205 protein-coding genes, 1 other RNA gene, 2 pseudogenes, 1 CRISPR repeat array, 2 riboswitches and 2 other annotated features are annotated in these 230686 nt (G+C 36.8%); of the genes and pseudogenes, 24 read left to right on the top strand and 184 right to left on the bottom strand.

Annotation, left to right across the window (positions count from 1 at the left end; all coding sequences use genetic code 11):
* Positions 1-27 precede the first annotated feature (27 nt).
* The gene (locus tag CBF30_RS02880) at positions 28-798 is read left to right on the top strand and encodes a C39 family peptidase (protein ID WP_126822580.1); all 771 of its coding nucleotides are present in this window, start codon (positions 28-30) and stop codon (positions 796-798) included.
* A 39-nt stretch (positions 799-837) separates the two neighbouring features.
* On the opposite strand, the gene CBF30_RS02875 is transcribed toward CBF30_RS02880, so the two are convergent.
* The 5 genes from CBF30_RS02875 to CBF30_RS02855 all read right to left on the bottom strand — a co-directional run bounded on the left by CBF30_RS02875 (position 838) and on the right by CBF30_RS02855 (position 5852).
* Positions 838-1437, bottom strand: a complete 600-nt coding sequence (locus CBF30_RS02875; RefSeq protein ID WP_126823751.1) for a DUF1349 domain-containing protein — start codon at positions 1435-1437, stop codon at positions 838-840.
* 581 nt (positions 1438-2018) lie between these two features.
* Entirely contained in the window at positions 2019-2627 is a 609-nt protein-coding gene (locus CBF30_RS02870; RefSeq protein WP_484444097.1) for an NUDIX hydrolase, read from the bottom strand.
* A 137-nt stretch (positions 2628-2764) separates the two neighbouring features.
* The gene (locus CBF30_RS02865) at positions 2765-3526 is read right to left on the bottom strand and encodes a YjjG family noncanonical pyrimidine nucleotidase (protein ID WP_126822576.1); all 762 of its coding nucleotides are present in this window, start codon (positions 3524-3526) and stop codon (positions 2765-2767) included.
* Between the two features lie 149 nt (positions 3527-3675).
* The gene (locus tag CBF30_RS02860) at positions 3676-4383 is read right to left on the bottom strand and encodes a DUF4811 domain-containing protein (protein WP_126822574.1); all 708 of its coding nucleotides are present in this window, start codon (positions 4381-4383) and stop codon (positions 3676-3678) included.
* On the bottom strand, positions 4380-5852 hold the full coding sequence (locus tag CBF30_RS02855; RefSeq protein WP_245974990.1) for an MDR family MFS transporter: 1473 nt from the start codon (positions 5850-5852) through the stop codon (positions 4380-4382). The genes CBF30_RS02860 and CBF30_RS02855 overlap by 4 nt, the downstream gene beginning before the upstream one ends.
* A 170-nt stretch (positions 5853-6022) precedes the next feature.
* On the opposite strand from CBF30_RS02855, the gene CBF30_RS02850 reads away from it, so the two are divergent.
* Positions 6023-6466, top strand: a complete 444-nt coding sequence (locus CBF30_RS02850; protein WP_126822572.1) for a MerR family transcriptional regulator — start codon at positions 6023-6025, stop codon at positions 6464-6466.
* Positions 6467-6610: 144 nt separating this feature from the next.
* Here CBF30_RS02850 and CBF30_RS02845 read toward each other — a convergent pair whose 3' ends face one another.
* The 17 genes from CBF30_RS02845 to CBF30_RS02765 all read right to left on the bottom strand — a co-directional run bounded on the left by CBF30_RS02845 (position 6611) and on the right by CBF30_RS02765 (position 23669).
* Positions 6611-7459, bottom strand: coding sequence for a DegV family protein (locus CBF30_RS02845; protein ID WP_126822570.1), 849 nt, complete (start codon positions 7457-7459; stop codon positions 6611-6613).
* Positions 7460-7548: 89 nt separating this feature from the next.
* Positions 7549-8562, bottom strand: coding sequence for an LCP family protein (locus tag CBF30_RS02840; RefSeq protein WP_245974989.1), 1014 nt, complete (start codon positions 8560-8562; stop codon positions 7549-7551).
* Between the two features lie 119 nt (positions 8563-8681).
* A complete protein-coding gene (pheA, locus tag CBF30_RS02835; protein WP_126822568.1) occupies positions 8682-9551 on the bottom strand; it encodes a prephenate dehydratase in 870 nt (289 codons plus the stop codon).
* Positions 9548-10072, bottom strand: a complete 525-nt coding sequence (locus CBF30_RS02830; RefSeq protein ID WP_126822566.1) for a shikimate kinase — start codon at positions 10070-10072, stop codon at positions 9548-9550. Before CBF30_RS02830 ends, pheA begins: the two co-directional genes overlap by 4 nt.
* 14 nt (positions 10073-10086) lie before the next feature.
* The gene (gene aroA, locus CBF30_RS02825; RefSeq protein ID WP_126823745.1) at positions 10087-11370 is read right to left on the bottom strand and encodes a 3-phosphoshikimate 1-carboxyvinyltransferase; all 1284 of its coding nucleotides are present in this window, start codon (positions 11368-11370) and stop codon (positions 10087-10089) included.
* A 15-nt stretch (positions 11371-11385) separates the two neighbouring features.
* Positions 11386-12492, bottom strand: a complete 1107-nt coding sequence (locus CBF30_RS02820) for a prephenate dehydrogenase (RefSeq protein ID WP_126822564.1) — start codon at positions 12490-12492, stop codon at positions 11386-11388.
* Between the two features lie 30 nt (positions 12493-12522).
* Positions 12523-13689: a chorismate synthase gene (aroC, locus tag CBF30_RS02815; protein ID WP_126822562.1), complete on the bottom strand. Its 1167-nt coding sequence runs from the start codon at positions 13687-13689 to the stop codon at positions 12523-12525.
* A gap of 12 nt (positions 13690-13701) precedes the next feature.
* Complete coding sequence (gene aroB, locus CBF30_RS02810; protein WP_126822560.1) at positions 13702-14766, bottom strand: 3-dehydroquinate synthase; 1065 nt, start codon at positions 14764-14766, stop codon at positions 13702-13704.
* A gap of 29 nt (positions 14767-14795) precedes the next feature.
* Positions 14796-15815: a 3-deoxy-7-phosphoheptulonate synthase gene (aroF, locus tag CBF30_RS02805; RefSeq protein WP_126822558.1), complete on the bottom strand. Its 1020-nt coding sequence runs from the start codon at positions 15813-15815 to the stop codon at positions 14796-14798.
* A 15-nt stretch (positions 15816-15830) separates the two neighbouring features.
* Positions 15831-16700, bottom strand: a complete 870-nt coding sequence (locus CBF30_RS02800; RefSeq protein ID WP_126822556.1) for a shikimate dehydrogenase — start codon at positions 16698-16700, stop codon at positions 15831-15833.
* Between the two features lie 401 nt (positions 16701-17101).
* Entirely contained in the window at positions 17102-17878 is a 777-nt protein-coding gene (locus tag CBF30_RS02795; protein WP_126822554.1) for an ABC transporter ATP-binding protein, read from the bottom strand.
* Positions 17878-18762: an ABC transporter permease gene (locus CBF30_RS02790; protein ID WP_126822552.1), complete on the bottom strand. Its 885-nt coding sequence runs from the start codon at positions 18760-18762 to the stop codon at positions 17878-17880. The genes CBF30_RS02795 and CBF30_RS02790 overlap by 1 nt, the downstream gene beginning before the upstream one ends.
* 12 nt (positions 18763-18774) lie before the next feature.
* Positions 18775-19791, bottom strand: a complete 1017-nt coding sequence (gene trpX, locus CBF30_RS02785) for a tryptophan ABC transporter substrate-binding protein (RefSeq protein WP_126822550.1) — start codon at positions 19789-19791, stop codon at positions 18775-18777.
* Positions 19792-20117: 326 nt separating this feature from the next.
* Entirely contained in the window at positions 20118-20696 is a 579-nt protein-coding gene (locus tag CBF30_RS02780) for a hypothetical protein (protein WP_148112252.1), read from the bottom strand.
* A gap of 97 nt (positions 20697-20793) precedes the next feature.
* On the bottom strand, positions 20794-22077 hold the full coding sequence (locus CBF30_RS02775; RefSeq protein WP_126822546.1) for an acyl-CoA thioesterase/bile acid-CoA:amino acid N-acyltransferase family protein: 1284 nt from the start codon (positions 22075-22077) through the stop codon (positions 20794-20796).
* The gene (locus tag CBF30_RS02770) at positions 22074-22661 is read right to left on the bottom strand and encodes a TetR/AcrR family transcriptional regulator (protein ID WP_126822544.1); all 588 of its coding nucleotides are present in this window, start codon (positions 22659-22661) and stop codon (positions 22074-22076) included. Before CBF30_RS02770 ends, CBF30_RS02775 begins: the two co-directional genes overlap by 4 nt.
* Positions 22662-22802: 141 nt before the next feature.
* A complete protein-coding gene (locus CBF30_RS02765; RefSeq protein WP_126822542.1) occupies positions 22803-23669 on the bottom strand; it encodes an alpha/beta hydrolase in 867 nt (288 codons plus the stop codon).
* Positions 23670-23830: 161 nt separating this feature from the next.
* Between CBF30_RS02765 and CBF30_RS02760 the strand changes: the two genes are divergently transcribed.
* Positions 23831-25531, top strand: a complete 1701-nt coding sequence (locus CBF30_RS02760; protein ID WP_126822540.1) for an NFACT RNA binding domain-containing protein — start codon at positions 23831-23833, stop codon at positions 25529-25531.
* An 85-nt stretch (positions 25532-25616) separates the two neighbouring features.
* On the opposite strand, the gene CBF30_RS02755 is transcribed toward CBF30_RS02760, so the two are convergent.
* From CBF30_RS02755 to CBF30_RS02665, 19 genes are all read right to left on the bottom strand, one after another.
* The gene (locus CBF30_RS02755; RefSeq protein WP_126822538.1) at positions 25617-26930 is read right to left on the bottom strand and encodes a hypothetical protein; all 1314 of its coding nucleotides are present in this window, start codon (positions 26928-26930) and stop codon (positions 25617-25619) included.
* A 162-nt stretch (positions 26931-27092) separates the two neighbouring features.
* The gene (locus tag CBF30_RS02750; RefSeq protein WP_126822536.1) at positions 27093-28925 is read right to left on the bottom strand and encodes a bifunctional homocysteine S-methyltransferase/methylenetetrahydrofolate reductase; all 1833 of its coding nucleotides are present in this window, start codon (positions 28923-28925) and stop codon (positions 27093-27095) included.
* A gap of 15 nt (positions 28926-28940) precedes the next feature.
* A complete protein-coding gene (gene metE / locus CBF30_RS02745; RefSeq protein WP_126822534.1) occupies positions 28941-31316 on the bottom strand; it encodes a 5-methyltetrahydropteroyltriglutamate--homocysteine S-methyltransferase in 2376 nt (791 codons plus the stop codon).
* A gap of 54 nt (positions 31317-31370) precedes the next feature.
* Positions 31371-31603, bottom strand: a binding site (T-box leader).
* A gap of 67 nt (positions 31604-31670) precedes the next feature.
* Entirely contained in the window at positions 31671-32621 is a 951-nt protein-coding gene (locus CBF30_RS02740; protein WP_126822532.1) for a dihydroorotate oxidase, read from the bottom strand.
* A gap of 83 nt (positions 32622-32704) precedes the next feature.
* Complete coding sequence (locus CBF30_RS02735) at positions 32705-33406, bottom strand: carbonic anhydrase family protein (protein ID WP_245974988.1); 702 nt, start codon at positions 33404-33406, stop codon at positions 32705-32707.
* An 8-nt stretch (positions 33407-33414) separates the two neighbouring features.
* Positions 33415-34062 (bottom strand): orotate phosphoribosyltransferase, encoded by a 648-nt coding sequence (gene pyrE / locus CBF30_RS02730; RefSeq protein ID WP_126822528.1) that lies wholly within the window; start codon positions 34060-34062, stop codon positions 33415-33417.
* The gene (gene pyrF / locus CBF30_RS02725; RefSeq protein WP_126822526.1) at positions 34055-34777 is read right to left on the bottom strand and encodes an orotidine-5'-phosphate decarboxylase; all 723 of its coding nucleotides are present in this window, start codon (positions 34775-34777) and stop codon (positions 34055-34057) included. Before pyrF ends, pyrE begins: the two co-directional genes overlap by 8 nt.
* Complete coding sequence (locus tag CBF30_RS02720) at positions 34774-35694, bottom strand: dihydroorotate dehydrogenase (protein WP_126822523.1); 921 nt, start codon at positions 35692-35694, stop codon at positions 34774-34776. Before CBF30_RS02720 ends, pyrF begins: the two co-directional genes overlap by 4 nt.
* Complete coding sequence (locus CBF30_RS02715; protein ID WP_170168914.1) at positions 35691-36467, bottom strand: dihydroorotate dehydrogenase electron transfer subunit; 777 nt, start codon at positions 36465-36467, stop codon at positions 35691-35693. Before CBF30_RS02715 ends, CBF30_RS02720 begins: the two co-directional genes overlap by 4 nt.
* A 109-nt stretch (positions 36468-36576) precedes the next feature.
* Positions 36577-39756, bottom strand: coding sequence for a carbamoyl-phosphate synthase large subunit (carB, locus tag CBF30_RS02710; protein ID WP_126822519.1), 3180 nt, complete (start codon positions 39754-39756; stop codon positions 36577-36579).
* On the bottom strand, positions 39756-40835 hold the full coding sequence (locus CBF30_RS02705) for a carbamoyl phosphate synthase small subunit (protein WP_126822517.1): 1080 nt from the start codon (positions 40833-40835) through the stop codon (positions 39756-39758). Before CBF30_RS02705 ends, carB begins: the two co-directional genes overlap by 1 nt.
* Positions 40832-42124: a dihydroorotase gene (locus tag CBF30_RS02700; protein ID WP_126822515.1), complete on the bottom strand. Its 1293-nt coding sequence runs from the start codon at positions 42122-42124 to the stop codon at positions 40832-40834. The genes CBF30_RS02705 and CBF30_RS02700 overlap by 4 nt, the downstream gene beginning before the upstream one ends.
* A gap of 2 nt (positions 42125-42126) precedes the next feature.
* The gene (locus CBF30_RS02695) at positions 42127-43053 is read right to left on the bottom strand and encodes an aspartate carbamoyltransferase catalytic subunit (RefSeq protein ID WP_126822513.1); all 927 of its coding nucleotides are present in this window, start codon (positions 43051-43053) and stop codon (positions 42127-42129) included.
* A gap of 27 nt (positions 43054-43080) precedes the next feature.
* Positions 43081-44355: a solute carrier family 23 protein gene (locus CBF30_RS02690; RefSeq protein WP_126822511.1), complete on the bottom strand. Its 1275-nt coding sequence runs from the start codon at positions 44353-44355 to the stop codon at positions 43081-43083.
* A gap of 154 nt (positions 44356-44509) precedes the next feature.
* Positions 44510-45043: a bifunctional pyr operon transcriptional regulator/uracil phosphoribosyltransferase PyrR gene (pyrR, locus tag CBF30_RS02685; RefSeq protein WP_126822509.1), complete on the bottom strand. Its 534-nt coding sequence runs from the start codon at positions 45041-45043 to the stop codon at positions 44510-44512.
* 203 nt (positions 45044-45246) lie between these two features.
* Positions 45247-46155, bottom strand: coding sequence for an RluA family pseudouridine synthase (locus tag CBF30_RS02680; protein WP_126822507.1), 909 nt, complete (start codon positions 46153-46155; stop codon positions 45247-45249).
* On the bottom strand, positions 46152-46616 hold the full coding sequence (gene lspA, locus CBF30_RS02675; RefSeq protein WP_126822505.1) for a signal peptidase II: 465 nt from the start codon (positions 46614-46616) through the stop codon (positions 46152-46154). The genes CBF30_RS02680 and lspA overlap by 4 nt, the downstream gene beginning before the upstream one ends.
* A 24-nt stretch (positions 46617-46640) precedes the next feature.
* Positions 46641-47339, bottom strand: a complete 699-nt coding sequence (locus CBF30_RS02670; protein ID WP_126823743.1) for a hypothetical protein — start codon at positions 47337-47339, stop codon at positions 46641-46643.
* Between the two features lie 371 nt (positions 47340-47710).
* Entirely contained in the window at positions 47711-49381 is a 1671-nt protein-coding gene (locus tag CBF30_RS02665; protein ID WP_126822503.1) for a formate--tetrahydrofolate ligase, read from the bottom strand.
* A gap of 205 nt (positions 49382-49586) precedes the next feature.
* Between CBF30_RS02665 and CBF30_RS02660 the strand changes: the two genes are divergently transcribed.
* Positions 49587-49790: a cold-shock protein gene (locus CBF30_RS02660; RefSeq protein WP_126822501.1), complete on the top strand. Its 204-nt coding sequence runs from the start codon at positions 49587-49589 to the stop codon at positions 49788-49790.
* A gap of 75 nt (positions 49791-49865) precedes the next feature.
* Here CBF30_RS02660 and CBF30_RS02655 read toward each other — a convergent pair whose 3' ends face one another.
* Complete coding sequence (locus CBF30_RS02655; RefSeq protein ID WP_126822499.1) at positions 49866-50297, bottom strand: EbsA family protein; 432 nt, start codon at positions 50295-50297, stop codon at positions 49866-49868.
* 93 nt (positions 50298-50390) lie between these two features.
* On the opposite strand from CBF30_RS02655, the gene CBF30_RS02650 reads away from it, so the two are divergent.
* Complete coding sequence (locus tag CBF30_RS02650; RefSeq protein ID WP_126822497.1) at positions 50391-50813, top strand: ribonuclease HI family protein; 423 nt, start codon at positions 50391-50393, stop codon at positions 50811-50813.
* Positions 50794-51360: a DNA-3-methyladenine glycosylase I gene (locus CBF30_RS02645; protein ID WP_425469869.1), complete on the top strand. Its 567-nt coding sequence runs from the start codon at positions 50794-50796 to the stop codon at positions 51358-51360. Before CBF30_RS02650 ends, CBF30_RS02645 begins: the two co-directional genes overlap by 20 nt.
* Positions 51361-51399: 39 nt before the next feature.
* Here the strand turns inward: CBF30_RS02645 and CBF30_RS02640 are convergent, their stop codons facing one another.
* From CBF30_RS02640 to CBF30_RS02615, 6 genes and pseudogenes are all read right to left on the bottom strand, one after another.
* Complete coding sequence (locus CBF30_RS02640) at positions 51400-56211, bottom strand: isopeptide-forming domain-containing fimbrial protein (RefSeq protein ID WP_126822495.1); 4812 nt, start codon at positions 56209-56211, stop codon at positions 51400-51402.
* A 142-nt stretch (positions 56212-56353) separates the two neighbouring features.
* Complete coding sequence (locus tag CBF30_RS02635) at positions 56354-57859, bottom strand: carboxypeptidase M32 (RefSeq protein ID WP_126822493.1); 1506 nt, start codon at positions 57857-57859, stop codon at positions 56354-56356.
* Positions 57860-57876: 17 nt separating this feature from the next.
* Positions 57877-59019 carry a THUMP domain-containing class I SAM-dependent RNA methyltransferase gene (locus CBF30_RS02630; protein ID WP_170168913.1) on the bottom strand — a complete coding sequence of 381 codons (1143 nt, stop codon included), beginning with the start codon at positions 59017-59019 and terminating at the stop codon, positions 57877-57879.
* Positions 59020-59106: 87 nt separating this feature from the next.
* An RNA gene (gene rnpB, locus CBF30_RS02625) (RNase P RNA component class B) lies at positions 59107-59479 on the bottom strand.
* Between the two features lie 37 nt (positions 59480-59516).
* Positions 59517-59831, bottom strand: a pseudogene (gpsB, locus tag CBF30_RS02620) (cell division regulator GpsB); the annotation flags it as partial.
* A gap of 70 nt (positions 59832-59901) precedes the next feature.
* Positions 59902-60450 carry an SLOG family protein gene (locus tag CBF30_RS02615; RefSeq protein WP_126822487.1) on the bottom strand — a complete coding sequence of 183 codons (549 nt, stop codon included), beginning with the start codon at positions 60448-60450 and terminating at the stop codon, positions 59902-59904.
* 55 nt (positions 60451-60505) lie between these two features.
* Between CBF30_RS02615 and recU the strand changes: the two genes are divergently transcribed.
* Together recU and CBF30_RS02605 are read left to right on the top strand one after the other, a co-directional pair.
* The gene (gene recU, locus CBF30_RS02610; protein WP_126822485.1) at positions 60506-61144 is read left to right on the top strand and encodes a Holliday junction resolvase RecU; all 639 of its coding nucleotides are present in this window, start codon (positions 60506-60508) and stop codon (positions 61142-61144) included.
* Positions 61137-63320, top strand: a complete 2184-nt coding sequence (locus CBF30_RS02605) for a PBP1A family penicillin-binding protein (RefSeq protein ID WP_126822483.1) — start codon at positions 61137-61139, stop codon at positions 63318-63320. Before recU ends, CBF30_RS02605 begins: the two co-directional genes overlap by 8 nt.
* A 190-nt stretch (positions 63321-63510) precedes the next feature.
* Here the strand turns inward: CBF30_RS02605 and nth are convergent, their stop codons facing one another.
* The 6 genes from nth to CBF30_RS02575 all read right to left on the bottom strand — a co-directional run bounded on the left by nth (position 63511) and on the right by CBF30_RS02575 (position 71268).
* Positions 63511-64158 carry an endonuclease III gene (gene nth / locus CBF30_RS02600; protein ID WP_126822481.1) on the bottom strand — a complete coding sequence of 216 codons (648 nt, stop codon included), beginning with the start codon at positions 64156-64158 and terminating at the stop codon, positions 63511-63513.
* 18 nt (positions 64159-64176) lie between these two features.
* Positions 64177-64884 (bottom strand): DnaD domain protein, encoded by a 708-nt coding sequence (locus tag CBF30_RS02595; RefSeq protein WP_126822479.1) that lies wholly within the window; start codon positions 64882-64884, stop codon positions 64177-64179.
* Between the two features lies 1 nt (position 64885).
* Positions 64886-65830: a homoserine O-acetyltransferase MetA gene (gene metA, locus CBF30_RS02590; protein ID WP_126822477.1), complete on the bottom strand. Its 945-nt coding sequence runs from the start codon at positions 65828-65830 to the stop codon at positions 64886-64888.
* Between the two features lie 163 nt (positions 65831-65993).
* Positions 65994-68087, bottom strand: coding sequence for an LTA synthase family protein (locus tag CBF30_RS02585; RefSeq protein ID WP_281273583.1), 2094 nt, complete (start codon positions 68085-68087; stop codon positions 65994-65996).
* Between the two features lie 206 nt (positions 68088-68293).
* The gene (locus CBF30_RS02580; RefSeq protein WP_126822473.1) at positions 68294-70603 is read right to left on the bottom strand and encodes a cation-translocating P-type ATPase; all 2310 of its coding nucleotides are present in this window, start codon (positions 70601-70603) and stop codon (positions 68294-68296) included.
* 77 nt (positions 70604-70680) lie between these two features.
* Entirely contained in the window at positions 70681-71268 is a 588-nt protein-coding gene (locus CBF30_RS02575; RefSeq protein WP_126822471.1) for a lysozyme family protein, read from the bottom strand.
* Positions 71269-71483: 215 nt separating this feature from the next.
* On the opposite strand from CBF30_RS02575, the gene CBF30_RS02570 reads away from it, so the two are divergent.
* Positions 71484-72191 (top strand): alpha/beta fold hydrolase, encoded by a 708-nt coding sequence (locus tag CBF30_RS02570; protein WP_170168912.1) that lies wholly within the window; start codon positions 71484-71486, stop codon positions 72189-72191.
* Between the two features lie 69 nt (positions 72192-72260).
* Here CBF30_RS02570 and galU read toward each other — a convergent pair whose 3' ends face one another.
* The 12 genes from galU to parE form a co-directional block, all read right to left on the bottom strand.
* Positions 72261-73166: a UTP--glucose-1-phosphate uridylyltransferase GalU gene (gene galU / locus CBF30_RS02565; protein WP_126822467.1), complete on the bottom strand. Its 906-nt coding sequence runs from the start codon at positions 73164-73166 to the stop codon at positions 72261-72263.
* Between the two features lie 21 nt (positions 73167-73187).
* On the bottom strand, positions 73188-74198 hold the full coding sequence (locus tag CBF30_RS02560) for an NAD(P)H-dependent glycerol-3-phosphate dehydrogenase (protein ID WP_126822465.1): 1011 nt from the start codon (positions 74196-74198) through the stop codon (positions 73188-73190).
* A complete protein-coding gene (gene ppaX, locus CBF30_RS02555) occupies positions 74195-74866 on the bottom strand; it encodes a pyrophosphatase PpaX (protein ID WP_126822463.1) in 672 nt (223 codons plus the stop codon). The genes CBF30_RS02560 and ppaX overlap by 4 nt, the downstream gene beginning before the upstream one ends.
* Before the next feature lie 3 nt (positions 74867-74869).
* On the bottom strand, positions 74870-75676 hold the full coding sequence (gene lgt / locus CBF30_RS02550) for a prolipoprotein diacylglyceryl transferase (RefSeq protein WP_126822461.1): 807 nt from the start codon (positions 75674-75676) through the stop codon (positions 74870-74872).
* A gap of 13 nt (positions 75677-75689) precedes the next feature.
* On the bottom strand, positions 75690-76625 hold the full coding sequence (gene hprK, locus CBF30_RS02545) for an HPr(Ser) kinase/phosphatase (protein WP_126822459.1): 936 nt from the start codon (positions 76623-76625) through the stop codon (positions 75690-75692).
* A gap of 106 nt (positions 76626-76731) precedes the next feature.
* Positions 76732-77091 carry a phage holin family protein gene (locus CBF30_RS02540; protein WP_126822457.1) on the bottom strand — a complete coding sequence of 120 codons (360 nt, stop codon included), beginning with the start codon at positions 77089-77091 and terminating at the stop codon, positions 76732-76734.
* Positions 77091-77405, bottom strand: coding sequence for a PspC domain-containing protein (locus tag CBF30_RS02535; protein ID WP_126822455.1), 315 nt, complete (start codon positions 77403-77405; stop codon positions 77091-77093). Before CBF30_RS02535 ends, CBF30_RS02540 begins: the two co-directional genes overlap by 1 nt.
* A gap of 72 nt (positions 77406-77477) precedes the next feature.
* Positions 77478-79040: a daptomycin-sensing surface protein LiaX gene (gene liaX, locus CBF30_RS02530; protein WP_126822453.1), complete on the bottom strand. Its 1563-nt coding sequence runs from the start codon at positions 79038-79040 to the stop codon at positions 77478-77480.
* 173 nt (positions 79041-79213) lie between these two features.
* On the bottom strand, positions 79214-79978 hold the full coding sequence (pflA, locus tag CBF30_RS02525) for a pyruvate formate-lyase-activating protein (protein ID WP_126822451.1): 765 nt from the start codon (positions 79976-79978) through the stop codon (positions 79214-79216).
* Positions 79979-80017: 39 nt separating this feature from the next.
* Positions 80018-82249, bottom strand: coding sequence for a formate C-acetyltransferase (gene pflB / locus CBF30_RS02520; RefSeq protein WP_126822449.1), 2232 nt, complete (start codon positions 82247-82249; stop codon positions 80018-80020).
* A gap of 498 nt (positions 82250-82747) precedes the next feature.
* Positions 82748-85204: a DNA topoisomerase IV subunit A gene (parC, locus tag CBF30_RS02515; protein WP_126822447.1), complete on the bottom strand. Its 2457-nt coding sequence runs from the start codon at positions 85202-85204 to the stop codon at positions 82748-82750.
* Positions 85205-85220: 16 nt separating this feature from the next.
* Positions 85221-87254 (bottom strand): DNA topoisomerase IV subunit B, encoded by a 2034-nt coding sequence (parE, locus tag CBF30_RS02510; protein ID WP_126822445.1) that lies wholly within the window; start codon positions 87252-87254, stop codon positions 85221-85223.
* Positions 87255-87496: 242 nt separating this feature from the next.
* Between parE and plsY the strand changes: the two genes are divergently transcribed.
* The gene (gene plsY, locus CBF30_RS02505; protein WP_126822443.1) at positions 87497-88141 is read left to right on the top strand and encodes a glycerol-3-phosphate 1-O-acyltransferase PlsY; all 645 of its coding nucleotides are present in this window, start codon (positions 87497-87499) and stop codon (positions 88139-88141) included.
* Between the two features lie 123 nt (positions 88142-88264).
* On the opposite strand, the gene CBF30_RS02500 is transcribed toward plsY, so the two are convergent.
* The 17 genes from CBF30_RS02500 to CBF30_RS02420 form a co-directional block, all read right to left on the bottom strand.
* On the bottom strand, positions 88265-89155 hold the full coding sequence (locus tag CBF30_RS02500; protein WP_126822441.1) for an aldose 1-epimerase family protein: 891 nt from the start codon (positions 89153-89155) through the stop codon (positions 88265-88267).
* Positions 89156-89159: 4 nt separating this feature from the next.
* Entirely contained in the window at positions 89160-89954 is a 795-nt protein-coding gene (gene codY, locus CBF30_RS02495; RefSeq protein ID WP_126822439.1) for a GTP-sensing pleiotropic transcriptional regulator CodY, read from the bottom strand.
* 23 nt (positions 89955-89977) lie between these two features.
* The gene (gene hslU / locus CBF30_RS02490; RefSeq protein ID WP_126822437.1) at positions 89978-91387 is read right to left on the bottom strand and encodes an ATP-dependent protease ATPase subunit HslU; all 1410 of its coding nucleotides are present in this window, start codon (positions 91385-91387) and stop codon (positions 89978-89980) included.
* A gap of 14 nt (positions 91388-91401) precedes the next feature.
* Positions 91402-91950: an ATP-dependent protease subunit HslV gene (hslV, locus tag CBF30_RS02485; RefSeq protein WP_126822435.1), complete on the bottom strand. Its 549-nt coding sequence runs from the start codon at positions 91948-91950 to the stop codon at positions 91402-91404.
* Between the two features lie 28 nt (positions 91951-91978).
* Positions 91979-92881, bottom strand: coding sequence for a tyrosine recombinase XerC (xerC, locus tag CBF30_RS02480; protein WP_126822432.1), 903 nt, complete (start codon positions 92879-92881; stop codon positions 91979-91981).
* A 242-nt stretch (positions 92882-93123) separates the two neighbouring features.
* Positions 93124-94440 carry an FADH(2)-oxidizing methylenetetrahydrofolate--tRNA-(uracil(54)-C(5))-methyltransferase TrmFO gene (gene trmFO / locus CBF30_RS02475; RefSeq protein WP_126822430.1) on the bottom strand — a complete coding sequence of 439 codons (1317 nt, stop codon included), beginning with the start codon at positions 94438-94440 and terminating at the stop codon, positions 93124-93126.
* A 55-nt stretch (positions 94441-94495) separates the two neighbouring features.
* Entirely contained in the window at positions 94496-96574 is a 2079-nt protein-coding gene (gene topA, locus CBF30_RS02470) for a type I DNA topoisomerase (protein ID WP_126822428.1), read from the bottom strand.
* Positions 96575-96694: 120 nt separating this feature from the next.
* Complete coding sequence (dprA, locus tag CBF30_RS02465) at positions 96695-97564, bottom strand: DNA-processing protein DprA (RefSeq protein ID WP_170168911.1); 870 nt, start codon at positions 97562-97564, stop codon at positions 96695-96697.
* Positions 97565-97620: 56 nt separating this feature from the next.
* Positions 97621-98391: a ribonuclease HII gene (locus tag CBF30_RS02460; RefSeq protein WP_126822424.1), complete on the bottom strand. Its 771-nt coding sequence runs from the start codon at positions 98389-98391 to the stop codon at positions 97621-97623.
* The gene (gene ylqF, locus CBF30_RS02455; RefSeq protein WP_126822422.1) at positions 98381-99241 is read right to left on the bottom strand and encodes a ribosome biogenesis GTPase YlqF; all 861 of its coding nucleotides are present in this window, start codon (positions 99239-99241) and stop codon (positions 98381-98383) included. Before ylqF ends, CBF30_RS02460 begins: the two co-directional genes overlap by 11 nt.
* Positions 99242-99253: 12 nt before the next feature.
* Positions 99254-99784, bottom strand: coding sequence for a signal peptidase I (gene lepB / locus CBF30_RS02450; RefSeq protein ID WP_126823738.1), 531 nt, complete (start codon positions 99782-99784; stop codon positions 99254-99256).
* 152 nt (positions 99785-99936) lie between these two features.
* Positions 99937-101379 carry a S41 family peptidase gene (locus tag CBF30_RS02445; RefSeq protein ID WP_126822420.1) on the bottom strand — a complete coding sequence of 481 codons (1443 nt, stop codon included), beginning with the start codon at positions 101377-101379 and terminating at the stop codon, positions 99937-99939.
* A gap of 36 nt (positions 101380-101415) precedes the next feature.
* Positions 101416-101637, bottom strand: coding sequence for a YozE family protein (locus tag CBF30_RS02440; protein ID WP_126822418.1), 222 nt, complete (start codon positions 101635-101637; stop codon positions 101416-101418).
* On the bottom strand, positions 101634-102155 hold the full coding sequence (gene msrA / locus CBF30_RS02435) for a peptide-methionine (S)-S-oxide reductase MsrA (protein ID WP_126822416.1): 522 nt from the start codon (positions 102153-102155) through the stop codon (positions 101634-101636). Before msrA ends, CBF30_RS02440 begins: the two co-directional genes overlap by 4 nt.
* A gap of 24 nt (positions 102156-102179) precedes the next feature.
* The gene (locus CBF30_RS02430; RefSeq protein ID WP_126822414.1) at positions 102180-102812 is read right to left on the bottom strand and encodes a YpmS family protein; all 633 of its coding nucleotides are present in this window, start codon (positions 102810-102812) and stop codon (positions 102180-102182) included.
* Between the two features lie 15 nt (positions 102813-102827).
* Positions 102828-103730: an SGNH/GDSL hydrolase family protein gene (locus tag CBF30_RS02425; protein WP_126822412.1), complete on the bottom strand. Its 903-nt coding sequence runs from the start codon at positions 103728-103730 to the stop codon at positions 102828-102830.
* A 59-nt stretch (positions 103731-103789) separates the two neighbouring features.
* Entirely contained in the window at positions 103790-104629 is an 840-nt protein-coding gene (locus CBF30_RS02420; protein WP_126822410.1) for a DegV family protein, read from the bottom strand.
* 314 nt (positions 104630-104943) lie between these two features.
* Between CBF30_RS02420 and trhA the strand changes: the two genes are divergently transcribed.
* Positions 104944-105585: a PAQR family membrane homeostasis protein TrhA gene (gene trhA, locus CBF30_RS02415; protein ID WP_390221180.1), complete on the top strand. Its 642-nt coding sequence runs from the start codon at positions 104944-104946 to the stop codon at positions 105583-105585.
* A 105-nt stretch (positions 105586-105690) separates the two neighbouring features.
* On the opposite strand, the gene CBF30_RS02410 is transcribed toward trhA, so the two are convergent.
* From CBF30_RS02410 to CBF30_RS02335, 16 genes are all read right to left on the bottom strand, one after another.
* A complete protein-coding gene (locus CBF30_RS02410; protein ID WP_126822406.1) occupies positions 105691-106179 on the bottom strand; it encodes a dihydrofolate reductase in 489 nt (162 codons plus the stop codon).
* A gap of 46 nt (positions 106180-106225) precedes the next feature.
* A complete protein-coding gene (locus CBF30_RS02405; RefSeq protein WP_126822404.1) occupies positions 106226-107173 on the bottom strand; it encodes a thymidylate synthase in 948 nt (315 codons plus the stop codon).
* Between the two features lie 19 nt (positions 107174-107192).
* Positions 107193-109085, bottom strand: a complete 1893-nt coding sequence (locus CBF30_RS02400) for an ABC-F family ATP-binding cassette domain-containing protein (protein ID WP_126822402.1) — start codon at positions 109083-109085, stop codon at positions 107193-107195.
* Positions 109086-109231: 146 nt separating this feature from the next.
* Positions 109232-109690, bottom strand: a complete 459-nt coding sequence (locus CBF30_RS02395; RefSeq protein WP_126822400.1) for a hypothetical protein — start codon at positions 109688-109690, stop codon at positions 109232-109234.
* 79 nt (positions 109691-109769) lie between these two features.
* Positions 109770-110978 (bottom strand): CCA tRNA nucleotidyltransferase, encoded by a 1209-nt coding sequence (locus CBF30_RS02390; protein ID WP_126822398.1) that lies wholly within the window; start codon positions 110976-110978, stop codon positions 109770-109772.
* A complete protein-coding gene (gene dapB / locus CBF30_RS02385) occupies positions 110975-111766 on the bottom strand; it encodes a 4-hydroxy-tetrahydrodipicolinate reductase (protein ID WP_126822396.1) in 792 nt (263 codons plus the stop codon). The genes CBF30_RS02390 and dapB overlap by 4 nt, the downstream gene beginning before the upstream one ends.
* Positions 111759-112109, bottom strand: coding sequence for a nucleotide pyrophosphohydrolase (locus CBF30_RS02380; RefSeq protein WP_126822394.1), 351 nt, complete (start codon positions 112107-112109; stop codon positions 111759-111761). Before CBF30_RS02380 ends, dapB begins: the two co-directional genes overlap by 8 nt.
* Before the next feature lie 113 nt (positions 112110-112222).
* Entirely contained in the window at positions 112223-112771 is a 549-nt protein-coding gene (locus CBF30_RS02375) for a YpiB family protein (protein WP_126822391.1), read from the bottom strand.
* A gap of 16 nt (positions 112772-112787) precedes the next feature.
* Positions 112788-114038, bottom strand: coding sequence for a tetratricopeptide repeat protein (locus tag CBF30_RS02370; RefSeq protein ID WP_126822390.1), 1251 nt, complete (start codon positions 114036-114038; stop codon positions 112788-112790).
* 141 nt (positions 114039-114179) lie between these two features.
* A complete protein-coding gene (locus CBF30_RS02365) occupies positions 114180-114455 on the bottom strand; it encodes an HU family DNA-binding protein (RefSeq protein WP_126822388.1) in 276 nt (91 codons plus the stop codon).
* A 244-nt stretch (positions 114456-114699) separates the two neighbouring features.
* Entirely contained in the window at positions 114700-116010 is a 1311-nt protein-coding gene (gene der / locus CBF30_RS02360; protein ID WP_126822386.1) for a ribosome biogenesis GTPase Der, read from the bottom strand.
* A 218-nt stretch (positions 116011-116228) separates the two neighbouring features.
* The gene (rpsA, locus tag CBF30_RS02355) at positions 116229-117416 is read right to left on the bottom strand and encodes a 30S ribosomal protein S1 (protein WP_126822384.1); all 1188 of its coding nucleotides are present in this window, start codon (positions 117414-117416) and stop codon (positions 116229-116231) included.
* A 79-nt stretch (positions 117417-117495) separates the two neighbouring features.
* Positions 117496-118179: a (d)CMP kinase gene (gene cmk, locus CBF30_RS02350; RefSeq protein ID WP_126822382.1), complete on the bottom strand. Its 684-nt coding sequence runs from the start codon at positions 118177-118179 to the stop codon at positions 117496-117498.
* A gap of 63 nt (positions 118180-118242) precedes the next feature.
* Complete coding sequence (locus tag CBF30_RS02345) at positions 118243-118794, bottom strand: SAG1386/EF1546 family surface-associated protein (protein ID WP_126822380.1); 552 nt, start codon at positions 118792-118794, stop codon at positions 118243-118245.
* A 69-nt stretch (positions 118795-118863) separates the two neighbouring features.
* Entirely contained in the window at positions 118864-120297 is a 1434-nt protein-coding gene (locus tag CBF30_RS02340; RefSeq protein ID WP_126822378.1) for a RecQ family ATP-dependent DNA helicase, read from the bottom strand.
* A 3-nt stretch (positions 120298-120300) separates the two neighbouring features.
* Positions 120301-121338 carry a helix-turn-helix domain-containing protein gene (locus CBF30_RS02335; protein WP_126822376.1) on the bottom strand — a complete coding sequence of 346 codons (1038 nt, stop codon included), beginning with the start codon at positions 121336-121338 and terminating at the stop codon, positions 120301-120303.
* A gap of 30 nt (positions 121339-121368) precedes the next feature.
* Here CBF30_RS02335 and CBF30_RS02330 point away from each other — a divergent pair, with 30 nt between their 5' ends.
* Positions 121369-121572 carry a ferredoxin gene (locus CBF30_RS02330; RefSeq protein ID WP_126822374.1) on the top strand — a complete coding sequence of 68 codons (204 nt, stop codon included), beginning with the start codon at positions 121369-121371 and terminating at the stop codon, positions 121570-121572.
* A 101-nt stretch (positions 121573-121673) separates the two neighbouring features.
* On the opposite strand, the gene CBF30_RS02325 is transcribed toward CBF30_RS02330, so the two are convergent.
* The 13 genes and pseudogenes from CBF30_RS02325 to dnaE all read right to left on the bottom strand — a co-directional run bounded on the left by CBF30_RS02325 (position 121674) and on the right by dnaE (position 134982).
* Complete coding sequence (locus CBF30_RS02325) at positions 121674-122252, bottom strand: ECF transporter S component (protein ID WP_126822372.1); 579 nt, start codon at positions 122250-122252, stop codon at positions 121674-121676.
* Positions 122253-122398: 146 nt separating this feature from the next.
* Positions 122399-122531, bottom strand: a riboswitch (FMN riboswitch).
* A gap of 59 nt (positions 122532-122590) precedes the next feature.
* Complete coding sequence (locus CBF30_RS02320) at positions 122591-123283, bottom strand: response regulator transcription factor (protein WP_126822370.1); 693 nt, start codon at positions 123281-123283, stop codon at positions 122591-122593.
* A gap of 18 nt (positions 123284-123301) precedes the next feature.
* The gene (locus tag CBF30_RS02315; RefSeq protein ID WP_126822368.1) at positions 123302-124024 is read right to left on the bottom strand and encodes a pseudouridine synthase; all 723 of its coding nucleotides are present in this window, start codon (positions 124022-124024) and stop codon (positions 123302-123304) included.
* 18 nt (positions 124025-124042) lie between these two features.
* A complete protein-coding gene (gene scpB / locus CBF30_RS02310) occupies positions 124043-124621 on the bottom strand; it encodes an SMC-Scp complex subunit ScpB (RefSeq protein ID WP_126822366.1) in 579 nt (192 codons plus the stop codon).
* Between the two features lie 3 nt (positions 124622-124624).
* Entirely contained in the window at positions 124625-125398 is a 774-nt protein-coding gene (locus tag CBF30_RS02305; RefSeq protein WP_126822364.1) for a segregation/condensation protein A, read from the bottom strand.
* Between the two features lie 37 nt (positions 125399-125435).
* On the bottom strand, positions 125436-126326 hold the full coding sequence (gene xerD, locus CBF30_RS02300; RefSeq protein ID WP_126822362.1) for a site-specific tyrosine recombinase XerD: 891 nt from the start codon (positions 126324-126326) through the stop codon (positions 125436-125438).
* Between the two features lie 99 nt (positions 126327-126425).
* Complete coding sequence (gene fur, locus CBF30_RS02295) at positions 126426-126881, bottom strand: ferric iron uptake transcriptional regulator (RefSeq protein ID WP_126822359.1); 456 nt, start codon at positions 126879-126881, stop codon at positions 126426-126428.
* Positions 126882-126979: 98 nt separating this feature from the next.
* The gene (locus CBF30_RS02290; RefSeq protein ID WP_126822357.1) at positions 126980-127849 is read right to left on the bottom strand and encodes a CvfB family protein; all 870 of its coding nucleotides are present in this window, start codon (positions 127847-127849) and stop codon (positions 126980-126982) included.
* Positions 127850-127909: 60 nt separating this feature from the next.
* Positions 127910-128236, bottom strand: a complete 327-nt coding sequence (locus CBF30_RS02285) for an AzlD domain-containing protein (protein ID WP_126822355.1) — start codon at positions 128234-128236, stop codon at positions 127910-127912.
* Positions 128226-128945, bottom strand: coding sequence for an AzlC family ABC transporter permease (locus CBF30_RS02280; RefSeq protein ID WP_126823736.1), 720 nt, complete (start codon positions 128943-128945; stop codon positions 128226-128228). The genes CBF30_RS02285 and CBF30_RS02280 overlap by 11 nt, the downstream gene beginning before the upstream one ends.
* Positions 128946-129056: 111 nt before the next feature.
* Positions 129057-130475: pseudogene (pyk, locus tag CBF30_RS02275) on the bottom strand (pyruvate kinase); the annotation flags it as partial.
* Between the two features lie 48 nt (positions 130476-130523).
* Positions 130524-131486, bottom strand: a complete 963-nt coding sequence (pfkA, locus tag CBF30_RS02270) for a 6-phosphofructokinase (protein WP_126822351.1) — start codon at positions 131484-131486, stop codon at positions 130524-130526.
* 172 nt (positions 131487-131658) lie between these two features.
* A complete protein-coding gene (gene dnaE / locus CBF30_RS02265; protein WP_126822349.1) occupies positions 131659-134982 on the bottom strand; it encodes a DNA polymerase III subunit alpha in 3324 nt (1107 codons plus the stop codon).
* A gap of 162 nt (positions 134983-135144) precedes the next feature.
* Between dnaE and CBF30_RS02260 the strand changes: the two genes are divergently transcribed.
* Positions 135145-135333, top strand: a complete 189-nt coding sequence (locus CBF30_RS02260) for a YjzD family protein (protein WP_126822347.1) — start codon at positions 135145-135147, stop codon at positions 135331-135333.
* Positions 135334-135348: 15 nt separating this feature from the next.
* Here the strand turns inward: CBF30_RS02260 and CBF30_RS02255 are convergent, their stop codons facing one another.
* The 10 genes from CBF30_RS02255 to CBF30_RS02210 all read right to left on the bottom strand — a co-directional run bounded on the left by CBF30_RS02255 (position 135349) and on the right by CBF30_RS02210 (position 152387).
* Positions 135349-136548 (bottom strand): multidrug efflux MFS transporter, encoded by a 1200-nt coding sequence (locus CBF30_RS02255; protein ID WP_126822345.1) that lies wholly within the window; start codon positions 136546-136548, stop codon positions 135349-135351.
* Positions 136549-136725: 177 nt separating this feature from the next.
* A complete protein-coding gene (locus CBF30_RS02250; protein ID WP_170168910.1) occupies positions 136726-137718 on the bottom strand; it encodes a nucleoid-associated protein in 993 nt (330 codons plus the stop codon).
* Between the two features lie 342 nt (positions 137719-138060).
* Positions 138061-138802: a CRISPR direct-repeat array (repeat unit 29 nt; unit sequence ATTTACATTTCACTATATTAGATTAAGAG).
* A gap of 251 nt (positions 138803-139053) precedes the next feature.
* Positions 139054-139386 carry a hypothetical protein gene (locus CBF30_RS02245; protein WP_126822341.1) on the bottom strand — a complete coding sequence of 111 codons (333 nt, stop codon included), beginning with the start codon at positions 139384-139386 and terminating at the stop codon, positions 139054-139056.
* Between the two features lie 128 nt (positions 139387-139514).
* On the bottom strand, positions 139515-139826 hold the full coding sequence (locus CBF30_RS02240) for a hypothetical protein (RefSeq protein ID WP_126822339.1): 312 nt from the start codon (positions 139824-139826) through the stop codon (positions 139515-139517).
* Between the two features lie 987 nt (positions 139827-140813).
* Positions 140814-144581, bottom strand: coding sequence for a helicase-exonuclease AddAB subunit AddA (addA, locus tag CBF30_RS02235; protein WP_126822337.1), 3768 nt, complete (start codon positions 144579-144581; stop codon positions 140814-140816).
* Positions 144578-148156, bottom strand: coding sequence for a PD-(D/E)XK nuclease family protein (locus tag CBF30_RS02230; protein WP_126822335.1), 3579 nt, complete (start codon positions 148154-148156; stop codon positions 144578-144580). Before CBF30_RS02230 ends, addA begins: the two co-directional genes overlap by 4 nt.
* Positions 148157-148267: 111 nt before the next feature.
* Complete coding sequence (locus CBF30_RS02225; RefSeq protein ID WP_126822333.1) at positions 148268-149158, bottom strand: C40 family peptidase; 891 nt, start codon at positions 149156-149158, stop codon at positions 148268-148270.
* Positions 149139-149975 carry a serine hydrolase gene (locus CBF30_RS02220; RefSeq protein WP_126822331.1) on the bottom strand — a complete coding sequence of 279 codons (837 nt, stop codon included), beginning with the start codon at positions 149973-149975 and terminating at the stop codon, positions 149139-149141. The genes CBF30_RS02225 and CBF30_RS02220 overlap by 20 nt, the downstream gene beginning before the upstream one ends.
* An 81-nt stretch (positions 149976-150056) precedes the next feature.
* The gene (lysA, locus tag CBF30_RS02215) at positions 150057-151370 is read right to left on the bottom strand and encodes a diaminopimelate decarboxylase (protein ID WP_126822329.1); all 1314 of its coding nucleotides are present in this window, start codon (positions 151368-151370) and stop codon (positions 150057-150059) included.
* A gap of 96 nt (positions 151371-151466) precedes the next feature.
* On the bottom strand, positions 151467-152387 hold the full coding sequence (locus CBF30_RS02210; protein WP_126822327.1) for a YitT family protein: 921 nt from the start codon (positions 152385-152387) through the stop codon (positions 151467-151469).
* A 196-nt stretch (positions 152388-152583) separates the two neighbouring features.
* Between CBF30_RS02210 and CBF30_RS02205 the strand changes: the two genes are divergently transcribed.
* The 5 genes from CBF30_RS02205 (at position 152584) to CBF30_RS12050 (ending at position 156826) form a co-directional block, all read left to right on the top strand.
* Positions 152584-153309 (top strand): epoxyqueuosine reductase QueH, encoded by a 726-nt coding sequence (locus CBF30_RS02205; RefSeq protein WP_126822325.1) that lies wholly within the window; start codon positions 152584-152586, stop codon positions 153307-153309.
* Between the two features lie 506 nt (positions 153310-153815).
* Entirely contained in the window at positions 153816-154361 is a 546-nt protein-coding gene (locus tag CBF30_RS02200; protein WP_126822323.1) for a biotin transporter BioY, read from the top strand.
* A gap of 138 nt (positions 154362-154499) precedes the next feature.
* Complete coding sequence (locus CBF30_RS02195) at positions 154500-155369, top strand: cation diffusion facilitator family transporter (RefSeq protein WP_126822321.1); 870 nt, start codon at positions 154500-154502, stop codon at positions 155367-155369.
* Positions 155370-155507: 138 nt separating this feature from the next.
* Positions 155508-156635 carry an NAD(P)/FAD-dependent oxidoreductase gene (locus CBF30_RS02190; protein ID WP_170168909.1) on the top strand — a complete coding sequence of 376 codons (1128 nt, stop codon included), beginning with the start codon at positions 155508-155510 and terminating at the stop codon, positions 156633-156635.
* Positions 156636-156691: 56 nt separating this feature from the next.
* Positions 156692-156826, top strand: a complete 135-nt coding sequence (locus tag CBF30_RS12050; protein WP_281273570.1) for an SPJ_0845 family protein — start codon at positions 156692-156694, stop codon at positions 156824-156826.
* Between the two features lie 33 nt (positions 156827-156859).
* Here the strand turns inward: CBF30_RS12050 and CBF30_RS02185 are convergent, their stop codons facing one another.
* The 13 genes from CBF30_RS02185 to CBF30_RS02125 form a co-directional block, all read right to left on the bottom strand.
* Entirely contained in the window at positions 156860-157162 is a 303-nt protein-coding gene (locus CBF30_RS02185) for a nucleoside triphosphate pyrophosphohydrolase family protein (RefSeq protein WP_126822317.1), read from the bottom strand.
* Between the two features lie 6 nt (positions 157163-157168).
* On the bottom strand, positions 157169-157783 hold the full coding sequence (yihA, locus tag CBF30_RS02180) for a ribosome biogenesis GTP-binding protein YihA/YsxC (protein WP_126822315.1): 615 nt from the start codon (positions 157781-157783) through the stop codon (positions 157169-157171).
* A gap of 113 nt (positions 157784-157896) precedes the next feature.
* The gene (gene helD, locus CBF30_RS02175; protein WP_170168908.1) at positions 157897-160212 is read right to left on the bottom strand and encodes an RNA polymerase recycling motor HelD; all 2316 of its coding nucleotides are present in this window, start codon (positions 160210-160212) and stop codon (positions 157897-157899) included.
* Between the two features lie 97 nt (positions 160213-160309).
* The gene (gene clpX / locus CBF30_RS02170) at positions 160310-161560 is read right to left on the bottom strand and encodes an ATP-dependent Clp protease ATP-binding subunit ClpX (RefSeq protein WP_126822311.1); all 1251 of its coding nucleotides are present in this window, start codon (positions 161558-161560) and stop codon (positions 160310-160312) included.
* A 174-nt stretch (positions 161561-161734) separates the two neighbouring features.
* Entirely contained in the window at positions 161735-163018 is a 1284-nt protein-coding gene (tig, locus tag CBF30_RS02165) for a trigger factor (protein ID WP_126822309.1), read from the bottom strand.
* Positions 163019-163143: 125 nt separating this feature from the next.
* Entirely contained in the window at positions 163144-164073 is a 930-nt protein-coding gene (locus tag CBF30_RS02160; protein WP_126822307.1) for a hypothetical protein, read from the bottom strand.
* A gap of 99 nt (positions 164074-164172) precedes the next feature.
* Positions 164173-164406 carry a YkuJ family protein gene (locus CBF30_RS02155; RefSeq protein WP_126822305.1) on the bottom strand — a complete coding sequence of 78 codons (234 nt, stop codon included), beginning with the start codon at positions 164404-164406 and terminating at the stop codon, positions 164173-164175.
* Positions 164407-164516: 110 nt separating this feature from the next.
* Positions 164517-165398 (bottom strand): NAD(P)-dependent oxidoreductase, encoded by an 882-nt coding sequence (locus CBF30_RS02150; protein ID WP_126822303.1) that lies wholly within the window; start codon positions 165396-165398, stop codon positions 164517-164519.
* Between the two features lie 72 nt (positions 165399-165470).
* A complete protein-coding gene (locus tag CBF30_RS02145) occupies positions 165471-166499 on the bottom strand; it encodes a lysylphosphatidylglycerol synthase transmembrane domain-containing protein (RefSeq protein ID WP_126822301.1) in 1029 nt (342 codons plus the stop codon).
* 21 nt (positions 166500-166520) lie between these two features.
* Positions 166521-167729, bottom strand: a complete 1209-nt coding sequence (locus tag CBF30_RS02140) for a glycosyltransferase family 4 protein (RefSeq protein WP_126822299.1) — start codon at positions 167727-167729, stop codon at positions 166521-166523.
* 24 nt (positions 167730-167753) lie between these two features.
* Entirely contained in the window at positions 167754-168809 is a 1056-nt protein-coding gene (locus tag CBF30_RS02135) for a glycosyltransferase family 4 protein (protein WP_126822297.1), read from the bottom strand.
* A gap of 178 nt (positions 168810-168987) precedes the next feature.
* Positions 168988-170712, bottom strand: a complete 1725-nt coding sequence (ptsP, locus tag CBF30_RS02130; RefSeq protein ID WP_126822295.1) for a phosphoenolpyruvate--protein phosphotransferase — start codon at positions 170710-170712, stop codon at positions 168988-168990.
* Positions 170712-170978: a phosphocarrier protein HPr gene (locus CBF30_RS02125; protein WP_126822293.1), complete on the bottom strand. Its 267-nt coding sequence runs from the start codon at positions 170976-170978 to the stop codon at positions 170712-170714. The genes ptsP and CBF30_RS02125 overlap by 1 nt, the downstream gene beginning before the upstream one ends.
* Before the next feature lie 351 nt (positions 170979-171329).
* Between CBF30_RS02125 and CBF30_RS02120 the strand changes: the two genes are divergently transcribed.
* Positions 171330-173528 carry an ATP-dependent Clp protease ATP-binding subunit gene (locus CBF30_RS02120; protein ID WP_126822291.1) on the top strand — a complete coding sequence of 733 codons (2199 nt, stop codon included), beginning with the start codon at positions 171330-171332 and terminating at the stop codon, positions 173526-173528.
* 192 nt (positions 173529-173720) lie between these two features.
* A complete protein-coding gene (locus tag CBF30_RS02115) occupies positions 173721-174005 on the top strand; it encodes a DUF1827 family protein (protein ID WP_126822289.1) in 285 nt (94 codons plus the stop codon).
* Positions 174006-174624: 619 nt separating this feature from the next.
* Here CBF30_RS02115 and trmD read toward each other — a convergent pair.
* The 7 genes from trmD to CBF30_RS02080 form a co-directional block, all read right to left on the bottom strand.
* On the bottom strand, positions 174625-175362 hold the full coding sequence (gene trmD, locus CBF30_RS02110; RefSeq protein WP_126823734.1) for a tRNA (guanosine(37)-N1)-methyltransferase TrmD: 738 nt from the start codon (positions 175360-175362) through the stop codon (positions 174625-174627).
* Positions 175352-175876, bottom strand: coding sequence for a ribosome maturation factor RimM (gene rimM, locus CBF30_RS02105; RefSeq protein ID WP_126822287.1), 525 nt, complete (start codon positions 175874-175876; stop codon positions 175352-175354). Before rimM ends, trmD begins: the two co-directional genes overlap by 11 nt.
* Positions 175877-175983: 107 nt before the next feature.
* Complete coding sequence (locus CBF30_RS02100) at positions 175984-176250, bottom strand: KH domain-containing protein (RefSeq protein WP_126822285.1); 267 nt, start codon at positions 176248-176250, stop codon at positions 175984-175986.
* Between the two features lie 10 nt (positions 176251-176260).
* Entirely contained in the window at positions 176261-176536 is a 276-nt protein-coding gene (gene rpsP / locus CBF30_RS02095) for a 30S ribosomal protein S16 (protein WP_126822283.1), read from the bottom strand.
* Positions 176537-176625: 89 nt separating this feature from the next.
* Complete coding sequence (gene ffh, locus CBF30_RS02090; protein ID WP_126822281.1) at positions 176626-178050, bottom strand: signal recognition particle protein; 1425 nt, start codon at positions 178048-178050, stop codon at positions 176626-176628.
* A gap of 15 nt (positions 178051-178065) precedes the next feature.
* Positions 178066-178404, bottom strand: a complete 339-nt coding sequence (locus CBF30_RS02085) for a putative DNA-binding protein (protein ID WP_126822279.1) — start codon at positions 178402-178404, stop codon at positions 178066-178068.
* Between the two features lie 64 nt (positions 178405-178468).
* Positions 178469-178963, bottom strand: coding sequence for a 2-thiouracil desulfurase family protein (locus CBF30_RS02080; RefSeq protein WP_126822277.1), 495 nt, complete (start codon positions 178961-178963; stop codon positions 178469-178471).
* A 306-nt stretch (positions 178964-179269) separates the two neighbouring features.
* Here CBF30_RS02080 and CBF30_RS02075 point away from each other — a divergent pair, with 306 nt between their 5' ends.
* Together CBF30_RS02075 and CBF30_RS02070 are read left to right on the top strand one after the other, a co-directional pair.
* Positions 179270-179938 carry an HD domain-containing protein gene (locus tag CBF30_RS02075; RefSeq protein ID WP_126822275.1) on the top strand — a complete coding sequence of 223 codons (669 nt, stop codon included), beginning with the start codon at positions 179270-179272 and terminating at the stop codon, positions 179936-179938.
* Between the two features lie 21 nt (positions 179939-179959).
* Positions 179960-180403: an acyl-CoA thioesterase gene (locus tag CBF30_RS02070; RefSeq protein WP_126822273.1), complete on the top strand. Its 444-nt coding sequence runs from the start codon at positions 179960-179962 to the stop codon at positions 180401-180403.
* A gap of 59 nt (positions 180404-180462) precedes the next feature.
* On the opposite strand, the gene thrC is transcribed toward CBF30_RS02070, so the two are convergent.
* The 6 genes from thrC to CBF30_RS02040 all read right to left on the bottom strand — a co-directional run bounded on the left by thrC (position 180463) and on the right by CBF30_RS02040 (position 187893).
* On the bottom strand, positions 180463-181956 hold the full coding sequence (gene thrC, locus CBF30_RS02065) for a threonine synthase (RefSeq protein ID WP_126822271.1): 1494 nt from the start codon (positions 181954-181956) through the stop codon (positions 180463-180465).
* Positions 181957-182157: 201 nt separating this feature from the next.
* On the bottom strand, positions 182158-183843 hold the full coding sequence (locus CBF30_RS02060) for an FAD-dependent oxidoreductase (protein WP_126822269.1): 1686 nt from the start codon (positions 183841-183843) through the stop codon (positions 182158-182160).
* 118 nt (positions 183844-183961) lie between these two features.
* On the bottom strand, positions 183962-184528 hold the full coding sequence (ahpC, locus tag CBF30_RS02055; RefSeq protein ID WP_126822267.1) for an alkyl hydroperoxide reductase subunit C: 567 nt from the start codon (positions 184526-184528) through the stop codon (positions 183962-183964).
* 176 nt (positions 184529-184704) lie between these two features.
* Positions 184705-185667 carry a ribose-phosphate diphosphokinase gene (locus CBF30_RS02050; RefSeq protein ID WP_126822265.1) on the bottom strand — a complete coding sequence of 321 codons (963 nt, stop codon included), beginning with the start codon at positions 185665-185667 and terminating at the stop codon, positions 184705-184707.
* Positions 185668-185830: 163 nt separating this feature from the next.
* Positions 185831-186763, bottom strand: a complete 933-nt coding sequence (gene cysK, locus CBF30_RS02045; protein WP_126822263.1) for a cysteine synthase A — start codon at positions 186761-186763, stop codon at positions 185831-185833.
* Between the two features lie 23 nt (positions 186764-186786).
* Positions 186787-187893 carry an aminotransferase class I/II-fold pyridoxal phosphate-dependent enzyme gene (locus CBF30_RS02040; protein ID WP_126822261.1) on the bottom strand — a complete coding sequence of 369 codons (1107 nt, stop codon included), beginning with the start codon at positions 187891-187893 and terminating at the stop codon, positions 186787-186789.
* A 57-nt stretch (positions 187894-187950) separates the two neighbouring features.
* Positions 187951-188183: a binding site (T-box leader), on the bottom strand.
* A gap of 161 nt (positions 188184-188344) precedes the next feature.
* Between CBF30_RS02040 and CBF30_RS02035 the strand changes: the two genes are divergently transcribed.
* Complete coding sequence (locus tag CBF30_RS02035) at positions 188345-189196, top strand: hypothetical protein (RefSeq protein ID WP_126822259.1); 852 nt, start codon at positions 188345-188347, stop codon at positions 189194-189196.
* Between the two features lie 92 nt (positions 189197-189288).
* On the opposite strand, the gene CBF30_RS02030 is transcribed toward CBF30_RS02035, so the two are convergent.
* The 3 genes from CBF30_RS02030 to lepA all read right to left on the bottom strand — a co-directional run bounded on the left by CBF30_RS02030 (position 189289) and on the right by lepA (position 192293).
* A complete protein-coding gene (locus CBF30_RS02030) occupies positions 189289-189828 on the bottom strand; it encodes an Rrf2 family transcriptional regulator (RefSeq protein ID WP_126822257.1) in 540 nt (179 codons plus the stop codon).
* A 22-nt stretch (positions 189829-189850) separates the two neighbouring features.
* The gene (gene nrdI, locus CBF30_RS02025) at positions 189851-190300 is read right to left on the bottom strand and encodes a class Ib ribonucleoside-diphosphate reductase assembly flavoprotein NrdI (RefSeq protein ID WP_126822255.1); all 450 of its coding nucleotides are present in this window, start codon (positions 190298-190300) and stop codon (positions 189851-189853) included.
* A gap of 157 nt (positions 190301-190457) precedes the next feature.
* A complete protein-coding gene (gene lepA / locus CBF30_RS02020) occupies positions 190458-192293 on the bottom strand; it encodes a translation elongation factor 4 (RefSeq protein WP_126822253.1) in 1836 nt (611 codons plus the stop codon).
* Positions 192294-192471: 178 nt separating this feature from the next.
* On the opposite strand from lepA, the gene CBF30_RS02015 reads away from it, so the two are divergent.
* Positions 192472-193692: a GNAT family N-acetyltransferase gene (locus CBF30_RS02015; RefSeq protein ID WP_126822251.1), complete on the top strand. Its 1221-nt coding sequence runs from the start codon at positions 192472-192474 to the stop codon at positions 193690-193692.
* Positions 193693-193761: 69 nt separating this feature from the next.
* On the opposite strand, the gene CBF30_RS02010 is transcribed toward CBF30_RS02015, so the two are convergent.
* From CBF30_RS02010 to trxB, 33 genes are all read right to left on the bottom strand, one after another.
* Positions 193762-196227 (bottom strand): GBS Bsp-like repeat-containing protein, encoded by a 2466-nt coding sequence (locus tag CBF30_RS02010; protein ID WP_126822249.1) that lies wholly within the window; start codon positions 196225-196227, stop codon positions 193762-193764.
* Positions 196228-196492: 265 nt separating this feature from the next.
* Positions 196493-199108 carry an ATP-dependent chaperone ClpB gene (gene clpB, locus CBF30_RS02005; RefSeq protein WP_126822246.1) on the bottom strand — a complete coding sequence of 872 codons (2616 nt, stop codon included), beginning with the start codon at positions 199106-199108 and terminating at the stop codon, positions 196493-196495.
* Between the two features lie 186 nt (positions 199109-199294).
* Entirely contained in the window at positions 199295-199756 is a 462-nt protein-coding gene (locus tag CBF30_RS02000; protein ID WP_126822244.1) for a hypothetical protein, read from the bottom strand.
* A gap of 16 nt (positions 199757-199772) precedes the next feature.
* Positions 199773-200801 carry a lysylphosphatidylglycerol synthase transmembrane domain-containing protein gene (locus CBF30_RS01995; RefSeq protein WP_126822242.1) on the bottom strand — a complete coding sequence of 343 codons (1029 nt, stop codon included), beginning with the start codon at positions 200799-200801 and terminating at the stop codon, positions 199773-199775.
* A gap of 69 nt (positions 200802-200870) precedes the next feature.
* Entirely contained in the window at positions 200871-201146 is a 276-nt protein-coding gene (locus tag CBF30_RS01990; protein ID WP_126822240.1) for a DUF1294 domain-containing protein, read from the bottom strand.
* Positions 201146-202381, bottom strand: a complete 1236-nt coding sequence (gene pepT / locus CBF30_RS01985) for a peptidase T (RefSeq protein ID WP_126822238.1) — start codon at positions 202379-202381, stop codon at positions 201146-201148. Before pepT ends, CBF30_RS01990 begins: the two co-directional genes overlap by 1 nt.
* Before the next feature lie 26 nt (positions 202382-202407).
* Positions 202408-203529 (bottom strand): Nif3-like dinuclear metal center hexameric protein, encoded by a 1122-nt coding sequence (locus tag CBF30_RS01980; protein ID WP_126822236.1) that lies wholly within the window; start codon positions 203527-203529, stop codon positions 202408-202410.
* On the bottom strand, positions 203530-204234 hold the full coding sequence (locus tag CBF30_RS01975; RefSeq protein ID WP_126822234.1) for a tRNA (adenine(22)-N(1))-methyltransferase: 705 nt from the start codon (positions 204232-204234) through the stop codon (positions 203530-203532).
* A gap of 252 nt (positions 204235-204486) precedes the next feature.
* Complete coding sequence (rpoD, locus tag CBF30_RS01970) at positions 204487-205605, bottom strand: RNA polymerase sigma factor RpoD (RefSeq protein WP_126822232.1); 1119 nt, start codon at positions 205603-205605, stop codon at positions 204487-204489.
* Between the two features lie 27 nt (positions 205606-205632).
* On the bottom strand, positions 205633-207495 hold the full coding sequence (gene dnaG, locus CBF30_RS01965; RefSeq protein ID WP_126822230.1) for a DNA primase: 1863 nt from the start codon (positions 207493-207495) through the stop codon (positions 205633-205635).
* Positions 207496-207651: 156 nt separating this feature from the next.
* Positions 207652-209037 carry a PASTA domain-containing protein gene (locus CBF30_RS01960; protein ID WP_126822228.1) on the bottom strand — a complete coding sequence of 462 codons (1386 nt, stop codon included), beginning with the start codon at positions 209035-209037 and terminating at the stop codon, positions 207652-207654.
* Positions 209030-209704, bottom strand: a complete 675-nt coding sequence (locus tag CBF30_RS01955) for an ABC transporter ATP-binding protein (protein WP_126822226.1) — start codon at positions 209702-209704, stop codon at positions 209030-209032. Before CBF30_RS01955 ends, CBF30_RS01960 begins: the two co-directional genes overlap by 8 nt.
* A 12-nt stretch (positions 209705-209716) precedes the next feature.
* Entirely contained in the window at positions 209717-211231 is a 1515-nt protein-coding gene (locus tag CBF30_RS01950) for an ABC transporter permease (protein WP_126822224.1), read from the bottom strand.
* 86 nt (positions 211232-211317) lie between these two features.
* Positions 211318-211695 carry a RidA family protein gene (locus tag CBF30_RS01945; protein ID WP_126822222.1) on the bottom strand — a complete coding sequence of 126 codons (378 nt, stop codon included), beginning with the start codon at positions 211693-211695 and terminating at the stop codon, positions 211318-211320.
* A 24-nt stretch (positions 211696-211719) separates the two neighbouring features.
* Positions 211720-212472, bottom strand: coding sequence for a gamma-glutamyl-gamma-aminobutyrate hydrolase family protein (locus CBF30_RS01940; protein WP_126822220.1), 753 nt, complete (start codon positions 212470-212472; stop codon positions 211720-211722).
* 152 nt (positions 212473-212624) lie between these two features.
* Positions 212625-214697 carry a glycine--tRNA ligase subunit beta gene (glyS, locus tag CBF30_RS01935; protein WP_126822218.1) on the bottom strand — a complete coding sequence of 691 codons (2073 nt, stop codon included), beginning with the start codon at positions 214695-214697 and terminating at the stop codon, positions 212625-212627.
* Position 214698: 1 nt separating this feature from the next.
* Positions 214699-215604, bottom strand: coding sequence for a glycine--tRNA ligase subunit alpha (gene glyQ / locus CBF30_RS01930; protein WP_126822216.1), 906 nt, complete (start codon positions 215602-215604; stop codon positions 214699-214701).
* A 277-nt stretch (positions 215605-215881) separates the two neighbouring features.
* A complete protein-coding gene (recO, locus tag CBF30_RS01925; RefSeq protein WP_126822214.1) occupies positions 215882-216658 on the bottom strand; it encodes a DNA repair protein RecO in 777 nt (258 codons plus the stop codon).
* 64 nt (positions 216659-216722) lie between these two features.
* A complete protein-coding gene (gene era / locus CBF30_RS01920; protein ID WP_126822212.1) occupies positions 216723-217622 on the bottom strand; it encodes a GTPase Era in 900 nt (299 codons plus the stop codon).
* 28 nt (positions 217623-217650) lie between these two features.
* Positions 217651-218055 carry a diacylglycerol kinase family protein gene (locus CBF30_RS01915; protein WP_126822210.1) on the bottom strand — a complete coding sequence of 135 codons (405 nt, stop codon included), beginning with the start codon at positions 218053-218055 and terminating at the stop codon, positions 217651-217653.
* Positions 218033-218506 carry an rRNA maturation RNase YbeY gene (gene ybeY, locus CBF30_RS01910; RefSeq protein WP_126822208.1) on the bottom strand — a complete coding sequence of 158 codons (474 nt, stop codon included), beginning with the start codon at positions 218504-218506 and terminating at the stop codon, positions 218033-218035. The genes CBF30_RS01915 and ybeY overlap by 23 nt, the downstream gene beginning before the upstream one ends.
* 2 nt (positions 218507-218508) lie before the next feature.
* Positions 218509-220704: an HD family phosphohydrolase gene (locus CBF30_RS01905; protein WP_126822206.1), complete on the bottom strand. Its 2196-nt coding sequence runs from the start codon at positions 220702-220704 to the stop codon at positions 218509-218511.
* Positions 220705-220739: 35 nt separating this feature from the next.
* The gene (locus tag CBF30_RS01900) at positions 220740-221702 is read right to left on the bottom strand and encodes a PhoH family protein (protein ID WP_126822204.1); all 963 of its coding nucleotides are present in this window, start codon (positions 221700-221702) and stop codon (positions 220740-220742) included.
* Between the two features lie 93 nt (positions 221703-221795).
* On the bottom strand, positions 221796-223010 hold the full coding sequence (locus tag CBF30_RS01895) for a chloride channel protein (protein ID WP_126822203.1): 1215 nt from the start codon (positions 223008-223010) through the stop codon (positions 221796-221798).
* 48 nt (positions 223011-223058) lie between these two features.
* Positions 223059-223134, bottom strand: a riboswitch (Fluoride riboswitch).
* Positions 223135-223136: 2 nt separating this feature from the next.
* Positions 223137-223580 carry a GatB/YqeY domain-containing protein gene (locus CBF30_RS01890; protein WP_126822201.1) on the bottom strand — a complete coding sequence of 148 codons (444 nt, stop codon included), beginning with the start codon at positions 223578-223580 and terminating at the stop codon, positions 223137-223139.
* A gap of 23 nt (positions 223581-223603) precedes the next feature.
* Positions 223604-223780, bottom strand: a complete 177-nt coding sequence (gene rpsU, locus CBF30_RS01885; protein ID WP_086951372.1) for a 30S ribosomal protein S21 — start codon at positions 223778-223780, stop codon at positions 223604-223606.
* 153 nt (positions 223781-223933) lie between these two features.
* Complete coding sequence (locus CBF30_RS01880; protein ID WP_126823732.1) at positions 223934-224356, bottom strand: Fur family transcriptional regulator; 423 nt, start codon at positions 224354-224356, stop codon at positions 223934-223936.
* A gap of 132 nt (positions 224357-224488) precedes the next feature.
* Positions 224489-225355: a homoserine kinase gene (gene thrB / locus CBF30_RS01875; RefSeq protein WP_126822199.1), complete on the bottom strand. Its 867-nt coding sequence runs from the start codon at positions 225353-225355 to the stop codon at positions 224489-224491.
* A 17-nt stretch (positions 225356-225372) separates the two neighbouring features.
* Complete coding sequence (locus tag CBF30_RS01870) at positions 225373-226659, bottom strand: homoserine dehydrogenase (RefSeq protein ID WP_126822197.1); 1287 nt, start codon at positions 226657-226659, stop codon at positions 225373-225375.
* A 126-nt stretch (positions 226660-226785) separates the two neighbouring features.
* Positions 226786-227079, bottom strand: a complete 294-nt coding sequence (locus CBF30_RS01865; protein ID WP_245975022.1) for an ArsR/SmtB family transcription factor — start codon at positions 227077-227079, stop codon at positions 226786-226788.
* Between the two features lie 176 nt (positions 227080-227255).
* Entirely contained in the window at positions 227256-228977 is a 1722-nt protein-coding gene (locus CBF30_RS01860) for a phospho-sugar mutase (protein WP_126822193.1), read from the bottom strand.
* A gap of 119 nt (positions 228978-229096) precedes the next feature.
* Positions 229097-229594 (bottom strand): LURP-one-related/scramblase family protein, encoded by a 498-nt coding sequence (locus CBF30_RS01855; protein WP_126822191.1) that lies wholly within the window; start codon positions 229592-229594, stop codon positions 229097-229099.
* A 90-nt stretch (positions 229595-229684) separates the two neighbouring features.
* On the bottom strand, positions 229685-230602 hold the full coding sequence (gene trxB / locus CBF30_RS01850; RefSeq protein WP_126822189.1) for a thioredoxin-disulfide reductase: 918 nt from the start codon (positions 230600-230602) through the stop codon (positions 229685-229687).
* Positions 230603-230686 lie beyond the last annotated feature (84 nt).

Genomic DNA, 230686 nt, shown 5'->3' with positions numbered 1-230686 from the left:
TGGATTAAACGTATTGGAGAGAAAGTTATGCGCAAAAAGAAACATTTATTGACGAGGATCGAACGCTTTTTTTTAAAACTTATTTTGATTCCGGTGATTTTATGTTTACTATATAGTGGATGGAAGTACTATTTTAAAGATGACTCTCATGCTGCTGATGTCGACTCATCGAACATCAGTACCGCAAATATTGTGAAAAAAAAGAGCATTCAACTGGATGTTCCATTGCTTAATCAATTGGATGAGCCTTCACTTTATAACGGATGTGAAGTGACAAGTCTTGCCATGCTACTAAACTATCGTGGGATTTCCGTTACAAAAAATGAACTAGCCCAAAATATTGCTGTTGTTCCTTTGACCGATGAAAATGGAAATTATGGAGACCCCAATCAAGGGTTTGTGGGAAGTATCGATGGGAGTGAAAAAGGCTATAGTGTCTACCATGGACCCATCGCCAAACTAGCACAAGATTATGTAGGAGAGGACTTAAAAGTCGTAGATTTAAGCAATCATTCCTTCAACACTTTGCTAAATACTCTTTCTAATGGTAATCCTGTTTGGGTCATTACCACAGTCAATTATGCACCGACAGATGATATGGAAACTTGGCAAACCGCTAATGGTGAAGTAGAAATTAGTTGGAGTGTACATAGCGTTGTCGTAACCGGTTATGATGAACATTATATCTATGTTAACGACCCTTACGGAGAAAAAGACAAAAAAGTGGACCGAACTTCATTCAAACAGGCATGGATTCAAATGGGACGACAAGCAGTTACGATTCAAAAAACAACATAAAAAACTTGATTGGGAATAGGCCCAATCAAGTTTTTTTAGTTAATCTGGCGTTTGACCATCATGAGCATGCCACTGGCACTCTAATAAATCTATATTAGTAAAAGTAGCTTTAAAGGTTGACTCTTCAGGAGAACAAGCATAAATTCCAAAACGAATCGTCTCTGTAGCTTTTGTCATATGGCAGATTCTCATCTGTTGAAAATGACACCCATCCGTTGAACATTCGATTCGGTAATCATTTTCTCTTCTGCTTAGCCGATACCACATCGACTTCACGTTAGCAGGGATTGTTGTGGTGGCCCAATCCGAATATCCTTGATTGGTTACCACACTTCCTAAATGTTGAAAAGTTTCATTTTCATACTCTATTGAGCCTTTTAGCCAGTTTTCACTATCCAGATAGAGCACGATACCGCATTGATCAAAACGGTGGTGACTTTCTGTAAAATCTGTTTTGACCACAAAACTAAAAAACTTCTTGTCCGTTTCCATTTGAAAAACGGGTGCATTATCATTTTGAAAATGGTAATACGTTCGTTGCCATAAATCTGTGTGTGGCTTCGTCTGAATTTCTACAAAATCATCTAAGACCTCATAATGGGCAGGTAGGCGAGTCCATTTAAATTTTGCCAAATCTATCATGCCAATTCCTCCTAAAGAATAGTTTTGTACTCGGTTTCACCTTATCAAAAAAGAAAATATAAGTAAAGAACATAGAAACTTAAATTTACCCACTAATACTTGAGCGCTATAAAGAAGCCGAGAGCGAAGATAAAAAATGTGATTTTTTTAATTCTGATTGAAAAAATAACGATGAAGCTGCTGTTTAGCTTAAAATCATTTACTTTTATTATATATTATACTAGCGTACAACGTTTTTGATCTTAACGGTTGGTTATCAAAATTTTTAAAAAGGGACTCTTAAAACGCCTTATAGACGCAAATAAAGCGATATAACAGGTCACTATTTGTCTATCAATTTTTCCAGCTAAAATGATTAAGAGAGGCTAAGGCAGCTAGTAGAGAGCGGAAGCACAAACATTTCTCTAAGGTAAAAGGTAAATAGGAAAATTTAATTCTAGTTTACATAATATATATTATACAAAGTAGATTGTTTGCATTAAAGTAATTGAATCTTAGCCCAAATTCAGAGAAATTTTTATATTGTTTGTTGCTAAACGCCATGGTCTTATTTTCTCATCCTAATCAGTTGAACTTGACTAGTCCAACTTAAGATTATGATTATTTTTCATTAGCGATAGGAGTTGTTCCTTCGTGGTACGTCTAGTTGAAAGCTTTGGTAACTCATGTATTGAAAAAAAATCGACCTTACTGATTTCACCCAAATCATCGGTTTGGTGAATGGTTCCGCTTACAACCGAACAAGTAAAAATCAGCTTATAATACTGGATAGGCTTATTTCCATCATTCATTTTATCTGTATCTATTAGCTGAGAAAGTGTCTCAACTTTGACCAAAAGTCCAGTTTCTTCTTTAACTTCTTTTATAATATTTTCTTTTGGTGAAAACCCAACTTCAGCGTAACCACCTGGTAATGACCATTCTTTACTTTTTTTGTCTTGAACAAGCAAAACACTGCTTTCATGCCTAATAAAAGCTCGAACATCTACTTTTGGAGTTGGATACCCTTTTTCTTCTGCAAAAAAATTTTGAACAAACCGTTGATCTTGCCCAGAAATACTAGAGAGCATATCAAAAGTGATTTTTTCTAATTCACAGTAACGTTCTTGGTCGTAGACATCTTTACCATAGACCTTACCAGCTTGAGCAATTGCAAGTGTTCTTTTTAAATAGTTGGCTAAATCCATTGGCATTACCCTCCTTTTTATTATGACACTTCTTATACCAAGTCTATCATAAATAACACAAAAAAACCTATAGGATAAAAAGTGAAAGAATCCTTTTTTCCCAATAGGCAAGCGCAAGATTAGTTAGATAAGTTTCGTTATCTACCTTTTTGTTCGGCCGTTTGACTGATTTGCCAAGCAGCAATTAGCTCCTCAGCTAAGTCGTTTAGCGAGGTCATAATATAGGTTGGTTTTTGTGCTTGACTTTGAATCAAGTCAAGCTTGTTTGGATTAAACCAACAAGTGTCAATTCCAGCTTGATTTCCACCCACAATATCCGCAGACAATCGATCCCCAATCATCAATGTATCATCAGAATTGAAGTCCGGAATTTGAGCAAAAATCGCATTGAAAAAGCGTTTATCCGGTTTTTCATAGCCAATTTCTTCTGAAATGAAAGTATCTTCAAAAAAATGTTCCAAGTGTGCACCTTTGAGGCGGGCACGCTGCGTGCTACCAAAGCCATTGGTCCCTGCAAAAATACGAAAACCGTTTTCTTTCAACTCTTTTAAGCAGCTATCTGCAGCTGGCATTAAATGATAGCCCTGGTCAAGATATTTTCGGTACATACTTTCAGCTTCAGAACCATCAACTTCAATTTGGTATTTCTGGAAAAATAAGCGAAATCTTTGATTCAAGATTTCTGATTTATTCGCGGTTCCTTGCTCAATTTCCCGCCAAATCATTTGATTCACAAGTTCGTATTCTCTAAAAGTTTCTTCATTATATTGAAGTCCATAATGTGCAAAGACATTTTTCAGACCATTTTTTTCACATGCCTTAAAATCAAATAAAGTATCATCTAAATCAAAAATTAAAGTTGTGTACTTTCTCAACTCTCTCACCTCTATTAAAATCATAAATTAAATCTCTAATCCCAAACACTAAAGCACAACAATATCGCTATCTTACTAGATAATGAGAAAAATAGCAAACAAAAAGAAAGCTTTACTAATTAGTTACTTCGTGAAGATAAAAAAGAAAAGGTTTACTCACCTTTTCTTTTTTATTATTTTTTGATTTCACTAAGGATTTTAGCAATCGCTTGTTGTTGATATTCAGCAGCATACTTTGCTGTAAGTTGTTGTTGTTCTACTTGGCTCATAGTTGGATTCTTAGTCAATTCGGAAGTTAGTTTAGATTTTACATACTCAGTCGCACCTTCCTTAATAGAAGCTTCTTGTGCTTTTACAGCTTTCCCAAATGCCGTGGCTTGATCAGTACTAAGTATAAGCCAATCTTTTCCTACCTCAAATGTATATACTCTCGAATCGTATTTCTGATTATTTTTTGAAATTCCAAATAATAAAGAGTAAAAATCATTTTTATAAACCCATCGAGTTGTTTTAATTTTTAATTTCGGCGTTGTCATTACGGTTTTGACTTTATTCGTAACTGTGTCAGTTCCTGTTACTGAAACTTTCTTTTGTGTTTCCTTTGTACGGTAAATATAAACCTTCTCTGAACCTGTTCCTAGTTGCTTATATAATAATAAATTCATACCTTTTTCAGCACTACTTGAAACAAGCGGTTGCGAGGATTCCTTCGTTTTCTTTTCCATGCCCCAATGGTAGTGATCATTACCAATGATTGCGACAACCGAAAAAATAAAGCAGCAACCAAAAATAAAAATAAAGATTGGACGCCAGATTTTTTTTGCAAAAATAATGGATAACGTAAAGGCTAATAAACTAACAATTAAGATTGCAATAATCATTTTTCAGCACCTCCTATAGCTGCTCTTTTTTTGTCTTTCAAAAACATTGCAATGATAAATCCAGCTAAACAAAAGAGTGTCGCGACCAAAAAGGCGGCATGATACCCCTGAAGCGTCGCACTAATCGCTTGATCTTTATAGCTTAATGGTGTTTTAGCTAAGACAGATTTTGCAGGCAAATTATTGGTGGTAACATTGCTTAAAACACTGATTAAAATTGCAGTTCCAATTGAACTTGCTATCTGACGGAAAGTATTATTTACAGCTGTTCCGTGGCTAATCATCGTTCTGGATAAAGCATTCATCCCAGATGTTGTCACAGGCATCATAACCATTGAAATTCCAAACATACGAATGGCATACAAAACAATAATATAGATGGTTGGAGTTGATTTTGTTAAAAAGATAAAGGGAGCAGTTCCAACCATTAAGATAAACATTCCTGCAATTGCTAACTTTTTAGCCCCCATCTTATCAAATATTGCTCCGGTGATCGGCATCATAGCGCCCATGATAAGTGCTCCTGGAAGTAACATTAATCCTGAATGAAAAGCTGATTCCCCGCGTATGTTTTGAATATAAAGAGGAAGAACCATTTCAGCACCAATCATCGCCATACTTGTAACTCCCACAAGGACCGCTGATAAGGTGAATTCGACTGATTTAAATACTCTTAATTCAAGCAATGGATGCTCCATCGTTAACTGTCTCCACGTAAATAAAGCAATAAAGGCAATTCCAACAAACATGTAAATTAACACACTTGCATCGGTCCAGCCCTTTGTTCCTACATTGGAAATCCCATATAAGAAAGAACCAAAACCTACTGTTGAAAGGATGATTGAAAGAATATCAATACTAGGATTTGAAAGTTCAATCACATTTTTCATTAAAAAGAAAGATAAGACTAAAACAATTGCTACAATCGGGATAATAATACCAAATAAATCATTCCATTTATATGAATCAATAATATATCCAGACAATGTCGGACCAACTGCAGGTGCAAGCCCAATAACAATTCCAGCCATGCCCATTGCTGCCCCACGTTTTTCGGGTGGAAAAATAGACAGCATAATTGTTTGTAAAATCGGCATAGATACTCCTACACCCGCTGCCTGAATTAAGCGTCCAATCAATAATGTTGAAAAATTTGGTGCCACATAACAAACAATAGTTCCAACTAAAAATGTCCCCATAGCGGCCATATAAAGCGATCTAGTATGGAACTTATTGACAAGCCACGCACTAATCGGAATCATAATTCCGTTAACAAGCAAAAAACCAGTTGTCAGCCACTGGACTGTAGAAGCTGAAACATCAAAAGCCTTCATTAAAGTTGGAAATGCAGTGGTCAAAATGGTTTGGTTTAATACTGTACAAAATGTTCCAACTAATAATACCAGAACTAATAAAGTACGATTATACGGTTTTCCGTATATATCTAATGTTTGATTTTTATTATTCAAAATATCAATCTCCTTTTCAAATTTAACTAACGGTATTACTTTACTCTTTTTCCGATTCATTGTCAATCAGTTTGACACAAAAGTCTTTCTCTTTGACAATGTGGTTTCTGAGGTTGACATGCCCCTGAAACTAACTATAATAAAGGTAAGAAATAAAAGGTGGGAAAATAATGCACCCTTCAAAGCTAGAACTATTAAAAGGAAACAAAATTATTATTGGGATTAGCGAAGTGAGCAAAATTACTGGTATTTCTACTCGTCAGCTTCGTTATTGGGAAAAAAAAGGCTATATTCACTCTGTGGATAGAAGTAAACGCTTTAGGGAGTTTAGTCTTGACACTGTAATTAAAATTGAACATATGAAAGACCTATTGGAAGAAGGGTTTACTCTTGTTGCCGCCTATGAGAAAGTCGACAAAAAAATGAAGTTGTTCAAAAAAATGAAGCATCTTTTTATCAATAACTACGAAGGTATTATTGAACTCGAAGACGGAAAAGCTGCTATAGACTTTGGTTATTTCAATGCTAATGAAGAAGAACATCTGTACTTTATATTTGATGAAAGTACAGATAAAAGCTATTTTCAAGCAGGAAACATTAACAATAAAAAATAAGTTGGTCATAATTAAATTATGGTCAACTTATTTTTTATTTGAAAGAGCATTTCAGTTTACCATAATAATATTATGGTAATAAAATCAACGCAAAAAAAACTAACAAAATTTGTTAGTTTTTAAACGTGTATTATAATTGCAAAATTACTGCGGTGACCAACCAATACCAATGGCTTTTTCACCTAAATGAGTGCCGATTACCGGGCCGAAATAACTAATTTGAACATCAATTTCCGGATATTTTTTTTGAAGTGCTTCTTTTTCTTTTTCTGCTGTTTCTAAATCATTGCCATGTATCACAAAGAACTTAAGTGGATAAGGACTTTTCTTTATCTGTTCTCCAATCAGTTTTTCAACACGTGAAAAAGCTTTTTTAGAGGAACGAATTTTTTCAAAAACAACAATCTTCCCATCCGTAAAAGTTAAGATGGGTTTAATCTTCAACAAACTTCCAATCAATGCAGCACCATTGGTCAAACGTCCACCACGAACCAAATTATTTAAATCGTTCACAATTAAGTAGGCGCTTGAATGCTCTTTAATCTCTGTCAATCGCTGAAGAATCTCTTCAATTGAACGTCCCTCTTCTCCCATTTCCAGTGCAACAGCAACCATATGTCCCATTGGACTACTTGTAATAAGAGAATCAAACGAATAAATAGTTACCCCCTCGACTGAAGAAGCAATGGACTGCAAATTATTGACAAAACCAGAAATTCCAGAAGAAAGATGAATGCTAATAATCGTATCGTACCCTTGATTGGCAATACTTTGATATAAATCAAGCATTTCACCTAGCGCTGGTTGAGAAGTTGTTGGGAATTTTTTGCTACTTTTAAGCAAAGAATAATAATCGTTAGCTTTTATATCGATACCTTCCTGATAAATTTGCCCATCCAAAATCACAGGAATTGAAATAACAAAAAGATTTTCTTTTTGTTTGACCTCATCAGATAGAAAAGCCGTACTATCTGTTACAACAGCTAATTTCATTTGCTTCCCTCACTTTTTTTACCACAATAAAATTACTATACCATATTTTAGAGACGAAGAAAACAATCTACTCCCTAAATAAAGGAATGTTAATCATTTACAAATTTTTGTACGGCTAATTTATTTTTCAGCTCATCAATAGATAATACACTACCCACCGATGTATAATTTTCGTAGGACCAGGAATCGTCAACCGGAACCGTCATTTTTTCTAAAGGATTTACACTTCCAATGACAAAATCTTTGGCGACAGATAGATAAAAGCTATTGGGAATATCTGTAGTTGTATACCCTTGAACTTTCCCGACTGCTTCTGCAAAAGTGAATAAGCTTTTGGGTGAAACCGCTTGTTTCATAATCGCGGTCATTACTTGCTGTTGCCGTCGAACACGGCCAAAGTCTCCTTCTTCATCATGTCGGAACCGAGCATATTGAAGTGCCTGTTTTCCAGTCATAGATTGCCAGCCTTTTTTGATAAAAACTTGATCCAAGTCTAAATCTTTTTCAGCGTTGATTTTTACACCACTAGGCAACAAGGTGTCAATAACTTTAGGAAATGATTCAAAGTTAACAATCGCATAATATTGTATCGAAATCCCGAACATGTTTTTTAATGTTTTTCGAACTAGATCCGGTCCCCCGTAAGAATAAGCTGCATTTATTTTATTATAGCCAACTCCTGGAATATTAACATAAGTATCCCGCATGAAAGAAATTAATTTTGGGGTTTTACTATTTTTACTATAGTGTGCCACCATAATTGTATCTGATCGTCCTTGATCAGCCCCTCTAGAATCACTTCCTAATAAAAGGATATTAACGGAGCCATCACTAGAGGCTTCTCCATTAAATTCGTCCACTTTTATCTGAGGAATACTTTTATCGTTTTTTGCGCTTTCCAAGCCCTTTTTATATGAAGCATAACTATATCCACCAAAAACTAGTAATAAAAGGAAAAGAAGCAGTAAAATATTTCGAAACAAATGTCTTTTTTTTCTTTTCTTTTTCGGCGGATGATGATGTTCACTTTGTTGTTGTCGTCGTTCCATTGATTGTTGATTCTCTTGAACAGACGGTTGATTGTATCGATCCATTCTTGACATAATAACACCCCAATTAAATTACAATAAGTAAAGCTCCTTTTATAAGGATATACTAGTTTTTTCCCAATGAAAAGAAAAACTTTACTTTTTAAATAAAAAGCAAAGTTTTTAAAGTCACATTATTGTAAAGGTTTTAAAGAGTAAACTGGATAATAACCGTAAGATTTAACTTGCGCTCCAAGTAACGTCAATTCTTGCATTGCATTTTCAAGTAATTCCTTTGGTTGTTCAAGGGGAGCTTCAATTAAAAAGAAATACTCCCCGAGCTTTGTTTTTAGCGGTCGCGACTCAAGCTTCGTCAAGTTAATATTTCTCCAGCTGAAAACCGATAAAACTTGATGTAATGCTCCTGGCGTATTCTTTGGCATAGTAACCGTTAAAGATAACTTTTCCAGTGCAAAACGCGGTGCGATAGGTGGAAGTTTTGCGATTTCTCCTATCAACCAAAAACGCGTCGCATTGTTGGTAAGGTCTTGAACCCCTTGCTTGACCACTGAAAGACCATATTCTAAAGCAGCACTCTTGGGCCCGATTGCTCCAAGGGCTTGTTCGGGATGTTCCTTTACATATTTTGCTGCTGCTGACGTTGAACTGGTTGGATACGTTTCAATCGTGGGAAAATCTTCAGTTAAAAAATGTTGTGATTGAGCAATTGCTTGGGGATGTGAGAAAATTTTTGTCACATTTCCCCAAGTTTCTTTTTGATCTGGATGCACCATAAAATTCTGCTCAATTGGTAAAATCACTTCCGCTAAGACATGTTGCGTCGATTCGTGATACATAAAATCAAGGGTTGTATTTACCGTTCCTTCAACAGAATTTTCGATTGGAACAATCGAAATGTCTACGTTTTTTGTTTCCAAAGCTCGCAAACAAGCAGGGATAGTCGCACATGCCACCTCTTGTATCGCTTCATTACCTGTCAAAAAAAACTGAGTCATTGCTGCATGTGTAAAAGATCCGACTGGACCAAGATAGCCAACCTTCATAGCATTTGCTCCTTTTTATTCAAATAAGCAAGAATCTCTCTTACTACCTCTTTTGGTGAATAAAGACTCGTATTGACAGTGAAATTGGCACAAGACTCGTATAGTACCTCACGAGGTAAATAGATGGCACTTATCTCTTCCACGCTTTTATCTGTAACGAGCGGTCTAACATTTTTTGTATCCCGCTTTAACCGCTCAATAAAAACAGTGGGGTCCGTCTTTAGGTAAATAACCTCCGAGGAAAACTCTTGAAGTAACGCACGATTAGAAGCGCTAAGTACAATTCCACCGCCAGTCGATACAATTGCATTTTGATCCATACTTTTTTTTAACGATTCATGTTCAATCTTACGAAAACTTAGCTCTCCCTGCTCAGAAAATATTTGCGAAATGGGCTGCCCAACTTTTTTCTCAATTTCTACATCTAAATCAAGATGTCTCTTTTGAGTAGAGTGAGCAAGCAACTTTCCCACCGTTGTTTTACCAGCTCCCATAAAGCCAATTAAAAAAATCGTGGTCATTTTGTTCACCTCTCTTACTTTACACCTAGTTTCGCTAGGTCCTTAAAGAATTCCGGATATGAAACCGAAACGGCCTCAGCTTTTTCTAATTCTACCGTTCCTTGTGTGACAATCAAAGCAGCAATTTGAAGCATCATCCCGATGCGATGATCCCCGTAGCTCGTGACTTGTCCCCCATGAAGTGCCGTTTTACCTTGGATAATCAGACCGTCATCTGTGGGTTCAATCGAAGCGCCCAACGTTCCCAACTCTTTTGCAACTGCATCAATTCGATTCGTTTCTTTTACTTTTAACTCTTGAGCATCACGAATAATCGTTTCGCCAGTAGCCTGTGTAGCGAGAAGCGCAATAATTGGCAATTCATCAATTAAGCGTGGAATCAATGCACCACCAATCTCAATCCCCTTCAACTCACTTGTTTCCACCCGTATTGTACCGAGTTGATTTTCTTTATCTGTTTCCTGAACAAAAATCTTCCCACCCATTTGTTCAATCACCTCAATAATTCCTGTACGAGTTGGATTTAAGCCAACATTTTCTAACACAATATGACTCCCTGGTACAATTAAACCTGCTACCAAGAAAAAGGCTGCAGAAGATATATCTCCAGGAACAATCACTTCTTGCCCTTTTAGCTGTTGCTTGCCTTTTATCTTAATCTTTTTACCCGATGTCTCAATTGAGCCTCCGAACTGACGAATCATCTCTTCCGTATGATTCCTAGTTTGTTCTTTTTCGATTAAAACGGTTTCTCCCTTTGTTTGCAAGCCAGCAAACAAGATGGCAGATTTTACTTGAGCACTTGCAACTGGCATCTCATACTTAATGGGCTGTAAGTGAGAAGTCCCTTGAATCGTAATTGGGGGGAATTCACTGCCCTTTATTCCCTTACAAGTTACCCCCATTTTTTCTAAGGGCAACATAACCCTGTTCATAGGTCGCTTGGCAATCGATGCATCTCCGAAAAGAGTCGTTTCAAATAAACTACCTGCTAGTATCCCCATTGCCAAACGTATCGTTGTGCCTGAATTTCCAACATTAAGCGGTTCTTTGGGGGCATGAAGCTTTGAAAATCCCTTACCATGTACCGTTATCACTTGTCCATCATCCTCAATTTGAACACCAAGCGAACGAAATAAAGCCAATGTACTCATACAATCATCTGCACGTAAAAACTTATGAATCGTTGTAGTTCCTTGAGCAATTGAGCCAAACATGATACTACGGTGAGAAATTGATTTATCGCCTGGCACTTCCAGACTTCCACTTAAATTTTTTTGATTGGTTAGTAATTTCATCATCATCCGTGCTCCTTATTTTTCATAGCATACATAATCGCTACCCGCTTGAATGCATCTTTTTGCCTGTTCTAAATCCTGTTTACTTTTAAACGTAACTTGTAAAATCCCATTAATATCTTCTCTCGTTTCTAGTATCTTAAGATTAATTAATGAGATATTTTTATCAGCCAATAGTGCCGTTACATTAGCAACTACTCCCGAATAGTCAGGAATATCAATGAATAAATCAAAAAATGCTGGGATAGCTCCTTCTTTATGAATGGGCAAATGATCTCTTGTTTCTTTTGCTTGAGCAAAAAAATCAAAAATCTCCTCCCGATTCCCCTCTCCCTCTCCTAACCAACTACTGATCTTTGCCATTTGTGTTTGCCAGTTTTCCAACTCTTCAATTAAAACGGCTCGATTCGTTAGTAAAATATCGGTCCACATCGCAGGGTCTGAGGAAGCGATGCGAGTAATGTCACGAAAGCCCCCCGCAGCCAGTCGACTTGCCATTGGGTATTTTTTAATAAACGCGTCGGTTTGATTGACTAACCCAGCTGCGATAATGTGGGGCAAATGGCTCAACATCCCTGTCATTTGATCATGCTCATCCGGTGTGACCACTAAAAATTTGGCATTTGTTTTTATCAGTAATTCTTTTAAAAATTGAACGTGCTTGTTTGATGCTGGATTTGGCGTTAGCAAGTAATAAGCATTTTCAAACAAACGAGCATCTGAGGCCAAAACACCAGATTTATGAGAACCTGCCATTGGATGCCCTCCGATAAAAGTAATGCCTTGCGCTGCTAAAGATTTAGACTGCTGCATAATTTCTTTCTTGGTGCTTCCAGTATCAGTCACCACCAAGGAAGACTTCAGCTTACTTGGTTCCAAATTATTCATGAGCCGAGTAGTTTGTTGAACTGGTGTAGCAAAAATCACAACATCTGCTTTTGGTGCAACTGCATTTAGTTCTTTTTCAAATAAATCAATTATTCCGAGTTTAAGAGCTTGCTTGCCGCTTGCTTCATTAAGATCTACCCCAATAATAGTTGACTCGGGGTGACCTTCTTTGATGGCACGCGCAATAGAACCTCCAATTAGTCCTAGACCGACCACAATAGTCACTTTTTTCATCTTCCGTTTCCCTCAATTCATTTTTATTCTTTAAAATTCTTGGGTATACGTACGATAACGACCAACTTCTGCTTTTAATCGATCAAAGGCATCTGCATCAAATTTATCAAGAATCGCTACAGCAATTTCTGTTGCAACGACTGCTTCTGCTACAACACTTGCAGCGGGCACCGCACAACTATCTGATCGCTCAACACTCGCTTTATATACATCTTTGCTATCAATGTCCACACTTTTAAGTGGTTTGTATAGTGTTGGAATTGGCTTCATGACACCACGTACCATAATTGGCATCCCGTTAGTCATGCCTCCTTCAAATCCGCCTAAATGATTGCTACTTCTTTTATATCCAGTTTCTTTACTCCAAACAATCTCATCCATTACTTTGCTTCCTGGTAAACGCGCAGCTTCAAATCCAACTCCAAATTCTACCCCTTTAAATGCATTGATACTCGTGATTGCTCGGGCAATTTTCGCATCTAATTTTTGATCCCATTGTGTATAAGAGCCTAAGCCAATTGGCACATTGTTGACCAGGACTTCCACTACTCCTCCAACAGTATCTCCATCTTTTTTTGCTTGATCAATGACTTGTTTCATTTGTGTTTCAACCGAAGAATCGACACATCTAACTTCTGATTGTTCTGCACGTTCTTTAATACTTGTAAAAGACAGATCATCTGTCACCGTCCCACGAACGCCACCAATCTCCAAGACATGACCTGCCACTTCTATTTCCAACTCTTTTAGAAGATTTTTACACAAAGCACCGATTGCCACACGCATCGTTGTTTCACGAGCAGATGAACGTTCTAAAACATTTCTTAAATCACTAAACTGGTATTTAATTCCCCCTACCAAATCTGCATGACCTGGACGTGGTTTAGAGACTCTCCGCATTTTTTTTTGCTTTTCTTCGACAGGTTCTGCTCCCATTACGGTTTGCCAATTTTTCCAGTCTTTATTTTCTACAAGCATTGTAATCGGAGATCCTAGTGTTTTCCCGTGCCTAACGCCAGATGTAAAGCGAACGCGATCTTTTTCGATCAGCATCCTCCCACCGCGCCCATATCCTTGTTGCCGACGGGCCAATTCATCATCAATGTCTGCTGCAAGTAAGGGAAGCCCTGCCGGAACTCCTTCAATAATTGCTGTCAACTCTGGCCCGTGTGATTCTCCTGCAGTAAAGTAACGCATCTTGTCTCCTCCTTATTTTTTTAGATAGTCTTTCATTTCTTCAATTGGCATTTTTTTAAGTTTTGCTTGACCAATTTTTTCTAGCAAAATAATACGAATGCTGCCACCATTGGTCTTTTTATCATGAGAAAGTGCTTCAAAAAGTGTTGCCTCATTCCAATCTGCATAATCAGTTGGTAAATGGAATTTTTCCAACATTTCTTTTAGTAGCTGTGTCGTTCCTTGTGGCATTTCTTGTTTTTGTTCAGCAATCTGACTAATTTGAACCATTCCGATTGCGACTCCTTCTCCGTGTGTAACCACACCGTAACCCGCATTTTGCTCAAGTGCATGACCAATCGTATGCCCAAAATTTAGTTGCAGTCGTTCTCCTGTATCTAATTCATCTTGTTGAACCACTTCTTTTTTGATTGTGCAACAAGCAGCAATCACCTCTGTTGCATGTGCCAACAAATCTGCTTCATCAAGAAAAGAATCTAATAGTTGCCACAGATCCGTACTCTTAATCGCCGCGTACTTAACAATCTCTGCAATGCCTTCACGAACTCTTCTTGGTTCCAAGGTTTGAAGCGTATTCGAATCGATTAAAACTCCATCTGGCTGAGCAAATGTCCCAACTAAATTTTTAGCGGTTGCTGTATTTACAGCCGTCTTTCCGCCAACACTACTATCTACCTGTGCCAGTAGAGTAGTTGGAATTTGTAGAAAATGAATTCCTCTCATGTAAGTAGAGGCAATAAATCCAGCTAAGTCCCCAACCACACCGCCACCAAGCGCGATTACGCCATCTTTTCTTGTCATTCCTTGTTCTGCCATGAATTGATAGATTTTCTCAGCAGAGGCTAAGCTTTTACTTTGTTCGCCAGCGGGAATAGCATATAAACTTACTTTAAAGCCAGCTTTTTCAATTGCTTGAACCACTTGATCCCCATACAAATCATTGACTGTATCATCCGTAATCACCACAATTTGTTGTGGCGTCCATAAGCTTTTAACCCATGTACCTACTTGAGACAATGCTCCAGTTTCAATCCATAATTGATAGGCATGATGAGGTAATGTTAACTGAATTTTCATATTGCATCCTCCTACTATTTCGTTACGCATTAGTCAACTTGGTTGATTTCTTTCATTGCTTTTTCCATAATATGAACTTTTTTCATCATATTTGCATACAACGCTTCATCCAAAGATTGAGCACCATCTGACCATGCTTTTTCTGGCTCAGGATGAATTTCAACAATTAGCCCATCTGCCCCACTTGCTACACCAGCAACTGCCATCGGGGGAACAATCTCACGAATGCCAACACCATGGCTCGGATCTACAATAATAGGAAAATGAGTTAGAGTTTTCATCACAGGTACCGCACTTAAATCCAGTGTGTTACGTGTGGCTGTTTCATAAGTACGAATGCCTCGTTCTACAAACATCACGTTGAAATTCCCTTGCGTTACAATGTACTCTGCTGCATTTAACCACTCATCAATCGTCCCTGAAATTCCACGTTTTAACGCAACAGGCATGCCCGTTTTTCCAACCGCTTGTAACAATTTAAAATTCTGCATATTACGTGCGCCAATTTGAAGAATATCTGAGTATTTCGCTACTAATTCTAAGTTTGCTTCATCCATTACCTCTGTGATAACTTTCATATCGTAAGCATCCGCAGCTTCGCGAATGTACTTCAAGCCTTCTTCTTCTAATCCTTGGAAAGCATAAGGGGAAGTTCTTGGCTTAAATGCTCCACCACGAAGCACAGTCGCTCCACCTTCTTTAGCGATTCTGGCACATTCCATAATTTGTTCTAACCCTTCAATTGAACAAGGGCCAGCCATCATCGTCATACTTCCATCTCCAATCTTCAAATTTCCAATCTCTATGACTGTATTTTCTGGATGGAATTCGCGGCTTGTTAATTTGTAAGATTTTTTAATTTCTTGAGTTTCTTGCACGCCTGGTAGCTCTGACCAATTGATTTTTTCCATTGCTTTTTGATTGCCAATCAGCCCAACGACCACGTGCTCCCCGTTACTAATTGAACTTTCTAACCCTGCTTCTTTTACTTTTGAAACCACATTTTCAATCATTTCTTCGGTTGCTGTTTCTGTCATTTTAATAATCATTTAAAATCCCTCACCTTATATTTTTTCTAGTGTTTTTTTTATTTTTTCAATCGGCATTTCTTGCCCAGTCCAAAGCTTAAATGCTACTGCGGCTTGGTATAGTAACATGCCTAAACCATTCATCGTGATACAACCTTGCTTTTTTGCTTCTCGAATCAGTATCGTTTCTCTTGGGTTATAGATTAAATCTGCTACAACTAACTCTTTTCTTAACATCGTAGTATCTTCTAGTGGACAGGATTCTTCATAGGGTGTCATCCCTAGTGGCGTTCCATTGACAAGAAGTGTGCTAGAGGTAATTTCAGCTTCCAGTCGCTCCTTGTCAGCCAAATCATATAATTCAATTTGACAAGTGGTTTTTTCCTGGATTTTTTTTAGCTGTTGTTTCACGCCATCAAATGTTTGGTTTTTACGTTTAAATACAGAAATCTCTTTAACGCCATCAAGTGCAGCTTGTGCAAGAATAGCTGTTGCAGCACCACCAGAACCTAACATGGTCATCTTCTTCCCCTGAATCGAAATATTTTTTTCAGCTAGACTCTGCATAAAACCTATACCATCAGTGTTATACCCAATCAATTGACCATTATCATGAACAATCGTGTTCATTGCACCAACAAGTGCAGCCACCTCTGACAGCTCATCTACCAAGTGACAGGCCAACTGTTTGTTTGGCATCGACAAGTTGACACCCAGTAGATTCAGGGTTCGAATAGATTCAATTGCATCCTTTAACCCACTTTGATTTACTTCAAACGCAAGATAGACTGCATCGATTCCAAGCGCTTGAAACGCGGTATTGTGTATCAGTGGTGAAATACTATGCCGGCTAGGAGAAGCAAATAAACCAGAAAGACGGGTCTGCCCTGTAATGTGATTTTCCATAACGTTTCCCTTCTCATAAATTATTCTGTAATTTGCTTGATGAAAGCATAAAAGACGTCTACCGTAAATGTTATACACCTACAGTAAACGCCTCTCTTAATTGTAAAATATAATTTCACAAAACAAAAGCCACTATAGATGTTCATCTATGTGGCAAATACGTCAGTAATAAACTTAGCCATCATAGATACAAACTTACGGTAGTTTGTACCCACGATAACATGGCCACAAACTCATCTAAAATAGCTAAAGTAATAATTATTTAATTTTTCAATTTTTCTAGATAAGTTCATCATTTATCACTCCATTAAACTGAATTAAGAATTGCACTTAGTATATCTCTTATTTTTTATTCTGTCAAACAATTTTTGAAAAATCTGTAAATTTACAGATTACTTTCATTAATCCTCTTCTTCAAAAAATAAAAAGAGGTCATTTAGCGTCAGTTTTTTCTTTTCTTGTGCATTTAAATCTTTTTTTATTTTGCCTTTTTTTAATAACAACAGACGGTTGCCATACTGCAAAGCATCCTCCATTCGATGTGTAATCATCAAACAGGTTAGTTCTTTTTCCTGAATACGTTGATTTGTAAACTTCATTAGTTGTTTGGCTGTTTTTGGGTCTAAAGCAGCTGTATGCTCATCCAAAAGTAATAATTCTGGATCTTTGAGCGTGGCCATCAATAAGCTCAGCGCTTGTCTTTGACCACCAGATAGATTTCCTGTTGGCGTATCGAGATGATTTTCTAAGCCATTGCCAAGTGAGGCACACAATTCATAAAATACTGGCTCATTTTCTTTAAGCTCTCTGCGCTTTATGGTTCTTTTTTCTCCCCTGTGAAGCGCTAAAAGTAAATTTTCAGCGACGGTCATCCGCGGTGCTGTTCCTTGCTTTGGATCTTGGAAAACTCGAGCAAATACCGTGGCCCGTTTTTCTTCTTTCCAATTTGTGATATCTTGATGTTTTAACCGGATATCCCCACTAGTCAACGGTAGACTGCCAGCGAGTACATTAAACAAAGTAGACTTCCCTGCTCCGTTTCCTCCAAGAACAGTGATAAAGTCTCCTTTTTGGATGGTTAAGTCAACATGATCCAATATTGTATTTTGCTCATTTAACCCATTATCTATTTTTTTTGTTGCTTGAACCATCGTTAAAATCGTTGTGGGTAACGTCATTATTCTTCCTTCCTTTCAAAACCAGTTTGTAATCGAAGGGCTTTTTTTATTTGTGGAATCATTAGACAAATAGATAAAATAATTGCTGAAAAGATTTTTAGATACGTAGTGTCAAAATTTAATTTAATTACAACTAAAATCAACAATTGATAAAGAACACTTCCTACAACAATTGCGATGAGTCTTTCAAGTAGTGTCAAATTACCAAAAACCACTTCGCCAATAATAATCGAAGCTAGCCCTATGACGATGACCCCGATTCCTTTATTGACATCTGCATATCCGTCATTTTGGGCAATTAACGCCCCGGAAAGCGCAATGACCCCATTAGACAAACCCAACCCTAGAATTTTCATCCGGTCAGTTTTAATGCCCATTGATTTTGCCATGTTTTCATTATCCCCTGTAGCAATGTATGCTTGGCCTAAATTTGTATTAAAAAAGCTAATTAATAGCGTAATAATCACAAATAAGACGAATAATCCCAGTAAGACACTATCAAAATATTTAGGTAAATGTAAAAATCCAAATAAGTCTTGAATACGAGGTTTATTTAGTAAAGATAGATTGGGTGATTTCATAACAAATAATATCACTGAATTTAATCCCGACATGACTAAGATACCAGATAAGATAACAGGAATTTTCCCTTTGGTATATAAAAGTCCTGTGACAAGCCCAGCAAGAATACCGGAGCCAATCCCTAAAATAGTTGCAATTATCGGCGATACCCCTGCATTAATTGCTGCCACACACACCGCGCCTCCTAATGGAAACGAGCCCTCTGTTGTCATATCTGGGAAATCTAAAATGCGATATGTCATATAAATTCCCAGTCCAAGTACTGCCCATAAAAACCCCTGTGATATTGCGGATACTAACATTATTTCCCCTCCTTACTTTTTTGTTTTGTCTGCAGAAACGAGCGTTGCTTGTTGTTTGATTGAATCAGGAATTGAGATTCCTAATTTTTTAGCTTGCTCTTGATTAATGATGATGTCTCCTTTGGTGAACGTATATATTGGAGTTGTCGCTGGTTTCGATTTCCCCTTCAAAATCATGGCAACCATTTGACCGGTTTTAACTCCTAAGTCATATTGATTAATCCCGACTGTAGCCAAACCGCCTTGCTCTACCATCGTGTCAACTGAAGGAATAATCGGGGTAGCGGCATTATTAGCCGCGCCAACAACGGTTTGCATAGCATTTGCGATTGTATTGTCGGTCGGGATATAAATAAAATCAACCTGATTTGCCATCTCCTGTACAATGGTCAACAGGTCATTCGTCGAATTCACCGGAAAGTTTTTCGCTTCAATTCCTGCCTTTTTTGCGATTGTACTCGCTTTATTTGCCTGATATTCTGAGTTAGCTTCTGAGGAAGAATAAAGAATGCCCATTTTTTTTGCTTGTGGAAGTAATTTTTTTGCCAGCTCAATTTGCGCAGCTACTGGAGATTGATCACTTACTCCTGTGATATTGCCTCCTGGTTTTTCATTTGACTTCACTAGTCCAGCACTCACTGGGTCGGTAATCGCACCCAATACGATTGGCGTTTTTTGTGTGGTATTAGCCAGAGCCTGCGCAGCAGGTGTGGCAATTCCGACAAGAACATCTGCCTGTTTGTTGACTAGCTGTTCACTCATTGTTTTAAGTTTACTTTGATCCGCTTGGCCATTTTGAAAGTTGATTTTAACCGTTTGCTTCTTGGGATCGTATCCTTCTTGTTTTAACCCAGCTTTGATACCTCGGTATATCTCATCCAGAGCTGGATGGCTAACATATTGAAGAACTCCAACCTCAGGAATTTTCTTTTTCGGCGAACTTGTCTCTTGAGCTTGACTGGAAAAAAAAGAGACAAGCAAAATAATAAAAATTATAGCCACACTACCCATCAATTTTTTGTTTTTCATATTTATACTCCCTTTATTTTATTTATAACCTAAAAAAGCACCTACTTTATTTTGTCAAATAAGTAGGTGCTTTTACCACAAGTCCTACATAGTTAAATGTCTATGCAGGCTATCTAAAAGATAAATGGCTGACATAGATACGTTCGTTTAGAAGGTTCCTAAAAGTTGTATCCATGTAAAACAACAGACACAACTAGTTTTGCCAGCTTTGCCATAAGTATTTATCATCAAAGTTTGTCAAAAAAAATCGTCTCATTGTTTTCACTCCGTTCTCTAATTGTTGTATTTATCTTACTATTGTTTGATTATTCCGTCAAGTCATACTGCTAGTTATTACTACTTGATGTAGTTGATTGAATTTTTTTAATATTTGTCATGGACAAACTCTCTAAATCATTTAAAATACTTGTCTGAAAGTTTTTCCGTTTTTTGATTACTGTTCGACTTGCTTCATGACCATTTTCATAATAAATCAGTGTTGGTTGATTTTCACCCAAATTGTAGCGTTCTTTTACCTGCTCTTTTTGATAAACCAGTGATACTAAAAAAAGCGTTTCTTTGTATTCATTTTTAATTTTTTTGCTATTTAAAGCTTCTGTAATCAACGAATTAAGCGGATCTTTTGGATCAAGAAATAAGACCGTAAATTTAGCACCAGAAGTAATTTTATGCTTGATTTGACTATTTGAGAGCGCAACTACTTTTTCATTAGTATATTCACTCATAATCAATGAATCAATTTGCTCTGATTGAATCGTTTGATGAATCTTTGAAACAGACAAGCTGAATAATACAACTATCAAAAGAATACACGACAAAAAAATTAATGATTTCTTTTTATTTTCCTGTGTATAGTTTTTTAATTGTTGCATCTTTTGCTGCATTTTTTGTTGCCATTTTTCCATTATTTTACTCACCTTTATTTTTTATCTCCTCTATTATAACATGTTTTTAAAAAAAATAAATTGTGTCTCTTACTTTGCAAACTTAACCAAATCCCTATTAATTTGCCCATTGCTTTAAAAATAGAATCGTTTCCTCCCATGAGGCAATACTATCCTTTAGTTGCTTGCCCCAATTTTGAGACGTATATCTTGGAATTGGCTGATATGCAATCGTAAGCAGGTGCCCACTATGCAGATAATTTTTATGTCTATAGGGATAGAGAAAATTATTTTTTTTCAAATGAGTAAGTGCTTGTGTGCAAAAAAGAGTAGAGGGCCAAACTTCATCCTGTTCACTAGAGAGAAACAAGATTCTTCCTTGTATATTTTCAATTTTAATTCGGGCTTTCGCAGCATGTTTGCGATGGATTATTTTACTAAAAGGACTTGCCAAATCCTGTTGATTAAAAAAATTTTTTTTTAAGACAAAAGGAATAAAATCCCATATTTTAAACGGAATATACGGAAAATCGTGTTTTTTGTATGTCCAGGAAGAGGTTTTCGAATTTCTATTTTTAGCAGTTAGTCCCTCCATGATAAAACTACTTGGAGTATTAGCAATCACACAACTTAGCTCAGGAAATTCACTTCCCGCTAATAAAGCCAGTTCTCCTCCTTTAGAGCGTCCGTATACCGCAATTTTTTGAGCATTCACTTCTTGTTGTTGTTTTAAAAACGCAATTGCTTTTTCTATTATTTCTAACGGAATTTGAGAAAGACATTCTGCTGTTCCTACCAGTCCAAAATAACAAACTGCTAATGACGCATAACCATGAGATGCAAATAATTGAGCTATGTTTTGCGCTTTCTCTATTCTCCCATCACTGCCACTTAGTACTATAATTGCTGGCTGATTCCGCTTTTTTGCATCTTTAAAAAAACGAGCTACTAAATTTTCCTGATTGATATCTTGATGGGTTATATTGTCAGCCTGAAACTTTCTTTCAATCGTGATTTCCTCTAATTTTTCATCTTCAAAAAAAACAGAAAGCTTAATATGATAGCTTTTTTGAACGCCAATTGCACTTAAATTAGTGGCTAGTTTTTCTTCTTTACTTTTTTTAGGCTCCATTCTATAAAATAATCCCATTCCATGAGTCCCCGTATAGCTACCACCAAATGAAGCATCTTTGGTTAAATTTAATGTGCCGCAAGCTGAACTTTTGTAACAGCCTTTAGAATGCCAAATCGTTCCTATACCTGTTGCCATTGGCGCATTGATACAGTAATAATCTGAACTTTCAGCTGTTACTGTGATGATTGAACTTTGAGGCAAACCCTCAAACGATACTTGAATTTTTTCGTCACACATGGAAATTGGCTTGTCTATTATTATTTTCATGTATTTCCACCATCTTTTTCGTATTCTAATAAAGTTTGGATGTACGCTTTTAGCTGCATCAATTGATGCTCAAAGTCCAATCCTTTTTCTGTAAGTATTCCCAACTGCCCAAAAAGAATAAAACTCATAAGTGTTTCTATTTTCTCAAACGACTCTGATGAAAGATTGGAATACCTAATAAATTCATTGGTAAGTTCTGGAATTAAACGATTAAAAGTCCGATATAAAATATCTATATATACTCGTTTGTTCCCATTTTTTCTTGAAAAATCATAAAATAATGACTTTCCTTTATACGATCTTAAGATTGTTGACATTTCATTTAATTTATCCTCTAGTGTTAACTGATCGTTTTTTATAATAACTAAATATTTGCCAACTAATTGATCCACAAAGTCAGACAAAACTTCTTCATACAGCTCTTCTTTTGATGGGAAGTAGTGGTAACATAATCCCTTCGCAATCCCGCTTTCGTTCGCAATCTTATTCATTGTGATGGTTTCATAGCCATATTCAAGAAAAAGTTGGAACGCTACATTAATAATTTCTTTTTTTCTATCCTCTGGTTTTTTTCTTTGCTTCATTTTTTTAACCCCTTCTTTGTTTAGAATATACTCTTATTGACTAAAAGTCAATAAGAGTATATCTATTATTCTTTAACAAAAAAAGCATAGAGAAACAGACTGTTTTCTCTATGCCTTCCACGTAATTAGGATAAAAGTAGGCTATTCACTGTATAAAAAGTTTTTGATTTTTACCAAAACTTTCTTGTTTTCTACTAATTCACTGTGCGTTGTTTCCTCTCCCGTCACTAAATACTCTTCATAATTAGCGACTTGATTTTCATAAACAAGCCGTCCTGATAAAACACTTTGAACCGGAACAACGCTATCCGTGTAGCTAGTATCAGAAGTAACTCCTGCGATATTCAAAAAACTAATAGATGTTGGAATCGCTGACTGCTTACTAATCAAATTTTTTAATAATTTTGTTTCATTTTTTACTTCTGTAAACTCAGCTGTTTTATCATTGTCTGAAAAGCTAACATCATTGTACGGTGTTGCGATAGTCGCAGCTTTGAGTAAAGTTGGCAACGTATCATCGTTATAATTTTCTAAGAATGAAGTCAAGACAAGTCCCCCATTTGAATGTCCAATGTAATTGTAAGCAGTAAACTTATAGGTTTCTTGCACTTTTTGAATGACTTGCTTTAGCCATTTCGCCTCGATATCTACTGCGTCCTCAGAATTGTCTTCAAAGCCAACAACAATCAACGGGTAAGCACTTTTTGCAGACAAATCCCCACTAAAAGTAATCGCCCCATTTTTTTGCACGTAAACTTTTAAGACATCCACTGTATCTACTCCAAGACTTGATAACTTGCTGATAAATCCATTAAAACGATTGTTCGTCGCATTAGTTCCTGGTACAAGAATGGTTGGCGTTTGAATAGCAACCACTTCATTTTTACTTGAAGCGTTAGTCCGCTCCGCCACCAAAAACATCGAATATAGAAAGACAGCCATCCCTATTGTTAGAGCGCTCTTTATTAATTTTTGTTTATTTTTAGAAAAAGTTTGCCATTTTTTCATTACAACTCACTCCTTATATCTATATCATATTGCCTTTACCTTAAACTAACCTAAAAGATGCTCATGATTCTAAAAAAAAACAACAAACTTTTAGTGTTGGGTATTTGTTTGTTTCACGTTATAATAGACAAAAGTACTTTTTTAGAAATGAGGAACTCATTATGTCATTTGATGGTGTTTTTACCCACGCTATCGTTAAAGAATTAAATAATCACTTGCAATCTGGGCGGTTGAGCAAAATACACCAGCCCTACGATAATGAATTAATTTTAGTGATTCGCTCACAAGGAAAAAATCACAAGTTATTGCTGTCTGCTCATCCAAGTTATGCCCGAATTCAGCTGACTGATATCTCTTATAGTAATCCTTCAAGTCCCACCAATTTTTGTATGATGCTCCGCAAATTTTTAGAAGGAGCTATTTTACAGAAAATTGAACAAATCGAAAATGATCGAGTTATTCATTTTCATTTTTCCAAAAGAAATGAACTTGGTGATTTAGAAAGCGTTTTGCTGATTGTCGAACTAATGGGTCGTCATAGCGCAATTGTCTTAGTGAACAAAGACTCCCAAAAAATACTTGATTGTATTAAGCATATCGGCATTACTCAAAATACGTATCGTACGCTCTTACCTGGGGCACAGTATATTGCTCCTCCAAAACAGCTGTCAGCCAAAAATCCATTTCAGGTGTCACCTACCCAATTATTTGATTTGATTTCAACGACAGAAGAGTTAAATGCGAGTTTTTTGCAACAACATTTTCAAGGACTCGGAAAAGATACAGCTAATGAAATAGTTAAACGTTTAGAGCAAAATCCTAATGAAAAAATGAAAGTTTGGCAAAACTTTTGGACAGAAATAGATACTCAAACAAATCCGACATTACACGAAAAAGAAAAAAAAGAGTTTTTCGCTCCGATTTCTTTTCAAACTTTAGGAGAAAAACAAATCCATTACCCCACTTTAAGTAAGCTTCTAGATGGTTTTTATGAGGGAAAAGCAGAAAAAGATCGTGTCAAACAACAAGCAGGTGAACTGCTTAAAAAGTTAGAAAATGAACATAAAAAAAACCAATTAAAAATCAAAAAACTTGAACAAACGCTTGAGCAATCTGATCATGCCGAAATTTATCGCCAAAAAGGAGAATTACTGACTACCTTTTTGCATTTGGTTCCAAAAGGTGCACAAGAAGTTACCCTTGAAAACTATTACGAAGAAAATAAGCCAATTGTTATCTCGTTGCAACCGGCACTGACGCCCGCTAAAAATGCCCAAAAGTATTTTCAACGCTACCAAAAACTAAAAAATGGTGTTGGTATCATCAAGGAACAACTAGTGCACGCTAGACAAGAAGTCGCTTATCTTGAAAGTGTTCTTAGTCAACTGGAATTTATCCAACCAAAGGATTTAGACATTGTACGAGAAGAACTGATCTCTCAGGGCTATATTCGACCTAAAAAAAATCATGGAAAGGTCAAAAAAAATAAGCCTAGTACGCCAGACAAATATCTTTCTAGCGATGGAACAACCATTTTCGTTGGGAAAAATAATTTACAAAATGATAAGCTAACATTGAAAACAGCAAAAAAATCAGATGTTTGGTTGCACGCAAAAAATATTCCTGGTTCACATGTCATTATCTGTTCAGATACACCCACAGAGCAAACATTAGAAGAAGCTGCGCTGCTTGCGGCATACTTTTCAAAATACCGTTTATCTGCATCTGTTCCCGTGGACTATGTCCAGGTCAAACATGTCCACAAACCAAATGGCGCAAAACCCGGGTTTGTTATCTATGAAAACCAAAAAACATTGTATGTCACCCCACAAAAAGAAGTAGTCGAACAATTACTCGTCTAACTACTTCTCGTTTATTCCGTCTCTTCTTTCAAGCAATAGAAAAAAGCTCTGGGTCTAATTTACCTGAGCTTTTTTTGCTATACACTTAATATCTTGTGATATATTTTCGATGTACACGGCTATTTTTACGGCCGCTATTTCTACTTTTTATATCCTTTTCAATTTTTTGTTTAAGACTTGTCCAGCTCGTTCTTGCAGTATTCTGAGCAATTGAATACTGATTTTCTCTTTTTTTAAGCGTTTCTCTAAGCTCTGCTTTTTCTTTGTTCGAAAATAAGGGATTTTCATAGGAATAGGACTGTTTCTTGAGTCCCATCACCTTAACATCTTTTTCAATGATTTTAAAATAATGATTGAAAAAATTCCCCACTTTTATTTTTGAATGAAAATAGTCTATCTTTGTATCTTTTGTTCTATCTTTTTTGACTAATTGATACAGTGCAAAAGACTGGTCAATTTTTTCACAAGTATTTTGGGAATACCCCAAATTCTGTAACCGTTTTTTTATTATTTCTCCCAGTGCTCTGTGTAGCTCTACTTTTTTCAAAGCGTCTAGTTTTGTTTGTGTAGCGTATTCTTTCGTACTCAAACGAACATTGGTCTGGTTCTCTTGAAATAAAACATAGTCTAATGCACCACTCACTGCTTTAATATAACAATTTCCTTGTACGAATTGTTGAGAGGAAATATAACGCCCGTATCCTTGATTCTTAGAAAGTCTTGCTAACAACGAAGGAATGACATTGCCTTTAGCAAACTCATATTTTTTTTGTTGGTCTCTTCGATCAATTCCCAAGGACAAAACATCTGTTATTTGTTTAATAAAATATTCATTGTCATTAAATTCATAAATATAATTACTGACTAGTTGAATCTTAGACGCGTTTTGCTTTAACTGCTTCATTTTCCGACCCGCTGCTAGAAGATTGGTTTTATCAAACATTTCTAACTTTATGCAGTTTTTTTCTCTTCTTATAATCACACAGACCCGATGTTCTTTTTTTTCTCCCGCTTCATTCTTATACAATGTAGTCAGAGGAATCAGTAAGAAATCATCTTTATTATTGATTGTTAATTTTTTGATAGACTCTTTTAATAATTCAGAATGACTGCTACTATATAGACTATTTATTAAAGATTGTTTCAATTTTTTTGATCTTTTCCCAAATTTTTCGGGATATAAATCAATTAATTCCTTATAAAACGCCAAAAACTCTATTGAACTCCCTACTTGTATTCCTTTTCCTGGAACCTTTTGTTCATTTCCTTTTAAATTCAGATTTTGAAGGTAAGAATCAATCAACTCTACTCTATACTTTTCCGAGTTCATATAGTTTTGGTGAGCAAGATCTACTTTTTTCTTCATTTCTTTTATTTTCGATTCGAAAAGTTTTAACACTTGTTTTCCCCTCCTTCACAAGAAGAGTGTAACTCAAATATTTTTGTACTAGTAAACAAAAATTTCCAATCTAAGAAGTTCCATCCAGTATTTTCTGATTTTTCGTCACTATTCTCTACAGCAAAAACTTAGCACCAAAAACGTAATAATTCTATTAGTTCTTTAAGATCGCTTTTTACTTTGAATATACTTCACGAGTTCGACAGATAATGGATACTCTTGAAAGGGGGTAACTAGATAAAAGCCATTAAAGTATAGCGCAATTTCATCAATTAACTCTTTCGCGATTTGGATACCCTCAGATTTTGGCTGTTCGGCATGCTGGAGACGCTCCCTCACTTCATCTGTCAAGCTAATTCCAGGAACCTCATGATGAATAAATTCTGCATTTCTACTTGAGGTAAGCGGCTGGATTCCAATAAAAATTGGAAGGTCAATTTTTGCTTCTTTAAGACTCTGGGCAAATCGGGCTAAAATTTTTCGATCATAAACTGGTTGCGTGATAATATAATCTGCTCCTGCTTCCTGTTTCTTTTTAATCACTTGAACCGCTCTTTCTACTTTAGCTACATTGGGATTAAAGGCTGCCGCCACCCTAAAATCAGAGCTCTCTACTAAGTGTTTTCCTGTATAAGCAATCCCTTGATTAAACTGTTTAATCATTTTAATTAAGCCAAGTGAACTAATATCTCGGACCGAACTAGCCCCTGGAAAATCTCCTACTCGTGCGGGATCTCCGGTTACAGCTAAGACATCAAAGATTCCCAATTCATGTAACCCCATAATCTCAGCTGTTAATCCAATTAAATTATGATCCCGCGTGGTTAAATGAATTAATGGTGAAATTTGATAGCGATGCTTGAGAATTGCAGCTAAAGCAAGATTACTAATACGGGGACGGGCTAAAGAATTATCAGAAATCGTAATTTTGTCCACTTGAACTTTTTGTAAAGCTTCAATCCCTTCAAAGAAACGAGCGGTATCTAAGGTTCGGGGGGGATCTAATTCAACCAAAATCGTGCATGTTTCTTTCACTTTTTCACAGATACGTTTTCCCTTTTCTTTTTTGCGATTAGAAATAGGTTTAGAATCTGAAAAGACCCCTTCTTTTTGTTTCACGATTTCTATAGTCTTTAATCCTTGACAAATAGCTTTGGTATGAGCAGGGGTCGTCCCACAACAGCCACCAATAATGCTTACCCCTTCTTGCCTTAGCTGCTCTGAACAAAGAGCAAAATGTGCAGTACCTTTTTCATAGATGATTGTGCCATTTTCAATTGCGGGCAAGCTAGCATTCGGATAACAAGCCAAACGTCTTCCCTGCTTTAAAGGAACTCGTTCAAAGACTTGTACCATATGGCTAGGTCCTAACAAACAATTTGCGCCAACCACATCTGCACCTAATGTTTGTAGTTCTTCAAATGCGTGTTCTAACGTAACACCAGATGAAAGTACTCCTATTTCTTGCATCGTGACATTCGCAATAATTGGTAAGTCAGTCGCTTCTTTTGCCACTTTTAGCATTTCACAAAGTTCGTTTAAATCATAATAAGTTTCCAGCAAAATTCCGTCCACGCCTGCAAGTAGTAGGGCATACAACTGTTCCTTAAAACTGCGCTTGATTTCTTCAATAGAGGCTTCATTCAGTTTTCTTTCACCTGGACTATAAATACCGCCAATCGTACCAAGTATAAAGACTGAATGATTTTTTCTAGCTGCTTTGGCATTTTCGACTGCTGCCTTGTTGATTTGCAGTACTTTTTCTTGCAAGCCGTAACGTTCTAACTTCAAATAATTCGCTGCATAGGTATTCGTTTGAATCATATCGGCACCGGCTTTAATGTACTCCTCATGTATTTTCTGAATACTTTCGGGATGTGAAAGATTAAGTTCTTCCACTGAACGTTGCGTTCCGAATTGATACAACAAGGTTCCCATCGCACCATCAGCGACTAAAACCCGCTTAGAAAGTGCTTCTCTCAAAGATTCCCCCAAAACGTCTTCCTCCTTTTATTTTTGACTTTTCTCCTCATACTCTTGGCGAATTTCTTTTGTCGCTTGAACCATTTTTCTTAGAGCCGCGATTGTTTCCTCTTCTTTCCTTGTTTTAAGTCCGCAATCGGGGTTAATCCAAAACTGATTTTCTGGAATCACCTTTAGCGCACGCTTGATATTTTGCTTAATCTCAGAAACTTCTGGGACTCTGGGACTATGAATATCATACACACCCAAACCGATTTCTTTATCGTAATGGAATTCCTCAAAACTTGCGATAATTTCTCCCTGACTTCTAGAGGTTTCAATTGAAATCACATCTGCATCCAAGTCACGAATTGTTTCCATAATATCTTCAAATTCGGCATAACACATATGCGTATGAATTTGTGTTTCGTCTTTGACACCGGTTGTTGTGAGTTTGAAAGAATAAACCGCATCCTTGAGATACTTAGCCCAACGTTTTTTCTTTAGGGGTAACCCTTCTCTTAGGGCCGGTTCATCCACTTGAATAATGTGTATTCCCGCTTTTTCCAAATGGTTTACTTCTTTTCTCAAAGCTAAACCAATCTGATTTGCAACATCTGCCTTTGGAATATCATCCCTGACAAAAGACCAATTAATGATCGTAATTGGAGCCGTCAGCATACCCTTAACTGGTTTTTCCGTCAAACTTTGCGCGTAAACAGTTTCTTTCACTGTAATTGGTTCGACAAAAGATACATCCCCATATACAAGAGGTGGCCGGACAGCTCTTGAGCCATATGACTGAACCCAGCCATATAATGTTGGAACAAAACCAGATAGCTTTTGCCCGAAATACTCTACCATGTCTGTTCGCTCAAACTCACCATGTACAAGCACGTCAAGCTCCAACTCTTCTTGGATTTGAATCCAACGCTTGATTTCTCTTTGAATAAACTCTTCATATTCATGATTGGAAATCTCTTGCTTTTTCCAACTAGCACGTGTTTGTCTCACTATTTGTGTTTGGGGGAAACTCCCAATAGTGGTCGTAGGAAGGAGTGGCAAGGCTAAGTTTTTATGCTGTTTTTGAATTCTTTTATTGTAAATGGAGTGCCTTTCATTTTTTAAATTTTTCAAATCACGAAGCTCTTTTTGAACCTCTGGATGATTACGATGTTCCGATTGATTTAACTGGTCAACAGCGCGTTTACTTTCATCTAGTAATGAGTTAGTTGGGGCTGTGTGTTGAACGCTTTGGGTTAATAGAACAATTTCATTTAGCTTTTCATCTGCAAATGATAAACCGTTAAGCAAAATTGAATCTAGCTGTGGCTCATTTTTCTTTGTAACCGGTACATGAAGTAAACTATTAGAAGGTTGAAGAATAAGCTCTACCTCTGGTGCGTACTCTACAATAGACTTGACTAACTTTTGCTGTGCATGCAGATTGCTACGCCACACATTTCGTCCATCAATCACACCAGCAGCCAGTATTTTATCTTTTGGGAATCCGTACTGAGACAAAGCAGCAAGATTTTCGCCAAAATCGTGAACAAAATCTAATCCAATGCCCGCAACAGGAAGTGCGACAATCTCTTGATAGTGAGTAAGGCTTTCAAAGTAAGTTTGGAGAATGATTTTCAGCTTAGGAGCGGCTTCTTGTAATTCTTGATACGTAGATTTAATCACGGCTAGTTCCGCTTGATCATATTCTGTCACTAAGATTGGCTCATCCAACTGAACATACTCGACGCCACTGTCTTCTAACTCACGTAGTACTTGTTTATAAAGAGGTAAAAATTTGTCTACTAAATCTTGGAGTATTCGTGCATCGCACTTGGCTGTTTCCAAAACGTGTGCATGACCACAACTACATGTACTTGTTTCGCTTTCTGGTTCATCTTCTTTGTATGTTTTCGCTAACTTCAAAAATGTAATTGGACCAACAAGTACTGGTTTCCCTTCAATTCCTAACTCCTCTTTGGCTTCCAAATAATACTTAAGTGGACGATTTTCAACTAAGTGCGGAGCAAAGTCTTCGAGCTCTGGCACAATGTAGTGATAATTCGTATTAAACCATTTTGTCATCTCAGAGGCAATAGCCTGCTTGGTGCCACGCGCAATAGAAAAATAAGTATCTAATTGGTCATGTGCTTCGTTTTTAGCCTGAAAACGCTTGGGAATTACTCCAAACATAAAACTCGTATCTAATACATGATCATAATAGGAAAAATCACCAACTGGGATCAACTCAATCCCTAATTCTTGTTGCTTTTTCAGGTTACTTAGTCGAACTTCTTTGGTTCTTTTGACGAACTCTTCTTGACTAATCTTATGTGACCAATAGTCTTCTAGCGCGTGTTTCCATTCTCTTTTTTCACCTAATCTTGGATACCCCAAATTTGAACTGATTACATTTCCCATGTTACTTCCTCCTTTTTTTTTCAAAAAAAAACCCCTCCACACAAACCTGCTGTGTGAAAGGACGAATCATCGTGTTACCACCTTAATTTTTCTGTTATATCACTATAACAGACTCTACCAGTACCATCATACTGTTGCACAAGATAACGGGTGCCACCGATTACTCTTACGCTATCAGAGTAACAATTCAAAGGCCATTTTCAAGCTAGTCACGATACTTCTTTTCACCTACCGAAGCTCTCTAAGATTCGTTCAACTAGCTTTACTTTCCTTCTCTTTATCGTTAAATCTACTTTAGCATATTCTTACTTATTTGAAAATACGCTTTTTCTGAGAACTCGTTATCGCTTTTTTCTATAACTCAAAAGTTTCATTCAAGTCATCTTTCAACTTTCCGCGAAATTCATCAATTGTTTGATAGTTTTTTTGACGCATTATTTCTTTTAGTTCTTTCTCGATTCGCTCAAATATTTCAGGACCCTCTTTGTGCAGTTCTGTGCCAATTTGCACCATGGTCGCGCCGCAAAGAAGATGTTCAAATACATCTTGCCCCGTGCGGATGCCACCAGTTCCAATTAACTTAATTTCAGGTTTTAGACGCGTATAAAAAGCTCGAACATTCGCTAAGGCTGTTGGCTTCACATACTCTCCACCAATTCCACCAAAACCGTTTTTAGGTTTAATGACCACCGATTCAGAGTTAGAATCGATGTAGAGTCCATTTCCTACACTATTAATTGAATTTACATAAACAAGTGGGAATTGATTGAGAATACGTGCCATCTCATCAAAATGCGCAAAATCAAAATAAGGGGGTAATTTCACACCCAATGGCTTGTCAAAAAAAGTGAAAACTTCCTGTAAAATTTTTTCAGTTAAAGGAAAATCATACCCAATCTGTGGCTTGCCTGGGACATTAGGGCATGACAAATTTAGTTCAGTAATTCCATTAAATTCACTCTCTACTATTTTGTGTAACATTGTGATATTCTCTTCAGTGCTCATGCCTGATATAGATAGAAATAGTGCAGTTGTATGCTGTTTTTGATAATTCAATGCATAGTCTAGGTAATAGTCAAAGCCATTATTAGGAAGTCCCATCGAATTGATACTTCCGAGTGGAACGTCATAATATCTAGGTTTAGGATTCCCTTTACGTGCTTGAAGTGTAGCGCTTTTTGTAACAAATGCGCCTGCTTTGCTATCAGCCAATTGGTCTAATTCATAAGTGGTAAAACAATTTACTCCTGAGGCATTCATCAGTGGGTTGGTATAAATACTGCCAAAAAATTGTGTCGTTAACATTTATTTTTCTCCTTCCTAATGGGGATTCTTTGCTAAAAAAGCCTCCTAAAATTCACGGATAAATTTTTAGGAGGCACTGTTTACTACTGTGTACTATTATGATTGTTTTGATACCATACTTTTCGATCTTTGATTGGTTGAAGCGGACGTCGATTATTTTCGACAATTTCCTTCTTTAAATAATTCACAAACGTTTGACTAAGTGTTTGAACTTCGTCAAATACTATCCACTCAATCGGTCCTATTGTCGGCGGTGTCGTTAGAGAACCAATATAATAATAAAATCCTCGATTTTCCGGCAAAAATAAGGCTGGATTGAAGCAAAACTCTGGGAACGCTTGATCCAGCTCAATCTTCCCTTCTTTTTGTGCAATCAGTTGATCAAACGAATCGATTGAAAATAAAATCCCAACGACTAAGTTGTGCTTTGCTTCATTCATATGGACCAAATGAAACTCAATCGGATAGTTTTTTTCTTCCAAAGTATGCTCACTTGGCAAATGAAAATGGATATCCGTCAACCAGTATTTTTTCTCATCATACATCAAATAGCTTTCTTTCTCGGGAGGAACAAAATGAAAGGTGTTATTGAACAACTCTTCCAAAAATACCTCCTCTTTATAATGAAAAACTAACTCCTTTGATAGTTTTTCCGATGTTACAATTTCTTTGTTTAAGGCAATGGGCGACTGCCATTTGAAATCAAGTCCACATGCAAAGCGTTGACTTAGTTCATGCCAGTGTTCCGGTCCTCTTTTTCCTTCATATCCCCAATTGGTTGTCAAACAATCACCTATTTATCTTTATTAAAATGGCCCCATTCTGCAGGGTCTTCTTTCCATTCTTGCAATAATTCTACCTCATTTTTTTCAATATATCCAGTTTCAAGCGCTGTCTCAATTAGAGAGCTATAATCTGTTAACGTTAGAAATGGTAGCCCACTATGTTTAAAGTTTTCTTTTCCTTTAGGCAGTTCATATGTGAAAATAGCCGCTACGCCTAAAACTTTTGCCCCTTCTCTTTTTGCTGCTTCACATGCCTCGAGTACGCTACCTCCTGTAGAAATCAAGTCCTCGATAACGACCATCTTTTGTCCCTCTGTAATTCGACCTTCAATTTGATTGCCTTTTCCATGATCTTTGGCTTTCGAGCGAATATAAACCATTGGCAAATCTAAAATCTGGGCCACCCAAGCAGCATGTGGAATACCGGCTGTTGCAGTTCCTGCAATCACTTCTACCTCTGGGAATTGAGCATGAATTTTTTGTGCTAGCCCTTGTGCAATGCGTGACCTAACCTCAGGATAACTCATCGTGACCCGGTTGTCACAATAGATTGGGCTTTTGATACCACTTGCCCAAGTAAAAGGCTGATTTGGACTTAAGCTAACGGCTTTAATTGAAAGCAAATCCTTGGCAATTGTTTTAGATAAATTAGTCATGTTCACAAACTCCATTCCATTCATTTTTTATTTCTTGATAAGCAAGATAAGGCTGATCTGACTGGGTAATCGGGCGACCCACTACGATAAAATCAGAACCAATTTTTCTGGCTTCGCTGGGTGTCATCACTCGTTTTTGGTCTCCGACATCCCCACCATTTGGCCGAATTCCTGGTGTTAAACAGATAAAGTCTGAATTGGTTTGGTTTTTGATTTTTTCAACTTCCCAAGCCGAGCAGACTACCCCATCTAACCCAGATTTCTCTGTGTTTGCTGCGTACCTTAAAACACTTTCTTCAAGGGTAGAAAAGATCCCTTGATCCTGTTGCATTTGTTTTTCAGAAGTGGAGGTAAGCTGTGTCACCGCAATTAGTTTTGGTACTGTCTTACCTGCTTTAGTTCCTTTTTCTAATCCGTGTTTAGCAGCTTTCATCATTTCTTGTCCACCTGCTGCATGGACATTCGTCATGGAAACACCCAGTCGAGCTAAACCTTCCATAGCTTTTCCAACAGTATTTGGAATATCATGCAATTTGAGGTCTAAAAATATATCATGATTCAATTCTTTCAGCCACTCTACAATTGTGGGCCCTTCTTGATAAAATACTTCCATACCGATTTTTACAAATAAAGATTCCTCTCTTGGAAAAAAGTCTAGAAACGTTTGAATCTCTTTTTTTGATGCAAAGTCTAGCGCTATAATTGGACGCGTCATTTTCTTGCTCCTTTCACTTCTGATATTAATTTTTCAAGCGATTCTATCCCGAGCTCATCCATTCTAAGTGGCAATTGTTCAATCAGCTTGGGACAAATATAAGGATCTGTAAAATTAGCTGTCCCCACTGCTACTGCGCTTGCTCCAGCCATAAACATTTCCAAAACATCATCGACCGTATAAACACCACCCATCCCAATAATCGGAATGTTCACTACCTGTGCAACTTGGTGTATAAGGCGAATAGCTACAGGCTTTACAGCTGGGCCGGACAAGCCACCTGTTTGATTAGCTAATATAGGTTTTCTTGTCTTTAAATCAATTCTCATTCCAAGTAGCGTATTAATCATAGTTAGACCATCTGCTCCCCCAGCCTCAATGGCCTCAGCGATGGGAACAATATCGGTGACATTGGGAGAAAGCTTGACATAAACCGGAACCTTTGCAACTTTTTTGACTGCTTGTGTGAGCTCATAGGCGACATCTGGATTTGTACCAAAGGCAATTCCTCCATGTTTGACATTAGGACAAGAGATGTTTAATTCAATTGCATGCACATTGGGTGCGTCACCAATTTTGGCACAAACAGCAACATAATCTTCTTGCGTTGATCCTGCAACATTGGCAATGATGGGAACATCATACCTTTCAAGAGACGGTAACGTTTCTTTCATGATGACCTCAAGTCCTGGATTTTGAAGACCAATGGCATTGAGCATCCCACTAGGCGTTTCTGCGACACGAGGGGTTGGATTTCCAAAGCGTGGTTCGCTGGTAGCGGCTTTGGCCATAATCGCGCCAAGTAGTCCTAAATCATAATATTTGCTATATTCTTTACCAAAACCAAAACAACCACTTGCAGGCATAATGGGATTTTTTAGATTCAAGCCTGGCAATTTTACGGCTAAACGATTCATAGAATAACCTCCCCAGTTGAAAATACTGGTCCTTCATCACAAATCTTTTTGCTTTTTCCCCGGTCTGCTCTTGTGGGACAGACACAAGCGTAACAAGCACCCATCCCGCAAGCCATTCTTGCCTCCAATGATAGATACGCATGCTCAAGATCTGCAAAATAATGATCTACCGCTTTAAGTAACCCATTTGAGCCACATGAATAAACCGCCGTTGGCTTTTCTTTTTGTAACACTTTAGACAGCATCGTCCCAACATGGCCCTTGACCCCGTAGGAACCATCATCAGTAGATAGGTGAACTTCCCCCATCTGGGCAAACTCTTGTTCATAAAAAATCACTTCTTTTTTAGCAAAGCCTAAGAAAAAAACAATTTTACTCCCTTTTTCTTTGACTTTTTTTGCCAGTTCAAATAAAGGAGGGACGCCAATGCCACCACCAATAATAAAAACAAGATCTTCTTTGCCCAAAAATTCTACTGGAAAGCCATTTCCAAGTGGTCCCATCACATCAACTTGGTCATCTGGGACAAGCTGACTAAATAGCTCTGTTCCGACTCCTTCAGTTCGATAAATTAACTTACAACTCGCGTTTTTTTGATCTACACTTGCCAAGCTGATCGGACGTCTCAAGAGTAAATCTGCTCTTGGCGCTTTTACGTGTAAAAACTGACCTGGTATGGTCATTTCTTTTACTAATTTGCCAGTCAAAGTCATCTCATAGATTTTGGGTGCCAGTTCTTTTTGAGCCAAAACGGTCATCATTTCTTGTTTCACTATTGTTCCTCCTTCATTTTCGTAGGGTACTTCTCTAGCATTTCTCTGCATATTAAAACCTAGCCAACTTTTAAAAGATTGGCTAGATTCTGATTAGAGGATGCACTGATTACAATTCACAAGTTGAAAACGAACGTGATTCTAAAACACCAAGCATGGCACTAGCTGTATCGAGCGAGGTAAAGAGCGAAACACCATTTTCCACCGCTTCACGTCGAACTAAAAATCCTTCTGAACTTGGTGTCCGCGTTTTATCCATCGTATTCACTACTGCTTGAACTTTGCCTTTTCGGATAATATCCAAAATGTTTTGCTCAGAGGACTCGCTGATTTTTGCCACTTCATGGACTTGAAGATTATGCGTACGGAAATATGCTGCAGTGCCTTTGGTTGCTCTTAAAGTATAGCCAATCTCAACAAATCTTTTAGCCAAAACCAATGCTTCTGCTTTCGCATCGTTCGAAATCGTGAATAAAACTGAACCATAATCTGGCAAATGTAAGCCACTTGCTTCAAATACTTTGTACATGGCTTTATCCAGATTTGTATCACTGCCCATAACTTCACCGGTTGATTTCATCTCAGGTCCCAAGTAAGTGTCTACTCTTTGTAATTTTGCAAAAGAAAATACTGGAGCTTTAATATGAACCATCTGACTTTCTGGATACAAACCATCTTTATAGCCCAGCTCTCGTAAAGTTTTCCCTAAAATTAACTGTGTCGCTACTTGAGCCATCGGGATACCTGTTACTTTGCTTAAAAATGGAACTGTCCTGCTCGCTCTAGGATTTACCTCAATCACATACACTTTTCCTTCGTGAATAACAAACTGGATGTTCATCATGCCTAAACAATTTAGCCCAAGAGCTAAGCGCTTAGTATAATCTGCAATCGTGTCTTGAATTTCTTGCGACAAAATCTGTGGTGGATAAACGGCCATTGAATCGCCCGAATGAACACCCGCACGCTCAATATGCTCCATAATTCCTGGAATCAAAACATCTTTTCCATCACTAATCGCATCTACTTCACACTCTTTCCCTACAAGGTAACGATCGACCAAGACTGGATGTTCTGGTGAAGCCTTGACAGCATGGCGCATGTAATTCTCAAGATCAGCCTTGTTGTCGACGATTTCCATTGCGCGACCCCCGAGTACATAGCTTGGCCGAACTAAAACGGGATATCCGATACGCTCTGCAATTATTACTGCTTCGCTCTCGCTTGTTGCGGTATCTCCTGGAGGTTGAGGAATATTCAACTCTTTCAATGCTTGTTCAAACAAATCACGGTTTTCGGCACGGTCCAAGTCTTCAATGGTCGTACCAATAATGTTAACACCAGCCTTGTTTAGTGGTTCTGCTAGGTTGATTGCTGTTTGTCCACCGAATTGGACAATCACACCACTTGGCTTTTCAAGTTCGATCACATTTAATACATCTTCAAATGTAAGAGGTTCAAAGTAAAGCTTATCAGAGATTGAAAAATCAGTCGAAACGGTTTCGGGATTGCTATTCATAATAATCGCTTCATACCCTGCTTCTTGAATGGCCTTGACTGAATGGACCGTTGCATAGTCAAATTCAACGCCTTGTCCAATCCGAATAGGACCAGAACCAAGCACTAAGATGGATTCCTTACTCGAGACTTTGCTCTCATTTTCTTGCTCATAAGTGCTATAAAAATAAGGAGTGTGGGACTCAAACTCAGCCGCACAGGTATCTACCATTTTATAGACAGGTCGAATTTTTTGCGCCATGCGAATCTCCGTTACTTCATTTGTACCGATCTGCCACAGCTCCGCAATCTTTTTATCGGTAAAGCCATTTTGTTTCGCAAGTTTTAGCAATTCTATGCTACCCGGATTTTCCGCAAGTTCTTTTTCAATTTCAACAATATGTAGCAACTTATCCAAAAAGAACAAATCAATTTTGGTTAACTCTGCTAGCTCTTCGATTGGATAATCACGACGGATTGCCTCCGAAACATAGAATAAGCGATCATCTTGAGCTTTAACCATTTTTTCCGTTAAAATTTCGTCAGATACCTCTTCTAATTCCTTTATTTCATTATGATACGTGCCAATTTCTAAAGAACGAACAGCTTTTAGTAGTGATTCTTCAATATTACGACCAATGGCCATCACTTCTCCTGTTGCCTTCATCTGTGTTCCTAAGCGTCGTTCTCCATTTTCAAACTTATCAAATGGCCAACGTGGAATCTTGGACACTACATAATCTAGCGCAGGCTCAAACTCTGCATAAGTCGTTCCTGTAACAGGATTTTTCATCTCATCTAATGTCAAGCCAACTGCAATTTTGGCAGCAAGTTTGGCGATTGGATAACCTGTTGCTTTACTTGCAAGTGCAGAGGAACGACTAACGCGGGGATTGACTTCAATGACGTAATAGTCAAAGCTATGTGGATCTAGTGCCAGTTGAACGTTACATCCGCCCTCAATTTTCAAAGCGCGAATAATTTTTAATGAGGCATCTCTAAGCATTTGATACTCATAATCAGACAAGGTTTGACTAGGAGCAAAAACAATCGAATCGCCCGTATGAATCCCAACTGGATCAAAATTCTCCATGTTACATACGACAATCGCGTTATCATGGGAGTCACGCATCACTTCGTATTCAATTTCTTTAAAACCTGCAATACTTTTTTCAATTAGACATTGTGTTACGGGCGAGAGTTTCAACCCATTTGTTGCAATTTCAATGAGTTCCTCTTTTGTATCACACATACCTCCACCTGTTCCACCAAGTGTGAACGCTGGTCGCACAATCACAGGAAAGCCGATTTTATCTGCAAATGTAAGGGCTTCTTCTACAGTATGCACAATGTCACTTTCTGGTATGGGTTGCTCTAACTCTTCCATTAATTTTTTGAACAAATCCCGATCTTCTGCTTGATCAATTGCGCTTAACTTAGTGCCGAGTAATTCAATTTCTAGCTCATCCAATATTCCTGATTCTGAAAGCTCCATCGCCATGTTCAACCCAGTTTGTCCACCTAAAGTAGGAAGTAGCGCATCTGGACGTTCTTTTCTTAAAATACGTGAAACAAATTCTAAAGTAATTGGCTCAATATACACCTTTGATGCGATTTCTTTGTCTGTCATGATCGTAGCTGGATTAGAATTCACAAGTACAACCTCATAGCCTTCTTCTTTAAGAGCAAGACAGGCCTGGGTTCCAGCGTAGTCAAACTCTGCGGCTTGCCCTATAACAATTGGGCCTGAACCAATCACCATGATTTTTTTAATATCTGTTCTTTTTGGCATTAAACTTGCTCCTTCCATGCATCCATTAATTCCATAAATTCATCAAAGAGATGAAGTGCATCATGTGGTCCGGGTGCTGCATCCGGATGAAATTGAACCGTAAAAGCTGGAAATTGGCGGTGTCTAATCCCTTCAACCGTCCCATCATTTAGTTCAATATGTGTCACAAATAGTTTTTCTGGATCAATGGAACGCTCGTCCACCGCATATCCATGGTTTTGTGACGTAAAATCAATTTTTCCTGTCGCAATTTCTTTGACTGGATGGTTTAACCCACGATGGCCAAATTTCATTTTGAATGTATTGGCTCCATTTGCTAGTGCAAATAGTTGGTGGCCCAAACAAATACCAAAAATTGGCACTTTCCCTTGAATTTTTTGGATGGTTTCAATGGCTTCTGGGACATCTTTTGGATCTCCTGGTCCATTGGTTAACATCACCCCATCAGGATGCAAGTCTAAGATTGTTTGTGCATCCGTATTGTAGGGCAGCACCGTAATATTACACTCGCGCTTGCTCAGCTCTCGTAAAATACTGTGCTTTAATCCGTAGTCCAAAACGACGACATTTCGACCGATACCAGGACTTGGATAAGGCTTCGTTGTAGAAACTTGTTTCACTTGATCACGAGGTAATACCGTGGCTTTCAATTGATCAAAGGCGTGTTCTACATCTTGCACAACATCAATGATGCTCCCTCTCATGGTTCCAACTGAGCGTAATTTTCTCGTCAACATCCTAGTATCAATACCGGATATTCCTGGAATTCCTTTTCTTTTTAAAAATTCATCGAGCGTCATGGTATTTCGCCAATTGGAGGCAACGCGGGCATGTTCTTTCACAATTACGCCTTTACAAGTAGGTGCAATTGACTCATAATCATCTCGATTAATGCCATAATTTCCAACCATTGGATACGTGAAAGTAATCATCTGACCGTTAAAACTTTGATCCGTAATCGTTTCTTGATACCCGGTCATACTTGTAGTAAAGACAACTTCACCTGTAACGCTGCTGTCAGCGCCAAAGCCAATTCCTTCAAAAACAGTTCCATCCTCTAATATTAATAAGCGTTTCATTCACTGTCCTCCTTGCTCCAAACTCTTTGACCATTGACAAAAGTCATCAAGGTATTGCCTTTCACTTCTTTGCCGATAAATGGGGTATTATTTGCTTTTGACTCAAATTTTCGGTCATCAATCGGTTCACTATGGTTCAAATCATAGATAGCAATATCTGCATTTGCCCCGATTTGAAGTGTTCCTGCTTCAAGATTGAAAACTTCAGCTGGCTTTTTCGTCATCCAATCCACTACTTGTTCTAACGTAAAGATGCCTTTTTCAACAAACTCCGTATACATCAATGAGAAGGCTGTTTCACTTCCAACAATGCCAAAGGCTGCTTTTCGCATCGATTGATTCTTTTCTTCATGACTGTGAGGAGCGTGATCGGTGGAAATACAGTCAATGGTTCCATCCAATAATCCTTCAATCAAAGCAGCTTGATCACGACTGCTTCTAAGTGGTGGGTTCATCTTGTAATTGCCAATGTCTCCTGGGATATCTTCATCAGTTAAAATTAAATGGTGCGGACAAACTTCTGCGGTTACATGGATTCCCGCCTTTTTTGCATCCCGAATAACGCGAACGCTGGCTTCTGTCGAAACATGGCAAATGTGATAGTGAACGCCCGTTTCTTCAGCCAGGATTACATCTCTAGCAATCTGAGAAGCTTCTGTCGCGTTCATAATCCCAGGAAGTCCCAGACTTTCAGAAACTTTTCCTTTATGCATAACACCACCAAATAGTAAGGATTCATCTTCTGTATGTGCGACAATGGCCATATTTAGTGCCACCGCTTCTTTCATAGCTAGATACATTGTACCCGCTGTTTGAACTCCAACACCATCATTGGTAAAAGCAAATGCCCCTGCATCTTTTAGTGCTTGATAATTAACCAGTGTCTCGCTTCGAAGTTCTTCAGTTATAGGAGCATATTGCAAAACTTTTACACATGCATCTCGTTCAATAATTTTTTGCACTTTCACTAGCTTTTCTGCTGTATCGGGTACAGGGTTAAGATTGGGCATGGCACACACAGTTGTAAACCCACCCCGAGCAGCTGCTTTACTCCCAGTCTCAATCGTTTCTTTGTGGGTAAAACCTGGTTCTCTAAAATGAACATGCACATCAACTAGTCCAGGTGTAATTAACCCTCCTTGTGCATCGTATACTTCGTCAAAATGAACGCCGGTTTGTTCAAAATTCCTACCCACCGCGTTGATTTTTTGATCTTTAATCCATAAATCTACATCGACCAATTGATTGTTTTTATCAACCATTTTCCCGTTTTTTATTAGTTTATTCATTTTTACACCCTTCCTTCAAGGATGGCTTCTACTATTGCCATCCGCATATATACGCCATTATGCATCTGCTCAACAATCCTAGACTGTTTACTTTCAACTAAGCGATCTGCCAGCTCAACATCGCGATTAACCGGAGCTGGATGCATAATAATTGCTGTTTCTTTCATTTTTTTCGCTCGCTCTTCTGTTAGACCATAAGTTTTGTGATACTCTTCTTTCGAAAAATTTTCTTTGGTATCATGTCGCTCATGCTGTACTCGTAGCATCATCATGACGTCCACTATTTCAACAAGTTCATCTAATGCTAGATAGTGACCGAACGCTTCATACTTTTCTTCATACCACTCTTTAGGACCTGAGAAATAAATTTCTGCGCCTAACCGTTTTAAAAGCTGCATATTTGATTTTGCGACACGCGAATGTTGAATGTCTCCAACAATTGCTACTTTGAGACCTTCAAATCGTCCAAACTCTTCATAAATCGTTAATAGGTCAAGCAAGCACTGAGAAGGATGTTGCCCGCTGCCATCTCCTCCGTTGATAATAGAGCACCCAATTGTTTTACTATCAATCAACGAATGGTAATAATTTTCATCACTATGCCGAATGACTACAGCGTCCATCCCAATTGCAGACATTGTCAGAACTGTATCATAAAGCGATTCACCTTTACTGACTGAGCTACTTGAGGCATCAAACTCAATTACATCAACGCCTAACTTCTTTTCTGCCACTTCAAAACTCTTATGTGTTCGCGTACTATTTTCAAAAAATAAGTTTGCAACAAAATATTGTTTTTTCTTCGGCTGCCAGGTTGCACCTTGTTTAAACTCTTGTGCTCGTTTAATTAAACCTAGCACTTCTTGATTGCTTAACACTTCAACCGTCAGCAAATGTTTTAAGCTGATTTTTTCAGATGTAATGATCATTTTGCTCCTCCTTTGACTCAGTTCTGTCTATTCTTCACTTTTAGCAACTTGGGGTAGTATTGCATTCATCAGGACACCAAAGATTGTTGCAAGTGCCATCCCCTCGAGTGCGAGCGCTCCAAAGTTGAAGGTTAACCCTCCGATTCCAACAACTAAAATCACTGACACAATCAGTAGGTTACGTTTTTTGTCAAAATCAATCTTGTTGTCTACAATAATTTTTAAGCCACTAGAAGCAATCACTCCAAACAGGATAAAACTGACACCCGCAATCACGGGATTAGGAATACTATGAATGAGCGCAGTAATTTTCCCAACAAATCCTAGAAGAATTGCTAGCACAGCTGCTCCACCAATTACATAGACACTATGCACACGGGTAATGGCTAGCACCCCAATATTTTCACCATAAGTCGTAACAGGAGGTCCACCAATTAAGCCAGCCGTCATTTGAGCAACCCCATCTCCCATAATCGTTCGCGAAAGTCCAGGATCTTTGAAAAAATCTCGTTTTGTTAATTTATTTAAAACCATTAGGTGCCCCAAATGTTCCGTCATGGTCACAAACGCAATTGGCGCCATAGTCAGAATTGCACCAAGGTGCAAAGTCGGATGATAATTGACATAAGGAACTTCAAAATTTGGGAGAGAAAGCCACGCTGCTTGTTTGATGGGTTCGACATCAACAATTCCAAAAGCAAGTGCAACCACATACCCTACGATAATGCCCAATAAAATCGGGATAAGTCCTAAAAATCCTTTTAGATACATATTGAAGAATAGTGTTACTGCAAGTGTAATTAGCGCGACCACTATAAATTTGGGGCTATACACGTTGTGATCATACATCGCTTGATTTGCCGTATTGGCTGCCAGCCCAAGACCAATTACCATGATGACCGGTCCTACAACAACAGGAGGCAAAATTTTATCAATCCAGTTCGCACCAAACTTCTTTACTAATAAAGAGACGATGACATAAATAAGTCCTGTTGCAATGGCACCTTGTGCAATTGCTTCATATCCAGAAGACTGATTCAATAATTTCATTGCTGTAATATAAGCAAAACTACTTCCAAGATAAGCTGGAATTTTTCCTTTTGTAATCGCCATATGCACAAGTGTTCCGATCCCTGAACTTAAGAGAGCAATTCCTGGATCGATTCCAACTAAAATGGGAACCAAAACCGTTGCACCAAACATTGTAAATAAATGCTGTAAACTTAGTCCTAACCACTGTAACGGCTGTGGTTTGTCGTGTATATCTAAAACAACCTCTTCATTTCTAAATTCTTGTTCCATCTTATCGCTCCTTCAAAATTTTTGGAAAAAAAATCCTCGTTCTATTTAGAAACGAGGTTTGGCAAAAGATCAAGAACTCCCGGATTTCTTCCATCCGTCTTTCTTGAAATCAAGCTTTTCTCAGTCTCTCTGTACTCAGTTAAAAAGCAACTATTTAATTTTTCAAAATACAAATACGATCAATGTTATCAATTTCTTCCATTTCAACCGTAATTTCTTCTTCTTTAGAAGTCGGAATGTTTTTCCCAACAAAATCTGCACGAATAGGTAGTTCTCTGTGCCCTCTATCTACTAATACAGCTAATGAAATTTTTTCAGGACGCCCAAAATCCATCACCGCATCGAGTGCCGCACGAATAGTTCTCCCAGTATAAAGTACATCATCAATCAAAATCACTTGCTTGCCTTCAATACTTGTTGGAATTGACGAGTCATTAACGGTTGCTTCGCTCGCTTTTTCTCCCAAATCATCTCGGTAAAGTGTGATATCTAGCTCTCCCACTGGAACATCGATTTGTTCTAATTGCTTTAAGCGTTCGGCAATTCTTTGTGCAATATAAATACCTCTAGTTTTAATTCCAACCAATACGATATCTTGGATTCCTTTGTTTCTTTCAATGATTTCGTATGTAATTCTTGTAAGCGCTCGTTTCATTGTTACCGCATCTACCACTTCTTTTTCATGCATTTTAGATTCCTCCAACTACAAGATTTCCTTTAGAATTTACAATAAAAAACTCCTACCTATGACAGGCAGGAGGAATGAGCATACAGTGTATGTATCTGGACATATTTGCACCGCAAACTGTCTCTTCATTCCTTCTTAGCCTCTCTGGACTATTCTTAAAGGATTTATTTTCTAAGTCATCATAACGCGTTTTCTTAATAAAATCAATCTTTTTCCTCTAAATTTTTTAAAGTTTTTTGGAAGAGTTCTGGAAGAGGAACCTCAAAAATCAGCCATTCATTTGTCGTTGGATGTTTAAATCCTAACACTTTCGCATGTAAAAATTGACCGTTTCCTGCCAAAGTTTTTTTAGGACCGTACAAAGGATCCCCAGCCAAAGGATACCCAATGTAACGCATATGGACCCTTATCTGATGAGTGCGCCCTGTTTCAAGCTGACATTCGATAAGGGTGTACTCTTTAAAGCGTTGCAAAACTTGAAAATGAGTTACCGCAGCTTTCCCATTTTCAATTACTGCCTGCATTTTTCGATTTGTTTTCGAACGTCCAATCGGAGCATCTATTGTCCCTTTTTCATGCGGAATTTCGCCATGTACAAGCGCAACATATTTACGCATAGATGTCTTATCTTTCAATTGCTGTGCAAGCGCAATATGAGCCTGATCATTTTTAGCAACCATGAGTAACCCAGAAGTATCTTTGTCGATTCGATGGACGATTCCTGGGCGAATCACATCGTTAATCCCAGATAATTGTTTCACATGATACAACAATGCATTGACCATCGTCCCATTTGGATGTCCTGCAGAGGGGTGGACAACCATCCCTTGAGGTTTATTCACCACCACCAACTCTTCATCTTCAAAGACTATCGGCAACGGAATATCTTGCGCAACTAGGTCTAGGGGTTCTGGCTTAGGGATCGTTACTTGGAGTACATCTCCACTTTTTACTTTGTAATTGGCCTTAATCACGTCCTCATTTGCTCGAACAAAGCCAGCTTTTAACCACTGCTGAACTTGTGAACGAGTATACTCCCTATAGGTTTCAGCTATCACCTTATCTGCTCTACCTAAGATAGTTGTTGCTGTAAACTTGATTTGTTCTGTCATTTCATCACCTGTTTATTCTTTTTTTCATCTAGTAATACATAAATTAAAATACAAACTACTCCGAGCGAAAGGGCTGTATCCGCCAAATTAAAAATCGGAAATCTAAAAAAATCGATTTGAATCATATCTACTACATACCCTAAACGAATACGATCAATAAAATTCCCAAGTGCACCACCTAAAATTAGCGACAAACCTACCGTTAGCCACTTGCTCTGGTTTATGTTTCTATATAATAAATAAAGCACGACCACAACGGCTACAATGGTGATCACCGTAAAGAACCACATCTGTCCCTCAAGTATACTCCAAGCAGCACCATTATTTCGAATATGTGTAATAGAAATCAATCCATTTTGGTTGAAAATTTGCTCACCCAAGTCCAAATTTTTAACAACCCAAAATTTAGAAGCTTGATCTAGTATCACAATAATCAGCGAAATCACTAAATACCCTATCATTTATTCATATCCTCTTTCTTATATTCATTTTTTTTCTAAAAAATACACATCATTTGGTCGAATAATCCCTAGTAAATTCCCAGAAGAATTTCCATCCTTTGTGATCAAAATTGCTTCAATTCTTGGATTATTAAGAAAAATTCTCAACGCCTGAAAACTGTATGTATCTGCTGACACAAACGCATAATTTTCCCTTCTTTTTTCATTAGCTAAAATATCTTTCGCTACTTTTCCTTTTAGCTCAATAGATCCTTTTTGATTTTGATTTGCCAGCCAAAAACCTAACCCCTGCACTGTAATCAAGCCAAGAAAATCTCCTTGTCGATAAATTGGGAACTGGGAATAAGACTTACTTGCAGTAATCGCCAAAATTTTGGTCAACGCCGTATTTTCTTCAAAACCAGTAACTGGCTTAGCGAATCTTGGCGTAACCCTTTCTGGAGAGGTTAAGTGTGCCTCAATCGCTAAAATTTTATTTACCGCCCAATCATTGGGCTCAGCAATCACAAAATCAGGAGAAATCCGATCATGGACAATTGCGTTTCTTAGATGGGCAAGCTGAAGTAAGTCCTCCTCATACTCATCCACTAGAGTATCTGTTCTTTTTGCGAGTCGCCTAGTCATCTCACTAAATCCCATACTACTCGGATTGTTCAGTTGATCTTGTAGCCACTTTTCAATACGGTTAAAAGTTGTCAAAAACAACTCTGCCTTTTCCCCCATTACTCCCACTCCATTCATCTTACACTCTTAGCTATCATGAAATCCGCAACCTTAAGTATATAATAAAAAGAGCTAAGTAAAAAGCCCCACTTTTTACCTAACTCTTTTGTGCTCGATTTTTTTGGCCTCTAACTTGTCTAATACTTTTAAAGAAGAGACAGATTGCCTTACAATCGACGGAAAATAAATAAAAACACGCCCGATATAATACCCAGATTTAAAAACCATGGAGGAGAACACCTTCATACTCTCGACACTTCCCTACGAATGACTTGCTAACATACGTCTAGTATACGTAATTTGTGAGAAAAATGTAACAACTTGTCTTCGTTTTAACTAAAATTTATTATGATTGTAATATTTTGTTACATTTAGAACAGTCCAATCGCTTTTCCGTCGTTTGTTACATCCATATTAAGAGCCGCTGGTTTTTTCGGAAGCCCTGGCATCGTCATCACGTCTGAGGTCAACGCGACAATAAATCCAGCTCCTAGTTTGGGAATAAACTCACGAATATGAATCGAAAAGTTTCTTGGACGTCCAATCAAGCTTGCATCATCCGCTAAAGAATATTGCGTTTTTGCCATGCAGACCGGTAAAAGGTCCCAACCGTATTGTTTCAACTGGGCTAACTGCTTTTCTGCTTTAGTAGAAAGTACCACACTCTCTCCTCCGTAAATCTGTTTAACTACTGCTTCGACTTTTTCTAAAAGAGGAGTTTGTTCTGCATATAAAGGGGCAAACGTGTTGGTATTCTCTTCAATTGCTTTTAGAACCAACTGTGCCAGCTCTTTCCCGCCATCTGCTCCAAGCCCCCAGACATTTGTTCTTGCTACCTTGACTCCTAAATTCTCACACAATTGAACCAGTAAGTTTTTTTCAGATTCTGTATCTGTGACAAATTCATTAATAGCGACGACCACTGGGACCTGGTACCGTTGCATGCTTTCTATATGCTTTTGTAGATTTGAAAATCCTTTTTCTAAGGCAACTGTATCTTCTTCTTGCAATAAATCTTTAGAGACACCGCCATGCATTTTCAATGCGCGAATTGTCGCCACGATAACGACTGTGTCCGGAGCTTTATCCAAAGCGGGAACCTTGATATCTAAGAATTTTTCTCCGCCTAAATCAGCCCCAAACCCTGCTTCCGTCACAACATAGTCCGCTAGTTTGAGCGCAGTTTTGGTCGCTAAAATACTGTTACAGCCATGAGCGATATTCGCAAACGGTCCGCCATGGACGAACGTTGGCGTATGGAACAGCGTCTGAACTAAATTTGGCTGCAGTGCTTCTTTCAAAAGTAGCGCAAGGGCCCCTTCAATCTTTAAATCACCTACACAAACCGGTTTTCGATCATAGGTAAACCCAACCATGATCTGAGATAATCTCAGCTTCAAATCTTCAATGCTTGTTGCCAAACAAAGAATCGCCATAATTTCGCTTGCCACCGTAATATCAAACCCATCTTCTCGTGGAGTTCCTTGGATAGGGCCTCCTAACCCAACAATTACTTGTCTTAACGAACGATCATTTAAATCTAAGACCCGTTTCCATAAAATTCTTCGAGGATCCAAATCCAACTGGTTGCCTTGTTGAATATGATTATCAATCAACGCAGACAAAGCATTATTTGCCGTCGTAATGGCATGCATGTCTCCAGTAAAATGTAAGTTAATATCTTCCATTGGAACAACCTGAGCCAAACCACCACCTGTTGCCCCACCTTTAATGCCCATTACTGGACCTAACGAAGGCTCTCTTAACGCAATCATCGTTTGCTTATTTAAAGCATTAAGGGCATCGCCTAATCCAATTGTAACCGTTGATTTTCCTTCACCAGCAGGAGTTGGATTGATAGAAGTGACTAAAATTAATTTCCCATCTTCCCGGCTTTTAGAACGCTCCATCGCTGAGAAATTAATTTTAGCTTTATATTTCCCGTATACGTCCAAGTCATTTTCAGTCAGTTCAATCGTTTCTGCAACCTCTTGTATGGTTTTCATTTTTGATTCTTGCGCAATTTCGATATCTGTTTTCATCCCAACACCCTTTCTAAAAGCGAACGATTTTATGTGAAAATCGGTTTTTATTCATGTTTATTTCAATTATACCTTCTATTTCGTGAATGTCTACTCCAAAATTTATTTGCAACACTAGTATTGTTTGATTTTTGGGTCATAACATCATATAATGAAGAAAACCGTTTCCTTAGGTTTATTGTAAAAGACTGGAGGTTTTTTTTCAATGGAAGGAAAAGTTAAATGGTTCGATACCAAAAAAGGGTATGGCTTTATTTCTTATGAAGAACAAGAAGAAATTTTTGTTCATTTTACTAGCATTGAACAAGAAGGTTTTAAAAATCTTAATGAAAACGATTCAGTCATGTTTGAAATTAGTGAAGGAATTCGTGGATTACAAGCATCCCACGTTCAGGTAATTAAAAATTAAATAAAAAAAGAGAAGGTCACTTTAATAAGTTCTCCCTTCTCTTTTTCTAATTTTATCGCTTCTATGCACTATGTATTACTCTTGCTTGAATCCAACAATTTTAGCTGAAAAAAGAGGATTTTTTTTCAGTTTTTGAACAAATAATTCTTTGGTCTTATCTTTCATTAAATAGCTGAATGTTTCTCCATTTTTGTGGGTTAAGGTCACGCCTTTTCGGCCAATACTCAATGTTTCAAAATCCGATAGCATGTTAACTTTACAATTCCGCTTTAAAATTGCATGCTGTTTGATCTGCTCCTGTGTCACAACCAAGCGTCTTGTGTTGCCTAACCAAAAAACAAATAAAAATAAGACAAACATCACAACACTAAATAGGTTGAGTGCAGTTTCTTCGAATAAACCGACAATCCCAATAAAAAGAATCCCAAACGTTAACGACCAAAAGATGATACTTAAATACAACTCTGGTTGATATTTATAGATTGACTTGTTTTTTTTGTTTCCCACAATGCATCCTCACTCTTTATTATTTTCATTATTTAATCTACTACTATACTAGCATAAAAAAAAGAAAACGAATAGACGAAGGAAGTAAAAGAAATGTTAAAAATTTATACTGATGCTTCGACTAAAGGAAATCCAGGACCCAGTGGCGCAGGCATAATCCTATTAGGCGATGGCCTTTACGAACAGCTCCATTTCCCACTACCTATTTTAACCAATCACGAAGCTGAGTTTGAAGCCGTAATTCTGGCACTCGACTATGTAAATAAGAGGGATTTACCAAAGCAAACTGTTTTTTTATTTACAGATAGTAAAATTGTTGCTCAAACAATCGAAAAAGAGTATAGCAAACAAGCGTGTTTTAATACCTATTTAGAAAAAATTCACTCACTGACAAAGAACTATGAATTGTTTTTGTGCAAATGGATCCCTGAAAGCCAAAATAAAGGAGCAGACCACTTAGCTAGACAAGGTCTGAATAAAGCCAGAAAGGAATTAAATGATGAGAGAAGAAGCTAAAAATCGCTGCTCTTGGGCAACAAAAGAGTTGGAGATTGCGTATCACGATAACGTCTGGGGTGTCCCAAAACACGACGAAGAGGCCTTGTTTGCTTTTTTAATTTTAGAAGGAATGCAAGCAGGACTAAGCTGGTATACTATCCTCAAAAAATGGGATGATTTTTATGTTGCTTTTGACTCCTTTGACCCTAACGTTATCCAGCATTATGACGACGAAAAAATACATCACCTTATGCAAAATCCAGGAATTATTCGAAATCGTTTAAAAATCAATGCGACCATCAAAAATGCCCAAGCCTTCTTAGCTGTTCAAAAAGAATATGGCTCTTTTGATGCCTATATTTGGCACTTTACAAGTCAAAAAACGATTCACAACAAATGGAAAACAAAAGAGGAAGTACCCTCTAGTAGTCCGCTATCTGAAAAGATTAGTAAAGATATGAAAAAACGGGGCTTTAACTTTGTTGGACCAACCATTATCTATTCTTACTTACAGGCAATTGGCGTCCTTGATGATCATTTAAGCACCTGTTTCAAGTCTATGTAATAAAAAAACGCTAACAGTTTTGTTAGCGTTTTTCTGAACTTATTTTAACTGATGAAAAGGCAACTTATATGCCCAAGAATAGGGTGCTGGCTGCTCTGTATTGCCTTTTATATAAAGGGTCACATATTTCTCTCTTTGAGTGCCAAAATGAATCGTTGCTTGCTCTATGTCCATCTTCTTGTACATCTGTCTCCTAAAATCCTCACTCGCTGTATAGCCGGTATACGTAAAATACTCCGGTACAAGTAATTGGATTTTAACTTGTGGTTTCTCCCCATCCATCCATAAAAGTTCCTTAGAAAAATTATTTTCCATTTGTTGCTCTTTAGAAATAGAATTTACTTTGAGTGCGTACTCTTTAAAAACTTGTTTAGAAGGTATAGAAGAGTTCCGCGCCCAAACAAATCCTTGTATTGGCGGTACAAGCTCTAGATTTGATTGCTCCACCACTTGACGTAAATAAAGACGGACATATTTTGTGGCTAGGATCAACTGGCTCTTTACTTCATAGTTCTTTTGATCTCGATCCACGCCATGAACTACCGCTGAATTTTTAATCTCAAACTGCGAATCGATATTTTTCACCTTTGCTCTAAAGGTCAGGATTTTTTTCTCATTTGAATATAGTTGATTCCATTTAAAAGTCAAAATGTTCCCTTGCCAAATCTCCTTATCAGCTACAGTAACGCCATCAACCTTAGTGCTACTGGCTTGATACGATAATTCTTTTGGCAAAACATCTTGTAGTTGTATTTTTTGCCAGTTTCCTCCCCCTTGTTCATTTTCAATTTGTAACGTATAGGTGATTTCCTCCCCAATTTTCACTATTTTCGTGTTGGCTGTTTTACTTATTTTGGCTAATGGAGACACCGTAGTTTCAATCAGTTTCGTCTTTTCTTTATAGTTTCCTTTGACAGACTGTCCTGAAATCGTGGTTTGATTCGCCATCTTTCCTGAGGCTTCTGGAGTGACTAGCACTTGGAATGAAAGATGCATCACTTCTTTAGAACCTAACACTAAATTCTTAAGTAAAAGCTCATTGTTGGAAAAAGAAGCATCTGGCAAGCTACTTTGTGATTCCTCTCCTCTGTTAATCATCAAACTGCCGAGTTGATAAGCAAATCCGGGTGGTAATTTTTCCTGAATTTTAATCTGTTGAAGCATGGAATAATCTTGAGTATTTTGAAGAGTAAGCTCGTAATAGAGTCTTTCTCCCACTCGACTATCCGTTTGGTGGAGCTCTATTTTCTGACCATTCTCGTCCAATTTGTAAATATTCTTCTGAATAGTGATTTCTGGGTCCTTTAAGACGCCTAAATGAACATAATCTTGAATAAAGTTCGCAGTTGTTGTTTCTAAAGCTGTTGGCAAATGATATTTCTTTTCAATAGGGGTTAGGATGGTATTGTTAAAAGTTTGGGTGAGACTCACTTTGCTACTGTGCGTTGAAAGGACATCTTTAGCTTCTGGCTTTGTGATATAAAGCTCTTTATTGTCTATTTGCTCTTTCACTCCAAATCCCACAACGTAATCCCCAGACGGGAGTGCATCGATTTGGTAGTTCCCTAGTGAATCTGTTTTAATAAGTGAGGCACCCGAACTGCTGACTAGAGGTTCTCCTCGCTGGTTCATTTCAAGTGTGTTGAGCTGACCTGTAGCCAGTACTTGATATACATAAACGGGCATTTTGGTATAAACAGGTTCGGCCAATGAACGCTCTCCATCATAATTGACGTCATACCACACATTTCCTCGAATGCTTCTATTTATGACTGCAGTCGAATGAATATTAGATTCAGCCGAAACACCACGACTAGAGTTCCCTACTACTCGATTATTTAAAACATCTCCTGGCTTCATATTGTCTAATTGCAACGTGAACTTAACAGGAATTTGTTGTTCATTTGCTACCTTATCGAAGACATACAAAATGCTTTTGGCAGCCACTTTTTCCTTTTTATTTGAATGAAAGATTTTCCAATTGGGGTCTGTCTGTGGTTGGATGTTTTGCGGATCAACGGTTGGATCAATGCTACTTTCTGTGTAGTATATTTGACAATTCCCATCTGGAAGTGTGGCATCTTTTAAATAGTATTTCCCCGAAATATGAGAATTTAAATAGTTATTTTGCGGTAATATATCCAGCAATTTAACTTCTTGCATATCAGCAGCTGTCCCATTGTAAACAGTCAATGTATATTCAAGCTCTGAATGTGCGGACTCTAGATACTTAAAATTTACTTCTTTGTCAATGGACCAACTCAAACTTTTTTTCACTAGAATTTCTTTTGTTGAAGTTCGAAGGATTTTCTCAGTAGAGTCGCCTTCTGCTAGAATTTCTGCACTAGTTTGTAGTAATCCATTCCCCCCCGCATCAAAAGATATCTGACTTTGTCTAAACCTCGTTTGATAGGTCAGCTTTTCTTTTGGTGCATTGATCGTTTGCTCTTTCATTTTCCATATCAGCTGTGTCTCTCCTTTTGTATTTTCAATAATGTCATCTGGCTCTCGCGCTATATGGCCAAACTTGGCACTTCCAACCAAATACTGCATTCCTTTAGGTAAAACATCCCTGATTTCATATTCAATTTTGGGCAAGGCACCCTCCGCTTTACTTGAAACATCCGGTGTTAAAACCCAGTCTACTTTATTCCCACTGTTAAAGTTAGTAGAGCCATTTGCAGTTGTTTTCCCAATTGTTACATTGAAGGGAGCAACAGAAAAGGTATCCCCATAGGTCTGGTTCCCCCTACTTACTACATTTCTTTGCTCATCATACGTCGAAGGGGTATACGGATTTCGGTTACTAGACTGATAGCTGTCATGAAACTTTGCATAGTTGGTATTTAGGATGATAAACGGGTTGCCTAACTCATCCTTTACTCCTGTCTTTCCCACAACTTGTAAAGGCAATATTGAGCGAATCCGAATCGTGGAGTTTGATAGACCAGACGGGGGTGTATAAAGTGTCTTAATTGCAGATATCTGTGTAACATCTACAATCTGTGAAAGGTCTGTATACCATTTATAGTCATCGGGAATTGCATTATTTAGAACATCTGCTGGATAGACCTTATTTTTTTTAATACCGTACATTGCCACCACTTGATTGGCCTTCCCCATATCATCCACATCCCGAATATACGAAATCGTCCTGGTTTTATCATAGATTAATCCTGCTGGATTCCATCTTGTAAAAGTAAATGCTTCACTCCAGCCTATCGCCCCAGAATCAAGATACGCCCAGCCCTCCAACTTTTGATTGGTTGTGGCGACCCCATCATGCGAGGGAATCCATCCTTGTATCTGTGTGCCAAACTGCCGATTTCCGATTCCTTTCAATGGCATAAAAGAGTTTAAAAGTCCATTAGGGGTCGCCGTTCTACTCCATGTTGCGGAAGCCACATCACTTTTTAGGAGTACTTTCTTTTCTGTTGCGTCTACATACTCCACTGCATCAATTTCAGTTGTGTAATAAAGAGTTCCATCTGATTTTGCTTGATTGGTCAAGTAAGTATAGGGTTGAACAAAATCAATACCTCCCGAGGCAAACATCAAAATATTTCTGTTTGTATAATAAAAATCTCCACCCTGAGCACCAGAATTGGTTTGGGGAAAATAATCGGAAATTTCAAATTGATTGAACTTCATGACAAATCCGTTATTTTCTGAGCGTTCCATTTTTATATCACCCGTTTTATATACTGAAGAGACGACTCGGTCGTTAACTTCTAAGTTGGCACCATAAGAAAAAGGGACTTGGATATAATCATGTTGCGGTTGCAGATAATTTTTGTACAAATTATTTTGAACATTATTGGGCGTAAAGTTACCTGCACGAAAATTGCCATAGTTCAATACCCATAATGGCAACTGATCTTTTCCTTCACCCAATTGTAAAATCTTTTGTGTGTTACTCCCATTTTTTTTATACGCTATTTTTTGGTTTATTTTGACATTAATGTCTTGGTTCTCATCTGGGAAAGATACCCCTTTCAATGACTTATCTTGACGAAAAGGTTTAATGCCAAGTGCTACACCACTAAAGCCAATATCTGAATCTGGATAATCGGTCGTACCTGTCGCTCGATTAAAATCTTTTTGTCCATCCGTACGATGTGCAATCCGAGCATAAAGATTTACTTTTGAGCTGACAATAACTGGAGAAAATTCGACTTGCTTGATGACATTTTCTTTGGTGAGGTCAATTACGGGTCCTTCTGCTTGTCCGGAATCATTCATTTTTTGTGCAGACACTATCTGAATTTTAAAACTGGAACGCAATTTCGTATTGTTCGTTGCCCCTTTGACCTCCATGGAAATTGGAAAAGTCGGAGTAGTCGTGGAAGTGAAGACATTGCCACTCCCATCTGTTTTATACTCGGCTGACATGGTAGAGGTTTTCTTTGCTAGGTCAAATACACCAAAGTCTGCTGCACTAAACTTGGCATTGAGCCTTTTTCCAGAGCTAGACACGCCATTTTGAATGTCTCCTGTGATTTTGTAAACAATATTTGTGTACTTGTCTATTTGATTGCTAGAGGTGATTACGGGTGATAAATGGTACACAACCGAATCAAAACTTCTGACTCGACCATTTTTATTCGAAGCATCGTATCCAGGCTCATCCTCCTCATCCATCTGACCAACTCCATCCATCACCTCACTTTTTACTGACTTAATTTGTAGCACGGATTGACTTCTTTTTTGTTTGGTGATGGGCGTTTCAATCATGGTTATTGATTGTTTTTGGCTATTTTTTTTCAAATACACTTGAGCCGAAGTTACAACAATTGACAGAAACAACGAAATCCCTACTAAGCCAATCCCCAAACACCACTTTTTTTTCATAAAACCGCCTCTTTCATTTTTGGATCTTTTTTCGAACTTAGGTGTTAATTATCTCAAAAATATTTACCTTTTGTCAATTGATTTAACAAAAAAAAGAAGTTAGAAATTTTCTAACTTCTTCTTCCCATCACAAATAGTCCTTCTATTCGCTAATTTGATAAACTTTATAATACACATTCTTCATATAATCCAATAGATACTGTGGATTTAAGGCTTCACCTGTGGCATCTAAAATTAATTGATTTGGCTTTCTAGAAGATCCATACTGATGAATATTTTTAGTTAACCACTTGCGAATTGGGGAATAATCATCCGATGCTAAGACGCTATCCACATCGATTTCTTTGCTCATTGCATGAAATAGCTGTGCTGCATACATATAACCCAATGCATAAGAAGGGAAGTAGCCAAAACTCCCACCAGACCAATGAACATCTTGTAAGACACCCTCAAAATCATTTTCAGGTTGTACACCAAGGTATTCTTGATACTTATCATTCCAAACCTTAGGCAGATCACTTACCTCTAGATCTCCATTGAAGAGCATTTTTTCAATTTCATAACGGATAATAATGTGTAAAGGATATGTAAGCGTATCTGCTTCAACCCGTACAAGACTTGCTTGGGTCTTCTTTAATCCGTTATAAAAAGTGTTATAATCAACATCTTTAAAGGTATCTCCTGTAATTTTTTGTAACAGTGGGAATTGTTTTTTCCAGAATTCACGATTACTTCCGATAATAATTTCGTTAAACAAGGATTGTGACTCATGAATTCCCATCGATGTTCCACCAGAAAGAGGTGTATAGTCATATTTTTCATCAATATTTTGTTCATACATCCCATGTCCTGCTTCATGGATAACACCAAAAGTAGCCATTGCGAAATCATGTTCATCCCATCTTGTTGTAATACGTGCATCTTTTCGGTTCAGATCAAGCATGAAAGGATGAACCGTATCATCTAATCTTCCTCGGGAAAAATCATACCCTAGCTCTGTTACTACTTGAGTCACGAATTCTTTTTGCTGTTCCTTTGAAACAAAACGTGTCAAAAATTCGGTATTAGGCTCCGTTCCTTTTTCTGCAAGAACTTTACGGATATCCATAATCCCCGTACGTACCTGATCAAACACTTGGTCTAAAATTTCAGTCGTCATGCCTGGTTCATATTGGCTCAAAAGAACATCATACGGTGTCTTTTCATCCTTTTGCCAAAGTGGAATAAACTCACGTAGCGTTGCCACAATTTTTTCAAGAGTTGGTTGAAAGACTTGAAAATCCTGCGCATCTCTTGCAGCTAACCAATCTGCATGTGCTTGTGACACAATTTTTGAGTAAGCTTGAAATTTTTCAGTCGGAATATTGTGATCTAAATCGTATTCTTCTTTAGTCTTTTTGAAAACCGCTTGTCCAAATTCACTTAACTCTTCTGGATGATTGGTAAAGAACTCAATAAATTCTGGCATTTTTTGATTCACTTTTTTATCAAATGACAACCCACTGATATAGCTTGAAACTTCCGCACGGTAATTAGCAGATGCTTGTGGCATACCAGTTTGACTATCCCATTCCAGTAAACTTCCAGCTTGGTTGATTAGCGCAATTTCTTTTAAATAAGTTAAAAATTCTTTTTCTTTTGTTCCCATACCTATCCCTACTTCCTTTATTTTTTGTTTCTTGGCGGACGTGTTCCCCAATACTGAAATAGATCCGTTCGTAGCGAACCATTGTACAATTTTCTTTTTTTCGTCGCCTTTGCACCATAATGCGTCTCAAAAGTCAAGTCACTCGTCAGTATATACTTGCTCCATGTTTTTAAAGGACGGTACACCGTGCCCATTTCTTTATACAACCTTTGTACCGCTTCTTCTTCTCCTAGTCGCTCGCCATAGGGTGGATTCGCTACAAGTACTCCATACTCTTTCGTAGTAGTAAAATCACGTAATTGCATTTGTTTAAACTCAATCGAATCCCCTAGGCCAGCTTCTATCGCATTGGCTTTAGCAATTTCAATCATACGAGCATCAATATCAGTACCCAAAATATCTAGTTCAACATCATAATCCGCTTGGTTTTCGGCCTCTTGTCTTACCTTATCAAAAACTTCTTTTTTAAACCAGTCCCACGACTCGCAGGCAAAACTTCGATTAAATCCTGGGGCAATATTATGGCCGATAAGTGCTGCTTCAATACAAATCGTTCCAGACCCACAAACTGGATCATAAAATGGACGATCCTTCCGCCAAGAGGTCAGCATTACGAGCGCTGCTGCCATGTTTTCTTTTAATGGTGCACCACCTTTATCAATACGGTATCCTCGTTTGAACAAACTTGGTCCCGTCGTATCAAGCGTTATTGTAACCTTATCTTTTAATAGTGCTACTTCTAGCTTGTATAATGCACCAGACTCAGGTAAGCGTCCATATCGATGGTACACTTCACTTAGGCGACTAACAATCGCTTTTTTGGTGATTGCTTGACAATCCGGCACACTATATAAAGTCGACTTGATAGACTTTCCAGCTACAGGAAATTCAGCATCCAACGGAAGGAGGTCTTCCCAAGGTAATGCCTTTGTCTTTTCAAATAAATCCTCAAATGTTTTCGCTTCGAATTCACCAACAATAATTTTAATCCTGTCAGCTGTGCGTAGCCATAGATTAGCAGTCGCAATCGTTTCTTGATTTCCATGAAAAATTGCTTTTCCATTTTCAACTTGGCATTCAATCCCTAAATCACGTAATTCTTTTCCGACCAAAGCTTCCATGCCACTTGCAGCTGTAGCAACTAATTTAAATTCTTTCATTATAAATTAAGCCCCTTTCTAGGGTATGTTTTTCCAAAAAAAATCCCTCCATAAAATACGGAAGGCAATACCTGATGAATTGTAGTTTTCTATAAGCCATGTTCTGTAGTCTTATTTTTTCAGGCAAAAATAAGACTGGTAATTATCTATCTACAAATTACTTGTCTCTTCTCCTCGTTGAATTCCTTAAGAAGAGTGCCCCTACCATTGTTTGGGTTGCTCGCTCGAGGGGTTTACCGCGTTCCACTAATTTCATTTCTAAAATTACTTCGTCACTGTGGCACTTTCAAGAATACTCCAGCATGGTTTAAAAACTTTAGCTGTTTTTTCTGCCGTTATCTTATTAAAAAGATACCTTAGCTTATGATTTCGCTAAGCACGAACACTACAGACATCTCAGACTGTGCGAGCATGGACTTTCCTCAGCCTAATCAATATTAGACCGCAATTACCCGAAAACTACAATAAATAAACGTTGTTTAGATTTCATCATCGTTATCTAACTTACTTCCAAAAACATGTTTTTCTAAGTTAGAAATTCTTTTTAAAATATCAAAATTTGTCACAGTTGTATTTTTTGGTACATCTTGTTGAATACGCGAAAGTGTTGCTTGACTTTTAGTTAATTGATCAACCTTGGCGATTAACCGTTGATTTTCTTCTTGCAATGCCAAGAGATCTTTATTGTACGTTTCATAGTCTTTAATGACGTTATCTAAAAATTCATCTACTTCAACTGGATCATAGCCACGCATTTTTGATTTAAATTCTTTTTGCAATATTTCTTTTGCTGAATAAATTAATTTAGCCATTTGTGCACCTCACTTGTAAATTTCGCATCATTACTATATATTGTAACCAAAAAACTGTGGAAAAGCAATTCTATTCTTCATAATCAACCGAATTTTGCAAGTCATCTACTGTTATATATTCTAAAATATACGCTTTATTTTCACTAAACTTATGTGCATCGTCTGAAAAGTAACCAGACTTACCTGGAAATTCTGCATCATATAAAAGCAAGCTACCATCGGTATGAGACAAGAGAAACTGAGTATGAGCCCTCAATTGAGCTGGGTTTTTGTAAGGATGATATGAGGTAGCTGTCACAAAATCTGATTTTTCTTTAAAATAAGCCCTTTTCACTTGGTTTTTTTCGCCCCACTGCTCGCCAAAATTTTCAAAAGGATAAATTGTCGCAATTTGAAGCTTAGAATAACTACTTTTTAATTCATTGACAACTTCAGCTGCCCAATATTCAGTCCCTAAATTTCCAGCAACCAGAACCCACTCTAGCCCTTGCTCCAAATAATTAACTAGTCTGTTTTTTAAAACTTTCTTAATGATTGCAATTTTGGCATCATCTTCTTTAAAAATATTTAACTCAAAATCTCGATATCCAGTGACATAAAGTCTTTTTATCTCGTTCATAATGATTCCTTTTCTTTCTTTTTTTGGTATAATGTAATCTAGGAGTGTGATAATCATGGGTGTTAATTACCCAAAAGGTCAAGCCTATTTTAAGAATGAAACAACCTACTCAAAAAAGCAAGACTTAGCTACAATTAAGAAAGGAAAATTTGCTAATCGGGGGATGGTTTTCGAAGAGGCCATCAATCAAAGTAACCAGTACTTTCTGGATAGGCAGATAGCCGTTATTCATAAGAAGCCCACGCCTGTTCAAATCGTCAAAGTGGACTACCCCAACCGTAGTGCAGCTGTTATCAAGGAAGCTTATTTTACACAACCTTCCACAACGGATTATAATGGTGTCTATCAAGGATATTATATTGATTTTGAAGCAAAAGCAACCAAAAACAAAACCTCTTTTCCTTTAAATAATTTTCATGAGCATCAAATCGAACATATGCGCTCATGCGTCAAACAACAAGGAATCTGTTTTGTCTTAGTTTGGTTTTCGTCTTTAAAGCGCTGTTTCTTTCTAGAAGCATCCCTACTTTTAGAACTTTGGGATAACCAAGAAAAATTAAAAAGAAAATCTATTCCGCTAACAATTTTTGAAAGTAGTACCTATGAGATAAATTTAGGTATTGCTCCTCAAATTCCTTACTTAGAGGCTGTAGACAAATATATTTTAAAACTAAAGGAGCACATAAATGGCTGATACAAAAAACATACAACAGAGTCGACAAAACAAATCCGCATCTAAAAAGCCGAAAAGAAACTTTTTTCTAAGAGCTTTATTGATTCTGATTTTTGCTGGATGTGTTTGCTTTCTTTGTGGTGTGGGACTATTTTGGTACTATGCAAAAGATGCACCTGCGCTAAAAGAAAGCAAGCTTGAAGATACACGTTCGAGTAAAGTGTACGATGTCAAAGGAAATTTAATTCTAGAATTGGGAGAAAAAAAGCGAAGCACGATTACGCCTACAGAAATCCCGCAGCAGTTGAAAGATGCGATTACTTCGATTGAGGATAAGCGTTTTTATAAACATATTGGTGTCGACCCCATTCGAATTTTAGGAGCCACTCTTTCTAACGTTCGAGGGGGAAACCTTCAAGGTGGAAGTACCTTGACACAACAGCTAATCAAGTTATCCTACTTTTCAACGAAAGAACAAGATCAAACAATTAAGAGAAAAGCCCAAGAAGCTTGGCTTTCTATTCAATTAGAACGCAAAAAGTCTAAAGATGAGATTTTGACTTATTATATCAATAAAGTTTATATGTCCAATGGTTTATATGGTATGGAGACTGCGGCTGAAACTTACTACAACAAAAAGCTCGGTCAACTATCGCTCGCACAAACAGCCTTAATCGCCGGGATGCCTCAAGCTCCATCTGATTATGACCCAACGTTAAAAGATGCAAAAAAACAAAAAGCAACCAAAGAAAGACGGGATACTGTCCTTTCTGAGATGTATAAAGATAAAAAAATTACAAAAACTGAGTATGATAAAGCAATAAATACACCTATCACAGACGGAGTAGTTGAACAAAAAACAACCTCTGACTCACGCAAAGTAGTAGATAATTATCTTAAAGAAGTGATTGCCGAAGTCCAAAAGAAAACGAAAAAAAATCCTTATACAGATGGCATGAACATCTATACAAATATTGATATGGATGCACAAAATTATCTGTATAACCTAGTCAACAGCAGTGAATACATAAACTTCCCTAGTGATAACTTCCAAACGGCTGTTACAATGATGGATGTTAAGACTGGACAAGTTCGAGCTCAAATCGGTTCTAGAAAAGTTGCTGATGGCGTTTTGCTTGGTGACAATTTAGCAACGAGTAGCGTACGTGATGCCGGTTCCACTGTAAAACCGATTACGGACTATGGGCCTGCAATTGAATATTTAAATTATTCTACTGGAACAACCGTTTACGATGGACCATACAAGTTTGAAGGAACAGATATCTCTGTAAATAACTATGATCATGCCTACAAAGGAACAATGACCATCCGCAATGCCTTAATTGATTCTAGAAACGTACCCGCTGCCAAGACATTAATGGCCGTTGGTCTAGATAAATCCTCAGAGTTTTTAAAAGGATTGGGCATTACCTATAAAGACGGACTGCAAAAATCAAGCGCGATTCAAGGTGCGCTTTCTTCCTTAAAGCTAACTGCGGCATATTCTGCGTTCGCCAACGGTGGGACTTATTACACTCCGTATTATGTCAATAAAGTGGTCTATCCTAACGGTCAAGAAGAAGATTTTGAGCCCAAAGGCGTCCGTGCGATGAAAGAGTCTACTGCCTACATGATTACGGATATGTTAAAGGATGTCATTGCTGAAGGTACTGGGAGAAATGCTCAAATTGCTGGTTTAATCCAAGCCGGTAAAACTGGAACTTCAAACTATACTGATGATGTCCAAATCATCGGCGACCAAAATGGCTCTCCAGATAGTACGTTTGTTGGCTATACGACCAACTATGCGATTGGCGTTTGGACAGGAAATAAAAACTATAACGAGTCGATCTCTAGTGCTGATTCGAAGATTTCCTCGTCCATTTACCGGTATATGATGAGCCATATCTCTCAAAATCTTGAAACACAGGATTGGACGCAACCGGATTCGGTCACAAAATATGGTTCTGAACTCTATGTAAAAGGACATGTTCCAGTGACTTCTAGCAGTACAAGTTATTACTACTCAAGTACCCAAGAGCCAACTTACACAACTCAAAGCACAACTATAGAGCCAACAACAACTAGTTCGAGTACTGAGACAACAACTGAAACCACTACAACTCCAGCTGAGACCTCTTCTTCTACAGCTGAGCAAACCTCGGAATCTACAACACCAACAACCTCAGGTCATTAAACAAAGGTTAGCGTTGAAGTGTTTAACTCTTAAAAAGTGAAAAGAAATTCATAGGAATTTCTTTTCACTTTTTTGTTAATTTTAATTTATATCCGAATTAGTAGCTTGTGCTCCAACGTTTATTCCGAATAAAAAAGTCTGTAACATAATCTTCAAGTTATGTTACAGACTTTTTTTCCTCAATCATTTACTATTGAATGTTCAAACGCTTGTGCCCCTCTTTGCACAAATAGAACAGTGGGCACCCTTGACAATGTGGAGATTTTGCCAAGCAGTGATATCTCCCAAAAAAAATCATTCGATGGTGTGTTTGAATCCATAGCTCTTTTGGAATTTTTTTCATAAGCGTTTCTTCTACTTCAGAGACGGAAGCAGATTGTTTACAGATTCTCAGTCTTTTCGCTATTCTTTCAACATGGGTATCCACAGCAATCGAGGGGATGCCAAACGCTTCTCCAAGGACAACGTTGGCGGTTTTTCGTCCTACACCTGGTAATTTAATAAGTTGCGCCATAGTATCAGGCACTTCTCCATTGTACTCTTCTACGATCATTCTGGCACATGCTTTAGCATTTTTTGACTTATTTCGATATAGTCCAATCGTTCGTATGTCATCCATGACCTCATCTAAAGGCGCATTCATCAAAGAAATTGGATTAGGGAAATCAGCAAAAAGCTTAGGTGTAACTTTATTAACCGCAACATCTGTAGTTTGTGCACTGAGCATCACCGCAATAAGTAGCTGAAAGGGCGTATGATACGTAAGTTCACAGTGAGCAGTGGGAAACATCTCAGCCATAATTCCCACTGCCTCAAGTGTTTTTTCTTTTGATAACATGTCTTCTCCTTATTTCTTTTAATTATCTTCTGGATTGAGCCAATTATATAAGGGAACCTGTGGTAATTCTTCTGCTTCTTCCACGCTCAATTCTTTTTCTAAGATTTGACGTTTTCTCTTTTTTTGCTCTTGAACAACTTGTTCTTTCGTTGTAATGCCTCTTCTTTCCCATGTCAGCAAAATTCGATCTATATACTTCAAACTATATGCCTGATTCAAAACCGCTTCTCTAAGTGCTAATTGAATCATTTCCGGCTGATACTGATCTTCATCTAACCATAGGCTAATCGTTTCAAGTTCAATAGGGGAGAGCGGTCTAGAAAACTCTCTTTCAAATAACTGATAAAGGTTTTGTGTGTTTGTCTTTTCTTTTTGGAATTCCATTTTTCTATTTGTTTGCGCCATACATGCGGCAATTCTTTCAAATATTGGTGTCAAATTATACTGATCTTTGGTCTTTCCTTCTTGATCTTTAGTCGTTTCAAGTGCTAGCATTTTTTTTGATATCAGCGCTTGAATAACTTGAAAAATCGTCTCAATCTCTAAATTCATATACTCAGCAATAATTTTTAAATCTGGGAAATTATTGCCTTTTTGCTGAAAGGACAAAAGTTGCAAAAAAACCACAAGCTCTACTTCATTCAAATTTAACTTTTTATAATATTGAAAAAACAAGTTGGATACGCTGGTCTCTTGCGCATTGAAATATTCCTCTAACCCTAACATTTTAAAAATCTCCCTCTTCTAATTGAAGTTTTTCTAGTTTGGTGAGTTCAAATGGTGTATCCGGGTACACAATATGATTAAGCCAGTTACTAAAAAATAATGAAGCTGCGCTTTTCCATAAAAAGGGCGGTCTGGAATCTAGCTGATTTTTTACAAAATAATGTTCTGGAACGGTCGGTTCATCCTTTTTTTTAAGATCTCTTTGATATTCATTCGCTAATGTCATCCGTCCATACTCAAGATGACCTGTCAAAAAATATTGTCGATCTGTTGTATGTTTGACTAAAAAGACCCCCGCTTCTTCTGAGGTAGAGAGCAACTTTAATTGCTTATGCTGTAAAATATCCGCTTTTTTAGTGTACGTATATCTTGAATGTGGGACCTTGAATTGATCATCAAACCCATGAAATATTCGTTCATTATCATCACATTTTTGATGTTCAAAAACACCGGATAACTTTGTTGTAAGTGAATATTTCGGAATTCCGTAGTGATAGTATAAAGCAGCTTGAGCTCCCCAACAGATATGTACAGTAGAAAAAACATGTGCTTTACTCCACTCCATCACCTCACATAGCTCGCTCCAGTAATCCACCTCTTCAAACGGAAGTTGCTCCACTGGCGCCCCCGTGATAATTAGCCCATCATAGTAGTTTTCTTTGATATCATCAAAACTCTTATAAAACCGCTCCAAATACTCCACACTTGTATGCTTAGAATCATGTGAAGACATTTGTAATAAATCAATGTATAACTGCAAGGGTGTATTACTAAGCAAGCGAATAAGCTGAGTTTCTGTCTCACTTTTTTTAGGCATAATATTTAAAATCAAGATTCGTAAAGGGCGGATATCTTGGTGGAATGCTCGATTTTCATCCATAACAAGAATATGCTCTTGTTCTAATATTTTAATTGCTGGCAAATCTTTTGGTACACGAATTGGCATATTCTCTTCTCCTTTTCATTTTCTCAATGAGTTGATTATAGCATAATTCTAGTTAAGACTAAACTGTCTGTCCTCAAATGTAAAAAGCAAAAGATTCCATAGAAACTTAAAACTTCCAAAGTTTTCTATGAAATCTTTTGCCCTTATAGGCGATAGAATACGATTAATTGTTGGCGCTTGTCGAAGTACTACTACTGCTAGAATCGGATGTATCATTTAACTCTGGTGCATCCGTTTTGTATTCATCGACCGTAGACTTACCCAATTTTTCTAACAAGCTCGTTCCCTTTTTGGTTGATTTAAGCTTTTTAATCGCTTTGCTCTTCACATAGGAATAGTCTGATTTATTAACTGTTTTAAAGTCTGGTAAGGTATAAAACCTTAATAAGTCTCCATTAATTACTTGATCTGAGGTATCCAGTTGTATTTGAACATATTTAGTCTCCGCTTTAATGGTTGCTTGTTGCTCGGTTGTAAGCTCCAGTATTTCTTCCCCAGTACTGGTATTAAAAATCTTACTTCCCACTTTGGTAAAGTCTTTCGCTACAAAATCTCCATTTCTAAACGAAACAATTTGCTTATGATCTTCTGATAACAAATCAGATCCAATAAAGATATTGTTAGAATGATCTACCCCTAACAAACTTAGCAAGGTCGGTAAAACATCAATTTCCCCTCCATAAGTATGATTGACTCCCCCTTTAATACCTGGGGCATGAATCATAAACGGAACCTTTTGGAACATGGCATCATCATATTTGGTAAAATCATTCTTATTGAGTAATTGTTTGATTGCATCGCTATGGTTACTTGAAATCCCATAATGGTCTCCGTACATCATAATAACACTATTATCATACAAACCTGTTTGTTTTAAATAGGTCAAAAATTCGTTGATTGCTTGGTCTAAATAATGGGCTGTTTGGACATAACCATCAACCGTTGAATCACCTGTTGTCGTTTTAGGGAACGACGCATTTTGACTATCTAATGGATAAGGATAATGATTTGTAACAGTGATTAACTTCGCATAGAATGGTTGCGGCAATTGCTCAATATACTGCGCTGACTCTTTTAAAAAGATTTTATCTTTTAATCCATAATTTAACTCATAACTTTCATTAGAAGGATAGTAGCTAGAATCAAAGAAATAGTCGTAGCCCCAAGACTTATACGCGTTATTTCGATTCCAAAAAGTCCCCACATCACCGTGAAAAGCAGCCGTTGTATATCCCTTTTGATTTAGTAATGCCGGCGCTGCTTGAAATGTATTATCCGTTCCCGCTGTGACCATTGCCGATCCTTGCGGCAAACCAAATAAAGAAGTTTCGAGCATTGTTTCAGCATCACTTGTTTTTCCTTGTGCGACTTGGTGGAAAAAGTTATCAAAGGAAACTGTATTACTATCATGATAAAATTTGTTAAGGGTAGGTGTTACTTCTTGCCCATCCACTTTGTAATCAATTAAAAATTGTTGGAAACTTTCAAGGTGAATCACAAATACATTTTTCCCTTGCGCCTTTCCGTAATATTCTACATTTTTAGAAGTTTGGTTACTTTTAACATAATCTAACACGCTATTTAAATCATTAGAATCTGCTTTGGCTTTGACCAAATTTGTTTGTTCTGTTTTAATCCCATCATAGACAACGTAGACATTTAATCCTAAGTACTTAATGATATAGTTACGATCAAATGTCCGACTTAGTAATTGTGGTCGATCTGCTTCAGCTGTACTTAAATTCACAGTAAAGATTAGAACCGCAAGAGCAAGTATTGACAGTGTCACTCTTTTTTTCACTGGTTTTTTATCCAACTTAATCTTTTTAAATGCCAACAATACGACTAAAACTACTACATCTGCATAGGCTAACAAGTCCGTTGGTTTCATCAATGCAAAAGCACTAGAACCCATATTGTTTGAAACACTAGAAAAACTTTTCATAATACTGACCGTAATAAAATCTGAAAACTCTCTATAATAGACAATATTAGAAAACAACCATGTCGATAGCACAAAATCTAAAATTAGTAAGATGATGTACGATTTTTTTCCTTTAGCAAAAAGTGCAAAAGCAAAGATAAACAGGGTAAACGCAAGCGGGTTAAAAAACAGTAGCAGCTCTTGTACAAGTCCCTTTTCTCCTAAAGAAAATTTTGTCTTATACATCGCGTAGGTTTTGAACCAAAACAGAATAACCGCTAATAGAAAAAAGCCTATCCTAGTTGTATACAGCTTACTCGCTATACTTTTAATATTTTTCATTTACTTTATAAACCTCCAAAAACATAATGTTCTCTTAACTATACGTTCTACTTACGCAAATTTCATGTTAATTATACCTTTTATTTTTAACCGACACCATAGAATATACCTTTTTTAACAAAAAAACAATATCTTTTGATTAAAAAAAGACTGAAACAAAAATGTTTCAATCTTTTCTCACACCATTCACATCTTTTTCATACTTTTGTTACTTTGAAAATAATCCGGCGCAAAATCATAGTGATAACTAACAAAACAACAAAGGGAAGCAGTGTATTAGCTGTCAGCGTACCAATATACAAAATTGATCTAAAGAGATAAGCTGCTGCGTATATTCCCACAATCGTCGTTACAGATAAGAAAACTCTTAGTGGATTAAATGGATAGCAAGCTTTCACCACTGCCATTAGACTAATGGAAATTAATAAATAATACATCAGTGTCGTCGTTTCTAAATTCCCTAGAGAGTTCATTCGACTGTATGCATACACTGCGATGATATTCAAAGTTACTAGCAACGCATTAGGTAAAGCACTTTTCAATACCGTTGGTAAAAATTTCCCTCGAACCTTCTTCTTGTTCTCTTCAAAGGATAGGAAAAATGATGGATATCCTTCAATTGCTAAATCAAGCAAGGTGATTTGAATAGGGACAAAAGGAAAAGCAATTGCAGTCACTGCACAAATGATGGACAAAATTAAGGAATAGATGGTTTTAATAAAGAAAATTCCCGAAACTTTGGTAACATTGTTCACCACACGTCGTCCTTCAAATAAAACATCAGGTAAACTGGTAAAATCTGAATCCAACAAGACAAGATTTGCAATTTGCTTGGTGGCGCTATCTCCCTCGGCCATAGCAATACTACAATCCGCCTCTCTTAATGCAAGAACGTCATTTACCCCATCTCCGGTCATCGCCACTACATGCTCTTTGTCTTTCAATTCTTGGACGATGATTCGCTTTTGTTGTGGTGAAACTCGTCCAAAAACCGTATACTGGGCTACCGCCGCACGGACTTCTTTTTCGTCTGTTAACGCAGATAAGTCAATATAATTGTCATATCCCACAAGCCCGGCACGTCTTGAAATATTCGAAACAGTAACTGGATTATCCCCCGATATTACTTTCAAATCGACTCCTTCAGCTTTCAAATAAGCCAACGTTTCATTTGCTTTCGCTCGAATAGGATCATCAATTTCAAGCAAGGCAAGTGGTGTGATACCAGTTAAGCTTGTTTCTTCGGTTACTTTTTCTTTTGTCAAACCAACCATTAGTACGCGGTATCCTTTTTCTTGCGCATGCTGGACATCTACAGGCAACTCTGATTCTTTTGCCAAACGTTCTGGAGCGCCTAATAAGACTGTTCCAACGTTTTCTAAATACATTGCGCCCCATTTACGTTCAGAAGAAAAGGCAATGATATCAGAGGCTTTGTATCGATCAGACTCTGCAAAATGATCTCGTATCGCTTGAATGGTAATATTATTATCCGTACTATTCGCTAAATAACTCCCGATAATCTCAGGAAATTTGGTTTCATACACACTCGAGAGCAGCCCGACTTTTTGTACTTTCATTTTCCCTTCAGTAATCGTCCCAGTCTTATCTAAACAAAGAGTGTCAACATGTGCCAACGTCTCAACTGCATACATATCTTGGACTAAAATCCGCTTTTTGGCTAACTTGATTACAGCTGTCGAAAGCGAGATACTAATTAAAAGCACTAATCCTTTTGGCAACATACCCAGTAACGCAGCAGCCGATGCAACAACAGCTGTTTTTGTATCACTACTTCTGATAAAGATTCCTTCAATAAATAAGATAATCCCAAGTGGAATGATAATGTAACTCGTAAACTTTGACACTTTTCTGATTGAAGCGACCAATTCAGATTGAATAGGTTTATGCACTTTTGCCTGTGACGCAATTTTGGTTGCATAGTTGTCTGCCCCAACATGGATGACTCTCCCGTAACACTGACCACTAGATAGGTAACTACCAGAAAGAAGTTGACTGCCTTCTTCTTTCTCAACTAAGTCAGATTCTCCAGTTAGTAAAGACTCGTTGGCTTCTGCTTTGCCTTTTAAGATGGTTAAGTCAGCGGGAATCTGCTCACCTGCTGAGACAAGCACAATGTCATCTAATACGAGCTCTGTCGCATCAATTTCTTGTGTCTGACCATTACGGATTACTTTGGTTTTAGCTTTATTTACAATTGTTAGTTTCGATACTAGATTTCTTGCATGAATTTCCTGTGAAATCCCGATTACTATATTTACAACAATAATAGCTAAATAAGCCATGTTACTAAATGCACCCACAAGTGCGAGAAAAATTCCGATTAATACATTTAGAAAATTGAATAAAGTCAATAAATTTTCTTGAATGATTTCACGGTTCGTTTTTGCTACGTTTGCTTCATAATTATTAGATTGACCTCTTTGAGTACGCTCTTTGACTTCAATATCAGTCAAGCCATTTAGTTGATTATTTGTGTGTGCCATCTTGTTTTTTGTTCCCTCAATTCTACTTTTTGTTTTTGCTCATAGACAGTATACCAAAAAATACACAAAATAAATATCTAATGAAAAATAGAGTTGATTATTTTCATGATTCTCAAATTCCATTTTACAATTTCAGCATAGAACATATTTCCTCCATCTTTATATAAATACCCACCATTATAAAGAATAGACTGCAAATGCCAATATCGATATTTTTCACCTGTCTCGTTTCCAAGTAAAGGCGCGAGTTTTGATTTAGAATATTGATCGGCTAATTTAACCGATGAAACCTTTCCATTTTTTTGAATGAAATCAATATAAGATAGTCCAAAATTATAAGACTGGATAGCCGTCCAAATATCGACGTTTTCACTTTTTGCCTTTTTAATTGCTTGAGCTAAAAATTTAACACCATTGTCAATACTTTCTTCTGAGGTTCCAACTTGGTCAGTAGTCCCGTACTTACTCTCACTGCTTTGCATTAAGTCCACATGATTGCCTTTTGACTCCGTTAAAATAATTGCTAAAATAATATTTTGATAGTCACTGATATCATATTTTTTTGCGACTGTTGCTACAGTATTTTGCCATTTTTTGACTTCATCCACTCTTTGTTTGAGCTTGAATCCAAACCATCCGCCTGCCACAATAAATAAAATAATCATACTCAAAACTACTTTTCTAAGCCAGTGCTTCTTTCTTCTTTTTTTCAAAATAATTCCAAAGCCTTTCTTATTTAAAATTCCGTTCTATTCTCTTATGATAGCCCATGCTAACTATTAAAAACAAGAAAAAAGAGAAAAATTCCCGTTCTTTTCCTTATTCCTATAAAAAAATTAAAATTAATAGTATACTGTTAATTGTTGAAAGGAGAACATACATGCAAACAAAGTCTATTTCTTCCTATGATGGTACTAAAATTTACTATAAAATTTGTGGCAAAGGGAAGCCCTTAATTTTTTTACACGGAAACGCTGGCAGTCCTCGCGTCTTTAAAAAACAAATTCCTTTATTTGCTAATTTTTTTCAGCTTGTTTTCATGGAAAGTAGAGATCACGGTCGCTCTTCAAATAATAGCACCACGCTCAATTTTGAACAGATGGCACGTGATTTAGCTTGTATTTGTTCTGCTGAAAATTTTAAAACCATTGATCTTCTAGGCTATAGTGACGGTGCGATGATCGCCATGTGGTTTGCACACTTATTTCCCCAAAAAGTTCATAAGATGATTTTGAACGCTGGAAACATTACTCCTGATGGGTTAAAAGTAAGACCACGTTTTGGTGCGACTTTACTCTATTATGGACTAAAGTGCCTAAGCTTTATTCCCCTTACTAGAAAATATTTGCGTATTGTGCACCTGATTATCGTGCAATGCGGTTTGAACTGGCAAGATTTAGAAAAAATCAGCACTCCGTCTCTAGTTATAGCAGGAGAGAATGATATTATAAAAACAGCACATACTAAAAAAATTGCTCATAGTATTCCCAATTCACAGCTAGTCATTATCCCGAGTGGCAACCATCGAATGCTTAAAACAAACGCTTCTCTATTTAATAAATATGTTTTGGATTTTTTACATCCTTAACAAAACAGCACGAAACCTTTTTGGTTTCGTGCTGTTTTGTTCACGTATAAAAAGCAAAGAAACCCTGCTTTATTTTTCTTTTGTGCTTTTTTCTTCACTTTCTAATTCTTTCGCTTTTTCCATAATATATTTTTTCAAATTATCTTTCACTTCTGGGTGTTGCAAGCCATACTCAATACTTGTCTTCATAAAGCCAAACTTATCGCCAACATCGTATCTTTTTCCAGTAAACTCTTGTGCAAAAACACGCTGAGTTTTATTTAATGTATCAATGGCATCTGTAAGCTGTACTTCCCCACCAGCACCAGGTTTTTGCACTTCTAAAATATCAAAAATTTGAGGAGTCAGCAAGTAGCGGCCAATAATCGCCAAATCACTCGGTGCTTTTTCCGGAGCAGGTTTTTCGACAAAGCTTTTGACGTTATAAAGATGGTCGCCCACCTTGTTTTCTGGATTAATAATCCCGTATTTTCCTGTATCCTTATGTGGCACTTTCATTACTGCAATCGTAGAAGCATTTGTCTTTTCATAATCATCGATCAATTGTTTAGTGAGCGGCACATCATCCATCATCAAGTCATCCCCTAGCATCACAACAAAAGGTTCATCTCCGACAAACGCTTTGGCTTGAAGCACCGCATGGCCCAAACCTTTTGGATGCGATTGACGAATAAAATGCAAATTCACATCGGTTGTTTCCTCCACTAATTTTAGTAAGTCTGTTTTCCCTTTTTCACGAAGATTGGTTTCAAGTTCAATGTTCGCGTCAAAGTGATCCTCAATTGGTCGTTTGGCTTTGCCAGTAACAATGAGGATATCTTCAATTCCTGAAGCCAATGCTTCTTCTACAATAAATTGAATAGTCGGCTTGTCAACAATAGGGAGCATCTCTTTGGCCATTGCTTTTGTTGCAGGTAAAAATCTAGTTCCAAGTCCAGCTGCGGGAATAATCGCTTTTTTTACTTTTTTCGTCATTACGCTTCCTACTTTCTTTGGCTAAAATTCTTTTTCTGATTTACTATTCCTAAGCATAATATTTTTTGCGGCTTTTTTGACGTCCTCATTTTCGTACAATACACCGTAAATCGTTTCGGTTATTGGCATCTCAACCTTCAGCTCTCTTGCCAACTCAACGGCTGCCTTTGTCGTCGACACGCCTTCGACAATCATGCCCATATTTTCAAGGACTTCATCTAATTTATGACCACGACCAAGTAAGTCTCCCGCACGCCAGTTTCTCGAATGGACACTCGTGCACGTGACAATTAGATCTCCTAAACCACTTAGCCCGATAAAGGTCATTGGATTTGCACCCATAGCTACACCCAATCGACTAATTTCTGCAAGTCCGCGTGTCATGATTGCCGCTTTGGCATTATCTCCGTAGCCTAAACCATGTATCGCACCTGAGCCTAAAGCGATAATATTTTTAAGGGCGGCTCCGGTTTCTACTCCAATCACGTCATCATTGGTGTAAATTCTAAAATAGCTATTCATAAATAATTTTTGAACATATTCAGCAGCTTCTAGATTTGTACACGCTGCAGTTATCGTTGTGATATCCTTAACAGCTACCTCTTCTGCATGACTTGGTCCTGATAAAACCACTACATCTTTTCGTTTATTTTCACTAATCTCTTCAAGTAAAACTTCAGAAATACGCTTATGTGTTCCTTGTTCCAATCCCTTACTCGCGTGGATAATCATTGGTCTATTTGTTAGTTTTGAGACTACTTGTCTAGCAACAGTTCTAATTGCTTTTGTTGGAACCACAAACAAAATCGCATCCACGTCTTGAATGCACGTTTCTAAATCTGCTTCTCCCTTTAATGACTCAGGTAGTATGACTTCTTTTAAATATCTTGAATTAGTGTGTTTTGTGTTAATTTCTTCTAATTGACTTGGTTCATGTCCCCAAAGACGAACATCGTGTCCATTTTCAGCTAATACTTTGGCTAAAGCTGTACCCCACGAACCTGGTCCAAGTACTGCAATTTTTTGTTTCATTCTATTAAATCTCCTCTGGTATCTATCTTATTAAAGATTCGTTCTTGCAAGTCATACATACTACTAATGGTATAATCTGCTTGCCAATTTTTTGCAACATCCTCGCTTTTTTCAGACCATGTTACAAAAACCCCTGCTATATTTGCTCTATGAGCAGCTTCTATATCGTGATAATTATCTCCAACCATGATGGTTGTCTCTTTTTTTGCTTGAAGTCTACACATCGCTTTTTGTATTCCTTCAGGGTCTGGCTTTGGCAAGATACAATCACTACCGCTTATAATTATATCAAAAAAATGAATAATATTTAATAGTTTTAATCCTTTATTTAAAAGTGGTTGTGCTTTAGTAGACACGATTCCAAGTTTTAGCCCGTTTTCTTTAAATGAATTCAAGGTTTCAACGACACCGTCAAACGCTTTAATTTTCTCATCATGGTGTCGTTCGTTATAAGATCTATATTCGGAAATCAAAAATTCAGCGCGCTTAGGATCGACTGATTCATAGACTTCCTTTAGCGAAGGACCATTAAAAGATAAGATAGTTTCTTTGTCATACTGCCCTGGGAAATACCGATTCAGTACATGTTCATGTGAGCTGGCAATCAACTGATTAGTGTTGGCAAGTGTCCCATCAAAATCAAACAAAATAGTTTCCACATTTTTCATAGTCTACACCTTTCTTTGGTACAACTTTATACGTGCATCGTTCCTACGAATTATCAATAGGATCAGTGCTCCTACAAATAAAACAATCGAAAGAAACTGTGACACTCGAATCAAATCAAAGACCATGAGACTATCTGTTCTCAGCCCTTCTATGAAGAAGCGACCAAAAGAGTACCAGAGCACATAGGTTAACGCAATCTCGCCTTCTTTTAAAGAAAGTTTTTTTCTTAGGACAATGATAAAAATAAAGCCAATAACGTTCCAGATACTTTCATAAAAAAAAGTAGGTTGTCTATAGACGCCCCCTATATACATATTGTCTATGATAAATTTAGGTAAATGCAACGATTGTAAAAAAGCACGCGTTGTATCAGGTCCGTAAGCTTCATGATTGGCAAAGTTGCCCCATCTCCCCATTGCCTGTGCAATAATCACACTGGGTGCTGCAACATCCAAAAATTTCCAAGTAGAAATAAAGCGAGATCTTGTAAAGAAAACTAAAACAATCGCTCCTGCTATGAGACCACCATATATCGCAATCCCCCCATTCCAAATCTTGAAAATTTCACTTAAATTATTTTTATAATAAGACCATTCAAAAGCTACATAATAGGCACGGGCTCCGACAATCGAAATGGGTAGTGCCCAAAAAATAAAATCAACAATGTCATCTTCTGATAGCCCAACTTTTTTCGCTTCATTCGATGCAAGGACAACTGCAACGATAATTCCTGAAACAATACAAAGAGCATACCAATGTATGGGCAGCCCAAAAACCTTAAAGGCAATGGGATTAATCTGTGCTAGCATTTAAAAATCCTCCTCATTTCGTGTCAGAATTGTCTTCAATTAGGTTTCGAAGTTTTTCTTCAAAATTTTTTGTTGCATCATAGCCCATAGTTTTCGCTCGAAAATTCATCGCTGCCACTTCAATAATGATTGCGACGTTACGACCTGTCTTGACTGGAATCGTAATTTTTGGCACATCGACATTGGCCATTCGAACCATTTCTGGAGAGCCACCTAAGCGATCAAAATTTGTCTCTTTATTCCAGTTTTCTAGATAAACTACAAGTTGTACTTGTGCTCTCTTACGTACTGCACTCGCACCAAATAAATTCATCACATCAATAATTCCAATCCCTCTAATTTCCATCACATGCTCTAAAATTCTTGGCGCTTCACCAATCAATGTATTCTCATCTTCGCGGAAAACATCTACTCGGTCGTCTGCAATCAAACGATGGCCCTTTTTGATAAGTTCAAGCCCCGTTTCACTCTTCCCAATACCGCTATCCCCTTGTATCAAAACCCCCAAGCCATAAACATCGACAAAAACTCCGTGTATAGATAATCTTTCAGCTAGTTTTGCTTCTAAATAATTGGTAATCAAACTGGAAATTCTTGAAGTCGAAAGAACCGAACGTAATACTGGGATTTGAGCAGCATTTGCGGCTTCTAGTAACTCTTTTGGCGCCTCCAATTCACGTGCAATGACAAATACAGGCATATCTTTCGTACAAAGACGTTTCATCACCATTCGTCTTTCATCTTCGGTCATCTGTTGTGCAAATGTAATTTCTTTGCGTCCCAAAAGTTGAATACGATCGTGCGAATAATAATTAAAATATCCTGTTAACTCTAAACCCGGTCTTGACACATCACTTGTTACGATAATTCGATCTAGATAATCTAGCCCAGAAAGGACTTCCAAGCGTAATTCATTTACTAATTCTTCTACTAAAACAGATTCTGTCATTTAACTTCCTCATTTCAAGGTATTATATCTCTATTTTATCATTTAAATACCTCAGATTCTAGCAATAAAAAAATAAGAAACTGAGAATAATCTCAAGTTTCTTATTTTAAGTAATTTTACTTAGTTCATGATCACGAACTACTGTATTAACAAAAGACATAATTAGTGCTACAAGCAAGGCAGAGCCAAATCCAGAAAAACCAAAGCTATAACTTCCTACAAAATAGGAAGTAAGCTCCAATATGATGGCATTGATCACAAAGCTAAACAAGCCAAAAGTGATCAGCGTAATTGGAAAAGATAATATGTGTAAAATGGGACCTACAAACATATTTAAAATGGATAAAACAAAACTAGCTAATATAGCAGAAAAAAAGCTGCTTACATAAAACATGTCATTTGGTAACACTACCGCAAGCGAAATAAATGTTAAGGTATTAACGACTAATCGCTTAAAGTATGACACTAAAAGTCACTCCAATCATCCTCATCTTTAAGTTTCTCAGCTTCTTTTCTTTTCTTTTGATTCGAGCTAGAGTAGTGATTATCGTATCTAGGTTGTTCATCAAAAAAATGATTTGATCGATTTGATCGATTTGCTGGCATGATAAACATTAAAATAATATAGATAGTCATACCTGGAAAGCCGAAACTACACATTGAGAGTATAACATAAATCACTCGCAAAATTGTAGCATCAATTCCAATATACTCTGCAATTCCACCCAAAACGCCAGAAACAACAATATTTGAATTTGATTTTGTTAAACGTTTTTTCATTTTTTATTCCTCATTTCTATGATAAAGAGAAAAAGTAGACCAGCATTGCTACTCCTTCTCTCATTATTTTACTTATTCTTCAGTATCTTTCAAGTAAATACTTCCTGTTGTTGTATTTAATTGAATATGAGTAGGTTGTGTATCCATAATCCTTCTGAACTCTAACAACTTACTAAATTTTTCGTTTTTTTCACGAATTGTTTCTACTTCTTCCAAGCGACTTTTTACCGAGCCGATGCTTGCTTTTGCAACACCTTCTAATGAAGCTGCCCGTGGAACTGCTAATTTAATGGTTCCATTTGTTGTTTGAACTTGAATATTTTTGAACGTATTTTCCGTTGTTACTGGAGTGATTTTGGTTGTGCCATTGACTAAAGAAAGCTTCAAATTTTGAATATCGGATTTCAAATGGTAGTTTCCGTTTACCGTTTCCCCAAGAAAATCAATAATCGAGCCATCCGTTACCACAACGTTACCATTGACACTATCCACTTCAATCATCGTAGCATCTGTATGTTCAAAGCGAAGATTGCCATTCGTACTTTTCACATAGATATCTTTTGCTTGGATATTTTGGAAAATACTATCTCCATTTAGTGTTTTAATGGCTACATGATCATAAATTCTATTTGGTAAATAAAAAACAACATTGGCAACTACTCGTTTATTGGGGACATGGAAAAGAATTTTTTCATCATCAACTTCCACTACACTACGCGCGAGAAACGCTTCAAGTGGTGTCGCTTCATCCATTTTTCCATAAAGTTTAATTGCAACATCCATCTTAATCGTTTCGTCTTCTGAAGAGCGAAAATCAATCTTTCCGTTTGCAATTTTCACATCAATGATGCTCGCTTTAGCATCTTCATATACAAAACTATGATCAAATTTTGTTGAGTGCATTCCTGGTACTTTGAGATTGACATCTTTCCAATCTACATTATCACTAACTTTTTCAGCAACGTTCTTAAATGTTTGTTTGAACATTTTTCCTAATTGCAAACTAGCTTCTTCAATTTTTCCACCAAACTGATTCATGGTATCAGAAGCATTTTCTTTCCAGTCATCTGGTATATCAAAACGATCAGACCAAGAAGCACCTTGTGCTTTCTTTTCTTCTTTTTCTTTTTTCTTTAATTCTTGTAGTTCTTGTTCCAAACGCTTTTTCTCGGACATAAACTCATTTTGTTCTTTTTCTTGCTTTTGAATTTCACTGATTAGTTGCTTTTGTTTGAGTTGGCTTTCTGCATCCAGCGTTTCTAGAGATTCCATTGTGTCATAAATACTCAATTGTTCTTTTTGGTCTTTAATCTTTTGCGCCCCTTCTTCAATCTTGGCATTGATTTCATCTAATTCTGCAGATAAATGGTTGGCAGAATTGGCAAGGTCTTCCAAGATTTTTTCTAAGCGTTCTTCATCTTGTTTGCGTTGTCTTTCTTCTATTTCTGAAAAATCTTCAGAAAAAGTTGTTTGTTTCTTGTCTTCTATTTGTTGTTTTTCTGAGACAATTTCCTCAGCTTTTTGCAATTGCTTTTTATTTTTATCAGTCGCACTATTTTCTAGTAATACTAAAGCTTCTTCCGTAGAAAGGATGCCTTTTTTTACGAGTTCTAAAATTCGTTGTCTTTCTTCCATTGTTATAGCCTCCTAGCTAAGTAGTAAAAGTTATTGTTAACTTATGAATTCATTATGCGCTGTTTTTTGTTTTTTGTCATAGGACCTAAGAACGATTTATTCATAAGAAGTAAGTCTGAGACAAAAAAACTAGAATAAAATTCATTACGAATTTTATTCTAGTAGCTCACTTTTTATCTGGTCAAATACTTTTTATACTTTTCTGTTTGTAAAATTTTCTTTGCATTCTCTACACGTTCGTTGGTAGGTGGTTCAATTCCTTCCAAAGGATAGCTAAGTCCCAAATCTTGCCACTTAAAAATCCCCATCTTGTGGTAAGGTAAAACTTCTACCTTATCGACATTCTCCAATGTCTCAACAAATGTATTTAGTCGCTCAAGATACGCATCATAGTCACTGCGCTCTGGTACTAAAACATGCCTAATCCAGACAGGCTTTTGAATTCTTGAGAGATAAGTTGCCATCTCCAAGATATTTTGATTGCCATGTTGTGTTAGTTCTCTGTGTTTGGCATCATCAATATGCTTAATATCAAACAAAAGTAAATCCGTATTTTTCATTAATTCATTAAACTTTGAGAAAAAAGGTTCTTCTGTGGTAAAAGGCTTTCCACAAGTGTCAAGTGTGGTATGGATATTTCTTTCCTTTGCCTTTTTAAACAACTCAATTAAAAAGTCTAACTGTAACAATGGTTCTCCACCGCTAACGGTTATCCCACCATTTTTCCCCCAGTATTCACGGAATCTTTCTGCTTTATCAAGTAGTTCATCTGCTGTATATTCTTGTCCCGTGCCAATTTTCCAAGTATCAGGATTGTGACAAAACTCGCACCGCATTCGGCAACCTTGGGTAAAAATAACAAACCGGACGCCCGGACCATCTACCGACCCAAAACTTTCTGTAGAATGAATATGTCCGATAATTTTTTTACTACTCATTTTGCTCACATCCTATACTTACATTTTTAATTAGTTTATTTACATTCTGTCGTGTGACGTACGCATTAAAACATCAAGCTGTTGTTCACGCGTCAAATCACGGAATTTAACCGCATATCCAGATACTCGAATCGTAAGGTTTGGATACTTCATTGGATTTTCCATAGCGTCTCTTAGCAAATCATTACTAAATACATTCACGTTCAAATGATACGCGCCTTTTAAAAAGTATCCATCCATCACATTTCTTAAGTTGTTGATTCTTGTTTGATCATCTTTGCCTAATCCAGTTGGGTTAATTGTTTGGGTATTAGAAATTCCATCGCGAGCAAAAGCATAATTCAATTTAGCCGTAGAATTCAAACTAGAAAGAAGTCCATTTTGTTCTGCATTGTAGCTTGGATTAGCACCTGGTGCTAAAGGCTTACCAGCTTCACGTCCATCCGGTGTATTCCCTGTATTCTTCCCATATACAACATTTGAGGTAATCGTCAAAAGTGATGTAGTTGGAGTTGAATCACGATAAGTTTTGTGGCGTTTGATTTGAGTCATAAAATACTCTAAAATCCACTCTGCAATTTCGTCTGCACGGTTGTCATCATTTCCGTATTTAGGGAACTCTCCTTCCACTTCAAAATCAACTGCTACGCCTTGTTCATTTCTAATTGGTTTAACTTGAGCATATTTGATTGCTGCAAGACTATCCGCTGCATGAGAAATACCTGCAATTCCCGTTGCGAATGTCCGTTTTAAATCTGTATCCATCAAAGCAAGTTGGGCCGCTTCGTAAGAGTACTTGTCATGCATGTAGTGAATGACATTTAGTGTATTAACATATAGCTCTGCTAACCAGTCCATAATATTTTTGTACTTATCTAATACTTCATTGTAATCCAATACCTCAGAATCAATCGGTCTAAATGCTGGCGCAACTTGGGCACCTGTCATTTCATCAACCCCCCCGTTGATTGCATAAAGCACTGCTTTAGCTAAATTGGCACGTGCACCAAAGAATTGCATATCTTTTCCAATAACAGTTGCAGATACACAACAAGCAATTGCACAATCATCTGATCCCCATTGTTCGCGTAATAAATTGTCATTTTCAAATTGAATGGAAGAACTTTGAATCGCAATTTTTGAAGCATACGTACGAAAACCCTCTGGTAGACGTTCTGAATACAACACAGTCAAGTTTGGCTCTGGGGAAGGGCCCATGTTTGTAAGAGTGTGCAACATACGGAAATCATTTTTTGTTACAAGTGAACGTCCATCTAAGCCCATACCTGCAATAGATAACGTCGCCCAAATTGGAAATCCAGAGAATAATTGATTATAGTCTGGTGTACGAGCAAACTTCACCATGCGTAACTTCATTACTAGGTGATCAATCAACTCTTGCGCTTCTTTTTCGGTAATTACGCCATTATCTAGATCACGTTGAATATAAATATCAAGGAATGCAGAGATACGACCAATAGACATTGCTGCACCATTTTGAGATTTAATGGCTGCTAAATAACCAAAGTATAACCACTGAACTGCTTCCTTTGCATTCGCAGCTGGTTTGGAAATATCATAACCATATTTTGCGGCCATTTCTTTCATTTGAGCAAGCGCACGATATTGATCCGTAATTTCTTCACGTAGACGAATCACTTCTTCACTCATTGTGTGATAGCCTGTCATATCATGATCTTTTTTCTTTTGCTCCATCAAATAATCAATTCCGTAAAGAGCGATACGACGATAATCTCCAATAATCCGACCTCGACCATAAGCATCTGGTAATCCAGTAATAATTTTGTTTTTACGTGCTGCTCGCATTTCAGCTGTATACGCATCGAAAACTCCCTGATTATGCGTTTTTCTCCAGTCTGTAAAAATATTTGTCAGTTCTTCATTTGGCATGTAGCCATTACTGGTCAGGGCATTGTTTGCCATTTTAATTCCACCAAAAGGCATAAATGCTTGTTTCAATGGTTTGTCTGTTTGAAGACCAACGATTTGCTCTAAGTCTTGATCCAAATATCCAGCATCATGAGATGTGACCGTTGAAACAATTTCAGTATCCATATCATAGACACCATTTCTTTCAAACTGAACATCATTTAATTTTTGTAATTCGTCCCATAGTTTTTCTGTCGCTTCTGTTGGTTTTTCTAAAAATTGATCATCACCTGTATACTCCGTGTAGTTATTTTGAATAAAATCACGAGTATCTACGCCTTGTTGCCACTTAGTCCCTTTAAATCCTGCCCATTGTTCCATTTCAATGCCCTCCTTGAAGGTTTAATTTTTAGTTATAACAGCGTTTACATGTTCAGTATAACACAATCTTTTTAATTGACAAGAATTATTTATACGATTTTTGAAAAATTTTAAGAAAACAAAATAAAAATCCTTACGAAACACCTTTATAATAGCCTTTAACGAGTTGTTTAAATTAAAGTTAAGCTTATGATCCGCTTCATCTCTATTGTAATAAAACGCATACAAAAACGTTTCTGTTGTATAACAGAAACGTTTTTGTGTTTCTTTTTATATAACAAATATCTATTTTTTCACAAAAGAACTAAATAAATATTTTACTTATTTAAAACTTTCTCTTCTACTCTTAATTATGTGTTTCCCTAATTTAAAAAACAACAAAATCTCCTAGAACAAATAGTGACTGTACTAGGAGATTCTATTGATTAAATAAAAGAATGACTTTTTTATTTTATCGAGCATCATGTGTTGCTTGCACAAAAATAACCGTTGTTTCTATCAGTCATTCTCAGTTTTTTTCAAAAAGCTAGGGCTAACTGAGCGAACTTTTCCGTCTACCTTTTCATCTAAGAAGAAAGAACCATTGGATGTTCGTTCACCAATTGGAATGGATTTTTCAATCACTGTAAATTCTTTTTCTTTATCCGTATACACATTTAACGCTTCAAATTTATCTGATTGGTTCATATAAATAATCCGATGTGGATTGTTCTTCAATTCTCTAAGGACCATTAGTCCACGTTTGGCACGTCCAAGAGCGGTTAATTCTTGAGCTAACATGCGCTTGCTTGCACCTCGTTGTGTAATGATCGTAACCGGAGTATCTCCTTCATGTAAAACTGTCAACCCGTTTACGATAAAATCGCCCTCTTTAAGATTCATGGACTTAACTCCCGCCGCTTTCGCTCCGACAACCGGCACCTCTTTCAGTGGGTAACGTAATCCAAAGCCTCTATGGCTCACCAAGAATACATCCAGTGCCTCCTCAGATGCTACCAACTCAATATCGACTAAACAATCTGAGTCAGATTTGAGTTTGATACAACTAGTTGCACGACTTTTATAAGTTCTCCACGGCTCAAATTCCGTCATTTTCGTTTGCTTGATCATGCCTTCTTTAGTGATTAAAACAAATTGTTTGTCTTGATCCATCTTTTTGTAAGGATAAACTGCTAAAATAGTTTCATCCATTGACAGTCCTGAAATCGTTTGAGAAATATGCTCTCCAACATCTTTCCAGCGTAAATCTGGTAGCTCATGGATTGGACGATAAATGACATTCCCGTGACTTGTAAATAAAAGCAGATGATCCAAAGTGTTCAATTGTCCTGTATAAAGAACAATATCCCCTTCTTTCATTCCCAGCTCTTCAGGTGTAGAGGCAGCATAAGAACGTAGACTACTCCGCTTGATGTAGCCTTCCTTGGTCACAGAAAGAATGACATCTTCTTGTGCCACAAGAATTTCTGTTTCAATCTTTAGCTCTTCAATCTGTTCTTGAATTTTAGTCATCCGAGGAGTTTCAAAGTTTTTCTTAACCTCACGCAATTCTTTTTTCATCAATTTGAATAGTTCACTGTCATTATTTAAAATCAACAACAAGTACTCGACTTGCTGACGCAACTCTTCTGCTTCTTTTTCAAGGGCCGTAATATCCGTATTCGTCAATCTATACAATTGTAAAGAGACGATTGCCTCAGCTTGTTCCTCTGTAAATTGGTAAGCTTTCATTAGATTATGCTTGGCATCTTTTTTATCTTTACTTGCACGGATTGTGGCGATTACTTTATCCAGAATAGAGAGTGCTTTGATTAAGCCTTCCACTATATGTTGCCTTTTTTTGGCTTTTGTCAGTTCAAATTGGCTTCTTCGCGTCAAAACATCTTTACGATGCTCAATATAAGCTTGTAAAAAACGTTTTAATCCGACTTGTTCAGGACGTTGGTGATCAATCGCTACCATATTAAAATTATAATTGATCTGTAAATCTGTATTTTTAAATAGATAATTCAGGATTCCTTGTGCATTGGCCTCTTTTTTTAACTCTACTACTACTTGAAGGCCTGTTCGATCGCTTTCATCACGGACCTCTGCGATACCATCAATTTTTTTATTTATGCGAATTTCATCCATTTTTTTGACCATATTCGCCTTATTGACTTCATAAGGAATTTCATTAATCACAATTTGCTCTTTTCCACCCTTGATTTTTTCAATCTTGGTTTGAGAACGAACGATGATTTTTCCACGACCTGTTTCATACGCTTGCTTTAGTTCTTTTTTCCCTTGAATAATCCCACCAGTTGGAAAATCAGGTCCAGGTACAAACTCCATCAACTTTTCAAGCGTTGCATTGGGATGATCAATTAAATAAATAGTCCCTTCAATCACCTCACCCAAGTTATGTGTTGGAATTTCAGTCGCATATCCTGCTGAAATACCAGTTGAACCATTCACTAAGAGATTCGGATATTTTGCAGGTAATACAGTGGGTTCTTTTTCAGTATCATCAAAATTCCAAACTAAATCAACCGTCTCTTTTTCAATGTCTTGTAACAATTCACCACTTAACTTTGATAGACGAGCTTCGGTATAACGCATGGCAGCAGGTGGATCTCCGTCCATACTCCCATTATTCCCGTGCATTTCAATCAAGACCTCGCGTAGTTTCCAATCCTGACTCATGCGAACCATGGCTTCATAAATACTGCTATCACCATGAGGATGATAATTCCCCATGATATTTCCGACAGACTTTGCTGATTTACGGAAAGCTTTATCAAAAGTGTTGTTGTCTTTATCCATCGCATAGAGAATTCTTCGTTGCACAGGCTTTAAACCGTCACGAATATCTGGTAATGCTCTTTCTTGAATGATGTACTTGGAATAGCGACCAAAACGATCACCCATCACATCTTCAAGTGTTAGTTCTTGAATTTCTTCTCGTTGATTCATTCTTGTCCTGTTCCTTTCATTCGTTTAGATTATCAAATAAATTGATCTCTTCAAGCGATTTTTCGCTTTCTGATTCTTTATTTTCTGCAGAGTCTTCGTGCTCACCTGCTTGTTCAAGTAAACTGCCATCCTCTTCTAAGGTAAACTGTACATGACTTTCAATCCACTTACGCCTTGGTTCCACTTTGTCTCCCATAAGAGTGGTCACCCTGCGTTCAGCCTGAGCAGCATCATCAATCTTCACTCGTACGAGCGTTCTGGTTTCAGGATTCATTGTAGTCTCCCACAATTGGTCCGCATTCATTTCGCCAAGTCCTTTGTAGCGTTGTAACATGTACCCTTTTCCAACCTGATTTGTCACTTTGGCAAGTTCGTCATCGGTCCAAGCATATTCAAGTACAGAATTTTTTCCCGTTCCTTTAGATACCTTGTACAAAGGTGGTAAAGCAATATAAACTTTTCCAGCCTCAACAAGTGGCTTCATATAGCGATAAAAGAAAGTCAGTAACAGTATCTGAATATGTGCGCCATCTGTGTCGGCATCGGTCATAATGATGACTTTATCGTAGTTGCAATCTTCAAGCGAAAATTCTGGTCCTACACCTGCGCCAACTGTATAAATGATGGTGTTAATTTCCTCATTTTTTAAAATATCTTGCATTTTTGCTTTTTCTGTATTGATTACTTTTCCACGCAGCGGCAATATCGCTTGAAACTTACGGTCTCGTCCTTGTTTTGCCGATCCACCTGCCGAGTCTCCTTCGACAAGATACAATTCATTTCGTTTAGGATTACGAGATTGTGCGGGAGTTAACTTCCCTGAAAGTAAGGACTCCCCTTTCTTTCTCTTCTTTCCATTTCGACTCTCTTCACGTGCCTTACGTGCTGCTTCACGTGCTTCACGTGCTTTGATCGCTTTTCGAACAAGCATTTGACTCACTTCATTATTTTCTTGTAAATAAAAAACCATCTGTTCACTAATGACGTTATCTACCGCACTCCTTGCAGCTGGTGTTCCTAGCTTGCCCTTGGTTTGTCCTTCAAATTGCAGCAGATTTTCTGGAATACGGACGGAGATTACCGCTGATAAGCCCTCACGAAAATCCGTTCCCTCAAGATTTTTATCTTTTTCTTTTAGTAAACCACTTTTTCTAGCATATTCATTAAAGGATTTGGTCAGTGCTGTTTTCATTCCTACCTCGTGCGAACCACCGTCTTTGGTTCGCACATTATTGACAAAGGAAAGAATATTTTCTGAATATCCATCATTGTACTGATAGGAAAATTCAACCTCAATGCCTTCTTTTTCACCTGAAAAATAAACAACAGGAGTGAGCGTATCCTTTTCTTCGTTTAAATAGGCTACAAATTCTTTAATTCCTTCTTCAAAATGGAAAACTTCTTGAGTGTCTGTCCGTTGATCGGTTAAGGTAATCTTAACCCCTTTCAATAAGAAAGCAGACTCTCTTAAGCGTTCTGCTAATGTATCATAAGAAAAGTTTAGGGTTGAAAAAATTGTTTTATCTGGCAGAAAATGAACAAGTGTCCCGTTTTTCTCCCTAGTTTTCCCTATTTTTTCTAGCGTACCATTGGGTTTTCCACCATTTTTAAATTTTTGCTGATATTTTATACCATCACGGACAATCGTCACAACTAACCATTCTGAGAGTGCATTCACAACACTAGCACCGACTCCGTGCAATCCTCCTGATGTTTTGTAACCACCTTGACCAAATTTTCCACCAGCATGCAAAACTGTGAAAATCACTTCGACTGTTGGAATCCCTGAAACGTGCATCCCAACGGGCATTCCCCGTCCATAATCTTGTACACTGATACTATTATCTTGATGGATTGTTACCTGAATATCTTTCCCATAACCAGAAAGCGCCTCATCAACTGCATTGTCGACTACTTCATAAACTAAATGATGTAATCCTTTACTATCTGTTGATCCAATATACATTCCTGGGCGTTTTCTAACTGCTTCTAATCCCTCTAAAACCTGAATAGAAGAATCATTGTATTCGTTCTTTACTTTTTTAGGCATGCGAATAACTCCTTCGTTCCTATCTACTTGGCTTCTTAACCACGTAATTCCTATAATACTCTAAATTTGTTCAATTGAAAAGCTTAGTTTAAGGGATAATTTGCTTTTTTATCGTTTTCCTCTCTCTCAATATCTGTATTTATTTAAAAATGAGATTCTATATAAATATTTTATAAAGCAATTGAGTCCTGTCTTTTTAAATGGTAGAATAGGCTGTAATGATAGAAGAGGGGACTTCATTTATGACAAGCAATATAATTTTATTTGTAGCCGCATACCTTTTGGGTTCTATTCCATCAGGCGTATGGATTGGCCGCATTTTTTTTCACAAAGACATCCGTAAGTATGGAAGTGGTAATACTGGTACAACTAACACATTTCGTGTATTAGGACAAAAAGCTGGTATTTCAGTCTTTGTCATCGATTTACTGAAAGGAACACTTGCTACTTGTTTGCCTTATATCTTTGGTTCATCCATCAATCCACTTTGGTTTGGACTAGCCGCAATTTTAGGACATACCTTTCCAATTTTTGCTAGTTTCAAAGGAGGCAAAGCGGTGGCAACGAGCGGAGGATTACTACTTGGATATAATCCAGCATTTTTCTTCTTTTCATTAGCTCTATATTTAATTATTCTATATATAACTAGCACCGTTAGCCTTACTAGTATGCTGAGCGCCATCATTATTACACTTTCAACATTGATACTACCTTATATCGCGCCAGGTATTTTACCTGCGCATGATTGGTTGCTAACTTTGATTGCACTTGGTCTAACGATTTTCATCTGTTTACGCCACAAAGAAAATGTTGGCCGAATTAAAAGCGGTACTGAGAGTACTATTGGTTTTGGACGTAAGAAAAAAAAGCAAGCACGGGTCAAATGAAAAAAACTCGATGGCTTTGACAAAGAGATTCTACCTTGATCTCTTTGTTTTTTATTTAGAAAAGAGCTTATGACAACCCTTGATGTGTTTGTCATAAGCTCTTTTTTCATTTAAGAACCGGTTTTATTTTGTTTCAACCTGAATTGTATACGAACACTCAAAATCATGATTAGGTTCAAGCTGATTGATTCCTAATTTTTGAGTCAATTCTCCCTTTGAATCAATCGTATCAGCAAGTCCCTGCCAAGGTTCTAAACAAACAAATGGCGCTTTTTTGGGAAACGGAGACCAAAGACCAACAAAAGGCATCTGATCATACGAAACCACTACCTTATTAGCACTGTTTTGAGCTTCCAAAGTAAGCTTTGTTGGGCCAGTTGTTGCATAAATCAACGCATCTTGACTAAATATGTCGTGCCTTAAAGGAATATCAAGTAACTTTTGTACTACTGTTTTCTTTTCCAAATGAATATATGCTCCGTCTAATGGCAAACGACTCACTGGTTCTGTTGATTCTAGTTTTATATGATAGTCTTCAAAATCTAGGTTGGAATCTAGCGGAACATTAAATGCTGGATGCCCCCCTATCCCAAAATACATCTTGGATTTCCCTTTGTTTGTCACACGGTAGTTAACTACTAAATGATTTTTGTGTATTTGATAGCAAATAAGCAACTGAAAATCAAAAGGATAACTTTCTTTCGTTTCCTCATTGCTAGAAAGCGAAAAGGAAAGGCTGTTTGGTGTTTCACTTTGAACTCTAAAGACTTGATCACGGGCAAAACCATGTTGTGAAAGAGCATATTCTTTTTCGTCATAGATATATTTATCCCCTTTAAGCTTTCCTACAATCGGAAATAGAATTGGGGCATGACGACCCCAAAAATCAGCATCAGCCTGCCAAAGGAACTCCAACCCTGTCGCGACATCTTTTAAACTAACTAATTCTGCTCCTTTTCGGTCAAAGGTTGCACAAATTTTATCGTTTTTTATTTGAAGTAATTTTCTTGTCATCGGGTTACACAAGTGTTTCTTTTTCTAATTGTTCGATAAATCGTTTATTAATAATTCTGATGTAAGTTCCTTTCATCCCAAGAGACCGAGATTCAATGATTCCTGCAGATTCTAATTTTCTAAGAGCATTGACAATAACTGAGCGAGTAATCCCAATTTTATCCGCGATATTAGAAGCTGTTAATCTTCCTTCATCCCCTTCAAGCGCATCAAAGATTGCTTTTACAGCTTTAAGCTCACTATACGATAGGCTATTAATCGCCATTTGCACCGTAGTAGCACTTCTTATTTCTGACTCAATCACGCGAGACTCTTGATACAAAATTTGCATGCCTACAACCGTTGCACTGTATTCTGCTAGAACCAAATCATCATTGTCAAAAGATTGCCCAATTCGACCCAAAATAATCGATCCCAAGCGTTCCCCAGCACCAAATATTGGGACAACTGTTGTGAGTGCATTTGGCAGTGTTTCTCTTAGTTCCACAGGGAAAGCGGTCAATTCGTCATTCACATCAATATTTTCTTTTGTGACTTGTAACAAACCAACATTGTTCATGTAGCTTTGAGGAAAACGCTGTGTTTCTAACATATGCTTAATTCGATCATTGTTAATATCGTGTTTGACAAAATATCCTAACAAGACGCCTTCCTTGTTGAGAATATACGTATTACTATCTAAGACATCACTTAAAACTTCTGAAATCTGATTATAAGGCAAGGTTGCTTCTAACTTTACTGCATTATTTTGTTGTAGCAACGCATTGATTGCACGTGTTTTCTCTAATATATTTCCCATTTTTCTTCCTCCAACTCTTTTGATTAAAGAATGTATCTGGATAAGTCCTCATCATTGACAATATGCGCTAATTTTTCATCTACATAATTTTCTGTAATGGTAATTTCACCCATTTGCATATCTGGTGCTTCAAAGAGTAAATCTTCTAACAGTTTTTCTAAAATGGTATGCAGTCTTCTAGCCCCAATATTATCCGTTTCTTGATTGACTTGATAAGCTATATTGGCAATACGTTCGATTGCTTCAATGGTAAAAGTAACATCGATATTTTCTGTACCAAGTAGTGCGATGTACTGTTTAATTAAAGCGTTGTTAGGCTCTGTCAGAATCTTAACAAAATCGTCTGCCGTCAAGTCTTCTAATTCGACACGAATTGGGAATCTACCTTGAAGCTCTGGAATCAGGTCACTTGGCTTACTCAAATGAAATGCACCGGATGCGACAAATAAGATGTGATCAGTTTGAATGGTACCATATTTAGTTGTCACTTGTGAGCCTTCGACAATCGGAAGAATATCTCGTTGAACCCCTTCTCTTGAAACTTCACCAGATTGTTGAGATTTTGAAGTGATTTTATCAAATTCGTCAATAAAAATGATGCCATTTGCTTCTGCCATTTGGATTGCTTGGCTATTTAAATCAGCCTTGTTGACTAATTTTTCTGATTCTTCTTCTAAAAGAATCTCACGGGCTTCTTTAACAGTAACCGTACGTTTGACTTTTTTCTTAGGTGTAAGCGCACTAAGAGTATCTCCTAAGTCAATGCCCATTTGTTCTAACCCATTGTTCATCATAGGTGCTGGACTTTTCGCTTCTTCAACCTCAATTGTTACTTCTCTTTGATCCAAGAGACCTTTTTCAAGCTGTTCTTTAATTGCTGCGCGGCTTGTTTTAATACTCTCTGTTACTTCTTCTTTTTCTTCTTCTGCAGGCTGTTGCATTGTATTAAACATTTGCATCATTGCCTCAAACTGATTGCCACTTGCTTGTTTTTTTTCTTTCTTAATTCCTGGAACTAGCAATTTCACTAAGCGTTCGTCAGCTTTTTTGACTGCACGACTATACACTTTGCTATGTTGCTCTTTCTCAACAATCTTTATGCTCGCCTCAACCAAGTCTCGAACCATAGACTCAACATCACGCCCAACATAGCCCACTTCTGTGAATTTAGTTGCCTCAACCTTTACAAATGGTGCGTTGACAATTTTGGCTAAACGTCTGGCAATTTCTGTTTTCCCAACTCCAGTAGGCCCGATCATGAGCATATTTTTTGGCGTAACTTCTTGTTGCATCGTCTCTTCTAGTTGCATCCTACGAAAGCGGTTACGAAGCGCTACAGCAACAGACTTTTTAGCCGTAGACTGCCCAATAATATATTGATCAAGCTCTTGCACAATTTGTCTTGGTGTTTTACTCATTACAGATTCATTCATTTTTTTCACTCCTACTATAATTCTTCTACGATAATATTATGATTTGTATAGACACAGATATCTGCCGCTACGTTCAAAGCAGCTTTCGCAATTTCTCCTGCAGTCAAACTTTTATCTCCATGCTGTTTCATTGCACGGGCTGCAGCAAGCGCATAGTTCCCACCAGAACCTATGGATAAAATTCCATCATCTGGGGCAATCACTTCACCTGTTCCAGACACAACTAGCATTTCTTTGTCGTTCATAACAATTAACATCGCTTCTAATTTTTGCATGGCTTTATCCGTGCGCCATTCCATAGCGAGTTCTACAGCTGCACGCATCAAATTCCCTTTGTATTGGTTCAATTTTCCTTCAAACTTTTCTTCTAGATTAAAGGCATCTGCTACGCTTCCAGCAAACCCTACTACTACTTCATCATTATAAATTCTACGTACTTTTCTTGCAGTTCCTTTCATAATAACCGTCTCGCCCATTGTCACTTGACCGTCTCCAGCCATTGCAAATTTTCCGTTTTGTTCTACTGCACAGATAGTTGTTGAATGAAATGTTGTAATACTCAATTTTATTTCCTCCTAAAATTCTTTGATATTATGCTCGTGGGTGAAACGTTCGATAATTTTTTTGTAAGCTTTCTTTTGTTACATGGGCGTAGATTTGAGTGGAAGACAAACTTACATGTCCTAGTAGTTCTTGCACTGTCCTCATGTCTGCTCCATTATTTAACAAATGCGTTGCAAAGGTATGGCGCAACATGTGTGGATGAATATTGGCACTTAAACTACTTTTTTCAATAATTTTATTTAAGATATATTCAATTCCTGTTGCGGTAATTGGTTCACCGTGATGATTAACAAAAACATATTCGTGCTGTTTTTTATAAGTATCCATCAATTTTTTCCTTGATTGAGCGCAGTAATTTTGTAAGGCATCTGCTGCAAATGAGCCAAATGGTACATAACGTTCTTTATTCCCTTTTCCGTGAATCAACATCACACTTGCCTTAAAATCAATATCTTGCAAAGTCAGCCCTGCACACTCACTAACGCGGATTCCTGTTCCATAAAGAACTTCTAAAAGTGCTTCATTTCGATTATCCAAAAGAGTCTCCTCTTTTACTGCCTCAAAAAGCGCCTCCATTTCTTTTTCGTAAAAAAAATGTGGCAGCCTTAATTGTTTTTTTCTCATTTGAACATAAGAAAAAGGATTTTCTTGAATAAAATTTTCTTGTACTAAAAATTGGTAGAAGGCGCGTAAACTCGAAATTTTGCGACTTAAAGAATTTCGACTATAAGATTTATCATAAAGAGAACTCATGTAAATCCTCACATCTTGATGTGTAACAGCCAAAAAGTTATCATCACCAGAACGGTGCAAAAATTTCAAAAAGTTAAAAACGTCCTCTTGATAAGCTTGAATCGTTTTATCAGAATATTGTCTTTCATTAGTTAAATAACGTAAGAAAAGTCCCAATTCTTCTGGCTTTTGCTCCATCTCACTCGCTCCTTTTTAATACTAGCTTACTTTACCATATCCCATTTTTTTATACAAATAAATTGTCAGAATTTAATTAATATTTTCCACTATTGTCACAATTTCTTCATATTCACAGTCACTTCTAATTAATTATAAAACAAAAAAGAAAAAAGCTTATACTTTTCTCTTTTGTTTTTATTGAAATCTCATTTTACTAAATAAAATCAAACTGATTTATTAAACCATGCTCTTCTAGTCTTCTACTGCTCAGTCAATTGTTTTTTTACTTTCTCAGTCGCTTGTAACGCACGACTCGCAATCGCTTCATAACGCAATTTTTTATCTCTAATTCTTTCAGGTAGTTCTGGGAAAATTCCGAAATTTGCGTTCATAGGTTGAAAATGTTTGCCTTCTGTATGAGTAATATAGTACGCCATACTACCAACTGCTGTTTCATTGGGAAATTCGATGAGTGGCTCTCCTTTTACAAAACGAGCAGCATTTATGCCAGCTACCATACCGCTTGCAGCACTCTCCACATATCCTTCTACCCCAGTCATTTGACCAGCAAAAAATAACTCTTCATTTGCTTTTAGCTGATACGTTGCTTTTAATACTTTGGGTGAGTTCATAAAAGTATTGCGGTGCATCACACCATATCGGACAATTTCTGCATTTTCCAAACCTGGAATCATCTGAAATACTCTCTTTTGCTCGCCCCATTTTAAATGCGTTTGAAAACCAACCAAATTATATAAAGAAGCGGCTGCGTTATCTTGTCTTAGCTGTACAACTGCGTAAGGTCTTTTACCCGTTTTGGGATCTTCAAGCCCAACTGGTTTCAATGGACCAAAAAGCATCGTTTTAATTCCCCGACTAGCCATTACTTCAATTGGCATACAGCCTTCAAAATATTTTTCTTTTTCAAAAGAATTTAACGGAGCGACCTCAGCAGAAATCAAAGCCTCATAAAAACTTTGGAACTCTTCTTCTGACATCGGACAATTTAAATAAGCAGCTTCTCCCTTGTCATAGCGAGATTTTAAGTAAACCTTATCCATATCAATTGAACTTTTTTCAATAATTGGTGCTGCTGCATCGTAAAAATAGAGGCCATCTGAGTCCATATATTGATGAATCGAATGAGCGAGTGCATCCGATGTCAGTGGACCTGATGCAACAACGGTAACGCCTTCTGGAATTTCTTCTACTTCCTCATCAATAACTGTAACATTAGGATGATTGCGCAGAGTATCTGTAATTGTTTGTGAAAACAAATCACGGTCTACTGCAAGTGCGCCACCAGCAGGAACCGCTGTTTTGTCAGCTGCCTTGATAACAAGAGAATGATAGGCTCGCATCTCTTCTTTCAGCAAACCAACTGCATTGGTGATGTTATTCGCTCTCAGTGAATTGGAACAAACCAACTCGGCGAATTGATCGGTGTGGTGCGCAGGTGTTTTTTTTACTTTTCTCATCTCAAAAAGTCGAACTTTTACACCAGACTCGGCAATTTGCCATGCTGCTTCACTCCCAGCAAGTCCTGCCCCGATTACATTAACAAATTTTTCTGTCATACTCAGTTCTCCTTTTAAAAAGCGACAGTCACAAATCTTCAACTACCGCCTTTTTTTATTTTTGAATATCTTCTTGATAGTCACAGTGACTACATAAGACTTGTTTGCCACCTTTAACTTTTTTCTCAACTAGATAATGCGAACATTTAGGACAATCTCGACCGATTGGCTTGTCCCAAGAAGTAAATTCACATTCTGGGTAACGATTACACCCATAAAAAATACGATTTTTCTTCGATTTTCTCTCGATAACCTGTCCTTTTTGACACTCTGGACAAGCAACACCGATTTCTTTGACAATTGCTTGTGTATTTCGGCACTCTGGAAAGTTGCTACATGCGTAGAATTTTCCATACTTTCCAAGTTTAATGACCATTGGGTGCCCACATAGCTCACAATCAAACCCTGCTGGTTCATCTTTAATTTGAATTTTTTCGATATTTTCTTCTGCTTTCTCCAATTCGACTGCAAAAGGTTTATAAAAACGGTCCACAACTTCTACCCATTCTTCTTTTCCTTCTTCCACCGCATCAAGATCGTGCTCCATACTTGCAGTAAAGTTAATATCAACAATTTGTGGAAAGAAGTCACAAATAATCGTATTGACGATTTCACCTAATTCAGTTGGTTCAAAACGCTTATTGGCTAATTTCACGTAGTAACGTCTTTGAATCGTTTCAAGCGTTGGTGCATAGGTGGAAGGACGTCCCACACCATTTTCCTCTAGTGTACGAATCAACGTTGGCTCACTAAAACGTGCTGGTGGTTGTGTGAAATGTTGTTTTGGTTCCAAATCAACGGCTTTTACAATTTCGCCTATCTCTAAATCTGGTAAGACATTCTCTTTTTCTTCCTTACCATCATCTTTCCCCTCAACATATACCTTCATGAAACCTTGAAATTTGATTTTTGACCCATTGGCAATAAACGTGACATCGTTTTGCTCTAGTGTGACTTTCATTGTATCCAGTACTGCTGGCGTCATTTGGCTAGCAACAAATCTTGACCAAATTAAGTTATATAATTTGAATTGGTCTTTATCCAAATATTTTTTTATTTCATCTGGTGTACGCATGACACTTGAAGGCCTAATTGCTTCATGGGCATCTTGAGCACCTTTTGCTTGCTTACTTTTTTTCCCACCATGAGAAGAAAATTCTTTACCAAATTTGTCTTCTATGTAACTAGCAGCTTCGCCTTTTGCAAGTTCTGAAATTCTTGTAGAATCCGTACGCATATAGGTAATTAAACCGACTGTTCCTTCTTTACCAAGCGAGATTCCTTCGTATAGTTGCTGTGCAACCATCATCGTTTTCCGTGTACGGAAATTAATCTTGCGTGCCGCCTCTTGTTGCATACTACTCGTTGTAAACGGGAGTGCTGGATTTCTTTTGCGCTCTTTCTTTTCTACGTTTTGAATCTTATATTCTTTTGAAGTAAGCTTTTGAGTAACTTCTTTAACATCTTTGTCTGTTTTTAATTTTTTCTTTTTCCCGTTTAATCCGTAAAAATTGGCTTTAAATTTTTTCCGGCCTTTTTGAAAATTAGCAGCAATGCTCCAATACTCCTCAGGCTTAAACTCACGAATTTCTTTCTCACGATCAAGAATTAATTTTAAGGCAATCGACTGCACGCGACCGGCGCTGAGACCTTTTTTTACTTTACGCCACAGAATTGGGCTAATCGAATATCCTACTAAACGATCAAGTACACGGCGAGCCTGTTGCGCGTCCACTAAATCAAGTTTAATGGTTCTTGGTTCTTTGAACGCTGCTTTCACCGCGTCTTTGGTAATTTCATTAAAGACAACCCGGTTTTTATCTTTCAAATCTAGTCCTAGAAGGTGAGCCAAATGCCAAGCTATGGCTTCACCCTCTCTATCTGGATCGGCTGCGAGATAGACTTTTTGCGCTTTTTTTGCTTGTGATTTTAATTGTTTAATGATGTCACCTTTCCCACGAATGGAAATGTAGTGAGGCTCATAATGATTTTCAATATCGACACCCATCTTACTCTTTGGTAAATCTCGGATGTGTCCGACACTCGCGACAACTTTATAGTTACGTCCTAAGTACTTTTCAATTGTTTTAGCCTTAGCTGGTGATTCTACGATAACTAAATATTTATATGCCATGTCGCATGCGCCTCCTTTTTTATTTATTCTTTGTCAAACTGCTTCATTCTAATTAGTCATAATGAATCGGTTTCAATATTATGCTATTTATGAGCGGTTTGTCAAGGAATCTTTATTTATTTATAAAAATTCTTCTATTATATGTTCGGATTTCCAGATACATTTCGCCCCTTGCTGAATTAATTCGTGACACCCCTCTGTGGTTGGTTTTGTACTATCACCAGGTACACAAAAAACACTACGTCCAGCTTCGAGTGCATACTGTGCGGTAATCAAGGTCCCACTCCTTCTTCTTGCCTCCACAACGCAAGTACCTTGCGTAATCCCTGCAATAATTCGGTTTCTCATTGGAAAATGGTAAGAAAAAGGGGGCGTATCATCTGGGTACTCGGTCACTAATAAATGATTTTTTGCAATAAATTGCTGAAGTCGAAAGTTTTCTTTTGGGTAGGTTCGCTCTAATCCAGAACCAATCACTGCAATCGTGCTCCCTTTTTGTCTAATGGTCATTTGATGGGCGTAAGTATCAATCCCTCTGGCAAGTCCACTTACAATTGGGATACCCGCACGGACCAGTCCCGGTACTAAGCGCTCTATTACCTTTCTACCTGAGCTTGTTGCCGCCCTTGATCCGATGAGTGCTAGCGATGACTTAGACAGTAACTGAATATCTCCTCTGTAAAAAAGTAAGACAGGTGGATTGTAAATTTCAGCCAAGCAACTAGGGTATGCTTCGTCTAATAAAGTAATAAACTTTTCATTTTGATAATTCAACTGCCATTTCTTTTCATTTTTAAGTATCTTCTCATACGAGGTAATAAGGACCTCTTTCATTTTTGTCCGTAATTGTAGCGCATCACATAATTCTAAAAAAGAAACCTGTTTGCAATGATAGTTTTCCAAATATTGAAGCATCTTTAATAATTGTACATTGCTTAGACTTGGGATTTGTTTCATTAAAAATAAAAAGTATCTTCGCTCTGGCAACATAAAAAAACCTTCTTTCGCATTTATATCTATATATTTGCAAAAAAAGGCATCTTTCATTAAATTAGGTTTTTTATTGGAGCAAATGACTGCCGATGTATCGGACAAATGCCTTGTTTTTCTATTCCAGCTAAATGCTCTTTCGTTCCATATCCAGCATTTTTAGCAAAACAGTAGCCAGGATATAAATGATCGTAGTCAACCATCATCTTATCTCGCGTGACTTTTGCAATAATACTTGCACATGCAATCGAAATGCTTTTGGCATCTCCTTTGATAATCTTTTCTTGGGGTAAAGCACAAGGAAGAGTCATGGCGTCAATCAGTAAACAATCTGGTGCTTGTTCTAGCTTTTCAATTGCCTGCATCATCGCATATTTGGTTGCTTCGTAAATATTGATTTTATCAATTACTTTTTCATCCACCACACCAATTCCAATGGCTAAGGCTTGTGCTTTTATTTGCGTAAAAAGCTCTTCTCTTTTACTAGCACTTAGCTGTTTGGAGTCATTTACTTCCACAAGATTGAAGCATTCTGGTAAAATAACTGCAGCTGCTACAACAGGACCTGCTAATGGACCACGTCCCACTTCATCAATCCCAGCAATGAATTTGTAACCTTGATTACGTGCTTGGAGTTCAAACTGCTGCATTTCCATAAAGTGAGTTTTAAGCTTTGCCTGTTTATCTAGTTTTTTACGCCATTGCCTGATGGCATTTTGAACACCAGATCTTGTATCTTTTTCTATTTCCTTGATGAATGCGGAGGTTTGATCTGTTTCTTGTAATAATTGTGCTTTTATTTCTTTAATCGTCTGATTACTTTTCACTTTGAACACTCATTTCTTGGTAACGATCCAATGTAAATCTACCTAATTTTCCACTCCGAATCTCTTGAATGATGAGTTCACTCCCTCTTTCATAGTCCTCTCTCAGTCCTCTTTTTTCGGTGATTTTCATCAATAATTCTGCCTCTGGTAAATCCAGCTCTTGTTCAGATAAAGCATACCGTTCTGTTAAGTTTTGCGGATAAAAGGATTGCCAAAAGCTTAAACCATAAATGGCCAAATCATCCATATGCAGTAAATTATCTTTGATTGCACCAGTCAGTGCTAATTTTCGTCCGATTTCTGCATCTTCAAACTTCGGCCAAAGGATTCCAGGGGTATCAAGCAGTTCTAACTCATCTCCTGCTTTTAACCACTGCTGTCCTTTGGTTACACCTGGACGATTTCCTGTCTTTGCAATATTTTTTTTGACTAGTCGGTTCATAATCGTCGACTTGCCAACATTAGGTATTCCAATACACATTGCTCGAATCGCTTGAGGCTTCAAGCCTCTTGCGGATCGGTGTGCGATTTTTTCAGCTAACACTTTTTTAGCTTCGGGTACAATATTTTTGATTCCTTTTCCTTGCTGTGCATTCACAATTAAGCTAGCATATCCTTGTTTTTGGAAATAATGCTGCCATCTAGCTGTTTCTTTAGGATCTGCTAAATCCCCTTTATTTAGCAAAATAATTCTGGGCTTTTGTTGAATAATTTGATCTAACATTGGATTACGACTTGAAATGGGTAGGCGAGCGTCTACCAGTTCAAACACAATATCAACAAATTTAAGTTTTTCTGTTACTTCTCTCTTGGCTTTTGCCATATGTCCTGGAAACCATTGTATTGTCATCACTTTAAACTCCTATTTTATTATTTGCATACGATCAAATGGATAATAAATCATCACAACCTTACCGAAAACTTGATTCTGATGAACAACACCAAAAGACCGACTATCCTTACTTAATCGCCGATTGTCCCCTAGAACAAAATAACAATTTTTAGGGATTTTTTTTGTACTTAACAACGTACTTGTTGTAAATTCATTGGTATAGTTTGAAGTAGGGGCATGTTCTTTTTTATTTTCTGTCAAAAAAGACTCCATTCTTTTTTTTCCATTGACATATAATTGGTCTTTCTTGTAAGTAATTTCTTCGCCTGGAAGTCCAATCACACGCTTGACATAGGTTTTCCCGTCATCTAGATGAAATACAATGATATCAAAGCGATGAATCTCACTCATCTTCTCTGTAATTACATGATCTCCTTGCTTTAAATTTTTCTCCATTGATATTCCGTCAATGGAAAGTGGGATAAATAAAAAACCCCTTATGATAAAAACAAGTACAATTGAGATGGCACACATGATCAGTCCATTCATTACTTGTGTCATTTTATCCCTCAAACGCCCACCCCCTAAACTCTTTCTCTATCATAATAAAAAATGAGCGAAATTACTATCCCTCATCCAAAAAAAGGTGTGAAACAAAAGTTAAAAAACTTTTGTTTCACACCTTCATGTGCCGAAACATTCCACTTAGTTCTCTATTTAGTTAATTCCTTCAGCGCTGCTTTATAGGCTTGGTCGTTTTCTCCAATCAACTTGGCAAGATTTTGTTCCAATTTTGTTGCAGTTTCACTAGTAGTTTCCCCATTACTTGTAAAACTATTGTCTGTTTGGAATTTTGCTACCGCATTTTTTGTATTTTCATCATAGACATCAGATGGTTGTACTTGTAAGTAGCCTAAAGCTTTAAGCATTGCATTAATATTTTTTACAGAAGTATTACTATCTCCTTGTTTGTAAGTCTTCGTTTTATCAATAGGAGTTAAATACGCATAATCTGGATAATCAGCTTCTATCGTTGGGGTAATACCTTTTTTATGAATCCAATCGCCACTTGGTGTCAACCATTTCATAATGGTAATTTTGAGTTCACTCTTGTCTGTTTCGCTCAAAACTTGTTGCACCGTACCTTTACCAAAGGTTTTCTTTCCAATTAGCTTGTCACCTGCAGATTGATTTAACGCAGCCGCAAATATCTCTGCAGCACTCGCACTTCCATCATCAACTAAAACAACTACTGGCTCTGTTACTTTCTGTCCACCATCTAGTTCAGAACTGGCTTTAGCAACTGTTTTTGCCCCATTTTTATCTTCAAATTGAACAATTGTTTGACCGTCTTTTAAAAACATACTTGCCATTTTTTCAACTTGATCGAGCAGACCTCCGGGATTTTGACGCACATCCAACACAAATGATTTTGCCCCTGCTTCTCGAAGCTTTTTAATTGCTGCTTTTAACTCAGTATAAGTATTTTCTGAAAAAGTTGTAATTTTAATATTCCCAATTTCTTTATTCGTCGCATCAATATTTGCATAAACAGTATCAACTGGAATCGTATCACGCGTGATTTTGACATCAAAGTTTTCATCTCCGCGTTGAATATTTAAAGTGACAGATGTGCCTTTTTTTCCTCTGATTTTAGAAACATCTTGTGTCAGAGTCTGACCTTTTGTCGACTGACCATCGATTTTCATAATCACGTCTCCTGCTTTTAGATTGGCTTTTTCAGCAGGAGAACCTTTAATTGGAGCTTGAGCAATAGTCGGCAATTCATTTTGAAGGCTCAATGTCGCCCCAATTCCTTCAAAACTGCTAGAAATCGTATTATTCAGGTCTTCAGACTCTGTACTATCCATATAAACCGTATAAGGGTCATCTAGCGCCGAAGTCATTCCTTTTAAAGCTCCATTGATCAGCTTAGTTTTACTGACTTTCCCAACATAATTGGCCTTGATTTGACTATATAATGTATCGATTTTTTTTAGGTCATTACTTGTAAGCGTTGTTTCTTGCACCTTATTTTCAGCTTGAATCGCTCGAACTTGCTTGTCTAAAACCAAATAAGTCCCAATAATTGCTATGATAGCAACTGCTATAAGTGAGATGATATATTGATTAAAAGATACTTTTTTATTTTTCAAAATTCCACTTTCTTTCTCCGTCTATCCAACAGTTTTTTAAGCATTATTTTCAACGTATTGCTCCCATACCTCATCAAACAAATCCATATTATCGATGTAATAAGCATTGAATTCTAGGTAATGAGAAATTTCCTGATAGTTTTTTGAATGTTTTGGAAAAGATAGATCCTCGCCAACATCGTTTGCAAATTTGGTTTCTGGCTCACTGATATTGGGTCCTTTAAGCGTCATTAAATACTCATAAAAACTTCTGTTCATTTTTCTTTACCCCAGTGAGCTTGTAGAAACTTCTGACGTGGAGTGGTTTCAGCCTGATATCTCTTTGGATCCTTTTGATAAAAGTCTTGATGATACTCTTCAGCTGGATAAAAAGGCTTTTGTTGTTCAATTTTTGTAACAATTGGTTGATCATACCGTCCACTAGTTTGTAGCGCAGCTCTACTTTTTTCAGCGACGAACTTTTGCTCTTGTGTTTGGTAAAAAATAACAGGACGATAGCTATCTCCTCGATCTTGGAATTGTCCAAAAGCATCTGTAGGATCCGTCTGCTGCCAGTAGATCTCTACCAGTTCTTCGTAAGAGATAATTTCCGGATCATAAACAATCTCAACGGCTTCTGTATGACCTGTTTTACCAGAACACACTTGTTCATAAGTTGGATTTACAACGTGTCCTCCTGTATAGCCTGAAGTGACAGAGAAAATTCCAGGTTGCGTATCAAAAGGTTTGACCATACACCAAAAGCAACCTCCCGCAAAAATAGCCGTTTCTTTCATTGTCGTTTCCCCTTTCTTATATTCTTATTTTTTTATAGGTAAATAAACATTAAACCGAATCTCGTTGTCTATTAAATTTATCTTAGAAGCCTTAACTACTAGGCCTGATTTTAATTTTAACTGACTTAAATGAATCGTTAAATTTTGCTCTTTTGCATTTACTTCCACCCATTTAGGCAAGTTGTAGTTATTCGCAATATAACGCATGATTTGTGACATTGGCAAGGCAAGTGTCCCAATTGAAAGGCTCTTTGCCTTTAATTGAATATCTCCGTTCTCCATTACATATGGATCAAAGTATAAGTAAAAGCCAATGTCATGTCCTAAAACTTCAAAAGTTCCTTTTAATAAGGCTTGATCTTCTAAATAAAAAGAATAGCTAATCCCACTTTTCTTTTGATAATCATTCAAATAATAATCAATCAATTCATTGACTTGCTTTTTAGTCAAATTGACTTGAAAACTCGGATTTCCAACTTTGCTTGTCGTTTGCTGCGTAGGCACGTAATTGGGTTCACGGTTGCTTGTCACTCGTACCCAAATAAATAACGAACACGAAAGAATAATGGCTAATAGGATTAAAAAGGCTGCACGCCAACCATTTTTTGGCTTTTTAAAAAAATCACTTTTTTTTGTTTGCTGACTCGTTCTACTCATTTTTTTCCTCCATTTTTATTTAGATAACCATTTTGTCTTGGTTGTATCTAGTTCTTTTTGAAAAGCATTTGACATAATTTGATAGCCTAAATTATTAGGATGAAAATTATCTGTAGTAGAAATCAAATTATTGATTGTTTGACTGACTTTCCCACTCTCAGTAGTTTCATCAGAATTTATTTTGGTATCTACCCCGATTTTCCCGTCAATTCCTTTATATAGTAAATCATTAATAGGAATGAAGTACGCATTTTTTTGCTTCTTCACTGCTTTTTCTGAGGTACTATTCCAATTGTCTACAATTGTTTGAAGTTCTGTAATATCGGAAAAACTTAAATAAAAAGGATTGTATATTCCTAATTGATAGATAGGTGCATCCTTATTCAATTTTCTAATCTCAGCATATAATTTAGACAGATTTTTCACATAGTCTTTCTGCGGTGATGTAAAACTTCCTACATTAATTCCGTTCATCAACTCATTCCTTACAACTTTCATTACATCATTGCCGCCCGTTGTGAGCGTTATGACATCTGCTTTTTTGATTGATTGCTGCATTTTGGTCGATTTTTTTATTCGTGCAAGTATTTGATCTGTCCGATTTCCAGCTTTCCCATAATTATCTGTCTGAACTGCATTTAATTGATATTTATCAGTCAATGCTTGACTTAGTAAAGGAACAAATCCACCAGCATTTGTACTATCTCCTACACCTTCTGTAAGCGAATCACCCAAGGCAACGAAACGGATCACCTCTTTTTGTGTTAATTTTTTGGTCAAACTAGTTTTGGTCGTAGTACCCAAACGTTGCTCCGCTTTAGGAAAAACAAAACTTAGTACACAAAAAGTGATAATTGTTACACCAATAAATAAAAACGCTAATCCTTTCAATTTTTTCAGACTTTTAAGTTTCTGCATGTTTGTACTCCTCACTTCTACTAATAACTAAAAAGCAGACCATAATGATCTGCTTTTCACTAATCCGTGTAAAACATAATGGCAAAAGCACCTTTACCCGCATGTGTTGCAATTACTGGGTTCGTATGCAACAAAGGAATATGAATATCTGGGAAGGCTTCTTGCAAAGCTTCTTTAAATCCTTGCGTTATTTCTAATCCTTCCGCATGAGAAATTCCAATGGCTTTCACTGGCAGACTTTGTAACTCGTTTTTAAATTCAGAAAACCATTTATTAAACGTTTTTACACCTCTACCTTTTGTTTCAACAATTAACTCTGTGTTTAAAAGCTCCATAACCACTTTCATGTTGAAAATACTAGACAGCATACCCGCAACACGACTAATTCTGCCACCTTTAACAAGATTATCTAAATTTGAAATGCCGATATACAGTTTGGTATTCTTTTTAACTTTTTCAACTTCTGCGACAATTTCTTCTAAAGAAGCCCCTTCATTTGCTAATTGAGCCGCACGAATTACTTGGAAAGACAATCCTTGATCCGTGAAATCACTGTCTATTACCGTCACATCGGCTTGTGAAAGCTGGGCTGCTTGTCGAGCTGCATTGACGGTTCCACTGAGCGCTTCTGTCATATGGATTGAAATAATTTTACTACCATCTTGTCCTAATTTATCATATAGCTCTGCAAATTCTCCAATTGGAGGCTGGCTGGTTTTAGGTAGTGCTTTTGAATGAGCCATCATCTCCATAAATTTTTCACCAGGTAAGTTTTCATCATTTGCATAAATAACACCATCAACCATAACAGAAAGTGCAATCACATGAATTCCAAGTTTTTTAACAGTTTCTGCCTCCATTGTGCAAGAAGAATCTGTAACAATTTTAATTTTTGACATCGTATAACCTCTTTCTTCCAAAACGTTACAAACAAGTTTTGGAAATATTCATTGAAGAATCAATCAGTCTGATCCTAACAGATTTTCCTATCAAATGAAGACCGTTCTCTTTGATAGGGACTAACCTATATACTTTCTATATTATACAATTATTTTCTGCTTTCGTCATTTAAAATAACTGATTTATGAAAAAAAAGTAAAGTTGTCGATTAAATTCTTAACTATTACTTTTCAATCGACTCGCTTTCATGTAAACTAAAACTAAGTTAAGTGGCATCTCACTTATAAAAGGAGCTGGTTTTTTGGAAAGTCCTATGTTTTCAAAACGTTATATCATTTTAAATGAAGTCCTAAATGCCGTTACTCACGGTATAGGAGCAGGTCTTAGCATTGCTGGTATGGTCATTTTAATTGTTAAAGGAGCAAGACTAGGATCCCCTATTCACGTTGTTTCTTATGCGATTTATGGCGCTATGATGGTGCTGTTATTTTTAACCTCTACACTTTTTCATAGTCTGATTTTTACTAAAGCTAAAAAAGTTTTTCAGGTCTTTGACCACAGTTCGATTTTTTTATTAATTGCTGGTAGTTATACGCCTTATTGCCTGCTCGTTGTAAAAGGATGGCTTGGATGGGCACTATTTGGCATCATCTGGTTCATGACATTACTGGGAATTGTACAAAAATCGGTTTTCTTACACAAAAAAAATAATGTAAGTAAAATCTCAACGGTTATCTATGTGATCATGGGCTGGCTATGTGTTGTAGCTGCACCTGAACTGTATCACGGACTAGGTTTAGGTGGTTTAATTCTTTTAGTTGCAGGTGGCTTATCCTATACTATCGGGGCCATCTTTTACAGTATGAAGCATATTCGTTATATGCACGTTGTCTGGCATCTTTTTGTGATGCTTGGTGCAGGCTTTATGTACTTCTCTGTTTTATTTTACACCTAATATCTTGACACACTGGTGCTAGAGACCAAAATAAAAAAGCCGACTGAACTAGTTCAGTCGGCTTTTTTACTGGGTGATCCGTCTATCTGAATGCTTATCAAAAATTTACTTTCTATGATAAGATTCAAATTGATACTTATAAGGATTTCTCTCATCCGTTTCCCCTTCACTGATGCTCACCATTGTGAAGGCGTCCCAATTTATTTTTGGAAAATAAGCATCTCCTTCAAATCTATGATGGATGAGCGTACGGTGCAAAACATCGATTTCAGGCAAAAATGTTTTGTAGACTTGTGTGCCCCCAGTGATAAAGACCATTCCATCTGTCTTTTTAGCATATTCTAAAACCTCTTGCTTGTCATGAAAGACAAGCGCCCCTTCCACTTGATAGCTTTTGTCACTAGTCAAAATGATGGTGTCCCGGTTAGGAAGTAGTTTCCCTCCCATTCCTTCAAATGTCTTTCTTCCCATGACAATCGTATTATGTTCGGTCATTGTTTTAAAAAATTTTAAATCATTGGGTAAATGCCATGGCAACTTGCCTTCTTTCCCAATTAACCCCTCTTCATCTTGCGCCCATATCGCAGCTAACATTTTTTTCCCCTTTCAATCTCTACAATCCTTTTCCTTAACTACTAAATCACACGGCAATCGGCGCTTTAATAGCTGGATGTGGTTGATATCCTTCTACCTGAATATCTGTCACATCAAAATCAAATACTGATTTTTTTTCTGGATTTAATACCAATTTTGGTAAAGCCCGTACCTCTCTACTCAACTGTTCTTTCATTTGTTCAAAATGATTTCTATACAAATGTGCGTCACCAAGTGTATGAACAAATTCTCCAACCTCAAGTCCTGTTTCATGCGCAATCAAATGTGTTAATAGCGCGTAACTTGCAATGTTAAACGGTACCCCCAAGAAAACATCGGCACTTCTTTGATAGAGCTGGCAACTTAGTTTTCCATCCGCCACATAAAATTGAAACATCGTATGACAAGGTGGCAAAGCCATCGTCGGCACATCTTCTGGATTCCAAGCTGATACTACAAGTCTTCTTGAGTCAGGATTTGTTTTAATCATCTCAATTACATCTTTTAGTTGATCAATCGTTTCTCCTGTTCTTGTTTGCCAATTACGCCACTGAGCCCCATAAATATTTCCCAATTCTCCATATTTTTGAGCAAACTGATCATCTGTCAAAATTAGCTCACAGAATTTTTGACTTTCTTTTTGATAACGTTGGTTAAACTCCTCATCTACTAAAGATTTACGGCCAAAATCAGTCATATCTGGTCCTGTATAGTCCTCACTTTTGATGTAACGTTCAAAAGCCCACTCATCCCAAATATGATTGTTGTGCTTTAATAAATACCGAATATTAGTATCCCCATGCATAAACCATAGCAATTCACTTTTTATCAAACCAAAAGGCACGCGCTTGGTTGTTAAAAGTGGGAAACCCTCGCTTAAATCAAAACGCATTTGATAGCCAAAAATACTTTTTGTTCCTGTACCCGTTCGATCACTTTTTATAGTTCCTGCAGTCAAGATCTTTTGGCCTAGTTCTAAATAATCTTTTTCCATCTTTTTCCCCTTTCGTCTTTTAAGAAGTAAACTGACTTAAATATTCCCATCTGTTAAGCATATCCTCTAACTTTAACTCTTTTGCTTCTACTTGTTGTTGCAACTCTTGTAATTTGGCAAAGTCACTACCAGAGATATTCATTTCTGCTTTTAGCTCTTCAATTTTTACTTCTAGCAGTTCCATTTGATCTTCAATTGCTTCCCATTCTTTTTGTTCAGCATATGTTAATTTCTTTTTGACTTTTTCTACAGCAATTTCAGTAGTTTGATTTTGGGAGTCAGAATGTTTTTTAGTCGCTAGATTTTTTTGAGTGTCTTCTTTTTTTGCTAAATAATCCGTCATAGAGCCGTAAAAATACTCGATTTCTCCATTCCCTTCAAATATAAACAGCCTTTCCATGGTCTTATCTAGGAAATAACGATCATGACTAACCCCAATCACCGCACCAGCGAACTGGCTCAAATAGTCTTCTAGTATTGTGAGTGTGTCAATATCTAAATCATTTGTTGGCTCATCCAATAGCAGTACATTCGGTTGTAAAATCAACAATTTCAGTAAGAAAAGTCGCCTTTTTTCTCCACCAGAAAGTTTGCCAATGGTGGTACCGTGCATAAATCTAGGAAAAAGAAAGCGTTCAAGCATCTCCGCCACACTTGTAGTAGAACCATTTGTCTGTTCAACTTGTTCGGCAGCTTCTTGTAAATATTGAATCATGCGTTTATTCGGGTCAATCGCTTCATTTTGTTGTGTGTAGTAACCAATCCGGACAGTTTCCCCAATCTCATAAACGCCAGCTTCCAGTTCGATACGTCCAGCTAAAATATTCAGTAGTGTAGACTTTCCCGAACCATTTTTACCAGTAATCCCAATCCGATCATGTGTTTGCACAAGCAACTCAAAATTCTTTAAAATAATTTGCTGATCCAAAGTGAACGTTGCTTGCTCCAATTTTAAAACCTTTTTTCCTAGCCGTTTCGTTGCAATATCAATTTCTACATGTTCGCTTGTTTGAACTTGATGAAGATTTTCTTTTAAATCTTCAAAGCGCTGAATGCGTGCTTGTTGTTTGGTTCCTCTTGCTTTGACACCGGCTCGCATCCAACTTAGTTCTTGCTTATACAATTGTTTGCGCTTCGTTTCTTGTTGTTTTTCTGTTTCTTCTCTTTGTGCCTTTTCAATCAAATAATTTTCATAGTTGCCCTTGTACTGATAAAGCTTGCCAAATGAGAGTTCAAACATACGATTCGTCACATTATCTAAGAAATAACGATCATGTGTGACTAAAACAAAAGCTCCTTGATATTGATTTAAAAAACTTTCTAACCACTTTATTGCTTGATAATCCAAATGGTTAGTCGGCTCATCTAACAGTAGTAAATCAGGCTCTTGGATGAGTACTTGAGCAAGTCCTACACGTTTTTTTTGACCACCCGAGAGTTCCCCTATCTTTTGGCTAATATCAGGTATCCCCAATTGATTTAAAATCGTCCGAACGTTCGTATCTGCTAGCCAGGCATCTTCTCTATTCATCCGCTCTTCCGCTTTGGTGTAGGCTTGCTGAGCGGTTGTGTCCTCACCATCGTCAGCCAATCGCTGCAAGGCTAGCTCATAGTTACGAACTGCTAGCAGGATGGGTGAATCTCCTGAAAAAACAGCTTGCGCAACAGTTAAGTTTTCATCAAACACCGTATCTTGCGCCAGATACCTGATCTGATAATCATGCGGCCCTGTTATCACGCCGCTATCAGGTGTATCTTCTTTGGCAAGCAATTTTAGTAAGCTCGATTTTCCCGTTCCGTTTATGCCAATTAGACCAATGTGGTCTTTTTCATGTATTAAAAAGGAAAGTTGGTCGAAAAGAGTTTTCTCTCCATAAGTCTTGGTCAATGCATCAATTCTTAATTCTTTCAATTGATTCCATTCCTCTCTCCTTTTTTTTAATCTTTTATATTCTAACAGAAACATGCATCAGAAACAAGAATGCCTTTACCGTATTTACACATGGAAAAAGCCGAGGATATAGGAATCACAACCTAATCACCGGCTTTTCACTTGTTTTATCCTTCTAATTGGTAGACATCGTTAACAGTTTTATTTGGGTCAATGACAATGTAAAGATGTCCGTTTTGTCCAATTTTGGTCGTTTGGTACTGATTATCTAATCCTTCTTGACCTGGCGTTCCTTTATCTAAATATGGAAAATAAATTAAATCCTGATCTTTATTATCATAAAGCATGTCCATTTTTTCAATATCTTCGTATTTGACTGCACGCTCAAACATTCCAAGCTCAAGACCACCCAAATTGATATCAGCTGTTTGAACATTTTCAGCTTCTTTTAATATCTCAATTTTAAAGCCCGCACATGGATGGATTTCTTGAAAATCCCCTCCTTTAATTCGGCCAAAACTAGTCGTCACTTGTTTGATCCATAAATCCCCTATATACTGGCGATCAATCGTCCAAGTTTCACCATTTCTAAAGAAAAATTTTAATCCTGACATTCTTTTTGACATGAGACTTCTCCTCACTTTATTCAAGATGATGTTTATTTTTATACCTTTAGTTTAACACAGATTGAACCAAATTACAGCTTTAAATTAAAGCGCATTCTTGAATAAAATTAACAATCTTTTCATAAGAATTTTCGAGCTCTTTGTGCAATACTTTTTGCTCAATTTCTTTTAGTAAGTCACCTAGCCACGGACCAGGTTTTTTGTCTAGCACCCTCATAATCGCTTGCCCATTAACCGCTAAATCTTGCAGGGAATGTATCGGTAATGCTTGATACGCATCCGTCACTTTTTGTTTAGAAGAAGGTTTGCCTAACAGAGCCAATACTTCTTCTATAACCAGCAACGGTTCGAGTCCCAACTGGTAAAGAAAATCGACATTCGAGCTGTTTTCTAACCGAAACTCCAGTCCTGCTAGTGCATGAGTGATTAGACGAATCATGTGATTGGACAGCTTCCAATCTCGCAAAAAAGAACTTGCTTTTTCTGCATTTAAAGTGAAAAAGTGCATTAATAGTACCCAGAATACCGGCTCACTCAATTCAGTTTCTTCTTTTAACTGAAAAAAACAGGCAAGTTGTTTCCCTCTTCCTGAAAAATTTGGACAATATTCATAGCACTTTGTTTCAAGAAAAGAACGGAATCCTCTTTTCCATTGTCTGCTTGTCATCATTTTAATCAGCTCAATATAAATTCTTTCAACCGAAATTTTTTGTAGTAACGCCGCATGCTCTTTTATTGCATCAAGAGTATTTTTTTCTATTAAAAAATCTAACTGACTTGAAAAGCGCAACGCACGCATCATTCTAAGCGCATCTTCATGAAATCGCTCGGAAGGTTGGCCAACTGCTCGAATACATTTTTCTTGGATATCTTTCAGCCCTTCAAACAAATCGATGATCTGGCCCTGCTCAGACATTGCCAGTGCATTAATTGTAAAATCACGTCTTTTTAAGTCCTCTTCTAAAGAACGAACAAATGTTACCTTATCAGGACGTCTAAAATCTTGATATTGCGACTCTGTACGAAACGTCGTTATTTCATATTGCTGATCCTCATGCAAAACAAGCACAGTCCCATGTTCAATTCCGACATCCACCGTTCGCTTAAATAGGCTTTTAACTTCTTTGGGATAGGCACTGGTTGCTATATCCACATCATTAATCGCTTTCCCCAAAAGGACATCACGGACACTACCACCTACAAAGTAGGCTTCATATCCAGCTACAGCTAACTCTTGAATGATCGGAATCGCTTCGCTAAATTCTGTTGGCATACTAGTCAATCTCATAAAAGATTTTCCAACCCATATACTAATTCTTTAAGCTCTACAACTTTTTCACATCCCAAAGCAACACCTGACATAAATGATGCTCGGTCATACGAATCATGACGAATGGTTAATCCTTCTCCAGTGCCACCAAATTGTACTTGCTGATGTGCAATTAATCCTGGTAAACGAACACTGTGGATTCTCATTCCTTCATAATCTGCACCACGAGCTCCTTTGATCGTTTCTTTTTCATCAGGATTCCCTTGAGCTTTTTTAGCACGAACTTCCTCCATCATTTCTGCTGTTTTAACAGCTGTTCCACTCGGTGCATCTAATTTATTATCATGATGCAATTCAATGATTTCAACATCTGGGAAATACTGGACAGCTTTAGTAGCAAACTCCATCATCAAAACAGCGCCAATCGCAAAGTTTGGTGCAATTAGCCCTCCTGTTTTTTGAGCTTTAGAAAGTTTGATTAAACTAGCCACTTGTTCTTCGGTAAACCCTGTTGTCCCCACAACTGGAGCAATCTTATTTTCTAATGCAAAATACGTATTTTCATAGGCAACTTTGGGAATTGTAAAATCAATCCAGGCATCCGCTACCACACTTTTAACAAGTGTTTCTTTTTCTTTAAAAACTGGTACATTTAATTCTTGATAATCAGAAATTTCACTAAGATTTTTTTCTTGTGCATGCGGATCTAATACTCCTACCAATTCAAATCTTTCATGTTCTATTACCATTTTTGTTGCGGTTGCACCCATTCTTCCTTTAAAACCTGCTACGACTATTTTAATCATGTTTTTGTCCATCCTTTCGTTCAAAACGAAACTTATCCCGTTGATTGAACTTTTCCATATTTTTTTGAAATGCATCTGTTAAATCTAAATCAAGCGAATTAGCCATCATAATTGCTACTATTAATACATCTGCTAACTCTTCTTCTACCGTATTTTTTTCTTCGTTTATTTTCTTGGGCTTTTCTCCGTAAACGTGGTTGACTTCTCTAGCTAGTTCACCAACTTCTTCTGTAAGTCTAGCAAGTTGTGCAAGCGGAGAAAAATACCCTGCCTTGAATTGTTGAATATAGTCATCTACCTCCAACTGCATCTCTTTTAATGTTTGTTCTTTCTCATTTTGCATACCTTTCCTCCTAGTTGTAACACTCTCTTTAATCTTATCAAAATGTCTTCATTATGCAAACTATTTCAACAAAAAAGAGCCCGACATTTTGTCCTGACTCTCCGTTATCTCAATCAACGAACTGTTTCCCTCAACTTTTCTGCTAGTTTTTCCGTTAACACTTCAAAGTCAGCTCGATTATTTGTCTCTAATGCGTGATCAATTTCTTGGTATAATGCCTCAATTTCCAATTGTTTTTCCTTTTGATGTAAAAAATTTTCAATTGACGAGACAATTTCAGGATGAATCGTATCATTCCAAGAATTATATGGATTATCTTCCAATACACGGAGATACTTTTCTGAGTGCCACTTCCCCTCAAAATCAAACTCCACAAATAACTCCTTTTTCCAATTCATCCGAATCTCGTGGAAAATTTGTTCAGAATTAATAAATTCATGTTCTTCTATGAAAAGCGTTAGTGCTTCTTTATGCGCCTTGTTTGCTGATAGCCTTAGTCCTCTTGGTGTTTTGTCAGCATGTTCAACAATGTGCAGATTTTCTAGAACACTATCATGACTAACTAGATAGTTAATCATCCAATAAATTTCTCTTCTGGGGAATTGGACAGTGGCAACAAGCCAACTCAAAAAATTCTTTTTTGTCTGAACATCTACTTGCATGGCGCGCCCCCCTTTATTAATCTTCAGCTAATAACTCTATAATAGTCAAATCCTCTGGCTCATGTTCCAGATAATGTGTTAACAATACTCGAGCTTGCTCTAATTCTCCTTCTTCACGTAAGAACAACCCATATTCTTTTAAAAATTCCGCATGATGTCCTAAAGCATCAGCTGCTTTGCTATAATAAAGCTTCGCTTCACCATATTCTTCCAATTCATTTTGTGCATGTGCCAAATTCCATAGTAAGTAAGGATTTTCAGAGAACTGATACTTTTGACTTAGCGAAACAATTTCTTCGTATCTGTCTTCATTTATATATAGATTTGTCAGCGCCATTAAGGATGCCTCAATATCTTCTTCTAGCTCAACGGCTTTTTTCAAGTAACCTTCAGAAACTTCAATCTTTCCAAGCTTGAACGCGACTTCTGCTGCTAATTGGTACAAAGAAACTTGATACGGGTTTTGTTCAATCCCCTCTTCTAATACAGACAAGCTTTCCGCTAGTTGGCCTTCTTCTTGAAGCAAGTCTCCCAGGTATAAGTACAATGACTGATACGTTGGCGAGAGTTCTTTTAATTCTTGAAATAAAACAATTGCTTTTTGATTTTCATGCATCTGCATAAAAGTAAACGCAAGCTGAAATAAATGGTCTTCACTCCTATTAAGTGTTAGTGCTGCCTCCAAATATGGAACCGCCTCTTCAAAATTTCCCGCCATACTGTAGCATACTCCAACTCTTTCGCTAAGTGCTACTTCTGAAAATTGGTCAAAACCTTTTTTGATTAAATCCAGATATAAATCTAACGCCTCTGAAAATTTTTCTGAATTAAAATACAGTTCTGCTAAGGCAAAGTCAAGCAGCGGTTCATCTAAGAGGATTTTTTTTGCCTCTTTTAATTTTAACTCACTTACCTCTGGCAATCCAAGAACTTGATATAGATCTGCCAATACAAGAAGAGACTCTATGTAAACTGGATGTTGTTTAGGAACCGCTTCTAGATGTGTAAAAGCTTCATCAATCTCATTGTTTTCAATCGCAATTTCTGCTAAAGGAATATGCAATTCTTCTGCTTCTGGAAATTTTTCTAAAAGCTGGCTAAAGATAGTCTGAGCTTCTTCTAAAAAACCTAGCTCAAATAAATGTTCTCCCAGACTTCCCAACTCCTCAGGCGTGTCTTTTTCTAGCGCTTTTTCAAAATGCAGTTGTGCACTTGATGTATCTTGATTTGCTATTGCTTCTGCCATTTTTTTACTATATGATTGCATCTTTTTGCTCCTTATATTAACCAAATCCATTTTGGATTACTCTTATTTTCCATATTCTAGCATAAAGCGACTAAAATAGCCATTCATGCACAAAAAAAGACTAGCCAGAATAAATTCTGAAACTAGTCTTTTTTTTCTGTTTTATTTAACAGCATCTTTTAACGCTTTACCAGCTTTGAACGCAGGTACTTTGCTTGCAGGAATTTTAATTTCTGCACCTGTTTGTGGGTTACGTCCTTTACGTGCAGCACGTTCACGAACTTCAAAGTTACCAAATCCAATCAATTGAACTTTTTCTCCTTTTGCAAGAGAATCTTGGATTGTTGAAAAAACAGCGTCAACAGCGGCAGTTGCATCTTTTTTAGTTAAACCTGTTGAAGTTGCAACGCTATCGATTAATTCAGCTTTGTTTGCCATGTTACCATTTCACCTCCTCCAAATAGAGAATGGATGCTTATTTAACATCATTCAGGTGATCGTTTTTGAGTGGTCCAAAAACGACATTTTAAATATTGAATCGTTCAATATTTATATATTCAAGATATCATACGAATGCTTTAATGGCAAGGATTTTACGGTTTTTTTTCATAAAATTGAAGTTTTTTCGTTCATTATACCTATCATATTGCAATACGATATCAACTATGGTAAAATACCGTTTTCACTTTCTTCTTCGTGGCATAATACGAATAGGTGTTCCCTCGAAAGTGAACGCTTTGCGGATTTGATTCTCTAAGAATCTGGCATAAGAAAAGTGCATCATTTCTTCCTCGTTGACAAAAATAACAAAAGCAGGAGGCTTCACTGCTACTTGAGTGGCATAAAATATTTTCAAGCGTTTCCCTTTATCCGTTGGTGTTGGGTTGAGTGCTACTGCATCCATTATGACATCATTTAATAAAGAAGATGGAACGCGAAGATTTTGATTCATGCTCACCTTTTCAATTAACTCTGGTAGCTGATTTAGTCGCTGCTTCGTTTTAGCAGATACAAAAATAATTGGGGCATAATCTAAATAACGGAACTCATCGCGAATTTTCTGTTCAAAATCACGCATGGTATTCGTTTCTTTTTCAAGCGTATCCCATTTATTGACAACAATAATCATTCCTTTACCTGCCTCATGAGCAAAACCAGCAATCCGTTTATCATATTCCCGAATTCCTTCTTCTGCATTAAGAACCATCAGCACCACATCAGAACGATCAATCGCACGCATCGCACGCATCACGCTATACTTTTCAGTTGATTCGTATACTTTTCCACGTTTTCTCATACCTGCTGTGTCAATCATGACAAAAGGTTGCCCATCTGGAGAAGTAAAGTGCGTATCGATTGCATCACGGGTAGTCCCTGCAACATCTGAGACAATCACACGTTCTTCTCCCAGTAATGCATTGATTAAGGAAGATTTTCCTACATTTGGACGACCAATCAAACTAAATTTAATCGTTCCATCGTCTTCTTCTTCCATATCCGTAGAAAATTGTTTGACCGCTTCATCTAATAAATCTCCTAAACCAATCCCATGACTACTTGAAACCGGGTACGGATCCCCTAAGCCCAAAGCATAAAATTCGTAAATATCATTTCTCATTTCTGGATTGTCCACTTTATTAACTGCTAGTAAAACAGGTTTTTTACTCTTATAAAGAATTCGTGCCACCATCTCATCTGCATCTGTCACGCCTTCTCTTCCGCTTGACACAAGAATAATCACATCTGCTTCTTCAATCGCTATTTCTGCTTGATACTTTATTTGCTCCATAAAAGGCTCGTTACCTAAGTCGATTCCACCAGTATCAATAATGTTGAACTCTCTTCCTAACCATTCACCCGTTGCATAAATTCTATCACGAGTCACACCAGGAACATCTTCAACAATAGAGATTCTTTCACCAGCAATACGGTTAAATAATGTGGATTTCCCTACGTTTGGTCGACCTACAATTGCAATTGTCGGATTTGCCATATATACAAATACCTCCTTCTATTCTTTCAATCCCATAGTAGTTTACCTTAATAATAGGTACTAAGGCAAGTACAATCAGAACGTTTCCCGTTATTTTCTTACTTTACTGCCAAAAAAGTGACAAAGTGCAAGCATGAATTTAAAAGATGAACAAACATCTTTTATCCAGATAGCTTACCCTTCGTCACTTATTATTGTTTAATTTCTAAAAAACAATTTTATTCTTCATTAGAATCTGACTTACCTAAGAGATCCCCTAGTGTAAAACCAGTGTTTTCTTCGGGTAACTCAAAGGATTCTTCTGTTTCTTTTTGAGGCTCAATCTTTTCTTGTAAGGCTTTGATACTTAATCCAATACGGTGTTCTTCTGGATGGACTTCCAAAACTTTCACTTGAACTTCTTCGCCTTCTTTTAGCACTTCATGAGGTGTTGCTACATGTTTGTGCGAAATTTGAGAGATGTGAACAAGTCCTTCGACACCAGGGTAAATTTCAACGAAAGCGCCAAAGTCAGTCAGGCGTTTGACTGTCCCTGCTAGAACTGTTCCAACACCCGCTTTTTCTTCAATATCTGTCCAAGGTCCAGGCACTGTTTCTTTAATTGATAGAGAAATGCGATGTTTCTCTTCGTCAACCGATAAGACTTTCACGCTTACTTTATCACCAACCGCTAAAACATCCTCTGGTTTTGCAACATGTGCGTGTGAAATTTCCGAGATATGAACGAGTCCATCTACGCCACCAAGATCAATAAATGCACCAAAGTTTGTCAAACGTGCGACGGTCCCTTCTACAACCTCTCCAGCTTGAAGTTTACCAAAAATTTCTTTTTCAGCTGCTTCTTTTTCGGCTTGAAGAACTGCTTTACGCGATAAAATCAAACGATTTTCAGAAGGTTCAATTTCAACAATTTTAAACGTCAAGGTTTGTCCTTTGTAGCTAGAAAAATCATCTACAAAACGTTCCGCAACCATAGAAGCAGGTACAAAACCTCGGACACCCAAATCTACAACTAACCCGCCTTTTACCACACCTGTAACAGGTGCTTCTACAATTTTATCCGCTTTAAAGTCTGCTTCGATTTGTTCCCAAACTTTTTTAGCATCTAAACGTCGTTTTGACAGTAAGTAACTGCCGTTTTCTTTATCTTTAATGGGGGCAATCACGACTAAATCTAGTACATCCCCAACTTTTGCAACATCTTCGATATTTTCTACTGGAAAAGCAGATAACTCTTTAAAAGGTACAACGCCTTCAACACCGGCACCTTGAATTCCTACGATTAGTTGTTTGCCATCATCAATTGCAAGGACTTCCCCGCTCACAGTATCACCGATGGCCACTTCTTGAACACTGTTCATTGCTTCTAACATTTCTTTGCTAATATTTTCATTTAAATCTGACATAACATAGTTTCCCCCTCAGCGACAAATTCTTTTCATTCTTATCATACCTAAAATATCGTATATTTTCCAGCCTAAAGATCTACTTTTGCTTTAGTACTGATAAACTTTGGATATATTCTAGCATTTTTACTACTACTTCTTGAATATTAAGCCCTGTCGTATCGATCAGCTTGGCATCTTTTGCCTGAGTCAACGGTGAGACTTTTCTTGTGGTATCCAGATAATCTCTGCGCTCAATCTCTTGTTTTAACGTCTCAAAATTGGTCTCAATATTTTTTGATAGATTTTCTTTATAGCGGCGCATTGCTCGTTCCTCAACACTTGCAACTAAAAAAAATTTGACTTCTGCAAGTGGTAAAACAGCCGTTCCAATATCTCGACCGTCCATGACAATGGCGCCTTCTTTTGCAATCTCTTGTTGTCTTTTCACTAATTCTTCTCTTACTTTTGGAAAAGCTGAAACAGCGGAAACGTTATTCGTGACATCAGTTTGTCTAATCACTTCAGTTACATCTTGATTGTTTAAAAAAACATGTTGCCCGTCAACTCTCTGCTCAAAAGTAATCTTTGCTTGATCTAATAATTTGACTAAATGATTCTCATCAGAAATTGCGTTTTCCTTTAAAGCCATATAAGTTAAGGTACGATACATAGCCCCAGTATCACAATAAATATAGTTTAATTTTTTAGCTAATATTTTAGCCACCGTACTTTTACCAGCAGAGGCAGGCCCATCAATTGCAATCTTAAGCTTTTCTACCATTTCTTTTTCTACACATCCCATTCATTCACTTGAAAAAAAGCTACCAAAAGATAGCTTTTCACTTTATTTCACTTTTAACGTTTGACCAACCGAAATACTGTTATCAGAGATTCCGTTTAATGCTTTCAGTTCATCTAGTGTCATCCCATGATTAACAGCAATTCGATACAGATTATCTCCTGCTTTTACTGTGTAGGAACCTGAAGCAGTGTTGTCAGCAGCTGTTGTTTGTGTAGTGGACTCTACCGTTTGCTCACTTGTAGTGGTAGTAGCTTCTGGTGCTACAGTCGTAGTCGTCGTTGTAGATTCTGTCGTCTCACTAGAAGATGAAGTCGTTGTTGCGGAAGAACTTGCTGCTACTTTTTTGGAAGAAGTAGTAGACTCAACAGCCTGACTTTCAGTTGGGTTATTTAAATTATTGTCCCCATGAGTTGCATAATACCATAGGCCGGTCGGTACTGCGATAACTAATAAAATTAAAATAATTAGGACTGTGTTAAAAATACCGTCGCCTTTTTTCCCCCCTCTTTTTGCAGAACGAGAATTTGCAGATTCCTCATCTGATTCATAAATGGGTTGTTCCCATGGCTCTTTTGTTTTTTTGTCTTTACTCACAAAGAATCCTCCTTAGCTCTATTTCTTATTATTTTACCATATTTATTGAAGGCATGTCCTTAAATTTCTCTAAAAGAATAGTTTTTTTAATTCTTCTTCCCATGTTGTAGGTAACTCCTTTACTTTATTCTCATTATTGTCACTTAGCGGAAAGCACTCCGGCACTTCTGTGCAACAATCACAACAAAAGGAATGCTTCTGTTGGTCTTCTTGTTTTTTTTGCTCACCAAAATATGCTAACAGAAAATCCCTACGACATTTTTTTTCTTCGATGTAAGATAACATATCCGCCACACTTTTTCTTTTTTCCTGTAATTTCATTTCTAAATGTTGAACGAAATCCCCACTATCTTCTTGTTCGTTTTCTAACCATTTTTGTTGTGTTTGATCTAAATTTTGTTGAAAAATTTTTTGCTTCTTTTTTGGATAGGAAAGATACAACTGGATCTCTTCGATTTGTCGTGCTAATGTTTCTTGCAGACGATAGTGAATCCATTCGTCGCCTTTTTCATATAATAATATCGTTTGACTCTTTTCCCCATCTCTTCCAGCTCTTCCAGTTTCCTGTAAATAAGCTTCCACGCTACCAGGTAAATGATAATGAATAATGTAGCGGATATCTTTTTTGTTGATTCCCATTCCAAACGCACTAGTTGCACAGAGTAAATCTAAATTTCCTTGTATAAACTGAGTTTGAATGCTGATTCTATCTTGGGAACTCATATCACCATGATAAAAAGCGACTTTTTTATCCGTATTTAAAAGAAGCTGTTCACTGATTGCTTCTGCTTTTTTCTTACTTGAAAAATAAATCAGCCCTGGCCCAGCAAATTTTTCAACAAAGTCAATGATGTACCTTAGCTTATCAGCATTTTTTTCGACCGCATAATAAATATTAGGCCGATTCACTGATTTGATTACAGTTGCAATCTGTTCGTCTTCTGCTAATAACTTTCCCTTGATATCTGCTAAAACTTCTGGAGTTGCTGTAGCTGTCAAAGCGAGGGTCAGGGGATTTTGAAGCGTTTTTCTCACCTTTTTTAGCTGACTGTATTCAGGTCTAAAATCAACGCCCCATTGTGAAATACAATGGGCTTCATCGACTACAAATAGACCAATTTCTAATGTTTGAAGCTTCTCTTGAACCGCTGTTTGTTCCAGCATTTCTGGACTAAGAAAAATAAATTTAAATTGTTTTAGATGATTCAGCAGATAGTTTTTTTCTTCAAAGCTAAGTAAACTATTTAGTGCAACAGCCTCTTTTTCTCCCATCTGTTGCAAGTGGGCTACTTGATCTTCCATTAGAGAGACAAGTGGCGATATAATCAGCGTTTGCCCCTCAAGTAAATAGCTTGGAAATTGGTAACACAGTGATTTACCTGTCCCTGTAGGTAATATGGCAATCGTATGGTGCCTAGATAAAATATGCTGAATAGTTTCTTTTTGTCCATCTTTAAATTCTTGGTATCCAAATTTTCGATACAGTATTTCTTCCATTTCCATATTTTATTGCCCCCGAATTCTCATTAATTGATAAAAGCGCCAATCATAATAATCTAGAGTCGAATCAAATTGTTGCAATTGTCGATAATCCCATAGTCTAATATCTCGATGATGCTTTTCGAATTCTTCAAAAGTAGCTTTTTTTGCATGAGGTAGTAGCTCTGAAAAATCAAAGTTTTTGTCACAACAACCATATTCAAGCAGGTGATCTTTGACTGTGTTCACTTTAATTTTTTTGGCCCGTGCAATTTCTGCAATCTGTCTGCCACTTTGAAATAAAATAACACTTTCATCAATAGTTTGAAGACCATTATTTAATTGAAAATAACGCATCAATGAATGAAGCAAAGGATAATCACCCTCATTTTGTGCAATTTTCTTAAAAAATAAATGTTGGATATCCGTCACGATTAAATGGTACTGCAGTGTACTCATCTGAAACTGCTGTTGTGTTCGTCCCACTTTTTGATAGCCACTAAAATGATCAACCAGAAACTCAGCTTCTTTTTTGTTCAAATGATGGTTGATAAATTTCAACCATTCTTGGTACAACAATTGACTTTTTTCATCTAAGGTATAGGGCTTTATTTTCAGCCACGCTTTTAATTTTTGTTGAATTAAAAATTGAGTTTCTAGTGGGCGATATTGATTATTGTGATGCGTCAATTCTGATAAAACTTGCGTGGCGAAAAGGGCTCTATTCCAAAATAAAGGCGCTTCTTTTGCACACTCAAGTCCAGAAATATGAGGAAAAACAAACTGCTCTTGAAGCTCGATTGGTAAAGGAAATTGAGAACAAATTTGAACGAAAGAATCCTCCACACACAGAAGTTTTTCTTTTTCTAGATGTCTTAATTGCTTGATTAACTCTTGCTTTTTTAGCTGCGGAAGTACACCGTATAAAGGCAAATATCCATACAACGCTCCATATGATAAAATAGAAGCTGTTTTCTTTCCTTGTAGCAAATGAAGCAAAGTTGTCCACCTTACCTTGTATCCATGCCGAAATAAAGATAAAATATAATTATCATCAAAGTTCATTATATACCTCGCAATCTAGGAGTTGATTTTATGAAATGTACCATTATTCCCGAAAAATGCATTGCTTGTGGACTCTGTCAGTTAGCTGCTCCTGAGGTTTTCGATTATACTGATGATGGGATTGTTCGCTTTATTCACACCGATTCCCTCCATCAAGAAGTAACTGAAAAACTACAATCAGGGGTTACAACTGCCTACAAAAAATGTCCCACACGAGCAATTTTAATGGAATGATTGTTTGTATTACACCAAAAGCGTATGTTCTTCAACTGAAAAAGTCAATAATTTTTCTGACTTTTTCAGTTATATCAAGAACTTACGCTTTTTTTATATCATCATATTTTTTTATTTTGATAAAGTTTGGAAGACAACCAAACTAACATTTTTTGCTGAACAACTACATAAATTCCACCGACAGCAAGACCTTTAATTAGATTAAATGGAATAATTCCCGTTATCATAACTTGTTTCATCGGAATACCATAACTAAATCCGAGGAGCTTAACATACAGTGGTGTTAATACGAAGTAATTGGCAATCGTCATAAAGATCGTTAAAAACACAGTCGCTATAATTACACCTAGAAATGCATTCTTCTTCCCTTTTTTTCTTTGGTAAATCATATGAATCGGGATTAGATAAAGAACAGTTGCCAGAAAGCTCGCAAAATCCCCTACCAGATTTAACATCCCCGCTCCTGTTATGACAAAATGTAGCAAGGATCTGATAAACGCTACACTAACACCTCCACCAATTCCATAGATGAACGTCCCAATTAACACGGGAATATCACCAAAATCTAACTTCAGAAATGGAAAATTGGGTAATAATGGAAAGCCTAACGTTACTAGCGCATAACTAAGTGCGGCAAGCATTGAGAATACAACCATTTTTTTGACATTTACATACTTCATTTTTCTTCCTCCAATTAAGGAGTCATCTTCTTGGTGCTTAGTCAGTGATTATTTAGCTAAAACAAAAAACTTTCATGCTTGCAAGTCATAAAACGTGCAGGGCATGAAAGTTTGTATAGTCTCATCTGAATGTTCACTCAAATAAGCCCTATCTTCTTTATCCAGACTGTACTGTCGGTATTGGAATTTCACCAATTCAGCCACCTCACTCCTAAAAGTAAAGCAGGTCGTGGACTATCACCACCGGTCGGGAATTGCACCCTGCCCCTGAAGACGAACCTTAGTATATTTTTCTACAAATGTATTCTAGCACAAAAATCGCTGGCAAGGCAAATTATTTACTCGCTTTGATACAAATACCCCTGACTACGGATTGTTTTGATTGCCTTTGCCGCGTCCACCGAGTACCCTTCAATTTTTTTTCGTAGCCGTCTTACCTGAGCATCAACCGTTCGAATCTGACCACCATACTCATAGTGCCATACTTCTTGAAGTAATTCCTCTCTTGTAATGATTCGGTCAGGGAATTGCATGAAGTAATGCATCAACGAAAATTCAATGGCAGATAGACGGACAAACTTGCCTTCAATATACAAGCGCTTGTTTTTTTCATCTAACCTCAGTTGGTCCTCTTCGCCTGTAAGCGCAGAATTTGGCAATTCATAATAATAATACAAAAGTCTTTTCACACGCAATTTCAGTTCTTGAATATTAAAAGGTTTTTCTATCAAGTCATCCACGCCCTGCTCAAACGCCTGAATTCGCTCACTTTCTCGTGGCTTTTCTATCAAAAGTACGACTGGCACAATGGAAATGGCCTGAATTTCTGTCAAGCAAGCATATTTGGGCGTACCTGCTAGTGCAACTTCTCCAATAACAAGCTGAAAACTTTGAGTTTTAAAGAGAGCTAATCCATCTTCTAGATTACTTGTACATGTAGTATCGTAACCCGCTCGCTCCAATTCTTGTGCTAACAAAAAAGAAAGGCGCTGTTCTTCTTCTACGATTAATATAGAGAATTTATTCGCCATTTCTTTTCCTCCTTTATCCTATACTTCTTTGCTTAATTGCAGCAAGCTACTGACTTCTTTTTTTGAAAGCTGCCGATACGTTCCTGGATTAAGACCTTTTAAATCTAAGTTACCATAAAGCTCCCGTTTTAGTTTTTCAACAGGTAAGCCTACCGCTTCTAACATTTTTTTCACCTGATGATTTCGACCTTCATGAATCGTTAGTTCTACAATGCTTTTTTTTGTTGCTATGTCGGCTGATAGGACTTTAAACTTGGCTGGTGCTGTTTTCCTGCCTTCAATTTTCACACCATTCCTTAGTGGTTTAAGCGTTGTGTTTGTCGCAATTCCTGTCACTTTTGCAACATACGTTTTTTCTAATTCGTGCTTTGGGTGTGTCAATTTTTGTGAGAAATCTCCATCATTTGTTAGTAGTAACAATCCTGAGGTATCATAATCTAAGCGTCCAACTGGATAAATCCTTTCTGGAACATCAGTAAAATAATCTGTCACAACTTTACGCTTTTTATCATCTTTAACTGCTGAGATAACCCCTCTAGGTTTGTAAAATAAATAATAGACAAAGCTTTCTTGTGTTAAAGGAACACCATCTACTTCGATTACATCCTTAGCTGAGACCTTTACGCCCATTTCTGTTACTAATTTACTATTTACGGTCACGTGACCTGATGCAATCAAAGCTTCTGCTTTTCTTCTTGAAGCAACGCCACTTTGGGCAATAACTTTCTGTAGTCTTTCCATTGTTTAGCTCCCTATTTTTTATTCTTCTAGCTCTTCTTTAAAGCGATCATAAAACAAATCACTTGGGACTTCTGTCTCAAAGTCTTCTTCTATCTGTTGAATATCAGGTAATTCTTCTAAACTTTTCAGTGCAAAATAATCCATAAAGTAATCTGTCGTGCCATATAAAATGGCGCGACCAGGACCATCTACCCGTCCTTTTTCTTCAATTAATTGTCGATTTAATAGCTTCTGAACGGCTCCTGATGATTGAACTCCCCGTATTTCATCCACTTCAATTCGAGTGATTGGCTGTTTATACGCAATAATCGATAAGGTTTCCAAAGCAGCTTGTGACAATTTGTTTGAAAGAGGGGATTTGGCAAATTCTTTTAAGACAGCTGCGCATTCCGTTTTCGTCGTCAACAGAAAGTGATTTCCGGCTTCTAAAATACAAAACGCTGATTCTTGATCAATCAGATATTTTTGCTTTAACTTCTCAATTTCATCATATACTCTCGCTGTTGATTCCCCGGTGACATAAGCTAATTCCTCTAAAGAAATTCCTTGGTCTCCTACAACAAATAAGAGCGCTTCTATTTTCGCTGTTACACTCATCTTTTACTCCTGTTCTTCTGGTACATTTTCTGCCGAAAAAAGGTATATCGGCTGGTAATTATGTTCTTGCTTGGCACACACCTCACCAGACTTCATCAGCTCTAATAAGGCAATAAATGTCGTTACAATCTCGTTTCTTGTATAGCTTTGAAAAAGCGTTGTGAAAGCTAACCCTGATTTTTTTATTGAGGCTGCGGTCAAAGCAGAGCGAATGCTGCTCATTTTTTCTTCGATTGTTTCCTCATCAGTCTGGATCGTCGTTTCTTTCACTTGTTGCTCTTTTTTCCGCTCTAAAACATCATGAAATGCTAAAAACAGCTCGATCATCGTCACCTGATTTGGCTCTAAGCCAACTTCTTCTTCCTTGTATTCATCCAAATCGCTCGCTTCTTTTGTAAAATAAAGTCCTCTTTCTTGCTCTTTTTCTTTGAATACTCCCGCAGCATATTTATATTTCCGATACTCTAATAGTTGCGAAACGAGCGCATCACGAGGGTCTTCTTCTTCCAACAACTCCTGTGAATCTTCTTCAAATTCAATTTCTTTTTTTGGAAGTAGCAGTTTACTTTTAATTGACATAAGTGTTGCTGCCATTACAATATATTCGCCTGCTACATCTAATCTTAATACGCTCATGGTATGGATATAGGCCATATACTGTGACGTGATGTCTGCAATTGGAATATCATAAATATCAATTTCTAACGTCTTAATTAAATGTAGTAATAAATCGAGTGGCCCCTCGAAAACTTCTAATTTTACATTTAGTTCATCCAAGCAACTTCCCACTTTCTATCTACAATTCCATTTTATTTTACGCTCTTGGGAAATATTCTTTATAAACATCCGCCATTCTCTGTTTCGTTATATGTGTATAAATCTGTGTGGTTGAAATATCTGCATGACCGAGCAGCTCTTGAACAACACGCAAGTCAGCTCCATTTTCCAAAAGATGCGTGGCAAAACTGTGCCGTAAAGTATGAGGAGTAACCTCTTTATCAATTCCTGCATCTTTGACAATTTGACGCAAATTCTTCCAAATTCCTTGTCTTGTAAGCCCACGCCCATGATGATTTAAAAATAAAAAAGGTTGCGGTTCTTTGTGATAAGACAAACTGCTTCGGCTTTCATTCAAATACTTTTCAATCCACTTGATGGCTAAATCTCCCAGTGGAATAATTCTCTCTTTATCCCCTTTTCCTATCGTTTGAATCAATCCTAAAGAAAGATGCAAATCAGAGAGCTTTAAAGAAATCAACTCCGAGACACGTAATCCTGTAGCGTACATCACTTCCAAAATCGCTCGATCTCTAATTCCTAATATTGTTGTGGTATCTGGAGTTTCAATCAAGGTTTCCACTTCTTCAACGGATAATATTTTGGGTAATTTTTGACCTTTTTTAGGAGTGTCTACATGCTGCATTGGATCATTTTCTGTGATTCTTTCTTGTCTTAAAAATTGATGGAACTTTCTAAGCGCAGATACCATCCGAATAATGGTGGCAGAGGACTTCCCTTCTTCTTTTAAGCATTGAAGAAAATTTAAAACAACATACCGATCGACTCGGTCCCAAGCACTTATTTCACTATTTTTCAAAAAGTCGAGATACTGTGAAAGATCACGTCTATAACTTTGAATGGTATTTTTAGAGAGTCCGCGTTCTACTTTTAAAAAATGAAGATACTCATCCACTGTGTCATCCATCCACACTCACCTCTCTTTTTGATATCAAATATTATCATACCAGTAATCTAGAAAAGTTTCTATTAGAAAACGAAAAAAACTTACGAAAATTCGTAAGTTTTACCGCTTGCCTTTTTTCTGACACTTTTCACAAATTCCATGAAAAGTTAGCCGATGGTCTTTTACCAAAAAGTGGTATTTCAGCTCCACCGTATTTTCTACTTCACCAAGCAAATCCTCTTCAACCTCTTCTATAGCACCGCATTCCAAACAAAGTAAATGATGATGGAAATGCTTTGCTCCTTCTTTTCTCAAATCATATCTTGATAGGCCATCATTAAAGCTAATTTTGTCTACAATTTTTAAATCTGTCAACATTTCAAGCGTACGATAAACAGTAGCTAAACCAATGTCTCGATTTTTTTGTTTAACAAACATATAGACTTCCTCAGCAGATAAATGCTCTTTTTCATTCTCTAACAAAACAAGAACAGTCGCTTCTCTTTGTGGGGTCAATTTGTACCCAGAATCATGGAGTTGTTTCCTAATTTTCGTTAACATTACTTGGATTTCCATTAGATAACCCCTTTTATACTCATTCTAATAAACAAAATAAAGTTCATCTACTTATTTGTATTCATTATAAATTAAGATCCTTACTTTTGCAACCATTCTCAATTAGAGTGTTCTGCTTTACGAATTAGCCAACCATCCTTTTGCTCCACTAGTCTTTGTTTCATCAAGGAGCCTACCGCTCTTTTGAACTGCCCTTTGCTAATCGCAAATTGTTTTTGGATTTCATCTGGGGCTGATTTATCTGTATAAGGCAACCGGTGATTCTCAGCCTTATCTAAAAATGTCAACAACATCAACGCATCATCTGATATTACTTCATGCGCTCTTGGTTTAAGCGAAAGATTTAAAACTCCTTCTTGATTCACACCAATGACTCTTCCCTCAATTTTTTGCCCTAATCGAGGCTCTTGATCACGCTCTGAGGGATGAATAAACCCTAAATAAAAGTCATCCGTCAACACATATGTCCCAACCAATTTAAGACGATATGCAATGCCTGTCACATTTTTATTTTTCATCGTTTGAATGTTTGCTTTCCGACTTCTCACTTTAAACTCGTGTTCCTCGGCTAAGACTCCCCACATACGTTCTTTATCGTCAATACGCAATGTCACGAGTAATTGATCCCCTTTTTTGGGCCATAACTCTCTCATCTCAGGTAGTTCATCCATTGAAACGACCACTTCTTTATCTGGAAGCCCAATGTCCACAAAAACGCCTAAATCACGTCTGATAGCCATTACTTCACCAAAATCATATTTCCCTTGTAAAATTTTTGGGAGCTTTGTAGTAAAAATCAAATCTTGATTTAAGTTGTGATAACCAAAGCCCTCAACTGCTTCACCAAGATGATGTTCTCCTTCTTCTTTATTCAATTTAAATGTCCACCCATTTTTTTGAACAAAATAGGCTTTCTCATTTTCATCCGTTACTAATCCAGTAAATACCGTCCCAATTAATTGATTCATTTATTTCTCCTCTGTTCTATATAGTCCTTTCATTATAGCATAAAAGTACAGAGAAAAATATTATAAAAAAGCGCGAATAATCGCCATTGTTGCTAATCCCACAAGAACAGTTAAAACTAAATTTTTCGTTCGAAAGGCAACCAACAAGGTGGGAAGACTTGCCAAAACATTTTGAACATTAAATTGTGCGAATTGTCCGACTTTTTGCTCGAATAAACCACTGACAAAAAGAGCTGTCAAAATGCACATCGGTAAAAAAGACAAAAAATCGTTGAGTTTTTTGGGAAAGCTCATTTTCTTACTAAAAATAAACGGAAGAATTCGTGGTACGAGCGTCACAGCTGCGCAACAAATAATTACAATCAGGGTCGAATACTTAATTGTCATCTTTCAAATACACCCCCATCGAACACCCACATAAGGTAGCAATTAAGACACTTACTTCAACGGACAAAACCGTCATGAAACTATACAAACTGATACATACCGTAAGTAATATCGTTAGTGTTTGTTTCATTCTCTTTTTAAGTGGATACTCAATTTGCAACACAATCAACCCAATAAACATCGCACTCAATGCAAAATCCAGCCCGAATGCCTTTGGATTAGGCAGCCAATTTCCAATAATCCCACCTAGAATGGTCGATAAAATCCACGCTAAATACGCTGTGATATTCAAGCCACTCACCCAAGGAAAGGACAATTTTTTCTCTTGTTGGATTGCTGTAGTCAAAACTCCATAAGACTCATCTGTAAGTAAAGAACCAATAGAGATGGAGCGCAGCAAGGATTCTTTTTTGAAATATTGTGCAACAGACATGCTCATTAAGAAATGTCGTAAATTTACCAAAAACGTTGTAAAGACAATGGCTGATAGCGGAGTTGACAAAGCAAGCATTCCACAAATAATAAATTGAGAACTCCCTGCATATACCAAAGTTGACAGTAAAGCAATCTCGAAAACAGATAGTCCAGAATTTTTCCCAACAACTCCAGCTGCAATCCCAATTCCTGCATAACCTAAAATAGTTGGCAAACAAGCTACGAATCCTTCACGAAATGTTTGATACCCTAATGAATACTCATGATTCTTCATTTTTTCACCTCTGCTATTTAAATTAGAAAAAACTGGAGAAAAAATCATCATGATTTTTTCTCCAGTACTATGTTGTTCGCGTTCAAAAAATAATTTTAGAAAAAATTATTCTCCAACAGTTTGAATTTTCATCAAGTTTGTTGTACCTTTAGTTCCAACTGGAACACCTGCTGTGATGATAATTAAATCGCCATCTTTTGTAAAGCCTAACTCTTTAGATGATGATGTAGCTAATGCAAACATTTCATCAGTAGAAGCTGGTTTTTCTGCAACAGTTGGGTAAACTCCCCAAGATAAAGCTAAACTACGTGCTTGTCTTTCAGAGAAAGTAACTGCAAGAATATTTGCTTTTGGACGGTATTTAGAGATCATACGAGCTGTACGGCCAGATGCAGTCGCAGCAACGATAGTGTTAACACCTAAGTTACGTGCTGTATGTCCAACTGATTGTCCGATTGCTTCTGTTGTATCAGTGTTTGTGTATAATTTTTCAGCGAAAGCGTCTTGTTCTTCAATTGCTTTTTCTGTGTATTCAGCAATACGAGCCATTGTTTTAACAGCTTCTACTGGGTAATCCCCTGCAGCTGTTTCACCAGATAACATGATTGCGTCTGTACCATCAAAAATTGCATTTGCCACGTCAGATGCTTCTGCACGAGTTGGACGTGGGTTACGTTGCATTGAGTCAAGCATTTGAGTTGCTGTTACAACTGGTTTACCTAATTCATTACATTTTTTGATTAATTGTTTTTGTACGATTGGCACATTTTCAGTTGGGATTTCTACACCCATGTCTCCACGTGCAACCATCAAACCATCAGATACTTCTAAGATTTCATCAATGTTATCGATACCTTCTTGGTTTTCAATTTTTGGAATAATTTGGATATGTGTAGCATCTTTTTCAGCCAAAATTTTTCTAATATCTAAAACATCACTTGCACGACGGACAAAGCTTGCCGCAATGAAGTCAATATCATGTTCAATCCCAAAGCGGATATCAGCAGCATCTTTTTCAGTGATACCAGGTAATTTAACAGATACGTTAGGCACGTTAACACCTTTTTTGTTTTTTAGTGTTCCTTCATTTTGAACAACCACAACAAGTTCATTTGCTGCTTTATCAATTTCACTTACTTCTAAGTCAATTAATCCATCATCTAAAAGAATATGTGAACCAACATGAACGTCGTTAATTAATTCTGGGTATGTAACAGAGAATTTTTCACGAGTTCCTGCAACTTCGGTCATTGCAATGCGAACTACATCACCAATTTTGAAATCAACTTTGCCATCTTTCATATCATGTGTACGAATTTCTGGTCCTTTTGTATCTAATAGTAACGCAACACGTTTTCCAGTAATCTTGATTGCTTCACGAATATTTTTAATACGGTTACCATGTTCTTCAAAATCTCCATGTGAGAAGTTCAAACGGCATACGTTTAATCCTGAGTTAATCAATTCAACTAAAGTTTCTACTGATTCACTTGCTGGTCCAATCGTACAAATAATTTTTGTTTTTTTCATTATAAAGCGCTCCTATATTCTTTTTTATTTAACAACAAATTCGAACTACTAAAACGATAGTTCTTGGTTCAATGTATATAAAGAAAGGTCTGGATGATGTTTTTGATTCTCTAGAGTATCAATAATATCTGTGGCAACAATTTCGTTTTCACGAATTCCCACACATAAACCACCTTTTCCTTCTTTTAACAACTCAACAGCATGTCCACCAAATTTACTTGCAAGAACACGGTCTCTTGCAGTCGGTGAGCCACCACGAACTACGTGGCCTAGTACACTAACTCGCGCATGGAAGTCACCATGTTCTGCTAATTTATCTGCAAAATCATTGCCGCCCATAACCCCTTCAGCAAGAACAATTAAACAATGTTTCTTACCACGGTCGCGACCTACACGAATACGATCAGCAACTTCTTGCATATCAAAATCATGTTCTGGGATAATAATATCATCTGCACCACCAGCAACACCGGCCCACAAAGCAATATCTCCTGCACCGCGTCCCATCACTTCAATGATAAAAGTACGTACATGGGATGTTGCAGTATCACGAATTCTATCAATTGACTCTAATACTGTATTAATCGCTGTATCAAAACCAATTGTAAAATCAGTACCAGGAATATCATTATCAATTGTTCCTGGAAGTCCCACTGCTGGAAAACCACGTTTGGTCAAAGCAAGGGCACCTTGGTAAGAACCATCCCCACCAATTACAACCAATCCTTCGATACCAAATTTTTTCAATTGCTCAATCCCTTTTAGTTGCCCCTCTGCAGTAGCAAACTCAGGATATCGTGCTGAATACAAGAATGTTCCACCACGTTGGATTTTATCACCAACATCGGCAACATCTAATTTACGGATATCCCCAGCAACTAGTCCAGCAAAACCATAGTTAATCCCGTACACTTCCATCCCATCAAAGATAGCTTTCCGTGTTACGGCTCTGATTGCTGCGTTCATTCCTGGAGCATCTCCACCGCTTGTTAAAATAGCGATTCGCTTCATAGCATTTCCACCTCGTATATTGTATTCTTATAAGTGATTACAAAACTAAAAGTTACTAAGTGATGTCCCACTTAAACTCCGAAACCATTTTACCATTTTTATTCTAAAATGTCTTTGAAAATCATAAAAATCATGAAAAAAAATTGAAAACCATTTTTTTTCATGACTTCTACTACCGAATCACTACATTATCTTCCCCAATAATAGCTGCAAGCTCCTTAAAAACATCCGCTTCAGCGCAAATCCAAAATTCTGGCTTTAATACACTTCTTTTCTTACTTTTTTCATTAAATAAAACAACTGGGGTTTTTCCTGGATGTTTTTTAATGATTTTTTTTAACTCATTTTGCACCGTAATGCTATCATGCTCAAATGTAATACGCAAGTAACACCTTTTTTCGTTCAATTGCTTTTGAAGTACTTGTGCTTCGGTCATCTCTTCAACTAGTAGCTGAATTTCTTGATTGTAGTTGCTTTTTTCTATTTTCCCACAAACCAAATAGACTTCATTTTCTTTGAGTTGACTCCGAATCGCTCGGTATAATCTTGGAAAAATAGTGAGTGAAACTTCCCCACTTACATCACTGCCAGTCAAAAAAGCCATAGCTTCTCCCTTTTTTGTCCGAATAACTCGAATGCTTTTGCTATAAACAAACAAGTAAGCTTTTGCACCCACTTCTAATTGCTCGGTCGTAACCGTATCGTATAAACCTGCTAATGTTTGGTATTCTTCTACTGGATGTCCAGAGAGATACATCCCTGCGTATTCCTCTTCTTTTGCTAGTTTTTCCGCAACCGTATAGTCTACTGTCTTTTCCTTTTTTAAACTAAGTATATCTAGAAGACTTGCACTTCCACCTGTTAACACAATATTTTCAAGTAAGCCATTCAAATCAGTAACTAACTGTTTGCGATTGCTTTGTAGTGAATCAAATGCCCCAACCATGATCAGAGGAATGAGATAATCTTGTTTCAACCACTTTTTATCCACTCTCATTAAGAAATCCTCTAACGATTTGTAAAAACCATTTTGTTTACGTTCTGATAAAATGTCCTTAATAAAATCTCGCCGAATTCCCTTAACAATACTCAAACCAAATAAAATTTTCGACTTATTTAGAAAAAAGCTGTACTCACTCTTATTAATATCTAATCCTTTTATTTCAATCCCAAATTTCTTGGCTTCCGCACAATATTCTCGAACTTTACTCGCATTATGCGAAACAGAATGGAGCAGTGCCGCAAAAAATGGAGCAGGATAATGAACTTTTAAATAGGCCATTTGATAGCCAATAAAAGAATAGGCAACTGCATGCGATCGGTTAAAGCCGTAATTAGCAAATCGCTCAATATAATCATATACTTGATTTGCACTATCATCAGAGTAGCCTTTTTCTTTAGACCCTCTAACAAAATTTGCTCGTTGTTCATCTAGAATTTCTTTTTTCTTTTTACTGATCGCTCTTCTTAAAATGTCTGCTTGACCCAAAGAGTACCCAGCCATCTTTGATGCTACTTGCATGATTTGCTCCTGATACACAATAATGCCATAGGTTACTTCTAAGATTGGTTTTAAACTTTCCTCGGGGTAACTCACAGGTTCCAATCCTTTTTTTCGATTAATAAACGTTGTGATATTATCCATTGGTCCTGGCCTATATAACGCATTCACTGCTGATATGTCCTCGATTGAAGTTGGTCCTAAACGGCGTAACACATTGCGAATTCCACTTGACTCAAATTGAAAAACTCCTGTTGTTTCTCCGCGTTGAAATAAGTTCAAAGTTTTTTGGTCATCTAGTGGAATCTTGCCTAAATGAATTTCTTTTTTGTAAATCCGTAAAATATGACGTAGAGCGTCGTCCATGATAGATAGATTGCGCAACCCTAAAAAATCCATCTTTAACAAGCCTATACGCTCAACATCGCCCATCGTGAATTGAGTGAGCAAGATTCCGTTTGACCCTTCCTGCAGTGGGACTAAATGTGTGAGATTCTCATCACTAATGACAACCCCAGCCGCATGAGTCGAAACATGTCGTGGCAATCCTTCTAATTTTACTGCGGTCTCAAATAAACGTTGATTCCGAGCTGACTCAGCCACAAGTTTTTTTAACACTTTTGACTCTTCGTACGCTTGCTTCAAGCTTATTTTTAGCTTATTTGGAATTGCCTTAGACCAAAGTGTTGCTTCACTTTGAGACAAGCCAAAGACTCTAGCAACATCTCTAAGTGCCATCTTTGCCGCCATCGTGCCAAAAGTAGCAATTTGGGCAACATGATTCCGCCCATATTTTTCCAGTACATACTGCAGTACCTCTTCACGTCGATTGTCTGGAATATCCAAATCAATATCTGGCATCGTGTAGCGTTCTTTATTTAAAAAACGTTCAAACAACAAATTATAGGCAATAGGATCAACCTCTGTAATAGACAATACATAAGACACAAGCGAACCAGCAGCAGAACCACGTCCTGCACCGGTCACAATTTTTTTTCGATGAGCAAAATCCATTACATCCCATACGATTAGAAAATAATCATCAAACCCCATTTCGTGAATAACTGCTAATTCCATTTCAAGGCGTTCTTTATAAACATCTGATATATGCTCGATTTTATTCGTCATTTTTTCATGACAAAGACGTCGTAAATACAAAGCTGCACTTTCTCCATTAGGTACTTCATAGTGTGGCAATAAAGTTTGGTGCAAAGGGATCTCTACTTGACACTGTTTGGCAATGTACCCTGTATTTTTCAGAGCGTTGTGTAAAGAATCTTCTGCATAAAAAGCATCCATTTCTTTGATTGAGGGCAAATAAAAGGGACCTTTTAGCGGTTGCTTTTCTAAAGAAATTTTAGTCCCAAGCTCAATATTTCTGATTACTTGGTAGGAAAAATCATCCTCTGGATCGAGATAATGAACTTCTTGAAGTGCGACTAGCGGAATATCGTGTGTGTCACAAAATCCAAGCCAACTTGCTTGATCCTGCCCATTAAATGTAATCCCTGCAAACAAAGAGTGCGGTTCAACCCACTCTTTCAGTTGCATCATCAATGAATTAGCTTGTTCTTGATCCTCCTTATGAAAAGAACCAATTTCACTTTCTTTTTCAGGCAAAACAACGAATAAATCTTTTAAAAAAGAGGCATAAACTTCTAGTCTATCTCCTTGATTTTCTTGGTTCTTCATCTTTAACGTAGAGATTTCCATTAAGTTTTGATAGCCTCGAATATTTTTGGCTAAGAGTAACACACGGTACTTTTCTGTAGACTCTTGGTTCCCACTATATTCCAATGTCAAACCAATGATGGGATGAATTCCTGCATTTTTACAAGATTCATAAAATTCAATTGCACCATGCATCACATTTAAATCTGTAATTGCCAGCGCTGAGTAGCCTTCTTTTTTTGCTTTTTGTACGACCTCTTCAATACGGATTGTACTTTTAAGCAAAGAGTAAGAGGTCATAATATGTAGTTGTGCGATACTCATTTTCAACGCTCCTTTTCATCTACTGAAAGTTTCCATTTTATTATACCATGAAACCCAATCTTGTAACGAAAAAAACGAACGAATGTTCCACTTGTTTTTTATTTCATTTCTTTACATTTTAGTTATTTATGCTAAAATATAGTGGAAAAGAGGTGTGGCTTAATGCGTTATCTCGTAGTCGTTTTTTGGGCTTTTATTTTAGGAAATGTTGCAGCTTACATTGGTGGAGCATTGAACGGTGCAAGCTATAACTTTGCACAAGCAACTATTGTTTCCTTGATCACAGGATGCATTATTGCGGCTATAGGCTTAGTGGCAAGACCAACAAAAAAACAAACTGTTACAAAATAAAAAGAGCTGAGTTAATCAGCTCTTTTTATTTTGTAACAAACCACGAAAATTGATTGTTGATAAAATAATATTTAGAACAACCAAACACGCCGTACCAATGAATACAAAGCGATAGCCCGAATAAGAAGCAATCGAGGACCCAATCAAAGGTCCTAACACTTGACCAAAGTTCGTCGCCATTTGATTAAAACTAAACACGCGGCTAATCCCCTCACGAGGTGTTCTCTTACTAATAATCGAATTAATCGACGGCATCAGCGCACCTGTTGAAAAACCTAACAAGAAACGCAAAACTCCTAATTGAAAAGTGGATTGTACAAATGCCATTGGAAATAAACAAAGTAAGGAAACCACTAACCCACCTAGCAAAATCCGCTCATTCCCAATCTTATCTCCTATTCGCCCCAAAATCGGCGCAGAAATGAATGCAGAAATACCCGCGCAAGACACAATAATGCCACTGATAAGAAGTGTCCCATTACTCTTTCCACTCAATTCTCGAATGTAAAGAGTTAAGATTGGGCTAATACTTGTGATACTGACTTGCAAAATCATCGTTGTCACAAATAAACCTAAAATCATTCCTGGACGACTCATTCGTTTGAAAATTTCTTTTGTATCAATCATATTTTCTTTTTGAACCGGTAAAAAGTCTTCTTTGACAAAAAATATAGTCAATATCGTTGTCAATAGTAGCATGGCGCTAGTAATTAAAAATACATTTTTGATGCCAAATGCTTCTGCTAAAACGCCGCCCATTAGGGGACCAATCAGACTCCCGGCAACCCCTCCTGTTGCAAGGGTTCCAAGCGCCCAACCACTTTTTTCTCTAGGTACCTGTGACGAAATCATTGCTGTTGCATTCGGAATATAGCCAGCAAGGACACCATTTAACAGTCTAAATACTAATAGGTAAAAAACATTTGGCACAAATGCTAGCGCCCCCATCGTAATCGTCATCCCAGAAGCCGCTCGAATCATCATCATTTTTCTGCCCTTCTGATCCGCTAATTTTCCCCAAATAGGGGCGACAATCCCTGCAGAAAGTGCCGTCAAGCTAATTGCAAGACCAGAATAAAGTTCAATCTTATTTTTAGGTGCACCCAATTGTTCCACATAAATCGGAATAAAGGGCATGACCAAACTAATACTCGCTCCTGTTAGAAAACATCCAATCCATGTAATGTACAAGTTTTTCTTCCAGTTAATCTTCATTTTATCCGCTCCAATTTGAAATACATTATTCCATTGTACACGAAATCACAAAATTTTACTCTTATTTTCCCTTTTATCTTTAGAGAATTTATCTATCAAAGAAATAAGCTGAATTTACTTAAGATAGGAAAGCCATAGAAAAAAGCTGAGTGGCTGCTCCGTTTAATCAAAAAAGTGTTAAAATTTGTTCACAATCTCATCGACATTTTTAATCATAACAGAAATAGTGCCATCTGGATTATTGATAAACTCAATCAACTCTTTATTTTTATAAACGTCTAAAGGAATTGACATTTCGATTCCATTAGCCAATTTTAGCTTTTGATTACGATATTTTTTCTCATACTTTGGTACATTCACAGGTGCTTTTTCGTCAAAACGTGTTTGCTCCATTATTTCTAAGTATTCTTGTTTAGCTGAATGGTTGTCTTCAAACACTTTATCAGCAACAAGCTCTTTGCTGATCACCCCTTCTGCTTCAATACTTTCATACACTGCTTCTTGAACATTTGACATGCTGACAAATTTTTCTTCGTTGTATTTATCTGCTACTTTTTTTATGGCTTTTTTCATAATTGAAATATTTTCCGTTACTGTAGGTGTTGGAATAGTTTGCAACATTTTTTCTGAAATATAGTCAATTTTTTCTCCATCCACTACATATTTCTTTTCAACAAGTTCAAAAGAAAAGTCATCATACGAGATCAGTAGAAACTCATCTAGCTTCTGTGTTAATCCTGGGAATATAGCTTTATTTAAAATAATGTTATTGCTCATTTTATCGTCAACGTAGTCTACATAATGTGTATATTGAGGCTTATAGTTCAACTTCACAAAGCCAAAATATTTTTCTTCCATTTTTTCTGCCTCAAAACAAAGCAAATCACCGCTAGGCGCCTCTTCAATAGCACGAGTTAACTGAAAAAAAAGTTGAGCAATTTCGCTCGTCTGTTCAATAAAGTTGAGTTCACTAGAAGACAATACTTTGACAATATCCGATGCCGGGTCTAGTTTGCCAACTTTCGGATCTAATTTTTCAATTCTTTTTTCAACAGATTCAAGATAGGTCCGAATCGCGTAGTCTTGAGCGTCTAATTCAACTTGACCACATAGCAGCGAATCCGAATCTGAATCCAAAATATGCAAAATTGCTTTAGTAATTTTTAACATTTTATCATCCTCACTTTGTTTCTTCATTTGAAAATACCCTGCTTATTATACTCGATTTTTTCTCTATGTGCTCCTTAATAGCGCTTTAAATTTTTTTTGAACAAAAAAACCACCACTGCTATTGCAGTGGTGGGAATGAAGGTTGTTGTTTGATAGTACGAATTATTTTCTAAGCATCTTTATCTAATTAAAAAGGATAAGACAGGCATTCATGGATATTTTCCACTATAAAATAAAGCTAGTCTCACAATAATTTGTGCTGAATTGTGTGATAAAAATTCCTCTAAATCTATCCAACACTAAAACTGCACTTACAACTAAAAAAAATCGTATTTTTATAAAATTTACATTTCACTATATTAGATTAAGAGCCAATTTCATGATGAATATCTTCTGTTTGTATCGTATTTACATTTCACTATATTAGATTAAGAGCTGCGAAGAGTAGGCATTCTTGAACCTTTTAACTTATTTACATTTCACTATATTAGATTAAGAGTTAGAAAACATGTCAGAACAGGTGTACGACGAAGCATTTACATTTCACTATATTAGATTAAGAGAGAATTGCAATGCTAGAAGAGCTAACACTCTACAATCATTTACATTTCACTATATTAGATTAAGAGGGACTGGTTACAGATATTAACTTTGCGCAACGAAGAATTTACATTTCACTATATTAGATTAAGAGAGTCAATCAACATATTTTTCGATGGAAATGAAGATAATTTACATTTCACTATATTAGATTAAGAGTTGCTACGTATGAGTTTCTTAAGACTTACATAAAAAATTTACATTTCACTATATTAGATTAAGAGATTCTAATTTATCTACTCTTTCGGTTAGTTTTTCTAATTTACATTTCACTATATTAGATTAAGAGTTTCTATAGAACTTTGAATCAAACCATTGTTACTGGATTTACATTTCACTATATTAGATTAAGAGGAGAATACGGTTTGAAGTAGATTCAGAAAATTGCTTATTTACATTTCACTATATTAGATTAAGAGGTCAGGGGATGCAGATAAAAATGCAACAGAATTCAAATTTACATTTCACTATATTAGATTAAGAGTCTGTGTGTCGTAACGCTTGATCGAACAAGGACGGATGCTATAAAATTGTCGACCTCATCTTGAGCTTCCCTTTTCCTGCCTAGTTTAGCATACTTTTCTTCTTAAATACAAACAAAACACTACAAAAACAGGCTTTTTACAGAATTGTCGACCTCCTATGTTTTTTACACTACTAGAGGTCGACAATTTTTTAATGAGTAATTTTTTCAAAAGTAAATAAAAAGCCAATTCATCCGAACTAGTTTTCTTCTTATTCCAACATTTCATTAATTACGGAAACAAATTTTTCCTCATTTCTCATTCCGATAAGTAATTTTTTTACATTCATTTCTAATTCTTCTATTATTTCTACATCTTCTAAATTTACTTTTAAATTTCTGGTTTCTATATATTTATCAACAAAATTGTTAAAAGATACTTTTTTCCCAGCCATTTTTTCTCTAACCAAGTAACCAAATAGAATGTCAACTTCATCTTTTGAAACATCAAACTTTAATAACTCTAACGATCCTAAAATTAAATTGTTTTTTTCTGCTAGTTTTTCTAGTACGTTAGTTATCAAATCTTTTTGAAATTCCTCCACGAGAACACTTCCTTTAAATTAATACTATACAGAAAATAATCTATCGATTTCTCCCAAACAAACTCAATTTCAAACGTAAAATCTGAGGTGATAATTTGAAATTTCGCTATTACTTTCCATATAAGGATTTATCCTGTAAAGCTAGTTCCAGTTCCTACTAAGAACACGAAAATGAAAAAGCCTAAACTGCTAACCGAAAGAATCAACATTATGAAAAAAATACTTTTTAAAAATTTATTTTTTTCATAGATAGCATTGATACTGCAAATTGTAAAAGAAAACACAGGAATCAAAAGCATTAATGCAATATTAGCATTTTTTATCCATACATCTATTTTTACCCACATATTGTGCCAAAAATCATGTATCCCAAAACTTCCATAAGAAATGTGTAGCCAAATTAATAAAACAAATGATAAAAAGCCTAAGATTCTTCGCATACGATTTCCTCCCTACAAAAGATGGCTCATAACTTGAAGAAAAAGTTGTTGGCAGATTTACTGGAAGGATCTCTCCCAAGGAATAGTCGATTGCATAACAAGTAGCTTGAATCATAGTAATACGCTTGGTCAACCAGCTCAGAGCAATGATTAGGAATCATGCTTTTCAAATTATAATCTAACGAGAACTTGATATGAATGTGTTTTGTTGCGCTACCGTTATTTAAAAAATGGATATCTGCGTAATTTGCAACTTTTCTAGCTAAATTACTACCTAACATTCTATACTCACTAGTTCAAGTAGGAATAAAGCTCATTCAAAAAATTTCCCAGCGGATACTTGTCATAAATAATGATCCATCCGAAACAACTTTTTCATAAAATTTTAGTTTTTTGTAAATAAAACAAAAAAACTGTTATTCCCTTACCAACCAACAATTTAAAACTTTTCTTCAATTTTACGCCACTTTTTTTAATTAAATCAAAAATAAAATAAAGCTAATAAAAGTATACAGTAAATATTTGATTTTTTCTATTTTGTCTACTAAAGTATACAAAAACAACACTGCTGCTTCAGTAATGTGCGAAATATGTATCGGAACGTCTTGGGCACAAAAAGATTACGACTATTTTAGATGCCTATACTCATTTATTAAAAAATAAAAGAAGTTAAGACCACTAGCATGTTCTAGAATATTTTAGAACGTTTCTAATTTTATTTTTTTGTGGTAATTTTTTTTCACGAGCACTTATTCTCTTGATATAAATAACTACCACTTATCTATAAAATGCTATTATAACAACTTATTAATAGAAAAAAACCATCACTGCCGTCGCAGTGATGGAAATGAAGGTTGTTGTTTACTCTTGGTAGGAGTAAGTATGAAAAACCAATTCGGGATAATTGGTATATACACATAATACAACTACTTAATAAAAATTACCTGTTTTTTTTATATGAGTTCATTAATAATACAATTAAAATATTCACATTGTTGTTTCGTCCAGTAAATTCACCGCTTGTTTTGCTGATAGCAGCACAAGCCATACTTCACAGACCTTTTTCCCTTTAGACTCTTCTAGTGCTTTTTGATATAAATTCAGTTGGCCTTTGTATTTTTTTATCATGTTTGCTAATTCTGTTTGATCATTCGGATTCTGAATGTAATCTGTTTTAAAATCATACAAAACGTACCCTTTGTCCGTCAAAAAATACCCGTCAATAATCCCATGGACCAAAATCGAGTCCCTTACATCCTTTGGATAGTTTGAAAAAATTTCATTTGCTTGTAGTAGCATTGAGAATGGTTGCTCTCTTTGAACTGTTGCTTCATTTTCAATTAAGGCCTGTCCAAGCTGACTCGCAAAAAAATATTCAATTGCTTCAAGATCAATCTTGTCTGCTATTTCTGGTACAATCGCTTTTTCTTGCACAAGTTGTGCCAACAAATTCTTAATCTCTAGCAGTAAAGGTTTTTTCTTCAACGAGATCCGTTGCATAATGAGATGGGTTGCCGTCCCTATTTCTGCGTAGCTTACTTTACTAGAAGTATTCAAAAATGCTGGTTTCCCTAATTCATTTTGTACAAAACGATAAGAACGATCGCTAGATATTTTTTCCGAACGAATTTCCAGGTTATGCAACTCTGACTGATCTGGATCTTCGAATACTCTTTTCAACTCAGAAACAGACTGATAACTAGTCGTATGTGTCGCCACTTGATTGACGTATTGATAGTCTAACAAAGAGTAAGCTTCTTTAAGTTCTCGTTCGATCTCGATAGACTGAAGCTGGTTTTTCTTTACCTCGCCAAGTACACTGCTACTTGTTTGCTTTTCCATGAAATCTTTGGATTGATAAAAGTTGATTTGGAAATGAGCAGGATGCTCAAGAATAACTGGAACATTGGCAGTTTCCCACTCGTCTTGTTTGGCATCTGGATGTCTAATCAATGTCATCCCAACCCACTTCAGCAGATGCTGACTAGATAGTCTACTAGCTTCACTGAGAACTACTTCTTCCTCATCTGCGACACTACTCCATTCTTTCCAAGCCGTTTCTTGGTCCTTATAGGATCCTACCAGAAAGAGTTTTTCCTCACTTCTTGTCAAGGCAACATATAATTTGCGCATTTCCTCTGACAACAATCGTTTCTTTTTGACCTCTTTTATCGCAATCATTGGTAAAGTCGTAAAAGATTTTCTTGTTTTGGGCTCCATGTAGTGAATTCCCGCTCCAAGCTGTTCATCAAATAGATACCTACGGCGAATATCAGAAAGATTAAACCTTCTTGTCATATCCAGAACAAACACAACAGGAAATTCTAATCCTTTACTTGCATGAATCGTCATCACCCGAACAGCATCCTCTTCGCCAGAAAGATTCGGCTCAGCTAAGTCTTTGTCCTTTTCTTGCATTTTTTCAATAAATCTTACAAACTGGAATAGCCCCTTGTAGCTTGTTTCCTCGTAGTTTTTTGCACGCTCATATAAGGCATGAAGATTGGCTTGACGTTGAAGCCCAGAAGGCAACCCGCCAACGTAGTCTAAAAACCCTGTTTCTTCATAGATTGTCCAAATCAACGTCATTAGTTCGCGATTTCTAGCGAGCGTCCGCCATCTTTGCAATTGAGAGAGGAACTGCTCAACTTTTTGTCTTAAGCCAATGATGTCTTTTTTCAGATTAGTTTGTTGATGATAAGCAAGTAAGGCCTCATAGAAAGAATTCGCCTTATCTTGCACCCTAATGATTGCCAGCTCATTCTCACCAAGCCCGACAATAGGTGAGCGTAAAACAGAAACCAGTGGAATATCTTGATAGGGATTATCAATGATGCTCAGTAAAGCCATCATAATTCGAATTTCTGTTGCCTGAAAATAGTTTTGCGTATCGTTCACTTTTAACGGAATTCCAAATTGCTGTAAAACGTCTAACAAGACAAGATTATTTTTCTTTGTCGGTGTCAAAAGCACAATATCTTCATAGCGAATCGGCCGGTTTTTTTTCTCTTTTTTATCATATACAGGAAACTTCGACTCTATGAGTTCGCTGATTTTTTGTCCCACCATCATCAATTCGCCCTCAGTTCGATCATCAATCACAAACTGTTCATCCATCTCCTCAATTTCCTCTGTTGCATCATTTCCACTCTCATAGATTAAGAGCTCCGTTTGATGACAGGAATCTTCTGGAAATTCTTGATACCCTAAAACGAGTTGAGCATCCGCATCGTATTCCATTTGGCCTAATGGACTATTCATCAATTGCATAAAAACTAAGTTAGTAAAATCAAGTACTTCTTTACGTGACCGGAAATTTTCTGCAAGGATAATACGGCGACCATCTTTTTCTTTTTCATAAGCCACATATTTTTCTAGGAAAAGAGTTGGATCTGCGAGACGAAACGAATAAATAGATTGTTTGATATCTCCCACCATGAATAAATTTCCTTGATTCTCTGTCGGTTTTCTTAGCCAGAAAAGAATACTTTCTTGAAGTCTATTAATATCTTGATATTCATCAATCAGCACTTCTGCAAATTTTTCACGGTAATGATTAGAAGCCTCGTTTGCTTGCCATTCCTTAGTTTCTTGATCAAAATGAGCTAATATCTCTAAGGTATAATGCTCGAGATCATTGAAGTCTAAAACGCCCTTTTCTCTTTTTCTAGCTCGGTATTCTTGATCAAATTGTTGAACAACTTCACTCATTTTCTGAACGAGTTCGGCCGAGCGACTCATCAAATCAATCATTATTTGAGGAGAAAGAGCAAATAGTCCTTTTCTCATCTCCGTTAACAAGTGTTTATTTTCATCTCTTTTTTGCTTAATTGTTTGAGCTACCTCTTTTATTGCTTCTTCTGCACTTCTCTTCGCACCAGCAAAACGGACAAACTCCATTGCTTGCAAATAATGGTAGCTATCCTCAAGTTGATCCTTTTCCATCATCTCTGACAATTGTCTGACATACTGTGCTTCGTTAAGAACAATCTGCGCGGTTTTTTGTAATTCTTCTTCCCCCTCAACTAAACGCTCCATCTCATTGACATTTTTTTTAGCGAGGTTTAGTTTCATTAAAATATCAGGTTTTAGCACTTTTTGATAGAGGGATGATTCTTCAATACCATTTTCGACTTGGTAAGTTTCTTTAAGCGATTGCAACCAAGCAGTCGGATTGGGATTTGCTCGAGCAAACTCGTACAAAGAAAGGACTAGCTGAGTAAACCCTTCATCGCTTCGATCATTGGAAAAATTTTCCGTCAGCTGATAAAAAAGTTCGTCTTCTTCTCCGTATAACTTTTCTCGCAACTCTCCCCAGACGTCTTCTTTTAATAAGAGCATCTCCGTTTCATCTGTTAATAAACGAAATACTGGATCTAAATGAATGAAGTAATAATATCGTCTAATCACTTGTAAACAAAACGCATGCAAGGTACTAATCGTTGCAGTGGGTAAGAGCGTAAGCTGATGAACATAGCGTTTTTTTACTGCAAGATCCTTTTCTTTTTGGATGGCTTCTTTTAACGAACGTTCGATCCGTGCTTTCATTTCCTTTGCTGCCGCTTCTGTATAGGTCACAATCAACAATTCGTCAATATTTACGCCCGCTTTCACTTTTTCAATCACACGCTCTACAAGAACCGTTGTTTTACCCGAACCAGCAGAAGCTGAAACCAAAATATTAGTTCCCGTGTCATAGATTGCTTGCCACTGTCCATCTGTAAAATTACTTTTCTCTGGTTTTAATGGAATCATTTTTCTTCGCCTCCCTCTTCGGTGCTCTCGTCTAGTATTCGCTTCAAAACGTCCTCTTTCTTTAACTTATCTAAGCGGTGGTACGTATTTTCAGCTAACATTGGATCAAAGGTACATACACTTTTGAATGGACAAAAACTACAAGCAATTCGTTGTTTATCCCGATAAGCTGGGTTTAGCAATAGCTCGCCTTCGTATATTTTTTCGCCTGCTTTTTTAAAATTCTTTTGATTATGCGCCAGTAATGCACTCATTTGCCCCTCATCAACAAATTGATTCGACTTTATTTCCCCTTTGGCAGTTTCATTAAAGGGATAAACCAGTGATTTTGTTTTCGGCTCAACAGTTGGATCTAGTTTTCGAACCAGTGCTTCATCTTTCAAAAGTAGACCTTGGTAGCCAAATTCTTGTAACATTTTTTCCATATATTTTTCATCAGAAATTTCGCCATCAATAACTGGATTTTTGACATGCAGATAAAATGCGCCAGCTGGTTTCACTGCTTGCCCCACCAGTTTTACTGCTTGACTAAGTGCAATGTCTAAATAAGTAATCATTTGCATCGCCACACCATAGTAGGCATCGCGAAAATCAAACTTATGTGCACTTGATTTGTAATCAATTACAGCTAGATAAATTGCTTCATCCGTTTTAATCTGATCAATCCGATCAATTTTCCCTCTGACTTTTAATTGTTTCCCACCCGTCAGGTCAAAACTCAAGCTGTCCAAACCACCTTGTTGCGTTGCAAACTGACCAAATAACACTTCTGTTTGCAGCGTAGTCATCCCGGTTCGTTGACTTTGTTTTTGCAAAGCCCAACTCACTCGTTGAATGGTTTTGCTTAATTGATACCGGATGTAATTCATTCGATTAGATGCATGCAATATGGCAAACTTTTGCTCGCCTAAGATTTCACTTAATACACCATCTGTCAGTCGTAAAAGCTCTTCGTGATTGATGGTCGCAAGTGAAATGCCCTCACGAATGAGCACTTTAAACAAATAATCTAATGCTTCGTGAAAAAACTCTCCCGTTGCAGCTGGTGATAATCCAAAAATTTCTCGTTCTTTTAATTTCAAGCCATAATTGACAAAATACTGATATTCACACTGATAAAAACTTTCAATTTTTGAAACAGAAGCATGGATGGTTTCGCCATAAAGGTCTGTCACAATATCCGAATTAAGCGTTTCGGGTGTATTTTTGTAGGACAAACTTGAAAAAATAGTTTGAAGCAGCGGTTCCTCTGCTTTTCCCTTCATCAAATACCGCTCCAACTGCTGCCAAAAAACTGACAAAGAAAGACCGTCTTCTTTTTCTTGACGTTTTAACTGGATAAGTTCACTCATCAATGCGCGTTTGGTACTGATAAATTCAGTAGATGTGGCCCTTCCATCTGCCATAAACGATTTCTCTTTAATCTCGACATGAAGCCCTTGAGCAATTCTAGCTAAATAAGCAGAGATACGGCTTTCTTTTGCCCAATCACAGTAAGTAGGATAGCTCATATATAATTTTTCTTGAGCAGAAGTAAACGCTAAATAGGCAATAAACGGTTCTCTTGCAATTGTTCTCGTAGTATCTACTTGCAAAAATTTCTCATCTGGCAAGGTACGATCAAACAAATCACGTTCTTCTTGTGATAACAAGGTTTTATTTTCAACTTTTTGAGGCAGCAACTGATCCGTTACACCTACGATAAATACCACTTTCTTTTTTTCGGCATGAACCAAATCTAGGGCAGAAACACTCACCTGATCAAGCGTTACAGGGACTTTTTTAAATTTTGCTCCTTCTAATCCCGCTTGCAAAATTTCTACAAATGTCTCTAGTTCAAATGGATCATCGCCCAACACCTGAACAAATTCATCAAATAAAGTCATCAATGTTTTCCAAGCTTGTTCATGGTTTCTAGCCATTTCTAAATTACCTAATGAAATCTCTTCATCTCTTAAAAAAAGCAACGTCTGGGCTGTCCCAGAATTCAGCAAAAATTGATATAAACATGTTATCGCCTCTCGTCCATCTGCCACTTTTTTTAATTGATCAAAAAGTGGCAACACATTTTTCCTAAGTAAATTCCGAATCTCATTTGAAACCTCTTGAATCTTAAGATTTCGCTCGACATCTGTCGTCTGCTCCTCAAAATCATAAAAGACATATTGCCAATCTTTTTCTTGTGTCCAGTAATATCCCTCGTAACCATACGCAAGCATCACATTTTCAGTTAAATCAACTTTTTCTCTTTGCTCTTGCCGCTTTTTCTGCCATTCAACTAAGGAAAGTTGACCCTCTATCCCCGGAAAAAACAATTCACTTCTAAGGAAACGCATCACATCTGGATAGCGAAAATTTCTTTGAACAAGTGCAAATAAAGCATTTAAATACTCAATTAAAGGGTGATGTTCCATTTTCACTTCAAAATTTAAATCTGCTGGAATTTCATGCGCTTTGAATACCGGCGTAAACACACTACGATAATGCTCTAAATCCCTCGTCAAAACAGCAATATCTCGGTAACGATACTTGCCACTAACCACTAATTTTCGAATTTCTCTGGCAACATGACTGACCTCTGCATACGGGGATTCTGCACGCCAAATTTGAAGCATATCGTTTGTTGCTACGTGATGAGCTTGATTATTTCCGCTTAACTCTTGCGATTGTTGCCAATAAGCATCTAATTGTTTGATATCTTGTGCCACTTGCGCCTCTTGAAGCGTTAATTTGGTATCGTTATAGACGGGCACACCAAGAGCTCTCGCCTTATGGTACAAACGATAATAAAGCAATTTGGAATCATAAAAAAGAGCTGTTTTTTCAGGCTCTGAATCTATGCTCCCTTGATTCAGCACAAGTCCAACTTTCACTTCACCTGCTTTTTCTATTAAAGTCTGAATCAATACCTCCTCTGTTGCTGTAAAGCTCGAGAAGCCTGATAAAATAAAAAGAATATGCCCAATATTTTGCTCTTGCAGATAGGTAGCTAGACTTAAAATAAGCTGTTTTGAGCCCACAGACTCTAGCACCATTTTTTCAAGATAAGCCGCATAAATGCATTCAAAATCTTGCAATTTTAATTGAAAGTCCACTGATTTTGGTGAGTGATCCAGTTGCGCTACTACAGCTTCCAAGTCAGAAACGCCAATGTTCCCACTTTGCCATTCATCAAATAACTCTGCCAATTTTTCGATGAAACCTCTTTTTTTGATTTCTCCTCTAAAAACGGTCAATCTCGCTTCGTTTTCTTGTAGTATTTTCCGAATCACCATATAGTTTCCCGCTTCACTGAGCGGATTTTTAGGATACATAGCTGTATGTTGCAAGTAGTACCACGCAAGCCTAGAGAAACTAAACACTTGTAAGTTGGTTGCTGTAAAACTACTTGATTCTGGGTCATTTTTTTCTTTTAATTGTTTTAAAACATTGATCTCCGTTTCAAACTTAACATGATTGGGTACAAGGTAAAAAACCTCATGCCGCGTATCTTTATTTAACCATTCTTGCGCTTTTTGGACTAACGCTTTTTCGTGATTACACGAAGCAGGTCCAATGATAAATTCTAGTCCCACTATTTGAACACCTCACTCACTTTTTCTTTTATAGTTTAACATAGGACGAACTAAAAAAGAAAAATCCTCTCTCTTTCATTTAGAGAAAAGATTTCACGTTCTTTCTTATTTTTAAAGCAGGTGTCTTCTGACCGTACAGAGCTCCGATTCATACTTTGTCCCAGAAATGGTTGAAATCATTACTTTAGACCCTGGAGTATGGGAATGAATCATTTGGTCCTCACCTAGATAAAGTCCCACATGATGGACGACTCCTTTTCCTTCATCATAAGCAAAATAAAGAACATCTCCCGGATGAGCCTCTAAGTATGTAACTTCTTGTCCTTCTAGGGACTGATCATCTGCATCCCGACTCAATACACAGCCAAAGGTTTTGAACAAAGTGTAAATAAAGCCTGAACAATCAAATCCTGAATGTGTCACTCCCGACCAAACATAGCGTAAATCCAGATAAGATTTGGCTAACTCAATTAGTCTTTTTTTTGCCTCTTTTTGGTTCTTGTTATAAAACTGAGCTACCTCTTTAGCAACTTTTCCTCGACCATTTGGCGTTTGCACATAGAAAAAATCTCCTTCTTCTTGAATGAATGGCAGAACCGTTCCTAGCGAAACTTTGATTACCTGTGGACTACTTTCCACCAAAATTTCTGCCTCTTGTTGAAAAACAACAATCTTTTGCTCCCCTTCCAAGATTTCACCTGGATACACATCGATATCTTCCTTAAAAATCCAGCCTTCATATCCGTTTTTAAACGCATGATTCCTTTGTGAAGGCACGGCAACCTGATAGTAAGTATCCGTTTCATCCAGAACTTCAACTTCTGTACCATAGCATAACTCTGAGTCTACTAGCCGTTCTTGATACAGCTTCAGACAAGCATCATCAGATAACGTATAAAATGTATACGCACGTCGTTTTTGAGCTCTTAACATTTCCTTTAGAGGATGGTCATTTGGTGACTTCCACAAAAAGGTTGAGGGTTTATTCAGCCAATAATTCATCTTTACTCACGTTTCCTTTCTTGATATACAGTCCACTACTTGCATGAAAGACTAGCTTTCCGACTTCTTGCATCCACTCAATCGCTTTAGCTTCTTCTATCAATTGATTGGTAAAGGTTGCTACATAAATTTCTTTTGCTTGATATCTAAAAAGAGCAATGTCATGGCGAACATCTGGATCCTCTCCGGTCTTATTTAGCATCGTCAAATGTTTTATTTCTCTTTCATCCAAAGCACCAGGAAGATAGCTCCGCAATTGTTGCTTTAAAAATGGCCGCTCAATCTGCTCTTTATAAGCAGGATATCGCTTTCCTAGTGCTATTATCTCGCTTAAAACGCCGACCCCTCCGTAAGCAGACAATTCATTCGCTACGTTTGCTTCGTAGTCCATCAGATATCTTTTGAGTAAAACTTCGTTGCCCCAGTGCTTTTTTTTAGCCCAAGCTTTTATCGTAGTCAAACCAACATATCGAATGAGTTGGTTGGTCGCTTCGTTATCTGAAACAGCAATCATATACTGAAGCAATTCTTGAATCGTAAACACTGATTTTTCTTTTAAAAGATGCACCACACCTGACCCAGTTATCCGAACGTGATCAATTGGTATGCGTATGTTTAAAGTGGGATCAATGTTTCCTTTGACAACTTGTTCCATGTAATATAAATAAATAGGTAGCTTTATTTCACTTGCTGACCATCTCAATTCGTGCTCGCACAGACCGAATGCTGCTCCGTCGGATGTCTGGATGTAGTAACTAGGTTTGAAAAATGCTGTATATTTTTTTGTGAGTTCAAACATTGCTCTTTCTAAATCCACTGTTTTTCCCTCCTAAACTTCTCAGGCTATTTACGAAAAGACAAGAATCGCACTCTAGCGTATTCTCGTCTTTTTTCTACTTCATTTTAAAGGAAGATCTAAGTGAATTAAATCCTCGAGCGTTTCACGCTGAATAACCAACTGAGCTGCCCCCTCTTCAACAAACACAACTGCAGGACGAGGATTACGATTGTAGTTACTAGACATAGAATAACCATATGCCCCTGTTGTCTGCAAAGCAATAAGATCCCCGTAATGCAATTTTGGAAGCTGAATACTATGGATTAACATATCTCCTGACTCACAATACTTTCCTGTAATGGCCACTTCTTCTAGCTCTTGTCTGTCTCTCATCCGATTGGCAACTTTTGCTTGATACTTAGCATCATATAAAGCTGTACGAATATTATCGCCCATTCCCCCATCAACCGAAACATATTTACGAATTGACGGAATCTCTTTTACTGCTCCAACTGAATACAAAGTCGTCCCTGCCTCAGCCACAATTGATCGTCCAGGTTCGATCCATACTTCCGGAAGAGGATACAGATGCTCTTGGCAACTCTTTTTAACAATCTGAGCAATTTGGCGCACATATTCTGCGGCTTCAAGCGGCTCATCTTCTTCTGTATAGTGGACACCAAAGCCACCACCTAAATTTAAAACTTCAGCAGTAAACTGATAGTGATGTTCCCACTCTACCATTAGGTCAATCATTTTCTCAGTCGCCGCATGAAACCCCTCTGTATTAAAAATTTGGGAGCCGATATGACAGTGTAACCCTTTTAAACAAAAATGCGGATTGTCTAAAACCAATTTAAGCGCCCGTTCTGCTTGACCACTTTTAACATCAAAACCAAATTTTGAGTCCTCCTGTCCAGTCATGATAAACTCATGTGTATGCGCATCAATTCCTGGCGCCAATCTGAGTAAGACATTTTGTGTTGTTTGCGTTTGTGACAGTATTTCTGAAAGTAAGGCAATCTCGGTAAAATTATCTACAATAATTGTACCCACTTTTTCGTTCACAGCCATTTCTAACTCAAAAAAAGTTTTATTGTTTCCATGAAACGCAATCTTTTCTGGAGCCATACCTGCTTTTAGCGCAGTATGCAACTCTCCCGCAGAGACAACGTCACAACTTAAGCCTTCTTGTTCAATCAATTGATAGATTGCTAAACAAGTGAATGCTTTACTCGCATATGCTACTTTATGTTTCATACCTAATTGCTCAAAAGCTTCTTTAAAACCACGAGCCATTTTTCTAATCAATGCCACGTCATAAACAAAAAGAGGCGTACCGAATTTTTCGGATAATGTCACCGTATCGCACCCACCGATGCAGAGGTGACCTTTTTCGTTTATAGCCGATGTTCCTGATAGCCATTCTTTCATCTTGCCAACATCCTTTTATAATAGTTTAGAAAATCATAGCATATTTAGAAAAAAAATAACAGCCAAAGCTGTTATTTTTGTATGATTTTTGTATAATTATTCGTTTTCTTTTTTTTCAATTTTATCCCAAGTTTTCTTAATTACTTTTTGCTCTTCCTCATTCCAAAATTTCCCTAGAACCGTTTGTGTGGGCATAATATTTACAAAAGCATTTTGATCAATTTCATAAATTGCCTGTTCTAAATCGTACACTTCGTACCTCGTGATCACGATCAAAATCATTTCACCTTGAACCTTGGACCTTGCTCCTTTTGCTGGTATCAAAGTCATGCCGCGGACTAATCTTTTTTGAATAGAACTCATGACAGATTGTGGTTCCTGAGTAATAATCATTGCCGTAATTTTTTGGTTACTCGTATGTATCATGTCTGTAACTTGAGTCATACAATAAATTGAAATAATCGTATAAAGCGCACTTTCCCAGTTAAACAAAAGACCTGCCAAAAAGATTACGACTAAATTAATCGTAAATAACAGACTCCCGACAGTTCGACCCGTTGTTTTAGACAAAATGAGCGAAATAATATCGGTTCCACCTGTTGTAAACCCATATTTCAAAGAAAACCCAATCCCAATCCCAACAAGCACGCCACCAATGATAGCATTCATCAAAGGGTTAGTTGAAATAGAGTGTACGGGAATAATCAACGTAAACAATGTCACAGAAACTACATTGACAAAACTCAAAATTGTCGATGACTTCCCTATTTTTACCCATCCGAGAATTGCAATCGGTACGTTTAAAATCAATATAAATATCCCGGTACTGATATGTATATTAAAAGTCGTTTCCAAAATGCTGGATAATAATTGCGATACTCCGTTCATTCCAGCAGAAAAAACTTTTGCTGGGGTTAAAAACATATTCAAAGCAATGGCTGAAGTGATCCCTGTCATCAAAATCACAAGTGCTTTCTTCAACTTCTCACTTTTTCTGTAGGCTTCCATTTTGCTCATTCTCATTCTCCTTAAAAATTTATCGCGGAACCAAGACTAAGAATAGCAAGAACTGACCCATTTGAAAAGCTTTTTTACTTAATTTTCTTTCGACTTTTTTTTTTTCGTGATAGTATAAGTATAAAGTCAATATTCCGTAGAAAAATGAAGAAATATTTGATTGATTTTTAAATGCTACTATTTAGAGGTGTCTTTTATGATTAATGCAGATGAGTTACTAGAAAAAATGAACCCCAACCAAAAAATCAACTATGATCGGTTACTACAAAAAATGATTCAAACCTGGCAAACGCAAACTATTCGCCCTAAGATTTTATTGCATAGTTGCTGTGCCCCTTGTAGTACTTATACTTTAGAATACCTCAATCAATTTGCTGATATTACGATTTATTTTGCGAATTCCAATATTCATCCAAGAAGTGAGTATTTGAGACGCGAGCAAGTCCAAAAAGACTTTATCAGAGATTTTAATGCTAAAAATAATACCAATATTCAGTTTCTGAGTGCCCCATATGAGCCAAATCAGTTTGTAAAAATGGTCCAAGAAAAGCATTTAGTTGACGAACCTGAAGGGGGAAAAAGGTGTAGTGCTTGTTTTCAAATGCGTCTAGATTTGGTTGCCAAAAAAGCCCAAGAGTTGGCCTTTGATTATTTCGGTAGCGCGTTAACACTCTCTCCCAAAAAGAATAGTCAAGTGATTAACTCCATCGGTATTGAAATCCAAAAAATATTTTCAGTCAATTATTTGCCTAGTGATTTTAAAAAGAACAATGGCTACAAACGCTCCGTAGAATTATGCAAGGAATACAATGTATATCGTCAGTGCTACTGTGGTTGTCTCTTTGCAGCTCAAAAACAAGGGATTTCACTTAAAGACGTGAATAAAGAAGCTACAGCCTTTTTAAATTCCTCGCACCAGTAACTACCAACTTGAAAGTCAAATAAAAAGAGACAAGAAAGAGTGTTAGAACTGATGCGATAATAAGATACGACTAAAAAGAGCACCTCTAATTTAGTAACATAAGTTTGGAGGTGCTTGATCATGGTCACACATAATTATTCTCATAGAGAATGAAAGAGTCCCAATACCAATAAAAGAAGAGCTTTAGCCAATTTCCCCAGCGAAATGTTTCATGCTTACTACGCTCTGACCTCTGATACCGAAAAAAATAATCCATTCAATTGGTAGAACAGTCGATAGTATCAAAAATCAGCTCTCTTTTGGAAACAATCAAAGAATTTTAGAACATTTAATCCCCTTACCATTAACTACTGGATTAAAGAGAGTAAAGCTATAAAGTGAACTACTCTTTTGGTTTGGATCACAAAATGGTTGTACTTTCCTTCAACTTGCTTTCTTTTTTTGTTGCAAATTTCCGCTTTTAATGTTAACCTTTAATTCTAAAAAAGTTAACAAAGAGGTGCTTTATGCGAAACACAAAGATAAAACAACAAATTATTAACGCTGAATGTGCTATACTCATCGCAATTCTAGCACAATTTACTATTCCCTTGGGACCAGTACCTTTAACTGGTCAAACTTTTGCAATTGGGCTCATTGCAACTTTACTTTCACCGCTAAATAGTACTGTCACAGTTTTTATTTACCTATTACTGGGAACAATTGGCTTACCAGTTTTTGCTGGTGCTCACGCTGGTATTGGTGTCTTATTTGGCCCCACTGGTGGTTACTTACTAGCCTTTTTACTTCAAGCTTATGTAACAGGTAAAGTGATATCTAAAAGAAATACCAGCTATCCTAGAGTAATTGTGGCTAATTTATTAGGAGCTCTTATTTCCCTCGTACTTGGAACTGTTTGGCTAAAATTCCAACTAGATCTCACTTGGATTAAGGCATTTACAGTCGGTTTTACACCATTTGTTATTGGAGGAATTATTAAAGCGATTGCTGCCAGCATTTTAGGAATCATCTTAAATCAAAGACTTCCTAAACGTTTTTTAAGCCAAAGTTAGTCTTTAATTTAGGAAGTGTTATTTCCTTATTTCATAACAAAAGTCTTATTATTTTGGCTTGCCTTATCCCTAGTCTTTCGTTCTTTGGTCTGATATAATGGCTTCTATTGTGACAAATAGTTATGGGGGGAATTGAACATGATGGAAGAACGTTACCAAGAGCTAAAAGCAGCTGAAAAGGGAGCCATTGTAAGTATTGTAGCCTATATCTTTCTCTCTGTTTTCAAATTAGCAGTTGGATCTTGGGGCCACTCCGAGGCACTACAAGCAGATGGACTAAATAATCTAACAGATATCATTGCCTCTGTTGCGGTATTAATCGGGTTAAAATTGGCTAGACGCCCAGCCGATGATGATCATAAATACGGCCATTGGAAAGTAGAAACTGTTGCCAGTATGATGACTTCATTCATCATGCTAATGGTTGGTTTACAAGTACTTTTCTCGTCTATTCAAAGCATGCTTCATCATGAACTTTCAAAACCGGACCCCATTATTGCCTGTGTGGGTATTTTTTCAGCAATTGTCATGTATGGCGTTTATTTTTATAATAAAAAACTTTCCGCTAAAGTAAAAAGTAGTGCTTTACTTGCAGCTGCTAAAGACAATCGAAGCGATGCTTGGACAAGTATCGGAACGGCGTTAGCAATCGTTGCTTCAAGTTTTCATATGTACTGGCTTGATAATCTTGCTGCGATTGTAGTCGGATTACTGATTGTAAAAACCGCAATTGAAATTTTTAGAGATAGTGCCTTTTCTTTATCAGATGGTTTTTCCGAAGAGCAATTAGAGCTTTATACAGCAGACATTTTAACAATTGACGGCGTTCGGGATGTTCGAGCCATTCGTGGAAGAACCTATGGTGCCAATGTTTTTTTAGATGTCATTGTACTGATGGATTCTACACTGACAGTCAAACAAAGTCACGATATTACAGAAAAAATCGAAAAACTGCTAAGTGAAAAATACAAAGTTTTTGATACTGACGTACACGTTGAACCATTTTAAACAAATCGGTTTGATTAAAAATAGTTATTTAACTTTGGGATGTGAGGCAAAGTACGTTACTTTTGCCTCACATCCTTTTTACTATTTGTATTTATTGTATTATACTGGAATAACTCATAACCTACTGGAGGGATTTCTTTGAAAATTGGAATTATTGGCGGAGGAGTTGTTGGCTCAACCGCTGCTTTTTATTTACAACAATCAGGCAAACATCAGGTAATGCTACTTGATGATGGTTTTGGTCAAGCAACAAGTGCGGCAGCTGGTATTATTTCTCCGTGGCTCTCACAAAGGCGCAACAAGGCATGGTATGAATTAGCAAGAGAAGGAGCAAAATTTTACCCTGAGTTGCTAGAAGATCTCACACAGTTTGTATCTGGATTTTCCCCTTCTCTCTACGCTAAAGTAGGGACACTTCTATTCAAAAAAAATGAAAAATTACTCCAAAAATTAGAAAAAATAGCTGGCGAAAGAAAAAAAGAGGCACCAGAGATTGGAGAAATTGTTCGCTTATCTCCTGAACAAATAAAAAAAAGATTCCCACTGTTAGAGCCCCAAACTGATGCTCTATACATATCAGGGGGAGCAAGAGTAGATGGAGCACTGCTCATTAAAACGTTAAAACAGGCATTTATTCGGACTGGCGGAGAATTTAGACAGAGCAAAGTAACAGGCATTGAGCCTCAGCTAGATAAGTGGGACGTTTACTTGAACCAAGAGCGATTAGCATTTGATTTTTTAATTCTTGCGACTGGTGCTTGGCTACCTTCCTTACTTGAACCTTTAGGATTTACCGTTGATGTTAGACCACAAAAAGGACAGCTAGTGGGGCTTCAAACCAAGCTCCAGACTCATACTTGGCCAGTCGTAATGCCTCAGGGCGAAGGCGACCTAATTCCTTCTCAAAATGGAGAACTCCTCGTTGGGGCCACACACGAGAATGATCAAGCATTTGACTTATCTTTTGACTCTAAAAAAATTCATGAGTTAATTGTCCACGCTTCCGATTTAGCACCAAAAATCGCAAGCTTCAAACAGGAATTTATTCGAACTGGTACACGTGCTTATACGTCCGACTATTTACCTTTTTTTGGCGCTCCTGATTCTACTAAGCACTTATATGTTGCAAGTGGTCTTGGCTCTTCTGGTTTGACGACTGGACCAATTATCGGAAAAATGCTGGCACAAAAGCTTTTAGAACAAAAAACTACTTTGTCTTTTAAATGTTATACTCCCGGTTCTTACATAACCAAAAAAGAGAAATAGCAAACTTACGATTTTTATGCTAAACTATTATCAAACAATAATAGGAGATGGAAACTATGGGATTGACTTTTAAACGTCAGGATTCATTAGACGAAATGTTTGATAAATTTGCGATTGACCCAGATAAAAAAGAAAAAGTTGAAGAATCAAGCAACGACAAGGAAAAAAACAAAAAAGAAACGAAAAAATAGCAAGCTGAGAGAGTCTTCTCAGCTTGCTATTTTTTAATTTTTTTGAATGGGTCGATGGCTGTTCATTTTACTATCAATATGAGCCAAATTCTTCGTTGCAACCTCTTCAAAAGGAATATTTGCCCAGTCTGATATTTGACTTACATACCAAAGGACATCCCCCAATTCTTTGATTAAAGCATCCCGATTTAGCTCTTGGCTTTCAAAGGTGTACTTTTGGATTTGCTCAAGTACTGCTCCTGTTTCGCTTGCCAAGCCCAAAGCACAGTTAGTCAAAACCTGTTCTGTCCCATAAAGTGTCCGATTAGCTAATTCTTGATATTCATTAAATTCCATCGTTTCTCATTCCTTATTCCCCGCGTCATCTGCTGGAAGTTCTAAATAGGCTTCAATAACAGACCAAGCTTGTTCTTTTCCTTGTTTTGTTTCAGATGAAAATAAAATAAAATGATCATTCCCATCAAAATTCAGTGATTTTTTAATCATGCTCTCGTGTTTATTCCATTTCCCTCTAGGAATCTTATCTGCTTTTGTTGCTACTACAATCACTGGAATATCATAATATTTTAGAAATTCATACATTTGCACATCTTCTTTAGATGGCGCATGCCTAACATCTATCAAAGAAATAACTGCTCTAAGTTGTGACCGCTGTGTGAGATAGGTTTCAATCATCTTGCCCCATTTTGCACGTTCTGTTTTTGATACTTTTGCATAACCATATCCAGGAACATCGACAAAATGAAAACTATTTTCAATGAGGTAAAAATTTAGCGTTTGGGTTTTACCTGGTTTACTAGAAGTTCTAGCCAAGTTTTTTCGTTCCAACAATGTATTGATAAAAGAAGACTTGCCAACATTGGACCTTCCAGCTAAAGCAATCTCTGGAATATCCGTTTCTGGATATTGCTTTTTATCAACCGCACTAATCACGATATCTGCATGATGAACTTTCATCCCTTCACCTCTTTCTCAAAAATTAATTCTCCACTATTGTACCATAGTTTAAAAAAGCTACCTACAGAATGCTAAAAAAAACTGTTGCGAAACATAAGTTGTTTCACGTTCTATCAATTTTCTTTTTGTTGTTTTTCGTACAAGTCATCTGGAATTCTGGTGATATAGGGACTGGGTTCCCCAATTACGAATACTGTCAGTTGGTGCATCGCTCGAGAGCAAATCGTATAGAGTGTATTTTTAGCCTCAGAAGTGCTGTAATTGTCTTTTGAAGCATTCCACACAATCACCTCATCAAATTCAAGACCTTTTGCATAAAATGCTGGAATGATCAGCACATCAGCACTAGGATTACTGGTTTCATTTTTGATTAGCTTTACTGAAATTTGCTCTTTGATTAACTCATAAACCGTTTGACATTCTTGCATCGTTTTGCCGATAATCACCGTTCTACCTGCTTGTCTTTTTTGTGATTGAATCTGTTGCACAATCGCATGCGCCATCAGCTGTTCATTTGCTACGCTTTTAAGTGTTGGCTTTTGTCCGCTACGGCCATATGCTTTTACATTTTCCACTTTTTCTCCTAGTATAGCCAAAGAAAACAAATTAATCTCTTGCGTCGAACGATAACTAGTTGTTAATTGGATTTTTTTCGTCTGCTCTTTTGAAAATAAATAAGGCAATTCTTGTAAAACATCCCTTTTCCCGTATAGACTTTGGTTTAAATCACCACATAAAGTAAATTTAGCATTTGGATATAAAGCCTTAAGCAATGCTAACTCTGGGAAAGTATAATCTTGAATTTCATCAATAAAAATATAGCGATAGGCATTTTTAGGCGTAAAATCTAAAAAAGCTTTTCGAAGCCAGACACAAATGGTGGCATCTACAAGAGACAGTTTTTTGTCAATCAGACTTAGTCGCGTCATTTCGATATCACTTTTCCAGGCTGCAGCTGATATCGAATTTGAGTCTAAAAAGTCAAGAATTCGAGTCAATAAATGTAAGTATTGCTTACGTAAATTCCAAAAACTCATCCTGCGAATCTTTTTCACTACAGTAGCATATTTTTTTGATACAATCTCTCTAGCAGCTTCTTCTTGAACTGCATCCATCGAAAAGAAGGTCTTATCAATTTGCTCTTGTTCAATTTTTTGAATGACTTGCTCACTAATTAATTCCACTTCTTTTTCTACCCATTCTGCCTTCATTTCCTGGGATTTTTTTTCTTCTACTTTTTGGAGCAATAGCTGCTGCAGCTTTTTCATTCTTTCATTTATGGGCAATTTGACATTTATTTTTCTATATAATGCTTTTAAATCTTGCTTGGAAAAAACAATCTCTTCCTCGAGCTTAATCGTATTCCACTGGATGCCACGAGTCGCCAAACTTTCAAGATAGAGAGGCAATGCTTCAAAAAAACTCCGACTCTTTTTAATCGCTTTTACTTGGTCATTCCCCGACAATTCATTTTCTTTTAGTTGAGCAAAATCTTTTTTCAAGGAATCGATTTTTATTCCTGGTAAATATTGCTGAATAAACTCCCGATAAGATTTTGTTTTTAATTCTGCTTCACCGAGAGAAGGCAAAACATTGGCAATATACTCACTAAAAAGGCGATTAGGCGAGAATAACAGAATATCTTTCATCGAAATTTTTTCACGAAAATGATAAAGTAAGTAAGCCACTCGCTGAAGCATCGCAGATGTTTTTCCACTTCCAGCTACTCCTTGAACCACCAATACTGGAGTATATAAATCTCGGACTACTTCATTTTGTTCCTTTTGGATTGTGGCAACAATGTTATTCATGCGCGAACTTGACTTTTGGCCTAAAACTTCTAGTAAGACCTCATCTCCAATCGTTTCTATCGTGTCTGCAAAGCTTTCAAGCTCTCCATCTTCAATAATGTATTGTCGCTTTCGCTCCACTATCACTTCTTGTTCACCTGAAACACTAGGATATTTTGCTTCGCCTAATTTCCCTTCGTAATATAAATGTGCAATAGGAGCCCGCCAGTCATAAATCCGATAATCCCCAAGCTGATGATTTTTTAAAGAAGAAATCCCTAAATAAATTTTCTCTGTTTGCTCCTCATCTTCCTCATGAAAATCTACTCGACCAAAGTAAGGCTTGGGCTCCATTTTATTGAGAATCGAGAGCCGTTCGCGTTTTTGTGTCAGCAAGAATCCATCTACGGAAAGTGTTTGTTCCTTTTCACGGATTGAAAAAGAAGTTTCCATGAGCGCTCCAATTGAGCCGGCTTGAATTTTGAGCTGACCATTTTCTTCCAAGTGAGCTTTATGACCAGCTTCAACTTCGGTTAATTCAGCTTGTATACTTGCTTTTTCTTCTACAATACTCGCGATTGTTTTGATCAAATATTGTTGTTCTTGTTGTTCTTGTTGTTCTTGTTGTTCTTGATTCATCCTTTTCTCCTTTTTAAGCAGTCCAGATTGATAGTTGTGCTGACAAGGAAAGAAAACTGCTAGCATCTGAGCAACTCAAATACTAACAGCTTCCATTCTATTCTACTGTGTTTTGTTCTTTGTCAAGCGTCCAAACTGGTTCTCCAGTTCCTTCAACTGTTTCTTTGGTGATGTTTACTTTTTTAATATCTTCACGTATTGGAACCTCATACATCGTGTCCATCATGGCCGTTTCGATAATGGAACGAAGCCCACGAGCACCCGTGTTCCTTTCAATTGCTAGATGCGCAATTGCTTTCAGTGCATCATCATCAAAGACGAGTTCCGTTTGATCAAGCGCCATTAACTTTTGATATTGTTTGACTAAAGCGTTCTTAGGTTCTGTTAATACCCGTACCAAATCCTCTTCTGTCAATTTTTCTAAAGCCGCCATAATCGGTAAACGTCCGATAAATTCTGGTATTAGACCAAATTTTAGCAAATCCTCTGGAATAATAGCTTGCATCAGACTTTGAGATTCATCACGTTTTTTGTTAGTCACGCCAAACCCAATTACTTTTTCCCCAAGACGGTTCTTTACAATCGTTTCAATCCCATCAAAGGCTCCACCGACAATAAAGAGAATATTCGTTGTATCAATTTGAATAAGCTCTTGTTGCGGATGTTTCCTGCCGCCTTGTGGTGGAACACTTGCAACTGTGCCCTCTAGTATTTTGAGCAGGGCTTGCTGTACACCTTCGCCCGAAACATCTCGTGTAATCGAAACATTTTCACTTTTCTTCGCTATTTTATCAATTTCATCAATATAGATAATTCCTTTTTGGGCTTTTTCTACGTTGAAATCAGCTGACTGTAAAAGTTTCAGCAAGATATTTTCGACATCTTCGCCGACATACCCCGCTTCCGTTAGATTGGTGGCATCTGCAATGGCAAATGGAACGTTAAGACTTCTGGCTAAGGTTTGTGCCAGAAAGGTCTTTCCTGATCCTGTAGGTCCAATCAAGCAGATATTGCTTTTTTGAATTTCTACATCGTCATTGTTTGTTTCAGCTAAACTATTAATTCGCTTATAATGATTATAGACAGCAACAGCTAAAACTCTTTTCGCACGTTCTTGTCCAACAACATACTCATTAAGCTTGGTTAAGATTTCATTTGGTTTAGGAACTTCTAGAAACTCTTGAATTGATTCTTCATGAAGTTCTTCATCAATAATTTCTTTACATAATTCGATACATTCATTACAAATATATACTTCAGGACCAGCGACAATCTTCTTCACTTCATCTTGTGATTTGCCACAAAAAGAGCAACGTACTCCGCCGCTATTGTCTGAGCTATCGTACATATCTTTCCCTCCTTAATCAATGGAAGCAATCATTCATAAAAAATGATATGGCTTGTCTATTTCTACATATTATCACAAAAAGAAGCGGAAGCGAATTATTTGCTCGCTATCGTGAAAAAAAGAGCTTAGGTCAAAAATCAACCCTAGCTCCTTTTCACATACTTAGAAATAAACTTACGCTTCTTTAACAGTTTCAGTAATTTCTTCCAAAGCTTTTTTCATTGCAATATCATGTTTTAACATGTCTGGAGTCAACACATTACGAATTGCTGCTTCTTCCATATTGTATTGTTCTGCTAAGTCTTTGATTTCTGCATTTACTTCTTCATCAGTAGCCTCGAAACCTTCTTTAGCAGCAACTGCTTCAATTACCAAATTCGTTTTAGTACGAACTTCAGCTTCTTCTTCAAATTGTTTGTGTAAATCTGCTTCGGTTGTACCTGTTAGTTGATAGTACATTTCTGGTGATACACCTTGTTGTTTCATATTGTTTAAGAATTGATCCATACTACGGTGTACTTCATCATGTACCATTACATGTGGTAGCTCTACGATTTCAGCATTCGCAACTGCTTGTTGAATCGCAGCTTCTTTCACTGCTTCATCAGCAGCATTTGTTTTATTTTCTTCTAATTCTTTACGGATTTTTTCTTTTAATTCCGCTAAAGTTTCTACCTCATCATCCACATCTTTTGCAAATTCGTCATCAAGTTCTGGCAACTCTTTTGCTTTTACTTCATGAACTTTCACTTTAAAGACTGCTTTTGCACCTGCTAAGTCTTCTGCTTGGTATTCTTCTGGGAAAGTAACAGTAACATCAAGTTCTTCTCCAGCTTTTTTTCCTACTAATTGTTCTTCAAAACCAGGAATGAATGAACCTGAACCAAGTTCTAGAGAATGATTTTCACCTTTTCCGCCTTCAAAAGCAACTCCGTCTTTGAATCCTTCAAAGTCAATCACTACAGTATCGCCATTAGCAGCAGCTTCTTCTTCTTTCAGCACTAATTCTGCTTGTTGTTCTTGTTTTTGTTTTAGGTTTGCTTCAACATCTTCATCCGTAACTGTACGATCTTGTTTTTCAACAGTTAGGTTTTTGTATTCGCCCAATTTAACTTCAGGTTTTACAGTTACTTCTGCTGTAATGACCCAAGGTTGGCCTTCTTCCATGCTTTCAACATCAATCTTTGGTTGAGAAACAGCTTCAATGCCTGATTCTTTAACCGCAGCATCGTAACATTCTGGAAGTACTGCATTCAATGCGTCTTGGTATAAAGCAGCTTCTCCATACATTTTATTAAAGACTGTTCTAGATACCTTTCCTTTACGGAATCCAGGTACGTTTAGATTTTTTTTCACACGATCAAAAGCGACTTTCAAGCCTTTTTCAATTGTATCTGTATCGATTTCAAAAGTTAGCACACCATCATTTGTGCCTTTTTTTTCCCATTTGGCTGACATTAAAATTCCCTCCGAAATATCTTTTATTCACAATTCTATAATTCAATTGCATCCTTTACAATAGTACACTATCAACAAAGAAATGTAAACATTTTTACAATGAATTCCCTTTATCTAGTACTCGTTTACGAATAAAAAAAAGTTTGAATCAATAATTCGATTTCTTGAATCGTCTCAGTTAACACTAAAGGCTCCTGTTGAGACTGTGAACCAGTATATCTCTCTATTAATGCCTCTACCCAAGAATCGACATCTAAAACATACTGTTCAGGTCTAGGATAAATAATTGCAAACTGAAAATAAAGTTCTTCTTTCAACATCGAATAAAGAGTTGGATTGCTGTCTAGCAGCTTGTCTGCTAAGGTTTTATTCATTTTTCCAAATAAAGTAGACTCTGAAATAGTCTCCAGCTCTGCTGGAACAATTTGGAGCTTTCTATTTTTGTAGGTTAAATACACAAAAGATTTATCTAGTTTCAGCTCAACAAGCGTTTCTAAAATTGCAGCGCGAACAAGAGGATGAAAATCTGAATCTTCTAAAAAAGGCTCTAGGCTTTCTAGATAAATTTTTACGGGTACACTGTTTACGTGCGACAATCCTGTTAGTTGCTCAGCTCCTGTCATTGTTTCAAAACTATTTAACCATTTCCTCTGTTCTTGCATTTCTATAGTTGGAATTAAAGCTAATGCGCGTTCAAGCTGGACAATTCTTTCAAGAAACTCTCGCTTTTTTTTATTATTTGAAAGAAATCTCAAAGCTTTTCTGGCCTCTAGCGGATACTTATTTAGCAGTAATGTTTCGATTAATAAAGGAAGCTGTTTTTGCTGCGAAAAATAAGTAGTCTTCATTTCATTTGCTACTTTCAGAGCTCTTTTCACTTGATGTATCTGCAACAATGTATAAACTAAGCGTGTATTGATAGAAAAGTCTTGCTCCATTTCATACGCATTTTCAAAGTTTTCACAAGCAACATCATACTTTTCATTCAATAATGCCTCTTCACCAATTTCTTGATACCGTTTGAAATTTAATGGAAATGGAATTTGTTCCCCCATATTGTCACCCACTTCTCTTTTTTTTCGTTGTTGTTTAGAGAGAATAAAATGAGTTTGGGTAGCGCATTAGCATACCCAAACTCTTTTTAGATTTTAAAGTTAATCTTGCAATAATTCATAAATTTCCATTGCGACAAGGTCAATATCATCAAATTCATATCCTTGTTGTGCACCTGTTTCAGTTAGATCAAACATTTCACTACTACTATCATAGCTGACAACACAACGCTCATTTCCTTCTTTTTCAAAGCGACGAACTTGAATTTCGTTATCTTGTGCATCAATCATTGCCTCTAAACGTTTAATAATGGCAACCAATTGCGAATTTTTCATGGGGGATACCCTCCTTTGTAATCACGTTCTTGTACATTGTAGCAAACTATGTGCCATCCTGCATGAAAAAATGCTTTTTTTTTTAAACTTTTTTTTTTATTAATCAAATTTTAATTTTCATAAATTCCTTTGTTCCACCACAATTTAATTAACGCTTGCGTTCCATCATTTTCAAAACCCAAATGTGCTAATTCATCATACATTTTTTTGGCTTGTTCAGTTGCTGGTAATTGCACTTTCATTTTTTTTGCTTCATCTAGTGCAATTCCCAAATCTTTAATGAAATGTTTAACAAAGAAACCCGCAGAATAATCTTGTTGCAAAATACGTGGAGCATAATTAGTTAGTGACCAGTTTGCCGCGCTCCCCCCACCAACCGTATCCAGTACTTTCTCAACATCTAAGCCTGCATGTTGTGCGTAGACTAATAATTCTGTCATACCTGTCATAGTACCTGCAATCATAATTTGGTTTGCCATTTTAGTATGTTGCCCAGCACCAGGCCCACCTTGTAAGTTCACTTTGCTACTAAATACCTTAAATAAAGGCAAAAGCTCTTGATAAGTCTCGGTTTCACCACCAACCATTGTTGTAAGCGTCCCCTTTTGAGCTCCAATATCCCCACCAGAAACAGGAGCATCCAATGATTTAGCTCCCAATTCTTGGGCTTTTTTCTCGATTTTTATCGCAAGTGATGGTGTACTTGTTGTCATATCGACTAAATATTTACCTGTTACATCGGCAGAAAAAATCCCTTCTGCGCCATAATAAATCTTTTCTACATCTTGAGGATACCCAACCATGCTAAAAATCACATCACTATTTAGCGTGACTTCTTTGGGCGTTGCATTATAGGTAGCACCTAATTTGACTAGCTGATCCGTTTTACTTTTCGTACGATTGAAAACAGCCAACGTATGTCCTGCCTCTAGCAGATGTTGCCCGATAGAGGTACCCATTACTCCTGTACCGATAAATCCTATTTTTGTCATGCTTTTTCCCCCTTTTATTTCAATTCTATTATACGCTTTCTTGAACAAATGAAAAAGAAAAATCGATTGAATTTAGTTTTCAATCGATTTTTTCCGAAGTGATTTAGGTCGAAATACTAAAGTAACCAGACCTAAAACAATGCCCATATATAATGTAATAATCCGCCACAAAATGATGGCAAAAACTAACTTAGCTTTGACAAGGACGAATGTTCCAAATAGTAAAGTAAAGGTATATTCTGCTCCTCCTGCTCCTCCAGGTACTGGAAACAAAGAAATAATCAAAATAATAAATGCGTGCATAATTACTACATGAAAGAGACTAACATTTTGTATCCCTAGGCTTAGCAAAATAAAATAAGGGACAACATAATAAAAGGCTAATTGGAAAAATGTCAACACACACACCCGCAAGACTAATTTTTTTTGAGAGCGTATATATTTACTTTCTTCGTAAAAGTTTTCCATTTTTTGCAAAATTGATTGTTCCATTTTCAAGCCACGTTCTTCTGTTGTAAATTTTTTGACAAACTTCAAACAAAAATGAACAATTTTATTGGTCATCGGATACCAATACATCAGCATCAAGAGTACCACTACAACAATTACATGTATTAAGAAACCTAAAATAACAAACAATGATAGTGTATTTAGCTGTGTTTCAATAATTTTAAACCCAAAAATAACACAACCAATAAAATTCACAACAATTAGGACTTGATAAATAACGAATTTCATTAAACAAATGGAACCACTTACTCCTGGATCTACACCAGCTTGGCTAAGTGCTACAAGTTGAGCTGGCTGTCCTCCTGTTGAAAAAGGGGTAATAGAATTGAATAAATGCTCAATAAGTGGGATACGGTATACATGTGCAAAGGACAAATCTTTATTCTCTTTTTTAGAGAGAACTTGAATGACTCTGGCTTCCATTCCCCAATAGAACAACATACAAAGTGCTGCAATAAGCAACCAGCCCCAGTTCAGTTGACTAAATTCAGTCTTCATACTTTGCCAACTGATTTTTGAGAGTTCATGTGTGAGCACAAAAGCTCCCAAAATTACTACTAGAACGAGATAAAAACGATTTTTTTTACTCATGAAACTCTCCTTAAAGATTCATTACCAGCGTTTAAAAAGCTTAATCGAACTAGATTCTTCCGCTTGTTCTTTCGCTTTTTCCTGATAATAGCTTTGTGATTTTTGATAAAACAATAACATTTTTTCGCCAAAAGTGTCACTTGAAATGGCAGAAAGTGCCTCTTGTCTTTTCTGAGTATTGTCTTGGAATAAGTGCCCTTGTTTTAGATAAGCAAGGAAGGTAGCAGAAAATTCCTCATCTTGCTCAAAAGTCACTCCTAATGAACTATCTGTAAACAATTGATTTAAGTATTCGTTGCCTTTAACAACACATTTTACCCCCGATGCCATGGCTTCAATATAGGTCAGCCCTTGAGATTCAGAAGAAGAGCAACTAACAAAATAATCAGCCTGACGATAAAACTCTCCAACCAGTTCATTTGAAACCTCTCCAGAAAAAGTCACATAACTTGTGATCCCTTGCTGTTCACAAAGTTCTTCTAATGATTCTCGGTAAGGTCCATCCCCCACAACTAATAAGTGTACCTGACTTTCATCTTCATGAATCTCTTTCATCCCACTTAAAATTGCTTGAATGTTTTTTTCAAACGAAAGCCTGCTAAGAGAAAGCATTAGAATTTTATCACTTGCGATGCCAAACCTCTGCCGGACATCTATCTCATTTTCTCTTCGATGTTGCTCGAATTTGGCTAAGTTTACCCCTGTGGGAATGACTTCTTTCGGGACAGAAATATTATACTTGGAGAGCGTACTCACTACACGGTCACTCGGGCAGACAATCCCACTAAGATGATTACAAAATAAACGTGACAATTGCTTGACATGCCCTGGACGAATGACTTTCCCTTTTAAGACATAGTGTAAATAGTCTTCATACATTGTATGATACGTATGTACACACGGGATTTGCAGCTTCTTTGCAATGATTTTCCCTAAAATTCCTGTTCCAAATTCAGTGTGGGTATGAATAATATCTAAGTTTAATTCTTTCGCCACAGAATAAGCGTAGAGCATCCCTCTAACAACTACCCTTCTATCTTTAAACGACACGAAAGGAATACTAGGCATACGAATAATTCCATATTCAGAATCTGTTGCATTTGGATCAGTTGTCGTAAAAATATAAACCTCATGCCCTCGTTTTTCCAATTCATTTTTTAGAGTCTGAATAGATGTCGCTACGCCGCTAATTTGTGGAAAATACGTATCCGTAAAAAAGCCAATTTTCACCTTTTCTCCCCCCTTCTAAAAAAACTAATCATCACTTTGAACTGAAAAATGACGATGCTCGACCGCCGCTTGCTCTAAATAAAAATCATACCATATCTTACTCAAGTTTTCTTCGGAATACTTTTGAGCAGCTTTACGAGACTTTTTCTTATAAGAGTCAAAAAGTTCAGGATTCTTTGTCATATCATTTAGCATTTTGTGCATGTCTTGCATATCCTTAGCCGGTAAAAAATCTCCGTCAATAATCGATTGATACAATGGTAAATCGCGTAGCATTACAACTGCACCACAATTAAAGGCTTCTAAAATACACATTGGAAATAATTCATTATGAGATGGCAACAAAAAAGTGTCGCAAATATTGTAATAATCTACCAATTCTTCTCTGGAAATAATTCCTGTAAAAGTCATATTTTCAGGTGGATTCTCGTAAATTTCTTTGTATTTTTCGTACCCACTGCTCATCTTCCCAAATGAAAAACCACCTGCCCAAATGAATTGCATGTGCGGATTTTCTTTTGCTAATTCAACAAAATCATCGACCCCTTTGCGGTCCTGAATTTGCCCTGCACCAAACACAATAAAATCACTTTCTTTAAATCCTTTTGCTTTTTTGACAGAAGCCTTTTTTTCATCCTTATATTCATAAAACATCTTTTTAGAAACAAAATTAGGAATATACGTGATTTTTTCTTCTTTTATCCCCAACTCCATCAATATCGGAATAAAGCTAGGATTTACCACAACCAGATGATCCATTCGTTTATAAAAATCAACTAAATACCGGTAAAATACAACTTTTGCAATCCAAGGTAAATCTAAACTTCCTTCTAAAGTTTCAGGAACAAAATGGACATACCCAATCTTTCTGCCACGACTTTTTTTGAAAAAAGTTGAAAAATAAAAAGGCAAATCCACTGTATGATAATGTGTAATTTGTGTTTTTTTCATTTTATTAATACTAATTTCTAATGTATCTGGGAAGTTTTCTTCTAACATTTTCACCAAATCCAGATAAACACTTCCTACACCTTGACCTTTTACTTTATCCGCTGATGAAAACATGTTGATTGTTAACACGTCTATCACTCCCATCAATTCTATAGACAACCAACCTATAAACTCTTTTTCACAATTGCACTGTTCGCATGAACATTCCCAACTATTATAACATAAAAGACTACTAAAGTTGAGAAAAACTAAATTTTGTACAACAAAAAAGCGAGATGAAAGTCATCTCGCTTTTTAAGGTTTCGCTTTATTCAGCTGTGTATTCGTTTACTAATGCAACAACTTCATCAGCCGTATCACACTCATTAATTGCCTTTTGAGCGAGCTCGCTCATCTTAGCAGTATCTAAGCGTTTCATTAGACTACGTGTTTTTAGAATACTTGTTGCGCTCATTGAAAACTCATCTAAGCCAAGTCCAACAAGTAAAGGAACAGCGATTTGATCGCCAGCCATTTCGCCACACATACCAGCCCATTTACCTTCAGCATGAGCTGATTCAATAACATTTTTGATTAAACGTAAAATTGATGGGTTGTAAGGTTGGTACAAGTATGACACCTTCTCATTCATACGATCGGCAGCCATTGTATATTGAATCAAATCATTGGTTCCAACACTAAAGAAGTCAACTTCTTTCGCAAATTTATCAGCTATTACCGCTGCTGCTGGAATTTCAATCATAATCCCTACTTGAATATTGTCAGAAACTTTTGTTCCTTCTTTTTCAAGTTTTGCTTTTTCTTCATCAAGAAGTGCTTTTGCTGCTCTAAACTCTTGAAGAGTTGCAATCATTGGAAACATAATCCGTAACTGGCCATGTACAGATGCGCGAAGCAATGCACGAAGCTGCGTACGGAACATATCATCTCTATCTAAACATACTCGAATTGCTCGGTAGCCTAAAAATGGGTTCATTTCGTGTGGCAATTTAAGATAAGGAAGTTCTTTATCGCCACCAATGTCCATTGTACGGACAACGACTGGCTTCCCTTCCATTCCTTCAAGAACCGCACTATACGCTTTGTATTGTTCATCTTCTGTTGGAAAATCAGGAGAATCCATGTACAAGAATTCTGTACGGTACAATCCAACTGCTTCCCCACCATTTGAGATTACACCTTCTAAGTCTTTTGGTGTACCAATATTAGCAGCTAACTCAAAATGTTTGCCATCCGCTGTCACTGTTTGGGCATTTTTCAATTTTTCCCATTCAGCTTTTTGATCTGCAAACGCTTTTGCTTTTGCTTGAAAATCTTTCGTTTGTTCGTCACTAGGATGAACAATAACATCTCCTTCAATCCCGTTAACCGCTAACATATCTCCTTCTTTTACAATTGAAGTGATTTTTTCTGTTCCGACGATTGCTGGAATTTCTAGAGAACGAGCCATGATTGCAGAATGTGATGTTCTTCCACCAATATCTGTAACAAAAGCCTTTACATATTTACGATCTAGTTGAGCAGTATCACTTGGTGTCAAATCATGTGCAATAACGATTACTTCCTCATCAATCATCGCTGGATTTGGTAGCGTAACGCCTAACAGATGGCTAAGTATACGCTTGGTCACATCTTTGATATCTGCTGCGCGTTCTTGCATATAAGGATTGTCATGCATGCCTTCAAACATACTAATGAACATATCTGTTACATCTTTTAAAGCAGATTCCGCATTTACTTTATTATCACGAATGTTACTTTCAATACTGCTTACCATCTCAGGATCAGATAGTACCATCAAATGAGCATCAAAAACTTGCGCTTCTGATTCCCCTAACGTTTCAACAGCTTTATCGCGAATTTTTTGTAAATCATCTGTTGATTTTTGTAACGCGTCTTTTAAACGTTTTACTTCACCCTCAGAATCATCTACGGATTTTTTGTCAAAAGATAAATCAGGTTGAATTAATCGGTATGCTTTGGCGATTGCGATGCCATCACTTGCTGCAATTCCTTTTAATAATTCAGTCATTATTCTGACAAACCTTCTTTAACCATAGTATCTGCAATTGCAGCAAGTGCATCCGCTTCATCTGCGCCATCAGCAGTAATTGTTACGTCAGCACCTTGGCCAACTCCTAAAGACATAACACCCATAATTGATTTTAAGTTAACAGATTTTCCTTTATATTCTAAGTTAACATCGGCATTAAATTTGCTTGCTGCTTGCACTAATAAAGTAGCTGGACGAGCATGAATTCCTGTATCTGCAATAATGTGAAAATCTTTTTTTTCCATAATAATCGTTCTCCTTTGTTTTCGGTTAGTTTTAGGATTACCAAGCATTAAGCTAAATTTTCATTTAATAAATGGAACCCCTTCAATTTTAAAGATTACCATTTTTTTTGATTTCTTACAACCGTTTTATATTAGTTTTTTTCTAAATTTGTATTATTCAATTTTCCACTAAGTTTTTTGGTAAAAAGACAGCCGTTTCTAAGCATTCATTTCAATTTGAGGAAACATGACGCAGTTCTTGATTTTTGTAATCACATTTCTTGATTCTCCCTATAAAAATGCTATAATTAGTTTATGGTCAAAAATGGTCAATAATATTTTTGATTACTAAAGTTGAAAGGATGTGTGCGTATGCTTTGTCAAAGATGTCAAAATAAAGAAGCGACAATTCATCTGTATGCAAATGTAAATGGAGAAAGACGGCAAATCGATTATTGTCAAGATTGCTATCAAACTTTAAAAACTCAACAAATGAAAAATAGTATTTCACCAAAAAATCAAGACAATTCAGGTTCGATAGATGATTTATTTCGTTCATTAGCGCAACAACTAAATTTAAATCAAGGACAATCACAACAAACCCCGCCTTCATTTGGCAGAGAAGGTGACCAGCCCCCACGCCCACCACAAAATAACCAATCTCTTTTAGCAGAGTTCGGGATCAATATCACTGATAGTGCGAAAAAAGGGAAAATTGACCCTGTAATTGGACGGGATCAAGAAATCCAAAGAGTCATCGAAATTTTAAATCGGAGAACCAAAAATAATCCTGTTTTAATTGGGGAACCCGGTGTTGGGAAAACTGCTGTTGTAGAGGGTCTGGCTCAAAAAATTGTAGACGGTGATGTTCCACAAAAATTATTAAACAAAGAAGTCATTCGCTTAGATGTCGTTTCTCTTGTTCAAGGAACTGGGATTCGTGGGCAGTTTGAAGAACGAATGAAACAATTGATGACCGAAGTTAAAAACAATCCACAAATTATTCTTTTCATCGATGAAGTACACGAATTAGTGGGCGCCGGTACCACTGGTGAGGGCAACTTAGATGCAGGCAATATTTTAAAACCTGCTCTAGCTAGAGGGGAATTGCAACTAGTTGGTGCAACTACTTTAAATGAGTACCGACTCATCGAAAAAGATGCAGCTTTAGAACGTCGCTTACAACCTGTTCAGGTGGATGAGCCTTCTGTTGCAGAAACCGTGATTATCCTAAAAGGAATTCAAGAAAAATACGAAGCGTATCACCATGTAAAATATACAGATGAGGCAATTGAAGCTGCTGCTAAATTGTCAGATCGGTATATTCAAGATCGCTACCTTCCAGATAAAGCAATTGACCTTCTAGATGAAACTGGTTCTAAAAAGAACCTTACCATCCAAGCAGTTGACCCGAAATTGTTGGAAGAAAAATTAGTAGAAGCTGAAAAAGAAAAACAACGTGCGTCACAAGAGGAAGATTTTGAAAAAGCTGCTTATTATCGTGACAAAATTAATAAACTAAATGTGTTAAAAGAAAAAAAAGTTTCAAGTGAAGATACGCCTATTATTACCGAAAAAAGTATTGAGCAGGCAATTGAACAAAAAACCAATATTCCAGTTGGAGAACTAAAAGAAAAAGAGCAAACACAACTTAAAAATCTAGCTATTGATTTAGAAAAACATGTTATCGGGCAAGACGATGCAGTGGATAAAGTTTCACGTGCTATTCGAAGAAACCGCATTGGTCTCAATAAAAAAAATCGCCCCATCGCCTCTTTTTTATTTGTTGGACCAACCGGAGTGGGAAAAACCGAATTAGCCAAGCAACTTGCACTTGAACTTTTCGGGTCAAATGAATCAATGATTCGTTTTGATATGAGTGAGTACATGGAAAAACATAGTATTGCTAAACTCATTGGCTCACCTCCTGGCTATATCGGCTATGACGAGGCTGGTCAATTAACAGAAAAGGTCCGTAGAAATCCTTATTCCTTAGTTTTACTTGATGAAATCGAAAAAGCCCATCCAGATGTTTTGCATATGTTCTTGCAAATATTAGATGATGGCCGACTAACAGATGCTAAAGGTCGAACGGTTAGCTTTAAAGATACAATTATCATCATGACAAGCAATGCAGGTAGTGGAAATACAGATGCTAATGTTGGATTTGGTGCGATTCGAGACGGGAAAACACATTCCGTCTTAGGAAAATTAAAACAGTTTTTTAAACCAGAATTTTTGAACCGTTTTGACAGTATCATTGAGTTTAATTCTCTATCAAAAACAGATTTACTTGAGATTATCAATCTACTAATCGAAGATGTCAACAATATGTTAAGTGGACAGCAAATTCACATTGAGGTAAATCAAAATGTCAAAGAAAAACTAGTTGAGATTGGCTATCAACCAGAGATGGGGGCCAGACCACTAAGAAGAGTTTTACAAGAACAAATTGAGGACCAAATTGCAGATTACTATTTGGAACATCCTCAAACCAAAACACTGGTTGCCACTCTTGACTCTACTGGACAGATTGTTGTAAAAGAAAAAAAACAAGAAAAAGATGCTTGATGAGCAACTAAATCCAACTTTCTAAGCGTGTGTTTCCATTATTGGAGACGCACGCGTTTTTCTTCTTTTCCAACCAAATAAATTAGGGAATTCTCCAAGCTTTTCAAGTGTTATTCCTACCCTTTTCATTAAAAAAAGATTATAATTAATAAAAGAATCAGATAATATGAAATATGAAAGCTAGGTGTTTTTATGAAATTAATTGATGTGACAAATAGTCATTCAAGCCTTGTTCGTAGCCAACTAGACAATACAGATGCGCAACAAGTACGCGTTTATAGTCTAGGCAACACAACTGTTATTTACACAATTTCTCCAAAGCATGATGAAATCGCTTTAATTAACAAACAACGCTCCATCACGCCTGAAGAAATTAACACTGTAATGGAACATCTCACGGCTCATCCACTAGATAGAGATGCATGCGAATTAATTGAAACGGACAAATTGGTCGAAATATCTATCCCAAAAAAATGAGTAAAAAAACGTTTCTTTTTTGAATGATTTAAGGTAAAAAATAAGTTTTATAGAGTGGTGAAGACCGCTCTTTTTTGTTGTTCTTTCATTCTAATTATTATATTGTACCATATACTTGTTATTGTAAAAAAAATTGTATTCCTCATTGGAATACAATTTTTTAATCAATAATTTTGGTAAGGATGTATGCCACTCTCTACTTTAATCTCAACAATTCTAGCACATTTCTCTCAAGATTTTCGTTCAAATTCCCTAAACTTTATGTATTCTTATTTCTAAATAAATACTCACGAGCAACCACTCTATCACGCCCGCTAAAAATCCTGATATAATGGCTGCTGAGACGACAAAGTAAGCTAATATTCGTAGATTATAGTTGTAAATCCCGACCCCAAATAAAAGCATACAAACTAAACTGGTGATTAGAATTATGGCTCCACAATATCTGAAAGAATATTGACTAAATCTTCTTAGAATAAAATAAATCGCATTGATGAAAAGAAAAGAGATTACACCAATTATTGCATACCATAAAAGCTCCATGTTTCTTTCACCTTCTTGTTCATAATTTATAGACTAATTATATTATATAACTCATAAAAAGGCGAATGATTGGCTTTTATTCCTCTTCTTCTTTAATTTCATTTAGTAACTTCTGTATGTCAGCAGTTTGTTCAATATTGCCTAACATTTCTGGACGTCTTAAATAGGTTCTTCTAAGTGATTCTTTTAGTTGCCATTCTTCAATCAACTTATGGTTTCCATTAGTTAACACTTCTGGGACTTTCATTCCTTTGTAATCAGCTGGTCGTGTATATTGAGGATGCTCTAACAAACCAGTAGAATGAGAGTCTGATAGCGCTGACTGCTTATTGCCTAATACATCTGGTAGCAAACGAACTGTGGCGTCAATCATGACCATGGCACCTAGCTCGCCCCCTGTCAAAACGTAGTCCCCTAAAGAAATTTCATCTGTTACATATTGTCTTATTCTTTCATCATATCCTTCGTAATGACCACAAATAAAGACTAAATGTTCTTCTTGAGCAAATTCTTCTGCTACTTTTTGATCAAATTTTTCCCCTGCAGGATCTAGTAAAACCACCCTCGATTTCTTTCTATCCGATTTTTCAAAAACATGTTCTAGCGCTGCTTCAATGGGTTGTACCTTGAGCAACATCCCGGCACCTCCACCGTAAGGATAGTCGTCTACTGCTTTATGTTTGTGATCTGAAAAATCCCGAAAATTTGTCACTTCTATATCCAACACTTTTTTTTCAACTGCTTTGCCTATGATTGATTCTGTCAAAGGACCTTCAAACATTCTTGGAAAAAGAGTTAAAACATCAATTTTCATCATCAATCAAGCCTTCCGGAATTTCAACTACTACTTTTTTATCAGCCAAATCAACCGAAAGAACTACAGATTCAATATAAGGAAGATAAATATCCTTAGCATTTTCGCGTTGTACCACCCATACATCATTGGCTCCTGGAGACAGAATTTCTTTAATTTTCCCTAAAACCTCGCCTGTTTTTTCCACTACTGTTAGACCAATAATTTGGTGATAATAATAGGTATTCTCTTCTAACTCTCCCATATCAGTTTCTGGAATTTTTAAAACACCTTCTCGATATTTTTCAACATCATTGATGGTTGGATGGCCCTCAAAACTTAGAATATCAAAATTTTTATGCTTTCTATGTGTGGCAATTGTTAGGGTAATTGGCTCTTTATGCTCTTGAAAAAGGTAGAGAACGTGACCTTTTTTATACCGTTTTTCTGGAAAATCTGTAATAGAGATGACCCGAACTTCCCCTTTGATTCCTTGCGTGTTCACAATTTTTCCTACATTAAAATAGTTTGTCAAGATTTTTCCTCATTCCTATCTAGTTTTCTTTAGTTTACCATGCACTAAATTAAGATGCTAGCTTCCTTCACAAAGCACCCGCAAAAAAAGAAAAAGCAGTGAAACAATTAGATTGTCTCACTGCTTTTTTCATGCTCCTCTAAAATATTTAAACGTACTTTTTTAGGATGTGAAGACTTCACACTATAAACAATGGTACGAATTGCTTTAATAATTCTTCCTTGCTTTCCTATTACACGACCAATATCCTCGGGAGCTAGGTGCAAATTGTATTCAAAAAAGTCATGCGACTCTTCCACAGACAAAGTGACCTGTTCCGGACGATTGACAAGCGGAAGAACAATGGCTAAGACCAACTCTTTCACATCTGTCATGCGTCACACCTTATTTCTTTGTGAATTTAGCTTCGTGGAATTTTTTCATAACGCCTTCGTTAGAAAGAAGGTTACGAACAGTATCAGAAGGTTGCGCACCTTTAGATAACCAATCCAAAACTAAATCTTCTTTTAATTCGACTTTTGCAGGGTCCAATAATGGATTATAAGTCCCTACAGTTTCGATAAAACGTCCATCACGAGGAGAACGAGAATCAGCTACAACAATACGGTAAAAAGGTTTCTTTTTAGAACCCATACGTTTCAAACGGATTTTTACTGCCATGTTTTATTTACACCTCCATATTCATTAATCACAAATAATAGTTTACCATCTTTGTCAAAAGATGTAAAGTGTTTTTTCTTTACACCCTACTATTTCTTTTTCTTTTTCTTCTTTTTCTTTTTATTCTGCTTCATCATGCGATTCATCGCCATTTTCCCAAGTTTTCCTTTAACGCCTGTGCCAAACATTTGATCCATTCCAGGAATGTTCATATTTCCTTTCGACATCTGATGCATCATTTTTTTGGCTTCATTAAACTGTTTGATCATCCGATTGACTTCTACAACACTGTTCCCAGAACCAGCAGCAAGTCTTCTTCTTCGGCTTGGATTTAACAATTCAGGATTTTCACGCTCTGCCGGAGTCATCGAAAAGACCATTGCTTTTTTACGTTCGATATCTTTGGGATCCATCTTGACATTATCTAGTCCAGGAACACCACTCATCCCTGGAATCATCTTGACAAGATCCTCCAAAGGTCCCATGTTCATCACTTGTTCCAACTGTTCAATAAAATCATTAAAATCAAAACTATTTTCTTTCATTTTTTGAGCAAGCTCTTCTGCTTTCTTCTCATCATAGTCTTGTTGTGCTTTTTCGATAAGAGTCAGCATATCGCCCATGCCCAGAATACGGCTTGCCATACGGTCTGGATAGAAAATTTCTAAATCTGTTAGCTTTTCACCAGAACCAACAAACTTGATAGGTTTACCTGTCACAGCACGAATCGAAAGTGCCGCACCACCACGAGTATCTCCGTCTAGTTTCGTCACAACAACTCCCGTAATATCTAACTGCTCATTGAAGCTTTCTGCAACATTTACAGCATCTTGCCCTGTCATCGCATCTACAACGAGTAAAATATCATTTGGATTCGCTAACTCTTTAATTTCTTTTAATTCGTTCATCAACAAATCATCAATATGCAAGCGTCCTGCCGTATCAATTAGAACTAAATCATTTTTATTGGCTCTTGCTTGTTCCAGCCCTTTTTCAACAATTGTGACTGGACTAACTTCTGTGCCCATATCAAAAACAGGGACATCTAATTGCTGCCCTAAAACTTTTAATTGGTCAATCGCAGCAGGGCGATAAACGTCTCCTGCAATCATCAGTGGGCGTGCTTGCTCATTTTTTTTCAAGTAATTCGCAAGCTTCCCAGTAAAGGTTGTCTTACCAGCCCCTTGGAGCCCCACCATCATTACAATTGTAGGAATCTTCGGTGCTTTATTCAGAGCCACCACATCTGAGCCAAGCGTCGCAGTTAATTCTTCGTTTACAATTTTGACAATTTGTTGTGCTGGAGTCAAGCTTTCTAAAACTTCGACCCCAACTGCTCTATCACTTACACGTTTGACAAAATCTTTGACTACTTTAAAATTGACATCGGCTTCAAGCAATGCCAAGCGAATTTCTCGCATCATTTCTTTTACATCAGATGCAGAAACTTTTCCTTTTCTACGTAGTTTGCTCATTGCTGATTGTAGTCGTTCAGTTAAACTTTCAAAAGCCATGTTTACTCATATCCCCTATTCTTCAATTTCTTGGATTGCATCTAGCGCTTTGATGATGGTTTGGTCATCGGGATAAGTTTGGCTCACATGGTGCTTGATATGATCCAACAATTCCCCTCGTACGACATAATTAGAATACAGATGTAACTTTCTTTCGTAGTCTTCAAGAATTTTTTCTGTTCGTCGAATATTATCATAAACAGCTTGTCGACTAACATCATATTCCTCGGCAATTTCGCCCAAAGAAAAATCATCTGCATAGTATAATTCCATATAATTCATTTGTTTTTCGGTTAAAAGGGTGGAATAAAATTCAAACAAGGCGTTCATCCGATTTGTTTTATTCAGCTCCATTTTTATCCCTCCTTTTAATTCATTCATAGGTTACCTATTTATTTAAAAATAGTCAATAGTAACCTTACATTCCTTCATCTTCAGAGAGAATCGCGCGCAACAAATCTTCTTCTTGAGTCAGCTGCTCTTCAGAAAAAATTTTTAATCCTTTTTTGATAAAGTAAGCTGTTGCCACTCCTACACCAGTTATTTTATTTCCTGTAAATGTCCCATCATAAATCATCCCACTACCACACGAAGGACTTTTTTCTTTTAAAATCAGCGTGGTCACTTGCTTTTCTTGCAAAATTTTATAAGCAAGTCGTGCGCCAGCTTTATAACTTTCTGTTACTTCTTCACCTTGACACTCCCATATCTGTGCTGTGCCCTTCCAAACATCAAAACCATCTCCACCGATGATTTCTGCTGGTTTTCGAGGAATTGGCAATCCTCCTAAAACTTCAGGACAAACCATTATGGCCTGCCCAGTTTCAACAAGTTTTTTTAAGACTTTTTGTTCTTGACTTTTCCCATCATAGCGACAAGCAACTCCTGCCAGACATGCACTAACACCAATCATTTTTTTGCTCCTCTTCTATTCGAATGTCATAGCTTATTATAGCATAAAAATGATTAATTTTATTTTTAAATCCTGACTTTCCTAGCGTGATCTCCAAGTTTTTTCTTATTTCTAAAGACAGAAAGAAAAAACTGTGCTATAATTTACATATGCGATGAGTCGATTGAACTTTTTTAGAAAAGTTCCCCCCTTATCCGTTATAACTTTGTGGAAGGTTGGATAAGGGACGCAAGAAAAGAAATTTACTGTTTAGACAGTAAGTTTCTTTTTGTTTTATACTTAACTAATGGAGAGGAATGTTAGACAATGTCCCTATCAAGACAACAACAACAGCAGTTATCTGCCATCCGTGAATACACAGCTACTATTTTGGCACATGATCTTTCTGGACACGATATGGAACACATTAGACGTGTGGTCACCTTAACAAAGCAGATTTGTCAAACAGAACCTGCTGCCAATCTATTTATTGCACTCTCTGGTGCTTACTTGCATGACACTATTGATGACAAACTTGTCTCAGATGTAACTATTTCTAAAAAAAACTTAAAAAATTTTTTATCTAGTGAAAACCTTACTCCTCAAGAAATTACACAAATATTTGATATTATTGAACGAATTTCATTCAAACAACGTTTTTCCGCTTCCAATAAAGCGCTTAGCTTAGAAGGGAAAATCGTTCAAGATGCTGACCGTTTAGATGCGATTGGCGCAATGGGAATCGTGCGCACCTTTTATTATGGTGGTGCGAAAGGACATGTAATCCATGATCCCTCAATTCAACCACGTACGATTCATTCTGTAGCAGAATATCGGAAAAATACTACTGCTATCAATCATTTTCATGAAAAGTTGTTATTGTTAAAGGAGTTAATGAATACTCCACATGCTAAGAAGTTAGCTGAAAAAAGGCACCAATTTATGTGTGAGTTTTTAGAAGAATTCAACTCTGAATGGAATTTGGATTCGTTATAACGATTAGGGAGGAAGAATTATATGGTTCAATCACTAATTCCTTATACTCATCTGGCACAATATTATGAAACAGATCAAATGGGAATTATTCATCACTCAAACTACATTCGCTGGTTTGAAGAAGCCAGATCGGATTTACTTGATCAATTACACTTTGGTTACAACGTCATGGAGAAAAAGGGAGTCATGATTCCTGTCACTGAGGTCACTTGTACCTATAAAAGTATGGTACATTACAACGATTCCGTTTATATTTTACCAAAAATTACTGAATTTAATGGGATTCGCCTTACCATTTCGTATGAAATCATCGACACAAACACAAAAGAATTACGTGCTCAAGGAACAAGCTCTCATTGTTTTCTTTCCAGGCAGCAAAAAATTATATCAATTAAAAAAAAGCATCCTGAGATTTTCGCTATTTTTGAGCAAATACTTCAACAAAATCTATTTTTTAACAACTAAAAGAAGCGTTTAGAAGAACCATTTCTCTTCTAAGCGCTTCTTTTAATGATGACTTCTTATTAATTCAAATTCAAAATTCTTTCGACTTCTTGCTGCATTTCATCGGAATGAACGACCGTATTGTGCAAAATCTGTGCATCCATAATTTCTGTAACAGCGGTTGGAATGCTAAGGTGCGCCTTTTGGTGCAATTGTTCTACTAATTCAAAATCCGTTTCTTTTGGTAAAGACTTGCCCAAAATAGCTTCTATTACGGCCCTTGGAAACTTATAAGGACTAGCTGTTGAGACGATGACCGTTTTTGTCGTATCCTGTGTTTCTTCTTGATAGTAGCGATACACCTTGCCTGCAACAGCAGTATGAGGGTCAAGCACATAAGCATTTTCAGAAAAAACAGTTTGAATTTCTTGAGCTGTTTCTTCTTCTGAGGCATAGTTTGCATAAAACCCTGCCAATTTCACTTTCATTTCTTCTGAAATAGTATACTCTCCTTTAATAACTAAATCATTCATAAAGCTTTTAGTTTTAGACGCATCTTCTCCTGTCAAATGGTAAATTAGTCGCTCTAAATTACTTGAGACAAGAATATCCATAGAAGGCGAATTTGTAATAAAAAAAGGCCTTTTTTTATTGTAAGTTCCACTACGAAAGAAGTCGGTTAACACATTATTTTTGTTAGAAGCACAGATGAATTGATTGATCGGTAGTCCTATTTTTTTCGCATAATAACCAGCTAAAATATTACCAAAATTTCCAGTTGGTACAGAAAAATTAATTTTTTCACCTAATTGGATTTGATTTTTAGCAACCAACTGTGCATAAGCATAGACATAGTAAGCAATTTGTGGGACAAGACGCCCTATATTAATCGAGTTGGCAGATGAAAATTTCAGATTTTCCTGTGCTAACTTTTCACTTAAAGATGCGTTGTTAAACATTTTTTTTACGTTAGTTTGTGCATCATCAAAGTTCCCTGTAATGCCGACTACATAGGTGTTTTTTCCCTTTTGCGTAAGCATCTGACGCTCTTGAATCGGACTAACTCCTTTTTTAGGATAAAACACAATAATTTTCGTTCCTGGAACATCTGAAAATCCCGCCATGGCGGCTTTTCCCGTATCACCTGAAGTTGCAGTCAAAATGACAATCTCTTGATTGCTCTTTTGTTTTTTGGCAGCAGTTATCATCAAGTGAGGTAAAATCGATAAGGCCATATCCTTAAATGCAATGGTCGAACCATGAAATAGCTCCAAATAATAGTTTGCTCCTACTTTTTTGATAGGTGCAATTTGAAGAGTATCGAATTTAGCATCATATGCTTTTTTGATACAATCTTTCAGTTCTTCTTCAGTAAAATCACTTAAAAATTTACTCATCACTTCAAAGGCAACTTCTTGATAAGACATTTTCGAAAGTTTTTTTATATCTAAATCAAAATCCGGGAATTCTTGCGGTACGTACAAGCCGCCATCCGCTGCTAAACCTTGCAGAATCGCCATGGAAGGACTGACGATATTCGTTTTGTCTCTCGTGCTACAATACTTAATTTCCAATTTTGACCTCTCCTTATTCCCCAAATAGAATTGTTTTGTAATAGTATACCATTTTTTCATCATTTTTTAAGTAAAAATTCATCTTTCACACATTTCTACTCAGATACAAAACCGATTGCGCCATAAAAAAAGTGAGATAAAAGTAGGAATCGCTTTTATCTCACTTTCAAAATCAGCCGTTTTTGCGTATTTCCGAAAAAATTATTCAGTAATTTCAGCTAAAATTTCTTCCATATTTTTTGCACCAAACACGACTTTTTCATCATTAATAATCATTGCTGGCACGCTCATTAATTTTCGTTCTTTCTTTAAATCTGGAAAAAGAGCGGTATCAATCATCTCAGCCTCAACTTGATGGTTGATTGAAGCAATTCTTTGACAAGCCGCTACGACGTCTGGACAAAAGTGACAAGTCAATGAAACACAAATCTCAATTTTCGTTTTGGGCAATTGACTAATCTGTGTCATAAGCTTTTCTTCTAGTGGTTGCCCTTTACTCCCAACATTGTATACTGCAAGCACAAGTGAGTTCAATTCATGACCACTTGGTATTCCACTAAATTTAATTCCAGTATATTCATCTTTTTCATTAAATAAAACTGCTGCTGGCAAGCGTTTCAAAGCAATCTTATCTTCAAACTCACGATTTTCCCCTAAAGAAATAGTCTCCACTTGAATTTTTTCACCCAAAGTAGCAAACTCTGCTAAAAATCCAGCGAACTCGAGCGTTTTTGGCTCTTTTTCATCCAAAATATTGACAATTTTGACTGGTTTCGTTAGTTTTTCAAAAATGCTAGATAGCTGGGCTTTCATTTCTTGTGGGAACCAGTCTCCAGAATGCTGTACCTTTTTGGAAGCTTCGGTAGCTGTAGCCTTAGTAGACTCTGTGTTTTTTTCTTTTTGTGCAATTACTTCTTTATGAACCACTGGTATACCCAAACGTTCTTTTTCAGAAGTTACAAATTGTTGTGCTTTTGTAGCTGCAATTGCACCGTCCGCTACTGCCGTAACAATCTGTCTGAGTTCTTTTACTCTTAAGTCTCCTACAGCGTAAACACCCTTAACGTTTGTTTCCATTGACTCATTCGTTGGAATAAATCCATGCGGAGTCATTTCAATGGCATCCTTAAACACTTGCGTATTGGGCTTGTTTCCAGCAAACACAAACATTCCAAAAGAGCCGTCTTGTTCATCTGCTTCAAAAATAGTTTCTTCACCCGTTTGATTATTTTTAAAAACTGCCTTTTGAAGTAAGCCTTCCCCACTAATTTCTTTGACTTCTGTATTGTATACAATATCAATTTTTTCATTATTTTTTGCCTGATTAGCGGTCATTTCAGCACATGTAAAATCAGGTTCGCGAATAATCATATGAACTTTTTTGCCATATCTTGTTAAATATACTGCTTCTTCTGCCGCAGCATATCCACCACCAATGACAAAAATATCTAATCCAGTAAAAAACTCGCCATCACAAGTTGAACAGTAGGCTACGCCTCTACCTGTAAATTCAACTTCTCCTGGAAAGCCAATTTTATTTGCGGAGGCACCAGTACCAATGATTACCGCTCGAGTTTTGTACTCTGTTCCATTTGAGCCGATTAGTACTTTTTCATCTTTAGAAAAATCAACTTTTATAATCTCATCGCTTACAAATTCAGCACCAAAATCCAGTGCTTGCTGGTGCATATCTTCCATTAACTTGGGACCAGTTGTTTTTCTAATCCCTGGATAGTTAACAACATCAGAGGTTGTCATCACCTGACCGCCAATTTTTTCTTTTTCAATAATTAGAATGTCTAACATTGAGCGTCCTGCATAAATCCCTGCTGCTAAGGCGGCAGAACCGCCACCAATAACAATGATATCATAAATATGTTTATCCATCTTTTTCCCTCTCATTCCATTGCCAGAAAAAAGAGGCAAAACTATAATAGTCATGCCTCACTGACTTTTTTTGAAGCCATACTTTGATTTACTTTTTTATTAAAACAATTATGAGCAATTAAATTTTTCCGACTAAATCCAAGCTAGGTGCAATTGTATCTGCCCCTGGTTTCCAATTGGCTGGACAAACGCGGTCTCCGTGTTCTTCAACAAACATTGCTGCTTCAACTTTACGAACTGTTTCTGCTGCATTACGTCCAATTCCCATATCGTTGATTTCGTAAGCTTTAATTTCGCCACGTGGATTGATAACAAATGAACCACGGAAAGCTTGTCCTGCTTCTTCATCTAAAACACCAAAGAAACGAGAAATTTTTGTATTTTGGTCTGATAACATAGTGTATTCGATTTTGCCAATTGTATCCGTCGCATCTGCCCATGCTTTATGCACGAAATGGCTATCTGTTGATACTGAGTAGACTTCACAACCCATTTCTTGCAGTTCTTTATAATGATCTTGTAAATCCCCTAGTTCAGTTGGACAAACAAATGAAAAATCAGCAGGATAAAAGAAAAAAATACTCCATTTTCCTAGTACATCTTCTGTTTTTACTTTAATAAATTCACCTTTACGGTAAGCATCTGTTTCAAAGTCAAGTAGTTTTGTATTGATTAAATTTGTCATGATTGTGACTCCTTTTTATTTATTATTATTACAATTAAAGAGTAACAAAAAAAAGAGAATTAGTCAAAGGAATTCTCTTTTTTTCTTATTTAATTAGCTTTTATATAGAATTCATTACTAGAGAGCTAAAACATTTGATCATTTTTAATTGAGAATAAAAGTCACTTAATGAGAATTTAAAGTTTGAATAGTGGACTCATTGGTTGATTTTCATGGATTCGTCTAATTGCTTGACCCATCAAAACTGAACAAGTCAAGATTTCAAGTCCTCTAATATGCTTATCTGGAATTCCATCGATTGAATCTGTGAGTAGAAGCTTACTAATTGGTGCTTGTTCAAGTTTTTCTTTGGCACCTGAACTAAAGACACCATGACTTGCAACCACTACAATATCTTTGGCCCCAGCATGCTTTAGAACTTCCGCAGCAATCGCACAGGTCCCCCCAGTATTGATAATATCATCGACAATAATACATTTTTTACCTGATACATTCCCAATAACATAATCCTTTGAGGCATCTTTTTCATGATATTCTTGATCCACGATTGCTAAACCAGTGCTGAGATACGTTGCCAGTTCACGCGCTCTTTTTACCCCACTATTTTTTGGAGATACAACCATCCAATCTTCTTCATTTTCTTGGACCTCGTCTTGAAAGTACTTAGCAAACAAAGGCATTGTAAACAAGTTGTCGACAGGTATATCGAAGAAGCCTTGTAATTGTACAGCGTGTAGATCGAGGGTTAATACACGATTTGCACCTGCTTTTTCCAACAAATTAGCAATCAGTTTTGCAGTAATCGGTTCTCTTGGTTTTGCTGTTCGATCTTGCCTTGCGTATCCATAATAAGGTAAGACAATATTAATTGATTTGGCACTCGCACGCTTTAATGCATCAATCATGATCAATAGTTCGAGCAAATGATCATTAACGGGATAACTAGTAGCTTGAATTACATAAACATGGTCTCCCCGAACACTTTCTTCAATGTTGATTTGAACTTCCCCATCACTAAATGTCCGCACTGAACATTTTCCAAGTTCTGTTCCAATCGAATCCGCAATATTTTTTGCTAATTCTTGACTAGCATTTAGACTAAAAATTTTTAACTTTGAATCAAAATAATTTTTTCCCATGAGAGCCTCCATTTATTCTTATCATCAATAGTATACCTTTTTTAAGGCACTTCTGCACGAAAAAATGCTAATTTATCCAAAAAAACCGCTAAAGAAGTTGACATAAAAAAGCAAAAAATACTTTTATAAAAATGGCAAAAGTATTTTTCACTTGACTATTTGATTATGCTTCTGGAAACTCATAAAGAGCCGTAGATAAATAACGCTCCCCATTATCTGGAACTATTGCTAAAACTTTTTTTCCTTTACCAAGTTTAATCGCAATTTGAATGGCCGCTTCAATCGCCGCACCAGATGAAATTCCGACTAGAATCCCTTCTTTTTTCCCAACATTTCGTGCAGTTTCAATTGCTTTTTCACTAGGGATTTCAATCACTGCATCGTAAATATCTGTCTCTAAAACTTTAGGAACAAAGCCTGCACCAATCCCTTGAATTTTATGTGGTCCTGGTTTTCCCCCTTGTAATACGGGTGATTCAGATGGCTCAACGGCAAAAATTTGAATTGCAGGGTTTGCTTTTTTCAAAGCTTTTCCCGCACCAGTGATTGTCCCACCTGTCCCAACGCCAGAAACAAAGGCATCAATTCCTGTTGAACCGAAAGCTTCAATGATTTCCTTACCAGTTGTTTCTTCGTGGATTTTGGGATTTGCAAAATTATCAAACTGCAACGGTAAAAAATATCCATTTTTTTCTGCTAATTCTTTTGCTTTTGCAATGGCACCCTTCATACCTTCTGCTCCAGGCGTCAAGACCAGCTCTGCACCATAAGCTTGCATCAACTTACGACGTTCAATACTCATGGTATCAGGCATTGCGATAATCGTTCGATAGCCTTTTGCTGCTGCTACCATCGCCAGGCCAATCCCTGTATTACCACTTGTCGGTTCAATGATGGTGTCACCTTCTTTTAATTTCCCTTCTTTTTCTGCTTGTTCAATCATGCTAAGAGCAATTCTATCTTTCACACTGCTCCCTGGATTAAAAAACTCAACCTTAATATAAACATCTGCAGCATCTTCTGGCACAAGACGGTTTAATTTGACGATGGGCGTATCCCCAATTAATTCTGTAATAGACGAAACTACTTTGACCATAAAAAACATCCTTTCTATTTTGACTATAAAATTTTTTCAAAAGCTTGCTTAAAATCTGCAATCAAATCTTCCACATTTTCTATTCCTATTGAAACCCTTAACAAGTCTGGTGTCAAGCCATATGACTCACGTAAATCTTTTGGAATATCAGCATGCGTTTGAGTCGTAGGATAAGTAATCAGACTCTCTACCCCACCTAAACTTTCAGCAAATGTCACAAGCTCAAGAGCTGCTAAGAACTCTTTAACTTTTGAAGCATCAGTTATTTTAAAACTAACCATTCCTCCCTTCCCAGGATAGAAAGTTTCTGTCACAGCAGACTCATTTTTTAAATAGGCAACAAATTTCTGAGCATTTTGTTGATGTCGTTCCATTCTAAGGGCTAGAGTCTTTAACCCTCTCATAAGTAACCAACAATCAAAGGGGGAAAGCGTTGCTCCTGTTGTATTATGCTCATATGCAAGGCTTTGTGCGATTGATTCTTCTCTAGCAACTACAACACCCGCCAATAGATCATTGTGTCCTCCCAAATATTTAGTCGCGCTGTGCAGCACAATATCCGCTCCTTGATCCAATGGTTTTTGTAAAATAGGGGTATAAAATGTATTATCGACAACGAGTAACAACTGAAATTTTCGGGCTAACTTACTTAGCTTTTCAATAGATACTTCATTCATCAAAGGATTCGTTGGCGTTTCAATAAATAATGCAACTGTTTCACCTGGAATAATCAATTGTTCAAATGCATCTTCTGACTCACTATATGAAAATTTGAACTGACCTTTTTCTTCTAATTTTTGAAAATAGCGATAACTTCCACCATACAAATCTCTTGAAGCAACAATATGACTCCCTGATTTAAAAAGCGAAAACACTAATTGAATCGCACTCATCCCTGAACTTGTGGCAAATGCTTTGTTCCCATTTTCCAACTCTGCTAATGTTTCCTCTAAAACTTTTCGCGTTGGATTTTGTGTTCTAGTATAATCAAATCCAGTAGATTCACCCAAAGTCGGATGTGCAAACGTTGTTGAAAAATACACTGGCATATTGATCGAACCGGTCTGTGGGTTTTTATTGTTCCCAATCTGGGCTAACACCGTTTCGATATGCTTTTTTTCATCTGTCATAGAATCTCCTCCATTTTTTGTAAATAAAAAGTCCTTGTCCCTATATAAAAATATAGGGACAAGGACGACTATCTCGTGGTACCACCTTTTTTCACATCATCAATCGATGCCTCAAGCACATGCAAATTCGTGCACTTGCGGTAACGGACAGTAGCCGGAATTGCTTTATCTTACAAGATTCAGCAAAACGTTTTAGAGACCATCTTCTAAAATGCTTTTACCCATTTCCACCAACCATGAGTTCTCTTTGTAAAAAAGACATTTTATACTCTTCTCCTCATTAACTTTAGTATAATATACCAAAATCATTAGCTATTGTCAAAATATTTAGTCAACTTTAACTACAAAAAAATATCATTTATTTTTACGAACTTTAATGAAATTAATGTCCATTTGGGGTATGATAAAATCAAAAACATTTCGATTTCAAATAAGAAAGGATGTACATTTTTTGAACAAACTATTCAATGTCCTTTATAGCCTTTTAGGTTGCCTAACGCTTTTTATTTCCATTTATTTTTTTCAACATGCTACACAAAATAAAATGACATTAATTTTTGCCATTTTTTATTTATTTTTAAGCCTTTGTTTGTTTATTTACTTGTTCTTCTCTAACAAATCGGATAAAGAATTCGAAGAAAAAATAGCTTCTCCTAAAAAAGAAAAAACAGTAAAAGCTACTCGCTTTGCTGCTCATATTACAAAAAAAGTGAAAAAGAAAATCCCCGTACCAAAAGCAATTTCGCCATTTTTTTTAAAAAAAGAAGTGGCTGTCCCCCAAATGAAAAAAAGTGAAGACTCTGTAAAAGAAACAAACTTTTACGAGCTAAGCACCCCTTTGATCTTCACATCATTTGTCGAGCGAGTAAGTTGCAATGAAAGTAACTACTACAAAGGAATCGACAAAATTATTAAAGATACTTGTCAATATTTTAATATAAATTATGCAACAGTTGCTAGCCATGATATCCGTGAAATTTTTAATATGCATATTCAACTGCGTAGCTTTTACACTACATCCGATGTCAGATTACATAAAAAAACAAATCAAAAAACTAATAAAATAGAAATAGAAGTTTTATTATTCGAAAAACCAATTGGTTTTTTGGCAGCTGACAAAGTAAAATTTTTACTGCCATATCTTAGCAAGGAAACCACTCCTACAGTTAAAGCAAGCCTAATTGGCGGTCCTTACAAGGTCTATGATGCAAAAAAACAAATTATGAATACCGAATACAAAGATTTTCAAGTACAAGTGATTGTTGAAATCCATCGCGCCCCTAAAGCAATCTTTGCAAAATAAGCTGTACAATTTCACCGCAACAAAAGGAATGAAACAAAAATAAGTTCCTCTTCGTTTCATTCCTTTTTGCTTGCACAAAAAAGAGGCGCCTACTATTTTTTGGCACCCTTATCTGTAATTCTGATACTTAATTCTTTCAAAAGTGAATGTTGTTCTTTTTGTGTTTCTTTGTTCCAATCTATTGAATTTAAACTTTTCTCTTTCAAGACATCATACACGACTTTTGCTACTTTTACAGTTTCAAGTTCTTCAGACCACTTCTGATCTGCCGCTCGAAAGATTGCCTGCATCCGTTCTGTACCGCTCTCAACATATTCTGATTTTCCATCTTGAAAGACATTTTGAATCAGATTTTTTGTTTGATAGGTATCTACAGGACCCTCTACCGCTTCAACAATATCTAAAATCGAAATATCATTCGCATCTTTCGCTAAAGAAAAGCCTCCTTTATTTCCCGGTACAGAAGTTACCAGTCCAGAAACCACTAGCTTTCTCATAATTTTACGTAAATACGTATAAGAGCACTGTAACCTTAAATTGATAGTTTCAGATGTAATTGGACTATCTATTTCTTGAGTTGAGAGCATTGCCATGATACAAACCGCTTGTTCAAAGCTCTTTGTCAATTTCATTTTATCTTCTCCTCATAAGTTTTTATTTTGAGAATACTTTTTGTAGAATGGTGTAAATTTTATCACAGTCGGCTTGTGTGCCACGTAGTTCATAATCTGCTAGAAAAGGTACTGAAAATTTTTGAGCATACTGCTTAGCTGTTAAGCAATATTGCCAATTAAAATTGCGATTGCCACTCCCTACAACCCCTAACAAACGCTTGGAATTGTCTTTATATTCAATAAACTCCCCCAATGTGTTGGTAATAATTTCTTGCGTCCCATTATCTAGTCCATTTCCACCATCAAGATAAGTAGGAACAAAGGCGACGAATGGTTCTTCAATAATGTCAAATGAGGATTCGTCTTCTATTCGCATTAATTCTATTGTTTGTTTTGTCGAATCCACTTGATGTTGTTGATCCCCGTAATCTTTTAACTTATTGACAAATGCTTCTGTATTTCCCGAAGCAGAAAAATAGAGTATTTTCATGAATACAGCCTTCTTTCTTACTATTCCTAACACAATACTAGTTGATATATATAAGAATTTCAAGAGGGTTTCTACCGAAAAAGGCTGTGCTTTTCCGGATAATCAAAAAATACCATAAAATCAGTAAAAATCCAGAGGAAGTTTCCTCTGGATTCTTTTATTTCTTCGGTTCGTCCTCGTCCATTTTCAAAACTGCCATAAAGGCTTCTTGAGGTACTTCTACAGAACCAATTTGTTTCATCCGTTTTTTCCCCTCTTTTTGTTTCTCTAACAGTTTTCGCTTCCGAGAGACATCTCCACCGTAACATTTGGCTAGCACATTTTTACGCAATGCTTTAATATCTGAGCGTGCGACTACTTTTTGACCAATCGTTGCTTGAATCGGTACCTCAAATTGTTGACGCGGAATCAATTTTTTTAGCTTTTCAACAATGGCTTTTCCTCTTTCATAAGCAAAATCGCGGTGAACAATAAAGCTAAGTGCATCCACCGTTTCTCCATTTAAGAGAATGTCCATCTTCACAAGACGGCTTTGACGATATCCTACTAATTCATAATCTAGTGATGCATATCCTTTTGTACTTGATTTCAAACGATCAAAGAAATCAAAAACAATTTCTGAAAGTGGAATTTCATAAATCACATTGACACGATACTCATCCAAATAATCCATCGTAACAAAGTCGCCACGTTTTCTTTGAGCTATTTCCATTACTGCCCCTACAAACTCGTTAGGGACCATGATTGATGCTTTGACATAAGGCTCTTCTACCGATTGCATCACACCAGGTTCTGGAAAATCAGCTGGGTTATCTACAACAACTTGAGTTCCGTCTGTCAAATTAACATGATAGATTACAGAGGGAGCTGTCGTGATTAAGGACAAGTTAAATTCTCTTTCCAAACGCTCTTGCACCACATCCATATGGAGCAAGCCCAAAAATCCACATCTAAAGCCAAAGCCTAAAGCTTGCGAGGTTTCTGCCTCAAATTGTAACGCAGAATCATTTAGCTGTAATTTTTCAAGTGCTTCGCGTAAGTCATTGTAACGTGAAGTATCAATCGGATACAATCCACAATAAACCATCGGATTCATCTTACGATACCCTGGCAAGGCTTCTTGTGCTGGATTATTTGCAAGCGTCACTGTATCTCCAACTTGCGTATCTTTGACCGTCTTGATACTCGCAGTGATATATCCCACATCGCCCACCATCAAATAATCTCTTGCTACTGTTTTTGGTGAAAAGATGCCCACTTCCATCACTTCAAATTTCTTTCCGTTATTCATCAACATAATTGTATCCCCAGGTTTTACTACCCCATCAACAATTCGAACATTTAAAATAACACCTCGATAACTATCATAAATAGAATCAAAGATTAAAGCTTTCAATGGAGCTTCTAAATCGCCTGTTGGTTGGGGAACAAGCTCGACAATTTGCTCTAGAATATCTTCAATCCCAATGCCGGCTTTTGCACTTGCAAGCACCGCTTCGCTGGCATCAATTCCTATAACTTCTTCAATCTCTCCACGGACTCTTTCTGGATCTGCGGCTGGTAAATCAATTTTATTAATCACTGGTAAAATTTCTAAATCATTATCCAGCGCCAAATAAACATTCGCAAGCGTCTGTGCTTCAATTCCCTGAGCGGCATCAACAACCAAGATCGCCCCTTCACAGGCTGCTAAACTGCGTGAAACCTCATACGTAAAATCTACATGTCCCGGTGTATCAATAAGATGAAAGATATAGGTTTGACCATCTTTTGCCTCATAATGTAGTTCAACTGCATTTAATTTAATGGTAATGCCCCGTTCTCTTTCTAAGTCCATCGAATCAAGTAGTTGCTCTTGCATTTCTCTTGATGAAACCGTATTGGTCATCTCAAGAATTCGGTCAGCTAAGGTTGATTTTCCGTGATCTATATGGGCAATGATTGAAAAGTTTCGAATCATTTTTTGCCGTTTTTTCATTTCTTCTATATTCATATATGCTATCCTACTTTCTATTGACTAAGCATCTTTGATTATAGCAAGGTTCTAAGTTCTTGAAAAGGTTTTTCCAAACAAACCAACAAAATGATTTTGAATATTTTATCATTAAGCATTTCTATTTAAAAAAAGATTGGTATAATAAAGATAATTTAAAAAGAAAGATGGCGAAATTATGGACAAAAGTGACAAACGTAATCAGCTCACTTTGAAACCAGTAGAACTAAAACATTTAAAACAATTTAATGAACTTTTGCGTTATGTTTTCCAAGTAACTGATTCTGATATAGAGGAAAGTGGGTACGAAGACGAACGTGAGATTGTTCAAGCAAAAAGACCTGTTCTAAGATCTGCGGAAGTATTTGGTTGGTTCGACCAAGAAAAACTCATTTCACAAATTGCAATTTACCCTTGTGAAGTCAATATCCATGGAAATCTTTACAAGATGGGGGGCATAACCGGCGTGGGAACCTATCCGGAATATGCTAATCTTGGACTAATGAATGACCTCATCAAACTAAGCTTAGAGCAAATGCGCAAAAATAAACAATGGATTTCGTATCTTTTTCCTTATAGTATCCCTTACTATCGTAGAAAAGGTTGGGAAATTATGTCTGACAAAATGACCTTTAAAGTGAAAGACACACAACTGCCCAAACCACTTCCTGTCTCAGGCTATGTCGAGCGGTTACCGATTGATCATGCGGATGTGATTGAAGTCTATGATCAATTTGCAAAAAAAAATCATGCAGCCATGATTCGAAATGAGCTCAACTGGGAAGAGTATTGGCGTTGGGAAAATGAAGAGGAACGTACTGCAGCGGTCTATTACAACGAAAATAAAAAGCCAATTGGTTTTTGTCTATACTGGATTGCCCAAGAAGTATTTCATATTAAAGAAATTGTCTATCTCAATCAAGAAGCAAGAAAAGGATTATGGAATTTCATTTCTGCTCATTTTTCTATGATTCAATATGTTAAAGGTGAAACCTTTAAAAATGAACCAATTGCCTTTTTATTTGAAGATAGCGAAATCAAAGAAACCATTGAGCCTTATTTTATGGCACGTATCGTGGATGTTTTCCAATTTTTATCTCATTATCCTTTTGCAAGCACTGGCAAGCCTTTCCATTTTTGTATCAAAGATCCTTTGGCAGAGTGGAATAATCGTATTTTTGGAATGATTTGGGATGAGAACGATCATTTGACTATCACAGATGAACCTCTTGGACATCCTGTCCACTTGGATATTCAAACCTTTACTGCATTGATGATGAGTTATCGCAGACCTTCTTACTTATATAGGATTGAACGGATCCAAACAGACTTAGAGACCTTACGAACACTTGAGAGAATTATTCCCGATCAAGAACCATATTTTAGTGATTATTTTTAATAAAACAAAAACAAGACCAATGGTCTTGTTTTTGTTTTTTCGGAATTTTTATAGTGAAACTTACTTTCCTTATAAATCAATTCCTGGACTAGTCATTCCTTTTAGGTTTCCTAGCTTATCGTACAAATATACATGAATAGAATAACGACCTCTATTTCCTTGATGATTGCTAATAGAATCTTCATACTCATATATATTTTCAGAAATTTTTCTAGCATTGCTCCAAGTTATATCAGATTGATCTGATTTACTCCAAGTGGGAATTTTAACATAATCTACTCCAAAGGGAGCTTTATTTAAAATAATTGTAGTTTTCCAAGTTCCCTTAGCTTTGTCTAAAACTGTGTTTTTGATAGTATACGATGTATCTGATACAGAGAATGTCATCGCTTTAACGCCATATAATTTCCCATTATATGCGTAATACAGATGAGCATGATATAGACCCGTCTCTTTATGAGATAAGATTGAATCTGTTGCTTGATACTTACCAGACCCGGTAGAATTTAAAGTCACCCATTTCAAATCATTTTGCCCATCTTTGTCACCCCAAATTGCCATTTGAACATTTGAAGGTTTAAAGCCTAAATTCGTCAAAGAAGCATCTAAAGTAATCGTGTCTTCCAAACTACTTAACGTTACACTTCCATCATTTACTTTATCCATTTTAACTTCTGTACCTGCTGTTGATACATTTACTGAAATACCAGAATCTGTTACTGTATATATGTGAAAATTATAGTGACCCGTCCTATTTCCATGTTCACTAGCCTTGATTGTTGCTTTGAATGAGCCATCTGGCTGTTTTGTAGCATTATACCAAACAAGGTCTGCTTGCTTGCTATCTGCCCATGCAGGAATTGAAACAGATTTTAAGTTATTAGCAACTGTATTTTTTACTATGACATCAAAAGAACCATTGATATTATCCACATTTTCCACCTGATAGTGAATATTAGGTGTTGAAATAGTAAAACTACCTGAAGCAACTCCAACTAATTTTCCACTATTTGTTGTAGCATAGGTATGAATCGAATAGTTTCCAGATTTTCCAAAGTCTGATACGGGAATTTGAGCAGTCCATGTCCCATTTGCTTGTTTAGTAGCAGAATACCAGTTTTTCTTACTCGAATCTTGTTGACTCCATGTTGGGAAAGAGACGCTTGCTATGTTTTCTTCACCCTCAGATGGTGTAAAAGTTGCAGTTACTGTGTTTTGATCCGAAGAAACACTAACGGCAGTTGTTCCTTTAGGTTGACTTTCTTTTTGGTAATAAAGGGTAACTGTCTGCTCCGTTTCCGTAAACCTACCAATTAGATTGGAATCAGAAGAACGATATGAATAGCCTTGAATAGGCGGTGGGGAAACCACGTAGTTTTCTCCTAATTTTCCATTTAAGCTGGTCTCCGACTGAATAGAGCTATTGTCCGATTGGTTGACATAACGAACGATTACAGGCTTAGCTTGCGTATTTGGTACATTTCCAGAATTGGACAAATACCCTGCATAATCAATAGAAACATCAAATTCTTTTCCACTAATATTTGGAAAAGTCAAATCACTTGCCCATTGCCATGCACCGTAGTCTGTATTGAGTAAATTGCTTGCTAGCGGATTATTGGGATATTGAGCCACCCAAATAGAGTCCTTGTCTAAAAGACTAGCATTTAAGATGCCTGAATCAAACCAGCTCACAGAACTATAGTGAACGACTGTTTTAAACCCACCATTAATTAATCGCAAGGCGAAATAAATAGAATTTTGAGTCGCATAGCCATTGTTCACTGCAGGATTTTCGACATCATTGATCATTACCGTATTTTCACTAAGTCCGTATTCTCTTGCTTTTCCTGCAAAAAAGTCAGCTTCAGCCTCAGCGCTTGATTGATCAGTAAACCAACTAAAGTGGTAAGCTCCCACATTTAATCCAGCTGCTTTAGCATTTTCTACCTGTGATTTTGCAAAAGGATTGACGTATGACGTTCCTTCTGTTAATTTCACTAGAATTGCTTGAACTCCGTTACTTTTCATATGTTGAAAATCTGCGACACTAAGACTTCCTTGATAAGAAGAAACATCAATAACGTCTGCTCTTGGTCTTGTTTTATCTGTTACAGGAATCCCACTCACTCCAGCTTTAACCAGTGCATTTGGTTTCAATGTTGACCCCATTGTTCCTTGTGTGTAATCATTCAGATTGGTGGGCGTATGATAAGGCACTCCCTTTGACTGCCTTTCTAGTTGAACCGTTTTCCCATTATAACGAACCGTATCATATGATTTAACGGCGCTTAGCTTGGAATCTCCTGCATTACTTGTTTTAGTTTCAGCAGACGAACTGCTTGGTTTGGTGTCTTGAGAAACCGTACTGCTGGTTATTTCGGAAGTTCCATCCGTTACAGCTGTGCTACTTTGAATCTGACTCGAAAGTTGTGCTGTGCTTGTCTCCTGTGCATATACAGTTAAATTTGCGGAAAGCATACTACTACTTAGTAAAACCACTGATAAAAATTTTGTTGCATTTAATCCAGACATTGCGTTTATCCTTTCTCATTCCTATTTTACTTATATTGTACAATATTTTAAAATAAAAATGGAGAAAATGTGAAGATTTACCAAAAATACATTATATCAAAAAAAGTATGAGCCAAAAGTAACGAAGTACTTTTGGTTCACACTTTAATTCTAACTGAATAGGGACGGTAAACCCTTCTCGGAAATTTAGCCATTCATGCCTATTGTCTTATTGCTTGAACATAGGTATTTTGCTACTCGAGCTCAGAGACCTTTGCAGGATTTATCATCCTACTTGTTCTTCTAAAATCTGTTGATTTTTAAATACCAAGTGCTGATCTACTAACGAAACCAACACTTTTGTATGTGGCAAAACTTTTCCAGCAACAATTTCTTTAGCCAGAGGCGTTTCTACTTCTTTGGTTAAGAAACGTTTAAGCGGACGTGCCCCGTAAACTGGATCATAGGCATTTTCAGCAATCCAAGATTTGGCATCATCTGTGATATCTAGCTGGATTTCTTGATGTTCTAGTCTCTTCGTCAACTGTTGCGTCATTTTGCCAATGATTTCCTTAACATCTTCAAGACTAAGTGGTGTAAACAAGATCGTATCATCAATACGATTTAAAAACTCAGGTTTAAAGTGGGCTTTTAGGAGCGTCATCACTTGCTCCTCACTTTCACTTGAAATCTGTCCTTTTTCATCTACGCCATCAAGCAAGAATTGCGAACCGATATTACTTGTCATGATCAACACAGTATTTTTAAAATCAACGATTCGACCTTTGCTATCGGTTAAACGTCCATCATCTAAGACTTGCAAAAGAATATTGAAAACATCTGGATGTGCTTTTTCAATTTCATCCAAAAGAACAATGGTATAAGGGTTCCGGCGAACAGCCTCGGTTAATTGTCCTCCTTCTTCATAACCAACATAACCTGGAGGAGCCCCTACTAGACGTGAAATACTGTGTTTTTCCATGTATTCACTCATATCAATTCTTACCATATGATCCTCAGAGTCGAATAAATTTTCTGCTAGAGCTTTAGCTAATTCTGTTTTCCCAACACCTGTTGGCCCTAAAAATAAGAAAGAACCAAGTGGACGGTTTGGGTCTTGCAAGCCCGCACGTGATCGAATCACCGCATCTGAAACCGCATCAACCGCTTCATTTTGCCCAATTACACGTTTGTGCAACGTTTCATTCAAACGTAGGATTTTTTCTCGTTCTCCTTCTACTAACTTGCTCACAGGGATGCCCGTCATTCTACCTACCACTTCAGAAATTTCGTTTTCTGTGACAGACTCCTGAACTAATCTAGTATTAGACTCTTTTCCTTTTTCTTCTAATTCTTTTAACTCTTGCGTTAATTTAGGAATTGTACCGTGGCGCAAAACAGCTGCTCGTTCAAGATCATAATTATTTTCTGCATCTTCTAACTCATGCCGAGCTTGATCAATTTCTTCACGCTTGCTACTTACTTTTCCTACCTCTTCTTTTTCAGTTTCCCAACGCATTTTCATAGAATTTGCTTCTTCACGTAACTCTGCTAATTCTTTTTGTAGACCTGTTAAACGTTTTTTACTGGCTTCATCTTGCTCTTTTTTGAGTGCAGCTTCTTCAATTTCAAGTTGCATCAAACGTCTGGTAACTTGGTCTAGCTCCGTTGGCATCGAGTTCATTTCTACTCGTATCGTCGCACATGCTTCATCAACCAAATCAATTGCCTTATCTGGTAAATAGCGATCCGTTATATAGCGATTTGAAAGAGTAGCCGCAGCGACTAGAGCATTGTCATGGATATTCACGCCATGATGAATCTCAAAACGATCTTTCAAACCTCGTAAAATACTAACCGTATCCTCTACTGTAGGCTCTTTTACTAATACCTTTTGGAAACGACGTTCGAGAGCTTTGTCTTTTTCCATGTACTCACGGTATTCATCTAGTGTCGTTGCCCCAATACAATGGAGCTCTCCTCTAGCTAACATTGGTTTTAACAAGTTTCCAGCATCCATGCTGCCCTCTGTCTTACCTGCGCTTACAATGGTATGGATTTCATCAATAAACAGAATGATTTTCCCATCACTTTTATTGACTTCTTTAAGAACAGCTTTTAGGCGTTCTTCAAATTCACCACGGAATTTTGCACCAGCAATCAATGCGCCCATATCCAAAGAAAAAATAGTTTTGTCTTTTAAATTTTCTGGGACATCTTTTCGAACAATTCTCTGCGCCAAACCTTCAACAATAGCCGTTTTCCCTACCCCTGGATCTCCTATTAGAACAGGATTATTTTTCGTTTTTCTTGATAAAATACGAATAACGTCACGTATTTCTTCATCACGACCAATAACAGGATCTTGTTTCCCACTTTTAACTGCTTGAACTAAATCGGTTCCATACTTTTCTAGTGCCTTATATTGTTCTTCTTGATTTTTAGAGGTCACGCGATCTCCTCCCCTCATTTCTTCTATATTATTTCGTAATTCTTTTTCATTTATCCCTTGTGCGTGCAAATATTTTGTTAAACGATAATTTTTTAATTTCATTAAAGCCAGCAAGACAATTTCTGTTGATAAAAACTCATCTTGAAAATTATCTTTTAATTGGTCTGCTTCTTGGAGTAAATGAAACAAATTTTGACTAAGATTTTGCCCATATTGGACATTTCCACCTTCAATAGTTGGAATTTCATCTATTGCTGTGTCAATTTCTTGTTCAAATTGTTCCATATTCAAACCAGCATCTTGATAAAAGTCACGACCGAAATGTCCGGGTTGGACAAATATTTTCCATAAATGAGGAATATCAATTTCTTGATGACGTCGCGTAAGCGCAACTTGTTGAGCCTCCGCAATTGCTTCTTGCAAAGCTGTTGTCATTTTTTCTATATTCATTTTCTTTCCTCCTTTGACTTTATGATTCTATTATACCTAATTGGTCAGTAAAGGTCAAAGAAAAACTCTTGATCTTTTTTACGACGTTCAAATCAAAAAAAGTGTGACACAAAAGTCCACCTCACTTTTGTGTCACACTCTAGCACGAAATAGTCCTCTGTCTCTAGCTAATGTCTAAGTTTTTGCTTAATGAAGCCAAAAACCTTCATCTTCTAAATAACTCTCAGCAGCTTCTTTAGTTTTAAACACTGCTTCGACACTCCCACTGGACATAAGCACCGTCCACATTGGGTTTTCATACATTAGGGTTAAAGAATCCGCATGGTCATCTTCCCAGACTTCTTGATAACCTTCTACATATCCGTCCTCTGTCTTTTTTAAATAGTCAATCGCTTTTTCTACCAACATACAAATCGTTTTTTCATCCGCATCACGGACCGAAATATATCCATCTTTGGTTTCTTCTTTAGGTAAATAACCAGCGTATACAAAGGCATTAGCACTTTTTGGATGTAAGAATTTTACCACCATTGTTTTAGCGACTGCACTTTGCGCAAAATGATAATTTAAACGGTTCATTGACACTGGCACTTCTTCTAATTCTTTATAAGATGCAAAAACAGCTTTTTTTTCTTCAAATGTTAGCATAACTTTCCTCTTTCTTTTACACATTCTGATTGCGCCGAATAGACTTTATCTCGCGCTTTAATTGCTTTCTTTTTTTCATTCCTTCATATATCATACCACATATAAAAGGGAAAATATAAGAAGCAAAGCGGTATAATAACAGAGAGGAAATAGCTAAGACGGTACCAACAACTGGTCTAAACAAAAGCATATAGACAAATTCAAACGAACCAATCCCAGCCGGCGTTGGAATGACCCCAGATAAAATTAACGTTAGCGCAACCAATGAGATTGAAAATAAATAGGAAATATTTGACTCTTGATGCAGTACAATATAAGGAATACTATACCAGAAAAAAAGTTTTCCTATATTAAGAACGAATACAAAAAATACGTGGGCTGGCTCTGCAATCATCTTCTGAACGCTTGCTCTCAAAGAAATCACTTGCTCATTAAATTTTTTTAGTTTTTGACGCCAGCTAGCTCGTTTTATTTTTCTATCTAAAAACGTGACTAACCTTCTATGCCAATTCTCTTTTAATGTAATGAAAAGCAAAAGAACAATCATCAATAGCGTTAAAATCATACCTAAGATCAAAAATAATAAAACGTGGTGAAAAGTATGAGTCAGCCAAGAATATGTATAGAACAATGCACAGATACTGGTCAATAAAAGCGCGGTCTTATAAAAAATCATATGTAAGATGGTCATCCCGATCCCATCAGAGGTGTCCATTCCTTTACTACGATAAAATAATACCTCAGAAATTGTTGTCCCGCTACCAAAAGTAACCACTCGAAAAAAAGCTACCGAGCTTGCACAGCAGATGCCCATTTTCGTTGTAAACTGGTTGGAAAATGAAGCAGCAAGTTGTTTAATCATATAGCCTTCACACATTAAGTACAAGATTCCTAATATTAAGACAAGCGCTAGTATAAGAGGATTGGTTTGAAACAATTGATTGAAGACCTTTCCAATTTCTCCTTTAAATACATGAATAATTAAATAGATAATGACGATAATTCCTAAAATATTTAACAATAAATGAACTTTTTTATTTTTCAATTTATTCCTCCTTTCTTAGGATTTATTAATAAAAATCAGGGCATGAAAACTTCACACCCTGATTCTTATTTAACCTTGCCAGCCATAGATGAAAATTAAAGCAAAATCTACAAGTATTCCTATGACAAAACAAATCAAAAATTTTCTTTTTCTGGTCTTATGATGAAAGAGCTGTCTTGCAATTATTCCACCTAATCCACCACCAATTATTCCCATGAACAACAAATTACTTTCCGGAATTCTCCATTCATGCCGGATTGCTTTTCGTTTATCCCACCACATCAGCCCAAAAACATATACGTTGACTATCACAAGATAAAAAGGAACTGGGGAAGTACTAAACATTAGGCAATTTCCTCGTTTAATCGCGCAATTTCAATAATTAAATCCGTTGCTTTTTCCATGCTTTCAACTGCAACAAACTCAAAACGACCATGCATATTTTCTCCACCAGCGAAAATATTAGGCGTTGGAATACCTAAATAAGAGATTTTAGAACCATCTGTTCCACCTCGAACCGGTTCAATAATCGGCTTAATTGAAAGATTTTCCATGGCCTTTTTGGCAATCTCCACAATACTCATATCTTTTTCAATAATTTCTTTCATATTGTAATACTGATCATACATATGAATTAAAATTCGTTCTTGATCAAATGATGCATTTAATTTACTTTGAACCTTTTTTAGCAATTCTTTTCTGTCTTCGAATTTTTCGCGGTTATGATCTCTTATGATATAGCTCATTTTTGCTTCTTCTGGATTTCCTGACAAGCTCATCAAATGGAAAAATCCTTCTCTACCTTCTGTTTTTTCAGGTACTTCTTCACCAGGAAGCTCATTTTGAAAATCAATGGCCAATTGCAACGCATTAATCATCGTATCTTTAGCTGTGCCTGGATGTACATTTTTTCCTAGTATTGTAATATCTGCTTGAGCTGCACTAAACGTTTCGTATTGTAGCTCTCCCACTGGACCACCATCTATCGTATAAGCAAAGTCAACGTCGAATTCTTTCACGTCAAATTTGTCTGCTCCAACCCCAATTTCTTCGTCTGGACCAAATGCTACACGAATCTTGCCATGTTTAATTGTTGGGTTTTTAATTAATGATTCCATTGCAGTCATAATTTCTGCAATTCCAGATTTATCATCTGCTCCTAACAATGTGCTACCATCAGTCGTAATCAGAGTTTGCCCTGTATAATGAGCCAAATTAGGGAAGTCTTTTACGGTTAATTTGTATTTACCCTCAGCATCTAACGCAATATCTGATTGTCCATCATAATTTTTTACTAATTGAGGTTGTACGTTGACTGCATTAAAATCAGCAGTATCCATATGAGCGATAAAGCCAATACTACGAACTGCTTTTGTTGTATTGCTTGGCAGCGTTGCTGTGACAAAACCATTTGCTTCATTATAAGCCACCTCAGACATGCCAATTTCTTTTAGCTCTTCCGCTAAAATATGTGCAAAATCAACTTGCGTTTGAGTTGAAGGTGTTGTCTTACTTTCCGGATTAGATCTTGTTTCTGTTTTTACGTAGCGCAAAAAGCGTGATACTAAATTTTCATACATGCTACATGACTCCTTTTTTATTTTAATTAAACCCACTGAAATGGATTTGTATTGACACTCGAACAGAAAAATTCAACATCCCATTTTTCTTCCTTTTTCCACGTTTCAAATAATTCAACAAATTTCTTTTTACAGAGCGTTTCAATGTAATGCCCTGGATCAAGAACGGTGAGCCCAGAGCTTAGCATATCATGAGCGGTATGATAATATACATCACCCGTAATGTAGACATCTGCTTGGTGCCTAAGAGCATCTAAATAGAATTTTTCTCCACTACCACCACAAATTGCCACCCTTTGAATCCGTTGATTGGGACTTTGAGTGATTACTCTAAGCCCTTCAATCTGAAATGCTTCTTTTACTTTATCAATAAACTGTGATAATTTCAAAGGTTTTGCAAGGTTTCCAACTCGTCCAATCCCGTATGGCTTCTTAAAATTTTCAATTGTTGTCAATGTGTACGCAGGCTCTTCATAAGGATGTGCCTCATTTAGCACATGCATGATTGCATTTAGCTTGGTTTCTAAAAATAACACTTCAATCTTTTCTTCTTCCACACACTCAGCTTGATTTAGTTCACCAATCGTTGGATGGGCATGATTAATCGGTGTAAATCTACCCAGACCTGCTACTGAGTAACTACAATCTTTATAATTGGGGCCAATTTGTCCAACCCCTATTTTAGATAACGCTTCTCTGAAGTTTTTGGCGTATTCCTTTGGCACATAAACTTCTAATTTTTTCATATGCAATTCGTGTGTTTTTTTCATATAGGTTGTATTCTCAATCTCTAGGCGTTCACAAAACCAATCATTCAAACCATTATCAATAATATCCATATTTGTGTGGGCAGCATATACAGCAATATCATGTTTGGCAAGTTCTAAATACATCGCCGTCTGAGGATTATCCGAAGTAAGCCTTTGAATCGCTCTAAAAATAGGAGGATGCTTGGCAATCAGCAAATCAATATTTTTATCAATTGCTTCTTGCACCACTTCTGGTCTGACATCTAGCGTCATCATAATTCTTTGAACAGGTTTTTTTAAGCTGCCGATGTGTAACCCAACCGGATCCCCTTTTTCTGCTAACTCGATTGGACAATAGGTTTCAAATTTTTTTATAAAATCAATTCCTGAAATACTCATTTATATCACCTCGTCAATTCGCTCAAGTATATCCGTAATTTCTTTTAGCTTGGCTAAGTTTTCTGCAGAAACTTGGGCTTTTTTCAAGTTCTTTAAAATTTTTCCCTTTTGGACCTTTTCGTGTTGCCATTTTTTTTTGAAAACCACTGATTTTTCTTGCATGAGTATTGGCCCAAAAATCAGCTCTTTTTCGGTATAGTGGACTACTCTTTGGTCTTTTTCAGCGACAATAATTCCATAAATTTTAGCGTCTTCTTCGAGTATCTCCTCAGCGATTATTCTGTAATTATGTTGCATTAACCACTTTCTTAACGAGTACTCTCCAATATTCGGTTGTAGAATAAGCCGCTCAGTTCCCTGTAATTTTCCTTTTTGTACCCCATTTTCTAAGATTTCTCGAATTAAGAATCCCCCCATTCCACAAATGGTCACCACATTAATAGCATCTTGGTCACTAATAGCTTGGAGCCCATCTGCTAAACGCACAACAATTTGCGCTTGTAAATTACAGCTTTCTACCAACTTTTTAGCCGATAAAAATGGGCCTTGGACAACTTCTCCTGCTACGGCATAGCTAATTTTTTGATTGAGTACTAACCATGCTGGCAAGTATGCATGATCTGAGCCAATATCGGCTAGCCTAGCCTTACTTGGGACATAATTTGCGACTGCTTGTAAACGCTGAGAAAGTTTTTGTTCATTCATCTATTTCTTAATTCCTTTTTTATGTCATTATAGTAGCTACTTCTTTCTTATTATAGGCTATTTCATTATAGATTTCACTAGTTTCTGTAGTAAAATAAGGAAAAAGTAAGTTAGACACTTCGCTTTTTATGATGCTAAAAAGAAAAGGATGTAGAAAAAAGTGAAACACACCTTTTCTACATCCTTAATCTAAATAGCTCTTGTAACACAAACGTACAAATTTTTCTATTTACCAAAAAATCAGACCACTCTCTACTCCAAAAAATCTTTCAATTGTTTAGAACGAGAAGGGTGGCGTAGTTTTCTTAATGCTTTGGCTTCGATTTGTCGAATTCTTTCCCTAGTTACGCCAAAGACTTTCCCAACCTCTTCCAAGGTACGTGTACGTCCATCATCTAACCCAAAGCGTAGACGTAAAACATTTTCTTCACGGTCTGTTAGTGTGTCCAAGACGCTTTCAAGCTGCTCTTTTAAGAGTTCGTATGCTGCATGCTCTGCCGGACTTGTTGCTTCTTGATCTTCGATGAAGTCACCTAAATGTGAGTCATCTTCTTCTCCAATTGGTGTTTCCAATGAGACTGGCTCTTGAGCTATTTTTAATATTTCTCTGACTTTTTCAGTAGGAAGATCCATCTCCGCCCCAATTTCTTCTGGCGTTGGTTCTCTGCCCAAATCCTGTAGTAGTTGGCGTTGAATCCGAATCAACTTGTTAATAGTTTCAACCATATGAACTGGAATACGAATCGTTCTTGCTTGGTCAGCAATGGCACGAGTAATGGCTTGTCGAATCCACCATGTCGCATATGTAGAGAATTTAAAACCTTTTTGATAATCAAACTTTTCCACAGCTTTCATAAGGCCCATATTTCCTTCTTGGATAAGGTCAAGAAATTGCATGCCACGTCCAACATAACGTTTAGCAATACTTACTACCAATCGTAAGTTGGCTTCTGCTAGACGTTGTTTAGCTTCTTGATCACCTTGTTCAATTTTGAGTGCTAAGGCAACTTCTTCTTCAGCATTAAGCAGCGGAACACGTCCGATTTCTTTTAGATACATTCTTACAGGATCATTTATCTTTACACCCGCCGGAGCAGTCAAATCTTCTAATTCTTCTTTTTTTACTTTATCGTCTTTTTCGGCTTTTTTTAGACTTCTTTCTGTCGGTTGACCATTTTCATCTACAACGCTAATTCCTGCATCTTCAACTTTTTGAATGAGGCTATCCATTGCATCGGAGTCCAAAGTATAAGGCGTAGCAAGTTGATTGGTCAGCTCATCGTATAAAACTGTTCCTTTTGGTTTGTGCTCTTTGATAAAATCAGCTACGGCTTTTTGATAAGTTGTTGTTCCTTCTGCTTTTTTCGACATTAAAAAGCTCCTTCCGTCCATCTAAAATTAAGTATTTTTTATTTTCTTTTGTAAGTTGATAATTTCAATTGCTAACTGGGTCTGATTTTGTTTATTTCCATTTTTTTTGGCAATCTGCAATTGATCCAATTTTTCATTTAATTGTTGCTCCACACTTGAGATTGAGAGGATTTTTAAACAATCATTAATTTCCCGCTCTGAACTTTCTTCATTTAAATTCATGTAACTCAGTGTGGCAACTAAGTTTTTTAATCTTTCATCTTTTAAATAACTTAAAAAATCAGCTACTTCAAAATTTCCATGCAACGACATATAATCATTAAAATGTTGAAATACCTCCTGATACTCATCATGAACAAAATGGAAATCAGGTTGTTGAATCAACCGATTTTGTATGACTCTTTCGCTCATGACCCTAAAAAGTAAGATTCTTTCTGCAAGTTCAACTCGATTAATCTTTCTTGGTTGACTATGGACAATAGCGGTCGCTTCTTCTGGTCTTCTTGCTTGATGATTTGATGTATTTCGCTCTACTTGTCTTTTGACTCGCTGATTTTTTCGTAACTCACCAACTTCTTGTTGAATAGACAGTTGGGTCAAGTTGGTTGCTTCTGCTAATTGTTTTGTATAAATTTCTCTTTCGACAACAGAAGGAATCTGAGCAAGCTCTTTGATCATTTCTTGTAAATAAATCAGTTGTTCCTGCTCATTTTCTAAATTTTTCCCTTTTTTGTGATAATCTAGTTTAAACGTAAACGGGGTTTGTCGCCCATGCTTTACACACTCTGCTAAGGCTTCTTTCCCATACTTTTGAAGGTATTCATCTGGATCTAAATTTTCTGGCAAGCGTACAATACTCACATCAAGCGTACTACTATCTTGTAACAATTGTATAGCCCGCTCAGTTGCTTGTAGCCCAGCATTATCTCCATCATAGCAGATTACAACTTGAGAGGTGATGCGTTGAATCATCTGAATTTGCTCGCTCGTCAAACTGGTTCCCATTGACGCAACCCCACTTTTAATCCCTGCTTCCCAAGCAGCAATCACATCCATAAATCCTTCAAACAGAATAATTTCTTGTGCTTTTCTTGCCTCGGATCGTGCTTTATCAAAATGAAACAGTGTCTTCCGTTTGTTAAACAATTCTGTTTCAGGACTGTTTAAATACTTAGGCATCTCCTTGGTTTCGTAGGTAGGATCCTCTAAAATCCTCCCGGAAAATGCAATGATTTTTCCTTGTGGGCTTTTTATGGGAAACATAATTCTTTGATAAAATCGATCAGACCATTCTCCTGACTGACGCTGCAGCATTAAACCTGATTTTTCTAGTAGCTCTTCGGACACCTGATCATTTTGAAAAATTTCTTTTAAGACAATTCGCTCTTTAGGAGCAAAACCAATCTGAAAATATTCAATTTGGTCTTGTGTCATCCCTCTTTTTTTCAAATACGCCAAAGCAGGTTCCCCAATTTGTGTATGTAACAAAATATGATGATATAACTCTGCGGCTCTGGTGTGCATCTTTAATAGTGCATCATGCTGCTTATTTTCGGTTGAGTCTAAATTCCGACCTGACAAACTTCCAAACTCATATTCAACCGAGACATTGCCTATATCTGCTACTTTTTCAACTGCTTCTGGAAAGGAAATCCCATCCACTTCTTGTAAAAATTGAAAAATATTGCCGCCTTTACCACAACCAAAACAATGGTACATCTGTTTATCTTCTGCTACTGAAAATGATGGAGTGTGCTCATTATGAAAGGGGCATAAGCCTAAATAATTTTTTCCTGACTTTTTTAATTGTACGTATTGCCCGATTACATCCACTATATTAGTCTGTCTTCTTATTTCCTCAATGATTTCTTGAGGGATTCTTTGGCTCATTTTTCTCACCCCATTCTCCACAATCGAAACACTCGGACAGTTGGTAAAAGCCGCACTAAGAATTTCAGTGCGACTCATCATAAACGTACACAAATATACGCATTTCATTATAACATAAATCTTACGAATAACAATAGTTTTGCTCGAAACTCGAGGTTATTCACTACTTGCAGTTTCTGAGGTACCGATACCGTTATCTGGTGAAGCCAAATTGCCTTTACTAATTCCAATATTTACAACAAAGTCAAGCCCAACATACTGATTGTATGCACTCATATCGACGACTGTCCCTTTTTCTGCTCCTGAATCAACGTAGTGAACAGTATAGCGAATATTCGCTCCTTTTGATTGATAATCCTCGTAAAAAGCTTGTGGCAGATCTCCTTCAATTTTGCCGATATATGATTTCAAGTACGGACGTCCACTTGAATAGACTACCACAATCGAATTACTATCTTTACTTAGTAGCTTGGTTCCTGCAGGGACTGATTGCGAAATCAGTTGTCCGTATGGAATATCTTGAGCAAACTGAAATTTCTTTTGAACACTCAGTGATTGGATTGTTTCTGCATTTTCTGGAGAAATTTCTACAAAGTTCGGCACAACAACTGCTTTTCCTTGAGAAATCGTTACACTAAGCTGGTCTTTTTTTGCAATCTTTGTCTCTTTTGCAACGCTTTGACTCATTACCATACCAGCTTCTACTTCATTAGAATCTGATTCTTCATATTTTATTTGAATGTCATTGGTTTTCGCCCAGCTCTCAACTTCTGATTTCGCCTTGCCTTTGAAATCTGGAACCGAGATATTTTTTTCAAAAGTTTCTTTCCCATTTGAATAATAGACAATCAAACCATCTTTTCTCCGATAGTTTTTTTCTGTTATTTCTTTACTACCAAACTCTTGTGAGAGGTACTTACCTTTTTCAACGGTATCACTGTACTTGGTTAAAATCGTTAAATTATCCAACTTGTTTTCTTTTATAAAAGCCTCTACATCTTGCTTGGTAAGCGTTGAAAAATCTGGTAAAGTAATTTTCTCGTTAGGATTAGGTCCCTTACTAGCTGTCACTATTAGAACACTTCCTTTTTTTACTTTTTCCCCTTTTGGTACATCTTGTTTTAGCACTTGGTTCGTTTCGTACTTCAAGCTATAAACCTGTTGTACATCAAGCGTCATCTTATTCTTTTCTGCCCAAACCCTTGCATTTGACACAGAACCATTGACAAAATTAGGCATTGTAACGTGTGTCACTGAATAATAGATCCAAGCAAAGATCAGGCAAGCAATGACCCCTAGTAGCACAAAAATTTGCTTTTGTCTTTTTTTCTTTTTTTTATAAGTAGGATCAATCTCAATGGTTTCGTCGCTATGATTTTTTTTCGCCCGACTATTTTTGCTTATATTTATATTCTCTGACTCAACAGAGGTAGGACTAACTGTATTTTTGTTCTCAGGTGTCTTCTCTCTATTGTTTTCCTCTTTTTCACGCATTTTTTTATCGTAATTATTGGAGTTGAAATTTGAAAGAAAATCACTCATGAGCTTGTAACAGTCCTTTCTTTAAATAAAACATTTGATCGGATTGATGTGCAATTTCGTTTGAATGTGTCACTACAATTACACATTTGCCGTGCTTATGCGCGAGTTCTTTAAAAATATCGACAATTTCTTGCTCTTTATCTTCATCTAAATTTCCTGTTGGTTCATCAGCTAAGATGATATCTACATTTGTAGCAAGGGCTCTTGCAATCGCCACACGCTGCTGTTCCCCACCAGACAACTGATTCACCCTGCGGTCTGCTTTTTCCTTGCTAATACCTATATAATCCAGCAAGTTATAGGCAACTTCTTGCTGTTCTTTTGGCAATTGATTATCCGTAATAGACATAGGAACAAGTACATTTTCACAAGCGGTCAAATAAGGAACTAAGTTATAATTTTGAAAAATAATCCCAATATCATTTCTACGGTAATTTTCGTAGCCGATTTCCTGGATATTTTTCCCTTTGAAAAAAATCTCTCCGGATTTCGGTGTATCTAAAGCACTGATGAGCGAAAGAAATGTTGTTTTACCAGAGCCTGATTGCCCAAGGATGGTGTAAAATTTTCCTTCTTCAAAAGTAACGGTTGTATCTTTTAAAATAAATCTTCGTTGGTCTCCGTCTTGGTAATAATAACTTAATTTATTGGCTTTTAAAATGGTCATCTTTTGCTCCTCCTACATCATGATTTTCTTTGGATTCAGTCTTACTATATAGACTAATGGCAATATAGTTGCTACAAGTAGTGTCAGTAGCCCCACCAAATAGTAACTAATAATGTAAACTGGACTTAAAGATACTTTGTAAGAGTGTGCAATATCTTTTTGGCTGAGTGAGACATTGCTCAACTGACTAAATTCGTATGCTTCTGTCGTATCTTCGATGGACGAATCTTTCTCACTCGTAGAAACTTGTGATTGAACTAAAGAGTCAGAAACCCCTTTTGCTAACACGTTACCAGAAAAGACAGAGAGGGTCATCGCAACAATTGAAACCACAAATACCTCAATTACTATCTGACCAATCACTTTCCAGCGTTTTTCTCCAAGCGATAAATAGATTCCCAACTCGTGCTTTCTATCGCGTAAAAAGAGTAATACAACCAATGCTAAAATAAAGATCGTAGCAAGTACGGAGACGATAATAACATACTTAGCTATTTTAGCCATTCCTTTAATTGGACCTGCAATAGAGTCGTATTGATCTGCAGATGCCAATACCTTATAGTACTTACTTTTGACATATGGCGCCGCCTCTTGTTTGAATGCTTCGACATCTTCTGGAGATTTCAAAACAAAGTAAGATTGATAATAATCAGATACACTAGCACTCAAGCTCCCTTGCTCTGTTGATGGAAATTTTTCTTGTTGAAATTCGTTTAACGTCTCTTGAATTTTAACAACTGCTTTATTGGACAAATACAAAGTATTTATCTTGTCCTCTTCTAAGTATTTATCCATACTACCGTTCCCGCTAGATTTACTCGAATTCTGCTTGTCTGATTTTACGCTTTGGTAGATTCCTATAATCTTGATTGGAATATCTTTTGTTGCAGTCTCTTTTGGCAATCCAGTAGTTGTGTTGTATTCCTCACTCCCGATTACTGCATCAGCAGTCATTGAGTCACCCACAGCCAAATTGTTTAACTCAGCGACCTTCTGAGAAATCACAGCCTCAGGGCTCTCTGAGAGAATATCTTTGTCTGAAAAGGCACGACCAGATACTAATTTTATTTTATTTTCTTCTAAATCTAAAATTTTCGGATAGTTTACCCCTTTTAAAGTAAAATTGTATTTTCCGACATTCATCATGCCGGAATCTGAATCTTTGGACTGATAGCTTTTCAAGTTATTGGTCGTCAAATATCCCGAGTTGCTATAATCATAATATTTTACATAACTTAATTCGCCAATTTTTTTTATTTCTTCAATCTTAGGTGGGGCTAAATCTTTTTCTGCATCTTTTCCATCTGGATGTTCACTAAAATATTTTGTGATTTTTTTTTGATCTGTTGTGATGGTTGCCGTCGCACCAAGCTTACTTTTAATCTCTTTTTCGACATTTATCGTAGCTTGTCTAATCGCTATTGCTCCTGCAATCACGTTACCCAATACAAAAACAACTGCAAACAAAATAAATGACTTTCCTTTTTTTCTGGTAATACTACAAAAAGCTCTTTTAAAAAAATTCATCTCTTTTCCCCTTTTTCATTTTTCTCCCTATTTTTATAAATAAAACCAACAAACATCAACTAGAAAGTCGATGGTTTTCTTGTTTCCTATTCAACAACCGCGATTACTTCTACCTCAACCAAAACGTCTTTAGGAAGTCCCGCAACCGCAACACATGAGCGTGCTGGTAGATTACTTGAAAAATAGCCTGCATATATTTTATTAAAACGAGCAAAGTTTTCCATATCGGATAAGAAACAGGTCGTTTTAACTACAGATTCAAAGCTACTTCCGCCAGCTAGTAACAAGTGCTTAATATTTTCCATCACTTGTTCTGTTTGTTCTTCAATCGTTTTCCCTTTTATTTCACCGGTCTCTGGAATAATTGGAATCTGTCCAGATGCATATAATAGACCATTATGTATATTACCTTGTACATAAGGACCAATTGCTGCTGGGGCTTTTTTTGTTTCAATTTTTTTCATTTTATTACCTCCTTTTATTAATAATCATACCATTTTGGAATTTAACAAGCTATTTTTTTTTAAAGAATGCACTTCATTTATAAAATATTTAAAGATTTTCGTTGCAACCAAATCCTTGTTGGCCATAATCTCAGGGTGCCATTGAATACCAAGTGCAAAAGATTCCCCAGTATATTCGATTGCTTCAATAAAACCATCTTCTGAATAAGCAGTTACCTGTAAGCCCACTCCTACTTCATCAATCACTTGATGGTGGTAAGAATTGACCCCAATTTTTTTTTGCCCAACAATTTTCATTAAGCAAGAATCTTCCTCAATTTCAACCAAATGTGAAGCAACTTCTGGATCTTCTGATTGAATATGGGCAATCTTTGTAGTCTGCTGGATGTCCTGAATCAAGGTTCCTCCTAGCACAACATTTAATAACTGTGCCCCACGGCAGACGCCTAGTATCGGTTTCTTTTGTTTTAAAGCAGCTCGACATAAAGCCATCTCGTACAAATCACGCTCACGTAGGGTATCTCTTGCTTGAGCGTTTTCTTTCATTGTAGAATTTAAGTAAAAATCTGGGTGAATATCATTTCCTCCAGAAAGGATAATTCCATCTAACTGAGAAACAACTTCTTCTGCTTTGTCAGGCGTCAATATCGGTAATAAACAACTGATTTCTCCGGCGTTTGAAACAGCCTGAACATATGCAGCACTGACATGATAACGTTCTGCAGTAATCATCTTTGGCATCTTTTTGGTAAGTAAACTACATGAAATTCCAATCATCAGGTAACTCCTTTCTTTAATCGTTTTTTTATGATTCTACTATTGTAAACCTAAAAAAGCAAGTTTATCAACAATAATAAATGAAAATTAGCTAAAAAAATGAGATAACAATCATTTTGATTGTTATCCCAAACGTTGACGGTCCTTTTTGACTATTTAACGACCAACAAATCGAGACTAGCAAAATTTTGAACTAATCGTGCAATTTCTTTTAATTGGGCCAAACGATTTTTTTTGATTTCTTTGTTCTCTGACATCACCATAGTTTCATCGAAATATGTTGCAATATAGGGTCTTAAATTTTTTAAAGCCATATATTTTTCATTCAATGTAAAATCTTTATACCCCTTTTTCACATGCGCTACTTCCCTAAATAGACGTTCTTCAGATGGATTTTCAAATAAATTTGGATTGACTGTAACTGTTTCAATTTCAGCTTTCTTGGCCAAATTAATCACACGTGTCAAGGCTTCAATTGATCCTCTAAAGTCGTCGTCATTCAAATGTTCTTTTAACATCTTAGCTGCTTCAAAAACTTTTTGCACATCATCTTGCTCTGCATAGACTGCAGCCTCTATTACATCATGTCGAATATCATAAGCAGAAAGCCTTTGTTTCATTCGAGCACGGATAAACTCTATAATCTCAATATTTTCATTTGAAAAGGCAATCCCATACTCATCTTGACTTTTATTAATGCACGCAACGATTTGTTTGTGCAAGTGGATTATTGGGAACTTCCATCCCTTTTCTTCCACAATACGAATGATGCCATAAGTTTGACGGCGTAATGCATAAGGGTCATTTGAACCATTTGGGATCATGCCAACAGAAAAGAAGCTCAACACACTATCTAATTTATCGGCAATTGCAAGGAGTGCACCAATTTTTGACTTAGGCAGTTCCCCGTTACTAGAGTTAGGCATATAATGTTCTCGAATCGCTCTTGCTACCGCAGCATTTTCTCCTTGTAACAAAGCATATTTTTCTCCCATAATTCCTTGTAATTCAGGAAATTCTCCCACCATGTTTGTCACCAAGTCAAACTTATAGATGCTGCTTGCTCGTTTTAAGTGAGCTGCTTCTTCTTGTGATAAACCAACTTGTGCACTAATAATTTCTGCAATTTTCCCTACTCTTTGCATTTTTTCATAGATTGTTCCAATTTTCTCATGGAAAGTCACATTTTTTAATTTCTCCACACAGGTTTCTATACTAATCTTTTGATCTTCTTGATAGAAAAACTCAGCATCTTCTAAACGTGCTGTTAAAACTTTCTGATTTCCTTTCACCACATTTTCAATATGATTCTCGTCCCCATTGCGAACTGAAATAAAATAAGGTAGTAATGCTTGTTTTTCATCTCGAACTTCAAAGTAACGTTGATGTTCTTTCATAGAAGTCACTAGCACTTCTTCTGGAACATTGAGATATTTTCCATCAAACGAACCCGCAAACGCAGTGGGGTATTCAACTAGATTATTGACTTCTTCTAATAAAGAAGCATCCAGCACTACCTCCCAATGATTTTGTTTTGCCATACTCGTAATTTGTTCTATTATTTTTCCTTTTCTACTAACAGGATCTACCATGACATATTCACTAGCAAGCGCCTTTTCATAATCATCTGCATGCTTAACTTCTACATCTTTGCCTAAGAAACGATGTCCTCTTGAAACATTCCCCGTCTTAATATCTAAAATTTCAAAAGGAATCACTTCATCATCTAAAAGAGCAATCAACCAATGAATTGGTCGAATATATTTCAACTGATAATTCGCCCAGTGCATACTAATGGGAAAAGTTAAACTTGTAATGACTTTTGGTAAAGCTTTCAGCACCTCACTTGCATCTTGCCCTTTGACAAACTTCTCTACATAGACATACTCTACGCCTTTTAGTTCTTTAAACGTGATATCATCCGTAGTAACCCCTTGTCCTCGTACAAATCCTTGTGCTGCTTTACTCCAATTGCCATCTGCATCTAACGCAATTTTTTTGGCAGGGCCTTTGACCTCTTCTTCAATATCTGCTTGTTTTTGGGCTAGTCCAACGACTTTTACTGCTAATCTTCGGGGGGTTGAATAGGCAATTGTGCGCTCAAATACTAAGCGATTTTCTTTTAAAAAGCTCTCAATTTTCTTTTGTAGTTGTTCCATACTAGGAGTCACTACATGTGCAGGAATTTCTTCTAATCCAATTTCTAACAAAAAATTTTTTGACATGTTATTTTCGCTCCTTTGCATCTGCTTGTTCATTCAAAAGTGGGAAACCAAGCTTTTCACGTTCTGCCACAAAAGCTTTTGCTAATTGACGAGCCATTGAACGAATGCGTGATAAAAAACCAGCTCTTTCGGTCACTGAAACTGCTCCTCTAGCATCTAATAAGTTGAACGTGTGACTACATTTTAGTACAAAATCATATGCAGGATGTACCAAATTTAATTCGATACAACGTTTGGCTTCTTTTTCGTACATATCAAATAAATCAAGCAACATCTCTTGATTGCTTTCTTCAAAAGAATATTTAGAGTGTTCAAACTCTGGCTGAATAAAAATTTCTCCGTATTTCACACCATGTGTCCATTCTAAGTCATAGACACTTTCCACTTCTTGAATGTAAGATGCTAGTCTTTCTAGACCGTAAGTAATTTCAGAAGTAACTGGATGACATTCTAAGCCACCCACTTGTTGGAAATAAGTGAATTGTGTGATTTCCATACCGTCTAGCCAAACTTCCCAGCCAAGACCCGCACATCCCATTGAGGGATTTTCCCAGTTGTCTTCTACAAAGCGAATATCATGCTCTAAAGGATCAATCCCGAGCAATTGTAAACTTTCTAAGTATAGTTCTTGAATATTTTCTGGAGAAGGTTTCATTACCACTTGAAATTGGTGATGTTGATATAGGCGGTTTGGATTTTCCCCATACCTTCCATCGGCTGGTCTGCGCGAAGGCTCAACGTAGGCAGCATTCCACGGCTCAGGGCCAATTGCTCGTAAAAATGTATAGGGACTCATCGTTCCAGCCCCTTTTTCAGTATCATACGACTGCATCAACATACAGCCTTGTTTCGACCAAAAGCTTTGTAATGTTTGAATCATTTCTTGAACGGTCAATTTTTTTTCCATAATAGTCTCCTTTTTTCATAAAAAAAGTCCCTATGTTTGCTCTGGCAAACATAGGGACGAATAATCGCGGTTCCACCCTACTTCCATCCTAAAAGATGGCAGCTTTCTATCTGTAATTGCTCCAAAGTGCCTTTCGATACACTATCTGTTAGCTTACACTATCCCAACATCGCTTGTTTCGTGTATGTACTTCTCTTTTTCATCACAAGGTATTCAGTTAAAAATATCATAATCTTAATTATAAAAATTGTCAATACTGGATGATCAATTTTAGTGGCTATCTATCTGGAATTTTTAATGTTTGCTCCCAATTTTTCATTTTGTCAATAAAGGACTTGCTTTTTAAATGAATGCCCACAAACTCCTCGTATAAGCGGTCAATCTCCAAACGAATTTGTCCTTTTGTTTGCTCTTTTACCTTGATATCTTGAATTCTATCGTAAGAAATATTAGAAAATAAACGGATAAAATGCAACGCTCGCGCATCGCAGTGCTGTCTGCGCTCATCCATATGAAAATGCTGCTCGCAAATCACCCCATGATATTTACTAGAAAAATCAAACTTCCCTTCAGTACAGCCACAAATCGCACATCTTTCCCAATTGAGCGCTACACCAAAACGTTGCATAATTTGAATTTCAAAAATATTGGTGATAATTTCAGGATCTTTCCCTTCATTCAAACTAACAAGTGCCTGTTGTGTAAAGCTATATAAGAACGGATCGTAATATCGATCTTCAATTGCCGCATCCACTAAATTCAAAATATATGTCGCATACGCACTGATAAAGATGTCTCCTTGGATTTGGGTAAAACTATGAACCGATTTACTACTATTCAAAAATGAAAGTCCCTCATCTTTGATACTTGCAATATATTCAGCTTCAGTATAGGGAAGGATGGCAGCCGCTAAACCATTGTTCGGTCGATGTGCATTTTTAACAAAAAACATCATTTTCCCATAACGTTCTGTAAATATCTTAATCAGTTTATCTTTTTCACGATAATTTCTGACCATCAAAACAATTCCTTTCGTTTCGCTGATATGGCTCATGAACTGCCGCTCCTCTCTATTTTACAAGGTTAAGTATAAACAAAAAATGAATAATTAACAAATGTTAATCATCCATTTTACGATACCCATAGTCTTGTAAAAAGGTCTGCTTATCGCGCCAATTTTTTTGGACTTTAACCCATAGCTCCAAATAAACTTTATTCCCTAAAAGATTTTCAATATCTTTGCGTGCCTTTATCCCGACATCTTTGAGCATCTTACCACCTTTTCCAATGATAATGCCTTTTTGACTGTCACGCTCTACAATGATTGTTGCTTGTACATGAATTTTTTCATACTCATCTTTTTTCATACTCTCTACTGTTACAGCAACCGAATGAGGCACTTCTTCCCGAGTAAGTAATAAAACTTTTTCACGAATTAATTCTGAAACAATAAAATATTCCGGATGATCGGTTACTTGATCTTCTGGATAATATTGGGGACCTTCTGGCAAACGACTGACTAACATATCCAGTAAATGCTCTACATTGTTTCCCTCAGTTGCAGAAATCGGCACAACTTCTTTGAAATCCATCTGATTACTGTAGTCCTCAATCAGTGGAAGGAGCTCATCAGGATGGATGGTATCAATCTTGTTCACTACTAAATAGACCGGTGCTTGGCTAGACTTTAGTCGCTCCATAATGAAGTCGTCCCCTCTGCCACGTGCTTGATCCGCACTTACAAGGAATAAAACAGCATCGACTTCTTTTAGCGCACTATAGGCAGTTTCGACCATATAATCCCCTAAGCGATGTTTAGGCTTGTGAATTCCTGGTGTATCAATAAAAATAATTTGTGCCTCTGGTGTGGTATAGATTCCTTGAATTTTATTTCTTGTTGTTTGAGCTTTATCGCTCATAATAGCAATCTTTTGTCGAACGATACGGTTTAACAAAGTGGATTTCCCAACATTTGGTCGCCCAATTATTGCGACAAATCCTGATTTATGTTCTGTCATATTTTTTCCTCACTTACTTTTTATAATCCTATTTTATTATTGGTAAAATTTTAGGGATAAATATTATACTAGCAACGACACAAGAAAATACTGAGGCCGTTAAAACTGCTCCAGCCGCCATATCTTTTACTTTTTTAGCAATTGGATGAAATTGATTTTCTGTCACTAAATCTACGATGTTTTCAAAAGAAGTATTCACAATCTCTAATGTAATGACAAAGAAAATACAAAATAATATCCATAGCCATTCACTGATTGTAATTTGAAGAATAAAACCTAATAGAATAGCTAACATTCCAAAAATTCCATGCTTTTTCATATTCTTTTCTTCTATATAAGCTGTCTTTATTCCTGTCATCGCAAAACGAAATGACTGTCCAAAAGTTTTGTTTTTACTGATTTGTTTTTGTTTATCTTTTGAGTCCATAGGCATCCAAAATCTTTCTTTGTAAGGAAAACATGACTGTTTCTTCTTCTTCCGTCATGTGATCATAACCGTTAATATGTAGAAAGCCATGAATTGCTAAAAAACCTAATTCTCTTTCAAAAGAATGTCCGTATTCCTCAGCTTGCTCTTGTGCACGTTCAATCGAAATCATGATGTCCCCTAGATTTCTTGGAATCTCCATCTCTTCATCAAAGAAAACGGGTAATTCTCCTTCGCCAGTTTCCTCTAGTGCAAAACTAATTACATCTGTTGGTGCATCCTTATCACGATATTTTCGATTTATTTCTTGAATTTTTTGATTATCCATAAAAGTTACAGACATCTCTGTATTCTTTGGTAAAGACAAATAGGAGGCAGAAAATTCTAAAATATTTTCGATGTCTTCTATTTGTTTTCCAACCAATTTCTCCGTTTCATCAACTAGCTGAATATCCATAATTACCCTCTTTTCTCTTGTTCTTCTTTCATTTTTTCAGCCTCGGACTTCATTTTAGGATATTTGATTCGCGAGTGGAATGTACTACATAAGCCATTAACTATCGACTTTTCAATAATACGAATTTCATTCAAAGTCAGTCCTGACTCGTCCAACTGTCCATCTTCAATTCTTGTCTGCACTAAATTATGAACAAAGACTTTGATTTTTTCGTTTGTTGGATGATCCATTGCTCTAACTGCCGCTTCAGCACTATCTGCTATGTTTATCACGCCTGCTTCACGAGTCTGTGGTTTTGGCCCAGGATAACGAAAATCTTCCTCTTTGACTTCTGGATCTCTTTCTTGAGCTTTTACGAAAAAATATTTCATCAAAGTTTTACCATGATGCTGACGACAAACATCAATCACCATTTGAGGCATTTTTTCTTTTTCTAAAATTTTTGCTCCCTCTGTTACATGTCCAAAAATAATCTCTTTACTATCTTCTGGCAATAAGAAATTATGAGGATTTTCCGCTCCAGCTGGCAAATTTTCTACAAAGAAATTGGCATGTTTAATTTTCCCAATGTCATGATAATAACAAGCTACTCGAGTTAGGAGTGATCTGCCCCCAATTTCTGCCACCGCATTTGCACTAAGGCTTGCCACCATCATACTGTGGTGATACGTACCCGGAGCTTCTTCTAATAAACGTTTTAATAGTGGCTGGTTAGGATTACTCAATTCATTTAGAACCATAATACTATCATCATTTAATACTAATTCTATATATGGATGTAATCCAATAGAAAGTAAGAATGTTAGAATCTCTCCAACTAATGCGCATACAAGCGTTGACCAGAACTGGGCATCGGTTATCTGAAACCCTTGATAAATAGATAAAATAACAACAAACGCAATTGGAAAACCGACTAACCAAGCAAGTGCTACCCCTAGTTGACTACCAATTCGTTCTCGCTTCATGACTGTTGCGACAACTCCTGTGAACAAGTATGAAAACACAATCATTAATAACGTGCTTGTGCCAATCAAATCATAGTAAATAAATAGTGCAAAAACAACTTGGAAGATAGCCGCCATGATCCCTGTAATCCGATTGATAAAAATACTCAAAACCAGTGGGCAAAAAGCGGCTGGAAATAGCAAAGCCAGATATGTAATGGAATCTGTTTGGAAGTATTGCAAAAACTCCATAATCAAAATACTAACCAACATTGTCGTTGCATAAAAACTTACACAACGGACTCTGGACTTCCATTCATTCGCTTGTGCCAGAACATACACAAACATTCCTAACTGCATTAAGATTGCACATGCAAGTGCCACAACTGGGAAAAACGAAACTTCTCTAGAAGTCATACCCAATAGTTCTAACTTCTGCATGGCTTTTGAATCAAGCTGTACCCCTTCGCGTACAACAATTTCTCCTTGATAAATCATCACGGGGTTCACGTTGTTGCGTGCATTTTTTTTCAGCTCATCTGTTTTTTTCTGATTGGCTACTTCATTTACAACAATAGATGTATCCGTAATATTTCGGACAATTTCTTTCAAAGAAGCGCCAATATTCATCTCATCGATTTCTCTTACGGCCGACTCTTTTTCTTTCTTTAATGTGTTATTACGAATATGATTTTTCATATGTGTTTCAATTAAAGCAACACTTCTTTCTTCAACTGTCTTTAGGTCAGTTGTCGATAAAGTGAATAAACTTTCATAAAATCCTGTTGAAAAATTTTGGTAAAAACTAATACTATCTTGATCTAATTTTTCAAATTTCCCTTTTAATGTGGCAATTTTATCTTCTGCAGTAGCTGCTTGTGGCTCTGAAGTTCTTTTGGTATCCTTTAATTTTTCTTGATAGGATTTATCCGCTGCATTTGAAACAGACTGAACCATATCAAAAAGTTGCTCAATCAACGCTATCTGTTGGCTACTTTTATCAGAATCATAACTATACTCTGGAGTCACTGCCTCCGCAGCAAGTTTCCGTTTTTCCTCTGTTTCGTATTTGTTTTCTATTGTTTTATTCGCACGGATTGTTTCTTCAGCTAATTGTCCTTCTTTTAAGTTGACATGTTTTTGATGAACATTATGATACATAATGGCAAAAAGGACTAAAGAAAAAATAGCCAACACTGCAATCACAAACTTTTTCCCAAGATGTTTTTGAACAATACTTCTGTCAAGTTTCATGAGTTTTTCTCCTTCATTTTTGTTACAAAAATACACTAAGATTCCTGATCGTAAGCTGCAATGATTTCAGCAACAACTGGATGTCTAACTACATCACTTGCATCAAACGTAGCAAAAGCAATTTTTTTGATATTGCTCAGTTTTTGTTCAGCATCCACAAGTCCACTTTTGACTCCTTTGGGTAAGTCAATCTGTGTTTTATCTCCATTCACAATCATTTTAGATTGATATCCTAAACGGGTCAAAAACATTTTCATTTGTGCCACCGTTGTATTTTGAGCTTCATCTAAAATAACAAATGCATTTTCAAGAGTTCGTCCTCTCATATATGCCAAAGGGGCGATTTCAATAATTCCACGGTCCATTAAACGATTGGTATGCTCAACACCAAATACAGCATATAAAGCATCATAAACAGGCCGTAAGTATGGGTCTACTTTTTCCTTTAAATCTCCTGGTAAAAAGCCCAGATTTTCTCCTGCTTCTACAGCAGGTCTTGTTAAAATAATTTTTTCTACTTCCCCACGCTTTAAAGCAGCGATAGCCATAACAACAGCTAAAAAGGTTTTCCCAGTACCGGCCGGACCAATCCCAAAAATAACATCATATTTCCGAACAGCATCCACATATTTTTTTTGCCCTTTATTTTTAACCCGAATCGACTTGCCGCTACGATCTTTTAAAATTTGCTCTTCGTATAGTGCTAAAAAGTCATCCAGTGTGCCATTTTTCATCATGGTTAAGGCAGTGATAACATCTGGTGATTTGATTTGGATTCCTCTCAAAACTAGAGTTTGGAGTTTTTGTAAGACGAGATACACTTGGTGTACAGTAGGCTCATCACCCACTACTTGTATAAACTCTCCTCTACTGTTGAGCGTGACACCAGTATTTTCTTCTATTATTTTCAAATGTTTATCATGAGTTCCTAATAGTTGGTTAGCCTCTTCTTGATTTTCGAGTCTAATTTCTAAGGTTGCTAATTCTTGTTCAGACAAAAAGTGAACAACTCCTTTTTCATTAATTCTATCTACCAAATGATACCACACTTTTTAATTTGACAAAAGAAAAGCATAAATTAAAACGACAATTCATCGCTCTGCTTCTTGTCTTTCTTCGCAAACTAGTTTTTGTCCATTATAGATGGATTGTTTTCCACTGAATCCATAGGCAATAACGACCATCGGAACAAAATAAACCAAGTGAGTGTAACCAAAAACCTCTGCTCCAATAAAAATAGGCGCAAATAGTGTCTTTGTTGCTGCTGAAAACACACAGATATAACCACATGCAGCAATAGCCAATACAGGTAACCCCAGTACCTGTGCTAGCACGACACCAAGCGTTGTACCAATTGCAAATAAAGGAGTGACTTCTCCACCTTGGAAACCAGCAGCTAATGTAAGAACCGTCAACAGTAGCTTACTGATCCAATCATACGTCATGATCTTTGCGCCTGAAAAACTAGCCGCAATCAAATTTGTTCCTAGTCCTGCATAGCGATCAGGTTGGAAAAATAAAAATAGCAAACTCAAGACTAATCCGAGTAGCACTACCCGGCAGTAAGGATTACTTAATTTTAATGATGCAATTTTTTTTGTTTTTTTCAATAGCCAGGCAAATCCCCACCCAACTAATCCAAACAGGCTCCCCGCAATGAAAAGCTTCAGGAAAACTTCAGGAGTAAATGTTAATTCTTGTTTCAAGGGAAATGTAAATTTTTCAAGTCCTAACCAACTTGATGTAGTACTTGCGCTATAAGCTGCAACGACTGCATAGGGAAGTACTTTGTATTCTACCTTTCCAATGACTAACACTTCAACGGCAAAAAAACTGGCAGCAATTGGTGTTTGGAACAATCCTGAAAAACCCGCGGCCATTCCAACCATTAAGAACAACCGCTTTTGAGAAGAAAATTTCAAGCCTCTTTGAAGCATACCCGCTAGACTAGCACCGATTTGAACAGCTACCCCTTCTCTACCTGCACTTCCTCCAAAAAGATGGGTTATCCACGTACTCACCATTACTAGTGGAAGCAAACGTTTTGGCACTTTTTGTTTCGGAGTATTTCCTACTTCGAAAACAAGTCCCATCCCTTTTTCTGTACCGCTTCCCCATTTTTTATAAAGAAATATTATAAGACAACCTGCTATTGATAAGAAAGGCAATAGCTCAATATAATGTTGCTCTCTAAAGTTTGATACAGCTAGCAAAACTTGACCAAACAAGCTGTCAGTCGCTCCTACTAGACACCCGATTCCTAAACTTATTAGAAGTAAATAACTTTTTTCAACAACTTTTTTCATGACGCACACCTTCTCTAAATGGAAACAAAAAAAGTCTGCAACTCAAATAGAGTTACAGACGTCATTAGCAATTTTGCGATTTAGGTCTATTCAACCAAGGGAGAACATCATTCCCAATTTATGCAATTATTTTAGTAATTGTTTAGCAATCATGTTGACTTGGCTTCCGTCAGCCTTTCCTTTTACTTTAGGCATAACTGCTCCCATTATTTTCCCGAATTCTTTCATCGATGTTGCACCAGTTTGTTGAATCGCATCGGTAATAATAGCAGTTAATTCTTCCTGAGTAAGTTGTTCTGGCATATACTTTTCGACAATTGCAATTTCCGCTTTTACTTTTTCAACCAAATCTTCACGATTTGCTTTTTCAAACTCTGTCAAAGAATCTTTTCTCTGTTTCATTTCTCTTGAAAGAACAGTCAACTCTTCTTCATCATTTAATTCTTTTCCAAGTTTTATTTGTTCATTTTGAATAGAAGACTTCAACATTCGAATCACAGTAAGTTTTTCTTTATCTCTTGCTTTCATCGCAGTTTTCATGTCTTCATTTAACCACGTCAAAAGTGACATTTTTTCCGCTCCATTCAATGAAACTAGAATTTCTTACGTTTTCTTGCAGCTTCAGATTTTTTCTTACGCTTCACACTTGGCTTTTCATAGAATTCACGTTTGCGGTATTCTTGCAAAGTACCAGTTTTTGAAACGGAACGTTTGAAGCGACGAAGAGCATCATCAAGAGATTCGTTTTTACGAACGACAGTTTTTGACATACAAATTCCCTCCCTCCGAGCTTTAAAAGTAACCGTTTTTACGCTATTTAATAAATAACAAAAAACTGTCCATGACCCAATTATAGCGAAAGGAATGCTATTCGTCAACTACTCTCGGAGAGATGATTTAATTTTATTTAAAAAATGAGATTTTTAATGACAATTTTCGCATTTTCCATATATTTCAAACCGATGCCCTTCGATTTCACAGTCAGCCAGTTGTTCTTCAAAAAAATCCATCGGACACATGTGTATTTCGCGTGTCGCTCCACACACTGTACAAATAAAATGGTGATGATGTCCAATTTCTCCGTGACAACAGTGAAATCTAAACTTTTTTTCTCCGTTTAAATCCGTTGATTCTAATATATCCAGTGCAACAAAATCGTGTAAATTACGATAAATCGTGTCAAAACTGATTCCTGGATAGTTTTTCGCCATGAAATCATACGCATCTTTTGCAGATACATAGCGATTTTTTCTTGCAAAAAAAGTTAGCAGTTCTTCTCTTTTCTTAGTATGTTTGTAGCCATTTTTTTTCATTTTATCAATAGCTGCTGCTACGTGTGCCCCCATAGAAGTTCTCATCTCCCTCCATTTATATCGTTATTAAGTATAATAATAAAATAAAAATAAAGCAAGCAAGGGTCATTAGAGACAAAAGATAGTCAGCCTATCTGGATCAAATTCATTTGAGCATTTTTGCTATCAAAAAACTTGCAACCCCTCGCGGTCAATGGCTAATACCTCGACCGTTCCTGATATTGAGGCTTTTCTCAATCTTGCTACCATTAAATCTGTTTTTTCATTAGGTGAAAACATTAGAATTGTGGGTCCCGCTCCACTCAACACACAGCCATACAGCCCAACCTCTTCTGCCATTTGCCTGATTTCTTTGAGCTGTGGAATCAGAGGTGCTCGATATTTTTCATGCCATAAATCTTTTTGCATCATCTTTCCTGCTAATTCTAAATTATGCGTCATAATCGCTGCAAGCATAACGTTACTAATGCTGCTTGCTTTAACCGCTTCTTTATACTCTAGAATATTTGGTAAAACACCCCTACTTGTAGAAGTAAGCAACTCATCGTTTGGAATAAATGCAATCAAATCGCAGGAAGGAAAATGATATTTAACAAAATCAACCTCTTGATCGTAAGACGCTACGACAAAGTCCCCACAAATTGCTGGTGCGACATTATCAGGATGACCTTCTATTTCAGTTGCAATATTGATTTTTTCTTCCATACTCAAATTTAACTGTCCAAGTCGATTGGCCAACTCAATCCCTGCCACAATAGCTGTAGAGCTGCTTCCTAGCCCGCGAGCAGTAGGAATCGTTGTCGTCATGATTAGCTTTCTTGGTTCTAATTCTGGCACAAGTCGCAATGCAGTTTGAATGATTAAATTCGTTTCATCATGAGGAATTTCTCCTGTCAACTCATGCTCAATGAACCATTCGTCGCATTTTTTGTCTAGTAAAACATCTAAATATAAATACATAGCTACTGCGATTCCACAGGAATCAAATCCTGGTCCTAAATTAGCGCTCGTCGCTGGTACACGTATTCTCATTACGTTCACTCCATTTATTAATCTAGTACTTTATAATTTGCAAGCAATTCAAACTCTGGTATTTGTCCAATTGCTTGTTTTACCTGCTTCATTTGTGCTTTTGTCATTTTGTGCGTAATAATCACGATACGTGCCCGCTCGCCATCTGACTGTTGTTGGATCAGTTGGTCAAAGCTAATCCCCTCATTTGTCACAATTTGAGTTAGTTTCAAGAATTGTCCAACCTTGTCTGGAACTTCAATTGAAAAATAGTACTTAGAAATAATTTCTTGATCTGATGCAATCTTCGTTTCATTTTTGTAAGAATTAAACTGATGTCCACTAATTCCAAGACGCAAATTTTTTGCAGTTGTGATCAAATCGCTCACCACACTAGTAGCAGTTGGCTTGGCCCCAGCTCCTGCACCGTAATACATAGATTCTCCAACACCCGCACTGTCTACAAAGACCGCATTCATTTCATTTTGAACGGAAGCTAATGGATGATTACTTGGAACCAAGACAGGGCCTACTTCCGCTGTTACGCTTTCTTCCAACATAGAAGAAGAGCCAATCAATTTAATCGTATAGCCTAGCTGATGAGCCATTTCGATATCTTCTAGTGCAAGACCTCGAATTCCTTTGGTTTCAATATCTGATAGATGAAGCGTCATCCCAAAAGCAAACTGTGTCAAGATGACCATTTTGTATGCGGCATCAATTCCGTCGACATCATTGGTCGGATCGGATTCAGCAAATCCTAGCTGTTGTGCTTGCTCAAGTGCTGTTTCATAAGTTAATTTTTCTGAAACCATCTTTGTTAGCATATAATTTGTTGTCCCATTGACAATGCCTAAAACTTTGTGGATGTTATCAGCTGCCAAGCTATTGGCAATCGTTCTTAGAATAGGAATTCCACCCGCAACGCTCGCCTCATAATACAAATCACAATGATTTTTTCTAGCAACAGCAACAAGCTCGCTACCGTGTTGTGCCAGTAAATCCTTGTTTGCCGTTACGACATGCTTTCCACTTTCTAAAGCTTGCACGATGTAGGTTTTTGCAGGTTCAATTTTTCCGAGCAACTCTACGACTACTTGAATATCTTGATCTTCTAAAATTTCTTTAAAATCTGTAACCAACTCAATCCCGTATTCTTTGGCTATCTCAGCTTTTGCCGCTTTATTTCTGACAAGTGCTTTCTCTACCAAGATTTCCATTCCAGTCACTTGTGAGATTTTCTCTTTGTGTTCTTTCAAAATTAATGGCACACCTGAACCAACTGTCCCAAGTCCCAATAGTGCAATTTTTAATTGTTTGTCCATTTCCTTCCTCCTTCATAGAAATCTAATTTTTTCATCTTTTTTTAATTTTTTTATATTATCTCTAGTATACAAAAGGAATACCAAAAAAACTAGTTTTTTCTAATTTGACAAGAGAAAAGTCATTCTTTATTTTGAATGAGAAATGTGTTGAATGGTTTGACTTAATATATCGAGCACGTGTTGGTCATCTAGCGAATAGTGAACTGACTTCCCGTCTTTTCGAGACTTAATCACATGATTTAAACGAAGAAGTTTTAATTGATGAGATACGGCTGATTGCTCCATTCCCAATTGCTTTGCAATATTCCCCACATTTGTTTCCTCTTCACTTAGTAAAAGAAGGATTTGCAGACGGGTTGGATCTCCTAACACTTTAAACAGTTGACTGGTTTGGTTGATTAGCTCGTCATTTTTTTTTATTTTCACAAATTGTCGCCTCTTTCTCATAGACTTTCTTTTTTATGCTAATATTTTTTGGGAGAAAAGTCCATAAAAATCATCTATAAATCGTAATTATTTCTTTTTAACAAATTATAAACTTTGGCATGCAAAATGAAACAAAAAAAATGAGCTTAAAAGAGCTCATTTTTTCCTTTTTATAAAAATTTTCGAACAGACTTTTCAAACTCTTGAACTTTTTGCTCAACTGCTTCATGTGAATCCGCAGTAGCAGCAAGATAGAATTTGATTTTAGGTTCTGTGCCAGAAGGACGAACAGCAATCCAGCTCCCATCTGTTAAAGTATATTTCAATACATTTGATTGCGGTAGGCCTGTTGAGGTTTGTTCACCTGAACGATTGGTTTTTTGTTGCTTTTGATAGTCTTCGATGAAAAGCACTGACTCATTTCCAAACTGGGTTGGTGCGCTTTCGCGTAAACCATTCATCAATTTTTTAATTTTGTCCGCACCTTCTAAACCACTCATTGTAATCGAAATTGTTTTTTCTTTATAGAAACCATATTTTTTGAAAATAGTTTGCAGCGCATCATATAATGTTTGATTTTTTTCTTTATAATAAGTCGCTACCTCAGCAAGTAATAGCAACGCTTGGATTGCATCTTTATCGCGAACGAACGATTTTACCAAATACCCATAGCTTTCTTCAAAACCAAACAGGAACGTATGCGTTTTGTCTTCTTCATATTGCTCAATTTTTTCGGCAATAAATTTAAAACCGGTTAAAACATTGATCATCTTCACATTGAAACTCTCTGCAATCTTCGTTGGAAGTTCACTTGATACAATAGATTTTAAAACTACCGCATTATCAGGCAACGTACCGCGAACTTGATGTGCCTGAAGTAAGTACTCCACTAGAATCGCCCCAAGTTGATTTCCTGTTAAAACTTGATAGTTTCCATCCGGCAAGCGAACAGCTGCTCCAAGTCTATCCGCATCAGGATCGGTTGCAACAAGTAAATCTGCATTCTCTTTTTCGCCTAATCGGATTGCATATTCAAATGCCGAATGTTCTTCTGGATTTGGGGAAGCAACGGTACTAAAATCAGGATCAGCAACAGCTTGTTCTGGCACAATACTAAATTGTTCGAATCCTGCTTGGCGCAATGCTTTTTCACCTAACATCTTTCCAGTGCCATGCAGGGGAGTATAAATTAATTTTAAGTCTTTACCAGAACGTTGAATCAATTCTTCGTCCACTGTAACAGATTTGATCTGTTCTAGATAACGATGATCTACATCTGCGCCAATAATATTGATTAGCCCGCTTTTTTCTACTTCTTCCTCAGAAAGAACTGGCACAATAAGCGGATTTTCTACTTGGCGAACGTACGAAGTCAATGCATCTGCATCTTGAGGTGGCATTTGGCCTCCATCTTCTCCGTATACTTTGTAGCCGTTGTATTTTGCTGGATTATGGCTTGCTGTAATCATAATTCCTGCAAAACAATTCAAATCTCTTACAGCAAAAGAAAGCTCTGGTGTTGGACGTAGACTTTCAAAAACATAAGACGTAATATTATGATAAGCTAATGTTTTAGCCGCTTCCATCGCAAATTCTGGTGATTGATGTCTCGAGTCATAAGCAATCGCAACACCTCTACGCTGTGCCTTAGCCCCCTGTGAATCAATAAAGGTAGCAAGTCCTTCTGTTGCTTGACGAACCGTATAAATATTCATACGGTTGATTCCCGCTCCAAGAATACCACGCATACCTGCTGTTCCAAACTCAAGCGGTGCATAAAAAGCATCTTTTAATTCTTCAGGATTTTTTTCTATTTCTTTTAGATTTTGTGCTAAATTCCCATCTAATTTTTTGTAGGATTTCCATTGATCATATACTTGTTCCCAAGTCATGATACCACCTCTTTCTAATTCGTTTATCCGCTTTCAATTATACCACTAATGAAAAATAGCGCAAAGAAGAAATGTGTCTACCCATTTTTTTAATTAAATTTTTATTTTTAAGATTTATATCAATTACTAGAACTTGAATTTCTGCTTCTTCTTTTTTCTAGTTCATAATCAATCGCAATGGCCACACTGATAGCAAGCAAAACATCCTCTTCGTTTGATATAGAGAGTTCATAACTATCCCCCCAAGAAAACCACTTTTTATTTAAGGACATAATTACACCTTGCGGGCTGGTAATATCGTAGCGATGATCCATCAAGTCTCCAACAATGCTCCAGTTTAATCCAGCTATTTCAAGCTTTTTCCTAAATAAAGAGAATCTGCCTACAAGCGTGCATCGATGATTTTTTGCATCCTGTATCTCATATTTTCCAAACCAACTAAAAGGTTTATGATAGATTTCTGAAACAACATTTCCTGTACGAATATGAACTAGCTTAAATTTTTTCGGAATCCGTAAAAAACTTCCCTCAACCGCAAAAACATCCTCACCTTGCTCGTTTTTTACCGTCATTTTTTCTCGCACACTAAATACTTTTTGCTTGATATAGTATTTCATATTCTTTTCTCCTAACACCCGTTTTTTATTGTTGACTGATAAAAAAAAGTAAAACAAAACGTTATATGATTTGTCTTACTTTCTATTGAATCAATCTTCCAGTGCTACAATATACTGATAAACTTCTTGTCCAGCGATACTTCCATCCCCGACTGCTGTAGTAATTTGGCGTAAAACCGTCTCTCTGACATCTCCGATGGCATAGATTCCAGGAACCGCAGTTTCCATAGAAGCATTTGTCTCAATCCAGCCTTCTTTATTGGTAATGCCCAGATCAGCAAACGGCTCGCTTAAAGGATCTAAGCCAACATAAATAAATACGCCGTCTGCTTGAAGGGTTTCCTCTTCTTTCGTAACAGTATCTTTTAACTTAAGCTCAGTGACTTTAGTATCATCTCCGATAATCTCTTGAACAGTTTTGTTCCAAATAAATGAGATTTTATCATTTTTAAAGGCACGATCTTGTAAGATTTTTTGAGCTCTTAGTGTATCTCTGCGGTGAATAATGGTCACTTTCTCAGCAAATTGTGTTAGATACGTTCCTTCTTCCACAGCTGAGTCTCCTCCGCCAACAACTACTAAGTGTTTTCCTTTGAAAAAAGCACCATCACATACCGCACAATAAGAAACGCCACGTCCAGAAAACTCTTCTTCCCCCAGAACGCCTAACTTTCTATGTTCACAGCCAGAAGCAATAATGACCGTTTTTGTATCATAGCTCTCCTCTTCACATTGGACGGTTTTGTAATTTCCGTGATCTTCTATCTTTTGTACAATACCATACTCATGTTTTGCTCCAAACTGTTCTGAACCCTCATACATTTTCATGGCTAAGTCTGGTCCTAGAATTCGATCAAATCCAGGATAATTTTCAACTTCAGCAGTGTTGTTCATTTGTCCACCTGGTGCACCTCTCTCAATCACTAAAACAGATAAATCTGCTCTAGATGCATATAAAGCAGCTGTCATTCCACCAGGTCCTGCACCAATTATTATTACATCATACATATTATTTCCCCCATCTTGTTCGTTCAAGAGTTACTTTACCGTTTGTAATGATTTTTGTCTACCGTTTTGCTTGTTTACTTTTTC

Origin of the sequence: Vagococcus entomophilus (genome assembly GCF_003987595.1) — a bacterium.
In the GTDB taxonomy this organism is placed as follows: domain Bacteria; phylum Bacillota; class Bacilli; order Lactobacillales; family Vagococcaceae; genus Vagococcus_E; species Vagococcus_E entomophilus.
This window is presented reverse-complemented; position numbering and strand designations above follow the sequence as displayed.

Excerpts from the sequence above, each read along its gene's own strand:
- CBF30_RS02040 (WP_126822261.1), bottom strand. The coding sequence starts at position 187,893 with ATGACAGATGAAAAAAAGCATATCGAAACGGTGTTAGCCCAGATTGGG.
- ptsP (WP_126822295.1), bottom strand. The coding sequence starts at position 170,712 with ATGACTGAATTATTAAAAGGAATTGCAGCAAGTGATGGCATCGCAATC.
- CBF30_RS02380 (WP_126822394.1), bottom strand. The coding sequence starts at position 112,109 with ATGCAAAATGAGAAAGAACAAACATTAAAAGAGATGCAGTTGGAGGTA.
- CBF30_RS02440 (WP_126822418.1), bottom strand. The coding sequence starts at position 101,637 with ATGAACAGAAGTTTTTATGAGTATTTAATGACGCTTAAAGGACCCAAT.
- ahpC (WP_126822267.1), bottom strand. The coding sequence starts at position 184,528 with ATGACAAATTTAATCAATACAAAACTACTTGACTTTGAAACAGATGCT.
- CBF30_RS02640 (WP_126822495.1), bottom strand. The coding sequence starts at position 56,211 with ATGAAAAAAAAGTGGTGTTTGGGGATTGGCTTAGTAGGGATTTCGTTG.
- CBF30_RS02280 (WP_126823736.1), bottom strand. The coding sequence starts at position 128,945 with ATGAAGAATCATGAGTATTCATTAGGGTATCAAACATTTCGTGAAGGA.
- CBF30_RS02660 (WP_126822501.1), top strand. The coding sequence starts at position 49,587 with ATGGAAGGAAAAGTTAAATGGTTCGATACCAAAAAAGGGTATGGCTTT.
- rpoD (WP_126822232.1), bottom strand. The coding sequence starts at position 205,605 with ATGTCGAAAAAAGCAGAAGGAACAACAACTTATCAAAAAGCCGTAGCT.
- CBF30_RS02070 (WP_126822273.1), top strand. The coding sequence starts at position 179,960 with ATGGTTCAATCACTAATTCCTTATACTCATCTGGCACAATATTATGAA.
- CBF30_RS02390 (WP_126822398.1), bottom strand. The coding sequence starts at position 110,978 with ATGAGATTGACTAGTATGCCAACAGAATTTAGCGAAGCGATTCCGATC.
- CBF30_RS02000 (WP_126822244.1), bottom strand. The coding sequence starts at position 199,756 with ATGCTAACATTTGAAGAAAAAAAAGCTGTTTTTGCATCTTATAAAGAA.
- CBF30_RS02250 (WP_170168910.1), bottom strand. The coding sequence starts at position 137,718 with ATGTTAAAAATTACTAAAGCAATTTTGCATATTTTGGATTCAGATTCG.
- CBF30_RS01860 (WP_126822193.1), bottom strand. The coding sequence starts at position 228,977 with ATGACTTGGGAACAAGTATATGATCAATGGAAATCCTACAAAAAATTA.
- CBF30_RS02375 (WP_126822391.1), bottom strand. The coding sequence starts at position 112,771 with ATGCAAGTAGATGTTCAGACAAAAAAGAATTTTTTGAGTTGGCTTGTT.
- CBF30_RS02690 (WP_126822511.1), bottom strand. The coding sequence starts at position 44,355 with ATGGAACAAGAATTTAGAAATGAAGAGGTTGTTTTAGATATACACGAC.
- codY (WP_126822439.1), bottom strand. The coding sequence starts at position 89,954 with ATGGGAAATATATTAGAGAAAACACGTGCAATCAATGCGTTGCTACAA.
- CBF30_RS12050 (WP_281273570.1), top strand. The coding sequence starts at position 156,692 with ATGGGATTGACTTTTAAACGTCAGGATTCATTAGACGAAATGTTTGAT.
- CBF30_RS02150 (WP_126822303.1), bottom strand. The coding sequence starts at position 165,398 with ATGACAAAAATAGGATTTATCGGTACAGGAGTAATGGGTACCTCTATC.
- CBF30_RS01990 (WP_126822240.1), bottom strand. The coding sequence starts at position 201,146 with ATGTTTAGTACTTCCCCAGTTCCTTTTTATCTTGTGATAGTCAACGTA.
- CBF30_RS02335 (WP_126822376.1), bottom strand. The coding sequence starts at position 121,338 with ATGAACTTTGATGATAATTATATTTTATCTTTATTTCGGCATGGATAC.
- CBF30_RS02370 (WP_126822390.1), bottom strand. The coding sequence starts at position 114,038 with ATGCAATCATATAGTAAAAAAATGGCAGAAGCAATAGCAAATCAAGAT.
- CBF30_RS02405 (WP_126822404.1), bottom strand. The coding sequence starts at position 107,173 with ATGGAAAAAGATTATTTAGAACTAGGCCAAAAGATCTTGACTGCAGGA.
- pepT (WP_126822238.1), bottom strand. The coding sequence starts at position 202,381 with ATGTATGAAAATTTAGTATCACGCTTTTTGCGCTACGTAAAAACAGAA.
- CBF30_RS02185 (WP_126822317.1), bottom strand. The coding sequence starts at position 157,162 with ATGGAATTTAATGAATATCAAGAATTAGCTAATCGGACACTTTATGGG.
- hprK (WP_126822459.1), bottom strand. The coding sequence starts at position 76,625 with ATGACAGAATCTGTTTTAGTAGAAGAATTAGTAAATGAATTACGCTTG.
- CBF30_RS02850 (WP_126822572.1), top strand. The coding sequence starts at position 6,023 with ATGCACCCTTCAAAGCTAGAACTATTAAAAGGAAACAAAATTATTATT.
- CBF30_RS02410 (WP_126822406.1), bottom strand. The coding sequence starts at position 106,179 with ATGTTAGCTGCGATATGGGCGCAAGATGAAGAGGGGTTAATTGGGAAA.
- CBF30_RS02770 (WP_126822544.1), bottom strand. The coding sequence starts at position 22,661 with ATGAAGCAAAGAAAAAAACCAGAGGATAGAAAAAAAGAAATTATTAAT.
- ylqF (WP_126822422.1), bottom strand. The coding sequence starts at position 99,241 with ATGACAATACAATGGTTTCCAGGACATATGGCAAAAGCCAAGAGAGAA.
- rpsA (WP_126822384.1), bottom strand. The coding sequence starts at position 117,416 with ATGTCAGATTTAAATGAAAATATTAGCAAAGAAATGTTAGAAGCAATG.
- CBF30_RS01870 (WP_126822197.1), bottom strand. The coding sequence starts at position 226,659 with ATGGACAAACAATTAAAAATTGCACTATTGGGACTTGGGACAGTTGGT.
- trmFO (WP_126822430.1), bottom strand. The coding sequence starts at position 94,440 with ATGACAGAAAAATTTGTTAATGTAATCGGGGCAGGACTTGCTGGGAGT.
- CBF30_RS02285 (WP_126822355.1), bottom strand. The coding sequence starts at position 128,236 with ATGACAATTAAGTATTCGACCCTGATTGTAATTATTTGTTGCGCAGCT.
- helD (WP_170168908.1), bottom strand. The coding sequence starts at position 160,212 with ATGAATCAAGAACAACAAGAACAACAAGAACAACAAGAACAACAATAT.
- CBF30_RS02125 (WP_126822293.1), bottom strand. The coding sequence starts at position 170,978 with ATGGAAAAAAAAGATTTTCACATTATTGCAGATACAGGAATTCATGCT.
- CBF30_RS02765 (WP_126822542.1), bottom strand. The coding sequence starts at position 23,669 with ATGAAAAAATGGCAAACTTTTTCTAAAAATAAACAAAAATTAATAAAG.
- CBF30_RS02340 (WP_126822378.1), bottom strand. The coding sequence starts at position 120,297 with ATGGAAATGGAAGAAATACTGTATCGAAAATTTGGATACCAAGAATTT.
- CBF30_RS02605 (WP_126822483.1), top strand. The coding sequence starts at position 61,137 with ATGGCTGATACAAAAAACATACAACAGAGTCGACAAAACAAATCCGCA.
- cmk (WP_126822382.1), bottom strand. The coding sequence starts at position 118,179 with ATGGTAGAAAAGCTTAAGATTGCAATTGATGGGCCTGCCTCTGCTGGT.
- carB (WP_126822519.1), bottom strand. The coding sequence starts at position 39,756 with ATGCCAAAAAGAACAGATATTAAAAAAATCATGGTGATTGGTTCAGGC.
- CBF30_RS02740 (WP_126822532.1), bottom strand. The coding sequence starts at position 32,621 with ATGTTAACGACACAATTTTTTGGCAGTATTTATACCAACCCACTGATG.
- xerC (WP_126822432.1), bottom strand. The coding sequence starts at position 92,881 with ATGGAGCAAAAGCCAGAAGAATTGGGACTTTTCTTACGTTATTTAACT.
- pfkA (WP_126822351.1), bottom strand. The coding sequence starts at position 131,486 with ATGAAGCGAATCGCTATTTTAACAAGCGGTGGAGATGCTCCAGGAATG.
- CBF30_RS02800 (WP_126822556.1), bottom strand. The coding sequence starts at position 16,700 with ATGGAAAATCACATTACAGGGCAGACCCGTCTTTCTGGTTTATTTGCT.
- CBF30_RS01855 (WP_126822191.1), bottom strand. The coding sequence starts at position 229,594 with ATGAAATACTATATCAAGCAAAAAGTATTTAGTGTGCGAGAAAAAATG.
- CBF30_RS02225 (WP_126822333.1), bottom strand. The coding sequence starts at position 149,158 with ATGAATTATTGGCTGAATAAACCCTCAACCTTTTTGTGGAAGTCACCA.
- tig (WP_126822309.1), bottom strand. The coding sequence starts at position 163,018 with ATGTCAGCCAAATGGGAAAAAAAAGGCACAAATGATGGTGTGCTAACT.
- nrdI (WP_126822255.1), bottom strand. The coding sequence starts at position 190,300 with ATGAAAATACTCTATTTTTCTGCTTCGGGAAATACAGAAGCATTTGTC.
- lspA (WP_126822505.1), bottom strand. The coding sequence starts at position 46,616 with ATGATAGGGTATTTAGTGATTTCGCTGATTATTGTGATACTAGATCAA.
- pflB (WP_126822449.1), bottom strand. The coding sequence starts at position 82,249 with ATGGAACAATGGGCAGGATTTAAAGGGACTAAGTGGCAACAAGGCGTA.
- msrA (WP_126822416.1), bottom strand. The coding sequence starts at position 102,155 with ATGAAAGAAACGGCTATTTTTGCGGGAGGTTGCTTTTGGTGTATGGTC.
- CBF30_RS01945 (WP_126822222.1), bottom strand. The coding sequence starts at position 211,695 with ATGAAAAAAATTGAAACAAAAAAAGCCCCAGCAGCAATTGGTCCTTAT.
- era (WP_126822212.1), bottom strand. The coding sequence starts at position 217,622 with ATGACAGAACATAAATCAGGATTTGTCGCAATAATTGGGCGACCAAAT.
- CBF30_RS02580 (WP_126822473.1), bottom strand. The coding sequence starts at position 70,603 with ATGGCACACACAAATAATCAACTAAATGGCTTGACTGATATTGAAGTC.
- CBF30_RS02595 (WP_126822479.1), bottom strand. The coding sequence starts at position 64,884 with ATGTTAGGGTTAGAGGAATATTTCAATGCGCAAGAGACCAGCGTATCC.
- CBF30_RS02635 (WP_126822493.1), bottom strand. The coding sequence starts at position 57,859 with ATGGGAACAAAAGAAAAAGAATTTTTAACTTATTTAAAAGAAATTGCG.
- CBF30_RS02670 (WP_126823743.1), bottom strand. The coding sequence starts at position 47,339 with ATGGGGGAAAAGGCAGAGTTGTTTTTGACAACTTTTAACCGTATTGAA.
- CBF30_RS02870 (WP_484444097.1), bottom strand. The coding sequence starts at position 2,627 with ATGGATTTAGCCAACTATTTAAAAAGAACACTTGCAATTGCTCAAGCT.
- CBF30_RS02795 (WP_126822554.1), bottom strand. The coding sequence starts at position 17,878 with ATGACGTTACCCACAACGATTTTAACGATGGTTCAAGCAACAAAAAAA.
- CBF30_RS02365 (WP_126822388.1), bottom strand. The coding sequence starts at position 114,455 with ATGGCAAACAAAGCTGAATTAATCGATAGCGTTGCAACTTCAACAGGT.
- CBF30_RS02100 (WP_126822285.1), bottom strand. The coding sequence starts at position 176,250 with ATGACAGATGTGAAAGAGTTGGTCTTAGCCATTGTTCTTCCGCTTGTC.
- pflA (WP_126822451.1), bottom strand. The coding sequence starts at position 79,978 with ATGAGTAGTAAAAAAATTATCGGACATATTCATTCTACAGAAAGTTTT.
- CBF30_RS01890 (WP_126822201.1), bottom strand. The coding sequence starts at position 223,580 with ATGTCACTTTTGACGTGGTTAAATGAAGACATGAAAACTGCGATGAAA.
- CBF30_RS02865 (WP_126822576.1), bottom strand. The coding sequence starts at position 3,526 with ATGATTTTAATAGAGGTGAGAGAGTTGAGAAAGTACACAACTTTAATT.
- CBF30_RS01880 (WP_126823732.1), bottom strand. The coding sequence starts at position 224,356 with ATGGGGGCACACGTAGCAGCAGCTATTGATAAAATGAAAAAAAATGGC.
- dnaG (WP_126822230.1), bottom strand. The coding sequence starts at position 207,495 with ATGAGCCAAAGAATCCCTCAAGAAATCATTGAGGAAATAAGAAGACAG.
- CBF30_RS01940 (WP_126822220.1), bottom strand. The coding sequence starts at position 212,472 with ATGATTGGAATTTCATGTAGTTTACTTACCAAAAAGATGCCAAAGATG.
- CBF30_RS01915 (WP_126822210.1), bottom strand. The coding sequence starts at position 218,055 with ATGCCTATGGACTCAAAAGATAAACAAAAACAAATCAGTAAAAACAAA.
- CBF30_RS02535 (WP_126822455.1), bottom strand. The coding sequence starts at position 77,405 with ATGAAAAAACGTTTAACAAAATCAAATTCAAATATTGTTGTTTCTGGC.
- CBF30_RS02630 (WP_170168913.1), bottom strand. The coding sequence starts at position 59,019 with ATGAAAGAATTTAAATTAGTTGCTACAGCTGCAAGTGGCATGGAAGCT.
- cysK (WP_126822263.1), bottom strand. The coding sequence starts at position 186,763 with ATGGTCAAAGTAGTTTCGTCTATTACAGAATTAATTGGGGATACGCCC.
- CBF30_RS02425 (WP_126822412.1), bottom strand. The coding sequence starts at position 103,730 with ATGCAGAAACTTAAAAGTCTGAAAAAATTGAAAGGATTAGCGTTTTTA.
- CBF30_RS02240 (WP_126822339.1), bottom strand. The coding sequence starts at position 139,826 with ATGCGAAGAATCTTAGGCTTTTTATCATTTGTTTTATTAATTTGGCTA.
- CBF30_RS02790 (WP_126822552.1), bottom strand. The coding sequence starts at position 18,762 with ATGTTAGTATCCGCAATATCACAGGGGTTTTTATGGGCAGTACTTGGA.
- CBF30_RS01955 (WP_126822226.1), bottom strand. The coding sequence starts at position 209,704 with ATGACCATTTTAAAAGCCAATAAATTAAGTTATTATTACCAAGACGGA.
- CBF30_RS02430 (WP_126822414.1), bottom strand. The coding sequence starts at position 102,812 with ATGAGTAGAACGAGTCAGCAAACAAAAAAAAGTGATTTTTTTAAAAAG.
- plsY (WP_126822443.1), top strand. The coding sequence starts at position 87,497 with ATGACAAGCAATATAATTTTATTTGTAGCCGCATACCTTTTGGGTTCT.
- lgt (WP_126822461.1), bottom strand. The coding sequence starts at position 75,676 with ATGCTAGCACAGATTAATCCCATTGCCTTTAAGGTTTTTGGGCTGCCC.
- CBF30_RS02080 (WP_126822277.1), bottom strand. The coding sequence starts at position 178,963 with ATGATTGGTGTTAGTGCATGTCTGGCAGGAGTTGCTTGTCGCTATGAT.
- CBF30_RS02255 (WP_126822345.1), bottom strand. The coding sequence starts at position 136,548 with ATGAAGATTAACTGGAAGAAAAACTTGTACATTACATGGATTGGATGT.
- lepA (WP_126822253.1), bottom strand. The coding sequence starts at position 192,293 with ATGAATATAGAAGAAATGAAAAAACGGCAAAAAATGATTCGAAACTTT.
- CBF30_RS02060 (WP_126822269.1), bottom strand. The coding sequence starts at position 183,843 with ATGGATAAACATATTTATGATATCATTGTTATTGGTGGCGGTTCTGCC.
- CBF30_RS02010 (WP_126822249.1), bottom strand. The coding sequence starts at position 196,227 with ATGTCTGGATTAAATGCAACAAAATTTTTATCAGTGGTTTTACTAAGT.
- parC (WP_126822447.1), bottom strand. The coding sequence starts at position 85,204 with ATGAATCAACGAGAAGAAATTCAAGAACTAACACTTGAAGATGTGATG.
- CBF30_RS02315 (WP_126822368.1), bottom strand. The coding sequence starts at position 124,024 with ATGGAAAGACTACAGAAAGTTATTGCCCAAAGTGGCGTTGCTTCAAGA.
- CBF30_RS02050 (WP_126822265.1), bottom strand. The coding sequence starts at position 185,667 with ATGGGAAAAAATTATTTTGATTCAAAGTTAAAAATTTTTAGTCTAAAT.
- trxB (WP_126822189.1), bottom strand. The coding sequence starts at position 230,602 with ATGTATGATGTAATAATAATTGGTGCAGGACCTGGTGGAATGACAGCT.
- dprA (WP_170168911.1), bottom strand. The coding sequence starts at position 97,564 with ATGTTGCCAGAGCGAAGATACTTTTTATTTTTAATGAAACAAATCCCA.
- CBF30_RS02325 (WP_126822372.1), bottom strand. The coding sequence starts at position 122,252 with ATGAAGTATGTAAATGTCAAAAAAATGGTTGTATTCTCAATGCTTGCC.
- lysA (WP_126822329.1), bottom strand. The coding sequence starts at position 151,370 with ATGAAAGAATGGCTATCAGGAACATCGGCTATAAACGAAAAAGGTCAC.
- metA (WP_126822477.1), bottom strand. The coding sequence starts at position 65,830 with ATGCCAATTCGTGTACCAAAAGATTTGCCAGCAATTAAAATATTAGAA.
- pyrE (WP_126822528.1), bottom strand. The coding sequence starts at position 34,062 with ATGACTAATTTATCTAAAACAATTGCCAAGGATTTGCTTTCAATTAAA.
- aroC (WP_126822562.1), bottom strand. The coding sequence starts at position 13,689 with ATGCGTTACTTTACTGCAGGAGAATCACACGGGCCAGAGTTGACAGCA.
- aroB (WP_126822560.1), bottom strand. The coding sequence starts at position 14,766 with ATGAAAATTCAGTTAACATTACCTCATCATGCCTATCAATTATGGATT.
- CBF30_RS02115 (WP_126822289.1), top strand. The coding sequence starts at position 173,721 with ATGAAATTAATTGATGTGACAAATAGTCATTCAAGCCTTGTTCGTAGC.
- CBF30_RS02085 (WP_126822279.1), bottom strand. The coding sequence starts at position 178,404 with ATGGAGCTGAATAAAACAAATCGGATGAACGCCTTGTTTGAATTTTAT.
- yihA (WP_126822315.1), bottom strand. The coding sequence starts at position 157,783 with ATGAAAGTTCATCATGCAGATATCGTGATTAGTGCGGTTGATAAAAAG.
- CBF30_RS02705 (WP_126822517.1), bottom strand. The coding sequence starts at position 40,835 with ATGAAACGCTTATTAATATTAGAGGATGGAACTGTTTTTGAAGGAATT.
- CBF30_RS01895 (WP_126822203.1), bottom strand. The coding sequence starts at position 223,010 with ATGAAAAAAGTTGTTGAAAAAAGTTATTTACTTCTAATAAGTTTAGGA.
- metE (WP_126822534.1), bottom strand. The coding sequence starts at position 31,316 with ATGGGAAATGTAATCAGTTCAAATTTGGGGTATCCAAGATTAGGTGAA.
- CBF30_RS02820 (WP_126822564.1), bottom strand. The coding sequence starts at position 12,492 with ATGAAAAAAGTGACTATTGTGGTCGGTCTAGGACTAATTGGAGGTTCT.
- CBF30_RS01950 (WP_126822224.1), bottom strand. The coding sequence starts at position 211,231 with ATGAATTTTTTTAAAAGAGCTTTTTGTAGTATTACCAGAAAAAAAGGA.
- clpX (WP_126822311.1), bottom strand. The coding sequence starts at position 161,560 with ATGTACGATAGCTCAGACAATAGCGGCGGAGTACGTTGCTCTTTTTGT.
- CBF30_RS02880 (WP_126822580.1), top strand. The coding sequence starts at position 28 with ATGCGCAAAAAGAAACATTTATTGACGAGGATCGAACGCTTTTTTTTA.
- ppaX (WP_126822463.1), bottom strand. The coding sequence starts at position 74,866 with ATGAAAAATGTGGAAACTATTTTGTTTGATTTTGATGGGACACTTGCC.
- glyQ (WP_126822216.1), bottom strand. The coding sequence starts at position 215,604 with ATGGAAAAAAAATTGACCGTTCAAGAAATGATTCAAACATTACAAAGC.
- lepB (WP_126823738.1), bottom strand. The coding sequence starts at position 99,784 with ATGACACAAGTAATGAATGGACTGATCATGTGTGCCATCTCAATTGTA.
- pyrR (WP_126822509.1), bottom strand. The coding sequence starts at position 45,043 with ATGCATGAAAAAGAAGTGGTAGATGCGGTAACAATGAAACGAGCGCTT.
- CBF30_RS02760 (WP_126822540.1), top strand. The coding sequence starts at position 23,831 with ATGTCATTTGATGGTGTTTTTACCCACGCTATCGTTAAAGAATTAAAT.
- der (WP_126822386.1), bottom strand. The coding sequence starts at position 116,010 with ATGGCAAATCCGACAATTGCAATTGTAGGTCGACCAAACGTAGGGAAA.
- CBF30_RS02155 (WP_126822305.1), bottom strand. The coding sequence starts at position 164,406 with ATGAAAAATTCGCAATTGGTTGCCATTATTAAACGTTTAGAGGCAATG.
- CBF30_RS02120 (WP_126822291.1), top strand. The coding sequence starts at position 171,330 with ATGCTTTGTCAAAGATGTCAAAATAAAGAAGCGACAATTCATCTGTAT.
- CBF30_RS02650 (WP_126822497.1), top strand. The coding sequence starts at position 50,391 with ATGTTAAAAATTTATACTGATGCTTCGACTAAAGGAAATCCAGGACCC.
- aroA (WP_126823745.1), bottom strand. The coding sequence starts at position 11,370 with ATGAAATTACTAACCAATCAAAAAAATTTAAGTGGAAGTCTGGAAGTG.
- CBF30_RS02320 (WP_126822370.1), bottom strand. The coding sequence starts at position 123,283 with ATGGCGAATAAATTCTCTATATTAATCGTAGAAGAAGAACAGCGCCTT.
- CBF30_RS01980 (WP_126822236.1), bottom strand. The coding sequence starts at position 203,529 with ATGAGTATTTCAGGAATTGATTTTATAAAAAAATTTGAAACCTATTGT.
- CBF30_RS02205 (WP_126822325.1), top strand. The coding sequence starts at position 152,584 with ATGATTAATGCAGATGAGTTACTAGAAAAAATGAACCCCAACCAAAAA.
- topA (WP_126822428.1), bottom strand. The coding sequence starts at position 96,574 with ATGGCATATAAATATTTAGTTATCGTAGAATCACCAGCTAAGGCTAAA.
- CBF30_RS02680 (WP_126822507.1), bottom strand. The coding sequence starts at position 46,155 with ATGACAGAACAAATCAAGTTTACAGCAACAACTATCTTAGGTAGAGCA.
- CBF30_RS02860 (WP_126822574.1), bottom strand. The coding sequence starts at position 4,383 with ATGATTATTGCAATCTTAATTGTTAGTTTATTAGCCTTTACGTTATCC.
- glyS (WP_126822218.1), bottom strand. The coding sequence starts at position 214,697 with ATGTCAAAAAATTTTTTGTTAGAAATTGGATTAGAAGAAATTCCTGCA.
- fur (WP_126822359.1), bottom strand. The coding sequence starts at position 126,881 with ATGGAAATCCAAGTAATGTTAACGAAAATTAGGAAACAACTCCATGAT.
- CBF30_RS02015 (WP_126822251.1), top strand. The coding sequence starts at position 192,472 with ATGGACAAAAGTGACAAACGTAATCAGCTCACTTTGAAACCAGTAGAA.
- galU (WP_126822467.1), bottom strand. The coding sequence starts at position 73,166 with ATGACGAAAAAAGTAAAAAAAGCGATTATTCCCGCAGCTGGACTTGGA.
- CBF30_RS02160 (WP_126822307.1), bottom strand. The coding sequence starts at position 164,073 with ATGGGGGAACAAATTCCATTTCCATTAAATTTCAAACGGTATCAAGAA.
- recU (WP_126822485.1), top strand. The coding sequence starts at position 60,506 with ATGGGTGTTAATTACCCAAAAGGTCAAGCCTATTTTAAGAATGAAACA.
- CBF30_RS02395 (WP_126822400.1), bottom strand. The coding sequence starts at position 109,690 with ATGTCAAAAAGAATGTCAGGATTAAAATTTTTCTTTAGAAATGGTGAA.
- CBF30_RS02195 (WP_126822321.1), top strand. The coding sequence starts at position 154,500 with ATGATGGAAGAACGTTACCAAGAGCTAAAAGCAGCTGAAAAGGGAGCC.
- CBF30_RS02075 (WP_126822275.1), top strand. The coding sequence starts at position 179,270 with ATGTCCCTATCAAGACAACAACAACAGCAGTTATCTGCCATCCGTGAA.
- trhA (WP_390221180.1), top strand. The coding sequence starts at position 104,944 with ATGTTTTCAAAACGTTATATCATTTTAAATGAAGTCCTAAATGCCGTT.
- CBF30_RS02575 (WP_126822471.1), bottom strand. The coding sequence starts at position 71,268 with ATGATTATTTTATTTATTGTGGCAGGCGGATGGTTTGGATTCAAGCTC.
- CBF30_RS01975 (WP_126822234.1), bottom strand. The coding sequence starts at position 204,234 with ATGAATGAACAAAAACTTTCTCAGCGTTTACAAGCAGTCGCAAATTAT.
- clpB (WP_126822246.1), bottom strand. The coding sequence starts at position 199,108 with ATGAATATAGAAAAAATGACAACAGCTTTGCAAGAAGCAATTGCGGAG.
- scpB (WP_126822366.1), bottom strand. The coding sequence starts at position 124,621 with ATGAGTGTAACAGCGAAAATAGAAGCGCTCTTATTTGTTGTAGGAGAC.
- dapB (WP_126822396.1), bottom strand. The coding sequence starts at position 111,766 with ATGATTAAAATAGTCGTAGCAGGTTTTAAAGGAAGAATGGGTGCAACC.
- xerD (WP_126822362.1), bottom strand. The coding sequence starts at position 126,326 with ATGGATGACACAGTGGATGAGTATCTTCATTTTTTAAAAGTAGAACGC.
- CBF30_RS02260 (WP_126822347.1), top strand. The coding sequence starts at position 135,145 with ATGCGTTATCTCGTAGTCGTTTTTTGGGCTTTTATTTTAGGAAATGTT.
- CBF30_RS02695 (WP_126822513.1), bottom strand. The coding sequence starts at position 43,053 with ATGATCATTACATCTGAAAAAATCAGCTTAAAACATTTGCTGACGGTT.
- liaX (WP_126822453.1), bottom strand. The coding sequence starts at position 79,040 with ATGGAAGAAAGACAACGAATTTTAGAACTCGTAAAAAAAGGCATCCTT.
- CBF30_RS02330 (WP_126822374.1), top strand. The coding sequence starts at position 121,369 with ATGAAATGTACCATTATTCCCGAAAAATGCATTGCTTGTGGACTCTGT.
- CBF30_RS02210 (WP_126822327.1), bottom strand. The coding sequence starts at position 152,387 with ATGAGCAAAATGGAAGCCTACAGAAAAAGTGAGAAGTTGAAGAAAGCA.
- CBF30_RS02700 (WP_126822515.1), bottom strand. The coding sequence starts at position 42,124 with ATGAATAAACTAATAAAAAACGGGAAAATGGTTGATAAAAACAATCAA.
- ybeY (WP_126822208.1), bottom strand. The coding sequence starts at position 218,506 with ATGGATATTCAGCTAGTTGATGAAACGGAGAAATTGGTTGGAAAACAA.
- dnaE (WP_126822349.1), bottom strand. The coding sequence starts at position 134,982 with ATGAGTATCGCACAACTACATATTATGACCTCTTACTCTTTGCTTAAA.
- CBF30_RS02845 (WP_126822570.1), bottom strand. The coding sequence starts at position 7,459 with ATGAAATTAGCTGTTGTAACAGATAGTACGGCTTTTCTATCTGATGAG.
- CBF30_RS02775 (WP_126822546.1), bottom strand. The coding sequence starts at position 22,077 with ATGAAAATAATAATAGACAAGCCAATTTCCATGTGTGACGAAAAAATT.
- recO (WP_126822214.1), bottom strand. The coding sequence starts at position 216,658 with ATGAGCCATATCAGCGAAACGAAAGGAATTGTTTTGATGGTCAGAAAT.
- CBF30_RS02615 (WP_126822487.1), bottom strand. The coding sequence starts at position 60,450 with ATGAACGAGATAAAAAGACTTTATGTCACTGGATATCGAGATTTTGAG.
- CBF30_RS02645 (WP_425469869.1), top strand. The coding sequence starts at position 50,794 with ATGATGAGAGAAGAAGCTAAAAATCGCTGCTCTTGGGCAACAAAAGAG.
- CBF30_RS02200 (WP_126822323.1), top strand. The coding sequence starts at position 153,816 with ATGCGAAACACAAAGATAAAACAACAAATTATTAACGCTGAATGTGCT.
- CBF30_RS02145 (WP_126822301.1), bottom strand. The coding sequence starts at position 166,499 with ATGAGTAAAAAAAATCGTTTTTATCTCGTTCTAGTAGTAATTTTGGGA.
- hslU (WP_126822437.1), bottom strand. The coding sequence starts at position 91,387 with ATGAATGAATCTGTAATGAGTAAAACACCAAGACAAATTGTGCAAGAG.
- CBF30_RS02030 (WP_126822257.1), bottom strand. The coding sequence starts at position 189,828 with ATGAAATTGACAAAGAGCTTTGAACAAGCGGTTTGTATCATGGCAATG.
- addA (WP_126822337.1), bottom strand. The coding sequence starts at position 144,581 with ATGATTCCATTAAAACCAGAGAAAAGTAATTTTACAGATGGACAGTGG.
- trpX (WP_126822550.1), bottom strand. The coding sequence starts at position 19,791 with ATGAAAAACAAAAAATTGATGGGTAGTGTGGCTATAATTTTTATTATT.
- parE (WP_126822445.1), bottom strand. The coding sequence starts at position 87,254 with ATGCCTAAAAAAGTAAAGAACGAATACAATGATTCTTCTATTCAGGTT.
- CBF30_RS02570 (WP_170168912.1), top strand. The coding sequence starts at position 71,484 with ATGCAAACAAAGTCTATTTCTTCCTATGATGGTACTAAAATTTACTAT.
- CBF30_RS02560 (WP_126822465.1), bottom strand. The coding sequence starts at position 74,198 with ATGAAACAAAAAATTGCAGTACTTGGACCAGGTTCGTGGGGTACAGCT.
- CBF30_RS02500 (WP_126822441.1), bottom strand. The coding sequence starts at position 89,155 with ATGACAAGAAAATTACTTCAAATAAAAAACGATAAAATTTGTGCAACC.
- nth (WP_126822481.1), bottom strand. The coding sequence starts at position 64,158 with ATGTTATCAAAAGAAAAAACACTTGAGGCAGTGGGAATTATGGCTGAG.
- CBF30_RS01905 (WP_126822206.1), bottom strand. The coding sequence starts at position 220,704 with ATGAAACTTGACAGAAGTATTGTTCAAAAACATCTTGGGAAAAAGTTT.
- ffh (WP_126822281.1), bottom strand. The coding sequence starts at position 178,050 with ATGGCTTTTGAAAGTTTAACTGAACGACTACAATCAGCAATGAGCAAA.
- thrB (WP_126822199.1), bottom strand. The coding sequence starts at position 225,355 with ATGAGAATACGTGTACCAGCGACGAGCGCTAATTTAGGACCAGGATTT.
- pheA (WP_126822568.1), bottom strand. The coding sequence starts at position 9,551 with ATGAAGGTTGGCTATCTTGGTCCAGTCGGATCTTTTACACATGCAGCA.
- CBF30_RS02420 (WP_126822410.1), bottom strand. The coding sequence starts at position 104,629 with ATGTCAAAAATTAAAATTGTTACAGATTCTTCTTGCACAATGGAGGCA.
- pyrF (WP_126822526.1), bottom strand. The coding sequence starts at position 34,777 with ATGACGCGTCCAATTATAGCGCTAGACTTTGCATCAAAAAAAGAGATT.
- CBF30_RS02830 (WP_126822566.1), bottom strand. The coding sequence starts at position 10,072 with ATGACCACGATTTTTTTAATTGGCTTTATGGGAGCTGGTAAAACAACG.
- trmD (WP_126823734.1), bottom strand. The coding sequence starts at position 175,362 with ATGAAAATTGATGTTTTAACTCTTTTTCCAAGAATGTTTGAAGGTCCT.
- CBF30_RS02720 (WP_126822523.1), bottom strand. The coding sequence starts at position 35,694 with ATGAATCGTTTAGCCGTAAAATTGCCAGGCTTGAATCTAAAAAATCCC.
- CBF30_RS02780 (WP_148112252.1), bottom strand. The coding sequence starts at position 20,696 with ATGGAAAAATGGCAACAAAAAATGCAGCAAAAGATGCAACAATTAAAA.
- aroF (WP_126822558.1), bottom strand. The coding sequence starts at position 15,815 with ATGATTATTAAAATGACAGAAACAGCAACCGAAGAAATGATTGAAAAT.
- rpsU (WP_086951372.1), bottom strand. The coding sequence starts at position 223,780 with ATGTCAAAAACTGTCGTTCGTAAAAACGAATCTCTTGATGATGCTCTT.
- CBF30_RS02665 (WP_126822503.1), bottom strand. The coding sequence starts at position 49,381 with ATGAAAACAGATATCGAAATTGCGCAAGAATCAAAAATGAAAACCATA.
- CBF30_RS02290 (WP_126822357.1), bottom strand. The coding sequence starts at position 127,849 with ATGAATCAATTAATTGGGACGGTATTTACTGGATTAGTAACGGATGAA.
- CBF30_RS01960 (WP_126822228.1), bottom strand. The coding sequence starts at position 209,037 with ATGAGTGATTTTCTTTCAAATTTCAACTCCAATAATTACGATAAAAAA.
- CBF30_RS02840 (WP_245974989.1), bottom strand. The coding sequence starts at position 8,562 with ATGTCAAGAATGGATCGATACAATCAACCGTCTGTTCAAGAGAATCAA.
- rpsP (WP_126822283.1), bottom strand. The coding sequence starts at position 176,536 with ATGGCAGTAAAAATCCGTTTGAAACGTATGGGTTCTAAAAAGAAACCT.